A 230686-nucleotide genomic window follows, 5' to 3' on the forward strand; every position below is an offset into this window, starting at 1 on the left:
TTGGCTTCGGCGCGCGCCAGCTTGAATCCTTCCGCCACTTCCGCACGGCTGTGGGCGATGCGCATGCCCTTGCCGCCGCCGCCGGCGGAGGCCTTGATCATCACGGGATAGCCGATCTCGTCGGCGATGCGCACGGCGTGGACATCGTCCTCGATGACGCCGAGATAGCCCGGCACCGTCGAGACGTTGGCCTTGGCGGCGGCCTTCTTGGATTCGATCTTGTCGCCCATCGCGGCGATGGCGCCGGGATTCGGGCCGATGAAGACGACGCCGGCGTCCGCCAGCGCCCGCGGAAACGCCTCGCGCTCCGACAGGAAGCCGTAGCCGGGATGCACCGCCTCGGCGCCCGTCCTGCGGCAGGCCTCGACGATGCGGTCAATCAGCAGATAGCTCTCGGCCGCCGGCGGCGGGCCGATCAGAATGGCTTCATCCGCCATCTCGACATGCACCGCGTTGCGGTCGGCCTCGGAATAGACCGCCACCGTCGCGATCCCCATGCGGCGGGCGGTCTTGATCACACGGCAGGCGATCTCGCCACGGTTGGCGATCAGGATTTTCTTGAACATGGTCACAGCGGCAGGTTGTCGTGTTTTTTCATGGGCATCTCGACCTGCTTATCCCTAAGCATGGCGAGGGCCCGGGCGATGCGCTTGCGGGTCGAGTGCGGCATGATGACGTCGTCGATGTAGCCGCGCTCGGCGGCGACGAACGGCGACAGGAAGCGGTCCTCGTACTCCTTGGTGCGCGCGGCGATCTTCTCGGCATCGCCGATGTCCTGGCGGAAGATGATCTCGACCGCGCCCTTGGCGCCCATCACCGCGATCTGCGCCGTCGGCCAGGCATAGTTCATGTCGGCTCCGATTTCCTTCGACGCCATGACGTCGAACGCCCCGCCATACGCCTTGCGGGTGATCACCGTCACCAGCGGCACCGTGCACTGCGAGTAGGCGAACAGGAGTTTCGCGCCATGCTTGATCAGGCCGCCATACTCCTGCGCCGTGCCCGGCAGGAAGCCGGGGACGTCGACGAACGTCACGATCGGAATGTTGAAGGCATCGCAGAACCGCACGAACCGCGCCGCCTTGCGCGAGGCATCGCTGTCGAGCACGCCGGCCAGCACCATCGGCTGGTTGGCGACGAAGCCAACCGTGCGCCCGGCGATGCGGCCGAACCCGGTGACGATGTTCCTGGCAAAGGTCTCGGCGATCTCGAAGAAGTCGCCTTCGTCGACGACCTTGAGGATCAGCTCCTTGATGTCGTAGGGCTTGTTGGGATTGTCCGGCACCAGCGTATCGAGCGAATCTTCCGTGCGCTCGATGTCGTCGAAGCTCGGCCACTCCGGCACGCCGTCGGTGTTGTTGGACGGCAGGAAGTCGATGAGGCGGCGCATCTGCAGCAGCGTCTCGACATCGTTCTCGTAGGCACCGTCGGCGATCGACGATTTGGTGGCATGAACGCTGGCGCCGCCGAGCTCTTCCGCCGTCACCACCTCGTTGGTCACGGTCTTCACCACATCAGGACCGGTGACGAACATGTAGCTGGTGTTCTTCACCATGAAGATGAAGTCGGTCATCGCCGGCGAGTAGACATCGCCGCCGGCGCACGGCCCCATGATGACGCTGATCTGCGGGATCACGCCGGAAGCCTGGACGTTGCGGCGGAACACGTAGGAATAGCCGGCGAGCGCCGCGACACCTTCCTGGATGCGCGCGCCGCCGGCATCGTAGAGGCCGATGATCGGCGCCCGCGCCTTCAGCGCCATGTCCTGCAGCTTGGTGATCTTGAGCGCGTGGGTCTCCGACAGCGAGCCGCCGAACACCGTAAAATCCTTGGCGAACACGAAGGTCTTGCGGCCGTTGACCGTGCCCCAGCCGGTCACCACGCCGTCGCCCGGGACCTTGTTCTTTTCCATGCCGAACTCGACCGAGCGGTGCTCGACAAACATGTCGAACTCCTCGAACGAGCCCTTGTCGAGCAAGAGCTCGATGCGCTCGCGCGCCGTCAGCTTGCCGCGGCCATGCTGCGCCTCGATACGCTTCTCGCCGCCTCCGAGCTTGGCTCCGGCGCGCCGCGCCTCGAGCTTCTCGAGCACCTCAAGCATCTGATCTGCCTCCCGGATTCGCGGCCCGCGGGGCCGCCGGCGACAGCCGCGCCGTCGTCTGATGGTTTGCGGCGGCCGTCCGCGGCGGCCGTTCCCCGGACGGATGCGTTGCCGCCCGGAGTTGGAACAACCTGATTAGGGACGGCCGGCCGGCCCGGGAAGGGTTGAAAAGGCGCAAATGCGCATGCTATAAATTTGCAACATGTAAATTGCGAATTTGCGAAAATGTCGGCAGGCAAGCTCTACATCGGACGCAAGATTCGTGGCATCCGCGAAACCGCCAAGCTGACCCAGGCGACGTTCGCCGAGCGGCTCGGCATCTCCACGAGCTATCTCAACCAGATCGAGAACAACCAGCGGCCGGTGTCGGCCTCGGTGCTGCTGTTGCTGGCAGAGCGCTTCGGCGTCGACTTCAGCGCGATCTCGTCCAGTGATAGCGACCGCCTGCTGTCGATGCTGACGGAGACGCTGGCCGACCCGGTGTTCGCCAGCCATTCGCCGAGTTTTCAGGAGCTCAAGCTGGTGGCGCAAAACGCGCCGAGCTTCGCCCAGGCGCTGCTCGCCTGCCATCAGGCCTACCGCCGCAACAGCGAACAGCTCGCCAGCCTCGACGACCATATCGGCAGCTGGGCCACCGAGCCGACGCCCTATGAAGAGGTCCGCGACTTCTTCCACTTCGTCGACAACTACGTCCACGACCTCGACGTTGCCGCCGAGCGCCTCGCCGAGGATCTCGACATCCCCAACAGCGACGCCCACGGCGCGCTCGCCGGCTATCTGGAGGCGCGGCACGGCGTCCGCATCCGCCGCACCGGCCCCGGCGACGACACGCTGCGGCGGTTCGATCCCGCGTCCCGCACGCTGTACCTCAACCCCTATCTGCCGACCGCCACCCGCAGCTTCCAGATGGCGTTCCAGATCGCCGCGATCGAGCACGAAGCCGAGATCGAAGCGATCGCCAGACGCGCCGAATTCCGCACCGCCGATGCACTCGAGGTCTGCAAGGCGGGGCTTCGCAACTACTTCGCCGGCGCCACGACCCTGCCGTACCAGGCCTTCCTGGTCACCGCGAAGGACCTGCGCCACGACCTCGAGCTGATCGCGACCCGTTTCGGCGCCAGCCTCGAGCAGGTCGCCCATCGCCTCTCGACGCTGCAGCGGCCGGGCCAGAAGGGCGTGCCGGTGTTCTTCGCCCGCGTCGACCGCGCCGGCAACATCACCAAGCGCCACAGCGCCGCAAAACTGCAGTTCGCGCGCTACGGCGCCGCCTGCCCGCTGTGGAACGTGCACCAGGCCTTCGAGTCGCCGAGCCGCATCATCCGCCAGCTCGCCGAGACGCCGGACGGCGTACGCTTCCTGTGCATCGCGACGGAGATCGCCAAGGGCCATGGCGGCTTCGGCTCGCCGCGGCCGCGCTACGCCATCGCGCTGGGCTGCGAGATGTCCTACGCGCGGGACTTCGTCTACGCCGACGGCCTCGATCTCACCAGCAAGACGGCCTACGATCCGATCGGCATCTCCTGTCGCATCTGCGAGCGCGCCAACTGCCCGCAGCGCGCGGTGCCGCCGCTCAAGAGCCGGCTCACCGTGCACCGCGACCGTCGCGACATCCTGCCTTATGACATCTCCTGAGAGCCCCGGCCGTCAGATCAGGCCGGCCTCCTCCAGCATGCGCCCGACGACGGTTTTCTCCACATAGCGCCTGGCGAAGCCGGGAATGCGCAGCTTCTTGCGGTCGCGCAGGAACACCGTGGACTTGATCAGCTCGCGAACATCATAGACCGAGCCGAACACCTCCGGCACGCCGCGCTCGATGTCGAGCAGCTGGTACACCGCCTCCATGCCGGTGCGCACGGAATATTCCGTGGTGAAGATGCAGTCGCGGGTCGATTCCGCGAACTGGCCGATGAACGCGAAATTCTTCACGCCGTCCGGCACCACCTTCGGCCGGTCGGTGCCGTTGCGCGGCAGAAAGAACGCGGTGATGAACGGCATCATACAGGGCCGCGTGACCGCGCCGGTGGCCGCGAGTTCGTCGATCTCCGCGACCGGCACGCCGAGGTGATAGAGCCACTCGCGGGTGATCTCCTCGCCGGTGCAGTCGCGCATCGGCTTCTTGACGTAGTCGCCGGGGCAATCGGTGAACAGGCCATAGAACCACACTACGGTCTGATGGTCCGGCTGCTGCTTGAAGTGCGGCTGGCGGTTGACGGTCCAGCTCTGCAGCCAGGCGGAATCGCGCACGCTGACGATGCCGCCCGTGACGACCTTGCCACTGCGCGTCGGCCGTTTCGCGATCTTTTCGATATAGGCGGGAATGCGCGGATCAAGCGTGGTGATCGACGCCGACGCCCACTGCGACTCTTCGGCATGGGTGCAGAACTTGTCGGGATTTCCAAACGAGGCATCCTGCGCGGCGATGTTGCGCCACAGATGCCAGCTGCCGCCGTCGTGCACCACCGGATCAAACTTCGCCGGCGTGCGATGATCGCCCCATTCGGAGTTCTCGACCAGCGAGCCATTGGTGACGAACACCAGGTCGTTCTCGGTGAGATCGACGCCGCCGGTCTGGCCGCCATGGACCCAGTCGATGCGGCGCGCGACCTTGTGGCCGGGCGCAATGTCGAACCGCACGTTCATCACCTGCGTGTCGAACTGTATCCTGACACCCTGCCGGCGCAGCCAGGCGACCAGCGGCATCACCAGCGACTCATACTGGTTGTACTTGGTGAACTTGAGCGCGCTGAAATCGGGCAGGCCGTCGATGTGATGGATGAAGCGCTGGACATAGAGCTTCATCTCCAGCGCGCTGTGCCACTCCTCGAAAGCGAACATGGTGCGCCAGTACAGCCAGAAGTTCGAGCCGAGGAAATCGGCGCCGAACACCTCGTTGATGCGCTTGTCATGGAGCTGCTCCGGCAGCGCCAGCACCAGCTTGACCAGTTCCTTGCGCGCGGTGCGCGACAGCGTGAAGTCCATGCCGGTGCCGGCATCCTTGCCGCGCTCGATGGTCGCGCGCTGCAGCGAAAAGTTGGGATCGTCCTTGTTGAGCCAGTAGAACTCGTCGAGCACGGATGCGCCCTCGATCTCCAGCGAAGGGATCGAGCGATAGAGATCCCACAGGCACTCGAAATGGTCCTCCATCTCGCGGCCGCCGCGGATCAGCCAGCCGGTCTCGGCGTTGCCGGCGCCATCGAGCGCGCCGCCGTCGATCCCGGAAGCTTCGAGAATGGTAATGCGCTCCCCCTTCATCTGGCCGTCGCGAATGAGGAAGGCCGCAGCGGCGAGCGAGGCGAGCCCGCTGCCGACGAGATAGGCCGACTTGCCGTCGACGCCGGCCGGCTTGCGCGGCCGCGCGAACGCTTCGTAGTTTCCCTTACTGTAGTACAAAAGCGCCTCCTGACTGTCGCGATGGCAGCTCCGCTGTCTCCGTCCCCTGCATACCGGAGACGTTGCCCGTTTCCTGTCGACTGCGCGTGGCCGGAAGAGCATCCGGCTTTTGCGACCATAGGTGCCGCGGCAGCACGCAGGCAAGTCGAATGAAACTAAACTTGATCGGAGCCGATCACGATTGTGCCCACCATCGCACGTGGTGCGCATCGAGGCCTTGATTCATCTCATGGCTGAACGGCACACTCTTGCACGCGACGACATGTCGCGCGATGTACTGGCGAGGTGATGATGCGGATGTTCTCGAAACTGGCCGCGGTCGTGCTCGGTGTCATTGCCATCGGCTTGATCGGCGGCGGCGGCTATCTCGCGGCCCTCGGCGGTTCCCTGTATTATCTTCTTACCGGCCTCGCCTATCTCCTCGGCGCCGCGCTGATCTGGCGCGGCAATCCGCGCGGCGGATGGCTGATCGCTCTGGTCGGCGTGCTGACGGTTCCCTGGGCGCTGTGGGAGGTCGGCCTCGATTTCTGGGGGCTGTTTCCGCGCTTGCTCGCACCATTTCTCATCGCCGCCGTCGCGCTGCTGCTGTCATGGGCGAACCAGCCGCGCCCGCGTTCGCCGTGGGCGCCCGCCGGTGCGCTGCTGTTCGCGGCGCTGTTCGCCGGCGGCTTCGATCTTGCGTTCGTTCCCCACGGCGTCGTCAGGCCCGATGCGAGCGTGACATACGCGACGTCGTCGCAGCCGGCAGGTGGCGACCCGAACTGGCTGGCCTATGGCCGCACCAACGCGGGCGATCGCTTCGGTCCGTTCGATCAGATCAACCGCACCAATGTCGGCAAGCTCGAAACCGCCTGGACCTATCGCACCGGCGACAGCGGCCCGGGCATCGACCAGAACACGCCGCTGCAGATCGACGATCTCGTCTATTCATGCTCACGCAACGGCCGCATTGCCGCCCTCGACGCCGACAGCGGCACGGTGCGCTGGGCCTATGACAGCAAGGCGAAGTCGCCGTTCTGGCAGCGCTGCCGCGGCCTCGGCTATCACAAGGACACCGCGGCGACCGGCGGCGCCTGCACGCAGCGGCTGATCTACACCAGCATCGACGCGCGCATGATCGCGCTCGATGCGCGGACGGGGCAACTCTGCGACGGCTTCGGGGAACACGGCACGGTCGCTCTGTCGCAGGGCATGGGCGAGGTCAAACCCGGCTTCTACTTCCAGACCTCGGCTCCGCTGATCGCACGCAATCTCGTCATTGTCGGCGGCTGGGTGGTCGACAACCAGATGCGTGGCGAGCCGTCCGGTGTCATCCGCGCCTTCGATGTGCACAGCGGCGCGCTGGTGTGGGCGTGGGATCTCGCCAATCCGGCGATCACCCGCGATCCGCCGCCCGGCGGCACCTATACCCGCGGCACGCCGAACATGTGGACCACCGCGTCGTTCGACGATGCCCTCGGCCTCGTCTACCTGCCGCTCGGCAACGCCACGCCGGACTATTTCGGCGTCGGCCGCCCGCCGAATTCCGACGACTACAACGCCAGCCTCGTCGCCCTCGACGTCGCGACCGGGCGCGAACGCTGGCGCTTCCGCACCGTCAACCATGACATCTGGGACTACGACCTGCCGTCGCAGCCCGCGCTGATCGACATTCCCGACGGCAAGGGCGGCGTGACAAAGGCGGTGTTGCAGACCACCAAGCGCGGCCAGCTGTTCCTGCTCGACCGCACCAACGGCCAGCCGGTCGCCGACGTCGCCGAGAAGCCAGCGCCGCAGACCGGTGCCGTGCCGGAGGAGACGCTGGCGAAAACCCAGCCCTACTCCGTCGGCATGCCGACCATCGGCGCCGAGCGCCTCACCGAGCAGACGAGCTGGGGCATCACCATGTTCGACCAGCTCTACTGCCGCATCGACTTTCGCCGCCTGCGCTACGATGGCGACTTCACCCCGATCGGACTGACACCCGCCATCCAGCAGCCCGGCAACACCGGCGGCTTCAACTGGGGCAGCGTGTCTATCGATGCCGCCAATAGCCGGGTGTTCATGAACGACATCCGCATTCCCAGCGTGTTCTATCTGGTCAAACGGGAGAACTATGCGGAGGCGACCAGGCACCTTAAATCCGACGGCACCGGCCATGGCCCCTCGCCCCAGGCCGGCACCCCCTATGGCATGGTCACCGGCGTGTGGCTGTCGCCGCTCGGCATCCCCTGCAACCAGCCGCCGTTCGGCACCATCACCGCCGTCGACCTCAAGACACGGAAGGTGGCGTGGCAGACCCCCGCCGGCACCGCGGCCCCCACCGGCCTGGCGCTGACCATGGGCATGCCGACCTATGCCGGCACCATGACAACCGCGGGCGGCCTCGTGTTCTTCGCCGGCTATCAGGACTTCTACCTGCGCGCCTACGACGCAGAGACCGGCAAGGAGCTGTGGAAGCACGAGCTGCCGATCGGCGCCAGCGCGACGCCGATGACCTATGTGTCGCCGGCGACCGGGCGGCAGTATGTGGTGATCTCGGTCGGCGGCGCGGCCTATTCACGCCATATCGGCGATTATGTCATCGCCTTCGCGCTGCCAAAATGAGCGGGTCCACCGGCGCGGCCCTCGCCGCGCCGGCTGGCGTGATCAGGAGTTCGGCGTCCAGACCCAGACGATCTCCTTCACGGTAATCGCCTTCGGGATGAGGCCGAGCTTGAAGAAGCGGTCGGCCGTGGCCTGCTGGCTGGCGACGACCGCATCCGTCACTGGCGTGACGCGGAAGATCGAACGGTCGACCGCGCGCTTGATGGCCTCGGCATCGACCCCCGTCGCCTCGTGCAAGCTCCGGATGATCTCGGGCTTGTGCGCCTCGGCCCAGCGTGATTCATCGGCGAAGGTCTGGTTGAGCAGCGTGACGAGCTCGGGATGGGCCGTGGTGAAGGCGCGGTTGGCGAGGAAGAAGGCGTTGGAGTCGTGAGAATCCTTGGCCTGCGAGATCACCCGGACCTTGCCCTTCTCAGCGAGCGCGAGGTACGGATCCCAGATCGTCCATGCATCGATGCTGCCGCCGGCGAACGCCGCTGTCGCATCGGCCGGCGCGAGATAGACCGGCGTGATGTCGCTGTAGGCGAGCCCCGCCTTCTCCAGCGCCGCCACCGTGGTGTTGTGGGCGCTCGATCCCTTGGCAAAGCCAACGCGCTTGCCCTTGAGATCGGCGACCGTGCGGATTGCCGAGGCCTCCGGCACGACGATCGCCTCGTTGGCGCCGGCCGACGGCAGCGCCGCGACATAGAGCAGGTTGGCGGTGGCGGCCTGGGCGAAGATCGGCGGCGCATCGCCGGTGAAACCGAAATCGACATTGCCGGTGTTGAGCGCCTCGAGCAGCGGCGGCCCGAATGCGAACTCCACCCACTTGACGTCGATGCCGCGCGGCTTCAGCGCCTCCTCGAGGGTACGGCGCTGCTTCACCGCCGGAAAGATACCGGCCTTCTGGAAGCCGATGCGGATTTCCTTGACCGGCTGCTGCGCCACCGCGTTGCCAACCGGGCAGGCGAGCGCCGCGAGCGCGAGCGCGGCGATGGCAGCCCCGGCGGGGGCGAACAAGCGGCGGCGGGTCAACATGGTCTGACGTCTCCATCATCTGACAGGAAATGAACGCCATCGACGTTAGGCGATCGCCCCGAGATTGTTGTTCCGAAGTTCACCGGCCACACGCAGGCTTTGTTGCCTCCGCCCTGAACAGCGCGACACGGATATTGCCGCGCGAACCACGGTACGACGCTCCGCACGCGAATGTCGGCAGCGCATGCGCATGGCGGCCTCCCGATCGCCCGCGAACGGAAATTCTCCTGCAGCGGCACGACGCAGAAATATTCTACTCGTTTCATGGTCTTTTAAGCGATTGCCAGACGATGGCGCTTGTTCGCAAATAGCGCCATGTCGTGGTGAAGCCTGATCGCGGAGCGATCGCCACCATCCTTCCGCCCTTCCCGGAGTTCTCGTCGTGGTTCCGAACGTCGTCGCCCGTCCCCATCGCCCCTCTCGGCTGAAGGGGCTGTCATTCGCCCTGCTCGCCGCAGCCTCAGCGCTGCTGGCGGCGCCGGCCGCCCATGCCGAGGGGCGCCTGCGTATCGTCGAGCAGTTCGGCACGGTCTATCTGCCGCTGCACGTGCTGCGCGACCAGAAGCTGATCGAGAAGCACGGCAAGGCCGCGGGCATCGACATCGCCGTGGAATGGACCAAGCTGAGCGGCGGCGCAGCCATCAACGATGCCTTGCTCGCCGGTGCCGTCGATATCGGCGCGGCGGGAGCGGGTCCGGTCATCGTGCTGTGGGACCGCACCCGCGGCACGGCCGACGTCAAGGTCATCGCCGCCCTCGGCGAGCAGCCGAACTACCTCATCACCAGCAATCCCAACATCAAGACGCTGAAGGACTTCACCAAGGCCGACAAGATTGCGCTGCCCGCCGTCGTGGTGTCGCAACAGTCGCGCCTGCTGCAGATCGCTGCCGAGAAGGAATTCGGCGAGGGCAAGTACAACGCCCTCGACGACATCACCGTCAGCCTGCCCCATCCCGACGCGACGGCAGCGCTGCTGTCGGGCTCGAACGCGATCACCGCGCACTTCTCCAATCCGCCGTTCCAGGAACAGGCGCTGCAGAACCCCAAGGTTCACAAGGTGCTCAGCTCCTATGACATCATGGGCGGACGCATCACCCCGACGCTGCTCTATGCCACGTCCAAATTCCGCAAGGACAATCCCAAAACCTTCAAGGCGCTGTTCGACGCGCTGACCGAAGCCTCGCAGTGGATCGAGAGCCACAAGGCGGAGGCGGCGGCGACCTATATCCGTGTCGAGCAGTCCAAACTCGATCCCGCGTTCGTCCGTTCGGTGATCGACAATCCGGATGTCAGCTTCACCACGACGCCGCAGGGCACCTACAAATACGCGGCGTTCCTCGCCCGCATCGGCGCAATCAAGACCAAGCCGGCGAGCTGGAAGGACTACACTTTCGAGGATCTGCACAGCCGTCCGGGCAGTTGAAAGCACCGACCATGCCGACTGGCCTGTCGCCCACGGACATCGCACCGCCCTTCGTGCTCGAAGCCGAGCATCTGACGCTCGACTATGCCGGCGAGCGCGGCGTCGTACGCGCCGTCGACAATGTCAGCTTCCGGGTGCGCAAGGGCGAACGCCTCGTACTGCTCGGCCCCTCAGGCTGCGGCAAGTCGTCGATCCTCAAGGCGATCGCCGGCTTCCTGGCGCCGACCGACGGCCGCATCCTGCTCAACGGCGCGCCGGTGACCCGGCCCGGACCGGACCGCATCGTCGTCTTCCAGGAGTTCGACCAGTTGCTGCCGTGGAAGACGGTGCGCGACAACGTCGCCTTCCCGCTCAGGGTCGCGCGCGGCCTGTCGTCATCCGCCGCCCGCGCCATCGCCGACGACATGCTGGCGCGGGTCGGACTGTCGCATGCGCTGGACGCCCATCCCCACACCCTGTCCGGCGGCATGAAGCAACGCGCGGCGATCGCCCGGGCGCTGGCCGCGACACCTGACATCCTGCTGATGGACGAGCCGTTCGCGGCACTCGACGCGCTGACGCGCGGCGCGCTGCAGCAGGACCTGCTGCGCCTCGCCGCGGAGCTGAAATTCACGCTGGTGTTCGTCACCCATGCGATCGACGAGGCCATTCTCGTCGGCACGCGGCTGCATCTCCTCAGCGCCCATCCCGGCCGCACCCTCACCACCTTCGATACCAGCGCCTTCGGGCCGGACAGCGCCGAAACCGCCGAATTCCAGCGCGCCGTGCGCGATGTCACCGCCGCGCTGTTCCCGCGCCCCGCGGAGGCCGCCGCATGACCGACCGCACCGTCGAGTTGCCGGCCAGCTCCGCCACTGCCCCTGCGGCCCGCTCGCGCTGGCCGCGGCGCCACGCCGCGGCGATCCGCCGTGTGGTGGTGCTTATCGTCCTCGCCGCCGCCTGGCAGATCGCCGCCATTCTTGCCGGCAACCCGATCCTGCTGCCGAGCTTCACCGAGACGGCCCGGGCGTTCGCCGACGCGCTGTTGCACGAGAACCTCGCCTCTTCCGCGCAGGCCTCGATTGCCGTGTTGCTCAAGGGTTACGCAATCGCCATCGCCCTCGCCGCCGTGCTGGTGTCGCTGGCGACCGCGAGCGCGCTCGCCCGCGAAGCACTGCTGATGCTCACCGCGATGTTCAATCCGCTGCCAGCGATCGCGCTGCTGCCGCTCGCCATGCTGTGGTTCGGTCTCGGCGAGGCCAGTCTGGTGTTCGTGCTGGTGCACTCCGTGCTCTGGCCGTTCGCGCTCGCGACCTTCAGCGGCTTCGAGGGCGTGCCGGAGACCCACCGCCTGGTCGGCCGCAACTACGGCCTGCGCGGGCCGCGCTACATCGCCCTCATTCTCATTCCATCGGCGCTGCCCGCGATCATCTCCGGCCTCAAGATCGGCTGGGCGTTTGCATGGCGCACGCTGATCGCCGCCGAGCTGGTGTTCGGCGTCAGCGCCAGCCAGGGCGGCCTCGGCTGGTTCATCTTCCGCAACCGCAACGAGCTGTTCACCGACAAGGTGTTCGCCGGCCTCGCGGCGGTCATCCTCATCGGCCTTGCGGTCGAGTTCGGGCTGTTCCGCACGCTCGAGGCCGCGACCGTACGGCGCTGGGGCCTGCAGCGCTAACGCCCTTCCCTTTTTCACGGAGTTCGCCCGCGATGGCCGCCCGACAGCTTCACCTCAACGTCAACCTGCTGCACTCGGGTGTCTATCCCTCGGCGTGGCGGCAGCCGGAAAGCAACCCCGGCGCGTTCTACGACGTGCAGCATTATGTCCAGGTGGCGCAGGTCGCCGAGCGCGGCAAGCTCGACGCGATCTTTCTCGCCGACACCCCGGCGGTCACCGACCGCATCGACTACCGGCCGTTCCTGTCGATGGAGCCGACCATCGTGCTGGCGAGCGTCGCCGCGGCGACGCGCCATGTCGGCCTGATCGCCACGGCATCGACCAGCTACAACGAGCCCTACAATATCGCCCGGCGCTTCGCGACGCTCGACCATGCCAGCGGCGGCCGCAGCGGCTGGAACGTAGTGACGACGGCGGAGCCGTCCGTCGGCCGCAACTTCGGCCAGGCCGGCGCGTTCGAGCACAAGGCGCGCTACGACCGTGCCCGCGAGTTTACCGAGGTCGTCCACGCGCTGTGGGACAGCTGGGAGGACGACGCCTTCGTCGGCGACAAGGCCACCGCGCGCTTCGTCGACACCGCCAAGGTGCACGCCATCCGCCATCGCGGCCCGCACTTTGCCGTCGAGGGCCCGCTCAACGTGCCGCGCTCGCCGCAGGGCCGTCCGATCACCGTGCAGGCCGGTGGCTCCAGCGACGGGCGCGACCTTGCGGCGGCGACCGCCGATGCGGTGTTCACCCTGGCGCAGACCGTCGACGACGGCGTCGCCTACGCCCGCGATCTGCGATCGCGCGCCCGCGCCCATGGCCGGCCCGACGACGCCATCGTCATCCTGCCCGGACTTGCGACGGTGATCGGCGGCACCGAGGCCGAGGCGAAGCGCCGCCAGGACGAACTGTGGGAGCTGGTGCCGATCGAGTACAGCCTGGCGCGTCTCGCCGGCACGCTGCAGATCGCCCCCGAACAGCTCGAACTCGACAAGCCGCTGCCCGATCCGCTGCCGCTGCCACCGAACGCCAACCACACCATGTTCCAGGGCACCGTGGCGCTGGCGCGGCGCGGCAACCTCACCGTGCGGCAATTGCTGCGGGCACTCGGCGGCGGCGTCGGCCACCGCATCATCGTCGGCACGCCGGAGCAGATTGCCGACGACATCGAGACCTGGTTCCGCGCCGGCGCCGCCGACGGCTTCAACCTGATGCCGGACGTGCTGCCGACCGGGCTCGCCACCTTCGTCGACGAGATCGTGCCGATCCTGCAGCGGCGCGGCCTGTTCCGCCGCGACTATGAAGGGCCGACGTTGCGCGATCATTTCGGCCTGCAGCGTCCGCCGAGCCGGTTCGCCTCTCGCCCGGCGGAGCCGCTGTCGGCCTGATCGCCGCCCTATGCCGCGAGCACGCGCGCCGTGGCGATCGTCAGCGCGACAGCGATCATAAGGGAGAGCAGTTGCAGAACATTGTGCTGGGCATCCGGCGTCGGCCGCCGCCCCGCCGCCACAGGCAGCCACTTCAACGTCCCGGCATAGCCGTGCGTCCAGTACCAGTCGAAATCGGGCGCACCGGGACCACGGCCGAACAGATACGGCCGCCACCACTGGTTCAGCTGCAGCAGCAGCCAGATCCATGACCAGACCGTCGACACGACCAGCGCCCATGGCGGGCCGCCGCACAGGCTCCACAGCACGAACAGGCCGGGTACCCAGCCGCTGACCGTGCTCACCCAGTCGGTCAGCACGCCCTGCAGGTGATTCCACGGCCACAGCGGCACGTGATTGTCGATCAGGAAGTAGACGAGCATCACGGCTTCGAGGACGGCGATCGTCGTCGTCAACGGATCCTCGGACAGCGGAAGACGGGGAGCAATGATCATTGTCGGTCCGGAGACTTGCGGCTGAGGTCTCCTACCGGCTGGCGCGCATGACGGCCAGCGCGCGGACACAGTGCATGGACGTTTCCCACCGCCGTGAGCACGGCCGTAAACATCATGGCGCGCAGCAGAGCTACGATGCGTCGAACGCCGTGGCGAGGCGGGCCAGACAATCAGCCATCTGCGTGATCTCGTCGGGCGTGAGCACCGACTCGATCGTACGGTTGATGCGCTCGAACGGCGGCTGGATGCGCTTGAGCGCGGCGCGGCCACGGTCGCTCGGTCGCAGCCGCCAGGCGCGGGCATCGTCCTCGTCGCGGGTGCGTTCGAGCAGGCCCATGTCGATGAGACGGCGCACCATTGCGGTCATTGCCGATTCATTGAAACCGAGCTGGCGCGCGACGTCGCGCTGGGTCACGGCCTTGTCGGTCGCAATCAGCAGCAGCACGGCGGCCTGCGCCGTGGTGATGTCCCCGGCCGCCATGGTGGCGCGATCGGCCGACTTCTGCAGCCGGTGCGCAGCGAGCTGGAGGCGGTGATACAGCCGGGTCTTCGAGGCGGACATTCCCCCTCAATATCCTGCTTGCGGATTCGCATCCATCGGCATACACTTCACTAGTGAAGTATCTGGAGAAAGCGATGGGTGCGATCGACGTCTGGGCGCAGATCACGACGGAACGCATGGGCAACCGGCCCTGGCTGCAGACCCTGATGCGCTGGACCGGCCGTGCCGACAATTTCGGCGGCTCGAGCGTCGAGGCCACGCTGCAGGCGATGGACGCCGCCGGCGTCGACATCGCGCTGCTGTCGGCGTGGTACGGCCCCGAAGGCGACCTCATCACCAATGACGAGGTCGCCGAGCAGATCGCCGCGGCGCCATCGCGCTTTCGCGGCCTTGCCAGCGCCGACATCACCCGGCCGATGGAGGCAGTGCGCGAGATCCGGCGCGTCGTCGACGGCAAGACCTTCGTCGGCGTACGGGTCGTGCCGTGGCTGTGGGACCTGCCGCCGAACGACCGGCGCTATTATCCGATCTATGCAGCGTGCGTCGACGCCGGTGTGCCGCTGTGCACCCAGATCGGCCACACCGGGCCGCTCAAGCGCTCGGAGACGGGGCGGCTCATTCCCTATCTCGAAGACGTGATGCTCGACTTCCCCGAACTTGTCGTCGTCGGCGGCCATGTCGGCTTTCCCTGGCTCGACGAGCTCACGACCATGACGGTCAAGTTTCCCAACTTCCATGTCGACACATCGGCCTATGCCCTGCACCGGCTGCCGCCGGCTTTCGTCGACTGGATGAAGGGCGTCGGCAAGCGCCGCGTGATGTTCGGCACCAACTGGCCGATGCTGTCGCCGGCGACCTGTCTCGAAGGCTGGACAGGCCTCGGACTGCCGCTGGAGCAGGCCGAGGCGTTCCTCTCCGGCAATGCGCGGCGGGTGTTCAGGCTGTAGGGGAGATCACGGCACAACGTCCGGCTGCATGCAACAGCCGGTCCCATCTCGCGATGTCTTCGCCGCGCCGCCCCGATCAGCGCATATGGCCGAGCGAGATCCCGAGCTTCTGCGCCTTCTGACGCAGCGAACCTTCCGTGCGCTTCATCAGCTTCGCGATCTTCGCCACCGGCGTGTGTGCCCGGGAATGAGACTTCAACTCCTTGATATCATCCTTGGAATAAAGGCGGCGCTCCCGCTTCCGGGCTGCGACTTTCTTCACCTTTCGGGCCATTGCTCTCTCCTTCGTTCGTGCCGAACCTGACAACATTCGAAGGCGAACCTACGGCAGACCGCTCGCGCTCCGTCGACAAACAGCCGCAACAGGCAGCCAAAACTGCATGGCAGGCCATTGTGACAATTTATAGAGAGCGTTCGGCTTCAGTTTCGTGACGGTGATACCAAGATGGTATCAAGCGCGCGACGGGGTTTCGCCGGCACCCAAAATCATGGTCGGAGGCGAGACGCTGCGCCCGGACCGACGGCGGCCCGGGCGCAGCTCGTACTCAGAAGCTGCGCAGGATCTGGACGGACCCGACATAGAGATTCTGGTCCTTCAGCGTCAACACGCTGCCCGCCGCGTAGCCGGGCGGCGTTCCAGCCGCCGCGCTCGTGAAGGTGCCGTTGAGATGTTGCTGGAGGCGCGTGTAGAGAAATTCCGCCGATAGGGTGAGGTTCTGGACCGGCGTCCAGGCCGTGCGGGTGCCGACCTGCGCCACGCCGACATCGAAGCTGCCGGTCGCCGTGGTCTTGCCGGTGCTGAGGCGTCCGGCATTGGCCATCGCCAGCAACAGCGCATCGCCGGCCGCGCCGTAAGAGATATGGCTGTAGGAAGCGAACAGCGACGTGCGCCAGGCCGGCGTCCAGTAATGCTCGTAGAACGCCGCGACGTTCCATGCATCGCTCTTCACGAACGAGGTGCCGTTGGCATAGATACCATCGAGCACGTAGCCGAACGCCATGCCGCCGTTGCCGATGTTGGCGAGGCGTCCCGCACCGGCGCTGTCATAGGTGCCGCCGAACACGTATTTGGCGGCGCCGTTGGCGAAGGTCGCGATCGCCTTGAAGCTGTCGCCCCGCCCCGTCGGCAGATCCTTCAACTCCAGCGCCGCGGTGAGTGCATAGCCCCAGGTTGCGTCCGGATGGCCGGTCGAGGCGTCGAGCGGATTGTAGGAGGTGCCATGGACCTCATGCGCCGCCGCGCCGAGATGCGCCGTGCCCCAGGCCTGCTCGAGGCGGAGATTGGCGACGATGTCGGGCACATGGTCGCCGCCCTGCGCGTTGCCCTGGAATGTGTTGGCCGCGACGCCATAAGTGCTGGACGCTGCGCCGAACGGCCCGAGCAGCGCATTCGTCCCGCCGAGCGAAGTGTTCACCGTGCCTGCCGAGCGATACGGCTGGGCATCCTCCAGCGATACCGTGGCCGATACGCCGCCCCCGAAGGTCGCGGTGTAGGCCAGCATCGGAATGCCGGTGGCGTCGTTCGAGCCGTTGAAAAATCCGGTCGAGCCGAACAGCGGCTTGGCCAGCGTCCATTGCGGATCGAACATCGACACGCCCTTGCCGAAGGTGAAGCCCGCGAACTGGAGGAACGCATAGTCGAGCGCGACATAGCCGCCGGCGATGCTTTCGCGTCCCTGCAGGAAATCGAACTGCAGGTTGGCATAGGTGCGCACCGTGCCGTAGTCGGTCGCGGTGCGCGTATCCATGAACAGGTTGAGGCGCTCGCGGGTGTTGAAATAGCCGCGGCCATAGGCGTTGGCGCCGCCGGGGCCGCCGCCGAAGTACGGCGCGTTGAACGTCTGACCGTTGAATGCGGTTTCGATTCGCATCGCCCCGCCGATGCGCATGCAGGTGTCGGTGCCGGGAATGTAGTAGAAGCCCGCGCCATAGAGCGAACAGACCTTCACATATTCGACCGCCTTCGCCTTGACCGGCAGGTCCGCGGCGTGCGCGGACGGCAGCGCCAGCAATGCCGCTGCCGATCCCAGCGCAATCGTCTTCATCGTCGTCATGGAATTCCCCCCATCGTGCATTTTTTCGTCGCCGCCGGAGGTTTATTGCCGGCAGCAGGCCGATCTCGACTAGCATCGGGGGTACGAAGCGATTTAGCCCTGCACGCTGGCCGCTTGACGGATCGTCCGGTTATTGCGGCAGCGCGTGACGCCCCGGCCGCGATGGGCACGCGCATGCGCACGCGGAGGCGACCGAAGGCCGCTCCGCGTGCGCATCGTGCAGTTGCAGGGCCTGATTCGATCTACTTTGCGACCGACAGCGAGGCGATGTAATCGGCCAGCGCCGTGCGCTCGTCCGGCGCAATGCGCGGCGCAATCAGCGACATCAGCTTGCCGCGGTGACCACGCGTCTCCATCCACACGGCGAGCTGGGTCTCGACATAGTCCGCATCCTGTCCGGCGATGTCCGGAAAGTCCGGCTGGATGCCGTGTCCGGACGAGCGATGACAGGACGCGCAGGCCGGCAGATCGCCGTCCGCATTGCCGCGCATGAACAACGCTTCGCCCCGCGCGAGCCGCGCCGGATCGCGCGGCCGCCCCGCCTGACGCGGCTCGCCTGCATAGTACGCCGCAACATCCTCGATCTGCGTCGCCGACAGCGTCGCCGCGATCCCGGCCATCACCGCATTGACGCGCTGCGGCGGCGCATCAGGCGTCGCGACGAACGCACGCAGCTGCTTGGCGAGATATTCCGGAAACTGCCCCGCGAGCTTGGGTATGCCCGGCGCCTCCGGGTTGCCGGTCGCACCGTGACAGGCGGCGCAGACGGTCTGCGCAATCGCCTTGCCGCGTGCGGCATCGCCGCCGGCGTCGGCCGCCGCAGCCGCAGCCGCTGCCACGGGGGTGAGAAACGTGGCCATGGCGAGAACCGTCGCCATCCGGCGCAGGGCTGCAGGCATGGCGCTATCCGACACGGTAGGCGGCGCCTGCATCGGCCACGACCGGATTGCGCAGCACGCCAAGGCCGCTGATCTCGATCTCGACGGTGTCGCCGGGGCGCATGTGCACCAGGCCCGGCGTCTTGAACGGGCCGTATTGCCGCGACAGGTCATGCCCCGCGACATCGTCCGGCGCCGGCGGCAGCGCGCCCGGCGTGCCCATGGCAATCAGGTCACCAGGCCGCAACCGGTATCCGGCGGAGAGATAGCTGATCACGGCGGCGACATCGAACAGCATGTCGTCCAGCCGCGAGCGCTGGCGCGTCACGCCGTTGACGCGGGTCACGACCTCGTGCCGGGCCGGGTCGCCGAACGCGTCGGGCGTTACCAGCCACGGACCATACGATCCGGACGCCTCGAAATTCTTGCCGAGGCCAAACTGGCGATTGTGGATCTGGTACTCGCGGACCGATCCTTCGTTGATACAGGTATAGCCGGCAACATGATCAAGCGCTCGTTCGCGCGGGATGTGACGGCCGCCCTTGCCGATGACCACGCCGAGCTCGCCCTCATAGTCGAACGCGCGCGCGACCTCTTCCGGCGGCGACAGCAACGGAGCGTCCGGCCCGACATAGGAGGCCGCCGTGCGCAGGAAGATGTGAGGATGGTCCGGCGACGTCGTCAGCCCGGTCTCCGCGATATGGGTGCGAAAATTCAGCGCCAGCGCCCACATCGCGTTGGGGCGCTCGAGAAAAGGCAGCAGCCTGACCGCGGCGATCGGCCGGCCTGCCGGCCGCCGGCGTACCGCGTCGGCGATCCGCTCAAGCGCTCCCGCGTGAGCGAGAAGGGTCTCGAACTTCTGCGGCAGATCGGGCAGCAGGCTTGCCACCGGGTGAAACGTTTCGGCATCGGCGGAGGCACCGACCGCCTTGCCGTCGGCATCCTCATAAACGAACAAGCGCATGGCGATCCTCGTCAGTGTTCGACAGTGTGTTTCGACCAGCGTCCCGTCAGGCGACGGGATCGGCCCCGATCGCGGCGATCGCGATCGCGATCACCGCCTCATCGATCTCGGACGGCGCGCCGCTGGCGCCGATTGCACCGATCAGCCGGCCATCGAGGCGGATCGGGAACGACCCGGCGGCCGGAAACAGCTGGCTGCCGTAACCGAGCGGCCCCGCGCTGCCCCACACCATCGGGTTTTCGCGAAAGCGCTCCGCAAGGTCGCGACCGGGCTGGCCGCCGGTCGACGCGCAGGCGAACGCCTTGCCGCGGGCGACTTCCGTGGTGATGAATGGAACACCGTCCATCCGCGCCGCCGCGACCAGATGCCCCGCGGCATCGACGATCGCAAACGACAGCTTCACGCCGCGCCGATCGGCCTCGGCAATGCCCGCGTCGATCACCCGCCGCGCCAGGTCGTAGCTGATGAGATTGAGGATGATGGTCGTGCGTCCGGTGTCCATGGATCGTATTTCCTTTGTTGATGTCAGTCTTGCCGAGCGACGGAAGCGATCCGGCGCTGCGCCGCGATCAGGCAGCGCACGCAGCCGGCACCGGTCAGCGCCACCATCGCGATGGCGCCGTAGATGCCGCCGACCGGCCACTGCTGCGCGACGAGAAGTCCGATGACCGCCGGGCCGACGATCGTTCCGATCCGCCCGAAGCCGAGCGCCCAGCCGACGCCGGTGGCCCGCGCTGCCGTCGGATAGAGCCCGGCTGAGACCGCCAGAACGGCCCCGCCGGACGCCGACGCCGTCACGCCGGCCAGCAGCACCGCAACCGGCAACAGCGCCGGGCTCGTGGTCGCCACGCCGATCGCGGCAACGGCGACAGCAGTGATCAGCAGCGCCGCCGCAAGGGCGCGCTCGGCACTCAGCCGCGTCAGCAACAGGCCGGTCACGAACACGCCGATCACGCCGCCCGCATTGTTGAGTGCGAGCACCAGGGCCGCGCCGCTGTCCGACCAGCCCGCGCGCTGCAACAGCAGCGGTGTCCACAACGCCGTGACGACCAGCGTGGTCCAGGTCATGAACGAGGCCAGCCACAGCCACAGCGTCACCGGCAGCCGGCCGCCGTCGGCCAGCGCCTGCCCCAGCGACATGTCACTGCGCCCCGGCGCCGATGTCGCGCGCGCCTCCGGCAGCGCCATCGCCAGTACCGGCACCAGCAGCAGTGGCCCGAGCCCTCCGATCAGAAAGATCGACGGCCATCCGAATGTCGGCAGCAGCACCGAGCTGGCGAAGGAGCCGGCCATGCCCCCGAGCGGGACCGCGGCCCACAGCCAGGTGACCATGCGCGCGCGCTGCTCCGCCGGCGCATGCTCCGAAGCCAGGCTGATGAAATTCGGGCTCGCGCCGCCGAGGCCGACGCCGGCCATCGCCCGCAGCAGCACCAGCACGCCGAACGATTCCGCGAACGCGGTGCCGAGCGACGCCAGCGCGAAGATCAGAACCGTCACGATCAATGCGCGCTTGCGGCCGAACCGATCCCCCAGCGAGCCGAACAGCGCCGCCCCCGCCAGGAAGCCGAGCTGCGACGCGCCGAACACGAGGCCGAAGGCGCTGGCTTCGACGCCGAGCGTCGCGGCCATCGCCCGCGCTGCCGGACCGATCGACTGGGTGTCGAAGCCATCAGCGAAGGCCACCAGCGCGCACAGCGCGAACACCCGCCAGGCGGAGCGCGTCACCGCCCCGCCGTCCCGCCGCGCGACGCCCGCGCTCGCCATGTCGCCGCCGGCCTGCATCAGCCGCCCGGCCGGATCGAGCGCGAGATCTGCTGCAGGCGATCGGCCCCGAAGATGGCCTTCGGCAGCATCCCGTGCACCGCCTTCAGCGGCGAGTTGGTATAGACGGTCTTGGTCTGGTTGGCGTACTGCGTGATGCGGAAGCTGCCGGAGATGCTGCATAGCGCATAGATATCCATCGGCGACAGCGCCGTCGCCGCGCTCAGCCAGGTGATCATCTGGCGCAGCGACGCCGCCAATGCGTCGTCGACCGTCGAGCCGTATCCGAGCGTAATCCAGTGGGTGGGCGTCTCGGCGACCGGCGTGCGGACCGGCACTTTCTTGTGCAGCACATACTGGATCCGCAGATCTTCCATCGCGGTTTCGATCGCGGTCTGGTTGACCACACCATCGCCTTGCGCCGCGTGGGAATCGCCGGTCCAGATCCGCCCGCCGGCGACCTCGACCGCGAGGAACAGCGAGGTGCCCTCCACCAGTTCGCTCAGGCAGATGTTGCCGCCATAGGCGCCGCTGAGAATGCCGCTGACCGGCTTGTCGCCCGCCGGCTGCACCGCCATCACGGCCTGGATCGGCGCGAGCGGCAGGCGCACGCCCTCGGCGAAATCGGCATAGCGGCGCGCCGGGTCGAACCGCAGATAATGCAAATACGGCTTGTCGAAATCGTCAGGCAGCGCGCCCATGCCGCGCGGGGTGGAATTCCAGCCCCAGTCGATCGGCTTGAGGCGCAACATGCGGCACTCGATGATGTCGCCGGGCTCCGCGCCTTTCACGGCGACTGGCCCCACCAGCGAATAGGGCCCTGCCGGGTAGCGCTTGCGGATGCTCTCGCGTTCCTCGAACGGCATGCCGTACTTGGCCTCGTTGGCCCAGTTCACCCATGTGTTCGAATAGTGGACGACATCGCCGGATGCGATTTCCAGCACCACCGGCGTCGCCGGATCCATCGCCCCGACCTTCACCGTGTCGGCGCGCGACGGCAGTTCGTGAACCTTGCCGAGCGGACGGCGGCCGAACACCGGTGCCTCCTTCGCCTTGGGCGGTGCCGCGATGGCCGCGCTGCCGCCGCCGACGAACAACGCCGAAGCCGCGGCGAGGCGGAACGCGCCGCGACGGCTCACGCCGCGCGCATCGAGCGTCGCGCCAAGCGCATCGCTGTCGACGCCTTCGCACGTCATCGCGCGGCCGGCGGCTGACGCCGCGATCGCCGGCGCCAGATGGCGCGGACAGGGATCGTGAACGGTACAGCAGCAGTCGGCTCGCGCGATGTCTGTCATGGGCGTTTCCTCGTGTCTTTTGTGTTCCGCCGTGCCGCGGGGGTGATCTCGTTGCCGCCCCTTCTAGCGCCGCCGCTTCGGGCTGGCATCCGCAGGGGATCGCCCCGCTTAGCGGATCGTCCGGACTTCGCAAAGCAAGCGCGGCGGCCCGGGAACGATAATCGGACGATTCGACCAATCGCGCGCCATCCGGCCACAGCATCGCTTCCGCTGCGCTGCTACGCTCGCCGTGACAACAGCCATATGCGAGGACGAGGTGATCGAAATCTGGGGCCACAAGGACGCGCCGAACGTCCGCAAGGTGCTGTGGGCCGCCGCGGAGCTGCGGCGGCCGCTGCATCGGATCGATGCCGGCGGCCGTTTCGGCGGCGTCGACGAAGCGGCCTATCGCGCCATGAATCCCAACGGCCGTGTTCCCACGATCCGGGATGGCGATTTCGTGCTGTGGGAGTCCCACGCCATCATGCGCTACCTCGCCGAGACCACGCGCGATCAGGCGCTGATTCCGGCCACGCCGCAGGCGCGGGCCCGCATGAACCAGTGGATGGACTGGCAACTCGCCCATCAGGCCGGCGCCATCCGCGCGCTGGTGATGATGACGCTCAAGACCGACACGGCGCCGGATGCCGCGCGGCTGTCGGCGGCACGGCGCGACGCCGACGCGCTGTTCGCCATGCTCGACGACGCGCTGTCACGCCACGGCTTCATTGCCGGCGATGGCTTCACGCTGGCCGACATCGCCATCGCGATCGGCTACGAGCGCTGGTCGCGCCTGCCGATCGAACGGCCGGCATTCCCCCACCTCGCCAACTGGTTCGTGCGGGCCTGCGCGCGGCCCGGCTATCGCGACCTGCCCGTCGCGGCCTGATGGCGGCGCGCGGCCGGCGGATCAGCCGCAGCCGACCGTCTACGACGTCGTCTGTCGCCGGAACTCGCTCGGCGATACCGCCAGATGCTGGGTGAAGAAGCGCGTGAACGTGCTGTGGGAACCGAAGCCAAGCTCTTCGGCGATCTCCACCAGCGATCGGTCGGTCGTGCTCAGCCAATGGGTCGCGATCTTGACCCGGAAGTGATCGATGTAGTGCTGCGGCGAGACGCCGACGCAGCGCCGGAATTGCTCGAAGAAGCGCGAACGCGACAAGCCGACTTCCGCGGCGATCCGGCCGATATCCGGATTTTCGAGCGCGTGCTCGCGAATGAAGTGAAGCGCCTTGCGGATGCGGAAGTCGATCGGCCGGAAGGCCGCTGCCTCCAGGCGCGATGCGCTGGGATCGACATAGGCGCGGGAAATCGCATCGAGCAGGTCGGTCAGCAGATCCTCGCAATCGCCGGCCTCGCCGAGCAATTGTTGCGGAATGGCCGCGGCCAGCCGCTCGGCATTGAGGCGGACATCATCCGTGATGTCTTCGCGCAGGTTGGGAAACGTCTGCCCGAGCGCAACACCCTGGCTGGCCAGCAGACGGCCGAGCCATACCGCGTCGATGATCAGCGACAGGATCATGGTCGGCCCGCGCTCATTGGCGAGCTTGAGATGCGGCACCCATGGATTGAACAGCAGCACCGAGCGGTCGTCGAGCGACAGCGCCTGCGTGCCGCTCCTGAACTGCGCATCGGCGCCGCCGAGCTTGAGCAGGACGTTGAACTCCTGGTGGGCATGCTCCACCAGCGCTTTGTCCGTGAGATTGACGGTGGCGCGGCCGAACGCGCCCTGCATGATCCAGATCGGCGTGGTGCTGGTCATCTGGTCGCCCCGCGATGCGCCGGCTGCGCCATCGGCGTCAGAGGTGGCCGCCGAGATCCGCCAGCGCCTGGATGCGCAGACGGTCGTCCAGGAGATCGGCGAGACGCGGCGGCTTTCTGACGACGCCGGCGCTGGTGAGCCATGCCATGAAGTCGTCGACAAAGTGGAGCGAAGGGCGCGCATCGTCCGGAAAGCCGAGCGACACCATGTCCGCGCTGGCGTTGATCTGCAGCCCGCGCAGCGTCTGCGCCACCGCCTCGCGGCCGGCGGGATCAGCGGTGTCGCGGCGATAGGCGCCCGCGCCCCGCAGATAGGCGGCGAGGACGCGGCGTCCGAGCTCGGGCTCCGTGGTCAGCAGGCGCTGCCCGAACAGCAGGTAGCCGGCGGGAAAGTTCGGCTGCACCTGATCCATGCTGGCGACACGCACCGCATTGCCTTTCGCGACCAGCTCCGACGCATAGGGTTCGAGCACCGATGCGCCGTCGATCGCGCCATTGAGCAGCGCCGGCAGCGCGTTGCCGATGCCGGTCGCGACCGCCTCGACATCATCGACGCCGATGCCGCCCTGATCGGCGAGCTTCTTGACCAGCCAGTGCGGCGGCGCATAGCGCCCGAGCGCAAGCTTGCGTCCCCTGAGATCCGCCGGCCCCTTGTAGGCGCCGCGCTCGACCAGCTCGCGCCGCATCACCAGGCTGATGATGCCATGGCCCGGACTGTGCTCGCCGCCGGACGCCACCACGCGCGCGGTGACGCCGCGCGCCGCGGCATTGAGAAATGCAGCGGAGATCCCCGCCACCACCGCGTCGACGGCGCCGATGCCGAGCGCCTGGTTGGACTCGGCGGTGTCGCCGAACGGCACCAGTTCCACCTCGACGCCCTGCTCCTTGAAGAAGCCGCGGGTATAGGCAATGGCGACCCCGGCATCATACAGCGCCCGGATCATGCCGATGCGCACCGAGGTCGCCGCGGCGCGCGCGACAAGGGGCCGCGCGAGGCCGGCGGCCGCGCCGGCCATCGCCGCGACCACCGTGCGGCGGGTCAGGCGTTTGTGAGCCATCGTCATTCCGCCTCCGGTCATGGGCGCTTCCAGGGGATCAGCCGCCGCTCGACCGCATCGAAGATCCAGAACGACACCGTTCCGAGCGCGGCGATCACCACGAGGCCGACATACATGTCCTCGACGGCGAGCGTCTGCCACGCCTGCCAGATCATCGCGCCGACGCCGGTCTTGGACGAGAACATCTCGGCCGTCACCAGCAGCAGCAGCGCGACGCCCCAGCCGAGCCGCAGGCCGGCGAAGATGGTGGGCAACGCGCCGGGCAGCGCGATGGTCAGATAGGTTGCCAGCCGGCTCGCACGGAAGTTGCGCCCGACATCAAGATAGATGCGATCGATGTTGGCAACGCCGGCCGATGTCGCGACGACGATCTGGAAGAACACGCCGATCGCGATGATCGCCCATTTCGATTCCTCGCCGATGCCGAACACCAGCATCACCAGCGGCAGCAGCGCCACCTTGGGGATCGGCATCAAGGCGCCGATCAGCGGCTGGATCGCCGCGCGAATGATCGGGTTGAGCCCCATCACCGTACCGATGAACACGGCCGGCACCGCGCCGATCACGAAGCCGACGCATACCCGCCCGAGGCTGATGAGTACCTGCATCGGCAGCGACTGATGCCAGGGCAGCCCTGTCGTCAGGTACCAGAAGGTATCAGCGATCGAGGACGGCGCCGGAAAGAACCGCTGGTCGATCAGCCCGAGCCGCCCGGCGATCTCCCACAGCAGCAGCAGCCCCACCGGGGCGAGCACGGACACCAGGACGCGCGGCTCGATCGCCAACCGCGACGGCTGCGGCGCGCGGGCCGGCGCCAGCGTGATCAGGCGACCGCCGGATGCGGACATTTCGCTCATGAGGCCTCCTGCTGGCGGCGTGCGTGCATCACGACCTCGTCGCGCAACTCGGTCCAGATCCGCCGGCTCATCTCCGCATAGGCGGGATGGGCTTTCATGCCGTGCGGATCACGCGGCCGCGGCAGCGTGTTGCGGATATCGCTCTTGATCGTGCCGGGGCGCGCGGTCATCACCAGCGTGCGGTCGCTCAGCGCGATCGCCTCGTCGATCGAGTGGGTGATGAACAGCACAGTCTTGCGGGTCTCTTCCCAGATCTTCAGCAGCTCTTCCTGCAGCAGCGCCTTGTTCTGCTCGTCGAGCGCCGCGAACGGCTCGTCCATCAGCAGCACCTCGGGATCGTTGGCGAAGGCGCGCGCGATCGAGACGCGTTGCTTCATGCCGCCGGACAGCTGATGCGGATAGGCCGTGCGGAACGCCGCGAGGCCGACCTTGGCGATGTAGTAGTCCGTGCGCTCGCGCATCACCGCGGCCGCCGCGCCACGCCGGCGCAGGCCATAGGCAACGTTGTCCTCGACGGTCATCCAGGGAAACACCGACTGGTCCTGGAACACCATGGAATCGAGCGGCGCCTGCGGATCGTCCTGCCGGACCTGCGCCACCCCGGAGGTATGGCGCTCAAGGCCGGCCAGAATCCGTAGCAGCGTGGTCTTGCCGCAGCCCGAGGGACCGACGATGCAACAGAACTCGCCGGTGCGGATGTCGACGACGACATCCCGCAGCGCCTGCACGCCCGCGCCTTTGCCATGGCCGGCATAGACCTTGCCGAGCCCGGCGACATGGATCTTGGTCGCGCCCTGCGCCGCGGCGTGAGTGGCCTCCTGCGATCCGGACGGATCAGGCTGTTGGGGCGGCGGCGGCGCCGCATGCGTGGCAGACATCGCCAGACCTCAGAGATGATCGCTGAACCAGTCGGCGATCAGGCTGGCCGCCGGTTCCTGGCGATCGAGCTGGACATGGCTGGCCCCGCCCTCCTCGGCGGTATAGACGCGCAGCTCCTTGTGGCTGGAGCCGATCGCGGCGAACAGCGCCTTCGCGTTATCCAGGCTGGTCTGGCGATCGTCCTCGCCGTGCACCAGCAGGATGTCGCAGGAGATGCGCGGCGCCGCGTCCCGCAGGTTGAACGGCGCCAGCAGCGCGAGGGCGTCGTCGAAATCGCGCGCGCCCATGATGTTCAGCAGGTGCTTGCCGGTCGTGCCCAGCGCATTGCGATAGTCGACTTCTGCGCCATGGCCGATCGAGGTCAGACGGCGCACCCAGACATCATGATAGTCGTAGATCGCGCCCCAGGCGACGCAGGCCTTGATGCGCTTCTCATAGGCGACGGCACGCGGCGCGGTGTAGCCGCCCATGCTGGCGCCGATGACGCCGATCCGCGCCTTGTCGACATCGGCCCGCGCCTCCAGCCAATCCACGGCCGCCGCCGCGCACACCTCGCTGTCGTGCCGCGCCTTCAGGCCGTTCAACCGCAGCGATGCACCCTGGCCGGTGATATCGATGCCGAGACAAGAGATGCCGCGGGCCGCAAGCAGGGCGGCCATCGGAAACATCTCTTCCTTGGTGCCGTCGAGACCATCCCACAGGATCACCGCCGGCGCCGGGCCCGAAACCCCACGGGCCGGCACGAAATAGGCCGACAACGACGAGGTGCCGAACGGCACATCGACGATCTCGACCGGAAACGCGGCATGGCGCGCGAAGCGGCTGAAGCTCTTGAGATGCAACCCGTAGGTGAGCGGCGCGCGCTCGTCGTCCGGATCGAGAAATGCCTCGGCCCATTGGTAATACTGCGCAGCGCGATAAAATTGCGAGGCGGCGGTAGCCCGGTGCCCCTTCTCCTCAGCCTGCTCGCCGACTCCCGCGGTCTGACGCGCGAGCCTGAGCCAGGCGCGGTGCCACGCCTCGCCATCGCCCTGCGGCGGGGCCTTGGCCGCCTCCTGCAGATCCTTCAGCGCCCAATGGATTTCGCCGAAGTGACCGCCCGCCGCAAGACAACGGTTGACAGCCAGCGACCACATGTAGTTACCGGGAAAATAGAAAAACATCGTGCGGCCTTTCCTCCCCCCGCCGGAGGACTGCTCCAGCCGGTTGTTGGACAGATGCGTACTTCGGGACCGGCGATGGCGAAGCGCCGGATGGTCCCGAAACTGATCGAATCGTCCGGAAATTGGAGGAACTCGGCCATGCCTCGTCGGATCGGCGCCCACGGCATCCTGAAGGACGGCGACCGCTATGCGGCGGGCATCATCCAGGGCGCGTTCGGCCGCGTGACGGTCGGCCCGATGGCGCGCGCTCTCGTTCCCCATGTCCATGCCGAGTACAACCTGCTGGTGCGCCTCGAAGGCCCCGATCCGCTGTTCGTGTCCGAGAAGCAGCCGCTGCCGGTGTCGGACGGCGTCACCCTCGCCTTCAATCCATGGAAGCCGCATCGCAAGGAGCCGGGGACGCGCGGCCCGGCGCAGATCATGGCGCTCCTGATCGGCGCCGAATGGCTCGCGCGTATCGGGCATGGCGCGTCCGCGCCGGCCGGCGCGATCTTTTCAAGCCCGCTGGTGCCGCACACCGACGACGCACGCCGCAAGGCACGCGCCCTTGCCGACGCCGTCGCCGGCACCCACGCCGACGCGGACGGCCGCTTCGAGACGCTTGTCGCGGACTATCTGTGCGCCGTGATCGACGCGGACTCGCCGACAAGGCGTGAGGTATCGCAGCCGGCCACTGACGCCCGCATCCGCCGCGCGACGAAGATCCTGCGCAGCCGCGCCCGGGAAAATCCCGATCTCACCGCGGTCGCCTCGGAAGTCGGCATGTCGCGCTCGCGCTTCTTCGAGCAGTTCAAGCTCACCATCGGCGCCTCGCCACAGCAATATCTCGACTGGGTGCGCATGAGTCACGCCACCGAGGCCCTGGTCAACAGCACCGAGAAGCTTCACGCGCTCGCGCACGACCTCGGTTTCGGCGAGCTGACCCATTTCACCCGCTTCATCCGCCAGCATCTCGGCCTGTCGCCCGGTGAATTCCGCCGGCGCGCCTATCAGCTGCGCAACGCGGCCTCCGATGACGATCGCGATTAATCGGACGATTTGAACACTCGCCCGAATGACACGCCGCGGATCGCGGCGATACGGTCCTGCCGTTCTCAACGCAACGACAGGCACGTCAGGGCGACAATGATCAGGCATTCAGTTTTCGGGCGCGGACCGACCAAGGTCATCGCGCTGCACGGCTGGTTCGGCGATTCATCGGTGTTCGATCCGATGCTGCCGGCCCTCGACGGCGAGGCGCTTTCGGTGGCGTTTCTCGACTACCGCGGCTATGGCCGGTCGCGGAACATCGCAGGCGACTACACGGTGGCGGAAATCGCCGCCGACGCCCTCGAACTCGCCGATGCCCTCGGTTGGAAACAGTTCGGCCTGCTCGGCCACTCGATGGGCGGGGCGGCGGCGCTGCGCACCACGGTTTCGGCACCGGCGCGGGTCACGCGCATCCTCGCGGCAACCCCCGTGCCGGCGTCCGGCGTGCCGTTCGATCCCGGCGCCCGGCAGCTGTTCGAAAGCGCCACCGATCAGTTCGACTCGCGGCAGGCGATCATCGCCTTTTCGACCGGAAACAGGCTGTCGGGAATCTGGTCGCAGCGCATCGCCGAGCTTTCGCTCGAGCGCTCGGACAAGGCCGCCTTCGCCGCCTACTTCCAGTCATGGAGCGCTGGCGGCTTCGCCGACCAGGCGCGCGGCCTCGCACAGCCGACGCTCGTGCTGGTCGGCGAGCACGACGCCGCGGTCACCCGCGAGGCGATGCAGGCGACATATCTCGCTGACTATCCGAACGCCGAACTCAGGATCATTCCCAACGCGGGCCACTACCCGATGCAGGAGGTTCCCGCGTGGTTCGCGACCGAGGTGAACGGCTTCTTCGCGGAAGCCTGACCCGGCCCTTTCGGTGGAACATCGACAGCGCCGGTCATCGCGGCCGGCGCATGCGGGCCGGTCGCGAAGGCCCATGCCTAGCGGCGCCGAGAGCATCGTCGCCATCCGTCGCCCGCAAGTCCGCAGACGACTGCCGGAAAGGCAGCGCCGGCGTGCAAAGCACGTTGCAACGGCGCGCGCAGTTTGCGACAAATCATTGAGTTGTCTGCTGCACTTCCGAATGCCGGAGCGCGAATGAAGACACCGGACCTGCTGCGGGCGCTGCCTTCCGTCAGCACGCTGCTCACCGCCGCCGAGAGCGCGGCGCTGCGCGAACGATACGGCCGGCAGGCGGCGACCGACGCGCTGCGCGCCGTCCTCGGCGATGCCCGGGAGACGATCAAGGCCGGCGGAACCGGTGCGCCCTCGGATGCCGACCTCGTGGCGCGCGCTCATGCCGTGCTCGACGGCCAGGACCGCTCCGCGCTGCGCCCGCTGTTCAACCTCACCGGCATCGTGCTGCACACCAATCTCGGCCGCGCCGTTCTGGCCGAAGACGCGATCGCCGCCGTCGTCGCAGCGATGCGCGATGCGGTGGCGCTGGAATATGATCTCGCCACCGGACGCCGCGGCGAGCGCGACGACCATGTCCGCGGCCTGCTGTGCGAGCTGACCGGCGCCGAGGACGCCACCGTGGTCAACAACAACGCCGCCGCGGTGCTGCTGTGCCTCAACACCCTGGCTGATGGCCGCGAGGCCGTCGTCTCGCGCGGCGAGCTGATCGAGATCGGCGGCGCCTTCCGCATGCCCGCGATCATGGCGCGCGCCGGCGCCCGGCTTGTCGAGGTCGGCACCACCAATCGCACCCATGCCAGGGACTATCGCGAGGCCCTGACGCCGCATAGCGGCGTCGTGCTCAAGGTTCATACCTCGAACTACCGCATCCAGGGCTTCACCGCCGAGGTCGCCCCCGCCGAACTCGCCGGCATCGCGCGTAGCGCCGGCGTGCCGCTGCTGCACGATCTCGGCTCGGGCACGCTGGTCGATCTCGGGCGCTACGGTCTCAAGCGCGAGCCGACGGTGCGCGAGGCGGTCGCGGACGGCGCCGACCTCGTGACTTTTTCGGGCGACAAGCTGCTCGGCGGTCCGCAGGCGGGTTTTATCGTCGGCAAGGCGGCACGCATCGCCGAGATCAACCGCAACCCGATGAAGCGCGCGCTGCGCGTCGACAAAATGCGGCTCGCCGCCATCGAGGCCACGCTCAAACTCTATCGCGATCCCGACCGCCTCGCCGAGCGCCTGCCGACACTGCGCGCGCTGGCGCGCGCCCGCAACGACATCATGACCCAGGCCGAACGCCTGCGACCGCAACTGGCGCGGCTTCTCGGCGAGCGCCATCAGGTCGAGGTGACAGATTGCGACAGCCAGGTCGGCTCCGGTGCATTGCCTCTCGACACGCTGCCGAGCGCGGGCCTGCGCATCCGCTGCGCCGACGGCCGCGCGCTGGAACGTCTGGCGGCTGGCCTGCGCGGGCTGCCCCGCCCGGTCATCGGCCGCACCGTCGACGATGCGCTGGTGCTCGACCTGCGCTGCCTCATGGACGACGCCGCGCTGCTGGCCACGCTGTCGGCACTCGACCTCACGGAAGCCCCCTGACAGCGCCGGGCATGTCGCGATGATCATCGGCACCGCGGGTCACATCGACCATGGCAAGACCGCGCTGATCAAGGCGCTGACCGGCGTCGACACCGACCGCCTCAAGGAAGAGAAGGCCCGCGGCATCACCATCGATCTCGGTTTCGCCTACCTGCCGATCGACGGCGGCGAGATTCTCGGCTTCATCGACGTGCCCGGCCACGAAGGCCTCGTCCACACCATGCTGGCCGGCGCCGGCGGCATCGACTTCGCGCTGCTCGCCATCGCCGCCGACGACGGCGTCATGCCGCAGACCCGCGAGCATCTTGCGATCATCGACCTGCTCGGCATCCGCCATGGCATCATCGCTGTCACCAAGGCGGACAGCGTTCCCGCCGAACGATGCGCCGAGGTGATGCAGCAGGTCCGCGGCGCCCTCGCGGCCACGACACTCGCCGATGCCGACATCGTCGCGGTCTCCGCGCATACCAGCGCAGGCATCGCCGATCTGCGCATGCGGCTCGCCGCCGCCGCCCGTGCCGCGACGCGTCGCGCGGCCGACGGCCGCTTCCGCCTCGCCGTCGACCGCGCCTTCACGCTGACCGGCGTCGGCGTCGTGGTAACGGGCACGGTGCTGTCGGGCGCCGTCGCGCTCGATGATCATGTGACCGTCAGTCCGTCGGGACTGCGCGCGCGGGTGCGCTCGATGCATGTCCAGAACCGGCCGGCGGCGACAGCGCGGGCCGGCGACCGCTGCGCGCTCAATCTCGCCGGCGACGGCATCAGCAGGGATCGACTGCATCGCGGCGACGTCGTGCTCGATCCCGCACTGCATGCGCCGACCGACCGCATCGACGCCCGCCTGCGGCTGCTGCCGTCGGAGCCGAAGGTGCTGCGGCAATGGTTTCCGATCCGCCTGCACCATGGCTCGGCGGAAGTCGGCGCGAGGGTCGTGCTGCTCGGCGACGGGGCGCTCGCGCCCGGCACGGAGGCCGATGTGCAGCTGGTGCTGGAGCGACCGATCGCGGCGGCGGTGCCGGACCGTTTCGTGATCCGCGACGTCTCCGCGCGCCGCACCATGGGCGGCGGCCGCTTCATCGATCTGCGTGGACCTGCGCGACATCGACGCACGCCGGAGCGGCAGGCGCAGCGCGCAGCGCTGGCATTGCCGGATGCGACGGCTGCCTTCGCGGCGCTGCTGACGACACCGCCTTTCGCATGGGACCTTACCGCGTTCCTGCGCGACCGCGCCCGCCCGGCCGGCGACGAACGCACCCTCGTCGATACGCTTGGCCTCGTCACCCTGCCGACGCCAGCGGCGACCTTCGCGCTCGGCCCCGCGCACTGGCAGCAGCTCGCGGCCGATATCGTCGAACGGCTGCGCTCGTTCCATGCCGACAACCCGGATCTGCAGGGCATCGGCCGGGAGAAGCTGCGCCTTCTCGCCGAGCCGCGCCTGATGGCCGCGCCTTTCGCAGCAGCGCTGCAGCGCCTCGGCGCGGCCGGTACGATCGCCCTCGACGGCGCGTTCGTCCGCCTCGCCTCCCACGCCGCGCACATGTCGCCGGACGATGAGGCCACATGGGCTCAGCTCGCCCCGATGCTCGGCGGCGGCGAACGCTTCCGGCCCCCGCGCGTGCGCGACATTGCGACAGCGACGGGGCGCGCCGAGCGCGAGGTGCGCAGGCTGTTCAAGCTCGCAGGACGCATGGGCCGCGCCGATGAGGTCGCCCATGATCATTTCTTCCTGCGCGCGACCGTGAGCGAGATGGTCGGCATCGTCGCCGATCTCGCGGCGCACGCCGATGGCGGCGTCTTCACGGCCGCGCAGTTCCGCGATAGGGTCGTGAACGGCCGCAAGGTCGCGATCCAGATCCTCGAATTCTTCGACCGCCACGGCGTCACCCACAACCGCGACGACCTGCGCCGTGTCGTGAGGCATCGCCTCGACCTGTTCGGGCCGGTGACCCCGGCGAACGCTGCGAACGATGGCGATGGCGAGACCAATGAGCCGGCCGATCTGAAGATCGCCGATGGAGGAGAATCGTCCCCGGTGGGGCGTCCGGACTTCAAATCCGGGTGAGGCAGCGCGTCTGTCTCGGGTGGGTTCGACTCCCGCTCTCTTCCGCCACTTCCTGTCTGATGTTTTCTCGCCAGAGACGTCTCGTCAGACGATATCGATGCCGGCTTCGCCCGCGGCCACGGATCCGATGACGCGTGCGCCGGGATAGCCGGCGGCCTCGATGGCATCACGCAGCGCGTCGGCACGTTCGGGCGCACAGGCGACCAGCAGCCCGCCCGACGTCTGCGGATCGGTCAGCAGCGCCCGCTGCCACGCACCGCCGGCGGCCGGCAGCACGACCTGATCGCCATAGCTCGCCCAGTTTCGCGCCGACGCGCCCGTGACATAGCCGGCCCGCGCGAGATTCTCCGCCTCGCGAAACAGCGGCACGCGGTCCCATGCGATGCGCAGGCGCACGCCGGCGCCGCGCGCCATTTCGAGCCCATGCCCGAGCAGGCCGAAGCCGGTGACGTCGGTGATGGCATGGACGTCGGCGTCCGCGCCGAGCGTCGCGCCGACGCGGTTGAGCAGCGTGGTTGAGGCCATCATCTCGGCATAGGCCGCCGGCGACAGCGCCTGCTTCTTGAACGCCGCGGAGTACACCCCGACGCCGAGGCCTTTGGTCAGGATCAGGGCGTCGCCGGGCCGCGCGCCCGCGTTGCGGCGGACGTTGGCGGGATGGCACAGGCCGATCACCACAAGGCCATAGATCGGCTCGGCGGAATCGATGGAATGGCCGCCGGCCACGGGAATGCCGGCTTCGGCGCAGATCGATGCGCCGCCGTCGAGGATGGCGCGGACCATCTCGATCGGCAGCTTGCCGAGCGGCATGCCGAGAATGGCGAGCGCCATGATCGGCCGCCCGCCCATGGCATAGACGTCAGACACCGCATTCGCAGCCGCGATGCGGCCGAAATCATGGGGATCGTCGACCACCGGCATGAAGAAGTCGGTGGTCGCGATGACGCAGGTGCTGTCGTCGACCTGCCAGACCGCGGCGTCGTCGCCGGTTTCGGTGCCAACCAGAAGCTGCGCGAACGGCACGGCCGACGAACGGCCCGCAAGCAGTTCCTGCAACACCGACGGCGCCAGCTTGCAGCCGCAGCCGCCGCCATGGGCGAGGTCCGTCAGTCGGAAGGAGGATGACACCATGAACGGCAGGCTCCCACCATCGGCCGATCCGCAGTGCATCCGCACGATGGCGCGCGCAGCACGGCCGACCCGGTCTCACGATAGGTGCAATGCGAGGCCGCGACAAGGAGCGCGGCTTACGCGCTGCGCATCGTTCCCCGCGCGTTCAGCCGACCAGCAGCAACGGATGCGGCGCATGCCGCGACCAGCCGGCCTCGGCGACCAGCATATCGAGCCCGAGCGACGCCAGATCGTCGGCGACCGGATCGGCCTGCATGTCCTGCCTCTGGTAGATCATCTTCGCATAGGTGCGGCAGGCGCCGCAGGTCTCAGCCTTGACCACGCCGTTGTCGCCCTCGATGCCCTCCAGCGCGATGGCGCGGGAGTCGCCGCAGGTGATGCAGACAGCTCGGACATGGTTCCAGGCGCTCGCGCACAGCGAGCAATGCAGATAGCGCGTGCCGGGCGTCGCCCCCGACACCGTGACCAAACCCGCGCTCGGCGTCGAGCCGCAGCAGGGACACAGCCCGCGCTGCTCCAGCAGATGGAGCGTGTCGAGCGGTAGCCGGGCGGCCATGGCCGCGAAATAGACCTGCAGCGCGGCCGCGACATAGACCGCCGCGCCGGCCTGCGCCGTCGCGAGGCGTCCCCGCAGGAAGCCGTCGGCGAGCTCTTCGACGGTCCCGGCATCGGCCGACGCGAGCGCCGCGATCGACTGTCGGGCCGGCGCCGGCACGCCGGCGACATCGAGATGATCCCGGAAAACCGCAAGGCTGCCGCGCCAGGCGCCATCACGGCGATGACCGTCCGCCGACAGCGGCGGCAGGCCGGCGGCGACCGCCTGCACCACCGCGCCCTCGGGCAGCGCCGCGAGATCGACCATAGCACCGGCCGCGGCATGCTGCGCCGACGACAGCCGCGCTATGAACGCCAGCCAGTCCGCCATCGGATGACCGGTCGCCTGATCCTGCAACCGCGCCGCCGTCCGGGCAAAGCGCGTCAGCGGATCGGGCAGCACGATGGCCGCGGGCGCCGTGACGCCACCTGTCGGCCCTTCCCAGCGTCCCTTGGGCGGAAGCTCGCCCTGCCTCACCGCACGGCCTCCCTCATGACACGTCGGTGCGGCGCGGCACGGGGCCGTGCGAGCCCGTCTCGACCAGGCGCCGGAACCACTTGCGATGATGGCGATAAGCCCAGCCTGGCGTGACATAGCCCTGGGTCATGGCCCGCATCGAGCCGCGGATCCACAGGCCGGCATAGACATGGGTGATCCACACCAGGATCGCCGCGATCGCCGCGAGGCTGTGCAGCAGCAGTGCGACGCGCTGCTGCTCGATGCTGGTGTAAGCAGCGAAATAGACCTCCCAGACCACGAGGCCGGTGAAGAACAGTACCGGCACCAGCAGCGCCATCGCCCAGAACACGAACTTCTGACCGGCATTGAAGCGAGGCACCTCGGGGACGCCCTCCTCGTCGTTAACCAGCACGCGGTCGATGGCGCGCAGCCAGCGGATGTCGTCGCGCGACCACATCTCGTCGCGCCAGAACTGCACGATCATGCCCATGTAGCTGACGAACAGCACGCAGCCGATCCAGGGATGGGCGGCGCGCGTCCACTGCCCCCCGCCGAACAGGTTCGACAGGAAGAACAGCATCGGGTGGAACATGGCGAGGCCGGACAGCACCAGCAGCACGAAGCAGATGCCGGTGATCCAGTGGTTGATCCGCATCGCCGCGGAATAGCGCAGGATGGTGCCTTCGGGCTGTGTCATCGCGATCCGTCCGCTGCGTCCATCAGCCGGCGCGCCTTGGCCTCGTCCTCCGGCTGCACGTCGTTGGGCCCGGCGGTGATCCAGTGCAGGAATCCGGCCAGTGCGCCGAAGGCAAGGCCCGCCAGCGCCACCGGCTTGATCAGGCCTTTCCAGAACGTGACGAAGTGGCTGATATGGGGATTGTCCGGCAGGCCGGAATAGATCGCCGGCTTGTCGGCGTGGTGCAGCACATACATCACATGCGTGCCGCTGACGCCCGGCGGATCATACAGGCCGGCGTTGTCGAATCCGCGCGACTTGAGATCGGCGATACGCTCGCCCGCCCAGTCGGTCATGTCGGTCTTGGAGCCGAACATGATCGCGCCGGTCGGACACGCCTTGACGCAGGCCGGCTCGAGGCCGACGCCGACGCGGTCCGAGCACAGCGTGCACTTGTAGGACTTGTGGTCCTCCTGGCTGATGCGAGGGATGTCGAACGGGCACCCCTTGACGCAATAACCGCAGCCGATGCACGCGTCGCTGATGAAGTCGACGATGCCGTTGGCATACTGCACGATGGCGCCGGGCGCCGGACAGGCCTTGAGGCAACCCGGGTCCTCGCAATGCATGCAGCCGTCCTTGCGAATCAGCCATTCGAGGTTGCCCTTGTCGTCCTCCCACTCGGCGAACCGCATCAGGGTCCACACCGAGGGACTGAGATCCATCGGGTTCTCGTAGGCGCCTTCGAAATGGCCGACCTCGGGCCGCAGGTTGTTCCACTCCATGCACGCCGACTGGCACGCCTTGCAGCCGATGCAGCGCGTCACGTCGATGAGCTTGGCGACCTCCTGCTCATGGTTGCGTGCCGACGGCGGCGTCAGGGTCGTCGCCGAGCGCCTGATGTAGTTCTGGGACTGCAGGTCCGACATCGACTGCTCCTTCAGGCCGCGGGCCCGTCCGCCTTCTCGACATTGACCAGGAACGCCTTGAACTCCGGCGTTTGCGTGTTGGCATCACCGACTGACGGCGTCAGCGTGTTGGCGCCAAAGCCCTTGCGCGCCTGCCCCGTGAAGCCCCAGTGCAAGGGAACGCCGATGACATGGACATCCCTGCCGTCGACGGTCAGCGGCTTGATGCGCTTGGTGACATAGGCCTTGCAGACGATGAAGCCGCGCTTCGACGACACCCGCACCCAGCCGCCCTGCGCGATCCCCTTCTGCCGCGCCAGCACCTCGCCGATCTCGACGAACTCCTCCGGCTGCAGGATGGCATTGATCAGTGCGTGCTTGGTCCAGAAGTGGAAGTGCTCGGTGAGGCGGTAGGTCGTGCCGACATAGGGAAACTCGGCCGCCGTCCCCATGTTGTTGCGATCTTCGGCGAACACCCGCGCAACCGGATTGTTGCTGACCTTGGGATGCAGCACGTTGGGCAGCGGCGACTCGAACGGCTCGTAGTGTTCGGGGAACGGGCCGTCGACCATCTGGTCGCGCGCGAACAGCCGCCCGGTGCCTTCGGCGTTCATGATGAACGGGCCGACGCCATCAGACGGTTTCGTCGTCGGCGTGTAGTCGGGCACGTCGATGCCGGTCCACTGCGTGCCGTTCCACTCGATGATCGGCTTTTTCGGATTCCACGCCTTGCCGTCGGGATCGGCGCTGGCGCGGTTGTAGAGAATGCGCCGGTTGGCCGGCCACGCCCATGCCCAGTTCGGCGCGATGCCCTGCTCGCGCGGATCGGACGCGTCGCGGCGCGCCATCTGGTTGCCCTTCTCGGTGAAGCAGCCGGCGAAGATCCAGCAGCCGCTCGCCGTCGTGCCATCGTCACGCAACTGGGCGAAGCCATCGAGCAGCTTGCCCCCGGGGACCGTCACCGCGCCGCTGGCGTCCTTGAGATCGACCAGCGCACGGCCGTTCATGTCCTTGGCGAGTTCCTCGGGATCGGGCTCCAACGGATCGCTGTAGTTCCAGCTGACATTGAGCAGCGGATCGGGGAAAGCGCCGCTTTCCTTGCGATAGAGTTCGCGCAGGCGATGGAAGATCGCGCTCATAATCCAGATGTCGGACTTGGCCTCGCCCGGCGCATCCGCCGCCTTCCAGTGCCACTGCAGCCAGCGCGCCGAGTTGACCAGCGAGCCGTTCTCCTCGGCAAAGCAGGTCGTCGGCAGCTGGAACACTTCCGTCTGGATCTTCGCCGGCTCCGACGGATTCTGCGGCCCGAAATCTTCCCAGAACCGCGAGGTCTCGGTGTCGAGCGGATCCATGGTGATCAGGAACTTGAGCTTGCCGAGCGCGCGGCGGATCTTGCCGCGATCCGGGAATGCCTGCATCGGGTTGAAGCCCTGGCAGATATAGCCGGTGAGCTCGCCATTGTTCATCATCTCGAACGCGCGGATGATGTCGTAGAGCGGCACGTCGAGCTTGGGCAGCCAGTCGTAGGCCCAGTTGTTGTCGGCGGTAGCGGCGGCGCCGAACATCGCCTTCTGGAAGCTCACGAAGAACTTGCGGTAGTTCTGCCAGTAGCTGATCTGGCCGGGCCGCAGCGGCTTGAACTGCCGCGTCTTCATGTAGTCGTCGACCGTCGTCTCGTGGTCGGCCGGCAGCGTCAGGTAACCCGGCATCTGGTTGGACAGCAGGCCGACGTCGGTCAGGCCCTGGATGTTGGAATGGCCACGCAGCGCATTCATGCCGCCGCCGGCGACGCCGATGTTGCCGAGCAGCAGCTGGACGATCGCCATGGTGCGGATATTCTGGGCGCCGACCGAGTGCTGCGTCCAGCCCAGCGCGAACAGGCTGGTCATCGCCTGGTCGGGCCGCGCCGTCGAGGCGATCAGGTCGTAGACCTGCTGGACCTTGTCTGGCGGCGTGCCGCAGATGCGCGACACCATCTCAAGCGAATAGCGCTCGACATGCTGGCGCAGCAGGTTGATGACGCAGCGCGGATGCTGCCAGGTGTCGTCGACCCTGGCGAAGCCGTCGTCGCCGAGCTCGAAATCCCAGGTCGAGCGGTCGTAGGTCCGTGCCTCCTCCTGATAGCCGCTGAACAGGCCCTGGTCGAAGCCGAATCCTTCCTTCACGATGAGCCCGGCATTGGTGTAGTGCCGGACATAGGCGTGCTGGATCTTGTCCTTCTCCAGCAGGTAGCGGATCAGGCCGCTGAGGAAGGCGATGTCGGTGCCCGGGCGGATCGGGGCGTAGAGATCGGCGACCGATGCCGTGCGCGTGAACCGCGGATCGACCACGACGAGCTTCGCCGCGTTCTCGATCTTGGCCTCGATCACCCACTTGAAGCCGCAGGGATGCGCTTCGGCGGCATTGCCGCCCATCACGATCACCACATTGGCATTCTTGATGTCCTGCCAGGTGTTGGTCATCGCACCGCGACCGAATGATGGGGCCAGACTGGCCACCGTCGGTCCGTGTCAGACACGCGCCTGGTTGTCGAACACCACCATGCCGAGGGAGCGCGCGACCTTCCAGGTCAGGTACGCAGTCTCCGACGACGATGCCGACGCCGCCAGCATGCCGACGCTGGTCCAGCGGTTGACGGTCGCCCCGTCCTTGTTCTTCGCAATGAAGTTCCTGTCGCGGTCGTCCTTCATCAGCCGGGCGATGCGCTCGATCGCGAAGTCCCAGGTCACTTCCTTGAATGCGCCCCCTCCGGGGGCGCGATACCTGGGTTTCTTCAGCCGTGTCGGCGCGTGCACCACATCGAGCAGTGCTGCGCCCTTCGGGCACAGCGTGCCGCGGTTCACCGGGTGATCGGGGTCGCCCTCGATATGAATGATGTTGGAACGGGCGTTCTTGGCGCGGTCGCCCATGCTGTAGATCAGGATGCCGCAGGCGACGGAACAGTAAGTGCAGGTGTTCCGCGTCTCGGTCGTCGCCGCCAGCTTGAACGGCCGCACTGCCGCCGCCAGCGCCTCGCCGTCATACCCGAAGCCGAGGGCGCCGAGACCGGACGCCGCAAGACCCGCGCCTGTCAGTTTGATGAAACCACGACGGCTCAGTTCCATGATCTGCTCCTGCATTCCATCGAATGGTCGAACGATCAGGCCGCGGACAGCGGGACCTACCATGGCATCTTACATCGCCCTAGGAATATAGCCATGAGGGGTTTTGCGGGGCGAGCGCGCTGGCAAGCGTCGTCAGGCGCACCGACAACGCCGAAACGCGTCTTTTGTGCGAAGCAAAACGCTGTCATCACGCCGGCGTGATTCCCGGCACCACAGCGACTAACCGCGACGCCCGAGCTGGCCGGTGACGCTGGCGATGCGGTCGGCCGGCACGGCGCCACCGGCGCGATCACGCGACCGGGGGGGCGTCCACCCGCCGGATGCGCTGGACTCGGACGGCTGGCCACTGCCCGGCCAGAAGGTCAGGACAAGGACAACGGCCAGATTGACGAGACCACCGATGATCGTGCCGTGATGGCGCGGCTCCAGCGACAGATCCGGCAGCTTGCTCGCGAGCGCATAGTCGAGGGCGCTCAGCGCGATCCAGGCGGAGACGACACAGACCGGATCCCAGCCGATATCGCGGATCCGCATCGAGGTCAGCATGAAAGTCGCCACGAGATAGAAACCGGCCAGCGCCAGCGCGGGCCAGCCCGCCTCGCCCAGCGAGTGCGGCACGCGCCCGGACGCAGCGGCATGATAGAGGGAATAGGCGACGAAAAACGCCAGGATCGTGGTCACGATCCCGAGCACGATGCTGCCGAAGAAGAACTTCAGCCGGCCGATCCTGGCATTCAGACCGAAAATCATCCCGAGCATCGCGCAGCCCTCGTGGGTCGCGGTACCGTGCATACCCACGGTTTCCAACCCCTGAAGACACCATGGAACTTGCGTGACGCGGTTTCCGGACAGTTAAGGAGGCTGCGGAATCCTCGAGGGAGTCGGCCGCCTCGCGCCAGAGCGTTTCAGCGAGACGCCGACCCGGACGATCCGTTGCTTCGCACAATACAGCTCCGTTGTCATGTGGTACCGATCCGACGGTCGCTCGGCGAACCATCGGACGGCCGGCGACACCTGCCGAAAAGGAAAGGCACGATGACAATCATCATCACCGCCTTTGAACGCTCCCCCGATGGCGGCCGGGGACTGGCGCGCGACACCCGCGTGCGCTGGGCGCTCGAGGAGGTCGGGCAGCCCTATGACGTGCGGCCCATGTCGTTCGCAGCGATGAAAGAGCCCACGCATCTGGCGCGTCAGCCTTTCGGCCAGATCCCCACGTTCGAGGACGGCGATCTCGTGCTGTTCGAGACCGGCGCGATCGTACTCCATCTCGCCGGGCGCCACGCCGGCCTGTTGCCGGACGATGCGAATGCGCGGGCACGCGCGATCGCCTGGATGTTCGCCGCCGTCAACACGGTGGAGCCGCCGATCCTCGAACGCGAAACCGCGCGGCTGCTGGAGCGCGATGCAAGCTGGTATGAGCAGCGCCTGCCCCATGTCGAGGGGCGTGTGCGCCATCGACTGAAGCAACTCTCGGAGCGTCTGGCCGACGCCGACTGGCTCGACGGCGCCTTCAGCGCGGGCGACCTGATGATGGTGTCGGTGCTGCTGCGGCTGAAATCGTCCGGCATGCTGGACGACTATCCCAATCTCGCCGCCTACCTCGCCCGCGGCGAAGCGCGCCCCGCCTACCGGCGCGCCTTCGCGGCGCAACGGGCGATTTTCACCACGGCGCAGAAGACCGAGATTTGAGCCTTGCCCACGGCACGACATCGCGAGCATGTGACCTGTCCGAAGGGCAAAGCCTGCGAAAGCGACTTCGGCGGCCGCAAGCTGTGGGACACGCGGACGCTGGCGGGCTGATGCGTCGCCTCGAACCAGGATTCTGGTTCGAGGCTTAGCCACAGCTTTCGACATCGGTTGCTTGCGCCGTAACGGGCAATCGATGAAGCTTGGCATGGTCGCAAGAGATCTGGACCACGCGACGAACACAGCGCCCCGGGGCCACCGCGGGGCGCTGTATCGTTCCAGGTATCCCGGCGGACTCAATCGAGCCTGTACATGAGAGCCGGTTCACGGCTTCGCACGCGCGTGACAGACGTCATTCGCCGTGCCGTTGCCTGAACGACGTGCGTGCCTGCGTCCCGTCTCCCCAGAAGCCAGGCCCCCCGCGACGGCGTCCCATCGCTCGAAAGCGACTTTTATCCCCACCGCAAGGAAGAGGAGAGTTCGATGCTGCTGACACGTCAACTGCTCGTCACGCTGAGTGCCTGTATGGTCTCGACCACGTTTGCGCTGGCTGCACCGCCGAGCGCCAGCGTCGCCGATTACGGCGCCGTCGGTGATGGCGTCACCAACGACACCACGGCGTTCAATCAGTGCCTGTCCGGCAACACGATCTGCTGGGTCAATCCCGCCAAAATCTATGCAGTCAAGGACGTTGTGATCAACAACAGCAACCGCCTGATCGGCCTTGCCAACATCGAATACGGCACCAGCACGGCTGCGACCGCAAGCGCCAGGCCTGTCCTGATCGGCTTCGCCGGCGCGACCAACGTTCTGAACGTATCTGCCGTCTCCAAGGGCGCCGCCATCGACGGCATCTTCATCGACTGCAAGAGCAACAGCGTCAACGGCATTTCCGGCGGCAGCTTCCAGCTCATCGTCAATGACGCGACCATCGTCGGCTGCGCCAACGGCATCGGAGGAAGCGCCTATACCGGCGGCATCCACATCATGAACACGACGTTCGGGGGCAATACCACGGGGCTTGCCAACATCGTCGATTCCTTCGTGATGAATGCGGACTTCGCCAACAATGCCAGCAACGGCATTTATCTCGGCGCCGGCTCCAACGCCAACACGATCGTCAACTGCCGCTTCGAATGGAATCAGGGCTTCGGCATCCTGAGCTACGGCGGCACCGAGGCTAACAGCATTTCCAACAGCCTGTTCGATCGCAACTATTCCGCCGGCCTCGGCCTCATCGGCGTCACCGGCATGACGGTGTCGAACTCCGTGTTCTTCAGAAACGGCCGCAACAACGTCGCCCCCGACCAGAACACGCAGATCTATGTCAGCGGATCGAAGAACATCAGCATCAGCGGCGGCCTGAGCAAGGTCGGCCAGGACGACGGCGGCACGGGCACTTATACCCCGGCCTATGTCTTTTCCTACGATCCGGGTTCGCCCAGCAGCAATATCACGATTTCCGGGTTCGCGACCTCCGGGCTGTTCAACGCGACGACCAACCCGACGGGATCGTACACCACCGCGCCGGTGGAAGGCACCGAACCCGCAGCCGGCTATAGCGTGCTCGGCGTCAACGACATCGCGACGACGCTGCCGGCGATCGCCGGAATCACGGCCTTCGCGAGCGGCGGGCAGACCAACGCCACGCAGCTCTCGGCTTCGGTCAACACCGTGTCCACGGCGAGCGCGGCGAATGCGTCCGTCAAACTGACGCCCTGCATCGCAGGCCGCCAGCAGACGGTCGCCAATCTCGGCGCCAATTCCATTCAGGTGTTCGGCTCAAGCCCCAACACCATCAATAGTATTGCGACAGGAACAGGCGTCGCCCAGGCCGCCGGAAAGATTGCGACTTACGTTTGCACCGGGTCCGGCAACTGGACGCGTCTGCTCAGCAATTGATGGAATCGAGGCTGCGGTTCAATCCGCGGCAGCCAAGTCTGTCGGCGCGCACCCGGACTGCGGCGCGCGCTGGCCCGGTCGATCGTACCCGAGATCTTGAACACTGGCACCGCGACGAAGATCGTTGGAATATCTCAATCTCCTGCGTCGCTTGAGCTCATCCTGCACCGGATGTTCACGGGATATCGGTGGTTGCTGGTGGTTGCCAGACCGATGGGAAGCGAACGCCCTTTCCGTCAGTCCATGAACCGCTCCAGCTTGAACCGGCGGCGCGGCCATGACGTGCCATGACCGTCGCCCTGCCGAGGTTCGATCGTCGCACACGACCGGTCCGGACGCGACGCGAGATCGCAACTGTCAGAAGTTGCGGCCGCGCCGTCCCTGGATACGCAGCAGCGCCGCAACCAGCGCGTCGATGTCGTCGCGCGTGTTATAGAGAGCAAGGGATGGGCGAACGCTGCTCTCGAAACCGAAGCGCCGAAGAATCGGCTGCGCGCAGTGGTGCCCGGCACGAACCGCGATGCCCTCCTGATCGAGCGCCTTCCCCACATCCTCTGTCTTGCAGCCATCGAGAACGAACGACAGCACACCCGCTCGTTCGCGAGGCACGGCAATGAACTTCAGGCCAGGAATCGTCAGCAGCCCCTGCGTCGCATAATCGAGCAATTCATGCTCATAAGCGGCGACGTTGCTCATGCCGATACGAGTGAGGTAGTCGATCGCTGCTCCGAGCCCGATCGCATCGGCAATGTTACCGGTTCCCGCCTCGAAACGCTCTGGCGCGCCCTGGAAAACGGTTCGCTCGAACGTCACATCGGCGATCATGTTGCCGCCGCCCTGCCAGGGCGGCATCGTTTCCAGCTCGCTGGCCCGCCCATAGACCACACCGATTCCCGTCGGCGCGAACATCTTGTGGCCGGAGAATACATAGAAGTCGGCGCCCAGAGCCTGCACGTCCACCGGCATATGGCAAATGCCCTGCGCACCGTCGATCACAACACGGGCGCCATGGCGACGGGCGATCTCGGTCATTTCCTTCGCAGGGGTAATGGTACCAAGAACGTTCGAGACCTGCGTGAACGACACAATGCGCGTCCGCGGGTTGAACAGCTTCTCATACTCCTCGAGGATGATCTGCCCGCTGTCGTCGACAGGCGCGACCCTCAGCCTGGCTCCCTTTTCAACCGCGATCTGCTGCCACGGCACGATGTTCGCGTGGTGCTCGAGGTGAGACACGACAATCTCGTCGCCCTCGCTGATATTGCGGCGCCCCCATGCCTGGGCGATCAGGTTGATGCCTTCCGTCGTGCCGCGCACAAAGATGATGTCGCGTGTGGACGGAGCGTTGATGAATGCGCGGATCTTTTCGCGCGCCGATTCATAGGCGTCGGTCGAGCGGGCAGCCAGCGTGTGGGCCGCCCGATGGATATTCGAGTTCTCGTGCGTATAGAAGTGAACGAGCCGGTCGATCACCGCGCGAGGCTTCTGGGTGGTCGCGCCATTGTCGAGCCACACCAGTGGTCTTCCGTTCACCTGCTGGTCGAGGATCGGAAAATCGCGGCGGAAGATATGCGCGTCGAATGCACGGGTGCCCGATAGCGGAACGGAAGGCACATCCGCACGATGCTGAATCGCAAGGGCCCCGAGATCGAGCACGTCGAGGTGCTGTGGAAACGAGGCCGTGGTCGACGTTCTCGGCCGCTCGACCTCCACCGGATGATGCGGCGCGACGGCGGAAAATGGCACGGCGGGTGCCGAGGACTGCGGCAGCAGACGATGATCGAACGCGAGTTCGCCGGCCTGGAAGCGCTCCGGCAGCGTCGCGAAATCGACGTGGCGGTGCAGAGCAGGATCGGCAGCAGGCTGCGGCACGACACCGTCGGACGCAGCGGTGTCCGGGCGTGAAAATCCCTGGGGTGCCCGTAGCTCGGCGGCCTGTATCAAAGATGGCCCCCGATCCCCGGAAAAAGCCGGCGCCGATGGGGGCGCGGCGCCGCCGGACGGAAAGGGAAGCGCAGACGAACCGGGATTGTTGTTCGGCGTAAGCGGCACCGGAGCCGGCGGTACCCCCGGAATCGAACCGTAGGCAGGCTCGACCGCAAACAGCGATGCGGACGGAAGAGCCGCACCGGGCGCAGGCGTTGATGGCGCTGGCGGCGCGGCAAAGAGAGCGTTCGCCATGCGCGCGATCAATGATGGATCCAGAGCCCCGGCCGCACGCGCGGCGCCGAGATCCAACCCTTCCAAGTCGGGTAATTCGGTCGGATTGGTCATCGGGGCCACCTCAAGCCGGTTTTGCCTGTCCCTGATACTTGTCGCCGTATTCGTGATACTTGCCGACCTCGACGTCATCGAGCACGCCGAGGGCGTCTTCCGTCAGAACAGCGATCGAGCAGTAGAGCGAGATCAGATAGGACGCGATCGCCTTGCGGTTGATACCCATGAAGCGCACGGAGAGGCTCGGCGTCACCTCGCCGGGCACGCCGGGCTGAAACAGGCCGACGACCCCCTGCTTTTTCTCGCCGGTGCGCAGAAGCAGGATCTTGGTCCTGCCGGCAGCGTCGAACGGCACCTTGTCAGATGGCACCAGCGGGATTCCCCGCCAGGTAATGAATGGTGAACCGAACATCGTGACCGTGGGCGGGGGCACACCGCGGCGCGTACATTCCCGGCCGAAGGCCGCGATCGCCCTGGGATGTGCCAGAAAGAAGTTCGGCTCCTTCCAGACCCGCGCGAGCAGTTCGTCAAGATCGTCCGGGGTCGGCGCACCACCCCGCGTGGCGATCCGCATCGAAGGCGCGGTATTGGCAAGAAGACCATACTCGCTGTTGTTGATGAGTTCGCCTTCCTGACGTTCCTTGACCTTCTCAATCAGCAGCCGCAGTTGCTCCTGAACCTGGTCGAAGGGATGGCTGTAAAGATCCGACACACGGGTCTGAACATCGAGCACCGTCGTCACTGCGTTCAAAAAGTATTCGCGAGGCTGCTCTTCATAGTCCACGAACGTCTCAGGCAAATCCGGATCGCGATCACGCGGCGGGCTGCACTGTACGTCGAACGACGATGCAGCGGTCGCCCCGCGTGTCTCCTTGACCCGGTTGAGACGGAAGATACCGGCTTCAACCGGCGTCCACTGCAGCAACGGCACAAGCCATCGCGGTGAGATACCGCCCCACTGCGCACGGGTTTTCGTGGCATTGGCAAGTTGGCGCGCTGCGCCTTCAGCCAGGGTTCGTCGGGACTCCGTATCGTCGGCCATCGGCATTCTCCAATCCGGTCGTGCTGATCAGCAAGTGGAATTCGTGGGATTTTAATCCCCCGGTCGACAGCAAATGACAATACGATACTGCAAACGGCCGCGCACGCAGCACAATTTTACTCCGCTATAACGGAGGACCTGTAGCGTATCGCGGATATACGGAGCGATCACTGCAACATTGTAGGGCGGCATGATCAAACGCGGTAGTTGAGCCTGGCCCGCGCGCGGGCGCGTTGCCCTGACAATTCCGACTGAATTTGCCTGACGGCTGCCAGCGTCGCAGAATTTTCGTCGGCTCCCTGGGGAAAAATCCGGTCGCTGTCGATACACGCAGCGAAGTTCAACCGTTTGAAGGCCGCGAGCAGATCCGGGCGAACACCGGCGAGCGAGACCGACAGTCCCTCGCGCCGCGCGTCTCGCAGGAATTGTTCGAGATGCTCGAGGCTGACGACATCCGGGTTGCGAACGCGTTTGAGACGCAGCAGGATGTTCCTGACGTGCGCACTGCCAGCCTGCTCCTTGATGCGATGCAAGATACGCTCCAGTTCCGGCCCCGCACCGAAGAACAACTCACCCTCGAGATCGTAGAGCAGAAACCCGTCATTCGAAGCCTCGGATGACAAGCGTTCACGCACCACATCATAGTCATCGACGATCAGCTCAACCGCCCTCATCTTCGCGGCCCGCGGCACGAACAGCAGGATCGACAGCGCAACGCCGATGATGATGGCAAGGTCGAGCCCGAAAGCGACTGCCGATAACGCCGTTATCGCCACGACGCTGGCATCGAGCCGGGAGGCGCGAACGGCATAGACAACGCGCGTGACGTCGACAAGCCGCGAGGCTGTCAGAAGAAGCAGCGCCGCCAGCGCCGGCTTGGGCACGTACCGCGCCAATGGCGCGAAGGCGATCACGGCCACCGCCACGAACGCCGCCGTGAGAATGCCGGAAAAGCGGGTCGCCGCGCCGGCTTGAAAGTTGATCGCCGAGCGGGACAGCGAACCGGAACCGGGCAAGCACTGAAAGAAGCCGCCGGCCAGGTTGGCAAGTCCCTCCGCGAGACATTGCCGATTGAAGTCAAGCGGTTGACGCGTCTGATGTGCGATCGATTTCGCGATGGCAAGCGCCTCGAGAAGGCCGAGGAATGCTATTGCCACACTGTCGGACGCAAGGTCCGCCGCCCAGCCGAGCTGCACAGTTGGCACATGGAATGAAGGCAGATCGCCCGGTATCGCGCCAGCAACCCCGATGGCGGTCCTGCCGTCGGAGCCGGGAACCGTCCATCCCGCGAGATAAGCGCCGACGCCGACGATCAACAGGACGGCAAGCATGTCGAACTGCGGCCAATGATAGCGCCTGACCAGATGGCGCAGCCCGATCGCGAGGACCAGCGTCACCGCCGTCACCAGAACAGCCTTGCTGTTGATCGCATCACCTGCCGTCAACGTCAGCCAGAGCCGATACAAGATGTGCTGCGCACCCGTACCTTTGTCTCGCACGCCGAGCGCGTTGCTCACCTGGCCGACTGCCAGCAGAAAGGCGGCTGCGCTCATGAAGCCAAGGATGACCGACTCGGAGATATAGCGCGTCAGGTCGCCGAGACGAAGCACCGCAATCGCGATCTGGATCGCACCGACCATGGCGCCGAGCAGAAACATCGCCTGCACGGCCTCGACACGCTGATCGGCATCGAACATGGAAAGCGCGCTGAACACGACCAGGGAGATCGCGCTCGTCGGGCCGTTGATCAGATGCGACGATGATCCGAAGATCGACGCCACTGCCGTGACGAGGATCGCCGAGTATAGGCCATAGCGCGGATCGACCCCCGCCAGCAGCGCATAGGCCATTCCTTGTGGCAGCGAAATCGCGGCGACCGTGAGACCGGCAATGAGGTCGCGGCGAAGTGTATCCCGACCATAGACAATCATGCGTTTCACTTGTTTCGCAGCACAAAGGCAGCCTGGATGACGCCATCCTCGGCAAAAAACCTGGCATAAGCATCGTTCCAGTCGCGAGCGATGGCCGTCACGGGAACGAGTTCGAGCGAGGGGAAAACGACGCCAGCCTTCTGCGCCGCTTCCGGCTTGAAGGGACGGTATCCGAGTCGCGCGATCGTCTCCTGCGCAGGGTCGCTGAACAGAAACAGCAGATAGGCGCGCACGTCATCGCGACTTGCCTTGCGGACCGCATCGCTATCGATCCATGCGACGCTGGGTTCGGCGAGAATGCTGACCGGTGGATACACGATATCGAGTTCGCCGCGCGACTCGGCGACCTCACGTATCGCTTCGTTTTCCCAGGTGATATGGACATCGCCTCCCTCGGAATTGGCAAAGCGCAGCGCGGCCCCGCGTGCGCCCTCGTCAAACACCGGTACCTGCCGGAACAGCGCACGCAGGAAGGTCACGGCCTCGGATTCCGAACCTCCGCGCGTCGTCACCGCGGCCCACGCCGCCAGCGCGGCAAGCTTGCCGTTTCCCGATGTCCTGGGATCGGGCATGACGATTTCGAGACCCGGCGCAAGGAGATCGGTCCAGTCCTTGATCCCTCGTGGATTGCCATGGCGGACCACGAAGACAATGGTCGAGGTGTATGGAACCGCATGATTGGGCAGCCGCTCTGTCCAGTCCTGAGCGACGAACCCCCGCTTGCGCAAGCTGTCGATATCTGGCGCCAGCCCCAGCGTCACGACATCGGCTGGCTGCTCGCCATTCGCGACTTTCCGCGCCTGGCGCGACGAGCCACCATGCGACTGAACGATGGTCAGATGCCTGCCGCTTTGTCTTGCGTAGGCTGCCGCAAATTGCGGATTGATCGCCTCATAGAGTTCGCGTGTCGGATCGTAAGAGACGTTGACGATGCGATAAGGGGCATCCTTCGGCAGATTCTTGATCGCAATCGCCGACAGCCCTGCGACCGCCGCCACCACGGCCCCGACGTTCAACCATCTCTGCAGGTCGCGCACGATCGTCTCCAAAACCAAGCCGGGATGTTGACGAGGCCATGGCCGTTTTTCAATCGATCGATGTCAAAAACGATGAATGCCGCACGGATCGCGGGAGTCGCAGCATATTCTTCCGCGACATCCATGGGGGGGGAACATAACCGCGCGACTATCTGCAAAAGGCTGCTCCAGCGGAGATCGCGCTGGCGCTGCTTCCTGCACTTGGGACAGGGCAGCGTCAGGGGGACTTATGAGGCTTTCCTGGTCGGCCTACGGCGGCACCGAGGCCAACAGCATTTCCAACAGCCTGTTTGATCGCAACTATTCCGCCGGCCTCGGCCTCATCGGCGTCACCAGCATGGCGGTGTCGAACTCCGTGTTCTTCAGAAACGGCCGCAACAACGTCGCCCCCGACCAGAACGCGCAGATCTATGTCAGCGGATCGAAGAACATCAGCATCAGTGGCGGCCTGAGCAAGGTCGGCCAGGACGACGGCGGCACCGGCACTTATACCCCGGCCTGACGCCTAGCACGCTGTAGCCGGCGGCGCGTCGCGACCGGGCCAGGCGTCGCCCAGGCCGCTGGAGATCGCGACCTACGTCTGCACCGGCTCCGGCAACTGGACGCGGCTGCTCAGCAATTGATGGGATCGAGGCTGCAGTTCCCCCGTAGCGCCCCTGATGGTGCGGGCGCGACGGGTTATCGCTCGACGATAACCGGACGGCCTGCGACCGTGGCGCGCTTCCAGACGATACACGAGGCGTTGCGCACGGCGCGCGGCGATTGATTGAACCAGCGCCGGAACGCGCGGTGGAAAGTGCTGACATCCTTGAAACCGAGGTTGTCGCTGACGCAGGCGACAGGCTGCCCCTGCCGGATCTGGCTGTACGCCAATTCCCTTCTCTCTGCGGCGAGCAATTCGGTATAGCTGGTGCCTTCGCGTTTCAGCCGCCGATAGAGTGTTGGCCGGCTGACATGGAGCGCCCGACAGACATCCTCAATTCCCGAACCGAGATGCAGGCTCACGCGGATGTGTTGGCGAACCCTGCGGACCAGCGCACCTTCGGCCTCTACGGTCCGCCGCACCTGCGACACGCGCTCCATCAGAAGTGTCTTGAGATAGGAATCGGCGGTCCGGATCGGTCGATGCAGAACCTCCAGCGGCAGGCGCACGCAGTTGATGTCACTATCGAAACTGAGGGCCGAGCCGAATACAGCAGGGTAGCGCCAGTCATAGGGCTGACGTGAAAAGGTGAACGCGCAGGCGATCGGCACGACAGGAGCGCCGGTCAGCACACCGATCCACGTGACAAGCGCACCCATGCTGCGTTCGATCGCCGGCCTGGGATACGCCCTGTCCGGCGCGAACGAGATGGTCAGCATCAGCATCCCCTCGTCGATGCTGGAAGACCAGTGCTCGGAGGGATTCATCAACCCGATATGGTGTTGAAAAACCTGCAATGCTTCGGCCACATCGTCGCAATGGCACAGCAGGTTCGCCAGCACACCGCGTGTCGCGGGGTTGTAGATCTGCCCGGCCAAAAGGCCGATATGAGGCAGCGTCGCATTGCTCGCCGCGATCCGCCACAGTGCAATCAGATATTCTTCGGGCAGGCGTTGTTCCTGCGGGGGCAGCGCGTCGCCGCTGAGATCGATCAGATTCTCGCGGCGGAGATCGGCCGCGAGCAGTTCGGCGTCGGTCGCGACACCCCGGTCGCGCAGGAAATCGTAGAGATCGAGCACCGCGATCGCGGATACGGTCGTGCGTGGACGCATCACATGGCATCCCCTGATCACCAGCCATCGAAGGTTACAGCAGGATTGGCGCGTCGCAAACAGCCGGCGGCCACAACTTTGCAACCAATTGCCATGCGATTGATCCCTGGAGCCATGTTGCGCGTGCGACATCCGCCGTAGCGTCGCCCTGCCGCGACAATGTGAGGGGACTTCCAATGCAGGACTGCGCGCAACCGGGCAGGATACGAACGCTGGCAGAACTGCGCAAACTGATCGCAGAGCCGCCCGCCATGATGCATCGGCGGCTGCAACAGCGGATCGACGACTACTGCTTGATGATGATCCGGAGCGCGGCGGTCTGCATTGTCGGATTTTCAGGTCAGGCAGGCATCGCCTTCATCAATCTTCGCAGCGCCCCGACCGCGACGACCGAGGCCGAGCGTATCGATCTGGCGTGGCCGGCGGACACTGAGTTGCCGCCGGCATTGGCGCGCGGGGGCACGCTCGCTGCAAGCCTCTATTTCATCATGCCGGGCATCGGCTTCGCGCTACGGGCCAACGGCTTTTGCACGGCGGAACGAGGCGACGACGACGAGACGCTGCTGCTGTTCCGGGCCGAGGCGTTGTTCCTGCACTGCTCGCGTGCCAAGGTGCGCGCGAGGTTCTGGGAGCCGCGAGCGAATGGTGCGCCGCACTCCGCCGCGCCGGGAGCGACAATGCTCTCCGAGGCCGCCCTGGCTTTCGTCTCGCGCTCGCCCTATCTGCTGATGTTGACTGAAGATGCCGCCGGCAGGACCGAACTCTCTCCGCGTGGCGACCCCGACGGCTTCGTGGTGGCGCTCGACCGTGGCAACCTCCTGATCCCCGAGCGCCCCGGCAACAAGGTTGCCTGCACGCTCACCAACATCCTGTCGCACGACAAGGCGACGGTCGTCTTCCTGATTCCCGGCTCGGCCGATGTGCTGGTGATCGACGGGCACTGCTGGTTGAGCGCCGAGCAGGACATGCTCAAGCCGGCCACGATTCAAGGCAAGACGCCCAGGCTCGGCATCGTGCTGCGCGTCGGCGAATATCGCTTCCAGCATGGTCCCGCCCTGCTCGACGCAGGACTCTGGGCCTGCGAGACGCACCTCCGCGAAAGCGATATTCCGTCCTTCTCCAAAATGCTGGCCGAGCATATCAACGGCAAGGGATTGCTCGGCAAGGCGACGACGCTAGTCGTCGATGCCGTCGTCAAGCACGACCTGAAGCATCTGTACTGAGGGGATCGTGTCGTGACCCTCAGCCTGCAGGAATATGTTCGGCGTGATGCGACGGAGCTCGCCCGTCTGGTCAGACACGGCGAGGTGACAGCCATGGAGCTGCTGGAACTGGCGGAGGCGCAGCTCGCACGGCTGAATCCCAGCCTCAATGCCGTCAATCGTCCGATGCTGGTCGAGGCGCATGCGCGAATCCAGCAGCCGCTTGCCGGGCCGCTGGCCGGCGTGCCCATCCTCATCAAGGATGCGATCCAGGATTACGCCGGACTGCCGACCTCCAACGGCAGTCGCGCGTTTTGCCACATCACGCCCAAGCGGCACGCCACGTTCGTACAACGGCTGCTCGATGCCGGCGCGGTCATTATCGGCAAGTCAAATACACCAGAGCTCGCTCTGAAGGGCGTGACCGCCCCGAAGGCGTTTGGCGTGACGCGAAATCCATGGAACCTCTCGCGCACATCCGGTGGCTCGAGCGGCGGTTCGGCTGCCGCTGTGTCGGCAGGGATCGTACCGATGGCCGGAGCCAACGACGGTGGCGGCTCGATTCGCATCCCGGCTGCCTGCTGCGGCCTGTTTGGCCTTCGGCCATCGCGCGGCCGCGTTCCGCCCGGGCCGGCCGTTGGCGAAATCTGGGACGGTGCCTCCAGCGATCACGTGCTGACGCGCAGCGTGCGAGATTCCGCGCTGGCGCTGGATGTTCTTTCCGGTCCCGAGCACGGTGATCCTTTCGTGATTGCTCCCCCTGCCGGCAGCTTTGTCGACATGGCTGCGCGCGAGCCGAAGCGCCTGCGCATCGCCTTCAGCGTGGCGTCGCCGCTCGATAGCGATGTGCATCCAGAAGCAGCCGAAGCGGTCCATGAAGCCGCCAGACTGCTCAACGCGCTCGGACACGACGTCATGGAGGATCGTCCCGACTACGACGGCCTGAGCCTGGCACGCTGCTATCTCCAGATGTATTTCGGGCAAGTCGCGGCAACGCTGGCCGACGCACGCGAGGCCGGGGCTGGGACTGCAGACTTCGAGCTTGAAACCCTGCTCCTCGAAGCGCTGGGCAAAGCCAGCAGCGCCGGAGCCTATGTGCGCAGCCATCGACGCTGGAACGGATTTGCACGTGCTCTTGGCGAATTCCATCGGCGCTACGATCTGTTTCTGACGCCGACTATCGCTTTCCCGCCTGTCGAACACGCCGCCGCCGTGATGCCAGCGCCCCAGCGGACCGTTCTGACGCTCCTCCTCAATACGGGTCTGCTGGGGATCATGGCGCGCCTCGGCCTCATGGAGGGAGCGCTTGCCACGCTATCGCGCCAGAACCTGACGCTCGTGCCCTTTACGCAGCTCGCCAATCTGACAGGCGCGCCGGCCATGAGCGTGCCGCTTCATTGGACGGCCGATGGCCTGCCGCTTGGCGTGCAATTCATTGCGGCGTTCGGCAACGAAGCGCTTCTGCTGCAACTGGCCAGTCAGTTGGAATGTGCACGACCATGGATGCAGCGGCTTCCTGCGCTGGCCCTTCCGCAGTGAGCCGATGTGGCGCCAGGGAGAGGGAGGCAAGCAAGCAGCGATTTCGCTGGCGGTGGCGGAGCTGAACGCCCCGCTTTAGCCGCGCCAACACCTCGTCCAGCAACGAGCAGGTCATCGATCCGTATCGTCGGACCTTGCTCCGTCTCGCAGGGGATCGGGGGTGGACAACAATGCAAAAGCCGCACATCGCATCCGGCTGCGCGGCATCCACCACAAGGGAATCATGCAAGACCCGCGCGATCCTCGATGAACCTGCTCGTCACTGATGGACAGGAAGGCTTTGGAGGGTGGTGGGCGCACTAGGGCTCGAACCTAGGACCCGCTGATTAAGAGTCAGCTGCTCTACCAACTGAGCTATGCGCCCGGAACCCGTTCCGGAAAGTCGTTGCGGGAGGCCGTCGTGTAGCAAAGCGACTCCCCTCTGTCCAGCAATGTGACGGAAGTTTTTTGCATTCCGGTGCGAGATTTTCACAGGCTTTATGTGGCGATCGAAGATGGCGCTCGACAGGCGCGCGCCCGGCCCCTGCCCCACACGCTGCCCGCACGAAATTCCTGAGAAAATTCAATCAAATAAAACAAAGCCCCGGAGGCGGCGTGGCCGTCTCCGGGGCTTGTCGCGGTTAACCCTCGCGGCATCTCGCCGCGAAGAAAAAATCGCTCAGAGACGGTCCGAGCCGCCGTCGCGCTGGGTGTCGCGGCCGCCACGATCACCCCGATCGCCGCCGCGCTCACCATCGCGATCATGCATTCCGCCGAAGCGGTGATGGCCGCCAATGCCGCGGGTGAGGAAGGCGAGACGGCGCTTCTGACCCTCGTCCAGGGTCTTGTAGAGCGGCTCGGCCGCATCCGCGATGCGCTTGAGGCCGGCGCCGGTCGTCGCCATGCGGTCGGCGCGCTCGCGCAGCCGCGCGATCGGATCGTCCTGCGGCGTCTTGTCGGCCGAGGCATTGGCGCGGTCGATGCGCTGCTTGGCGAAGTCGCGCACGGCGGTCTCGATCGCCGGCCAGTTTTTCTCCTGATCGGGCGTCAGCTTCAGGCCCGCCTTCACTGCGGCGATGCGCGCGTCGACGAACGCGAGACGATCCTCCGGGCTCATGCGGGACATGCCGTGGCGCCAGCCGCCGCCGTGCCAGTCGCGATGCTGGGCATAGACCGCCGACGTGCCGAGGAGCGCGAGCGCAGCCACGCCAGCGACAACAAACTTCTTCATGGGAACCTCCAGATGGCCGTGCGCCGCCTGTTCGCCGGGCGCACGCGGATCAATCGCCCCACGAGAAAATGGCCGCCCGGGGGCGGCCAATCAACTTAAGGTTTGGACAGGAAGATGGCTGGCCGTTCATCACTGCGGCAGCGCAGCACTGTCCGGCCATGGCCGGAGCGCCCATGGGACGCCCCGGGCAGCCGCGCTACATCATGCCGAGCAGATGCGGCAGCCACAGCGAGATCTCGGGCACGTACGTCACAAGCCCGAGGAACACCAGCATCGCCAGCAGCCACGGCAGCACCGCGACGGTGATCTCGCTGATGCCCATCTTGGCGATACTGCTGGCGATGTAGAGGTTGAGTCCCACCGGCGGATGGCACAGGCCCACTTCCGTGTTGACGATCATCAGGATGCCGAGGTGCACCGGATTGACGCCGATCTTGGTCGCCAGCGGATAGAGGATCGGCGCCATGATCAAGAGGATCGACGATGGATCCATGACGTTGCCGGCGATCAGCAGCACGATGTTGACCACGAGGAGGAACATCCACAGGCTGAACTTCTGCTGCACGATCCACGCCGCCATCTCCTGCGGGATCTGCTCGTGGGTCATCAGGAACGAGAACAGCACCGCGTTGGTGATGATGTAGAGCAGCATCGAGCTCATGCTCGCCGCCTGCAGCAGCACCTTGGGCACGTCCTTGAGGCGCAGTTCCTTGTAGACGAACACCGTGATGAAGAACGCGTAGACCGCCGCCACCGCCGCCGCCTCCGTCGGCGTGAAGATGCCGCCATAGATGCCGCCGAGCACCATGACGATCAGCAGCAGGCCCCACAGGCTTTCGCGGAACGCCGTCCAGCGCTGGCCGAAGGTCGCGCGCGGCATGCGCGGGTAGTCGTTGCGCCAGGCGATGTACCAGGTCACCGCCGCCAGCATGCAGGCCAGCAGGATGCCCGGCACGATGCCGGCGATGAACAGCGCGCCGATCGAGGTGTTGGTGGAGACGCCGTACAGCACGAGGATGATCGACGGCGGCACCAGGATGCCGAGCGCGCCGGAGGTCGAGATGACGCCGACGCCGAAGCGGCTGGGATAGCCATGATCGACCATCGCCGGCATCATGATCGAGCCGATCGCCACCACGGTGGCGACGCTCGAGCCGGAGATCGCCGCGAACATCGCGCAGGCGGCGACGCCGGCAAGGCCGAGGCCGCCCGGCAGATGGCCGACCAGCGAGGTGGTGAAGGTGATCATCCGCCGCGCGACGCCGCCGCGGGTCAGGAAGGTGCCCGCGAGGATGAAGAACGGGATCGCCATGATGCCGAAGTTGTCGAGGCCGGAAAACAGCTTGAGCCCAACGCTCTCGATCGGCACCTCGGTCATGGTGAACAGGAAGGTGAGCACCGAGAGGCCAAGCGCGATCGACACCGGCATGCCGGTGAGCATCAGCGCGAACAACAGCCCGAAGATAATGAGCGCGGTCATCAGGCTTCTCCCACGCTGATCGGGGCCTTGGGCGAGGTCTCGATGCCGTCGACCATGGTGGCGTCGTGGTGCGGCAGCTCGCCGGTGCGCCAGTAGGTCCACGCCACCTGCAGGAAGCGGAAGCACATCAGGTACGATCCCAGCGGAATGCAGGCGTAGACCAGCCAGCTCGGCAGCTCGAGATCGGGCGAGACCTGGTCGGTGCTCATCAGCTCGATCACGAATTTGCCGCCCATGGTGCCGACGATGGCAGTGAACAGCGCACCGCCGAGCAGGCCGAAGGTGATGACGACCTTGCGCCATTGATCATTGAGGCGCTTGACCAGCACGTCGACACCGACATGGATGCCGGTGCGCACGCCATAGGCGGCGCCGAACTTGGCCATCCAGATGAACATGTAGATGCACAGCTCCTGCGCCCAGGAGATGTGGATCCCGATCAGGTAGGGGTACAGCACCGGGATGCCGGTGCCGAAGCGGTGCAGCACGGCGACGAAGATCAATAGCGTCGCCCCGCCCATCAGCGTGGCGATCATGATCTCCTCGAGCCGGTCGAGGATGCGCAGGATGATATTCAAGATTGTCCCCCAACGACGGCGCCGTCACGCCTTGTTCGCGCTCACGGCCACACGCCGCATCATCGAAGGTTGATCGTGATGTCGGTGGTGATGCCGGGCGCGCCATCGCGCCCGGCATCGGATCGGGAGAGGCGTCAGTTGGTGGCGCCGGACTCTTTACGGAACTCGTCGATCAGCGACTTGCTGATGCGCGAGGCGACATCGTTGTAGACGGGCTCCACCGCCTTGCGCATCGCCGCATCCTGCTCGGGCGTCAGCTTGATCAGCTCGGTCTTGCCGGACTTGCGCATCTCCTCGAGCGCGTCGTTGTTCTCCTGCGCCGAGCGGCCGTTGCCATAGACGGTCGCTTCCTTCATCGCCTTGTCGAGCTGGGTGCGGACATCCGGCGGCAGGCCTTCCCAGAACTTCTTGTTCACCACCACCACGTAGCCGATGTAGCCGTGGTTGGTCAGCGTGGTGTACTTCTGCACCTCGTGCATCTTCTGGGTCAGCATGTTGGACGGCGTGTTCTCCTGGCCGTCGACGACGCCGGTCTGCAGCGCCTGGTAGACATCGGAGAACGCCATCACCTGCGGCACCGCGCCGAGCGCGCGGAACTGGGCTTCCAGCACCTTGGACGACTGGATGCGGAACTTGAGCCCCTTGTAGTCCGCCGGCGCGACCAGCTTCTTGTTGGCGCTCATCTGCTTGAAGCCGTTGTCCCAGTAGGCGAGGCCGACCATCCCCTTCGGCTCCAGCAGCTTCAAAAGCCTCGCGCCAAGCGGGCCGTCGGTCACCTTCCGAAGCGTGGCGAGGTCCGGCAGGATGTAGGGCAGGTCGAACACCTCGAATTCCTTGATGCCGATCGGGCCGAACTTGGAGTTCGACGGCGCCAGCATCTGCACAGCGCCGAGCTGCAGCGCCTCGAGCTCTTCCTTGTCCTTGTAGAGCTGGGAGTTCGGATAGACCTCCACCTTGACCTTGCCGTCGGTGTACTTCTCGGCCAGCTCCTTGAACTTCTCGGCGGCGAGCCCCTTCGGCGTGTCCGGCGCCACGACATGGCTGAATTTGATGACAATGGGCTGCTGCGCGGCGGCAGGGCCGACCAGCGCGGCAATGGCGACCGAGACGGCCGCGAGTACGATACGTCGCATCTTCTTGATTCCTCCCGAGGACTGACTTGCCAGCCGGCAGCGTCCGCCGCCGGCAAATCGGTGGCACACCATTGCAAGATGCGACAAAAAAAACCATTGCCCCTTCGCAGGGGTGGGCATGATTTGTGCAGAGCCTTGTTGCGGCGCAAAATATGCCGCGATGCGGATCGGCTGCACGACACACCCGCTCCGAACGCGCCAGATCGCGCCCCCGCAGCCGTTCGGCGACCACGCGCCGGATGTGCCCCCGGCCCTCCGTCGGTTCCCGGTGAAAATGTGCCCGGCCCCTTGCCCGGCCCGCAAATCGGCCCGAATCTCTTCGTCGTCTCGTCGTGTTGCGGATGCATCGACAAACACCCCTGCGCCACCCTTGCTGACCGGCGCGCTTTCGTGACATGCATCGGCGTCGACCCGATCGAGATCAGAGGAACTGGTGGTCAAGGCTGCGGACATGATGATCGCCCGGCGCGCCGATACGCAGGCGCGTGCCGATGTGGCGACGTGGAAGATGATGGCAAAGCTGAATGGCGCGGACACATTGCCGGCTGAAGCGCAAGGCTATCTCGCCCACTACCACGCCCGGCTGCAGAACAATTCGGAAGCGGATGCGACCGACGCCATCATCGCCGAGGTCTACCAGGCCTATTATGCCGCCATGGGCGGCAACGGCGCCGCGCCGGTGCTGCCGAGCCCGTCGGTCTCGCCGGCGACCAACAATGTCACGCCATTCCAAAGGCCGAAGCCCAAGCCTGCCCCGCGCGTCAGGGCCGCCGGCGGCACCGGCGGAGCGTCAAGCCGCGACACCGCCGGCCGGCCGCGCGTGCCTGCATTCCTGATTTTCGTGCTGCTGGTGATCGTCGTCGCCGGCGCGAAATACCTGCTGGGCTGGTAGCGCGACGCATCGCCTGGTCTGTCACCGGCGCCGGACGGCAATGGCCGGGAGGCCCTGATCTCCCGGCCATGACGCTTGTGCGAACGACGCAGGCCGCTACGCCCGCACCGCGTCGCGCTGGCGCTTCATGACGATCTTGTTGAGCGCCCCCAGATAGGCGTTGGCCGAGGCCACCAGCGTATCGGGGTCCGCCGCCCGCGAGGTCATGGCGCGGCCGTCGTCGGACAGGCGCACCGAAACCTCGGCCTGCGCATCCGTACCGCCGGTGACCGCGTGCACCTGGTAGAGCTCCAGCGCCGCGTGGTGCGGCACCAGCGCCTTGATGGCGTTGAACACCGCGTCGACCGGGCCGTTGCCCTCCGCTTCCGTGGTGTGCACCTGCCCGTCGATGTCGAGCTTCATGGTGGCGCGCTGCGGGCCATGGGTGCCGGCGATCACACTCAACGACTTCAGGCGGATGCGATCGTGGGCCTGGGCGATATTCTGGTCGACCAGCGCCTCGATATCCTCGTCATGGATATCCTTCTTGCGGTCGGCCAACGCCTTCATGCGCGCGAACGCGTCCTCCAGCTGGTTTTCACCCAGTTCGTAGCCCATCTCCTTCAGCTTGTGGATGAAGGCATGGCGGCCGGAGTGCTTGCCGAGCACCAAAGACGACTGCCGCATGCCCACCGAGGCCGGCGTCATGATCTCGTAGGTCTGCGCGTTCTTGAGCACGCCATCCTGATGGATGCCGCTCTCATGGGCGAACGCGTTGCGGCCGACGATCGCCTTGTTGTACTGCACCGGGAACGAGGTCGCCGCCGCGACCAGTTTCGATACCCGCGTCAGCATGGTGGTATCGATGGCGTTCCAGAACGGAAACGCGTCGTTGCGTACGTTCATCGCCATCACTACCTCTTCGAGCGCCGCGTTGCCGGCGCGCTCGCCGATGCCGTTGATGGTGCACTCCACCTGGCGCGCGCCGCCCATGACGCCGGCGAGCGAGTTGGCGACCGCCATGCCCAGGTCGTTGTGGCAATGCACCGAGAATACCGCCTTGTCGGCGTTCGGCACCCGCTCGCGCAGGTTGCGAATCAAGGCCTCGTACTCAGCCGGCGTGGTGTAGCCGACAGTGTCGGGGATATTGATGGTGGTGGCGCCGGCCTTGATCACCGCCTCGACGATGCGACACAGGTAGTCGAGCTCGCTGCGGGTGCCGTCCTCCGCCGACCATTCGACGTTGTCGATCAGGTTGCGCGCGCGGGTGACGCTGGCGACCGAGATGTCCAGCACCTCCTCGGGCGTCTTCGCCAGCTTGACCTTCATGTGCAGCGGCGAAGTGGCGATGACGATGTGGACGCGTCCGCGCTTTGCCACCTTCACCGCCGCGGCGCAGCGGTCGATGTCGTTGGGATGGGCGCGCGCGAGCCCGGCGATCACCGCGTTCCTGGTGCGGCGGCCGATCTCCTGCACGGCCTGGAAGTCACCTTCCGAGGTACTGGGAAAGCCGGCCTCGATGATGTCGACGCCCATGGTGTCGAGGGTCTCGGCGACCGCGAGCTTCTCTTCGAAGGTCATGGTGGCGCCGGGGCACTGCTCGCCGTCGCGCAAGGTGGTGTCGAAGATGACGACACGGTCCTTGTCGGAGCGCGCGGGAGCGACGGTCGAATGGTCGGTCGTTGAAACGGTCATGGCTGGGTCCTTGCTTCTCTTGCGCCGATCTGTTGGGCGCCTTCAGGGGTGTTGGCCTTCCAAATCCCCTGAACGCCCAGGCACAAGTGCCCAGCCGGCATTCAGGGGCCGCTAAGAAGCAGGAGGCGGAGAAGCGAGAGGGCAAGGACGGCGCGCGACACGGCAGCACCCGGCGCGGCGGCGAAAGCCACCGGACCGGCGTCATGCTGAATGTCGTTGCGCAAGGTCATGTCAGTTCAGTCGAAACCAGAATTGGTTCACAGCAATGGAGTTGAGACGTTCAGACGCCGCAGCCGGTGAATTCTCTCCTCATGGCGAGGAGGCGTGGAGCGCCTTCGCACCATGAGGCCACCGGCGGCAGCCTTGTCGGCCTCATCCTTCGAGACGCCCGCTGCGCGGGCTCCTCAGGATGAGGGGATAGGCGGCACGCCGCGAACGACGCGCCTGCCCTGTTCAGTGCGCCGCGGCGACCGGAGCTGCGTGCGCGTTCTGCTCGTCGCGCTGCTGCTTCATCACCAGCTTGTTGAGCGCGCCGAGATAGGCGTTGGCGGACGCCACCAGGGTGTCCGGGTCGGCGGCGCGGGCGGTCATCGAACGGCCGTTGTGCGACAGGCGGACTGAGACCTCGGCCTGGGCGTCGGTGCCCTCGGTGACCGCGTGCACCTGGTAGAGCTCGAGCTTGGCGTCGTGCGGCACCAGCGACTTGATGCAGTTGAACACCGCGTCGACCGGGCCGTTGCCTTCGGCTTCCTCGATCCGGACCTGGCCTTCGATGTCCAGCTTCATGGTCGCGCGCTGCGGACCATGGGTGCCGGCGATCACCGTCAGCGACAGCAGGCGGATGCGGTCGTTGGCGTGCACCAGCTTCTCGTCGACCAGCGCCTCGATGTCCTCGTCGTAGATGTGCTTCTTGCGGTCGGCCAGCGCCTTGAAACGCACGAAAGCATCTTCCAGCTGGTTGCCGGTGATCTTGTGGCCCAGCTCTTCCAGCTTGTGGATAAAGGCGTGACGGCCGGAGTGCTTGCCCATCACCAGCGAGGTCTGCTTCACGCCGACGGTCTCCGGCAGCATGATCTCATAGGTCTGGGCGTTCTTCAGCATGCCGTCCTGGTGGATGCCGCTCTCATGGGCGAACGCGTTGCGGCCGACGATCGCCTTGTTGTACTGCACCGGGAACGAGGTCGCCGCCGACACCACCTTGGAGGCGTGGGTCAGCAGGGTCGAGTCGATCCTGGTCCAGAACGGCAGCTTGTCGTTGCGCACCCGCATCGCCATCACGACTTCTTCCAGCGCCGCGTTGCCGGCGCGCTCGCCGATGCCGTTGATGGTGCACTCGATCTGGCGGGCGCCGGCGCGCACGCCGGCCATCGAGTTGGCGACCGCCATGCCCAGATCGTTGTGGCAGTGCACGGAGAACACCGCCTGGTCGGAGTTCGGCACATTCTCGCGCACCCGCTTGAACAGGTCGAAATACTCTTCCGGCACGCTGTAGCCGACGGTATCCGGAATGTTGATGGTGGTGGCGCCGGCCTTGATGGCGGCCTCGACACAGCGGCACAGGAAGTCGAACTCGGTGCGGGTACCGTCTTCCGACGACCATTCGACATTGTCGACATGGTTGCGGGCGCGCGTCACCGAGGAGATCACCAGCTCGTAGACGTCCTTGGGATCCATCTGCAGCTTGTACTTCATGTGCACCGGCGAGGTGGACAGGAAGGTGTGGATGCGGCCGCGCTTCGCCGGCTTGATCGCCTCGGCGCAGCGGTCGATGTCCTTGGCGCCGGCGCGCGACAGGCCGCACACCACGGCATTCTGGGTGCGCTTGGCGATCTCGTTGACCGCCTCGAAGTCGCCGTCGGAGGCGATCGGAAAGCCCGCCTCGATGACATCGACGCCCATGGTGTCGAGCAGCGCCGCGATGTTCAGCTTCTCCTCGAAGGTCATGGTCGCGCCGGGGCACTGCTCGCCATCGCGCAGCGTGGTGTCGAAAATGATGACGCGGTCTTGATCCGAGGGGGCGGCGGCGGAAGGGCTGGTCATGTGGCTGGTCCTTGAGATCTTTTGCGCCGTGATCGCGGATCGATCTTTCGAAGGCGCTGTCGGGGTTGCTTCGTCTTCAGTCCCCCTGAGTGCCCAGGCGCAAAAGCCCAGCCGGCCTCAGGGGCCAGTAAGCAGCAGAAGCTCGCCAAGAAGGAGGCCGGCACGCGCGGCAGCGGTACGGCAGGCGGCAATGGCCACCTTCCCGTCCAATCCCTGCGATGCGCTGCGAACCGTCATACTCGCGTCCCGTGACAACCGGAGTGTGGGCGACCAACGGTTGACGTTTGGTTGCCGGACCGGCGTAGCGCCGTTGTAGACGAGGAAGGCGACGCGCCGCAACGCCAAATAATCGGTCAGGATCACTGCCTTATCCGCGCTCAACGGGCGCCGCCGGGCTTCCCCGCAATACTTAAGTCACGACTTGACAATCAGCGCGCGTCAGCAAATACTCAAGTCCATGCTTAAGTATCAGGACATCGACGTCACCTTGCGCGCCCTCGCCGAGCCCACCCGGCGGGCGATCGTCGAGCGCCTGAGCGGCGGCCCGGCGACGGTCAGCGACCTCGCCGCGCCGTTCGACATGAGCTTTGCCGCCGTGGTCCAGCATCTCCAGGTGCTGGAAGGCTGCGGCCTGATCCGCAGCGAGAAGGTCGGCCGGGTCCGCACCTGCCGGCTGGAGCCGGCGGGCCTTGCACCCCTCGCCGACTGGGTGGCGCAGCGCCGTGCCTTCATGGAGCAGCGCTTCGACCGCCTCGGCGCATTGCTCAACGAAACCGACCCGCCGGCTCCGGCCGACGAGTCCTGACACCGCACGTCTCACCTTCCCGAAAAGTTCCCTGCGTAACGCCAAGGACATGCCATGAGCGAACCAACTGCGACTGCCACCAACCCCGATCTCGTGATCCACTCGACCTTCACGCTGGAGCGCCGCTACCCGCAGGCGCCCGCGCGGGTGTTCTTCGCCCATGCAGACGCGGCGATGAAGCGCCGCTGGTTCACCGAGGGCGACGGCTGGGACATCTCCAGCTACGCGCTCGACTTCCGTGTCGGTGGCCTGGAGTCGTCACGCTTCACTTTCCAGGGTGGCCCCGAGATCACCTACGATTCGGTGATCCAGGACATCGTGCAAGACCGCCGCATCGTGTTCGCCTATCGCATGACGGTCGCGGGGGCGCCGATCTCGGCATCGCTGTCGACCATCGAGCTCAAGCCCGACGGCCGCGGCACGTTGATGCGCTACACCGAGCAGGGCACCTATTTCGGCGATCCCAACGCGCCGGCGGGACGCGAGCACGGCTCGCGCGAACTGCTGGAGAAACTCGCCGCGGAGCTCGACCGCACGTCGTGAGCGACACCCGCACAGCAGCGTGATAGCTGCTGTGAAGATGAGCGCTTCTACATATGCAGCGTCATCACCGGGCCGACGCGTAGCGTCGAGACCCGGTGATCCAGCTTAAGAACTTGACGCGGTACGAAGCTGGATTGCCGGGTCAAGACCCGGCAATGACGCGGTAAGTGTGGCCGGCGCCCAAAGTCAACCGTATCAGTGGATGGCGGCATACATGATCTTTTCCTCGGTCGCCTCCAGCGCCGAGAACTCCTCCACCACCTTGCCCTGCCGACACACCAGGATGCGGTCGGACAGGGCGAGGATTTCGGGCAGGTAGGACGAGATCACCACCACCGCCTTGCCCTCGTCGGCAAGGCGGTTAATCAGTTCGTGGATCTCGACGATGGCGCCGACGTCGACGCCGCGCGTCGGCTCGTCGAAGACGATCAGGCTCGGCTCCTGCACCAGCGACTTGGCGATCACGACCTTCTGCTGGTTGCCGCCGGACAGTTCGACCACCCGCGCCTTGCTGCCGATCGCGCGCACCTTCAGCCGCGCGATCCAGCTGCCGCCGGTGTCCTGCGCCTCGCGCCCCGACAGCAGGAAACGCCCGCCGGGAAACTTGGCGAGCAACCCAAGGTAGATGTTGCGGGCGATCGACATGGTCTCGAAGAAGCCCTCGACCTTGCGATCCTCGGTGACATAGGCAACCCCCGCCTGCACCGCCGGCGCCGGCACGCGGTAGCGCACCGGCTTGCCACGCAGCAGGATCTCGCCGCCATGGAAGAAGTCGCGCTTGAGCACGCCGGCGACGATCTTGAAGGTCTCGGTGCGGCCGGCGCCGACGAGGCCGAACACACCGGTGATCTGGCCGGCGAACACCGACAGCGAATTGTTCTTCACCATCGGCGCCATCTTGAGATTCTCCACCGTCAGCGTGCGCTCGCCGGCGGGGCGTACCTGCGTCTTGCGGGTGCCATAGAGCGTGTTCGACAGGTCGCGCCCGACCATCGCCTGGACGATGCGGGCGCGGTCGAACGCCGTTGCATCGTCGGTGACCACATGCTTGCCGTCGCGCAGCACGGTGATGCGGTCGGCGAGCAGCAACGCCTCCTCCAGCGCGTGCGAGATGAACACGATCGAGACGCCGCGCGTCTTGAGGTCGCGCACGAGATCGAAGAAGTAGCTTTTCTCCTCCGGCGTCAGGGTCGCGGTCGGCTCGTCGAACACGATGACCTGCGCCTGGTGCAGCACCGCGCGGGCGATCTCCACCATCTGCTTCTTGGCGGCGCCGAGCAGGCCGACGGTCGCGGTCGGCGTGACATCGAAATTCAGCGACTGCAGGAACTGCTGCGCGGCGATGTAGATGCCGCGCAGGCGGTTGTAGAATTTTTCCTGCCCCAGAAACAGGTTCTGTGCCACCGTCATGGTCGGCACCAGGCTGTTCTCCTGGAACACCATGGCGATGCCGAGATGGCGCGCCTCCAGCGGCGTTCGTGGCGTCACCTCGACACCGTTGACCAGCATGGCGCCGGAGGTCAGCGCCACCACGCCGGCCATCGCCTTGGTCAATGTCGACTTACCCGCGCCGTTCTCGCCGACGAGCGCATGGATCTCGCCGCGGCGAAGCGTGAAGTCGACGCCATCGATCGCCGGCACGCCGGCATAGAGCTTGGTGGCCTTGCGGAATTCCACGACATTGTCGGTCATGCGCCGCGCTCCCCCTGCAGCATGGCGAGCGGCAGCCGCAGCAGCCGGCCCGGCCCTTTGGCAAGCACATAGAGTGCGTCTGCCGCCTCGACCGCGGCGACCACGCCATGGTTGCTGCCGTCGACGCGGCTGTGCAGCGACATCAGTGGCATGCCCTCCGCGCTGAGACGGATCACGAGACCATAGGAGCGCGGCGGCGCCCATGGCTTGACCACGCCCATGGTCTTGAGATGGGCGCCCTGCATCGGCTCGCGGAACGAATGCCCCGAGCGCAGCCGCGGCACGATCCAGTCCTGCGGATCAAGCTCCTGCATCATCCGCCGGCGATAGCCGGCCTCGCGCAGCACGAACTCGACGAGCTGGGTGCGCGCGATGAACGCCGTCAGCCAGAAGCCGCCATCGGCGGCGCGCGACAGCCGCGACGGATACACCGGCAGATGATCGAGCACCGGCCGCACCGCGCCATCGGGGCCAACCGCAATCAGGCGATGCCGCCAGCTCTCGCTGACGAATGCCTCCGGACCATGGGCGACAGCACCGAATGCATAGTGCAGGCCGTCGGCGACGACCCGCACGCTACGCGTCGGGAGGTCGATCGCTACCAGCCGTCCGGTACGGCCGCGATTCATCAGATCGTGCGCCCAGTCGTCGACCGATTGCTCGGCCGAGCCTTCGGTCGCCAGCAATGTGCCGGCTGGCCCCTGGGCGAGGGCATTGATCGCCCTCACGCCATCCGGCGTCATCGGTGCCCGGCGATCCTCGCCGGACACCGGATCGATCAGATGCAGCACACGGCCATCGACGGCGATCGCGAGCGCACCATCGTCGCAGTTGCAGATCGCGGTGATCGGACCATCGAATCGGCGGATCTCGCCGAGGGCGCCGGCCGCAAGACGCAGCACCTTGTCGCCATCGGCCACCAGCAGCGCACCGTCACTCGCAGCGAGATCCTCGAATGTCGCTGACGTCGCCACCACCTCCGCCTCTTCGAGGCGCTGGTTCGGCTTGAGCGCGCCGTCGAACGGCGGCACAGTGATCGCCGCGTCGCCGCGGCCGAGCAGGTTGTTGGTCAGGCTGCGCAGCGCCGCGATCATGGCTGCGTCCCCCAGCGGCGGTCATACTGCACGAAGTCCGGATCGGCGCCGGTGAGCTTGTAGCGGCCGATGCGATTGTTGGCGATGCCGCCGAGATAGAGGTAGCCGCGGTGCTCGCGCATCGAGGTGATCATCGGATGGTTGAGGCCGGCGAGGTCCCAGAACGACTCCAGCACCTCGCCCTTCTCGTTGAATTTCAGCACGCAGCCGGTGTTGATGTTGGGGAACAGCCACTCATCGAGCGGCAGCCGCTTGCCCATGCGCCGGCGGAAGCCCGGCATCCGCCAGGCGAGATCGAGCGCCGGCGAACGCATGCCGACCAGCGCCAGCCAGTAGTTGCCATCGGAGGCGAGATTGATGTTGTCCGGAAAGCCCGGCAGGTTGTCCATCACGGTCTCGACCTGGCCCTGCTTCGGGCCATCGAACCAGTAGCGCTTGACCGAGCAGCCCCACGTCTCGGCGAACAGGATCGACTGGCGGTCGCTGGCGATGCAGATGCCGTTGGGGAATTTGAGGCCGCGCAGCACCGTGCGCGTGGTCTTGCGCCCGGGATCGTAGCAGATGATGCGGCCGTTGCCGCGCGCCTCCAGCCCGTCCACCGGCCACTCGTGCATCTCGTAGCGGACGGTCGCCTCGGAGAAGAAGATGCGGCCATCGTCGGCGATGTCGAGGTCATCGGCGAGCCGCAGCCGGCTGTCGTCGTTCACGGATGTGAGGCTGCGGTTGGTCTCGTCGGTGGCCTTCTCGATCTTGCGATCCGGCGCGATGCGGTAGAGCCCCATGCCGCCGATGCAGCAGTAGAGATTATCGTTGCGGTCGAACGCCATGCCGAGCGGCTGGCCGCCGATGTGAGCGAACACTTCCATCTGCTGATAGTCGGGAGCAAGGAAGCGCACGATGTCGCCATGGCGCGAGCCGGCGTAGAGGTGGTCGTGGCGATCGAGGATGACGTCCTCCGGCGCCTCGATGCGGCCGAGCCCGATCAGCTCGACGTCGCGCAGCTTGTCGTTCTGCTCGAACGGCCCGCCGGCCCCCACCGCGGTCGGCGGCGGAGGCGGCAGCGCGTGGTAGGTCGGGCTGACATAGACCTTGCTGATGATACGGGTGCGGTTCTTCAGCCAGCGGATGTCGATGACAGCGGCGACCAGCAGGATGGCGGCGAGCACCATGCGGTTGAAGCCGCCGCGCACCGACAGCGTCGTCAGGCCGTTGGTGACCAGCAGCACGATCAGCGTGCCCGCCAGCGCCTTGGCCACCGAGCCGTTGCCGCCGCCGAGCGTGATGCCGCCGAGCACGGTCGCGGTCAGCACCGTGACCTCGAGACCGACGCCGACGTCGCCGCCGACGGTGCCGAGCCGCGCGGCGAAGAACAGCGCGCCGGTCGCGGTCAGCACGCCACTCGCCACGTAGCACAGCGCGATCGTGCGCCGCACCGGGATGCCGGAGTTGTAGGCCGAGCGGCGCGAGCCGCCGATCGCGGTGATGTGCCAGCCGGGGCGCAGGCGGGTGAGGAAGACATGGCCGAACACCGCCACCACGATGTACACCAGCGCGACGCTGGGCACGCCCAGCACGTCGCCGCCGCCGATGAAATCCCACGACGGAAAGTCGGGAAACGCCGCCGCGATCTTGTTGGAGTTGTTGACCAGCAGGAGATCGTAGGTCGAGCGATAGATGATCAGGGTGATCAGCGTGGTGATGAACGCGCGCAGGCGCAGGTAGCCGATCAGGAGGCCGTTGACTGCCCCCAGCACCGCGCCGCAGGCGAGCGTCGCCGCGATCACCGCCGGCACCGGCCAGTTCAGCACGTCCAGGCAGTACAGCGCGCAGAAGTCGCACAGCGCGAACATCGAGCCGACCGACAGGTCGATGCCGCCGACGATGACCACCAGCGCCATGCCGAGCACGACAAAGCCGATCTCGCCGGCCTGCCGCGCGGTGTCGGCAAGCCCGGCCGGCGACAGGAAACCGTCGATCACCCGGCTGAGCACGATGCCGACGATCAACAGCACGATCACCGGGATCGCCGTCTCGGTCCAGCGCTTGGAGAGGATCTCGCCGAGAAGATGGTCCGGCCAGTACCGGGATTTCAGACGAACGAACGCTTCCTGCATCGGCGACCTTGAGACAAACTGCGAGTAACAATCTTTACGGAGTGCGTGGGGTCGACTGAGCTGCAAGGCTCAGATTCGATCCGTCACCCTGAGGTGGCCGCGCCTGGCGCGGCCCTCGAAGGGCGACGGCCGAAGCGCATCGGCCGTTCATCCTTCGAGGCTCGCTTCGCTCGCACCTCAGGATGACGGAGATCGAGCGAATCCCAGCCTTGAGCTGTCGTGGTACATCACTTCTTCAGGTCGCTCAGGTTCCAGCAGGTGGTGTCGAGCCCGGCGTTGTCTTTTGTGATCGGGATCAGCGTGGTGTAGATCGAGCCCTTGGCCGACCCCGGTTTCACGCCCGACGACAGCAGCCACTTGATCATCGCCGCCATGTCGGCGGCCTGGGTCGGCACGTCGTAGCTGACGTCGAGGTCGAACGCGCCGGACTTGACCAGCTCGCAGGCGCCGCGCCGTTCGCCGCCGCCGGACGTCGCCAGGAACACTTTGCCGGTGAGCCCGGCCTCCTTCACCGCCGCGGCGGTGCCGATGTCCATGCCGTCCCAGAAGCCGACGATGCCGCACAGGTCCGGATTCTGCTTCAGCACGGTCTGGGTGATGGCCTTGGCCTTGGCGGCATCCCAGTCCGCGGCCTGGCTCGACACCACCTTGATCTCCGGATGCCTGGCGAGCACGTTCTCGACGCCCTTCAGTGTGTAGGCGGACGCCGCCGCCGACAGCGCCCCCTGCACGATGGCGATCTTGTTGGACTTGCCTTCGCAGGCCTTGACCACGGCCTCGGCATCGCGCTCGCCGATCTCGATCCAGTTGGCGCCGACGAACGCCGAAGAGCGGTAGACCGACCCCATGTTGATCTGGATGACGTAGATACCCTCGTTCTCGGCGCGCTGCATCAGCTTGGCGTAGGTCTGCACGTCGGGATTGTGCACGATGATCGCCGCCGGCTTCTCGGAGAGAAGGGTCGTCACCGCCTGGGCGCCGGCGGACGTCGACCAGTTGGGATCGCGCACGATCACCTTGACGCCGTAGGGCTCGAGCTCTTTCTTGACGCCCGCGAACCAGCCCTCGGTGAGGTCGAAGTTCATCGCCACCGGCACATAGGCCACCGTCTTGCCGGCGAGCGCGGCCTTGAACGGCGCCTGGAACGGCTCATCGAGCCCCTGCTGCGCCATCGCCGGCCCGGCGGCCGCCATTGCCGCCAGCGCGGCGCCGCCCAGCATCGCCAGATGTTTCGTCACTCCGGAAACCATAGCAACCTCCCTGTTGTTCGACGGCGCCTTGCCGGCGCGTTGTTCGTTGTCGGTGAAGCAATGATGGCCTGCGCGACGGCGGCGCCTCAGATGTCGCCCTGCTGCGCGGTCTCCTCGTTGCGCGGATTGAGAAACGAATCGGTGATCACCGCGATCAGCAGCACCACGCCCTTGACCAGGTTCTGGCCCGAATAGGACACGTCCATGATGGTCATGCCGTTGAGCATGGTGCCGATCAGCAGCGTGCCGATCACCACGTTGAGCACGCCGCCGCGGCCGCCGGACAGGCCGATGCCGCCAAGCACCACCACCAGGATGACGTCGTAGATCATCGTCGAGTTGAAGATACGGGTCGGCATGCTGTTGACGGAGGACGCCATGACCAATCCCGCGAAGCAGCCGATCAGCGCCGCCAGCATATACTGCAGCACGATGAGCGGCCGGGTCGGAATGCCGGTGACGCGCGCGCCATAGGGATTGTCGCCGAGGGCATAGATGTAGGCGCCGAACCGCGTCTGCCGCAGCAGGAAGGCGACCACGACGCAGGCGATGGCGAACACGATGATCGGCATGGGAATGCCGAGCAGCCGGCCCTGCCCGAGGCGCTCGAAGCCATCCATGCCGGCGCTCCACTGCACGACGTCGAGCTTGAACAGCGCCACCTGGCCGAGACCGGCGAGGAACAGGCCGGTCGCCAGCGTCGTGAACAGCGAGGGCACCTCGGCATACGCAATGAGCCAGCCATTGACCGCGCCGAACACCAGCGACAACGCCAGCGCCGCGGCCAGCGCGGTGGGCAGCGACGCGCCGTCCTGCACCATTTGCAGCACGAGGCCGGGAGGAACCGCGAGCGCAGCGATCAGCGAAATATCGATGCCGCGGCCGATCACCACCAGCGCCATCGCGAGGCCAAGAATGCCCAGCACCGCCACGTTCTGCAGCAGCGTGAACATATTCTGCGTGGTGGCAAATCCTGGAAGAAAGATCGCGAATGCCAGAAACAGAACGGCAAAGATGCCGAACACAATGCCCTGTTGGCTGATTCGCTTGAGCGCCATCCCCGAACTCTTTTTTGTCTTCTGAGCGGTATCCTCTGATGACTGTTTTGCGATTGCAAGTCCTATTCGCTGACGCATCGCTGCGGCAGCGCATTGCGTGCAGCGCTCAGGACCGCGCGCCGCGCGACGTTCCCCGCAGCATGAAAGCGGCGAGCGTGCACAACACCATGGCGCCTCCCGCGAGCAGGAACGTATCGCTGTAGGCGAGCAGGCGCGCCTCGCGGTGCACCAGCATATCGAACACCGCAAGGGCCTGCTGGCGCAGCGGCGCGGTCGCCGCGCCATGCATCGCCGCGAAGCGATCGACATGCAGGCCGCCGAACCGCCGCACCAGCGCGATCATCCGCTCCTGAGTCTCCGGGCTGAACGGATTGACCGCCTCGCCGATGCGCAGCGCATGCAGCTTCTCGCGCTCGACCACGATCTGGCTGGCGATCGCGATGCCGATGGCGCCGCCGACATTGCGCACGGTCGAGAACAGCCCCGCGGCCGAGCCGAGTTGCGCCTTCTCCATGCCCTGCACCGCCATCACCGACAGCGCCACCACCACCAGCGACTGGCCGATGCCGCGCACCACCAGCGACGGGATGATAACGTTGCGCCCGGCATTGCCGTCGAGATGGATGTTCATCAGGCAGCCGGCCGCGACCAGCGCGAAGCCGACGATGATGACGAAGCGCGGGCTGGTGCGCTTCATCAGCGGCGGCGTCATGAACGACATCGCGAACTGCACGAGACCGTAAGGGATCATCGCGAGTCCGATCTCGCGGGCGTTGAAGCCATGCAGTTCGGCGAAGTAGTTCGGCACCAGGAAGACGACGCCGAACACCACGCCGCCGAAGGTGAACTGCATGACGCTGGCGAGGCCGAAATTGTAACGCCCAAGCAGCCGCAGGTTGATGAAGGGATCGGCGCGCCTGAGTTCGATCACCACGAACAGCACCATGCCGAGCGCGGCGATCACCGACATCTGCACGATCAAGCTCGAAGCGAACCAGTCCTTGCGGCCGCCCTCCTCCAGCACGATCTGCAGCGCGCTGAGGCCCACCGCCATGCTTAGGATGCCGCCCCAGTCGCCGTTGCGCAGCTTGTCGATGCGCACCGCCTGCGCATGGATCGACCAGGTGATCGCCCCGAGCAGCGCAAGGCCCGGCGGGATCTGGAGATAGAAGATCCAGCGCCACGAATAGGCGTCGGTCAACCAGCCGCCGATCGAAGGGCCCGCCGCCTGGGCAACATTATTGGCGACCGCGAACAGCGCCATGCCGAGCGGATGTTTCGACGGCGGCAGTTCGGTGACGATGAGCTGGAACGACAGCGGAATCAGCACGCCGCCGAATGCGCCCTGCAGGGCGCGGGCGACGATCATGATGTCGATGGTCGGCGCCAGCGAGCACAGCACCGAGAACACCAGAAAGCCGGCGGTGCCGACGATCAGCACGCGGCGCATCGAGAACACCGTCACCAGCCAGCCGGTCAACGGGATGATGATGATCTCGGCAACGAGATAGGCCGTCGTGATCCACGAGCCCTCCTCGAACGTCGCGCCGAGCGAGCCGCGGATGTCCGGCAGCGAGGCGTTGGTGACATGAACGTTCATGCCGGCCATGAAGCAGCCGAACACGCCGCCGATCACGGCGACCCACGCCCGCAGCGGCACCGCCGGCTCGGCGGCGGCGGCCGTCGCAGTGTCAGCGGCCATGGGAGGCATCCCCGCGGGTGTCGACATGAGCCACCACCGACAGGCCGGGCCGCAACTCCGCGACACGGCGCTGGCCGGCATCGAGCTTGATGCGCACCGGCATGCGCTGCACGATCTTGGTGAAGTTGCCGGTGGCGTTGTCCGGCGGCAGCAGTGCGAACTGCGCGCCGGACGCCGGGGCGAAGCTGTCGACACGACCATGCAGCGTCTCGCCATCGAAGGCATCGACCTCGACCGTCACCGCCTGCCCCCGCGCGATGCGGCCGAGCTGCGTCTCCTTGAAGTTGGCGACGACATACGCGTCGTGCGGCACCACCGCGAGCAGCGGCTGGCCGGGATCGACATACTGCCCGGCGCGCACCACGCGCTGGCCGATCAGGCCATCGACCGGCGCGCGTAGCGCGGTGTTGTCGAGATCGATCGTCGCCAGCGCCAGCGCCGCCTGCGCCTGCTGCAGCACGGCCCGCGCCTTGTCGCACGCTGCCGCCTTGCCGCGCTGCTCCGCCTCCAGCACGCTCAGACGCGCGCGCTGCGACGCCAGCGCCGCCTGGGCGCCGCGCAGCGTCGCGGCGGCCTTGGTGTGATCGGCGTCCGCCGCCTCGAAGCGCTGCTGGCTGCTGACCTGCCGCTCGGCGAGGCCGCGCTGGCGCTCCCACTCCAGCGAAGTGCGGCGCAGCTCAGCATCCATCGCCGCGGCTTCCGCCTCGGCCTGGCTGATCAGGCTGCGCTGCTGGGCGACCTGCGCATCGAGGGTGGCGACACCGGCGGTCTCGACCGCGATGTCGGCGTCCGCCGCCGCCACCGCGGCGCGCGCCTGATCGGCGCGTGCGCGAAACGGCCCGGCATCGATCCGCGCCAGCACGTCGCCGCGGCGCACCGCCTGGTTGTCGCCGACATCGACCTCGGCGACATAGCCGGAGATGCGCGCGCTGATGGTCACGACATCGGCGCGGACATAGGCGTTGTCGGTGCTTTCGATGAAACGCCCGGTCAACCACCAGTGCCCGCCGTAGCCAAGCGCGAGCAGCGCGGCGAGGCCGCCGCCGACGCGCGGGCCGAGGCGGCGCGCCGCCTGCAGCAGGGGGCGCCGGGTCGGCGCATCGGGGCGGGCGGCATCGAAGGTGGCTTGCGTCATGATCGTTTCGCGCATGGCGGCCGGCCGACGGGCGCGGCCCGCCCGGCACGGGCAGGCCGCCACAGCCACGGGATGGGCCCCGCGCCATGTTCCGTCGTCCAGCCTGGAGGGTCACTGGAGCATGCGGCGCGCCGGCATGACGCACCGCGGGAGCTGAGTTACCGCGACACGCCTTGTCATTCGCACTGCTTCAGGACAATGATCGTCGCGAAATGGACATCGAACGCACCCACGAAGCCTGCCAGCTCGCGCCGCGGCCGCTGGCTGCCATGGCCAGCAGCCACCCCGATGGCGAAGTCATCCCGCCCCACGACCATCCGCGGGCGCAGCTCGTGCACGCCATCGCCGGGGTGATGACGGTCACCTGCCCGCCCGGCAGCTGGGTTGTGCCGAGCGGACGCGCGGTGTGGATGCCCGCCGGCATCCCCCACGCCATTCGCATCGCCGGCCAGGTCGAAATGCGCACGGTGTTCGTGTCACCCGACGCGCGGGCCGACCTGCCGCGCGACTGCGAAGTGATCGAGGTGTCGCCGCTGCTGCGGGCGCTGGTGGTGGCGGCGACGCGGCTGCCGTTCGACTACGACGCCTCCGGCCGCGACGGCCGCATCATGGAGCTGATCCTCGACGAGCTGCGGCTCGCGCCGCGTCTCTCCATGCATGTGCCCATGCCGCGCGATCCGCGGCTTGCCAGACTGTGCGACGCCCTGATCGCCGATCCGGCGGCGGCGGTGACGCTGGAGAGCCTCGCCGCCGACCATGCCATGAGCGGACGCACGCTGGCGCGGCTGTTCCACCGCGAACTCGGCATGAGCTTCGGGGAATGGCGGCGGCGCATGCGGCTTCTGCTCAGCCTGCCACGCCTTGCCGCCGGCGCCTCGATCCTCGAGGTCGCGCTCGAACATGGCTACCAGAGCCCGAGCGCATTCGCCGCGATGTTCAAGCGCACCTTCGGCATCACGCCGAGCCATTATCTCGGGGACGACTGACGCGATCCCGGTGACGATCGACGCGCCGCCTCCGGGCGGAGCGCGCTCAGCGCTTTTGCGCCTTGCGTCCCTCGCGCTCCAGCGCCGCCTGCACCTTGTCGAATTCGCCGAGCGCGGCCTTGTCGACCTTGGGATACTCGAGCTTGAGCGAGTCCAGCGCGGTGATGATGGTCGAGCCGATCACCACGCGGGCGAACCATTTGTGATCGGCCGGCACCACATGCCAGGGCGCGAGCTTCGTGCCGGTGTGAGCGATCACGTCCTGGTAGGCGGCCTGGTACTTGGCCCAGCGCTGACGCTCGTTGACGTCGTCCATCGAGAACTTCCAGCGCTTGCCCGGCTCTTTCAACCGATCGAGGAAGCGCTGGCGCTGTTCCTCCTTGGAGACGTTGAGGAAGAATTTCAGGATCAGCACGCCGTTGCGCGACAGGTAGCGTTCATAGGCGTTGATGTCCTCGAACCGCTCGCGCCAGATGTTCTTGGTGACGAGAGATTTCGGCAGCTTCTGCCTGGCGAGGATCTCTGGATGGACGCGAACGATCAGGCACTCCTCGTAATGAGAGCGGTTGAAGATGCCGATGCGGCCGCGCTCGGGCAGCTCGCGGGTCGCGCGCCACAGATAGTCGTGGCTGAGTTCGCGGCTCGACGGCGTCTTGAACGAGGCGACATCGACGCCTTGCGGGTTGACGCCGGAGAACACGTGCTCGATGGCGCTGTCCTTGCCCGCCGCGTCCATGCCCTGGAAGATCAGCAGCATCGCCCAGCGGCCATTGGCGTAGAGCCGCTCCTGCAGGCCCGCGAGCAGCTTGCGGTTGCTCTCGATGATGTCCTGCGCCGCCGCCTTGTCGAGGCCGCCCTTCTCGCTGGTCTTGTGCGACACCAGACGAAACGACTGCGAGCCGTCGGCGATGAAAGGCGTGACATAGCGCTTGAGACCGGCAACGGCGCTGGATTTAACAGAACCGGACTTGCTGGGGCTGGATTTGCTGGCTTTCGGCATCGACGATGAAACTCCGGCAGGCGATGGCAGAACAGGCGGCGCAGCCGCGTGATGGTCAACGCACCGGCGCGCGTCGAGTTTCAGGGACAATGCGCCGGCGGGTCAAGTCCGCAGGACACGCAGGCGTTCACGGCCGCGGCAGTATCGCGTCGAGGAACGCCGTGATGAAGCGCGGCATCGTCGGCCGGAAAGCAGCGCGGTCGCTCACGAGGTGGATCGCGCTCAGCTCCGGCCGGTCCTGCGTCGCCAGCCACGCCGTGATCCTCGCCTGCAGCACGGCGGCGGGCATATCGACATCGAGCCGGCGCATGAACGCAATCCACTGCTCGGTGCGCACGCAAGTCCAGTCGTCGGCGGCCCGGTAGTCCGCCAGCGTCAGGCCGACCTCCTCCTCGACCTCGCGCGTGACGCTGTAGGCCATGTCGACATGGTCGCCGCGGATGTCGCTGGGATCGGGCGTGCCGGCGGGGAAGTAGATCCGGCCCGCGGTCGCGGTGTGCGGCGCCATCTCGCCGAGCAGGAAGCCGCCGTCGCTGCCGCGCAGCGCACCCATGCCGAACCCGTTGAAGACATCCCTGTCGGGACAGCCCCAGTGCACCCAGGCGAGAAAGGCGGCGTAGTCGACCTCGAAGTAGCGGGCGCGAAACGTGTCGCCGTCGTCTTGCGGATCGCGCAGCAGCAGCACGCGGCCGTTCCACACCGCCCGCGTCTCCTGCACGCGGGCGAAGTGATCGGCGATCTCCGCCGCCCGCTCGCGCGCGAATGGCCAGTCCCACGGCTCGAACGCGAGATCGAGATGCCGCACCCGCCGCAGCGTCAGCGGCGGCGCGGTCGCCTCGGCACTCATTTCTCTGCTGCAGCCTTGGCGACGAACCGCCCGTCGAAGGTGCGCGGCAGGTCGATCCTGGCGTCCTTCAGCTCGGGATCGAACTGCAAGAGCATGTCGAGCGCATTCTTCATGCCCTCGGGCGGGATGACGCCGGTCCGGGAGTACATCGGCGCCGACGCCTTGACGGACGCCAGATACAGCGCCTTGTCACCGAGATAGTATTCCTCCGGCACGGTCCTGGCAACGTCCTCGGGCGTGGCCTTGGCCAGCCACTTCAGCGACTTGTAGAAGGCATTGACGATGTGCTGGGTGGTGACCGGATATTTCGCGATGAAATCGCGCTTGAGATAGACCACCGCCGCGGGGTTGTTGCCGCCGAACAGCTTCATGTTGCCTTCTTCGGTACGGGTATCGGCCAGCACGGCGATGTCGCCGTCCTGCTCGAGCTTGGTCATCACCGGATCGAGGTTCGACATCGCATCGATGTCGCCCTTTTTCATTGCCGCGACCGCGCTCATGCCGGCGCCGACGCCGATGATGGCGACATCGTCGGCCTTCAGGCCCTCGCGCGCGATCAGCGCATTGACGAAGAAGTTGGTGGACGAGCCCGGCGCAGTGACGCCGATCTTCATGCCCTTGAGATCCCTGAACGACTTGACGCCGGCGGCACGGTCCTTGCGCACGCCGAGCACGATGCCGGGGAAGCGGCCGAGTTCGAGCACCGCGGCGATCTCCTGGCCCTTGGCCTGCATGCGGATGGTGTGCTCATAGGCGCCGGTGACGACGTCGGCCGACCCCCCGATCAGCGACTGCAGCGCCTTGGCGCCGCCGCCGAAGTCGGTGATGGTGACGTTGAGGCCCTCTTCCTTGAAATACCCCAGACGCTCGGTCAGCGTCAGCGGCAGATAGTACAAGAGGCTCTTGCCGCCGACGCCGAGGATCAGGTCGGGCTTCTCGATCGCCTGCGCCGAGGCGAGCGAGGTCAGGCTGGCGAGCAGCGTAACAGCTCCCAGAAGGCGTTTGCCGATCTTGCCGATTGTTGTCATGACGTTTCTCCCAGGCCATCGGGCTGCAAGGCGGTTGATTTTAGCTCCGTCATGGCCGGGCTTGACCCGGCCATTCACGTCTTGCTTTCCGGACATTTTAAAGACGTGGATGCCCGCGACAAGCGCGGGCATGACGATCGAAAACATTCGTCGCATGTCGCGTTCCGCACGCAGGTCACATCTCACCCTTGCCGGTCGCCGGCACGCGGGCGCCAGATCAGCAGGCGATGCTCGACATGGCTGACCAGCGTGTCGATCAGCACCACGAACACCGCGAGCACGATCATGCCCGCGAACACGCCCGCGACGTCGAACACGCCCTCGGCCTGCTGGATCAGGTAGCCGAGCCCGGCAGACGCACCGAGATATTCGCCGACCACCGCGCCGACGACCGCAAAGCCGACCGAGGTGTGCAGCGACGAGAACATCCACGACAGCGCCGACGGCCAGTAGACATGGCGCAGCAGCTGGCGCTCGCTCATGCCAAGCATCCGGGCGTTGTCGACCAGCGTCGAGCTCGCCTCCTTGACGCCCTGGTAGACGTTGAAGAAAACCACAAAGAACACCAGCGTGATGCCGAGCGCGACCTTGGACCAGATGCCGAGGCCAAGCCACAGCGCGAAGATCGGCGCCAGCACGACGCGCGGCAGCGCGTTCATCATCTTCACATAGGGGTCGAACACCGCCGCGACGGTCTGCTGTCGCGCGAACCAGAAGCCGACGAGGGCGCCGGCCAGCGAGCCAATGACGAAGGCCAGCATCGATTCGATCAGCGTCACCGCGAGATGGCGCCAGATCGTGCCTTCGGCGACCCACTTGATGATACGCTCGGCGACCTTGCCCGGCGTCGAGAAGAAGAACGGCGGCAGCACGAGAGTGCCGAACAGCGGCACCGTGGTGAGCAACTGCCACAGGCCGATGGCGACCACGGCGACCAGGACCTGCAGCGCCAGCAGAGTGACACGGTTGATCTTCATGATGCCGCCTGCTGGTAGCTCTTGACGACCTCGGCCTTGAGCACGCTCCAGATCTCGCGATGGAGATCGTGGAACTCCTTCTCCAGCCGGATCTCGAAAATGTCGCGCGGGCGCGGCAGCATCACCTTCCAGTCGCCGATGATGCGCGAGCCGGGCCCGGCCGACATGATCACGACGCGGTCGGCGAGCGCGATCGCCTCCTCCAGGTCGTGGGTGACGAACAGCACCGCCTTGCGCGCCGCGCTCCACAGCTCCAGCAGGAGGTTGCCCATGATCTGGCGCGTCTGGGCATCGAGCGGACCAAACGGCTCGTCCATCAGCAGGATCTGCGGATCGCGGATCAGCACTTGGGCGAGACCGACGCGCTTGCGCTGGCCGCCGGACAGCATGTGCGGGTAGCGCTGGGCGAAGCCGGCGAGGCCGACCGACGCCAGCCACGTCTGCGCCGCCTCGCGCGCCGTGGCATGCGGCGTGCCGGCGATGTCGAGGCCGATGGCGACGTTCTCGATCGCGGTCTTCCACGGAAACAGCGCGTCGGCCTGGAACAGATAGCCGGCCCTGCGGTTCAGGCCCGACAGCGGCGCGCCGAAGATCTCGACCCGGCCGGCGGCGGGCGCCAGCAGGCCGGCGGCGACGTTGAGCAGGGTCGACTTGCCGCAACCGGTGGGGCCGACAATGGCAACGAACTCGCCGGGGGCGACCGAGAGGCTGGCGGCCTCGACCGCGGTGTAGCTGCGTCCGCCGGCCAGACGGAACGCGACGGTGGCATCCGTCAGCGCCACCGCGGCCGCCGCGCTCCCGTCTGCCTGCACGCCTCGTCCCCCCGTGACCCATTGGCCCCACGGCAGCACCGCGAGCGCAAATCGGCCGGCAAATTCCCCCGGACCGCGCCAAGATGCAAGAGGCTTGCGCGCACCCCCTCCCCTTGGTCCCGCGCGATCGCTGTGGCAGCATCATGCAGATGAACGATCCCGCGCCCGCCCTTGCCTTCGATGACGTCAGCAAACGCTTCGGCCGGGTCACGGCGGTCGACGGCGTGACGCTCCGCGTCGCGGCCGGCGAATTCCTGGCCATCGTCGGCGGCTCCGGCTCAGGCAAGACCACGCTGCTGCGGCTCGCCAACCGCCTGATCGACGCCGACGGCGGCGCGGTCCGCGTGTTCGGCGACGACGTGCGCCACCTCGATCCGATCGCGCTGCGCCGCCGCATCGGCTACGTGTTCCAGAGCGGCGGCCTGTTCCCGCACATGACTGTCGCCGACAACATCGGCATCACCCCGCACCTCGTCGGCACGCCCGCCGCCGACATCGCGGCGCGGGTCGATGAACTGATTGATCTCGTGCGGCTCGACCGTGGCCGCCACCGGGACGCTTTCCCGCACCAACTGTCCGGTGGCGAACGCCAGCGCGTCGGCGTCGCCCGGGCGCTGGCCGCAAAACCGCGCATGGTGCTGCTCGACGAGCCGTTCGGCGCGCTTGACCCGCTGACCCGCGACGCGCTGGGGGAGGACTATCGCCGCCTGCACCGCGACCTGTCGCTGACGACCGTGATGATCACCCACGATATGGCCGAAGCGGTGCTGCTCGCCGACCGCATCGCGGTGATGCGTGGCGGCCGCCTGCTGGCCCAGGGCAACGCCAGCGATCTCGCCGCGAGCGAGGACCCTTACGTGCGCGCGCTGCTGCGCACGCCGCGCCGTCAGGCCGAGCGGCTGCGCGACCTGCTGCCGCCGCTCGCGGACGCCGCCTCGTGATGTCCGGCGATCCCCGCATTCAGGACGCGCTCGCGCACCTGCCGGACTATCTCGGCGGCCATGTCCGCGTCAGCCTCGTCGCGCTGATGCTCGGCCTCGCCGTCAGCTTTCCGCTGGCGCTCGTCGCACGCCGCCGTCCGGTGTGGCGCGGCGCCGTGCTCGGCGTCGCCAGCATCGTGCAGACCGTGCCCGGTCTCGCGCTGCTGGCGCTGTTCTATCCGCTGCTGCTGGCGCTCGCCGCGCTGTCGGCGCGCTGGCTCGGGTTCGGCTTCTCGGCACTCGGCTTCCTGCCGGCGGTGCTGGCGCTCGCGCTCTACAGCATGCTGCCGGTGCTGCGGAACACGATCACCGGCCTCGACGGCATCGATCCGTCGCTGCGCGAGGCCGCCGACGGCGTCGGCATGACGCCATGGCAGGCGCTGCGCCTCGTCGAGCTGCCGCTGGCGCTGCCGGTGATCATGGCCGGCATCCGCACCGCGGCGGTGTGGGTGATCGGCACCGCGACACTGTCGACGCCGATCGGCCAGACAAGTCTTGGCAACTACATCTTCTCGGGGCTGCAGACCCAGAACTGGGTGTTCGTGCTGTTCGGCTGCGCCGCCGCCGCCCTGCTGGCGCTGATCGTCGACCAGTTGCTGGCGCTGATGGAGAATGGCGTGCGCACCCGCCGCCGCGGCCGCGTCGTCGCCGGCGCTCTCGGGCTGGTGGCGCTGATCGCCGCAACGCTGGCGCCGGCCCTGGGCCGAACGGCGCCGGCCTACGTGGTCGGCGCCAAGACCTTCACCGAGCAATACATCCTGTCGGCGCTGATCGCTCAGCGCCTGCAGGCCGCAGGCCATGCCGCCGACACCCGCGAGGGGCTCGGCTCCAACGTCATCTTCGCCGCGCTCGCGCACGGCGACATCGACGTCTACGTCGACTATTCCGGCACGCTGTGGGCGACACTGCTGCATCACAGCGACGTGCCGCCGCGCGACCAACTGCTCGCCGACCTCAAGGGCGAGCTCGCCGCGACCTCCCATGTCACGCTCGCGGGCACCCTCGGCTTCGAGAATGCCTATGCGCTGGTGATGCCGCGCGCCCGCGCGCAGGCGCTCGGCATCCGCAGCATCGCCGATCTCGCCGGCCATGCCGGCGCGCTGTCGATCGCTGGCGACTACGAGTTCTTCTCCCGCCCGGAATGGGCCGCGCTGACGAAAGCCTACGGCCTCGCGTTCCGCGCCCAGCGCCAGATGCAGCCTGACTTCATGTACGCCGCGGTCGCCGCCGGCGACGTCGATGTCATCGCCGGCTACACCAGCGACGGCCTGATCGCGAAGTACGACCTTGTCGTGCTCGACGATCCCAGCCATGCCATCCCGCCTTACGATGCCGTGGTGCTGCTGTCACCGAAGCTTGCCGGCGACGAGGCGCTGAAGGCAGCGCTGCGGCCGTTGCTCGGCCGCATCGACATCGCCACCATGCGCGAGGCCAACCTGCGCGCCGCCGCCGGCGACGGCGACCGCTCGGCCAGCGGCGTCGCGCACTGGCTGTGGGAGCGGATTTCGTCCAGCGACAATCAATAGAGAGCCTCACATGCCCAACGCCAACGCCGGCACCGCAAGTGTCTCCCGCATCAACCCGCCCGAACTCGGCACCCCGCCGGGCTACTCGCAAGTGGTCGAGGTCCGCGCCAACCGCCTCGTGTTCATCGCCGGACAGACCGCGCTCGATGCCTCCGGCGAGATCGTCGGCCGCGGCGACATCGCGGCCCAGGCGGCGCAGGTGTTCCGCAATCTGGAGATCGCGTTGCGCGCGGCCGGCTGCACCGCCGCCGACCTCGTCAAGCTGACGGTCTTCCTGCGCGACATGACGCACCTCGCCGCCTACCGCGAGGCGCGCAACCGCTTCTTCGCCACCGTGACACCGCCCGCGGCTCCGGCGGTGACGCTGGTGGAGGTGTCGCGCCTCTATGGTCCAGACTTTCTCATCGAGATCGAGGCCATCGCCGCAGGCGCCTGATACCGCCGGGCGGATTCATCGATGCCGAACCTGCATCGCGCCATCAACCGGGTCGCGCACAGGTTGCGCGCACGAACGCCGCAGCAGCCAAACGTGTGATTCCGATGGCTTTGTTAACCACGCCCCGGGCGGCGCATCGGGACTTTACCGGATCGCAACCGTACGCCCGTCAGGTGGCCGACAGCCATCACGGCCGCTGACGGATCGATTTCGATGCTGCACGACACTGCCTTGCGCGAGTTCTCTTCAGACCTGTCCTACCGGCTGCTGGTGGAGAGCGTCTCCGACTACGCCATCTACATGCTGCATCCCGATGGCACGGTAGCCAACTGGAACGCGGGCGCCGAACGCGCCAAGGGCTATGTCGCGGCCGACATCGTCGGGCGGCATTTCTCGGTGTTCTACACCGCCGAGGAGCGTGCCGCCGGGCGCCCCGCCGTGGGACTGGCGACCGCCCGCGCCGAAGGCCGCTTCGAGGCGAGGGGCTGGCGATTGCGCAAGGACGGCAGCCGCTTCTGGGCCCATGTGGTCATCGAGCCGGTCTACCGCGCCGACGGCAGCCTGCTCGGCTTCGCCAAGATCACGCGCGATTGTACCGAACAGAAGCGGATGGAAGACGCCATCCGGCAGAGCGAGCGGCGCTTCCGCCTGCTGGTCGAGGGCATCACCGACTACGCCATCTACATGCTCGACACCGACGGCACCATCGCCAACTGGAACGCCGGCGCCGAGCGCGCCAAGGGTTACACTGCCGACGAGATCGTCGGGCGACACTACAGCCTGTTCTATACGCCGGACGATCGCGCTGCCGGCTTGCCCGAGCAGAATCTCGCAACCGCGCTCGCCACCGGCAAGTTCGAAGCCGAGGGCTGGCGCCTGCGCAAGGACGGCAGCCGCTTCTGGGCCCATGTGGTGATCGATCCGATCTACCAGGAGGACGGCCAGTTGCTCGGCTTCGCCAAGATCACCCGCGACCGCACCGAGCACAACCGCAGCGCCGAGAAGATCGCCTACATGGCACGGCACGACGTGCTGACCGGTCTACCGAACCGCGCCCGCTTCATCGAGCGGCTGGATGCGGCGCTCGGTGCAGCGACCGGCACCACCCGCGTCGCGGTGGTCAACATCGACCTCGACCGCTTCAAGGAAATCAACGACACCTACGGCCACGCCACCGGCGACAAGCTGCTGCAGACGCTGTCGTCGCGCATGGGCGAGGCGATGTCCGACGGCGAGATGGTCGGCCGCTTCGGCGGCGACGAGTTCGTCGCGGCAAAATCGTTCGAGACCGACACCGCGCTGCGCAGCTTCATCGCGCGGCTGCAGAAGGCACTGACCGACCCGGTGTCGATCGATCACACCGACTTCACACCCGGCGCCAGCCTCGGCGTCTCGGTCTTTCCGGCGGATGCCACCGACCGCGACAAGCTGCTCAATAACGCCGACCTTGCGATGTACCGCGCCAAGGAGAGCATCGACGGCAAGATCTGCTTCTACGAAGCCGAGATGGACGAGGCCGCGCGCACCCGCCGCGCCATGGCCCGCGACATCTGGACCGCGATGGAGCACAACGAATTCTTCCTGCACTATCAGGTGCAGCGCTCGGTCGAGACCGAGACGGTGACCGGCTACGAGGCGCTGCTGCGCTGGAATCATCCCACACACGGGTCGGTGTCGCCGGCCGTGTTCATTCCGATCGCCGAGGAATGCGGCGCGATCTGCGCCCTCGGCGACTGGGTGCTGGAGACCGCCTGCCGCGAGGCGACCGAATGGCAGCTGACGCGCAAGGTCGCGGTCAACCTGTCGCCGCTGCAGCTCGCCCATGTCGGCTTCGTCGACACCGTGCGGGCGATCCTGCTCAAGACCGGGCTGCCGGCGCACCGGCTCGAGCTCGAGGTCACCGAATCCGCTGTGATCGCCGACAAGGTGCGGGCGCTGCACATCCTGCGCCAGCTGCGCGCCATGGGCATCGGCATCGCGCTCGACGATTTCGGCACCGGCTATTCGTCGCTGGAGACGCTGCGCGCCTTCCCGTTCGACCGCATCAAGCTCGACCGCAGCTTCATCAGCGAGCTGGAGACCAACCGCCAGGCCAAGGCCTTCGTCCGCGCCATCCTCGCGCTCGGCAACAGCCTCGAGGTCACGGTGCTGGCCGAAGGCGTGGAGACCCACGACCAGATGGCGATCCTGATCGAGGAGGGCTGCAACGAGGTGCAGGGCTTCCTGTTCGGCCGACCGACGACACTGGAAAACCTGCATACGGCCGACGGCCAGCCGGCCAAGACGACGGCGCGAGCCGTCGCCTGACGCTTACGACAGCCGGGACAATACCTTGCGCATCTGAACGCAGTCGGCCGCGTCGCCGGCCAGTTCGGCCGTGCTCCACACGAAGCGCTCCCAGCCCATCTTGTCATAATAGCCGACCGCTTCGGGCGCGGCGTTGACATAAAGCGTATCGATGCCGCGGCCACGGGCGAAATCCTCCACCCGCGCCGACAGCACGCGGCCATGGCCATGGCGCTGGCGCTCCGCGGCGATCGCCACCAGCCGCACCGCGCCGGTGCCGTCGCCGAAATCGTCGAGCCGCGTGGTGCCGATGGCGCGTCCCGCCCAGGTCAGCAGCAGGGGATGATGGGCAGGATGGTACTCGTCCATATGCCGGTCGTCGTAGCCGTTGCGGCCCCTGGCGTCCCACAGCACCGTGCGCCGCAGCGCATGATAATCGCGCCAGTCGGCATCGGTCGTCACCTTGCGGAGAATGTGAATCATGGCGTCACCCGATCGGGGCGGCCGGCCATCTTTCCACCTGCCAGCGTCCGCCCTACATTTTAACGAATCACATTACATGCGGAAGCGGTCGCGCCGATGACAGAACAACAATCTCGTGCGCCTGTTCTCGCCCAACGGCGCTTTGCCGCGCGGCGTCATGAATTCGCCGGCCTCGACCTCGCGGCGCGCTTCGCGCTGATCCATCGCACCAACCTGTGGGGAGCAAAGGCATCCCTGTCCGGCGTCGGCTCGGAGCGCGACGCCACCGCGCTGCTGCGCCGAGACCTGCCCGAATGGCTGCACCGGCTGGGCGTGCGCCACCTGCTCGACCTGCCCTGCGGCGATTTCGGCTGGATGGCCGAAACCGCGCTCGGCGACATCCGCTATCTCGGCGCCGATATCGTGCCGGCGATCATCTCAGCCAATGCGGCGACCCATGGCCAGCCCGGCAAGGTCGACTTCTGCGTGCTCGACGTTGTCGCCGATGCGCTGCCGGCCGCCGATCTGATCCTGTGCCGCGACTGCCTCGTTCACCTGTCGTTCGAGAACATCGCCCGCGCACTCGCCAACATGCGCCGCTCCGGCGCGCGCTGGCTGCTGACCACCACGTTCCTCGACCTCGGCGACAACAGCGACATCGAGGATGGCGACTGGCGGCCGCTCAACTTCACGCGGGCGCCCTTTCATTTTCCGCCGCCGCAGGCCGTTCTCATCGAGGGCTGCACCGAAGCGAACGGCGATTACGCCGACAAGGCCCTGGGGCTGTGGCCGCTCGCCGGCCTGCCACCGCCCGCTGCGGCCGCCGAGCGCCCCCTCGCCTGACCTGCTTATCAACAGCCGGCGGACGCTTGCACAACACCGCTAGATCTCGTCGCGCATCTCCCGCCAGAACCGCAGCAGCCGCTCGTGGCGCTCGCGCGCCAGCGTCGCGCCGGTCGCCGTCTGGAAGCCGGAGGCGAGATGCATCAGCTTGGTCTTGAAGTGATCGAGCGCAAAGCGGCGATCGTCGAGCGGCCGCGCCTCACCCTCGGAGTCGAACGGATCATAGAGGAGACTGCCGAGGCGGCCGGCGACATAAAAGCGGCGCGCGACGCCGACCGCGCCGATGGCATCGAGCCGGTCGGCGTCCTGCAGGATGCGCGCCTCCAGCGTTTGCGGCGCGACACCGGCCGAGAAGCTGTGCGCGACGATGGCATGCGCGACCGCCGCGATGCGCTCCTGCGGCCAGCCTTCGGCGGCAAGACGATCACGCGCAGCATCGGCTGCGAGCCGTGACGCCTGGGCCCGCTGCGGCGAATTCTTTTCCACGGTGACGGCATCGTGCAGCAGAACGGCCGCGGCGAGCAGTTCGCCATCGCCGCCCTCCGCGGCCTGGATCGCGCGGGCGTTCTTCCACACCCGCAGCAGATGCGCGACGTCATGGGCACCATCGCCGCCGCCGAGTGCATGCGGCAACAGCCTTATCGCCAGCGCGTGATGGGGCGTGAACGCCGCCGCGGCCATCGCCGCGAGATCATCGGCGGAATGAGACATATTCAGAAACAACTCGAGGCGTGGCGACGATTGCCGGCAATGCGGCCGATGTGACGAAGGCTCCCCGGCACCTTGACCTGAAGCGGAGAGCTCATCTGGCCGCGATGACCGCAGCGCAGAAGTCGGTGGTGGTCGCAGTCGCGGTGGCCTGAGGCTTGGCGATGACGGCGGGCGGCACGGCTGCCGAGCGAGGCGGCGGTACGGCCGCAGGATGGGCGGGCGCAGTCTTGCCCTTCACCGCACCGGTCGCCGAAGCCGTCGTGGTCGCGGCAATGGCCGCCGCGGGCGGCGTCGGCTCGACGACACGCGTCCAGGTCTCGCCGCCGCACAGCATGCCGTAGGCGATACAGCCCTTGATTTCCAGCGATGTCGGCGACAGCACGCGAATGCTGGCGGTGTAGGTCTTGCCGTTCTCGGAGTCGTAGACCTCGCCATCCCAGCGATCGGGCTTGCCGGCCGCGGGCTTCATGTCGAGCAGCAGCGGCGCGCCGAGGGTCGGCCGCGAGCGCTTGGCCGGATCTGGATTCTTGATGTCGAGGCCACCCGGCTCCTTCTCCCAGACAGTCGCTCCCCACAGACGCCCGTTGCAATCCGCGATGCGGATGCGGGCAAGGCCATGGGCGTCGAGCCATTCCCCCTGGGGGTCGGCCGCCACAGCAGCGCATGGGAGGAGAAGCGAAAGTCCGGCGATAATCAGTTGTCGCATCAGCCGTTCCAAATAAGAAAATCGCATCCCCGCACTATTGAAGCCTGTGACCTCGTCCAATGCAAGCCCGCCATGCGAGCGGAGCAGGACGGAACCGGTAGCGCGCCGACAGGAGCAATCCATGCCTGAAAATCGCGCACGTGCCGGCGCGTGGCCGCCCGGCCCGGAACCATCGCAGCGCTGCGTCATCGCAAAGGGTATCGCCCCCTCTCAAATCGCGATAAACGGCAGCCTGTCTCTCACCAGCCGATGGATTGTCGTGAACAGCCGCGTGGACCTCTCAGGAATCGAAGCCGTCATTTTCGACATGGACGGACTGCTGTTCGACACCGAGCCGCTGATCAAGACGGCCAAGCTCGGCGCCATCCGCGCGCTCGGCTTCGACCTGACGGACGCGTTCTACGACTCCATGATCGGCGTGCCCGGTCCCGAATGCGACATCCGCATCCAGAACCATTTCGGGCCGGCGTTTCCGATGGAGACCTATCTCACGTCTTACCGCAGCGCCTGGACCCGGCGGATCGCCGACGGCGTGCCGCTGAAGGCCGGCGCCGCCGACATCATCCGGCACTTCCACGCCCTCGACATGCCGCTCGGGCTTGCGACGTCGTCGGGACGCGAGGCGGCGAGCCATCACCTGCACGCCGCCGAGCTGCATCACTACTTCCGCGCCGTCGTCACCCGCAACGACGTCACCCGCGGCAAGCCGCATCCGGATCTCTACCTCAAGGCGTCGGAGCTGATCGGCGTCACGCCGGAGCGCTGCCTGGCGCTGGAGGACTCCCACAACGGCGTGCGCGCCGCCCATGCCGCCGGCTGCCGGCCGATCATGGTGCCGGACCTGCTGCAGGCCACCGACGAGATGCACCGCCTGTGCGTCCATGTCGCCGACAATCTGCACGATGTCCGCAGGATGTTCGTCAGCGGTCGCTGACGGCGGGCATCGACGGCGTTCGGCCTCCGCCTCCTCGTCCCCCGGGAATGGCTGAGCGATCCCGGGCTGCGCGGCAACGGCCGCGGCGATCCGCGCATCGGCCGGATGACCACAGCGACACTTGGGTCCGGCACGCCGCGGCGGATCTACGCCGCCACAAGGCCGGGCTTGCCGGCTTCCATCACGAACGACTTCGCGGTCGCGACCGGCTGATCGGGCTGGGAGATCTGCGCCACGACACGGAAGTCCGTCTGCCAGCGCCCGCGCGTCACGGAGTGGCGATGATAGCCACGCTGGTCACTGATGAACCTGAGATGCGGATTGTTGGCGTGCAGCGCCTCGGCGTTGCTCATCACCGCAACGCCATCCCCGCCCGACGAGATCGATGTCGCCAGCAGCTCGACACCGACACAGGGTGATTTCGGATCGCGCCAGTCGAGATGCAGGTCGAGCGCGACGCCGCGGTGCATGTCGCCGGTCAGCACCACCGCGTTCGCCACCTTCGCCTCATGGAGCGTGTGCAGCAGGCGCTCGCGCGCTGCGCTGGCGCCGTCCCAGGCGTCGAGGTTGACGAGCGGCGCCTCCGAGGGCTTGAGCCAGGGATAGGACCGCCAGTCGAGATGGGCGAACAGCACCTGCTGCGCCATCACCTGCCAGGTCGCCGGCCCCGCCGCCTGCGCCGCGCGCAGTCCCTCGGCGAACCACGCCTCCTGCCGCGCGCCCATCATGGTGCGCGAAGGCTCGTCCGCCGCCGCACAGTTCGCCTTGATGCCATCCCCGCATGGCTGCTTCGAGCGATACTGGCGGGTGTCGAGCACGGCGACGTCGAGCAGGCTGCCGACGCGGAAGCGGCGATAGGCGAGCACGTCCGGGCCGCGCGGCAGCAGCGCGCGCCGCACCGGCATGTGCTCGTACCAGGCCTGGAACGCCGCCGCGCGGCGAAACAGGAAGGCCTCCGCCGGCGTGTCGCGGGAGTCGGTATCGGCGGCCCAGTTGTCGGCCACCTCGTGGTCGTCGAAGCTCGGCAGGAACGGACACGACAGGTGCGCCGCCTGCAGGTCGGGATCGGTCTTGTACAGCGCGTAGCGCCGGCGATAGTCGGTGAGCGTGACGCAGGCGGTAAAGTCCTTCGGCATCAGGCGCGGCAGCGTGCGCCCGGTGCGATCGGCGGTGACGAAGCCGTGCTCGTAGATGTAGTCGCCGTAGTGGAAGACGAAATCGAAATTCTCCGCCGCCAGATGCCGCCACGCGGTGTAGTAGCCGCTCTCGAATGCCTGGCAGCCGGCGGCGGCGAAGCGCAACTCCGAAATATCCGCGCCCGGCGCCGGTAGCGTGCGCGCGCGGCCGATCGCGCTTTCCGCATCGCCAGTGCGGAAGCGATAGAAGTAGTCACGCCCCGGCGCGAGCCCCTCGACCTCGACATGGACGGAATGCGCCAGCTCGATCCGCGCCAGCGCCGTGCCGGTGCGCACGAGGTTGCGCATCGCCGGATCGTCGGCGATCTGCCAGGTCACCTCGACCGGCTGCACCGACAGGCCGCCGCGCGGATCGAGCGGCTCCGGGGCAAGACGCGTCCAGAGGACGAAACCATCGGAGGCCGGATCGCCCGAGGCAACGCCGAGCGTGAACGGCGACTTGTCGCCGTCGGCACGCGCGGGGGCGGCGCGGATCAGCGGCAGGCCGGGCACGATCAGGCCGGCGGCGACAGCGCCCCTGAGCAGCGCACGGCGATCGAACAGCGGGTGGCGAGAGGCATTGAACATCGAACGGGTCCACGCTTGTGCCCGCCGCAAGCCGCGCGGCACGGGCGATCGCGACCAGTAGCAGGCCTGTGAGACTGCCACATAACAAAAAGCAGGCGGCGGGGACCGGTCCCCGCCGCCCGAAAAGCGGGGCCGCCGTACGCAACTGAATCGGCGGCCCCCTGTCCCGACCGCATGAACGTCGCCGGTGATTCTGGGGTCTCCGGCCACCACGGTGGAACACCCTTACTGTTAGCAGGGCTATCGAACCGCGCATCCGGACTCCGGTCTTAACCTAACCAGTCAACCTTACCGCTGTGCGCCGTCATATTACCACCCGCGGCTCCGCGGCCTTCCCGGCGGCGGCCGTTGCCCTGTCCCGGACCATCATGGTAAATTCGGCTCCCATGATGATGATCCGCATGTCAGCCATCTCCGCGGTGTTCTTCCTCCACCGCTGAGGACGCACCTGCCCTGCCGCAGGTTGCGATCGCGCGCGCCGGCACACGCCCGCGCCGCTCTGTTTCGTGCCCGACCGGCACTGCAATCGACAATCGGCTGCCGCTGCGTTCGCGCACCGCGTCGCATGCAGCCCAGTGATGGATCATCACCATGCCCCTCGACACCACGCCAACGCGCGCGCTCGACGCCGCGCAGATAAACCGGTTCATCCATGACGGCTTCGTGCGGATCGACGACGCGTTTCCGCGTGCGCTCGCCGACGAAGGCCGCGCCATCCTGTGGCGCGACCTGCCCTGCGACCCGCACGATCCAGCGACATGGACGCAGCCCGTCATCCGCCTGTGGTACTACGACGACCCGCCGTTCCGGCAGGCGGTCAACACGCCGGTGCTGCGCGCCGCGTTCGATCAGCTCGTCGGCAAGGGCCGCTGGCTGCCGCGCAGCAATCTCGGCAGCTTCCCGGTGCGCTTTCCCGGCACGGACGATCCCGGCGACACCGGCTGGCACGTCGACGTCAGCTTTCCGGACGAGACGGCCGGCGCGGCCGAGACCGACTTCTCCGCCTGGCGCGTCAACGTCACCTCGCGCGGCCGCGCACTGCTGATGCTGTTCCTGTTCTCGGACATCGGACCGCACGACGCGCCGACCCGCCTGCGGGTGGGCTCGCATCGCGACATGGCACGGCTGCTGGCGCCGGCCGGCGACGCCGGCCTCAATCACCTGCGGCTCGCGGAGGTCGCGGCGGACCGTCCGGAGGCGCTCGCCGTCGGGCCTGCGGGCACGGTGTATCTGTGCCACCCGTTCCTGATCCACGCGGCGCAGGCCCATCGCGGCGCGACGCCGCGCTTCCTGGCGCAGCCACCGCTGCATCCGGCGCAGCCATTGCAGATCGCACGCGCTGATGGCGCCTATGCTCCGGTGGAGGAGGCGATCCGGTTGGCGTTGCAGGAGGCGTGAGCGGAGCGAACGACACGGCGCGGAGGGCGCGCTGCGCCCTCCACTACAGCGCCTTGATGTAGCCGGCGTCGATCAGCTGGCGGTTGAAGCGCCGTGCCTCGGCGCCGTCGCGGCAGGCATAGAACAGCCCGTTGCAGCGGAGCATGATCTTCTTCTGCTCGGCGAACGTCGGGTCGAGCGGCAGACCGGCGGCATCCTGGATCACCAGCGGCAGATAGGCGCCATCGATGGTGTCCATCGCCGTCGGGCTCTCGACCGGCTGGAAGTTGACGGCGTCGATGGCGTAGTAGGTCGCGAAGTAGCGGGGATCGTGCGCCAGCAGCTTCTTGCCGATATCGGCTTCGCTGAGGCCGGGATCGAGCAGTTGCGGCGCGAACTCCGGCTGGTGGTCGCCATAGCGCACGATCAGGAACGGCTCGTTGGGAAAGCGCTTCTTCAGGCCGGCGACGAAATCGCCGTAGTCCCTCGCGCTCATCGCCTGCCGCCGCAGATACTCGTCGACCGACGGCGCGTTGCCGGGCGCGCGCCACTGTGGCGTCAGCTCCGGCTTGAACTTGACCTCCCACGGAAAATGATTGGCCGCAAGGTAGACGAACATGAACACCGGCTCCGGCCCCTTCTCGCGGGCGAGCAGGTCCATCGCCTTGCCATAGAAGAAGCTGTCGGGCTCGACGCCCCTGGCGCCGAGCGCGCGGGCATCATGGAACGCCTGCATGCCGGTGGTCAGCTGAAAGCTCTTCGCGCTCATGAAGCCGCCCATCGCGGGATACAGCGAGATGGTGCTGTAGCCGCAGCGGCGCAGCGCCAGCGGCAGGCCGCGTTCGACCCGGCCCGAGGCGATGCGTGTGACGAAATAGGCGAACGGCCCGAACGAGCGCGCCGAGAGGCCGGCCAGCACGTTGTATTCGGTGAACCAGCTCGGACCGCCATTGCTCTCGGCCAAGAATTTGCGCGCGCGGCCGTCGTAGGAGCGGAAGTGGCCGCCATAGCCCGGCGGCACCCGGACACCGCCAGCAGCGCGGATGTCAAAGCTCGATTCATCATGAATCATCACGATGTTCGGCCGCCGCCCGACCGGATTGCAGGCATCGACCAGCGGCAACTTCAGTGGATCGGCCACCGCGTCAGACTGCATGAAGCCATAGGTGACGAAATCGGACACCGCGGTGACGCCGGAGCGCGCGAACTTCGAGACATAACCGTCGTCGTAATAGCCGCGCCACGCTTCGTCCGGCCAGGTGCGGGCGAGGCCGACCAGTGCGGCGAGACAGCCGAGCATCGCCGCCACCGCCGGCAGGCGGCGCAGGCGGAACGGATCGAGCCGCCACAGCGCCACCATCAGCGGCAGCACCAGCAGCGCGGTGGCGATCGCCGACCAGCGCAGGTTCGGGAAGATCGTGAAGAGGAAGGCCACCGTGTCGCGGTCGATCACCATCAGGTCGACGAAGTTCGCGGTCATCTGCACGACGTCGTGCTTGAGCCGCGACAGCAGGATCAGCACCACGACCAGCGTGAACGCCAGCGCGCCCGACAGCGCCGGCCGGCGCAGCAGCGCGACGAAGCCGCAGTTGAGAATGCCCCAAGCCAGCAGGAAGCCGAGGCGCGACGTCAGGTCGGTCTCGGTCTGCAGCATCACCACCAGCGCCGCAACATGGGGCGACACCACCGCCAGCAGGCGCCACACCCCGGCCGAGGCGACGCCTGCCGCGACCGCGGCGCGGCCGTCGGGCGTCTCGGGATTGGGCAGGCCGGAATTGGGCGACGACGCCATGGCGGGGACGCAAAACCATCCGGCGGGGTCAGGGGCCCGGTGCTGGCGGAGGCCAGCAGGCGAACGGCGCGGCCGGCGGCAGCCACCGTGTCATAAAAACGTAGTCAAATCGTCACACGTCCGCAACTCGCTGTTTGGCCGCAGCGTGACGTCAGTGGCGTTCAGCGCCAATTCAGGTACCGCCGCGGGCCAGCCAACCGATGGCCGGCGCAGTGCGGTGCCCCGTGAGTCCGGAACGGCCGGATCCGCCTAGGTCGATCAGCCCACCGCCCTCCCGAGCAGGAGGCGACAGGTGCCGGCTGCCGCGAGCGACAGGACCCCCGCAACGAAGAACGCCAACATGAAGCCGGCCTCGCCACCCACAGCGACCAGCGCACCCAACCCGGCGACGCCAACGCTGAAACCAAGCTGGCGCAGCGTGACGCAGATCGCCGCCGCCATCGCGGCGCGGCCCGGCGGCGCGGCGCCGATCGCCGCCGCCGTCACCTGGGCCTGGATCAGCGCTGCTCCCGCGCCGCTGGCCAGCAGCGCGGCCGCCACGGCGCCTGCGCCGGACCCGACGGCAATCGCCGCGGCAAGATCGGCGAGGCCCATGATCGCGAGCCCGAGCGGAAAGAACAGCCGGGGCGGCCACCGGCGCGCCAGCACCGCGCCGAGCCACGGCACCAGCAGCATCGGCAGCGTCAAGGCTGTGAGCAGCCCGCCAGCCGCGAGCGGCGTCATCTGCAGCGGCCCCCGCGCCAGCTGCGGCACATAGACGAGGAGCGACCAGTAGCCGACCGAGCTGGCCAGCGGCGCGACGCACATCGCCACGAAGCACGGACGGCGCAGCAGCGTGAGGTCGATCGCCGGAGCGCGGCTGCGCCGTTCAATCGCGACGAACGCGAGGGTGGCGAGAACGACCCCGCCGAGCAGGACGGCCGAGGCCGGGCCGCCCAACCGATGGCCCTCCAGCAGAGCGACGGCGAGCCCGCCCGCGGCGGCGGCCAGCACCGCGCAGCCCGGCCAGTCCAGCGCCGCGGCGGCCGCCCCGGCATCGCGCGATTCCGGCACACGCCAGCGGATCAGCGTCAGCACCGCTATGCATGGCGGCAGGTTGAGCCAGAAAATCCAGCGCTAGCCGACCGTCGCCGCGACCAGCGCGCCGAGCGGCGGCCCGATCACCATGGCGATGCCGATCACGGTGCCGTTGATCGCGAACGCGCGCGGCCGCGCCGTGACTGGCGTGGTCGCCGCCACCAGCGCCAGCGATGCGCTGGTGAGCGCGGCGCCGCCCACGCCTTGCAATGCCCGCCCCGCGAGCAGCACGACAAACGACGGCGCCGATGCGCACGTCGCCGACGCCATCGCGAAGACCACTGCCCCGAGGGCGAACATCCGCCGCCGTCCCCAACGGTCCGCCAGCGTGCCGCAGGCCGGCAGGGCGAGCACCAGCCCCAGGCTGAAGACATCGATCACCCAGGCCGATGCCGCGCCTGCCAGCGCGAAGTCGGCGCCGACATCGGCGAGCGCCGCCGCGAGCGCGGTGAGGTCGAACTGAAACAGGAAGCCGCCGATGCAGGTCGCCCACAGCGCCGCCTGTGCCGGCGTGATGCCGCCTTCGGAGGGAAACGCCAGCGGATCGGAACGCAGGGGATGAGAGGTCATGCGCGGAGTGTGCGGCCTCCCCCGGGCGCCTTGCGAATGACGCTTCTTTCAAATCCCATGAAACGATATCATGGCGTCATGCCGCGCCGCCTGCCGCCCTTTCAGCCGCTGCTCGCCTTCGACGCCGTCGTGCGTCACCGCTCGTTCACCCGCGCGGCGGCGGAACTCGGCGTGACGCAGAGCGCCATCAGCCATCAGGTGCGGCGGCTCGAACAGCATTTCGGCACGCCCCTGCTCGACCGGCAGCGGCCGGGCGTCGATCTCACCGACCAGGGCCGGGCGCTGCTTCCTGAACTCACGGCCGCGCTCGACACCCTCGGCGCGCTCGACGTTCATGTCCGCCGCGCGGCGCGCCAGCGCCGCCTGCGCATCGCCGCCGGTACGGCGCTGAGCACATGGTGGCTGGTGCGCCGGCTGCCGCGCTTTGCCCTGCAACATCCCGACATCGCCCTCGAGCTGACGCCGCACGACGCCGGCACGGAGCCGCCGGACATTCGCATCGCCTGGGTGCCGGGCGACGAGGCACGGCGAACGACCACGCAACGCCCGCTGTTTCGCGAGCAGGTGTTTCCGGTGTGCGCGCCGGCGCTGCGGCCGCCACAGGCCGCGCCCACTGCGCTGCTGTCGCTGCCCCTGATCTACAAGGATGCCGACCGCACCAGCGAATGGAGCTGGGAGACCTGGTTTCGCCGCCTCGGCCTGCAGCATGCGCGCGCGCGCAGCGGCCTGCAGCTCGGCGATATCGGGCTGTGCCTTGCCGCCGCCTCCGAGGGCGCAGGCGTCGCGTTGGGACGCTCACTGCTGGTCAGCGACGCCATCGCCGACGGCCGCCTGGCCCGGCTGTTTCCAGACGGCCCGGTGATGGAATCGCGCAAGGTCCATGTCGCGCGATGGCGCGCGGAGCTGTCCGGCGACGCGGACACCAGCGCCTTCGTCGGCTGGCTCGCCGATGAAACCGCACGGACCTGCGCCATTCAATAGGCGGCGGCGCGGGCGCGGTCAGCACTCCACGACGTTGACCGCAAGGCCGCCGAGCGACGTCTCCTTGTAGGTCGACTTCATATCTTCGCCGGTCTGCAGCATGGTGCGGATGACGGTGTCCAGCGACACATAGTGATGGCCGTCGCCGCGCAGCGCGAGGCGCGCGGCGTTGATCGCCTTGACCGCGCCCATGGCATTGCGCTCGATGCAGGGAATCTGCACGAGGCCGCCGACCGGATCGCAGGTCAGGCCAAGATTGTGCTCCATGCCGATCTCGGCGGCATTCTCGACCTGGGCGACGCTGCCGCCGAGCACCGCGGCGAGCGCGCCGGCCGCCATCGAGCAGGCCACCCCGACCTCGCCCTGGCAGCCAACCTCGGCGCCGGAGATCGAGGCGTTGGTCTTGTAGAGCACGCCGATCGCCGCCGCCGTCAGCAGGAAGTCGACGACCCCGTCGTCGGAAGCGTCCGGCACAAAGGTCTCGTAATAGTGCAGCACGGCGGGGATGATGCCGGCAGCGCCATTGGTCGGCGCGGTGACGACCCGCCCGCCCGCGGCGTTCTCCTCGTTGACCGCCATGGCGAAGGCGTTGACCCAGTCCATGGCCGCCAGCGGATCGACCGCCTCGGTGTTGCCGCCGCGCGACATCAGCTCGCGGTACAGCGCCGGCGCGCGGCGGCGCACGTTGAGCGCGCCGGGCAGCCGCGCCTCGGCATCGGCGTTGTCGAGACCGAAGCCGCGCCGCACGCAGGCCTGCATCACCCGCCAGATCCGCAGCAGGCGCTCGCGCACCTCCGCCTCGGAGCGCCAGACGCATTCGTTGGCCAGCATCACGCCGGCAATGCTGCGACCGCTCGCCCCGGCCTGCGCCAGCAGCTCGGCGCCACTGTGAAACGGATAGGGCCACACGGCGCCGCCCACCGACGCGGCAGCGGACGGCGCATCCGCGCCGGCCTCGATAACAAAGCCGCCGCCGACGGAGAAGTAGCAGCGCTCGCCGAGCCGCGCGCCATCGGCGGCGAATGCGGCAAGACGCAGGGCGTTGGGATGCTCCGGCAGCGTCTTGTCGCCGTTGAACACGATGTCGCGTGCGCGGTCGAACGCCACCGCATAGCGGCCGAGCAGCGCAAGCGTACCGCTCTGGCGGATATCGGCGAGATGCGTGCGCGCCACGGCAGGATCGACGGTGTCGGGCGCCTCGCCGCACAGGCCGAGGATGACGCCGATGTCGGTGGCATGGCCATGGCCGGTGAGCGCGAGCGAGCCGAACAGCTCGACCTCGATCCGCGTCGTGCGCGCCAGCAGGTCGTCGTCATCGAGCCGGCGCACGAACATCAGCGCCGCGCGCATCGGCCCGACGGTGTGCGAACTCGACGGGCCGACGCCGACCTTGAAGATGTCGAACGCGGACAGCATCACGCCCACCTGAACCCTCATCCTGAAGAGCCTGCGCAGCAGGCGTCTCGAAGGGTGAGGCCCGCACGTTCCGACTCATTGGCCCCGTGGTTCGAGACGCACGGCGTCGCCGCGCTCCTCACCATGAGGAGATGGGCCTCAATGGGCCCGATGAGGCTGGATGCGTGCATTCCAGCTCTCATATCCGAGTCCCATTTGCAGCGAACACACTCAACCCGCCGCGAGCGGGAGCTGCTGCTGCACCAGCGCGACCCAATAGGCCGCGCCCATCGGCAGGATGGCGTCGTTGAAGTCGTAATAGGGATTGTGCAGCGGCGGATCGTTTTTGCCTTCGCCCGCACCGATGCAGATGTAGGCGCCGGGGCGCTTCTGCAGCATGAACGAGAAATCCTCCGAGCCCATCGCCGGCTTGATATCGGTCTGCACCAGCGCCGACCCGACGAGGCTCGATGCCGCGGCGATCGCCGCGTCGGTCTCGGGCACGGTGTTGATGACGCCGGGATAGCGCCGCTGGTAATCGAGCGCGATGGTGGCGCCATGGATCTGCGCCATGCCGGCGCAGGTCTGGCGCATCGCCGCCTCGATCTCGTCCTGGATCTCGCCATCGAGGGTGCGCACGGTGCCGCGCAGCACTACCGTTTCCGGCACCACGTTCCAGGTGTCGCCGCCATGAATCTGGGTGACGCTGATCACGCCGGCATCCATCGCGCCGATACGGCGGCTGACGATCGCCTGCAGCGCGTTGACGAGCTGGGCCGAGACCACGACGGAATCGATGCCCTTCTCGGGCGTCGCCGCATGGCAGCCCTTGCCGGTGATGACGATCTCGAAGGTGTCGAAGAACGACATCATGATGCCGGACTTGATGGCGAACTTGCCGCGCGGGATCTGCGGAATGTTGTGCATGCCGTAGACGGCATCGGCTGGAAATTTGTCGAACAGCCCTTCCTCGACCATGCGGCGCCCGCCGCCCTCGTTCTCCTCCGCCGGCTGGAACACGAACTGCACGGTGCCGCGGAACGGCTTGTGGCGCACGAGATGCGCGGCCGCGCCGAGCAGCATCGCGGTGTGGCCGTCATGGCCGCAGGCGTGCATCTTGCCCGGGCGCTGCGACTTGTAGGCAGGATTTCCCAGTTCGTTGATGTCGAGCGCGTCGATGTCGGCGCGCAGCGCGATGCTCGGGCCATCGCCGTTCGTCAGCGAGGCGACGACGCCGGTGCCGGCGAGGCCGCGATGCGCCGCAAGGCCCATGTCGGTCAGCGCCTCGGCGATCACCTGCGCGGTGCGGTGCTCCTCGAACGCGGTCTCCGGATGGGCATGGATGTCGTGCCGCCACGCCACCATGCGGGCGCGGATGTCGGCGGCGATCTCGGGCTGGACGGACATCGATCGATCTCTCGGTTGGCTTCAGTGGAAGAGTTCGGCGACCAGCGTGGCGCCAAGGAATGTACCGGCGGCCGCGGTCAGCGACACGACGATGATGCGCCAGCCAAGCTGGCGGAAGATGGGCAGATCCTTCGCCACCGAGAAGCCGGCGAGCGCCAGCACCGGCGTGGTGAAGGTCAGGAAGTTGAGCTTGCCGGTGACTGCCGCCAGCGTATCGGCGAACGGCAGGAAGCCGGGAACGGCGAGGACGGTGGCGAACACCGACAGCACCAGCACCATCGGCAGCTTCGGCACCAGCCGCTTGACGAGATCGACGACCAGCGCGATCGCCACCACGATGGCCATGCCGAGCAGCGACTGAGCCACCGGCACCTTGTAGGTGAGCAGATTGCCGATGGTGACGCCGCCAGTCATGATCGCCCAGGCGATCAGGGTGTCGACGAACGACAGCTCCTTCGCCGCCATACCGCCGACGCTCGACAGCTCGACGCCTTCCGTCGCCTGACGCCGGGAGAAGCGGCCGAGCACCGGCTCGAGGCGGTCGTACAGCCACGAACAGGCGGGCAGCGACAGGAACAGCGTGAAGTAGAAGCCGGCGACCTGGGTCAGCAGGTTGGACGCCGCCGCGATCGCGGTGAGTTGCGGCGCGAGCGCAGCCGGCTGCTGGCCGTTGATGGCGCCGATCGCCGCGGCCATCATGCTCGCCGAGCCGACGCCTGCGCCCATCGCCAGCGAACGCGGATCGAAGATGTTGAGGCTGGTGACGAAGCCGGCGAGCAGCGCGATGAACAGCGCGCCGAGCACCGTGCCGGTGATGTATTCGGCGAGCACGCCGCGGCCTTCCGCCGAGGCCATGCCGTACTTCTCGCCGATGATCACGAGATTGCCTTCGCGGCCGATCGAGAACGTCGCACCGACGGCCTCGCGCTTGACGCCGAGCAGCAGCGCCAGCGGCAGGCCGAGCACCAGCGTGCCAAAGGTGTGACCGAATTCCTGGAACAGCAGCGCCCAGCCCGCTTCCTTGACCTGCGGCAGCGCGCCGCCGACCGTCAGGCCGAGCTTGACCACGAACAGCAGCAGGCCGACGTTGAGCAGATCGCCGGCGAACGCCTGCAGCCGTGAATCGACCCGGACCGGCGCCGGCAGCAGCCGCTGCGCCACGCCCCAGGCGGCGGCGATCAGCAGCGCCCACACCATGGGCTGCAGCAGCACCTTGCCTGGTCCGACCTGAAACTGGACGATGCCGATACTCTCGGCGATGGCGACGATCGCCATCACCACCAGGACAAGCTTGAGTTTGGCGACGCCCGACGACGCGAGAGGCGCGGGGACCGGTTCAGCGGTGGCGGCGGCAGTCGACGTCGTCATGGCGGCGCTCCAGGTGTCATGCTTGCGCGGCTGGCGCGCGGGATCAACTCTGGAACCCGACTTTCAGAGAAAAACCGCCTTGCATCAATGACAGCCACAGTGATTATCTGTTGCATTTCATGCAACGGTTATAATTCCGGGACGCGGACACGTCGCGGCCGCCGGCAACGAGGGTATCGGAATGGCGGTGGTGCTCAGCGACATGGACGACCGTCTCGACACCCGCCGCGTGCGCTACTTCATGCAGGTGCTGGAGAGCGGCTCGGTGCGCGGCGCTGCGGGCGCGCTCGGCATGGATCCCTCCGCGGTCAGCCGCGCGGTCAGCCTGCTGGAGCAGGAGTGCGGCACCGCGCTGATCGAGCGTCGCGGCCGCGGCATCGCGCCGACCGACGCCGGCGCCCTGCTCGCCACTTATCTGCGGCGCCAGCACAGCGAGAAGCAGAGCCTGCTGGCGCAGATGGACAGCATCCGAAAGATCGAGAGCGGCCACATCGACATCATGGCCGGCGAAGGCTATGTCGACACGCTGATGGAAGGCACGGTGTGCCGCTTCATGCGCGCGCATCCCAAGATCACCATCGGCCTCGACGTCGGCAGCACCAATCAGATCGTGCAGGGCCTGCTGGAGGAGCGCATCCACATCGGCCTGCTGTTCAAGCCGCCGAACGACGAGCGGCTGCGCTCGCACCATTCCCATCCGCAGCCGATCCAGACCTGGGTGCAGCGCAGTCACCCGCTGGCGCAGATCGGCCGGCCGCTGCGGCTGATGGACCTCCTGCCTTATCCCGGCGCCACCGTGCACCGCAGCTTCGGCGTGCGCCAGCACATCGAGGCCGCCGAGATCAGCGAGGGCGTTCGCCTCAACGTCGCGCTGACGACGGCGTCGTTCGACGCGGTGATGCATTTCGTCGCCGCCGGCCTCGGCTACGCGCTGGTGCCGCGGCTGACCATGGCCGCCGTCGAACCATCGCGCATCGTCGCCCTGCCAATGAAGAACGCCCTGCTCTATCGCGGCCGCAGCCACGTCCTGACGCTGCGTGGCCGCACGCTGCCGCCGGCGGCGCAGGACCTGCTGCGCCTGATCGTCAGCGACATGAAACCGCGCGCCGCTGCGGCGCGCTGACGCGGCCATCACTCGCGGCGGCGGCAAGGTTGGTGCAACGTAGTACTGCGAGGGTCCGCGCCGTCCGCTCAGCCGAGCCGTGACGTGCTTTGCCGTGGAGCCTGAACAGCCATGAAACGCTTGCTCGCAGGAGGACTGGTCCTGATGGCCGTGACCATGCCGGGAGTGTCGGCGTCGGGACCGTCGCTGCCGTCGGACGAGACCGTTCGCCGTCTGCTGATCGAGCGCATCGACACCCGGCAGCAGGGCGTCGGCATCGTCGTCGGCCTGATCGATGCGCAGGGCCGCCGCGTCGTCGCGCACGGCGTGTTCGACAAGGACAACGCGCGCCCGGTCGATGACCGCACCGTGTTCGAGATCGGCTCGATCACCAAGGTGTTCACCAGCCTGCTGCTCGCCGATATGGTCAAGCGCGGCGAGGTCGCCCTCGCCGACCCCGTGGCGAAGTATCTTCCCGACGGCGTCAGCGTGCCGCAGCACGACGGCCGCGCCATCACGCTGGCGGATCTCGCCACCCACACCTCGGCGCTGCCGCGCCTGCCGGAGAACATGGCGCCGGCCAGCCTGGACAATCCCTACGCCGACTACACGGTGGCGCAGCTTTACCAGTTCCTCGCGACCTACAAGCTGCCGCGCCCGATCGGCGCGCAGTTCGAATATTCCAACCTCGGCTACGGCCTGCTCGGCCACGCGCTGGCGCGGCGCCAGGGCACCGATTACAAGTCACTGGTGCGCGAGCGCATCCTGACGCCGCTCGGCATGAGCGACACCGCCATCACGCTGCCGGCCGATCTCGCCGCGCGCCTCGCGCCCGGGCATGACGCGGCGCTCAACAAGGTCTCCAACTGGGATCTGCCCGCGCTCGCCGGCGCCGGCGCGCTGCGCTCGACCGTCAACGACATGATGACGTTCCTGGAGATGGCGCTGGACCTCAAGGATTCGCCGCTGTCGTCCGCGCTCGCCGCATCGCTGCAGACGCGCCAGCCGAACAGTGCGCCGGGCGGCGCTGTCGCGCTCGGCTGGATGGTCACCCCGGGACATGACGAAGAGATCGTGTGGCACAATGGCGGCACCGGCGGCTATCAGTCCTTCATCGGCTTCCTGCCGAAGTCGAAGGTCGGCGTCGTCGTGCTGTCCAACGCTTCCACCAGCGCGGGTGTCGACGACATCGGCATGCACCTGCTCGATCCGCGGATTCCGCTGGCGCCGCCGCCGGCCAGGCACACCGTCGCCGAGGTCGATCCGGCGACCTTCGACGGCTACGCCGGGCGCTACCAGCTGGCGCCGCAATTCGTGCTCACGGTGACTCGTGAGGGCGACCGGCTGTACGCGCAGGCCACCGGCCAGCCGAAGGCCGAGATCCGGCCGGAGAGCCCGACGCGCTTCTTCTATCAGGTGGTCGAGGCCGAGATCACGTTCGAGACCGACAATCGCGGGCGGGCGACAAAGCTGACGTTGCACCAGAACGGCCGAGACATGCCGGCGCCGCGGCTGCCGGAGTGAACGGCGAAAACAAGGCGTGCGGCCTGGGAAAAAAGATCCCGGGCATCGCTTCGCTCACCCGCGCTCCGGCCCAACAGCCACTCAAGAACGAAGCCTGCACTGTCGACGCCTCGCCCGAACGCGCGCGGCGACATCCGGGAGGGCACGAGACAACCTCTCAGGCCGGCGGCACGAATGCTGCAATCAGCGCCTCGGCCACCTGCGGCGCCGACTGCGCCGGACCCGCGGGTGTCTGCTGGCCGGTGGTGTAGATGCCCTCGATCAGCAGCAGCAGGCCATCGCCGAGCACGTCAGGCTGGTTCGCGCCCATCGCCGCGGCGAGCTCGCGCAGGCGCTTGCGAAACGCGCGCTTGTGGTCGTCGGCGACCTGGCGGGCCGGATGCACGCGGTCGGGATACTCGATGGTGGCGTTGCTGAGACCGCAGCCGCGATAGCCATCCGCCACCGCGCGGCCCGACAGGATCCGGATGTAGGCCAGCACGTGCTCGCGCGGGTCGCTGTAGCTTTCGCCGCCTGGTTTCTCGAAATTGCCCCAGAACGTCTGGTCATAGTCGCGCAGGTAGGCTGCGGCGAGTTCGTCCTTGGACGAAAAGCTGCGGTACAGGCTCGGCTTGGTGACGCCGGCCTTCTGCACGATCTCGTCCACCCCGACCGCCCGGATGCCCTCGCGATAGAACAGCTCGCACGCCGAGGCGCGAATGCGGTCGGCGGCCTTCAGTCCGTCCTTGCGGGGTCCTTGCGAGATCTTGGTCATGCGATTCCAGCTCTTGACAATGTTACTTACCGGTACGTATCCTCGCCCATCTCCAATACGTACCGGTAAGTAACATGCAGACGCCCCCTGCTTCAAGCCCCTCGCCCTCCCACCGCCCGTTCGGCCAGCGCTATGCCTTCGTGGTGGTGGCCGTGATCTTCCTCGCCCTGCTCAGCGCCGCCGGTCTGCGCTCGACACCGGGCGTGCTGATGCTGCCGCTGCAGAAGTCGTTCGGCTGGAGCGTCGATGTCATCTCGGTCTCGGCCGCCGTCGGCATTTTCCTGTACGGCCTCGCCGGTCCGTTCGCCGCCGCGGTGATGCAGAGCATCGGCGTCCGCCGCACCGTGCTCGGCGCGCTGGCGCTGATGGCCCTCTCCACCGGCGCAAGCTATTTCATGACCGCGCCATGGCAGCTGTTCCTGACCTGGGGCCTGCTGTCCGGCATCGGATCGGGCGCGGTCGCCAACGTGCTCGGCGCCACCATCGTCAACCGCTGGTTCGTCACCAACCGCGGCCTGGTGATGGGCCTGCTCACGGCCAGCACCGCCACCGGTACCCTCATCTTCATGCCGCTGCTGGCGGCGCTGACCGAGCGCGGCGGCTGGCAACCGGTGGTGCTGACGGTGGCGGCGTGCTGCGCGGCGCTGATCCCGCTGGTGTACTTCTTCGTGCCGGAGCGCCCGGCGTCGATCGGCCAGCGCGCCTATGGCAGCGCCCATGACGACATCGTGCCGCCGCCGCCGGCGCAGAATCCGTTCAAGACCGCGATCGACAACCTGCTGCGCGCCGCAAAGACCCGCACGTTCTGGTTCCTGTTCGGCACGTTCTTCATCTGCGGCTTCACCACCAATGGCCTTGTCGGCACCCACCTCATCGCGTTCTGCGGCGACTACGGCATCGCCGAGGTGCAGGCCGCCAGCCTTCTGGCGATGATGGGCGTGTTCGACCTGTTCGGCACCACGCTGTCAGGCTGGCTCACCGACCGCTTCGATCCGCGCAAGCTGCTGTTCTTCTATTACGGGCTGCGCGGCCTGTCGCTGATCTACCTGCCGTACTCGAACTTCTCGCTCACCAGCCTGACGGTGTTCGCGGTGTTCTACGGCCTCGACTGGATCGCCACGGTGCCGCCGACGGTGCGCATCGCCAACGACGCCTTCGGCGACCGCAACGCGCCGCTGATCTTCGGCTGGGTGGTCGCCGGCCATCAGCTCGGCGCGGCCTCGGCGGCGTTCTTCGCCGGCGCGGTGCGGACGGCGCAAGGCAGCTACCTGCAGGCCTTCGTCATCGCCGGCGTCACCGGCATCGTCGCGGCGCTGCTGTCGCTGATGATCGGCCGCAAGCGCACCGAACCGAGCTTCGCACTGACCTGACCGCGCCCAACAGGCTCCTCGACACACGCCACGTCCCCATGGACGTGGCGTTTTCTTTTGGCTCAGCCGTTGCGAGGCGGTAACAGCCCGAGCCGCTTCGCCACCATGCGATCGACGAGGCGCTTGGGCAGCAGGCTGCCGATCAGCAATTGCAGCGGCTCGGGCGAGACCGCGTAGCGCACCCGGGGCCGTGGCGTGGTGAGCACACGATGCACCAGCGCGCCGATCTGCTCCGGCGGCAGACCGTCCTTCGCCAGCGTCAGCATGTAGCCCCGCAGCCGCTCCAGCGCCGGCAGGAACGGCGACGCCCTGAAGCGCGCGATGTCGATCTCCTCGGCCTTGTCCCAGATCGGGGTTTTCACCGCGCCGGGGCCGATCAGCACGACATCGATGCCGAACAGCATGAACTCGCGGCGCAGGCTTTCGGACAGGCCTTCGAGGGCGAATTTCGACGCGCTGTAGGGCGACAGCAGCGGATTGCCATGCTGGCCCGCCACCGATCCGATCATCACGATGCGCCCGGGCGCCCCCTTCAGGGATCGATCGGCGCCGAGCAGCGGCGCGAACGCCTTGGTCGCGATCACCACGCCGATGACATTGACGTCCATCTGCCGGCGAAACTCATCGACGGTGAGATCGAGCAGTGGCCCGGACACCGCGATGCCGGCGTTGTTGACCAGCCCGGCGAGCGTCTCGCCGCCAAGCGCCTCGCGCACGGTCTGCGCGCCTGCCAGCACCGCCGCCTCGTCGGTGACGTCGAACACCAGAGGCACGAAGGTGGCGCCGAGCTCGCGCTGCAGCCGCTCGCCATCATCAGCCTTGCGCACGCTGCCGAACACACGAAAGCCGCTGTCGACCAGCGCTTTCGCAGCCGCAAAGCCGATGCCGGTGGATGTCCCGGTGATGACGACGGATCTCAAGATCGCGCTCCTCGTTGGCCGGTGTCGTGCGGACCATGGCCATAACGCTGTGGACCGGAAAGATTGCGCGACCATGACAGACATTCCCGGCCATGGCCAACGCCATGCGTGCGCCCACACGGTATTGCCGCATGGCTTGCGACGACATGCCCGCCGCCCTACCCTGATCGCGCATCCCACGCCCCACCCGGGAATTTGCGATGTCCGTGACGTTGACAAGAATCGCCCTGCTGCTGGCCGTGATCGTCGCGGCGACGCCGGCCTGCGCCGAACCGCCGGCGCCCTCCAGCGCCGCGGCATCCGCCGCCACGCCCCTTGTCGCGATCCCCAGCCATCACGACACCGACATCAAGTTCTACGCACCCGGCAGCGCCGTCAGCACCGGCCTGCCCGCGCTGGCGCAAATGTCGCACGCCGACCTCGTGCTGTGGCTGGCGGGCAACCAGTTCTTTGCCATGGACGACGTCATCGCCGCGTTCCAGAAGCAGAGCCCGACCACCACCGTCGCGCTGCTGACCCTGCCGCCGGGCCTGCTGCTGCAGGCGATCAAGGCCAGCGGCGTGACCTATGACGGCGACAGCGTGCGCATCCGCCCCGACATCTACGCCTCGGTCAATCTCGGCCATCTGCACGAGCTCAAGCGCGCCGGGCTGATGAGCCAGTCGCTGATCTACATGCACAACGAGTTGCAGATCATCGTGGCACGCGGCAATCCGAAGACCATCGCCGGCATCGGCGATCTGACGCGCCCCGGCGTTCGCATTTCGCTGCCCAATCCGGTCAACGAAGGCATCATGCAGTTCTACCTGCGCAAGGTGCTGGAACGGCACGGCCTGTGGCAGGCGATTTCCGGTGACAAGGACTGCATCGCCTGTGAGCCGGTGCCCAACACCTGGTTCACCGCGGTGCATCACCGCGAGACGCCGCAGCGGATCGTCGCCGGCCAGTCCGACGCCGGCGTGGTGTGGCGCACCGAGGTGCTGCAGGCGCTGCGCAGTGGCGCTGCGGTCGAGGCCGTCGACCTGCCGGCCGAGGACAGCCTGCGCGACGAGGTGTCCTATGCCATTGGCCGGCTCGACGACACCCCGCACGCCGCCGCCGCAACGGCGTGGCTTGCCTTCATCGGTTCCCGCGCCGCGCAGGATATCTACCGCAGTTACGGCTTCGTCGGCGCCAGCGACACGGAGCTGACACCGAAGCCGCTGGACTGACACCGCGAAGGGTTCCCGCCGCGGCGCGAAACGGCTGCCGAGGCCACCGTTTCCCGCTATGATCGGGCATGGATGATGAAATCGCCGCCCGCGTCTACAGCGATCCTCTCGCCCGCTGGTTCGTGACAGAGGCCTACCGGATCACCGACACCCTCGCGCTGATCGCGGCGACGGGACAGCAGATCATCGACGCCGGCATTCCGCTGTGGCGCCTCGCCTACTTCCAGTTCACGCTGCATCCGGAGATCGCCGGCAAGGCCTACACCTGGCGGCGCGGCGGCGAGGCCGAGGTCGGCGAAGCCCCGCACGGGCTGCGCCAGGAAGCGCGTTTTCTCGAAAGCCCGCTGTTCACCGTGTTCGACGAGCGTCGCACCGTGCGGGTGCGTCTCGAGGACGACGAGCCGACCGCGCCGGTGCTGCGCGAGCTCAAACAGGACGGCGCCACCGACTACGTCGCCGAGCCGCTGCTGTTCTCGACCGGGCACATCGACGCCCTCAGCCTGATGACCGACGTATCTGGCGGTTTCTCGCGCCGCGACCTCGACCGGCTGTATCAGCTGAAGTTCGCGTTCACGCGCATCGTCGAGGTTCACTCGCTGCGCGACACCGCCGTCCACCTGCTCGATGCCTATGTCGGCCGCGAGGCCGGCCAGCGCATTCTCGCCGGCGACGTCCGGCGCGGCGGCGGCCAGGCCATCGAGGCCGTGATCTGGTATTGCGACCTGCGCGGCTTCACCACGCTGTCAGACCGCTTGCCGCGCGACGCCGTGATCGCGCTGCTCAACGCCTATTTCGGCGCGATGGGCGGTGCGGTCACCGCCGCGGGCGGCGAGATCCTCAAGTTCATGGGCGATGCGATGCTGGCGATCTTTCCCATCGCCGGCGCCACGGCCCGCGCCGATGCGGTGACGCAGGCGGTGCGGGCGGCGATCGCCGCCGAGGACGCGATCACCGCGCTCAACACACAGCGCGATGCCGCCGGCGAACCGCAGGTCCGCTTCGGGCTCGCCCTGCATCTCGGTGAAGTGCTGTTCGGCAACATCGGTGCCAGCGCCCGGCTCGACTTCACGGTGATCGGCCCAGCGGTCAACCATGCCGCGCGGCTGGAAAAGCTCTGCGCCGTACTCGACCGCCCGGTGGTGGTGTCGGACGCGATCGCCGCGCTGCTGCCGCACGATCGCACCGTGCCGCTCGGCCGCCATCCCCTGAAAGGCATCGCCGCACCGCAGGCGGTGTACGCCCTGCGGTGCGCCACCATCTGAACCCGCCGCGTCAGCGCTGCAGCAGCACCGTGTCCGGCGCGCGGCGGCTCTCCCAGCCCTCGCGCTCCAGCACCGGGACGTCGTCGCAATGCTGCGGATAGCCGAGGCAGAAATAGCCGATGAAGGTCCAGCCCGCGGGCACCGCGAGCGCTGCTTCCACTGCGGCCGGATCGAGGATCGATACCCAGCCGAGACCAATGCCTTCGGCGCGCGCGGCGAGCCACAGCGTGTGCACCGCCATCACCGCGGAGTACTCGATGGTCGCGGGCATGGTCAGGCGGCCGAGGCCATGGCCCTGTGCGGTCGCACGGTCGGCGAACACCGCAAACTGGCAGGGTGCATCGTCGAGACCTGCGAGCTTGAGCCGCGCATAGAGCGCCGCGCGCTCACCGGCCTGGCACTGCAACGCCGCGGCATTGCAGGCCTCGAAGTTGTCGCGGATCGCCCGGCGGCGCGCGGAATCGTCGACCTGCACGAACCGCCAGGGCTGGCTGAGCCCGACCGACGGCGCAAGGCACGCAAGGCCGATCAGGCGCGCAAGGGTGCCTTTGGGCAACGCCTCACGGCGGAAGTGGCGGACGTCGCGCCGCCACACCAGCAGATCGAGCAGATGCCGGCGGAACGTCGCGTCGAAGGCCGGCACAGCGGGCGATGGCGTTTCCATGGTCCAGATGTATGGCAATTTCGCCGATTCCGCATCAGCATCGTGATCAACCAGGATGGCCGTGCGCACGTTCCCACCGGCTCAACACGGGTGGAACTCGCCGAGCAGTTGCACCCAGACCGCGGCGAACGCCGCGAGCCCGAGAAAGCCCAGCACGGCGGACAGGCGCAGCCCGCCATCGGCTGCATGGCTATTGCCGCGGCAGATCGTCGACGAAGAGACGCAGGAAGATCGCCCGTCGTCCCGTCTCGCGGTTGAGACAGTTGGCGATCATCGGATTGGCCATCGTGCCCTGGAAGAAATCGTAGAGGAAGTCGCAGCTCTTCTTGCGGCTGTCGAGCCAGGCGCGCTGCATCGCGCGCAGCTTGACCTGCTGGTCCGCATCGAGGCCCTTGAGCAGCGCCTGATAGGCTTCGTTCAGCAGCCGATCCCACTGCGCCTGCTCGCCATCCAGGCAGGCGATGACTTCGGAATCCCGCCGGGCGCCCTCGTCGGGCCCGATGCAGGCGTCCGCGACTTTGCCGATGCAGGTCTCCAGCGCCTTGGTGCCGCGACCGGCCGACGCCAGGCATGCCTCGACCGATCGCTTGTCGTCAGATCTTTTGGCGCGATCCGGCTCGGCTGCTGACGCCATCGGGCCCAGCGCCAGCGTCAGTGCGGCGACGAGCAAGCCGGCGGCGATCGACCATCTCCCAGTCATGGATGCAAAACCTCTCACGCGAATGCCTTGCGCGTCTGAGAGCTTCGTCGGACGGGGCAGAGGCCGGGTTCAAATACCTGCTTCGGCGCGCACCGTTCGTCGGTCAGGCGACGGCTTCTCCCTCATGGTTCGACCAGATGACGACCTCCCTCCTCATGGTGAGGAGCGGCCGCGTCTCGAACCATGAGGCTACAGAACGACGGCATCGGCCTTCATCCTTCGAGACGGCGGCTGCGCCGCCTCGTCAGGATGAGGAGCAAGGTTTGCAATGACGCAGCAGGTCGCCCGGACGAGCGCCGCAATATCCGGGCTGCAAACCTGTCGGTTACGTTTCGAAAATCGCCCCACCCAATGCGTCATTGCCGGACTTGCTCCGGCAATCCAGCTTCCTCGCAACAGAACATGAGCTGCCTAAGCTGGATCACCGGGTCTCGACGCGGAGCCTGTCATCCGGCCGCGCCTCGCGCGGACCCGTCGGCGTCCGACCGGTGATGACGCTGGAAATGTGGAAACTCATCGGATCACATCCCCCACAAACGACAATGGCCGGAGCGGAGCTCCGGCCATTGCGTAGCGAGATCGCATTGCGCGTCCCGCAAAATCAAACGAGCTCAGTTCTTCGACTTGTCGACGAGGGCACCCTTCTTGATCCACGGCATCATGTCGCGGAGCTTGGCGCCGACTTCCTCGATCTGGTGCTGGCTGAGCTTGGCGCGGGTCGCCTTGAACGAGGTCTGGTTGACCTTGTTCTCGAGCATCCAGTTGCGGGTGAAGATGCCGTTCTGGATGTCGGCGAGGACGCGCTTCATCTCCGCCTTGGTCTCCGGCGTCACGATGCGCGGGCCGGTGACGTACTCGCCGTACTCGGCGGTGTTGGAGATCGAGTAGTTCATGTTGGCGATGCCGCCTTCATAGATCAGGTCGACGATCAGCTTCACTTCGTGCAGGCACTCGAAGTACGCCATCTCCGGCGCGTAGCCGGCTTCCACCAGCGTCTCGAAGCCGCCCTTGATCAGCTCGACGAGGCCGCCGCAGAGCACGACCTGCTCGCCGAACAGATCGGTCTCGCACTCTTCGCGGAACGAGGTCTCGATGATGCCGGCGCGGCCGCCGCCGATGGCGGAGGCGTACGACAGGCCGAGGTCATGGGCGTTGCCCGACGCGTCCTTGTGGATCGCAATCAGGCAGGGCACGCCGCCGCCGCGCTGATACTCGGAGCGCACGGTGTGGCCCGGGCCCTTCGGCGCGACCATCAGCACGTCGAGGTCGGCGCGCGGTTCGATCAGGTTGAAGTGGACGTTGAGGCCATGGGCGAACAGCAGCGCCGCGCCGTTCTTCATGTTGTCGTGCAGGTGGTCGCGGTAGATGTCGGCCTGCAGCTCGTCCGGGGTCAGCATCATGATGACGTCCGCCCACTTGGCGGCCTCGGCGACCTCGAGCACCTTGAAGCCGGCAGCCTCGGCCTTCTTGGCCGACGCGGAACCCTTGCGCAGCGCGATCGCGACTTCCTTGACGCCGGAGTCCTTGAGGTTGAGCGCGTGGGCGTGGCCCTGGCTGCCATAGCCGACGACAGCGACCTTCTTGCCCTTGATCAGGTTCAGGTCGGCGTCACGATCGTAGTAAACACGCATGGTCGTTCCTCTTCGTCTGGGGGGCCTGATTGCCCGGTCACCAGAAAGTGGGGTGGGTCAGGCCGTCCATCGGGGCGGGCCCGGTCGAATTGCCGCCGTTGTGTAGGGCGGCGAGCCGGTCCAGACAAGCCCGAAAGCCCCTCCAGACCGGTAGTTTCTGCATAACTAGAAGCGACATCATGCCTCCGTCAGCACGGGATACAGCGAGGCCAGCAGCAGCAGCGCCATCGCGACATTGAAAACGCGCACCGCGCGCGGCGAGGTCACGATCGGCTTCAGCCAGGTGCCGAACAGCGCCCAGGCCATCGACGAGGAGAACCCCAGCACCAGCAGCAGCGCTGTCAGGATCACGATGTTCCAGGGATAGCTCGCAACTGCAGCATAGGCCGTGATCGTACCGATGGCGACGACCCAGCCCTTGACGTTGATCCACTGGAACAGGGCGGCGCCGAAGAACGACAGCGGCCGGCCCTCGGCGGCCCGCTCGGCATCCGCCGGGCCGGACAGCGCGATCGCCACCGCGAGATACACCAGATAGGCGCAGCCGGCGTATTTCAGCACGGTCTGCAGCACCGGCCAGGCCTCGAACACAGCGCCAAGACCGAAGCCGATGACCCCGACCAGGAACGCATAGCCGATGGCCACCCCCGCAACATGGGGCAGCGTGCGACGGAAGCCGAAGTTCAGCCCCGAGGTCATCAGCATCACGTTGTTCGGCCCCGGGGTGTACAACGCCACCACGGCGAACACGATGAAGGCGACGAGGATGTGTTGCGACATCACGCTCGTTCCGTCGTTGCGGCGAGCCGCCCGTTACATGCTCTCGGGGCCGCGCACGATGGCGACGACGCCGGTGCGCGCGACCTCGACGAGGCCGAGCGGCTTCATCAGGTCGATGAACTGGTCGATCTTGGCGGTCGAGCCGGTGATCTCGAACACGAAGCTCTCGGTCGAGGCATCGATGACGCGGGCGCGGAACGCTTCCGCCAGCCGCAGCGATTCCACCCGGTGTTCGCCGGTGCCGCGGACCTTGACCATGGCGAGCTCGCGCTCGATGGCGTTGCCGGCCAGCGTCATGTCGACGACGCTGTAGACCGGGATCATGCGGTCGAGCTGGTGCTTGATCTGCTGGATCACCTGCGGCGTGCCGGTGGTGACGATGGTGATGCGCGAGACGTGCTTGTGGTGCTCGGTCTCCGACACGGTGAGACTGTCGATGTTGTAGCCGCGGCCGGAGAACAGGCCGATGACGCGCGCCAGCACGCCGGGCTCGTTGGCGACGAGCACCGACAGCGTGTGGGTCTCGTTCGGGTCCTTGCGGTCATCGAGGAAGTAGGCGGAGGCAGGCTGGGTCATGGCGGTGCTCTTAAAAGGTCAACAACTGCAATTGGGATCGCTCGCCGCGCTCCACTCCCCGCGTCATTGCCGGGCTTGCCCCGGCAATCCAGCTTGCTTCAACGCGGCTCAGCCGTCGAAGCTGGATGCGCGGGTCAAGCCCGCGCATGACGCAGAATGTGTGGCCATCCATCGGCATCTATCAGCTCACACCAGCGCCTTGCCGCCGGCGAACGCTTTCGCGGTCGCCTCGTCGGTGGCTTCCGCGGGCAGCAGCATCTCGTTGTGCGCCTTGCCCGACGGGATCATCGGGAAGCAGTTCTCCAGCGCCGCGACGCGGCAGTCGAACAGCACCGGGCGCTTGATGCGGATCATCTCCTCGATGGCGCCGTCGAGATCGCGCGGCTTGGTGACCTGCATGCCGACGCAGCCGAATGCATCCGCGAGCTTGACGAAGTCCGGCAGCGCCTCCGAGTAGGAGTGCGACAGGCGGTTGCCATGCAGCAGCTGCTGCCACTGCCGCACCATGCCCATGTACTGGTTGTTGAGGATGAAGATCTTGATCGGCAGTTCGTACTGCACCGCCGAGGACATCTCCTGCATGGTCATCTGCACCGAGGCATCGCCGGCGATGTCGATCACCAGGCTGTCGCGATGGGCGACCTGCACGCCGAGCGCCGCCGGCAGACCGTAGCCCATGGTGCCGAGGCCGCCGGAGGTCATCCAGCGGTGCGGCTCCTCGAAGCCGAAGAACTGCGCCGCCCACATCTGGTGCTGGCCGACCTCGGTGGTGATGTACGTATCATGGCCACGCGTCAGCTCGAACAGGCGCTGGATCGCGTATTGCGGCAGGATCACCTCGTCGTTCTTCTTGTAGGCGAGCGAGTTGCGCGCCCGCCAGGCGGCGATCTGCTGCCACCACGGCTTGATGTCCGGCGCCTTCGCCTCGGCCTTGAACACCTGCAGCAGGTCGCCGAGCACGTTGGCGACGTCGCCGATGATCGGCACGTCGACGCGGATGTTCTTGTTGATCGACGACGGATCGATGTCGATGTGGATCTTCTTGGAGCCCGGCGAGAACGCATCGGTGCGGCCGGTGATGCGGTCGTCGAAGCGCGCGCCGACGCACAGCATGACGTCGCAGTCATGCATCGTCATGTTGGCTTCGTAGGTGCCGTGCATGCCGAGCATGCCCAGCCAGTTCTTGCCCGATGCCGGATAGGCGCCGAGGCCCATCAGCGTCGAGGTGATCGGGAAGCCGGTGACCGCGACCAGCTCGCGCAGCAGCTGCGAGGCCTCGGGGCCGGAATTGATCACGCCGCCGCCGGAGTAGATCACCGGGCGCCTGGCGTTCGCCAGCAGCGACACCGCCTTGCGGATCTGCTCGGCGTCGCCCTTGAGGCGTGGATTGTAGGAGACATGGACATCGGACTTGCGCGGCGGCGTGTAGGTGCCGACCGCGAACTGCACGTCCTTGGGCACGTCGACCACCACCGGGCCCGGACGGCCGGTGGTCGCGACATAGAACGCCTCGTGCAGCACGCGCGGCAGGTCCTCGATGCGGCGCACCAGCCAGTTGTGCTTGGTGCAGGGCCGGGTGATGCCGACGGTGTCGCACTCCTGGAACGCGTCGTTGCCGATGAGATGGGTCGGCACCTGGCCGGTGATGCACACCAGCGGGATCGAATCCATCAGCGCGTCGGTCAGCGGGGTGACCATGTTGGTCGCGCCCGGACCCGACGTCACCAGCGCCACGCCCGGCTTGCCGGTCGAACGGGCATAGCCTTCGGCCGCATGGCCGGCGCCCTGCTCGTGGCGCACCAGGATGTGCTCGACCTGGTTCTGCTGGAAAATCTCGTCATAGATCGGAAGGACAGCGCCGCCGGGATAACCGAAGATGTGCTCGACCCCATGGTCGATCAGCGCGCGGACGATCATCGCCGCGCCGGTCATCTGGTTGGGATCGTTGCTCGTGCTGTCGCTCATGGTTCACTCCGGATCCGCTTGCCGCTTGGCCGGGGAGCTTCAGGCCCCCGGAAAGTCGTTCGAGGTAATAAAAAAGGGCCTCTGAAGGGCCCTTCACACCGCCAGGATTTCAGATGGCCTCAGCCACCCCCGGCGGTGTGTCGAAGGACGATAAGTACGACAATGTTGGTAATAATATTGCGCATTTCTCGTCCAGAATTCCTGAAGGTTGCGCGCCTTATAGCCCCCACCCGGCCAAAGTCAAGCCGAACGCGCCTTTTGGGGGCCATTTCCAGCGCGGTTCCGAGCCTAACGCGGTTCATTCCGCAGAGCGAGAGGCAAAGTTGGCGGGCGAGCCATGCGCGCCCGGCGGACGGGTTTCAGAACCTCCGCCGGTCCGGAGAACCTCCGACGGGCCGGCAGCGACTGATAGGGGTGTAGATCCCCGGAGCATGAAAGACGCACCATGCCACACTGGTTTCTCCCCCTGCTGGCGCTGATCGGACTGGGCGCGTTCTTCTACTTCGGCTTCTGGCGCGGCCTCAGCAACCAGCGCGATCCCGACAACCGCGACAGCGGCGACGCGAGCGCTGCGCGTGACCTGCTCGGCAGCGGACACAGCGGTGGCGACGCCTCCGGGCATCACTGAGCAGCGGAGTCCACACTCCCGGCACGCCGTTCAGTCGTCGTCAACGAGGTGGATATGCCGCACACTCAATGCCGCGAGCAGTTGCTCGATCTGCCCGACCGTCAGCGGCGCATGACCGAGCAGTTCGTTGAGGTCGCGAAAGCTGATGTTCCCCTGCCTCGCCGCCAGAATTGCGGCGCCCTCGACAGCCCGCCGCACCGCGTCGTCCATACGCTCTCTCCCCGACAGGTCTCTCTACCCATCGAGAGATGGTCGTGACGCCCCTTTCGGGCTTGCGCGCTGTCGTTACCCCAGCCCGCGCAGGGCAAACGCCTCGGCGAGCCAGGCACGCGCCTCGTGGGGCGCGATCCACTGGAACTCGGGCATCTGGTGGCGGAACCAGGTGAACTGGCGCTTGGCGTAATGGCGGGTGTCGGTCTGGCCGATGGCGATGGCTTCGTCGCGATCGATCTCGCCGGCGAGATGGCGGATCAACGCGGGCACACCGTGGGCCTTCATCGCCGGCAACAGCGGGTCGAGCCCGCGGGCGGCGAGACGACCGACCTCGTCCAGCGCGCCCTCGTTCAGCATCACGGAAAAGCGGGCATTGATGCGATCGTAGAGCTCGGCACGCTCCGGCGCCAGGAACAGCGCCAGCGTCTCGTCCGGCGGCAACAGCGGTGGCAGGCCCTCGCGATGCCAGTCGCTGAGCGAGCGGCCGGTGGCCTCGACGACCTCCAGCGCCCGGGCGACACGGACACGGTCACGCGGCTTGAGCTTGAGCGCCATCAGCGGATCGCGCAGCGCCAGTTCCCGATGCAGCGCCTCCGCGCCGCCATGCTCCAGCCGCGTCCGCACGTCGTCACGCACCTTCTGCGGAATCGGCGGCACCGCCGACAGCCCCCGCGTCAGCGCCTTGAAGTACAGCCCGGTGCCGCCGATGAAAATCGGGATCCGGCCGCTCTCCCGCGCCTCATAGAGGGCGGACACCGCGTCGTTGACCCACATCCCGGCGGAACAGTTCACGCCGGCGTCGGCATAGCCATACAGGCGGTGCGGCGCGCGGGCCTCGTCGTCCGGCGTCGGGCGCGCGGTGAGCACCCGCAAGTCCCGGTAGACCTGCATGGAATCGGTATTGATGATGATCCCGTCGACGGCGCAGGCGAGGTCGAGCGCCAGCGCCGACTTGCCGCTGGCGGTCGGTCCTGCGATAAGCACGGCCCGGAACGGACGATGTCTGTTCACGTGCTGCCCCTGTGGTTCACGCCCCGGTCCTCCCTAGCCCAAGGTCTGCAATGTCGCTCGTCGCCACGCTGATTTCCAATCCCAACGACCCCGCGCTGGACAGCACGGCGATCGACGCAGCGTGCGCCATTCTGCCCGCCGACGCCAGACCATCGTGGCTGCACGACGAGGTCGCCGCCGATATCACCTTCAGCAGCGACGAGGATCCCCGCGCCATCGCCGAACGGCTGCGCGCGGCCCGCGGCGACCTGCCGATCGATATTGTGGTGCAACCGGTCGCGACGCGACGCAAGAAGCTTTTTCTCGCCGACATGGATTCGACCATGATCGGCCAGGAGTGCATCGACGAACTCGCCGACTTCGCCGGCCTCAAGGCCCACGTCGCAGCGATTACCGAGCGAGCGATGCGCGGCGAGATCGCGTTCGAGCCGGCGCTGCGCGAGCGCGTCGCGCTGCTCAAGGGCCTGCCGACCAGCGTGGTCGACGAGGTGCTGGCCAGGCATATCACCCTGACGCCGGGCGGCATCGAACTGGTGCGCACCATGCGCGCCCATGGCGCCTACACCTGCCTGGTGTCGGGTGGCTTCACCGTGTTCACCACCCGCGTCGCGGCGATGATCGGATTCCAGGAAAACCGCGCCAACACGCTGGAGACCGACGGCGACCGCTTCGCCGGCACGGTGAGCGAGCCGATCCTCGGCCGCGAGGCCAAGCTCGCGACGCTGCTGGAGCTGCGCGAGTCGTTCGATCTCGATGCGATCGACACCCTCGCCGTCGGCGACGGTGCCAACGATCTGGCGATGATCGAGGCCGCCGGCCTCGGCGTCGCCTATCACGCCAAGCCCAAGGTCGCCGCCGCCGCCGGCGCGCGTATCGACCATGGCGACCTCTCCGCGCTGCTCTACGCCCAGGGCTTCAAGCGCACCGAATTCGTCACCGCCTAAGCCTACTTCACGCCGGCAGATTCTCCGCCACCGTGGCGACGATGGTGGCGCGCAACGCCGCCAGCGTCGGCGCCAGCGCGCGGCCGCCGTCATGCAGGCACACCGGCAACGCTCCCTCGGCGATCGCCGGCAGACCATCATCGATGACACGCAGCGTCGACGGCAGCCCGACCGCCGTGCGCAGCGTGACGCCGAGACCGGCGGCGACCGCCGCCCACAGGCCGTGCAGGCTCGGGCTCGTGAACGCAATGCGCCAGCGCACGCCTGCGGCGTCGAGCGCGGCGAGCGCGCGCTGGCGGAAGAAGCACGGCGCCTCGTACATCGCCAGCGGCAACGGCTCGTCGGGCGGCCATACCGTGTTGGCCGACGCCGCGCCGATCCACACCAGCGGCAGCGGCGCCAGCACCGCGGCGTCGCTGCGCATGCCGCTGCCGATCGCCAGCACGAGATCGAGCTCGCCGTTGTCGAGCCGCTCCAGCAGCCGGCGATTGCGATCGACCACCGCGTCGATCCGCACCGCCGGATGGCTGCGGCGGAAGCGACCGAGCGCCGTCGGCAACCACGTTTCGGCGAAGTCCGCCGGCAGGCCGAACCGCACCTGCCCCTCCACCGCGCGGCCGTGCAGCGCGGCGACGGCCTCGTCGTTGAGATCGAGGATGCGGCGCGCATAGGCCAGCATCAGCTCGCCCGCGTCGGTCAGCACGAGATGACGGCCCTGCTTGTGGAACAGCGGCTCGCCGACCTGCTCCTCGAGCTTGCGGATCTGCTGGCTGACCGCCGACTGCGAGCGGCCGATATGGTCGGCGGCGCGGTTGAAGCTGCCGAACTGCTGGGTGGTCACCAGCGTCCGCAGCACGTCCATGTCGAGGTTGACGCGGCTCATCGTTCAGTTTTTTGAATTCGATGATTTAGAACTATCGTATTTTCTTATGAATTTACAGGCCTATCGTGCGGCAGCCCATCCTTCCGGAGCCTGCCCCATGAAGACCTTCCCTGCCCTGCCCGCCGGCCTTGCGGCCCTCGGCCTGCTGACGCTCGGCCTCGCCATGCCGCACGCCGCGCCAGCCACCTTTCCCCTCGCCGGCACCTGGACCCTGGTCGCCGCCGACGTCGTCCATCCCGACGGCAGCCGCGGCCGCGACTACGGCGCAGCGCCCAAGGGCCTGCTGCTGGTGGACGCCAGCGGCCACTACTCGCTGCAGATCTTCAAGGCCGAACGGCCGCGCTTCGCCGCCGGCGACAAGGCCGCCGGCACCGACGCCGAGTTCAGGCAGGCCGTGCTCGGCGCCAGCACCCACTACGGCACGATGGCGCTCGATCCGGCGAAAGGCACGCTGACCTTCCGCATCGAGGCGTCGTCCTATCCCAACTGGGAAGGCGCCACGGAAGCGCGTCGCTACGAGCTCAAGGGCGGCGAGCTCAGCTACAGCGTGCCGCCGCGGCCGAACGGCGACACGCCGATCTCGGTCTGGCGGCGGCTGGACTAGCGGAGCCGGAGCAGGCCATGCGCATTGTCGATATCCGCGAACGCACCATCGCCGTGTCGCGCTACGTCGATCCGGCGATCGCGTCCGGCGGGCTGACCACCAGCCTCATTGCCGTGGTCACCGACGCGATCCGCGATGGCGCCCCCGTGATCGGCTACGGCTTCGCGTCGGTCGGACGCTATGCGCAGGGCGGCCTGATCCGCGAGCGCTTCGCACCCCGCCTGCGCGCGGCGCCGGCGGAGGCGCTGTGCGATGACGCCGGCACCAACCTCGATCCGTTCCGCGTCTGGCGCGTGATGATGGCCGGCGAAAAGCCCGGCGGCCATGGCGAGCGCTGTGTCGCGGTCGGCGCCCTCGACATGGCGATCTGGGACGCGGCGGCGAAGATCGCCGGCGAACCGCTCCATCGCTTCCTGGCGCGGCGGATCGGTTGCCGCGAGCCGCCGCCTGCGCGCGTGCGGGCCTATGCCGGCGGCGGCTACGTCTATCCGGTGGACGACCTCGCCCGTCTCGCCGACGAGATGCGCCGCTTTGCCGATCTCGGCTTCACCCATGCCAAGATCAAGATCGGCGCGCTGCCGATCGACCAGGACCTGCGCCGCATCGCGGCGGCGGCCGCCGTGCTCGGCGATGCCGCGCGCCTCGCCGTCGATGCTATGAACAGCTACGACCGCGACCGCGGCCTCGTCGCCGCGCGGCAGCTCGCGCCGCTCGGCCTGTGGTGGTTCGAGGACATCTGCGATCCCCACGACTTCGCGACCCATGGCGATGTCGCGGCCGCCTACGCGCCACCGATCGCAGCCGGCGAAGCGCTGTTCTCTCTGGCCGAAGCGAAGCTGCTCGACAGATATGGCGGACTGCGGCCGGCGCAGGACATCCTGCTGTTCGATCCCGTGCACTGCTACGGGCTGACGGGCTACCTGCCGATCGTCGACCATCTCACCGCCGCGGGCTGGCCGCGCAGCGCGTTCTGGCCGCACGGCGGCCACCTGTTCGCGCTGCATGTCGTCGCCGCGCTCGGCCTCGGCGGCGCGGAGATCACGCCGCTCGGCTTTGCGCCGTTCAGCGGCGTCGCGCCGGGCATGACGGTCAGCGGCGGATTCGTCGACCTGCCACAGGCGCCCGGCATCGGCTTCGAGCTGCACGATGCCGCCCGCGATGCCTTCCGCAGGGTTCACGACGACGCCCGCTGAGCAGCGCGACCGTCAAAACGACGATGGCCGGGACAAGCCCGGCCATCGCTCTCATCACGATTGCAGAGACGGCTTACTGCAAGCTGAGCGCCACGAAGCGCAGCTCACCGTCGGCATTGGCGATCAGCAGCAGCACGGACTTCTTGCCGTCCTTCTTGAGCTGATCGACCCGCTTCTTGACGTCGGCGCCGTTGGTCACCGCTTCCTGCGCCACCTCGACGATGACGTCGCCGGCGCTGAGCCGCTTGTCGGCGGCATCGGACGCGCCGTCGACGCCGGTGATGATCACGCCCTTCACGCTCTCCTTGATCTTGAAGCGCGTGCGCAGATCCTTGGTCAGCGCCGCGAGATCGAGGCCGAGCGCCTTCTGCGTCACCGTCTTGTCGGTGTCGGGCGTGCTCGACTTGGCCGAGGCCGGCGTCGGCTTTTCGTCGTCGGGCAGGCGGCCGAGTGTAACCTGCCTGGTCTCTTCCTTGCCCTTGCGGATGACGATGACGTCGACGCTCTTGCCGACCGCGGTATCAGCCACCGCGCGCGGCAGGTCCTTCATCTCCTTGATGTCCTTGCCATCGAACTTGACGATGACGTCGCCCGGCTCGATGCCGGCAGGCTTCGCCGGACCCTTGTCCTCGACACCGGCGATCAGCGCGCCGCGCGCCGGCTTGATGTTCAGGCTGTCGGCGATTTCATCGGTGACCTGCTGGATGCGCACGCCGAGCCAGCCACGGCGGGTCTCGCCGAACTGGCGCAACTGCTCGACGACGCCCGCGACGGTCTTCGACGGCACGGCGAAGCCGATGCCGATCGAGCCGCCCGACGGCGAGATGATCGCGGTGTTGACGCCGATGACCTCGCCATCGAGGTTGAACAGCGGGCCGCCCGAGTTGCCGCGATTGATGGCGGCGTCGGTCTGAATGTAGTTGTCGTAGGGACCGGAGTTGATGTCGCGGTTGCGCGCCGAGACGATGCCGGCGGTCACCGTGCCGCCGAGCGAGAACGGGTTGCCGATCGCCACCACCCATTCACCGAGGCGCAGCTTGTCGGAGTCGCCGAACTTGACGGCGGTCATCTGCTTGTCGGGCGTGAACTTGAGCACCGCAAGATCGGTCTTCTTGTCGCGACCCATCACCTGGGCGCGATACTTGGTGCCGTCGTTGAGAATGACGTTGATCTCGTCCGCGTCGGCGATGACATGGTTGTTGGTGACCACGATGCCCGCCGTATCGATGATGAAGCCCGATCCCAGCGAGTTCACCTTGCGCGGCTGGAAGCCCTTGTCGCCACCCTTGCCGCCGCGGCGGTTCTTGAGGAAGTCGTCGAAGAACTCCTGGAAGGGCGATCCCGGCGGCAGCTGCATGTTCGGCATGTCTTCGCCGCCCCGCGCCTCGACGGTCTGCGAGGTCGAGATGTTGACGACCGCGTCGATCACCTTCTCCGCGACGTCGGCGATGCCGTCCGGTCCGCGCGCCGCGGCGGGCGAGGCCGCCAGCAGGCCAGCGACGGCGGCACCGGCCGCAGCACGAACGATCGGGCGAAACAGCCGGGATCGCGAAGGCAGGCAGTGGCTCAATGCTGCGATGGCATTGGTCATAGGGTGGTCGTCTCCTGAAACAAAAGGGATCGCCAAGTCCGGGCCAGAGTGCGCCGGAACGAGGGGCCGGCGCAAGCGGTTCCGGCCTCGATCAAGGCGCGGATTGCGGCGAAATACGGGCGTTTGGCCGCGAATGCCGGCGCGTTCCGATGGCACCCGTTTACGCGGGCATCATCGCAAAATCGTGACCATGCGGCGAAGGCGGCCGGACACCACCGGCGGCACGGACGACCGGCGGCCTCAGTAGCGCCGGATCAGCCAGATCAGGATCAGGCCGAACACCGCCGAGCCGATGCCAACCACCCGCAGGATGTTGTCGGGGGTGAGGATGGCGCTCTTCATCGCCTCGCGCATCCAGTTCGGCAGGGCCGCAAACAGCAGGCCCTCGACAACGAGAAGAATGCCGACGCCGACCAGCAAGTCGGAAAACGCAATCGACCTCAGCACACCCAGCCTCCCCGGCGACGCTCGCGTGGCGCGATGCTTGAACCGTCGTGTCCCGTCGCGCGGGACTTCGCCCCATCGCCTTAGACAGACCCCGCGGGCCGCCGCGACGGCGATCCGCCCGTGCTGTTTAATGCATGAGCCGCGGACGTGGAAAGCGGTTTTCGGAAGGGCTGGTCGGCGCTCGGGCGCGGCAGGCCATGACCACGGTCATGGCCGAGGCAATGGCACAAAAGGAACAGGCGCCGGAATGACCGGCGCCTGCGTGGTCGTCACTGGTTGGCGGGAGCCGCGGCGCCCGCCCGGGGAGCCGCCGTCTTGCCGGCCGGATTGCTGAAGTAGCGGAAGAAGTCCGAATCGGGCCGCAGCACGAAGCGGGTATCGTTCGGCTTCAGGCCCGACTCATAGGCCGCCATCGAGCGATAGAACGCGAAGAAGTCCTGATCCTTGCCATAGGCTTCGGCGAAGATGCGGTTGCGCTCGCCGTCGCCTTCACCGCGGATCTGCTCGGCCTGCGAGTTGGCATCGGCGATGATGATCGTCGCCTGGCGGTCGGCGCTGGACCGGATCTCCTGGGCCTTCTGGCCGCCCTGGGCGCGGAACTCGGCAGCCTCGCGCTGACGCTCGGTCTGCATCCGCTGATAGACCGCCTGGCTGTTCTGCTCGGGCAGGTCGGCGCGGCGGATGCGGACATCGACCACGGCGATGCCGTAGGCGTTGGCCTCGCGGTCGAGCTGGTCGCGGATGCGGGTCATCAGGGCGTCGCGCTCGTCGCGCACCACCTGGATGAACGTCACCTCGCCGAGCACGCGGCGCATCGCCGAGTTCAGCAACGTGGTGAGCTGCAGGTTCGCGGCCTGGATGGTGCCGACGCGCTGGTAGAACAGCAGCGCGTCCTTGATGCGATAGCGCGCGAAGGCGTCGACCACGAGACGCTTCTGGTCGGACGCGATCACTTCCTGGGACGGGTTTTCGAGGTCGAGAATGCGCTTGTCGATCTCGATCACGTTCTCGATGAACGGCGCCTTGACGTGCAGGCCCGGCTCGGTGACGACCTTCACCGGCTTGCCGAACTGCACCACCAGCGCCTGCTGGGTCTGACGCACGGTGAACAGCGCGCTGTAGCTGACCACGACGAGGGCGATCAGCAAGAGGATCGCCACGATTCCTGAAACGCCGGACTTCATCGCGTGCTCCCCTGCTGTGCCTGCGGCGCGGCCTGCGGCCGGCGCATCAGCTCGGTCAGCGGCAGATAGGGCACGAAGCCCTGTCCCTGTCCGCCTGATGAGCCCGGATCGATCACGACCTTGTCGGCTGAACCGAGCACCCGCTCCATGGTTTCGAGATAGATGCGCTGCCGCGTCACGTCGGGCGCCTTCTTGTATTCGTCATAGACCTTCAGGAAGCGCGCGGTCTGGCCCTTGGCCTCCGCCACCGCCTGCTCCTTGTAGCCCTGCGCTGCCTGCAGGATCTGTGCGCCGCGGCCACGGGCGTCGGGCACGACGCGGTTGGCGTAGGTCTGCGCCTCGTTCTGCAGCCGCTCGAGGTCGGCGCGCGCCGCCTGCACGTCGCGGAAGGCGTCGATGACCTGCGCCGGCGGGTCGACCTTCTGCATCTGCACCTGCTGGATCAGCACGCCGGAATTGTAGCTGTCGAGCGTCTTCTGCATCAGGTCCTGCACCGCCGTCTCGGTCGCAGTGCGCGCGCCGGTCAGGATCGGCTGGATGTTGGTGCGGCCGATCACCTCGCGCATCGCGCTCTCGGCCACCGCCTTCACGGTGCCCTCGGGATTCTGGATGTTGAAGAGGTAGTCGCCGACGCCATCGTTCTTGATGCGCCACAGCACGGTGAAGTCGACATCGACGATGTTCTCGTCGCCGGTCAGCATCAGGCTCTCTTCCGGCACGTCGCGGAAGCTGCCGCCGCGGCGGGATTCGTCATAGCGCATGCCGATGCTCAGCGTGGAGACGCGCAGCGCCTTCGGCAGCAGCACGCTCTCGATCGGATACGGCGCATGGTAGTGCAGGCCCGGGCCGACGGTGCGAACATGCTGACCGAACCGCAGCACGACGCCGAGCTCTTCAGACTGCACGCGGAAGAAGCCGGACAGCGCCCAGATCGCCACCGCCGCAACCAGCAGCAGCACGATGCCCATGACGCTGAAATGACCGCCGGGAAGGATCGACTGCAGGCGGTCCTGGCCGCGCCGCAGAAGGTCCTCGAGATCGGGTGGCCTTGGTCCCGACGACTGCGGGCCGGAGCCCCACGGCCCCTTCGGACCCGAGCCCCATGGGCCGCCACCTTGATTCTTCCACGGCATCAGTTGTCTCCTTGACGCGGACCGACGGCGTCGGACGCAAGCCGGACGGCTTTATAGGGGACGGCTTCGCCCCTTACAACGCAGCAACCAGTCCGCCAGCAGGTAGGCGCGGCCCGATTTTTGTCAATGCAAACATCGGGAAACGGGGTTAATGCGACGCCCGGCGTAGATATGTCGCATAAGTGAAACTGGCGCTGTCGTCGGCGCCGGCGTCGTTGAGCACGCGCGCGGTCTCGTCCCAGCGCGCCGGGTCCGGAGCCCTTAAATCACGGAGAAATGCGTCGCCGTCAGGTTGCGCATGGATGTGCGTGACCTCGAGACGGTCGGCGCGGTCGATCCACTGGGCATAGATCTCGGCGCCGCCGATCACCATGATTTCGGAGGCTAAACGACGCAGCGCATCGCCGCGCGCGACATCGAGCGCTGCGTCAAGCGACCGCGCGACGATTGCGCCCGCCGCCTGGAACCCGGTGTCACGCGTCACCACGATATTGGTCCGCCCGGGCAACGGCTTGCCGATCGACAGGAACGTCTTTCGGCCCATGACCACCGGCTTGCCGAAGGTCAGCGCCTTGAAGCGCTTGAGATCGGATTTGAGCCGCCACGGCATCGCATTGTCACGGCCGATGACGCCGTTGTCGGCGACGGCGACCACAAACACCATCTGCAGCGGCGTGGCGCTGGCCGCCGCGCTCACACCGCGACCTCGGCCTTGATATGCGGATGCGGATCGTAGCCGGTGAGGGTGAAGTCCTCGTAGCGGAACGAGAAGATATCCTTCACGTCGGGATTGAGCACCATGGTCGGCAGCGCGCGCGGCGCCCGCGTCAGTTGCAGCCGCGCCTGCTCCAGATGGTTGGAATAGAGATGGGCGTCGCCGAGCGTATGCACGAACTCGCCGGGCTTCAGGCCGGTGACCTGCGCGACCATCATCGTCAGCAGCGCATAGGACGCGATGTTGAAGGGCACGCCGAGGAAGACGTCCGCCGAGCGCTGGTAGAGCTGGCACGACAGCCGCCCCCTGGCGACATAGAACTGGAACAGGCAGTGGCACGGCGGCAGCGCCATCTGGTCGACGTCGGCCGGATTCCAGGCCGAGACGATCAGGCGGCGCGAGTCCGGGCTCCTGCGGATCATCGCGATCAGGTTGCTGATCTGGTCGATGGTGCGGCCGTCCGGCGCCTGCCAGGAGCGCCACTGCTTGCCGTAGACCGGTCCGAGATCGCCGTTCTCGTCCGCCCACTCGTCCCAGATCGTGACCTTGTTGTCGTGCAGATACTTGATGTTGGTGTCGCCGGCCAGGAACCAGAGCAGCTCGTGCACGATCGCCCTGAGCGGCAGCTTCTTGGTGGTCAGCATCGGGAAGCCGCGCGCGAGGTCGAAGCGCATCTGATGGCCGAACACCGACAGCGTCCCGGTGCCGGTGCGATCGGTCTTCTCCGCGCCGTCGGCCAGAATCCGTTCGAGCAGGTCGTGGTATTGATGCATCGGCGCCTTTTCCGCATTCGGCCAAGTCTGCATTCGGCCAAGTCTGAATTTGGCCAGTTCTGCATTCGGCAAGGTCTGCATTTGGCCACGGCTGGAACCCGCAGCGACTCGCCCTGCCCGCGACACATCATATACCGCGGAGGCCCGACGCCGGGACCGGAACATGGCCACCGGCCCCGCAAACGACAAGACCACGCCGGAGGTTATCACCCGCCGATTGCCGCCTGTGGATGCCTCCCCGTGGCGGGGGCCGCCTGATCCCTCTCCCGTCAGCCTCCTGCGGACATGCCCGGCCGCGCTAGCGATGTTGTGATCAGCGTCAAGGTGCTGATCCCTTGAAGCTTTTTCTTGTGTCCAGGCGACCTGTGCACTGGAGCCCGGCAGGACGATTGAATCCTAATTAGTAGGATGCTATCTATTTGACATGACCTCCTCCTTCACCATGCGTGCGGAGCTCGGCCTGCTGGTCGCGCGGCTCGCCCGGCATTGGCGCCGCAAGGCTGACCTGGCGCTGATTGCCCACGGCATGTCCGAAGCCGTGGCGCACCCGCTGCTGATTCTGTCACGCCGCGGCAAGGGCATCCGTCAGGGCGTGCTCGCCGACGAGATGGGCATCGAGGGGCCCTCGCTGGTGCGCCTGATCGACCTGCTGGAAGCCGATGGCCTCGTCGAACGCCAGGAAGACCCGACCGACCGCCGCGCAAAGCTGCTGCATCTCACCACGCTCGGCGAGGCCAAGGCCGACGACATCAACCGCGTGCTGGACGGCGTTCGCGCCGACCTGCTGCACGGCATCCCACCCGACCACATCGCCATCACCTTCGAGACGCTGCGCACCATCGAACGCCACGCCGTCGGCTCGCTGGACACCCTGCAGCTTTCGTCATGACCACCGCGCGCCCGCCGTTTCTCGTCCGCCACGCCGATCTCATCCACTCGCTCAAGAGCTTCGCGGCGGCGATCGCCGCCTTCATGATCGCGCTGTGGATCGACCTGCCGCGTCCCTACTGGGCGATGGCCACCGTCTACATCACCTCGCAGCCGTTCGCCGGCGCCACGCAATCGAAGGCGCTGTTCCGCATCGCAGGAACGCTGCTGGGCGCCGCCGCCACCGTGGCGCTGGTGCCGAACCTCGTCGGCGCGCCGGAGCTGCTCTGCCTCGCCATCGCGCTATGGGTCGGGCTGTGCCTGTGCATCTCGCTGCTCGACCGCACGCCGCGCAGCTACATGTTTATGCTGGCCGGCTACACCGTGGCGCTGATCGGCTTTCCCGCCGTCACCGAGCCCGCCACCATCTTCGACACCGCGCTCGCGCGCGTCGAGGAAATCAGCCTCGGCATCATCTGCGCCACGCTTGTCTCGACCATCGTGCTGCCGCGCAGCCTCGGCCCCGCCGTCGCCGGCCGGGTCGACAGCTGGCTCGCCGACGCCCGCCGGCTGAGCCAGGCGGTGCTCTACGGGCACGGCGCCGACGGCCCGCAGCGCGCGCTGCGGCTGCGCCTCGCCGCCGACGCCGTCGAGATCGACAACCTCGCCGACCATCTCGCCTATGACCGCTCGGTCGACGTCTCCTTCGTGCCCAACCTGCAGGCGCTGCGCCTGCGCATGCTGATGCTGCCGCCGCTGCTTGCTTCCATCGCGGACCGCATCGACGCGCTCGGCCGACACGGCGTCGTGCCCGGCGAACACATCGCGGTGCCCGGCGAAGGGCTCGCGACGGAAGAACCGCCGTTGCGGCAACTGATCGACGAACTGGCCGAATGGGTGGCACGCGACGACGCCGGGCGGCGCTCCGCCGACAGCTTCCGCGCCGCCATCGCGGCGCAGCTGCCGGTGCTGCAAACCCGCGCATCGTGGTACGAGATCGTGACCGCCAGCCTGCTGCTGCGGATGCGCGAACTCGTCGACATCTCCCAGGACTGCCGCACCCTGCAGCGCGCCATCGCCGTCGGCGAGCCGGTCGCGGCGGACGCTTTGCTGTTTCATCCCGAGGGCGGCGCCGCGCCGGTGCGCCACCGCGATGTCGCCATGGCGGTGTGGTCGGGCGGCGGCGCTGCGCTCGCGATCCTGGCGTGCTGCGCATTCTGGATCGGCACCGGCTGGCAGGACGGCGCCTCCGCGCCGATGATGGCCGCGGTCGGCTGCTCGTTCTTCGCCGCCCAGGACGATCCGTCCGTCGGCATCCGCAGCTTCGGCCTGTGGTCGATCGCCGCGATGGTGGTGGTCGCGCTCTACCTGTTCGCGATATTGCCCGGCATTTCGAATGTCGAGCTGCTGGTCGCGGCCATCGCGCCGGCATTCCTCGTCTTCGGCCTCCTGATGGCGCGGCCGCAGACCACCTTCATCGGCATGGCGCTATCCGCCAACACCGCGACGCTGCTCGCGCTGCAGGCAAGCTACAGCGCCGACTTCGGCGCCTTCGTCAATTCCAGCGTCGCGTTCCTGGTCGGCGTCGAACTCGCCGTCATCGTGTCCCGTCTCGCGCGCTCGGTCGGCGCCGAATGGAGCACCCGACGCCTCGTCCGCCACGGCTGGGTGACGCTGGCGCTCGCCGCCGAACATCGCGGCCGGCGCGATCGCGCGGTCTTCGCCGGCGTGATGATGAACCGCATCGGCTTGCTGGCGCAGCGCCTGTCGGCGATGCCGGCGGACGCGGCCGGCGACAGCGATGGCCTGCGCGAGCTGCGCGTCGGCCTCAACATCGTCGACCTGCGCCGCGCCCGCCACGGGCTATCCGCGCCGACGCTGCGGGCGACCGACGCCATGCTCGATGAACTCGCGGCCGCCTTCCGCCATCACGACGGCGGCGCGATGCCGCCGGGCCTGCTGGCGCGGATCGACGAAGCGCTCGGCCATGTCATGAGTGAAGACAGGCCGGACGCGCGCGACGATGCCGTGATCGGCCTCGTCGGCATCCGTCGTGCGCTGTTCCCCGCCGCCGCGGCCTACGCCCCCGATCCCTCCCTGTCACTCCAGCAAGCCGTCGCATGAGAAACGATATCGACCTGTTCGGCATTCTGGTGCCGGCGCTGCTGCTGTGGGCGCCGGCCATCTACCTCGTCTGCGCGCTGCTGCGTCCGCTGCTGGCCCGCAGCGGCCTCTACCGCCTGGTGTGGCATCCCGCGCTGTTCGATCTCGCCCTGTTCGTCTGCCTGCTGGGCGGCGCCGCCCTCCTGTCCTCCGAGTTCATGTCATGACCAACCGCACGCCTCTGCTTCGCCGCCTCATCATCACCGCCTGCGCCGTGATCGCCGCCCTCGGCGCCGGCCGCTACCTGTGGTCCTACTACATGGACGCGCCCTGGACGCGGGACGGACGCGTCCGTGCCGACGTCGTCACGGTGGCCGCCGACGTGCCCGGCTTCGTCACCGAGATCCTGGTGCGCGACAATCAGCGGGTGAAGCGCGGCGACGTCGTCTTCCGCATCGACCGTGCCCGCTTCGCGCTGGCGCTGGAGCAGGCCAACGCCGTGGTGGCCGGACGGCAGGCGGCGCTCGATCAGGCCAACGCCGATCTCGTGCGCTACCAGGCGCTCAGCGACAACGCGGTCTCGAAGCAGAAGCTGGAGCAGGTGCAGGCCGCCCAGCTCGGGGCCAAGGCCGCCTACGATCAGGCGGTGGCCGACGCTGCCGTCGCGCGCCTCAACCTCGACCGCAGCGAAGTGCATGCGCCGGTCAACGGCATCATCTCCAACATGAACATCCGCCCGGGCACCTATGTCACCGCGGGCAAGGGCATCATGGCTCTGGTCGACGTCGACAGCCTGCATGTCGACGGTTATTTCGAGGAGACCAAGCTGTCGCACATCCATGTCGGCGATCACGCCACGGTGCGGCTGATGGGCGACCGGGCCAGGATCAGCGGCCGCGTCGAAAGTATCGCCGCCGGCATCGAGGACCGCGACCGCGGCGAAGGCGCCACCCTGCTCGCCAACGTCAACCCGACCTTCAGCTGGGTCCGCCTCGCGCAGCGCGTGCCGGTGCGCATCGCGCTCGATCACGTGCCGCCGGGCACCGCGCTGGTCGCCGGCCGCACCGCGACGGTCGAGATCGTATCGCCGCCGCGCGCGCTGTAACCGGCTCGCAAAAGACAACGGCGGCCGCTGGCCGCCGTTGGGAGATCCTCAGTTCTGCGCCGCCTTGAGCACCGCGCTCCATTTGGCGACCTCGCTCCTCACCAGCCCTCCGAGCGCCTCGCGGGTGCGGCCCTCGGGCTTGGGAATGTCGCTGCCGAGTTCGAGCAGGCGCTTGCGCACATTGTCGTCGTCCAGCGCCTTCGCCGCAGCAGCGTTCAGCTTGACCAGGATCGCCTCGGGCGTGCCCTTCGGTGCGAACATCGCATTCCAGGCCGACGCCTGATAGGCCGGCAGGCCGGCTTCGGCGGAGGTCGGCAGTTCGGGCAGCGACGGATTGCGCTCGGGCGTTGCCACCGCATAGGCGCGGATGGTGCCGCCCTTGATCTGCGGCACCGCGTTGACGACCTGATCGCACATGTAGTCGACCTGCTGCGCCACCAGCGCGTTCATCGCCGGACCCGTGCCGTTGAACGGCACGCCGGTCGGCTTGATGCCGACGATGGAGTTGAACAGCTCGCACGACACGTGGGACACCGAGCCGACGCCGGCATGGGCCATGTTGATCTTGTCGGTGTTGGCCTTCAGATAGGCCACGAAGCCCGTCAGATCGCTGGCGGGAAAATCCTTGCGCGCCAGCACCAGGATCGGCGTTCCCGCGAGCAGCGCGATCGGCTCGAAGTCCTTCTCCGGATTGTAGGCGAGCTTGGGATAAAGCGGCACCGCGGCCGCATGGGTGCCCATATGGCCGGTGATAAGGGTATAGCCATCGGGCTGCGCCCGCGCCGCGCGCGTCGCGCCGGTGGTGCCGCCGGCGCCGACGACATTCTCGATCACGATCGCCTGGCCCAGCGTCTGCGCCATGTGGCTCGCGACGATGCGCGTCACCACGTCCGTCGGCCCGCCGGCCGCGAACGGCACGATCATGGTGATCTGGCGGGTCGGATAGTCCTGCGCGGACGCGCTGCCGACGAAGGCGGCGGCAATGGTGAGCGCACCGAGCGAGCGCGCCATAAGGCTGCGAAAAGACATGATGAAAAGCCCCTCCCGAAATTTGTCGTTACGTTGGCCTAGCAGAGTTGTCGCAGGCGCGTAACCGGCCAAACCGCCGCAGCCGCGCAGCGTGACAGCTCCTCAAAACGCAGCGCGGCCGGCCCGCATGGTGCGGCCGGCCGCGAACGATCCCGCAAGAACCTGCCCTAGTTCTCGGATTCGACGAATACTTCCTCGCGCTTGCGGCGCAGCGCCGGCAGCACCGCGATCACCAGCAGGAAGGCCGCGACCGCCATCAGCGCCGCCGACAGCGGCCGCGTGAAGAACACCGTGGCATCGCCACGCGAGATCAGCATGGCGCGGCGCAGGTTCTCCTCCATCAGCGGCCCCAGCACCATGCCGAGCAGCAGCGGCGCCGGCTCGAAGTCGTGCTTCACCAGCCAGTAGCCGACAAGGCCGAACGCACCGGCCATCACCACGTCCATCGGCGAATTGCTGATGGAGTAGATGCCGATGGCGCAGAAGATCACGATCGAGGGGAACATGAGGCGGTAAGGCACGCGCAGCAGCCGAACCCAGATGCCGACCAGCGGCAGGTTGATCACCAACAGCATCAGGTTGCCGACCCACATCGAGGCGATCATGCCCCAGACGAGTTCCGGCTGCTTCTGCATCACCTGCGGCCCCGGCACGATGCCGTGGATGGTCATGGCGCCGACCATCAGCGCCATCACCGCGTTCGGCGGGATGCCGAGGGTGAGCAGCGGAATGAACGAGGTCTGCGCCGCGGCGTTGTTCGCGCTCTCGGGTGCGGCGACGCCCTCGATGGCGCCGCGGCCGAACCGCGACGGGTTCCGGGCGATCTTCTTCTCGAAGGTGTAGGCGGCGAACGAGGCGATGACGGCGCCGCCGCCGGGCAGAATGCCGAGGATCGAGCCGAGCACGGTGCCGCGCAGGATCGCAGGCGTGGAATCGATGAGATCCTTTTTGGTCGGCATCAGGCCGGTGACACGCTCCTGCACCAGGCTGCGGTCTTCCTCCGCGCCGTTGTCGAGGTTGCGGATGATCTCGGCAAAACCGAACACCCCCATCGCCACGGTGGCGAAGCCGAGACCGTCGGCGAGCTCGGGAATGTTGAACGCCATGCGCGACACGCCGGTCTCGATGTCGGAGCCGACCATCGACAGCAGCAAGCCCAGCACGATGACCGCGATCGCCTTGAGCACCGAGCCCTTGGCCAGCACCACGGCGAACACGAGGCCGAGCACCATCAGCGAGAAATACTCAGCCGGGCCGAACTGCAGCGCCAGCTTGGTCAGCGGCGCGCCGAGCACGGCGATCAGCACGGTGGCGATGCACCCGGCGGCGAACGAGCCGATGGCGGCGATGGCGAGCGCGGGGCCGGCGCGGCCCTGCTTGGCCATCTGGAAGCCGTCGAGAGTGGTGACCACCGAGGTCGCCTCGCCGGGGATGTTGACCAGGATCGAGGTGGTCGAGCCGCCATACTGCGCACCGTAATAGATGCCGGCGAGCATGATCAGCGCGCCGACCGGCGGCAGGCCGAAGGTGATCGGCAGCAGCATCGCCACGGTGGCGATGGTGCCGACGCCGGGCAGCACGCCGACCAGCGTGCCGACCAGCGCGCCGATCAGGCAAAAGACGATGTTCATCGGCACCGGGATCGACAGCCCGCCGAGCCACGACGGCGCCCACTGCACGACCTGGAAAACGACATGGAAGCCGAGGCCGAGATTGGCGAAAACGTCCCCCATCACGACCTCACTGCAGGAACTGCGGCCAGAGCTGGAACGACAGCCCGAGCATGTAGGGAAACAGGACGGCGCAGAACGCGGTCAGCGCCACGCCGACGATGACCGCCTCGAGCCAGCGCGTTTCCGGCGAGCCCATGGCGGCGACGAGGAAGGTGATGATGCCGGACGCGACGAGGCCGAGCGGCCGGATCGCAACCGCGAACAGCAGGATCGACACCGTGACGAAGAACGGCCCACGCCAGGAGAACCGCGCCAGCGGCGCGCCGTCGGCGAGGAGCCCTCCGGCCGCGACCGCGACGCCGAGCGCCGCGAGCAGGGCCGCGAACATCCGCGGCGCCGTGCCCGGCCCGAACGAGAAGCCGCGCATGCCGTTGAGGTCGTTCGACGCCCAGAACGCGAACAGCGCCACCGCGATCAGCACGATGCCACCATAATAGTCCTGCGCCCCCCTGAGATGGGGAAACAGGGTGAAGATCGCGATCAGCACCAGCGGCAGCGAATACACCGTCAGCAGCGTGCGATCGGCGAGCAGGTGCGAGACGATGTCGAATGCCGGTCCTGCGGCGAACGGACCGAACAGCGCCTCCGTGCCGGGAATGAAGGCGAGAACCGAGCGGACCAGCCAGAACGCCAGGGCGAGAAGCTGGGGACCGAAGGCGAGCGCGATGACCGAGATGGAGCCGACGGGATTGAGCACCCCGCCGCGGTGCACGGTGACGACCGGTGCGGTCGCACGGTCCGGCGCGTTGTCCATGAACGTCCCCCTATCCCCGTCACGAACTCTGCGGTTCGCGCTGCTTTTCTTGTATCGACCTGCAAATCATTGCGAAGACGCTTTGTCAATTTGACATAGGTCGGCGCCGCCGTGCGCGCGCCGCATCCGGCGCCAGGCCGTCACATTGTCGCAGCTGTTGTGAACAGCGCGGCGTCATCCGCCGACGGCGGGAGCTTCCCTTTGCATGGCGCGCCTTTGCCCCCTATATTGGGGGTGCCGGTTCGCCGGCTATGGAAATAAATGGCCGTCGCAATAAACCATTCGGACCCGGGGGCAGCACCCGGCGCCTCCACCCAAGCCCGCCGCGCCAGCGCGGGTTTCGGCGGGGGCGAAACAGGATCGACGAGGGCGTAAAGGGCGTGTTTTTTCCCGGGATTGTTCCGCCGTTATCGGGCTATGCAATAGTTGCCAACGACAACTTTGCTCCGGTTGCTCAGGCTGCGTAACGCAGTTTGAAAGACCACTTTAAAGTCCTAGCGGGTTAAGCTCCGTTAGGCGGGGTTCGGAGGCACCTGGCAACAGAAGCCTCCACTTCATTTTCCGGTGTCCGGTGGCGTGAGACGGCCGAACCGCTCCCCCCCGCGGCGCTTTCGGGGCGGGGCTATCCCCAAACCGGCCTGTTCCGGCCTCTCGGCTGCTGACCTCGGCGGCGCGGCGGAGTACCATGGAACAAAATGCGAGTCGGACGCCTTGTCTCGGTCCCGTTCGCGTATTGTTGTGTTCGCAGCCGCTCCCGGCTGCCGCTATCATTGGACAAACCGATGCCGACCGATCTCATCCGCTATGACGTTCTTGCGCGCGACGCGCTCCGCGGCGTGCTGCGCCGCGTGCTGGCGGATGCCGCCACCCAGGGCCTGCCGGGCGAGCATCACTTCTACATCACTTTCCTCACCAGGGCAGACGGCGTGAAGCTGTCGCCGCGCCTGCTCGCCCAGTACCCGGAGGAGATGACCATCATCCTCCAGCACCAGTTCTGGGATCTCGTGGTCACCGACGAGCGGTTCGAGGTCGGCCTGTCGTTCGGCGGCACGCCGGAGCGGCTGTCGATCCCGTTCAGCGCCATCAAGAGCTTCTTCGACCCCTCGGTGCAGTTCGGCCTGCAGTTCGAGCCCTCGGAGGCCGAGGACACCGCCGCCGAGGCGCCGGCAGCCCCCGCCCCGACCGCCCCCGTGGCGGTGGAAGAACCCGCGGCCGAGCCGGCCAAGCCTACCGAGGGCGCCGAAGTGGTCCGCCTGGACCGTTTCCGCAAGAAATAGCCGCCGCGCCGCGACGACCGTCCCTGTTTTGATCAATTCTGGTCCGGGCGGCTTCCGCCCGGCTGCGCCCGTCATTAGGTAGGAACCGGGGGCGGCCCCGTGCCGATGCCCCGCGTCCACCGACAACGGAAGGGCTCATGGCCAGCGCATCCCACGACAAGACGGCAACCCGCACCGAAACCGACACCTTTGGCCCGATCGAGGTCGCCGCCGACCGTTACTGGGGTGCCCAGACCGAGCGCTCGCGCAACAACTTCCGGATCGGTGTCGAGCGCATGCCGCTGCCGATCGTCCGTGCCCTCGCCATCGTCAAGCTCGCCGCCGCCGAGACCAACCGCGAACTCGGCCTGCTCGACGACCAGCGCGCCTCCGCGATCATCACCGCCGCCCGCGAGGTCATCGACGGCACCCTCGACGATCACTTTCCGCTCGTGGTGTGGCAGACCGGCTCCGGCACCCAGAGCAACATGAACGTCAACGAGGTGATCTCCAACCGCGCCAACGAGCTGCTCGGCGGCGAGCGCGGCACCAAGAAGCCGGTGCACCCGAACGATCACGTCAACATGAGCCAGTCGTCGAACGACAGCTTCCCGACGGCCATGCACATCGCCGCCGCCGAGCGCATCGCGGCGGACCTGCTGCCCGCGCTCGAATATCTGCATGGCGCGCTCGTCGCCAAGCAGAAGGAATTCGCCGGCATCGTCAAGATCGGCCGCACCCACACCCAGGACGCGACGCCGCTGACCCTCGGCCAGGAATTCTCCGGCTACGCCGCCCAGGTCGAGAGCGCCATCGCACGCATTCGCGCCGCCAGCCACGAACTCCATGCGCTGGCGCAGGGCGGCACCGCCGTCGGCACCGGCCTCAACGCCAAGCCGGGGTTCGCCGAGAGCTTTGCCCGGCATGCCGCTGCGATCACCGGCCTGCCGTTCGTCACCGCGCCGAACAAGTTCGAGGCGCTGGCGTCGAACGACGCCTATGTCGCGGTGCACGGCGCGATCAACGCCGCCGCCACCGGCCTGTTCAAGATCGCCAATGACATCCGCCTGCTGGGTTCCGGTCCGCGGTCGGGCCTCGGCGAACTGATCCTGCCGGAGAACGAGCCGGGCTCCTCGATCATGCCGGGCAAGGTCAATCCGACGCAGTGCGAGGCAATGACCATGGTGTGCTGCCAGGTGTTCGGCAACCAGACCACCATCACCGTCGCCGGCAGCCAGGGCCATTTCGAACTCAACGTCTACAAGCCGGTGCTGGCGCATTGCATGCTGCAATCAATCAGGCTGATCGCCGATGCATCGCGCTCGTTCACCGATCACTGCGTCAGCGGAATTCGTGCCGACGAGAAGCGGATTCACGAATTGATGCAGCGCTCGTTGATGCTGGTCACCGCGCTCGCGCCCAGGATCGGCTACGACAATTCCGCAAAGGTTGCAAAGACGGCGCACGCCAACGGAACGACGCTGCGCGAGGAAGCCGTGCGCCTCGGTTTCGTCACCGCCGAGGAATTCGATCAGTTGGTGCAGCCGGACAAAATGACGCAGCCAGGTTGATCTGGACACACCAAATGTTGATACGACATAGCCATGGCTGCATGGTGTGGCGGCAGGGGTAGCGACTAAAGTCGACGGTTGACCCTGCCGTGAAATGCCGGTTAAGACGGAGACTTATACACGCAGAGCGTGTATCGAACGGGAAGGTCTGGCGGTGGACGGCTCTCGGGTGTTCCGGGAGAATGCGCCAGACCGGTCTCAGAGGAGTGACCGTGGGCGAAGTCGTCAACCTCAATCGCGTCAGAAAAAGAACCGCGCGGGTCCAGGCCGAAAAGGAAGCCGAAGCCAATCGTGCGAAGTTCGGACGCAGCAAGAACGAGCGAGCCATCGATGACGCGAAGGCGCGTCGACACGAAGCGCTGCTCGACCAGCATCACATCGATCGCGGAGACGCATCATGAAGTCTCCCGTCGTCAAGCGCTCGATCGTCGTCGCCGGCCACAAGACCAGCGTCAGCCTCGAAGAGGCGTTCTGGAGTGGCATGAAGGAGATCTCCAGCGAGCGCGATCTCACGCTGTCGGAACTCGTCGGCGAGATCGATGGCCATCGCCAGCAGGGCAATCTTTCGTCTGCGATCCGCCTGTTCGTGCTCGATCACTTCCGCAAGCGCGCCAACGGTCACGTGAAGTCCAACGATCACGTGAAGGTGAGCGATGGGGTGGATGGCGTTGCGCAGATCTCCCATCAGGAAAACACCTGACGGTCTCCCCCGGATTCGTGAACCCGGCTAGGTTGTTTACCGAATATCAACGGTAGACGAAGTGGGTTACGTTTTACCCGCATCGCATCGCATGGCCTGAAAAGGAACGATGCGACGGGGCCGAGACAGGCGCCGACTGCGCCTCTCTCTCCCTCCATTCTTACCGCGCAACGGTTCGCGTCCGGCGAGGATTCGTCGCACGAAAGCGATGGCGCTTGGCCACGCGAACCAGCTGCACGGCAACCGATTTGGGAACGAATTGGAGAAGGAGCTGGGCATGGAAACCGAAAGACATCTCGCCGATTCCGTCGTGCTGCCGGTCGACAAGGAGTTCGCTGTGGTGAAGCGCTCTGTGGTCGTCGACGGTCACAAGACGAGTGTCAGTCTCGAGGACGCGTTCTGGCGCAGCCTCAAGGACATTGCATCGCGCCGCGGCATGACGCTGTCGACACAGATTGCGGTGATCGATCAGCATCGCAAGACCAACAACCTGTCATCGGCGATCCGTCTGTTCGTGCTCGAGCACTTCCGCGCCCGCGCACTCAGCGCCGTGTTCATCGGTGAACGGCAGACCATGACGCGGAGCCCGCTGGAGCCGCGCATCTAGCCGTGCTGCAGAGGCGCGCCGTCCCCGCGGCGCGCCGACCGTTGCTGCCGCGAAAACTCAGGCGCCGGCCTTGATCGGGCGCAGAGCGAGCGTGAACTGCGCGCCGCCGGTCGCACGGTTGGTGACCGTGACCGAACCGCCATACTGCTCGACGGTGCGGCGCACGATCGACAACCCGAGCCCCGCGCCGCCCGGACGACGGCGGTCGCTGCGCCAGAAGCGCTCGAAGATCAGGTCGCGCTGCTCGGCCGGAATCCCCGGCCCTTCGTCGAGCACACTGACCGTCCCATCCGCCTCTACCACCACCTCGACCGTCGTGCCCGCCGGTGTGTGATGCACGGCGTTCTCCACGAGATTGCGGATCGCGCGCCGCAGCATCTCGGCGTTGCCGCGCACGGCCAGCGCCTGCGCAGCGCTGCGCAGCGCAATGCTCTTGTGGCGCGCCACCGCGAGCGGAGCGACGAATTCGACGACATCGGCGCAGACCGTCGGCAGATCGGCGGTCTCCGCCGGATCGACCACCAGCGTATTGAGCTCGGCGATGTCGAGCAGTTGGCCGACGATCCGCCCCATGCCGTCGATATCGCGGTTGAGATCGGCGACCACGCTGCGGTCGGGGAGCGTGTCGATGCGGGTGCGCAGGATAGCGAGCGGCGTTCGCAGCTCGTGGGCGGCATCGGCCGTGAACTCGCGCTGTGCCCGGAAACCGGCGGCGAGGCGCTCCAGAGCCTGGTTGACGGCGGCGACCAGCGGCTGGATCTCGGTGGGAATGCGTTCGAGCGGCAGGCGGACGTCAGTGCGCGCCGGCCCGATCCGCCGCGCCTCTTCAGACGCCTGCAGCAAAGGACGCATGGCGCGGCGGAAGATGACGATATCGATCGCCAGCAGCAGCAGCAGGATCGGCAGCGTGATCCAGCCGACATGGCGGAAGAAGTTCGCGACGATGTCGTCGGTGATGACGTCGCGGTGCGACAGGTCCTCGGCGACCTGGATCCAGACCTTGCGGCCGCCGACGTCACGCAGCACGCTCGCACCCGACACCATGCGGCCGTTGCGCTGCGTCTCCTGGTAGTTGAAGCGCTCCGACGCCGGCGGCACCGGAAACAGCAATGCGCCGTCGTGGCGCGACGAGAACAGCACGCCGTTCGCAGGATCGATCACGTCGTAGAAATAGCGGCCGTAGGCCTCCGAGTAGAGGTCGCGCAGGCCCTGCGGCAGGTCGAGCGTCAGCTTGCCGTCCGCGCCGGGCTTGATCTTGCGCGCGATCGCCTGGGCCTGGTCGCGCATCGCGGCGCGGTGCAGGTTGCTGATCTCGGAGTTGAGCAGCCAGAACAGCACCAGCGGCATCACCACCGCGGTCAGCATCACCGCGACGACGTGCAGCAGCACGATGCGCGAGGCGATCGACGGAAAGCGCAGCATGCTACTTGTCCTCGGACAGGAGGTAGCCGACGCCTCGGATGGTGTGGATCTGCAGGCTCGCGCCGCTCTCGGCGAGCTGCTTGCGCAGCCGCGATACATAGACCTCGATGGCGTTGGACGCGACCTCGCCGTCGAGCCCGAAGATGTGATCCTCGACGTTCTTCTTGGGCACCACGCGGCCCTGGCGGCGCAGCAGGATCTCCAGCACCGAGGTCTCGCGGGCGAAGAACACGTGGGGCTTGCCGTCGACGAACACCTGGCGGCTCTCGGTGTCGTAGACGAGGTTGCCGAGATGCAGCGAGCGCCCGAGCAACTGGCCCGGCCGGCGCAGGATCGCCTCCAGCCGTGCGACCAGTTCCTCCAGCGCGAACGGTTTCACCAGGTAGTCGTCGGCGCCGCTGCGCAGGCCGGTGACGCGGTCCTGCAGGCCATCGCGCGCGGTCAGCACCAGCACCGGCAACGGATCCTTGCGATGGCGGATCTCCCGGAGGATGGCAAGACCATCGCCGTCCGGCAGGCCGAGATCGAGCACCAGCGCGGCAAAATGCGTGGTGGTCAGCGCGGCGCGCGCCTCGGACGCGCTGTTGAGCACGTCGACCGCAAAGCCGGCCGCGACCAGCCCCTTCGCCAGCAGCCGCGCCAGCTCGACATTGTCCTCGACGATCAACAGTCTCATGGGCGGCTCGTGCCGGTTGTCCTGCGGATGTGGTAAGGCCGCAGGACGGGTTTGGCCAATGTAATTTTCACAGTGCTGGCGCGGTCAGGCGGAGCCCTCCTGCGCCCCCGCTGCGGCGGCGATCTCGCGGAGATCGGCGGCAAGGCGGTCGACCCGCGCAAGGTCGGCGTCCCAGGCGAACATGAACCGGGCCCCGCCACCGATGAAGGTGTAGAAGCGCCAGCCGCGGTCGCGCAGCCCCGCCAGCACCGCCTCGTCCGCGCGCACGAATACCGCGTTGGCCTCGACCGGAAACATGATCTCGAGCCCCGCCACCCCGGCGATCCCGCGCGCGAGGCGCTGCGCGCAGGCATTGCCATGCGCGGCATTGGCGAGCCAGGCGCCGCTCGCCAGCATGCCGACCCACGGCGCGGCAAGAAAGCGCATCTTGGAGGCGAGCTGACCCGCCTGCTTGCAGCGGTAGTCGAAATCCTCCGCGAGCTTCGGATCGAAGAACAGGATCGCCTCGCCCGCCGCCATGCCGTTCTTGGTGCCGCCAAAGCAAAGCACGTCGACCCCGGCGCGCCAGGTCAGATCCGCCGGGCTGCAGCGCAGATGGGCGCAGGCGTGGGCGAAGCGCGCCCCGTCCATGTGCAGGTGCAGGCCAAGCTCGCGGCACGCCGCCGCGATCGCCCGCACCTCGTCGACGCTGTAGACCTGCCCGGTCTCGGTCGGCTGGGTGATGGTCACCACCCGCGGCTTGGGAAAGTGAATGTCGCGGCGGTTGGTGGCGAGCGCGCGGATCGCCTGCGGCGTCAGCTTGCCGCCAATCGCCGGCGCCACGAGCAGCTTGGAGCCGTTGGAGAAGAACTCCGGCGCGCCGCACTCGTCGGTCTCGACATGGGACGTCTCCGAGCAGATCACGCTGTGGTAAGACTGGCACAGCGCTGCCAGCGCCAGCGAGTTCGCCGCCGTGCCATTGAAAGCAAAGAACACCTCGCACGGCGTCTCGAACAGCGCGCGGAACGCATCCGACGCCTTCGCCGTCCAGACGTCGTCGCCATAGGCCGGCGCGTGACCGGTATTGGCCTCGGCCATCGCCTGCCAGGCAGCCGGACAGATGCCGGAATAGTTGTCGCTGGCGAATTGCTGGAGTTCGGTCATGTCTGCGCCTTTCCTCGTGACGGCCATCGACCGGGAAGACCAGACGCGCGGATGTGGCTTGGGCCCGTTTGGTTGCCGGATCGGCCGCATCTCCCCAGACCGGGGACCGCCACCTTGCTCGGGAGCAGGTTGGCGTTGAGCGTCAGCTCAACTCGTGATGGTGACCATGCCCATAGACGGGAAACGCCGCACTGGCAAGGGCCGCGGGCAACGATCGCCCGCGGCCATGCGCGGGTCAGTCGAGCGGCGTGGTGCGCGGACGGCGGCCCTCGATCGGATAGGCCGGATCGTTGTAGCCCGGCGTCGAGGGATGGCCGGGCACCACGAGGCTGTCGATCAGCGCCTCGTCCTCGGCTGTGAAGCGATAGTCGAGCGCTGCGACATAGTCGTCCCACTGCGCCTCGGTGCGCGGCCCGGCGATCACCGCATCGATCAGGCGATTGTTAAGCACCCAGGCGACCGCAAACTGCCCGGCGGTGATGCCGCGCGCCTCCGCATGGGCGCGGATGGTCTGCGCCAGCTTCAGCGATTCCGGTCGCCACTCGGTCTGCAGGATGCGCGCATCGTTGCGGCCGGCGCGCGTGCCCTGCTGCGGCCGCTCGTCGGGTGCGTACTTGCCGGTCAGCACGCCGCGCGCCAGCGGACTATAAGGCACGACGCCGAGGCCGTAGAACTGGCACGCCGGCAACTGCTCGACCTCCGGCATGCGGTTCATGGCGTTGTAGTAGGGCTGGCTGACCACCGGGCGATCGATGCCGAGGCCATCGCAGATGTTGCAGATCTCGGCCACGCGCCAGGCGCGATAGTTCGAGACACCGAAGTAGCGCACCTTGCCCTGGCGGATGAGATCCCCCATCGCCCGCACCGTCTCCTCGAGCGGCGTGCCGTGGTCTTCCTTGTGCAGGTAGTAGATGTCGACATAGTCGGTGCCGAGCCGCTTCAGGCTCTCCTCGACGGCCTGCGTCAACCACTTGCGCGACAACCCGCGACGGTTGACGCCTTCGCCGATCTGGTTGGCCGCCTTGGTGGCGAGCACCCAGTCGTGGCGCTGCGCCGCGATGGCGCCGCCGACGATGGCCTCCGACCGGCCCTGGGCATAGACATCGGCGGTATCGATGAAATTGACGCCGGCGTCTTTCGCCTTCGCCACGATGGTGGCGGACGTGACCTCGTCGGTGGCGTCGCCGAACATCATGGTGCCGAGGCACAGCGGCGAGACCTTCAGGCCACTACGGCCGAGATTGCGATGGTTCATGGCTTCTCCCGTCGTTCGCCTCCGGAAGCGACCGGGGCGGCGGGCCGATTGTCGGCGATCGCGCCCCCCTGTTACAACTGCTGCCGCGACATGACGGCGCTCACGGTCCCGTGCGCCGGGAATGGCGCCGGACGGGGGCGGCAGTGCGAAACGGGCTCTATGCGATCCGGATCGAGATGCGCGACGGCGTCAGGGGGCGCGCTACCGGCGTGATCGTGCTACGCGATGGCGCACTGGCCGGCGGCGACAGCCATTTCTACTACACCGGCCGCTATCTCGTGACCGGTGACAAGTGGCGCGGCGAGTTGGTCACCCACCAGCACACCCCTGCCGACGGCCCGCGGCCGCTGTTCGGCGAGCGCGATGTCAGTGTCGGCTTCTCCGGCCACCACGATGCGGGCGGAGCCGCCGTCCATGGCACGGCGCTGGTGGGCAGCCGCAGCATCAGCTTCCACGCCGTGCTGCATCGTCTCGCCGACGCCTGAGGCTGCGACGCACCGCTTGCGCCGCCGCCGCGCGCCGCTATGGTCCGGGCCGCATCCCGCGATCCGCAAGGTCGCCCGCCGTGGAGTTCGATATGCCTGACCTTTCTGCCTTCCCAATCACCAGGCGCTGGCCCGCGCAGCACCCCGACCGCCTGCAGCTCTACTCGCTGCCGACCCCGAACGGGGTGAAGGTGTCGATCATGCTGGAGGAGATCGGCCTGCCCTACGAGCCGCACACCATCGATATCGGCAAGAACGAGAGCTGGACGCCGGAATTCCTGTCCCTCAACCCGAACGGCAAGATCCCCGCGATCATCGATCCCGATGGCCCCGGCGGCAAGCCGCTGGGGCTGTTCGAGTCCGGCGCCATCCTGGTCTACCTCGCCGACAAGACCGGCAAGCTGATGCCGACCGATGCCGCCGCGCGCTACGAGACGCTGCAGTGGGTCTTCTTCCAGATGGCCGCGATCGGCCCGATGTTCGGCCAGGTCGGCTTCTTCCACAAGTTCGCCGGCAAGGACATCGCCGACAAGCGGCCGCTGGAGCGCTACGTCGCGGAATCCAAGCGTCTGCTCGGCGTCCTTGAGACCCGCCTCGACGGCCGTGATTGGATCATGGGCGACGACTACACCATCGCCGACATCGCGACGCTCGGCTGGGTACGCAACCTCGTCGGCTTCTATGGCGCCGGCGAACTCGTCGACTACAAGAGCCTTTCGCGCGTGCCGGCGTGGCTGGAGCGCGGGCTGGCGCGCCCGGCCGTGCAGCGAGGCCTGGACATCCCAAGGCGTCCGTGAGCGGCCGCACGGCGCAGGATTGCCGCGAACGGCAGGCCAAAAACGCGAGCCACAAAAAAAAGCCCGGCGCTGCCGGGCTTTTTCATGAGCGGAGATTTGCAGGCTCAGCCGCCCCAGTTGAAGCGGTAGTTGATGCCCGCCTTCACGGTGTGGACATCCGGCGTGTAGCCGATGGTCGTGCCGCTGATCGTGTCGGTCACGTTGGTCTTGCCGAAATTGTAGTACTGGTACTCGACCTTGCCCGACCAGTTCGGCGTGAACATGTATTCGAGACCGGTGCCGACCGTGTAGCCGACCGTGTTGCGGCTGACGGTGAACGGACGCGCGGTGCCGAGCAGGGTGTCGGTATCCCACACGCCGTTGCCGTCGCGGAAGCCGACACCGCCCTTGACGTACAGCAGCGCCGGGCCCCAGGCGTAGCCCAGACGCGCGGTCACCGACCCGAGATTGCTGGCACGGTCGGAGATAGTGAAGCCGCCGGGCACGAAAGCCACCGACGACGTGTTGCGATCGGTCCAGGAGTACTGTCCCTCGATGCCGAGCACCCAGTTGCTCGCGAACTGGTAGTCGGCGCCGACCTGCACACCACCCAGGAAGCGGCCGTCGTTATTGCCGAACGCCGAGCTGCCGCCGAATGCGCCGCCGACATGACCGCCGATGTAGAAGCCGGTCCAGTTGTAGATCTGCGGCGGAATGTAGGCCGGGGGCGGCGCCTTGGTGTAGACGCGGGCCGGCAGGTCGGCCGCAACGGCGGAAGAGGCGAATGCGACTGCGCCAAGCGCCGCGAGAGCAAGCTTTTTCATGACGATCCCCATATGCTCGAAACAACGTTCGTGAATGATCGCGGAAACAACGCACGATATTGTTCCGCGTTCCCCGGACATTTTTCTCTTCTTGCCGATTGTGGCGCGGGCGCAACATTCTTGAAACGACATGTCGCGCGCACTTCGTTCCCGCCGCAATCATCACGTTTTCGCGACTGATCTCCTACGGAGTGGGAACCGGCGGTGGCGCACGCCGGTTCCGCAACTCAAGCCGCGAGATAGTCGCGGATCAACGCACGGGCGCGGTGCAATCGTGCCTTCACCGCCTCGCGGCTCGCCGACACCGCGGCGGCGATCTCGTCGATGGTGAGTTCCTCGACGTCGCGCAGCAGCACGATGCGACGATAATGTTCCGGCAACGCCTCGATGGCGCGGGCGAGATCGACACGCAGCTCGCCATCGGATGCGGTCGCCGACCGCCCGGCGACCTCTGCGTCCTCGATCGGCACCGCAAGGCCCGTCAGGCCGCGAGCGAGCCGCCAGCAGGTGCGCCGTACCATCGTCGCCAGCCAGCCGGAGAAGGCGCCGATGGCACGCAGTGTCGCAATCCTGCGGTACAGCAGGATCAGGACCTCCTGCACCGCCTCCTCGACATCGCTCGCCGTGCGGCAGTTGTACCGGGCATAGCGGCGGATATCCGGCTGCGCCTGGGCCAGCAGGCGCGCGATGGCGGCGCCGTCGCCATCACGGGCGGCGGCGATGAGATCGGGCTCGGCCATCATGGCTGCGGTCTGCGTCCCACCATGGCGCACACTGGGCAGAAGCCGAGGAACGCCGTCAACAGCGCCGTGGCGCCGGCGGCGAGCAGCGCCCAGCCGAGCGCGCCGCCCCAGGCGGCCGTCACGGCACAAGCGATCAGCGCCAGCCCCAGCGCGGCGCGCGACCAGCACTCCCGGGCCCGCAGGTTCTTCAGATGGATGTTCTTCAGATCGATCATGGGTCGGTGCCTCCGTGAGGGTGATGGCCAACAGAGGCGGCGAGCGGCACGACCGGTTCGCGACCGTGCCGAAAAATTCTGCCGAACCGGCGCACCGGTCGGCGGCTACGGCGCCTCCCTTGGCGGTGACCGTGCCAACCTCAGGAACCCGCCATGACCCAGCCGACCCCGACCCAAGCTGCGCCAACTCAAGCCGCGCCAACTCAAGCCGCTCCGACCCAAACCACTCCGACCGACAGCACCCGTGATCTCGACCTCACCCCGCGCCTGCTCGCGCTCGCCAGCCCCGAGGGCCGCGCCTTCCTGGCGTTCAACGGCGCCGCCGAACGCACCGACGGCGTCCTCCCGCGCAAGTATCGCGAGCTGATCGCGCTCGGCGTCGCGCTGACGACGCAATGCATGACCTGCATCGAGGTGCACACCCGTCACGCTCGCGCCCATGGCGTCACCGCCGAGGAACTGGCCGAAGCGGCCTTCGTCGCCGCGGCGGTGCGCGCCGGCGGCTCCCTCGCCCACGCGCTGGCGGCGCTGCGCCGCTTCGACGCGGCGGTGCTGGAAGGCTGACCGGAGGCGGCGGGACGGCGGCCGCCGCCCCTATCAGCCGTGCGCGACCGTCTTTGCGATCATGCAGTGGATCCCCTTGGAGCCGTTGACCGTCTGAGTCACCCGCAGGTCGGCGGCAAGGCTGCACAGCGTGTAGGCGTCCTCGCGCGACAGCCCGCGCACCTCGCCGAGCAGCACGATCATGTCGCGCAGCGCCCGCACCACGCACTGGTCGAGGTCCGGGTCCATCGCCATGGTGATGTAATGCGTCGGCGTCTCCGCCCGCGGATAGGTGAAGCGCAGGTCCTTGCGCAGGGTGAAGGCGAAGCGCCCCTGCAGCGCCGTCTCGATGGCGGTGATGCAGACCTCCCCATCGCCCTGCACGCCATGGCCGTCGCCGCATGAGAACATCGCGCCGGGCACGAACACCGGCAGATAGAGTTTGGCGCCGACGACCAGTTCCTTGTTGTCGAGGTTGCCGCCCATGGCGCGCGGCACCAGCGAGGTGATGCGGCCCCAGGCCGGCGGCGGCGCCACGCCCATCACGCCGAAGAACGGCGACAGCGGCAGGTCGAGCCCCCATGGCAGGCGGCCAACCATGCGTGCGGCATCGAGCGGGATGTTGAGCAGCCGCGCCTCATGGAAATCGTCGGGCAGCGTGCCGCCGAGCGGGCGGATCAGATTCCAGCCCCAGTCCTGCGCCAGGCGGATGTCGAGGATCTCGACCTCCAGCACGTCGCCGACCTCGGCGCCCTCCACCGCGACCGGTCCGGTGAGGATGTGGCCGGGCAGCATGCGCTCGCTGCGGGCATGGATATCGTACAGCGCCGGCGGGATGGTGAAGCGCGCCTTGTCCGGCAGCACGTCGGGGCCGCCACTCAGCGTATCGATCGTCACCTCGTCGCCGCTGCGCACCGTGAGTACCGGCTTGAGGGCCGCGTCGAAGAAGCCCCAGTGGCAGGTTTCGGGGCTGGCGTGGAGATGATGATGGACCATGAGTGGATGCCGTGATGCTGGAAGGACCGGTTGTGGCGAGGCTCGCCGATGATCCGTCCATTGAAGCATCACCGCGGCGTCCGGTCGAGCCGGCCGCGCACGCCGGGCACGAACCACGGCGACGCGGCGGCGGTTGTGCCGGGGACGAGATGTCGCAAGACGCCGCCCGCGGCACGCCGGACCCCCCTCCGTGCAACCGACTTGCCGCCGCACGCCCGTGGTTCCCGTCGGCGCCGCGCGGGACATGCGCCCGGCGAATCGCGTTCTGCGGATCCGGCGGCCTACAGATACTTGGTGACGAGCTTGAATTCCTTGAGCGAGGCGCGCGCCGCGGGGCCGGCGGACTTCAGCGGCTGCTCCAGGCACTGCGTGATGTGATCGTGAATCAGCGCCTTCTTGGCGTTCTCGATCGCGCCCTCGACCGCCTGCAGCTGCTGGGCGATCTGCAGGCACGGCTTGCCCTCCTCGATCATGCGGATGATGGTCTGCAGGTGGCCGTCGGCGCGCTTGAGCCGCTTGACGATGGCGGGATGATGGTTGTCAGGCATTGTTTCTCCTATCCTGCCGGCAGGATACCATCGATCCTCCCCCAAGGATATGACCTATCCTCCCCCCTGGATGCAGAAAAGCGCTTGACAGGCCTTTGGGGCGGGCGTACTGGCCAATTGTTCCGGACATTTTGTTCCGGATGGAAGCGGCACAGCCATCGACATGATGACCACGCCGCCTTCCGATCAGCACCCAACGAAGGACTCCGTACGACCTTGGGCAGTAGCAGCTCCGGCAGTAGCGACGGCGGCATAGGCCGCTTCGCCCTGCCATACGACAACAGCTCCGATCGCGACGGCCCCGGCCGCGTGAGCACTGACGGTTACGCCGCGCGCTGACCGCCCTGCCTCACCGACCTGCCGCACGATGCGGATGTGGAGGTGAGCGATGTTCGAAAAACTCGCACAATTTCGGCCGTTTGGCCCGCGCCGCGTCGGCGGCGTGGCGACGGCCATCCGAACCACTGTTTCCAATGACAACCAGCCGGGTTTTCGCCGCTCGGCCGGCCAGCGCCGGATTCCAAAACCGGTGCTGGTCTGTCATTGGATCCTGACCGACGGCGGACGTCTGGCCTGCCACTGGGAGGTCGACGACAGCACCGCGCCGCGCGACGGACGCTCGCGCGCGGCGGTGCCGCCCCTTCCCCACCAACCGCCGCGGCGCGCCGCGGGATAAGCGCAGGAGATCCGCATGGACGAGGGACCTAGTCGTCCCGTCGCCCGCCGATCCGGCGTGGCGACGGGAATCCCTTCGGGACACTTCATCCTTCAGCAGTTGGCCGTGACGCGATCCGGCCGAGGCCGCATGAGCGCCTGACGCTCCCGCTCGCCTCGGTGCCGGCTGTCACGGCACGGGCGAACACGGGAGATCGCCATGACCGGCATCGACAACGCACACCGGCAGCCGCCGCGCACGGCGGCATCCAACGATCCCATCGCGGGCGCGCTCGCGCCCGTCCTCACCAGCGCCATCGCCATCATCCGCGAGAGCGGCGGCCTCGTCCGCCATCTCGCCGGCTTCGGCGTCGCGCTGCTGGTATCCCCGACGCCACCTTCGCGCTCCGCCGCGGACCGGCCCCGCACGGCCGCGCCCGCGCGCGACAACGTCATCCCCTTTCCGATCGCGCCTGCCGTGCGGCCGCGATCCACGCATCATGGACTGACATCATGACCACCCTCCAGGATACCAACCTGCACATGCCGCGCACGGCCGTGCTCGACGACGCCCATGTCGGCGACATTCACGGTGCGCTGGGCACCATCCGCCAGGCCGACCATGGCCCCCGCACGGGCCTGTGGGCCCGCTGCAAGACCCTCCTGGCGATCATCGGCCCCGGCCTGATCGTGATGGTCGGCGACAACGATGCCGGCGCCTTCGGCACCTACACCCAGGCCGGCCAGAACTACGGCACCACGCTGTTGTGGACGCTGCTGCTGCTGATCCCGGTGCTCTACGTCAACCAGGAGATGGTGGTGCGGCTCGGCGCGGTCACCGGCGTCGGCCACGCCCGGCTGATCTTCGAACGCTTCGGCAAGTTCTGGGGCGCCTTCAGCGTCATCGACCTGTTCCTGCTCAACGCCCTCACCCTGGTCACCGAGTTCATCGGCGTCAGTCTCGCGCTCAGTTATCTCGGCCTGCCCCAGGCCTGGGGCGTGCCGGCGTCGGCTCTGATCGTGATGCTCGCGGTCTCGACCGGCAACTTCCGCCGCTTCGAGCGCTTCGCCATCGTACTGGTCGTCGGCAGCCTGCTGCTGGTGCCGGTGGTGTTGATGGTGCATCCCCCGGTCGGCCAGATCGCCCGCGACTTCTTCGTGCCGAAAATGCCCGAGGACGCCAAGCTCAGCGAGGTGATGCTGCTGATTATCGCCATTGTCGGCACCACGGTGGCGCCCTGGCAGCTGTTCTTCCAGCAGAGCTACATCGTCGACAAGCGCATCACGCCGCGCTTCATCCGCTACGAGCGCTGGGATCTGTGCCTCGGCATCGTGCTGGTGATCCTCGGCGCGGTGGCGATGATGAGCTTCTGCGCGGCGACCTTCGCCGGCCGTCCCGAGTTCGGCAACTACACCGACGCGCTCGGCACCGCGAAGGGGCTGGAAGCCTATTACGGCCGCCTGCCGGCGACCCTGTTCGCCATCGCCCTGCTCGACGCCAGCATCATCGGCGCCGCCGCGGTGTCGCTGTCCACCGCCTACGCCATTGGCGACGTGTTCTCGCTGAAGCACTCGCTGCACCGCAAGCCGAAGGAGGCCAAAGGCTTCTACGGCGTCTACTTCGGCCTCATCGCGCTGGCCGCGGTGCTGGTGCTGACGCCGGGCACGCCGCTCGGCCTGCTCACCAACGCGGTGCAGACCCTCGCGGGCGTGCTGCTGCCGAGCGCGACCGTGTTCCTGCTGCTGCTGTGCAACGACAAGGCCGTGCTGGGCCCCTGGGTGAACTCGCGCATGCTGAACCTGTTCACCGGCGCCGTGGTGGCCGGGCTCGTGATGCTCTCGATCATCCTCACCGCATCGGTGCTGTTCCCGGACATCAACGAGAACTGGATCACCGGCATCCTGGTCGGCGGCAGCGCGCTCGGCATCATCGTCACCGCGCTGATCAAGCTGTACGACACCAGCGTGCCCAAGCCGCGTTTCGCGGTGACGGCGCGCCAGCCGGATCCCGCGACCTGGCGCATGCCGCCGCTTGACGAACTGCCCCGTGCCCAGCTCAGCCCGCTCAGCCGGATCTGGATGCTGGTGCTGCGCGGCTACCTCGTCGTCGCCGGCGGCCTCGTGCTGGTGCGCATCGTCCAGCTCGCGATGGCCGGCGCATGACCGGCACGCCGGGAGCGCTCAGCCGATGGAGCGCACGGCTCATGCTGCAACTCGCCAGCCTGACCCTGCGCACCGCCATCGCCTGCCGCTTCCCGCGCGGCCCGCTCCGTGTCGCGCTCGCGCTCGCGAGCGGGCTGGAGCGGCTGGGCGCGGCGCTGCTGCTCGGGCCGCGCCGCAACGCCGATCGCTCGGTCTGCAACCGCGACTGACGCGCCCGCCCGCGGGCGCCTCGCCTCCTCCCACCGCGCCGGCCACCGCCGGCGCGCCGCATCACCGCGTGCCGAACGCACGCACCAACACCGATCTCCTTCGAGGATCCCATGAAACGTATTCACCTGGCCGTCGGCGGCCTGCAGGCCATCATCGCCACCAGCGCGCTCGGCGCCGACCTGCCAGCGCCGGCGCTGCCGCTCAAGGCGCCCGCCGCCTCGCTCTACAATTGGACGGGCTTCTATCTCGGCGGCCATGCCGGCTATGGCACCGGCAGCCTCGGCCCGAACACCCTGCCGATTCCCGACCAGGGCGTATTCGTCGATCCGACCGTGACCGGACTGATCGCCGGTTTTCAGGGCGGCTACAACCTGCAGCTCCGCAACAACTGGGTGGTGGGCGTCGAAGCCGACATCTCGCTGTCGAGCCCGGTCGACCAGTCACGGCTGGCGCCGGCGCCATACAACACCACGCTCGATTTCACCGGCACGGCGCGCGCCCGTCTCGGCTATGCGTTCGGTCCGGTGCTGCCCTACGTCGCCGCCGGCCTTGCCTTCGGCCAGAGCAAGATGATCGGCTATGACGACAGCGGCAATCCGCTGTCGTCGCGCGAGCGCCTGCATCTTGGCTGGAGCGCCGGCGCCGGCGTCGAGCTCGCGGTCGGCGGGCCGTGGAGCGCCCGCATCGCCTATGACTATCTCGACCTCGGCCGCAGGACGTACGCCGTCGACGGCCTCGCGCTGCCGGGTGTCGGCGTCGATCCGAAAATCCAGACCGTCACGGTCGGCCTGAACTACCGGCTGTGGGACACGCCCGCGGGCTCGGCAGCGCCGCTCTCCGCGCTGCCGTTCCCGGCGCCGTCGCGGGACTGGAACGTGCATGGCCAGACCACCTTCATCGTGCAGGGCTATCCGTCGATCCGCTCGCCCTACGAGGGCGCGAGCAGCCTGCCCCGTGGCGGCCAGGCCCGCGAAACGCTGACCATGGACGCATTCCTCGGCTGGCGGCTGTGGGACGGCGGCGAGGTCTACTTCAATCCCGAACTCGCCCAGGGCTTTGGCCTCAACGGCACGCTCGGCATCGGCGGCTTCCCCAATGGCGAAGCGCAGAAGGGCGGCGCGGACTACCCCAAGTTCAGGCCGCAGCGCTACATCTTCCGCCAGACCTTCGGCCTCGGCGGCGAGCAGGAAGAGGTCGCCGACGGCCCGATGCAGCTTGCCGGCAAGCGCGACATCGACCGCGTCACGCTGACCGTCGGCCGCTTCGCCGTCGGCGACTATTTCGATGGCAACGCCTACGCCAAGGATCCGCGCGCCGACTTCATGAACTGGGCGATCTGGTCGTCGGGCGCCTATGACTTCCCGGCCGACCTGCCCGGCTTCACCCGCGGCGCGGTGGTCGACCTCAACCGCAAGGACTGGGCGGTGCGCGCCGGCTTCTTCCAGGTGCCGCAAGCGCCCAACAGCGACGTGCTCCTCTACAAGGGCGGCGCCGGCGGCGTGGTGGAATTCGAGGAACGTCACACGATCCTCGGCCAGGGCGGCAAGCTGAGGTTCGGCGTGTTCGCCAACCGCGGCAACACCGGCACCTATCGCGACGCGCTCGGCATCGTCGCCGTCGATCCGACCATCGCCATCAACGACGCCATGGCGAGCATCCGCGAGAACCGCGTCAAATACGGCTACTACGCCAACCTCGAGCAGGCGGTGACCGAGGACATCGGCGTGTTCGCACGCTGGAGCTGGAACGACGGCAAGAGCGAGATCCTGTCGTTCACCGACATCGACCGCAGCCTGTCCGGCGGCGTCTCGATCAAGGGCCGCGCCTGGGGCCGCCCCGACGATACCATCGGCATCGGCGGCGCGCTCAACGGCCTGTCGGTCGCGCATCGCGACTTCCTGGCGGCCGGCGGCACCGGCCTGCTGATCGGCGACGGCCGGATCAACTACAGCATGGAGAAGATCCTCGAGGCCTACTACGCCTGGCGGGTCAACGGCTGGAGCACGGTGACCCTGGACTACCAGTTCGTCGCCAGCCCCGCCTACAACGCCGACCGCGGACCCGTCTCCATCATGGCGCTGCGCGCCCATGCGGAGTTCTGACGCAAGCCGCGAGCGCATTCGCGTCCGATGGCAACGCGAACGCGCCCGGGCTTGTTGCCCGCAGCGTTTTCCTCCAGCGAACCCGTGCCCCCTTCGCTCGAAAATGCTCTAGCGCGGCCTGCAGCCCTGTACCGCCTGCTCCACACTGTGGAACAGGCGGTCGGGGCCGAGCAGGTCGTCGACGCCGAAGCGTGTCAGCGCCGTCTGCGCACGCTCCGACTCCAGCCGCGCGATCGCGAAGATCACGCCGTCCTCGTGACAGGCGCGAATGAGGTCCTTGAGAACCTGCGCAGCGGTGAAGTCGATCTCGACCACGCCAGTCGCTTCCAGCACGACGAGATGCGCCTGCGCTGCGGCCTGGCGCAACGCGACGACGTCGCGCCGGAAGTGTTCGGCATTGAGGAACGACAGCGGCGCCTGGAAGCCGATCACCAGCACGCCCGGCTCGTTCTCGCCGGGCATGTGCGGGCTCTTCGGCCACCAGATCGAGGTGCCAGGCACGCGCTCGAACACATGGGCGCGCGCCCGCGTCGTGCTCCAGATGCCGTGCAGCAGCGACAGCGCGATACCGATGCCGACGCCCTGCTCGATCGGAAACAGAATGATGGCGGCGGCGGTCGACGCGATCAGCAGGAACTCGCCGAGCGACTGACGGAAGATGGTCGCGATCTGCTTCGCGCGGATGATGCGCAACGCCACGAACAGCAGCACGCCGCCGAGCGCTGCGTTCGGGACATGGCGCAGCAGCGCCGCGCCGAATGCCAACAGCGCCAGCACGATCGCGGCCGCCGCGAGACAGGCGATCTGCGAGCGTCCGCCGGTCTCCGACACGATCGCGGTGCGCGGCGGACTGGCGTTGACCGGAAACGCGCCGATCAGTCCGGACAGCACGCTGCCGGCGCCGACACCAATGAAATCGCGGTCGACATCCGGCGGCACGTCGGGATCGGACGGGAACGAGCGCGTGGTGGCGGCGGTCTGCACCATCACCACCATGGCGATGATCAGCGCCAGCGGCACCAGATGCACCCACTCCATGATCCCGACATCGGGCAGTGTCAGCCGCGGCAGCGCGCCATGCAACTCGCCGAGCACGGCGACGCCGCGCGCCTCCAGCCCCATGAACACCACCGCGGCGCTGGCGGCGACCAGCCCGATCAACGCGCCGGGTATCTTGGCATCGATCTTCTCCGTGACCACGATGATCGCGAGCACGCCGAGCCCGATCACCACGGTGAACGGATTGGCGTCGCCCAGATGCGACAGCAGCGTCCACAGCCGCGCCAGCATCGGCCCCTCCGGCCCGGGCAGACCGAGCACGGCCGGCAACTGCGAGATCAGGATGTGGATGGAAATGCCGAGCAGGAACCCGACCGTGACCGGCACCGACAGCAGGTCGGCGATCCAGCCAAGACGAAAGAGGCCGCCGGCGATCAGGACCACGCCAACCATCAGCGACAGCGCCACCGCGAGCGCGGCATATTGGGGCGAGCCGGCGGTGGCGAGCAGCGCAAGACCACCGGCGAAGATCGGCGTGATGGTGGAATCGGCGCCGCTCGACAGGAAGCGGTTGCCGCCGAACACCGCGAAGGCAAGCGCACCGGCGAGGAAGGCGAAGAAGCCGATCTGCGGCGCGAAGCCGCCGAGCCGTGACGTCGCCATCTGCTCGGGGATGGCGATGGCGGCGAGCGTCAGGCCGGCGACGAGATCGCGCGACAGCAGTGCAAGGCCATAGCCCTGCAGCGAGCGAAACACCGGCCACGCCTTGCGGGCCGCCGCGTGGCCGCCGACCGCCGTCTCCGCCATGATGTCCTCCGTTGCCGGCGCGGCCGGCGATTCAGGTTCCAGCGGTAGCCTAGTCCGACGCTGCCCGGCGGCGATAGTCCCCGCGCTGCGAACCGGTCCACCGGTCGCCGCGACCAACAGGCGATCCACCAGGCAAGACGCCATGCCCCGCCGTCTTCGATCCTGCGCCGCGGCCGTCCTGCTGCTCGCCACCGCGATCCAGCCGGGCGAGGCCACGACCGCCTATACTTACGGCCCCCGGGAGTATGCAGCAGTCATCGACGGCCGCGCGCCGGGCGGGCGCATGACCATCGCCGCCCATGGCAAGGGCGAGGACAGCGCCGATGATTTTCATCTATACCTGACCACGGCCCACGGCCGCCGCAAGCCGATCCCGCTGCCGGGGATCGGGCCGGACGAGACCTTCGATCACGGCGGGCAGTCGTATCGGGCAAGCTGGTCGCCGGATGCGCACCGGGTTGCGGTGACGTTCCGGATCGAACGGCACGTCCTCGCGCTTCGGCTCTACGCCATCCGGCACGGACGGCCGCAGCGCATCGACATGCCCGATATCCTTCGCACTGTGCTGGGGCAGACCTCACTCGCCGCCGACGATTTCGACATCCGCACCGGCACCACCGTGGTCACCTGGCTCGGCCCGACGCGCTTTCGTCTCGACGAGCGCCGCCTGCTGCATGGCGATCCGGCAGTCCTGCTGCCGGCGCTGCACGGTTTCGGCCGCCGGCAGCCGGGTCGCGAGCCGGCGCCGCCCGCTTCGCCACGAAATGGTGAACCCACGGCCTTCATCGCATTCGCCGCCACCGTGGTCTGCCGCGTCTCGCCACGCGAGCGCGTCCGGATCGAACGTCTGAAGGCTGGTCACTTTGAATGAGCGCAGCGCGCCTGTCAGTTGAACAGCATCATCCGCGCCAGTTGCGTCCGGCTCGACACGCCGAACTTCTGGTAGATGCTCTGCACATGGGTGCGCACGGTCGGCAGCGAGATGCAGAGCTGATCGGCGATGGTGCGGTCGGTGCAGCCGCGCACGATCGCCGCGGCGATCTCCTTCTGGCGCGGCGTCAGCGCCACCGACTGGCCGCAGCGCTCGACACGGGCGGAGACGTCGATCTGGCCGTTCGGCAGCTCGGTCAGGCGGCGCTGCAACAGGGCCTGGGTGAAGGCCGTGCCGATGGCGTCGAGGATCTCGACGTCGCGCCGCGTGAAGTCCTCCTTGTCCTTGCCCCGCCAGATCCGCAGGTCGCCGATGTTGTGGCCGCCGGCATAGGCATAGAAGTTGATGCCGTAGTGCAGGCCGTCGCGCGTCAGGAAGTCGTTGAAGAACTCGGTGCGCTCGAAGCGTCCGCGGTCGATGACCTGCGAAACGCAGGTCGCGGTGCGCCGGCGCTGCAGCGCAGGCGTGATCGGATCGCGAAACTGGAAGTAGCGCTCGTAGTTGCCGAGGTTGCCGTCGTCCATGTTGATGGAGACACGATCGACGAAGCAGCGATGCTCCGGATCCCAGACATAGGAGGCGATGAACTGGGCATCCAGCAATTCGAGCAGCAACTGCCCGATCACCTGCCGCAGTTCGGACGAACCGTGATCCGCGGTCAGCTCGCGCATGATCCGGAAGACGATCGCCGTTTCCTTGTGCGAAAGATTCATGCTCGCAGACGGGACATGCCCGCCCCCCGGGGACCATCGCCGCGCATCACGAATCTTAGGACCGGGGCCCGCCAGGTTCAATCGAAAAAACAACTTTTGCGTTCAACGCCCGATATTGACAACTCCGAATTTCGCCAGCCAGAGCAGGCTCAAGGCGACCTTTCCGCGGTGCAGATGCCCGAACGCTGCCTCGAGGTCGGCCACCGTGGTGCCATCGGCAAGGGCGACCGCGTCGACGAGGCGGGCCATGTCGGACGACGCCAGCAGCAGCGGCAGCGCCATCGCGTGCGAGGGGTTGGCACGCAGCCCGGCGATGCGCGCGGCGGCGGCCGGATCGGCGCAGCGCACCACCGAGGACGCGGTGAGCTGTGCGGTCGCGAAATGGCCGAACGCGGCGAACGGATCGGCCAGCCCGAACTGGGTGAGCGGCGGACGGCCGCCGGCCCCCCGTGCAGCATGCAGACGGATCGCCGCCAGCTCGTCCCACAACTCCTGATACCGCGCAAGGATCGTTCCCCAGCCATAAACGCGCTCGGCCCGCGCCCGGCCGGCGCGGCCGAGACGGCGGCGCAGGTCGGCGCTGGCCGCCAGCGCCGCGATCCGGCGCGCCGCCACGCCGATATCGACCGCCACCACCTGGCTGAGCGCCGCGATCGAATCGTCGAAGCTTTCGACGCCGAACGCCGCGCGATGCAGCACCATGTCGCCCTCGCGCTCCGACGGCATGCGTGTCGGCACGATATAGCCGGTCTCGCCATCGATCACGCTCTCGCGCAATCCGCTCCAGTCGCTGACCACGCAGGGCAGCGATGCCGCCATCGCCTCCAGCACCGTCATGCCGAAGGTTTCCTGCAGATTGTCGGGCATCGACACGAAGAAGTCGGCGGCCGCCCAGCTCGCGTCCGACGACGCCGGATCGCGGCCGTCGATCCACGACACCTGGACCTCGCCGCAGTACTGCCGGGCGAGGTCGCGGAATTCCGCCTCGACCAGCGGGTTGACGAACTGGCCTGTCATCAGCAGGTGCAACTCCGCGCCGGGCGCCGCGGCGGCAGCTTCGCGGAACGCCATGAACATCGGCGTCGGATGGGCCTTGGTGAGGAAATTGAAGCGGCCGAAATAGAGCCCGACCACCGCGCTGTCGGCGATGCCGAGCTGGCGCCGCAACACCTGCCCGGCGGCGGCACGCGCGGCCGTGCGCTCGAAACGGCTGGCGTCGACGCCGAGCGGAATGACTGGCAATTGCGCCGGCATCACGCTGCGGGCGCCGGTGCGTTCCTGCAGATAGTCCGAGAATCCGTCGAGGATCGCCTGCACCGAGCGGCGGGCCGCCTCCGACGTGCACACCAGCGCATCCCACGGCCGCAGCGGCGCGATCAGCAGATCCTGCAGGCCGGCGACGACCCCGCTTTCCGACAGGGTGTGGGTGACGCCGCACAGACTGTAGGCATCGTCGCGCAACGAACGGCGCATCCAGGCGAGCCGGCCGAGCACCGGATCCGGCCAGTAAAGCGTGCCGAGCCGCGCGATCGCATCGACATCGTTCATGGCGATGTGATAGGCGGCGCCGGGATCGCCGCCGAACTCGGCGATCTGCTCGCAGAACGCGGCGAAATCCTCCGGTGTCGCGGCAACGCAGCGGTAACCCTCGGCCCTCCTGGCCGCCGCGAACGCCTTGAGAAACTCGCGCCCCGCCGACTGCCGCCCGACGATGCCATGGGTCGATCGGCCGTAGGCGTCAGGCACATAGGAGATGCCGCAATGGGACACGCGGCTCAGCATGCCAGCGCCTCCTGCGGCCGCGCCAGCAACCGCTCGATGCGGTCGCACGCGCGCAGCGCCGCGGCCGTCCAGCTCCAGCGCTGGCCGATCGCCGCCGCCTGGCGCTGCGCCCGCGCATGCTGCACGTCGCGCTGGCGCACCATTGCCCGCATCACCTCGGCAAGGCCGTCGATGTCGGGCTCGGCCCATTCGCCATAGTCGCCATCGCCGCGCATGAAGTATGGCAGCGCCTCCGGTGACACCGGCGCCAGCGTGAACGGCACCGGATAGCTGTTGTCGTCGGTCGCGAACGCGGTATGGCCGGCGAAGTGGGTCAGCGCCGTCGGCAGCCCGCTCGCCATCGCCTCGAGCGGCGGCAGGCCCCAGCCCTCGGCGCGCGACGGCGCGACGAAAGCGTCGCAGCTGCGGTACAGCGCCGCGATGTCGCGGCGCCGCGGCAGCGGCTGCACCGGCACCACCCAGCGCCGTCGCCGCAACGCGAGGTTTTCGAGAAAGCGCACGGTGTCGAAACCCGGGATCATGCGGTTGTGGCAGGCCAGCACCAGGACCACCGGTTCGTCACGGCCGAAGGCGCGGTCGAACGCTTCCAGCAATTCGACCGTCCCCTTACGCGGCTCGGCCTTGCCGACATGCAGGAAGCGGAAGCCATCGACGCCGTCGAGCAGCGGCAGACGCTCGCCGTGCGGCTGAAACAGCAGATCGTCGACGCCTTCGGGCACGACGTGCACCCGCGCCGGCGCCACGCCGTTGTCGCGCAGCACCTGCGCGCCCCACTCGGACGGCGTCCACACCTCGTCGGCCATAGCGAGCGGAATCATCCAGTCGTCGGGCAGCCGGGTGGATTCCCACACGGTGAAGGAGATCTTGCGCGCCGGACAGCCGGCGAACATCGCGACGCCGGGTCCACTGCCGACGACGATGACGACATCGTCGCGATCGGGCCAGTCGCGCTGGGCGGGAAAACGGCCGTCCATGCGCGGCGTCATGTCGAGACCGCGCACGGGGCGTGACGACACCCGTTGCAGGGCGGCGAGAAAATCCGCCGCCTGCACCCCGAAGCCGGTCGCAGGCTCGCCGAGCATGCCCGCGACAAAGATCGTGCCGCTCATGGGTAGTAATTGTAGCGCGGCGGCGCCACCGCGGTGATCGGGTTGTTGTTGGAAACGGTGAACGTGCCGCCCAGCGACCTGATCACCCCGGCCGCGCAGTTCAGTCCCGATTGCAGGGCGCCATCAGCCCAGCCGCCGGTCCACGACGTGCAATCACCGGCAATATAGACGAGGTTGTCGGCGGTCGAGCCGGCCTTGCCGAAGTCGCGATAGACCGTGTCGATGTAGGGATCCTGTCCCGGCTGTGCCAGCGTGAAGGCACCGTAGTAGTCCTTGGTCGACTGCCAGACCACACAGCGCATGTCCTGTGCGAGATTGCCGCTGAACGGCACGAGCTGATCGGCATAGTCGAAGAACGGCGTGCCCGCGGTGATGGTGCGGATCTCCGCCTTCAGTGCGTTGAGTAGTTCGACCGGGTCGAGCGCCTGGGTCTTGGTCGAGTCGTCCTCCCAGGTGTAGGTGACCAGCACCACGCCGCTCTGCGGATCGCCGTAATCCAGCGTGTAGAGCTGCGGCAGCTTTGTATCGGACAGGATGTTCCGCGGGAAGCGCGTGTTGGTCCAGAACTTCTTGGTGCGCAGGAACAGCTTGGTCGACGACGTGACATGGATACGGTTGATCGCCTCGCCGACATTGGGATAGGTCGTCTGCAGGTTCGGCGGCAGCTGCGGCTGTGCGTCGCTCAACGACAGGTCCATCTCCATCGCCCGTGTCGTCGCGGCGACGATCACCCGGTTGAACGTCTGCTTGGTGCCGTTGGCCAGCGTCAGCGTCACCGTGTTCGGCTGCTGCTCGGCGACCTTGACATGGGCGACGCGGGTGTTCGGGTGGTAGACGCCGCCGGCCGACGCGAAGCGGCCGAGGAAATGCTCGCAGAGCTGCGAGATGCCGCCCGGCACGAAGCGCTGATCGGTCTCCAGCGCATTGGTGAGCAGGCGGTAAATGTAGTTGAAGCCGATGCCGTACAACGGGCCGAAGCCGCCGGAACCGATGCCGAGCGTGCCGAAGCGCGTGAAGTCCTCGGCGCTCCACACCGCGCCGGCCGGCACCTGCCACTTGTGCTGCGGCCCGAAAATCTTGGCGAGGCCGGTATAGAAGCTGTCGTTGCCGAACTCGTTGATGTAGCGCTGCCAGGCATTGGTCACCTGCGCGAGCGCGGTGCCATTGGTCGGCGACACCTGCAGGGTGTTATTGAAGGACACCGACGACCAGAACGCGGTGCCGTTCGGCACCGTGATGCCGTTGTTGACCAGCGCGATCCAGCCGTTCCACACCCGCTCGAAGCCGTTGGGCGGCACGGAAGGGTTGGTCCACATCTGGCCCTGGCCCTTGTAATAGACCCAGGTCGGCTGCTTGCCGGGATCGGGGAAGTTCGCCGTGGTCTGGATGCCGAAGGCATCGAGGTAGTAGAACAGCGCCTCCTCGCTCGGCGGAAAGCGCATCGCGCCCATCTCCGCGATGTCGACCGTGGCGACGCCGTTGGAGTCGCGGTAGCGCGAGCTGTAGAGACGGCCGCCCGGCGGCCGCTTGTCGGCTGCTTCCTCGGCGGTCTCGGCATCGAACAGCGTCACCTTGGCGCCGCACTTCTGCAGCTCGAACGCGGCGACGCAGCCCGCGGCGCCGCCACCGACAATGCCGACGCTCTGGCCGCTGAGCTTGCCGATCGGCGCATTGATGCCGCCGGACTGCTTCAGCCAGTTGGAGTAGATGAAGTTGGGGGTATCGACGAATGCCTGCGGCGGCACCGCCTGTGCTGCAAACGGACGAAGATTGGGAATGAATGTCGCCATACCACGGCTCCTAAAGCATCTTTGCTTCTGAAAAGCTCAGGTCTCGCAGCGCGAATAGCGAGCAGTCGGCGCGCCAGCGTCATTTGCCAAGTCTGACAAATTCGTCTGGTCGCACCATCATTACTACTGATGATTTTGGCTGCCGTAATTTTTGCAGCGCGCGATGAAGGATGCGATCGCCGGTACGGCGTGCCTGCCGTTCGACGACCTCGCGCGGTGGCGAGGGGACCTGCGCGAAGGAAGAGTCGTTAAACTTCGCTTAAAATCACGAGACTGGCCACGCTTCGCACAAGCCCCGCCGGTGGACCACATGTGTCCGGATCGACGGGCCGCGAACCGGGATCAATCGAGGCAACCACCATCGATCCAGTCCTCGATTTCCTTGATCTGGGGATCGGGAATGTACGGCCCCCCTTGCGGCATGCGTGATGCCGGCCCGTTCCGGCCCGTCCGCAAATCGACGATCAGGTTGGCGAGGTGTCCCTGACCGTTGCCGATGACCTCGGGTTGAATAAGACGCGCTCCATGACCGACAGCTGCGAGAAGCGCCGCCTTCGTTGCCCAGGAGAACGTCTTCCCGTGCCCGGACAGATCGGCGGGGTTGTCATTCCCGGGATGGCTCTGCCAGACCCTGATGCTTTCATCGAGAATAGCTTTTACACGGTCGAAACCCATCATGCCCTCCATCACATCTTTTATTTTATGGAAGCTCGCTCAAAAATTTCGAAAGGACGTGGCTGACATTGAGCCGCTTGGCGGGAATGATCGTCGCTCCGGTACGATCGTCCGTCACACGCTTGGTGTTGTGGCAACTGAAGCAATTCGGCCGCTGATCGGCCGCTTGCGTGAAGGATTCCATCGCGGTGCTGGAGAGACGGTCCTCACCTGCCACCATTGCGCCGGCGGAATCCGTCGTCTGACCATCGTCGTTCTGAAACAGGACGCCGGATTTGAAATCCCGCGCGGGATTGTCGAGCCAGATGGCGCCGACGAGCTGATAGTGCTGCCGGGCGTCTTCCGGCGCGAGCGTCCCGCCCTTGAAGAGCGCCGTCATGCTCGTGTTGACTGCGCTGATGTCGTCATCTTCGTCCGTCGTATCCGACTTGGATGCGGGAAACATGCGATAGACAGGTGTCGAAATGACCCCTCCCTTGTCGAAGGATTGGGTCGCCGGATTGAAATGCGCAAAGCGCTCCGCAACGCTGTTGGGGAGATTGGCCGCGGAAGCAGGCGTTCCCGCCCTGTAGAGCGGCCAATCGGTCGCGGAAATGACTGTTGTACCGGATGGCGCATTTGAAGCGGCCGCGGGCGCGTTATCACGCAAGCCATTGGCGCCGACATGTTCGAAGGTCGCCCATATGAACTCGGGATGTCCCTTGAGCACGAACACGACATGAATGGCGATGAGGGCCACCTCGACGTCCCGCGTGCCCGTCCCCGGGACGACGTCGCCGTCCTTGACTTCCAGTATCGGAACGCGCGCCTGCGTGATGAAGTAGTCCGCGCGACGCAGCGCCGGCGTCACGATCTGCCAGGCGGATTTGAGCTCGATCGCCCCCTCGCCGAATTCGATTTTGTCGGGATCTGCGTTGAGCAGGGCCGTCTTTGTCGTCAGCTTGTTCGTCTTGATGAAGTCGCTGAACACGCCGTTGACGTGAATGGCGTAATAGATCGGGTTGCCGTTGCCATCGATCAACAGTCCTCTCAGCGGCCCGGCCTGATTGATCCCTGCATCGATTCCCGGCGGATTTCCAGGCGTGTTGAGAAGCTTCTCATTGGGCAGCTGCGCGACACGCGGAGCAAGACTCAAGATCCCTGCTTTTTCGCGCGCGAACTGAAAATTGTGCTCTGCTCCGAAAAGCTCGGGGATCGTCGAGTATGTCCGAAGAAAGCGCGTGCTCTTGCCGTCCGGCTGCATGACGAAGAGAAAATGCTGCCAGGCTGCCTGGTAGAAAGGACAGTCCGGCTGCGGGTGAGGCGGCAGAACGGCCTGATAGGTGGGATCGGGCGTGTTCGGCAACCAGTTCGCGGGTGCGTCACACGCGGCTTCGGCACGCATCGCGGAAAGGGAGCAGGCGGCGACGGCAATCAACACACGCAATATATGATGTCTCATCATTCATCCCCGGCAATCCAAGATGAATATCGGCAAGATCGAAAATCATTACGCCGGCACGCAAACAGCGGAGCGTCGGCGGGCAAAATACATTCTCAAAACCAAACAGAAGAAATCATGAAGTCTGCGAACTATAGCAGACGCGCAGCGGTTGAAAAGCGCGCCCCGACGTTCAGTTCTGCAGGGACGGGGCGAGCTGCAGCGGCGGGCGCGGCACGGGCTTCGAATGACGCACGGTGCCCGGCGCGGGGCGGATCTCGATCGGCGGCGGCAACGGCTGCACATCGTTCGCCGGCGGCACGGCAGCAGCCTGCGGAGGCGTGGCATGTGGCGGCGAAGCGGGCGCTGCCGTCGGCACACGCGGCTTCGGCTCCTGGCGTCGTGGATCGCGCCCCGGTACCGGCACACCGGTTGCGGGCAACGCGCCGGGAACGGGATCGATCGTGCGCGGCAACGATGCCGTCGCCGGCGGCGATGGCGTCGCGGGAGGCAGCGGCTGGGCCTGCGGGAGCGCCACGGTCGGCGACAATGTCGCCGGCGGCCGGGCGGCGGCGGGCGGCGATGCCGGCGCTGGCCCGGCCGGCGCCGGCTCGCCACGCTCGATCGCATCGAGCCGGCGGGTCTCGCGGTCGATCGCGCGCACCGCGAGCCACGACGACAGCGAGGTCACGTCGAGCGTCCAGTCGAGGCGCTCGGGCGGACCATGGGCATAGAGCTGGATCTCCGGCCGGCTGGTCTCGGTGCCGATGCGTGTCGCGGTCAGGCTGGCGCGCAGGTCGGCCTGGTCGGCGGTGATGTCATAGCCGCCGGAGACGATGGCCCGCGCCCCATCGGCATCGAGCGTGGTCGCGATCACCCGCAGGCTGCCGTCACGGATGCTGAACGGCACCTGCACCGACGGCACGGCGAGCGGCGCCCCCTTCAGGGCCGCGGTGACGACGTCGCGCAGCGCCCGGTCGTTCGCCGCCTGCCCGGTGTCGCTCGCCGCGATCGCGGCGTCGAAGGCACGGGGGTCGAGCCCGCCGATCCGCGCCGCCTCGATCGCGATGGTGCCGTTGCCGGACAGCGCCCCGAGCAGCGCGCCGGCGCTGCGGCCGCGCGCCGCCAGCGCCATCTGCAGCGAGGTGCGGCCGGCGGGCGGCGTGAGACCGCGCCACGCGAGCGCGGCACCATCGACCTCGGCAAGCTGCACATGGGCATCGAGCGCAAGCCCGTCGCGGCCGGTGCTGGCGGTGACGTCGGCTGTGGCGCTGCCGCCGCCAAGCCCGCCCTTGAGGTTGTCGATCGCCAGCGACACGCCGTTGCCCTTCAGCGTGCCACCGACCTGCTTCAGCTCGATGCCGCCGGGCAGGACGGCGCGCACCGCCTGAAAACCAAGTTCGCCGCGCGCGCCGGCGAGCGGACCGCGCGCGAGCGGCTCATCGGCGCCGCGGCCGCCGGCGCCGATCGCAAGGCCGAACGCTGCGCCGAGATCGAGCAGGTCGATGCCGAGCTCGCCGGAGAACGCCGGCTCGTCGCCGCGGGTCAGCGCGAGGCGGCCGCGCACATGCGATCCGGCCACGGTGGCATCGATATCCTCGAAGCCGAACCGCGGTCCGGCGATCACAAGGCGCGACGACAGCCCGACCGCGAGCGCGGGCACGCGCCCGGCCGGAAGATCGAACAGCGGCGCGATATCGAGCTTGCGCGCGGCGATGGACATCGCCGCCTTCGCCTCGTCCGCCCACGGCTCGCAGGTCCCCTGTGCATCCGCATCGAGATTGGCGCCGGCGAGCTTCGCCTTGAAGCGCAGCGGCGCCTTGTAGGCGCCGGTGGCGGTGGCCTCGATCTGCGCCGCGCCGTCGCCGACGGCGATGCTGCGCTCGAGGCCGAGCAGCGTCAGCAACGTGCGCCCCTGATCGGCGCTCAGCCGACCATCGACATTGACCTCGCTGCGCGTCAGCGCGTCGTTGTCGAGCCGGTTGAGCGCCGCGCCAGGCGGCGCCGCGGACGCGCGCACCGTACCCTTGAGCTGTGGCGTATCGAGATCGAAGGTCGCCAGCACGTTCGCGGCGTCGGCGCGGCCGCCGGTCGCCCGGTCGCCCTTGTCCATCCGGTCAAGCGTCAGCGCGACCTTGAGCTTCGCGCCTGGCTTGCCGCTGGCGCTGACCGGCGCAGGCGGCCCAGGCGGCAGCGCCGCAAGCCGTGTCGCGACCGCGGCCGGCAGCACCGGCGCCAGGAATGACGACAGCGCGCCGAGCGATGGCCCGCGCACCTTGAGCCCGAGCTTGCCGGTGATCGCGGCGCGATCGAACGCGCCGCTGCCCTCGACAGCGACCCCGCCGGCGCCGCCGAGTCTGAGGCTGGTCAGCGTCAGCGCGGCAGGACCGTAGCTGGCGTCGAGCAGCAGCGGCGTGAGTTCCTGGCCCTGCACGACGCCGCGGCCGATATCGAGCGACAGCTGCGCCTCGTCCGGCCACTCGCCCTGCGGGCCCGCGAAGGCACGGGCAAAGCCGGCGACGACATCCAGATCGGCGCGCGCCGCCTTGAGGCTGGCTTCGAGCTTCAGCCCGCCGGTCCCCTTGCCCGCCGCGCCATCCGACAGCGCCAGCCGGCCCTCGACCGCCGAGCCCTCGACATCGGCGGTGACACGCTCGAGCGCGATACGCTCCGCGGCGACGTTGAGATTGCCGGCGAGCCGCAACGGCCCCTGCAGGCGCAGCGCGGCATCACCGCGGCCGCGCAGCCAGGCCGCGAGATTCTCCGGATCGGACGATTCGACCTTGAGATCCCCCCGGAAATCGCCCCCCGGGGCCAGGCGCCCGGCGAGCGTGATCTGGGTACCGCCCGGCGCACGCGCCTCGATGCGATCAGCGATCCAGCCGTCGGTGTCGCCATGGAGTTCCGCGGCGATGCCCTGCACCGGCCGGCCGCCAAGCATGATGGTCTCGGCCTCGACCTCGAGTCGCGCGGCGAAAGGCGGCACCGGAATGGCGGCGACGACGCCGCGCAGGCCGGGGATCAGGCGCGTCGGCTCGGTGCCCGCACTTTCCTTGGCGAGCAGGCGGTCGGCATCGAGCTGGCGCGCGGCGAGCGCCGCCCGCAACGCCGGCGCCGCGCCGAAACGCAGATCCGCGCTGCCCGCGAGCTTGAGTCCGATGTCATCGGAGCCATACGTCACCTCGACCTGCTCGAACTTCGCGGCCGCCGGATCCGCCTTCACCCGGGCACCGAGCTTCCACGGCGTCTGCAGGCGATGGCCGCCATCGGTGCGCAGCGCGATCGCCCGCGACAGCGTCAGCGCGCCTTCGAAGCGCGGCGTCTGGTTCGCGGTCGTGACGACACCGTCGAGATCGACCCCGAACGGACGCTCGGCGGGATCGACGGTGACACGGACACGCGTGCCGTTGCCGTCGGCGCCACGGCCGGTGACAAGGCGGAAGGGATAGCGCACGCCGCGAAAGACGGCGTTGCCGTCGCCGCGTGCCGCACCTGCGAGCGGGCGCACGTCGCCGCTGAAGGCGATGTCGTCGAGCACGAAGGTCGCGCCGCTGGCGGCGTCATGCAGCGCGGCCCGGCCGGTCAGGCTAAGGCGGTCGACCGCGACCGCGGCAAGGCTCGCGCCGCCATTGCCGAGTGGCGAGACGAACTGACCACGGGCATCGAGACCAAGCGCGAGATCGAGGCCATTGACGGTGAGGTCAGTCGCCCGCCATTCGCCGCGCAGCAGCGAGCCGAGGGCAAACTCGACGTCGAGCTTGTCGGCGCGCAGGCGGCGGTCGTCGGCGCCGCTCCCGACCGTCACCGACCGCAACCGCAGCGTCGGCGTCGGCAACAGCCGCGCATCGAGCTGGCCGCCAACCCGCACGGGCGCGCCCACGATGCGGGTCGCCTCGGCCTCGAATTGCGGCCGGAACTGGTTCCAGTCGATGAAATACGGTCCGACCAGCGCGGCCAGCAGCGCAAGGATGAAGGCGATCGCCAGTCCGAGCAGCGTGGTCTGCACGATGGTCTCTCGTTATGCGGCTGCAGCCAGCCGCGATTCGTCGGCTCTGGTTGTCATTAGCAGGTCTTCGGCGCGGGAAGATGCGCCTATATTAGGGCCAACTGTGGCGAAGTCACAGCAGCTCCAACGCCGCAGGGGCCGCATGCACAGCATGACAGGCCCCCGTGACAACAGCCCGACGCCCCGCCAGACGACACGGCCGGCCGCGGGGGGGCGCGGCCGGCCGGGAACAGCTGGGATCGGCGGCGGCTCAGGCCGCCGGAACGATCTTGCCGGGGTTGAAGATGTTGTGCGGATCGAACGCCCGCTTCAGCGCCCGCATCGCGTCCAGTGCCTCGGGGCCGAGCTCGCCAAGCAGGTACTTCTGCTTGCCCTGGCCGACGCCATGCTCGCCGGTACAGGTCCCGCCCATTGCCTGGGCGCGCTCGACGAGGCGGTGCAGGAATTCCTCGGCCTTGACCATCTCGGCGGCGTTGTCGGTGTCGGCGAGCAGCGAACAGTGGAAGTTGCCGTCGCCGACATGGCCGACGATCGGCGACAGCAGGCCAAGACGCTTGAGGTCCTCCTCGGTCTCGACGACGCAGTCGGCGAGGCGCGAGATCGGCACGCAGACGTCGGTTGCGACCACGCCAGCACCCGGCCGCAGGCCTCGCACCGCCCAGTAGGAATCGTGCCGCGCCTGCCACAGGCGGGTGCGATCCTCCGGCTTGGTGGTCCATTCGAAGCCGCCGCCGCCGCACTCGGCGGCGATCTCGGCGAACGACTGCGACTGCGCCGCGACCTCGGCCTCGCTGCCGTGGAATTCCAGCAGCAGCAGCGGCGTCTCCGGCAGGCTCAGCTTGGAGTAGGCGTTGCACGCCTTGACCTGCTCGGCATTGAGCAGCTCGATTCGCGCCACCGGAATGCCGGTCTGGATGGCGAGGATGGTGGCCTGGCAGGCGCCGGCCACCGTCTCGAACGAGCAGGCCGCGGCCGCGATGGTTTCCGGAATGCCGCGCAGCTTGATGGTGAGTTCGGAGATGATGCCGAGCGTGCCTTCGGCGCCGATGAAAAGGTGGGTGAGATCGTAGCCCGCCGACGACTTCTTGGCCCGCGTGCCGGTGGTGACGATCTCGCCGTCGCCGCGCACGACCTTCAGCGCCAGCACGTTCTCGCGGATGGTGCCGTAGCGCACCGCGTTGGTGCCCGATGCGCGGGTCGACGCCATGCCACCGAGCGAGGCATCGGCGCCGGGATCGATCGGGAAGAACAGGCCCTGGTCGCGGATGTACTCGTTGAGCATCTTGCGGGTGACGCCGGGCTGGATGACGCAGTCGAGATCCTCGGCGTGCACCGCCAGCACCTTGTTCATGTCGCGCAGGTCGATGCAGACGCCGCCAGCGGGGGCGTTGATCTGGCCTTCGAGAGACGTGCCGGTGCCGAACGGAATCACCGGCACGCCGTTGGCGGCGCAGATCCGCACCACGTCCTGGATGTCGGCGGTTTCCTGCGCCATCACCACGGCGTCCGGCGGCTGGTTGGTCAGCCAGGTGGTGGTGTGGCCGTGCTGCTCGCGCACCGCCTGCGAGGTCACCAGCCGGTTACCGAACCGCGCCGCCAGCGCTTCGAGTGCGCTTGCAAGCTTCTGCGGCTCCGGCCGCGGCAGGCTGTTGACGGTCGTCAGTCCCACGTTCGTCCTCCCGAAGGCGCGTCCTCAGCCGGAATGCGCCGATCATCCAGAAATCTGTTGTGCAAACCGCGTGGAGCGGGGCCATGGCCCTGACGTGAACCCGCGCGATTGCGGGCGACCGTGGCAAAGGATGTATATTGGGTCAAGCACCAAGCAGGTTCACATGGTGGAACGCGCCTGCCACCAACCAGGAACAACATGACGGACAGCCTTGATCCGATGTACGGCCTCCACCTCGCGCCGACGCCCTATGTCTGCAAGGTCATGCGGGTCGAGCCGCAGTGGATCGACCACAACGGCCATCTCAACATGGCCTACTACAACGTGCTGTTCGACCGCTCGGTGGACGAGTTCTTCGACATGATCGGGCTCGGCCACGCCTATCTGAAGGCCCGCAACCTCTCGACCATGACCGCCGAATGCCACGTGCGCTACATCCGCGAGATCCACGAGGGCGATCCGGTGCAGGCCCATGTGCTGCTGATCGCCGCCGACGACAAGCGCCTGCACGTGTTCGAGGAACTGCGGCATGCCGAGGAGGGCTGGCTGTCGGCGACGTCCGACAACCTGCTGCTGCACATCGACATGAATGTGCGGCGCGTCGCGCCGTTCCCGCCGGACATCGCCGCCCGCCTGCAGGCGCTGGTCAAGGCGCAATCCGCAGCGCCGCGCCCGGACGGCATCGGCCGCGGCATTGCGATGCCGGCGCGCAAGCCCGCGCAGGGCTGAGGCGCGCGGCGCTATACGGGCGCCGTTTCGGGCTCCGTCGTCATGAACACCCGTTCCGGCGTGTGCTGATAGGCCCGCAGCCCCTCGCGCCGGTAGAAGGCCTGCGCCGGATTGGTGACGAGGACACTGAGGCGCAGCGGCAACGCCTGCGCCCGCGCCTCGGCGATGGCGCGATGCAGCACGATCGCCCCGATCCCGCGGCGCTGATGATCGGGATGGATGTAGAGCTTGCTGACCCAGACATGATCGGCGCGGGGTTCGGTGGCGAGGCAGCCGGCGTCACCGCCCGCGACCGTGACGATGCGCACGCCCGCAAGCGGCGACGTCGCGTCGAAGCTGCCGCGATAGCCGCCCCATAGCGCCGTGGCATAGGCGCGCATGCAGAGATCCTCGAGCCGGGCGAGGAAATCGACATCGGCGGCGAGCGCCGCACGCAGATCGATCGGCATCGTTCACTCCTGCGAAAGCGCTGCCGCGCACGGCGCCATCCGTGTCAGGCGCGGCCAGCGCACGAACCAGTCCTTGGCGCGCAGCCGCGCTTCGAACACTGCCGGACGCGCCACAAATGCCGGCGTCGGCCGCACCACCAGCCCCAGCAGATCGCCGACGCCATGAGGCGCCAGCAGTTCGACGCGGCCGCCGGCGAGACGGGCGGCGATGGCGGTCGCGGTTTCCGGCCAGCGCGCGATCGCCGCCGCCGTATCGGCGTAGGGCGCGTCGGCATTGCGGATGTGCATGCGCGCCTGGTTGCGCGCCGACCACGGCACGCCGGGACACGCCTGCGCCAGCACGCGCTCGATCGCCTGTTCGTGCGGGCGTTCCGCAGCGGCGCGATCGAAGAACACCACGTCGACATCGTCGAGCCGCGCGCAGTCAGGCGCGCGACCGTGCAGCACATCCCACACCGCGTTGCGCACGAAGCCGGCGCCAATCCAGCCATCGGGCAACCGCAGCCGCGCGACCGCCTCGAGCAGCGCCATCATTCCCGGCTCGCGCGCAATCCGCGCGGCGATGTCGTCAACGGACCGCATGCCGCCGAATCCCCGTTCGCACAACCACAAATAGCATCATACAATCGACGCACCAACCGCGGCGACGCGGCTGTTTCGGTTTGCAAACTCCGCCGGCGCCGCGCTAGCGTGGGGCTCTTTTCAGACGATGTTTTTTTGTGTCTTTTTCAGCAAGGGATACTGCCATGACCGACGTCATAGTCACGTCCGCGCCGTGCGATTTCGACCCCCGCCTCTACAACGCCATGCCCGACGTCCAGAACGCCGACGCCGACATCCGGCGCAGCGGCGCGCTGGAGCGCGCGCTCGCGGTGATGGCGCCGATCTTCGAGGCGCATGACGTCACCGACTTCTGCGGCATCAACCTGCTGCACAAGCACTGGATGGTCAATGCGGTGGAAATCCCGCTGCAGATCAGGCGGCCGCATGCCGACGCGTTCGAACTCGTCACCAGCCCGCGACGGATGCGCAATCGCGCGGCGACGCCATCGTCATGGGCGCTGCGCGTGGAAGGCGCGGCCTCACGTTTCGTGCCGTTCGAATTCTCGACCGATGCCGAGGTGCAGCGCTGTGCCGGATTGCTGGAGCCCAAGCGCGCGTTCTTCGCCGCCGTCGGCGAGGCACTGATCACGCATCGACTGTTCGCCTGTTTCGGCATCAGCATCATGCCGCGCGTGCCGCTGTCGGACAATCCGCAGGCGCGGATGGTGGAGATGTCGTCCGCGTCCTCGCGCGCCTCACTGGTGCGGCCGGTCGAGATCGAGGACACCAGCGCGCTGATCCAGACGGGCTGGATGTTCTCGGCAGGCAAGGTACCCAAACCCACCTGCCAGCCGGTCCCGTACTGCGATGTGGAAGAGGTGCCGATCGGGCCGCCCTACCATCGCAAGACCAAGTCGCACGATCCGGACTGAGTGCCGCCGATCGGCGACCGGGCGATATAAAAAAGCCGGCGGACGCTTTCGCATCCGCCGGCCTTGTCGTCATTGGCTGATGTCGCGCTCAGTCCTTGATGACGCGCACCGCGCCCTGGGCCGCGCTGGTCGCCATCGCGGCGTAGGCCTTGAGAGCGGTCGAGACCTTGCGGGTGCGCTGGGCCGGCTTCCAGGCCTGCGCGCCCTTCGCCTCCATCGCGGCGCGGCGACGGGCGAGTTCGGCATCATCAACAGCGAGATGGATCTTGCGGTTGGGAATGTCGATCTCGATGCGATCGCCATCCTGCACGAGGCCGATGAGGCCGCCTTCGGCGGCTTCCGGCGAGACGTGACCGATGGAGAGACCCGAGGTGCCGCCGGAGAAGCGTCCGTCGGTGATCAGCGCGCACGCCTTGCCGAGGCCTTTCGACTTCAGATAGCTGGTCGGATACAGCATCTCCTGCATGCCGGGACCGCCGCGCGGGCCTTCATAGATGATGACGACGACGTCGCCGGCCTTGATCTTGTTGGTGAGGATCGCCTCGACCGCGGCGTCCTGGCTCTCGACCACGCGCGCGGGGCCAGAGAACTTCAGGATGCTGTCGTCGACGCCGGCGGTCTTCACGATGCAGCCGTCGAGCGCGATGTTGCCGGTGAGCACGGCGAGGCCACCGTCCTTCGAGAACGCATGCTCGGCGCTGCGGATGCAACCCTTGGCGCGGTCGGTATCGAGTTCCTCGAAGCGGCGCTCCTGGCTGAACGCGACCTGGGTCGGCACGCCGCCGGGAGCGGCGCGATAGAACGTCTTCACGCTCTCGCTGGTGGTGCGCATGACGTCGTAGCGCTCGAGCGCGTCCTTGAGCGTCGGCGAGTGCACGGTCGGCAGCGAGGCGTCGATCAGGCCGGCGCGGTCGAGCTCGCCGAGAATGCCGAGCACGCCGCCGGCGCGATGCACGTCCTCGAGATGGACGTCGGCGACCGCGGGCGCCACCTTGCACAGCACCGGCACGCGGCGCGACAGGCGGTCGATGTCATCCATGGTGAAACCGATCTCGCCTTCATAGGAGGCGGCGAGCAGATGCAGCACGGTGTTGGTCGACCCGCCCATGGCGATGTCGAGCGTCATGGCGTTCTCGAACGCCTTGAAGTTGGCGACGCTGCGCGGCAGCACCCGGGTGTCGTCCTGTTCGTAGTAGCGGCGGGCGAGATCGACGATGAGATGGCCGGCCTCGACGAACAGGCCCTTGCGGTCGGCGTGGGTGGCGAGGATCGAGCCGTTGCCCGGCAGCGACAGGCCCAGCGCCTCGGTCAGGCAGTTCATGGAGTTGGCGGTGAACATGCCCGAGCACGAGCCGCAGGTCGGGCACGCGGAACGCTCGATGACCTCGACCTCGGCATCGCTGACCTTGTCGTCGGCGGCGGCGACCATGGCGTCGATCAGGTCGACCGAGCGGATCTTGCCCTTGATGTCGACCTTGCCCGACTCCATCGGGCCGCCGGACACGAACACGACGGGGATGTTGATGCGCATCGCCGCCATCAGCATGCCGGGGGTGATCTTGTCGCAGTTCGAGATGCAGACCATGGCGTCGGCGCAATGGGCGTTGACCATGTACTCGACGCTGTCGGCGATCAGCTCGCGCGACGGCAGGCTGTAGAGCATGCCGTCATGGCCCATGGCGATGCCGTCGTCGACGGCGATGGTGTTGAACTCCTTGGCGACGCCGCCGGCCTTCTCGATCTCGCGGGCAACCAGCTGGCCGAGGTCCTTGAGGTGGACGTGGCCGGGCACGAACTGGGTGAAGGAGTTGACGACCGCGATGATCGGCTTGCCGAAGTCCTCGTTCTTCATGCCGGTGGCGCGCCAGAGACCGCGGGCGCCCGCCATGTTGCGGCCATGGGTGGTGGTGCGGGAACGATACGTCGGCATGGGTGTCCTCTGGGTTCGCCCGGGTTCGCTCCCGGGCTGCCTGATGGGGTTTTGAGACCAATAGCGGATGGATGCCCCGCGGGCAAAATGCCTGGTCGCGACCCGAGGGCCGCGCGCGCGACTGCAGCGGTTTACCGTGAAGCGGCAGGGGATGCGACCGCCAATTTCGCCAGCCAGCGATGCCGCCCGGGCGCCGGCCCATCGAGAGGCCAGCCCGGCCGCTCCGTATGCTGCAGCGCACACAAAATGCACCGACGCGCCGGGAAGACGCCGTTAGCTCAGAAAATTCAACACCTTATGACCATCGATCCGCCGCCAGGGGCTTACGGCCGCAGCAGCCCGGCCAGCGCCAGTGCAATGCCCACGAGGCAGAGTCCGAGCAGCAGCGCGCCGAAGGCCCGTTGCCGGCGGCTGGCGCGACGGTCCTGGAAGGCGAGCCAGTCCCGCACGAAGCCGGCCGGAATGTCGAAGATGACAGCCGGCTCGCCGCCGTGGTGGGTCTCATGCTCGGCGAACATCGCCCGCACATTGGCGAGGCCGAGGTGCTCGAGCTCGCAGTGCCAGGTCCAGGCCCGGCCGCCGCTGGTCCAGCGGTTCTCGAAGGGAAGGTGGTGCGACGTCATCGCGAACCTCCTTCGCCCCCCTGCCTTTCATGTAGGCAGCGAACGCCGGCGCGGGAGAGCACCGCGGCGAAGAATCCAGGTCAGGCCGTCGCCGTCACCGGCGCCCCGGGCGCGGCGGCGGCTCCTTCGCCCAGCACGATCCGCCGCAGGCCATCGAGCCCCGCCGACGCGCGATGCGCCACCATCACCAGCGTCACGTCCGGCAGCTCGGTGCGCAGCAGCGCCAGCATCCGCCGCTCGGTGTCGGCATCGAGCGCGCTGGTCGCCTCGTCGAGAAATGCCCAGTCCGGCCGCGCCAGCATCAGGCGCACCAGGGCGAGGCGCTGCTGCTCGCCGACGGACAGGCCGGCGGCATGGCCGGCATCGAGGTCGAGACGCGCCCCGAGCCCGACGGCCCGCAGCAACCTCTCGACCTCGCCGGGGGGCACCTCGTCGAGTGACCGGGGATAGGCGGCAGCCGCCCGCAGTGTATCGAGCGGCAGGTAGACCTGCTGCGGCATGACATGAAGGCGGCCGCGCGGCAGGCCGATCTCGCCCGCGCCATAGGGCCACATCCCGGCGATCGCCTTGAGCAGCGTGCTCTTGCCGAGCCCCGACGCGCCGCTCAGCCACACGCTCTCGCCCTTGCGCACCCACAACGCCGGGATGTCGAGCAGTTCGCGGCCGTCCGGCGCGCGCAGCACGACATCGCGCAGCGCCAGCGTGTCGTCGCCGCGGACGCGGCGGCTGGGGCCACGGGCATCGGGCGCGACCGCTGCGGTGGCGTCGAGGAAGCGCTGCAGACGCCGTGTCGTCGCCACGAGATCGGAGATGAACTTGTAGTTGAAGATAAACCACGAGATCGTGGTGACGACCTGCTGGAACGCCGCCGCCACCTGCATCAGGCCGCCGAGCGTCACCTTGCCGGCGAGGAACGCCGGCAGCGCGATGAACTTCGGAATCTGCAGCACGGTCTGGAAATACGGCCGGTGAAACAGGCCGTAGATGAACTCGCGTCGGATCACCCGGTGCCAGATATCGGCGACAGCGGCGAACTTCCCCGCCAGCAGGCGGCGCTCCGCCACTTCGCCGCCATTCATGGCAATCCCGGCGGCATGCTCGCGCACATGGACGAGGCCGGAGCGGAAATCAGCCTCGCGCTTCTGCTCCTCGGCGAGCAGGCCCGAGAGCTGACGGCCGAGCAGATGGGTCAGCGCGGTGCCGACGGCGACATAGAGCGGCGCCGCCCACACCATGTAGCGGGGAATTTCGATGGCGAAGCCGAACAGACTGAACGACAGCGCGAAGGTGGCGAGCTGCCACAGCAGTAGCACATAGGACACGAGCCCGACGAGGCTCATGACAAAATCCAGCACGCCCGAGCGCGCGCCGTCGTCGCTGCCGAGAATGAAGCCGACGAACAGATTGCAGTCCTCGGCAATGCGCTGGTCCGGATTGTCGATGGGCGCGGCCGCCCCGTCCGCCGGCGGCGCCAGCGACGGGTGCAGCAGCCACAGCGCCTTGTTGGCGGTCCAGCATTCGAGGAACTGTTGCGACAGGCGACGCCGCCAGCGGATCTGCAGCGCCTTGCGGGTGTAGCGCCCGACAAGATAGCTCGCCGCCGAGCCGCCCGCCAGCGCCGCGAACACGCCGATCTGCGTCACCGCCGTCGGCGCGTCGAGCTTCTGCAGTGCGTTGTAGAAGTCGGCGCTCCACTGCACCATCCGCAGCTGGATCTGGATGCCGATGAGCTGGGTGACGATGACGAGGGCGAGCAGGCCGAAGCCGAGCATGCTGCCCGGCCCGGTCGCCGCCATGCACAGCAGGCGCCAGATCTGGATCATTGTCTGCCGGATGCGCATGGCTCGTCGCTCCTCTCGATCACGCTGTCAGAACGCGTAGCTCGCGCCGACCTTGAAGGTGCGGCCCGGCGCGGTGCGCAGCTCCAGCGGATTGGACATCGCGACCGCCGTCGTCGGCACGATGGCGTAGGTCGTGGTGCCGTTGAACGACGGGAAATATCTGACGTCGGCGATGTTCAGCACGGCGCCGCGCAGCGTCAGCCCCGGCACCCATTGCGGCGCCCAGTTGACGATGGCGTCGAACACCACATAGCCGTCGGCACGGTACAGCGTGCTCGCGCTGCGCGGCGGCGTGCGGTCGGCGAAGGTCGAGATCAGCTGCGCATCGAAGCCACGGGCGCGATCGAAGTAGCGCAGGCCGATGGTGCCCGACAGCGGCGTCGTGCCGTCGAACGGCGTCCGGGCGCTCGCCGCGTCATAGCGCTGCTTGCCCTCGATATAGGCAAGCGAGGCGCTGACGCTCCAGACGTCGTCGAAGCGATACTCGCCGGCGAGCTCGACACCCCAGACGTTGACGCTCGACAGGTTCTGATAGGTGTAATCGACATTGCCGGGGTTGGTGACGCTCGGGATCTCGACAAAGCTCTGGATGAAGTCGGTGTAGTCGGCCTTGAACAGCGTCGCGCTGGCAAAGCCGCGGCTGAACTCGCCGCGCAGGCCGATCTCGTAGCTCTTGACCTGTTCGGGCCGCAGCGCCGGATTGGGGATCAGGTCGCTGTTGCTGCCGCCGCCGTTCGGCAGCGAGGTGAACAGCTGCTGCGCCGTCGGCATCTTGAAACCTTCGGCGTAGCGCCCGACCAATGAGAGCTGGCTGTCGAGCTTGACCACCGCGCCGAGCTGCTTGATCAGCTTCTCGCTCTGGATCTGGCGCGGCTCCTTGCCCGGCAGCGCGACATAATACGGGTTGGGCCGCGGATCGAGGTCGTAGGTCGCATAGCGCAGGCCAGGGGTGAGGATCAGGCGGCGGTCGAACAGCGAGATCTCGTCCTGGATGAAGCCATCGACCCGCCGTGTCGTCGCGTCGGCGAAGTTGAAACCACCGGCGTTGGCGATGGTGATGCGGCGGGTGGTCAGGTTGGTGGTGACGTCGCGGCGGTTGTAGTCGGTATCGACGACGCTGGCGTAGGCGCCATAGGTCAGCTTGTGCTGGGCGAACGGCGTGTTGAATGACGAATTGAACTGGATGTCGCCTTCGCTGAACGTCTCCTTGTAGTTCAGCAGGAAGTCGAGACGATCATACTGGCCATTGGCGAGGCGACGATCGCGTACGCCGGTGAAATTGCGCTCCTGCGGCGAGTGCGACACCTGCCAGCGCACCTGGTCGAGCCAGCCGAGCTCCGGCGCGTAGCGGTGGCTGAGCGTGAAGCGCTCGCGCGACTGCACCTGCTCGCGCACATAGCCGAGGTTGCGGATGCCGGTGCTCTGCAGGCCGAGGTCGAAGCGCTGGTCGACAGTGGCGTCCTTGTTGAGGTACTCGACGGCGAACTTGACCTCGTGCTCCTTGTCCGGCGCCCATACCAGCTTGCCGAGCACGTCGTAGTCCGAGCCGCTGAGCGGGTTGAGCTGGTTGCAGCGGATCGCCTCGGCCGGGCGCGGACAGCCATAGATGCCGCCATCGGCGCGCGCCTTGCTCAGCGTGCCCTCGCTGTAGGAGCGCTGCGAGGCGCTGAGCATGGCGGAGAAGTCGCCGAAGCGGAACGCGGAGGTACCGGTCTTGAAGAAGCTCTTGTCGTAGGAATCGAAGCCGACGTCGAGCTGACCACCGAAGTTGCGGCCCTTGAGATAGTCCTCCGGATCCTTGGTGACGAACGCCACCACGCCGCCGAGCGCGTCGGCGCCCCACATCACGCCGGCCGGGCCGCGCACGATCTCCACGGCCTTGAGGTTGGCCATGTTGACGAAGTCGCGGTTGCCGTCGGTGATGCTCTCGATCACGCGGGTGCCGTCGACCAGCATCTGCACGCGGTTGTTAGAGACGCCGCGGATGGTGAAGCCGGCGAGGTTGCCGAACGGATCGGTGCCCGACGTCGTCTTGCCGACGGTGATGCCTGGCTCGTAGCGCACGAGATCCTGGACGTCGCGGACCTGGCGCTCGTCGAGCTCCTTGCGGCCGATGACGGTGACGTTCTGCGGCAGGTCGAGGAGCTGGCGCGGGTTGCGGTCGGCGTAGACGCTGATGGTCTCCAGCATCACACCGTAGCTCGCCGCGACGCGCGCGCCGGCCTGGGCCCGCTCGCGCTCCTGTGCGGTCGCGGCCTGTCCCCACGCAACCCCTGCCGCAAGGATGGTCCATACCGATCCGAGCAGCCCGACCCGCAGCCAATGGTGAGCCGCGCCCGCATCGGTCTTCTTCGTCATCGTCATTCTTCGCCCCTTGAAGTCTATTCCAGATTTTCGGGCCGATGAATGTTGATGAATCGAAGTACAGTCAATTAAACGACTTATAAATTACTGAATATATGAGGCGATATAGAGAAATTATACTTATCACATGGACTTTATACTTCTTCCAAAATCATCACACCGACGCGGGCGCAGCTTCCGCCGGACGCCGGCGTGGCGGCAGTTCGGCCGGCGGCTCCGGCTCGTCGAGCCTGAACACCGCATCGGCGATGCCGGCGAGGCGCGCGCGATCGAACTGCGGCGCGGTGGTCGGCAGCAGCACGGCCGGCGCGGCGATGCCGAGATCGCGCAGCTGGTACGGCGTGCCATGACCGTATTCGAGATGGCCGCGGCCAATGATGCCGATGACCAGTGCCGGCGGCTCCGGCTCGCCGAGCGTCCGCGCGATGTTGCAGGCGAAGGCGCGATCCCAGGTCTGCTGCGCACGGATGAAGCGGTCGAGCACAGGATCGGCCGCCGACGCCGCCTGGCGCAGGCCGAGATCGAACAGATACTGGCGGTAGGCCGGCGTCGCCGGCGCCGATGGCGTCAGCCCGTCACGCTCGGCCTCGGGAATGGCGTCCCAGCCCTCCATGCCGACCCGCGTTACCAGCGGCCGGTGGCAATTGAGCGCCAGCATCCGCACCCGCTGCTGGCGGCAGAAGTGAAACAGCGGCAGGTAGAGCGCAGCGTCATAGCCCCACACCGTCCCCCACCCGACCTTGTCGAGAAAGGCATCGGTCGACAGCGCCCCCGCCACCCATTCGTCGAGCACGCCCTGGACGCGGCGCGGAAACATCTCGAAGCCGACCGCAAGGTTCGGCTGCAGGAAATGCAGCACCGTCGTCACGTGCAGCTGCCAGCGATGGATCTCGGCGACCGTATGGGTCTCGCCGAGCAGCACGGCCTGCCGGCGCGCCATCGCGGTCATCAGTTCGCCGGCCGCGAGCGGCGCGCCGGCCGCCGGATCGATCCAGCTGGCGCGGGGATGAGGCACAGGGGTCGCAATATCCCCGGTCATCATGCGTCTCCAAAGGCGCGGGCCGGACCGCGCAGCGACAGCCCGAGCCGCGCGCCATCGCGATCGAGCGCGGTGAGTTCGAGCGCATCCCCTGCCGCCTGGCGCTGCCAGCCGCTCACGGCGCCGCCGCGCACATGGAGATGGAAGTCGGGCGTGATGATATTGATGAAGCCCATCGCGGGATTGATCTCGCCGAGCAGACCGCGCCAGTTCTGCAGGATTCCCGGCCCGCGCATCGACACCGCGACGGTGGCGCCGGCCGCGATCGCCGCCTTGAGCGGTCGCGCAACGGCATCGTCCGGCCCGAGCGTCGCCGCCTCGCCGGCATCCGCAACGCGCGGCTCGACCGCCGCGCCGTTGAAGCCGCGCATCGCCGCCTCGAAGCGGTCGATGTCGTCGAGGCCGACCACGCTGAACATCACCGTGTCGTCGGCCGCGACGAACTCCAGCTTCGGCAGCACGCGCTCCTTCATGCGCCCGCTGCGATCGATCACCACGCCCGCAATGCGGCGCAGGTCGATGGCGCAGTCATGCGCGGCACCGACGCAGAACACCTTGTCGCCCTGGACGTCGACACGCTCGACCTCGCCGATGCGCTCGTGGGTCACCGCGGCATCGCGCACCACCACCATCAGCCGTCCGATCAGCGGCAGCCGCCGCAGGACATTGAAAGGCGTTTCGGCAAGACGCTGCCGCGCGGCGGAGAGATCGTTCATGGCATTCCCTGGCTTGTCGTCCGCATGCCCGGATCGACACATGCGTTTCGCGATGTGTCTGCGGCAACGCCGGAACGAGGTCCACCAGCCACGCTGTCGCAGTGGCGCGTCTCTGGAGAGATTTCAAAGAGCGGCATGGAATAAGAACAATTCCACGCTGCGGCGCGCGCCCCGCGGATGTCCGCCAATCGCTGGAATGAAAATCAGCGGTGCCGACGACCGCCATCGGCGTATCGATGCCTGCGATCGGTGCGACGACATGACGACGTGGCGCCGCGGCACGGCTGGCCGCGTCGAGACGGGACAGCGCGCCGCGCGACGTCGTCCCCGCAGGTCAGTTCACCGGATGCTTGCGCGGGATGCGGGTGCGGCCGCGCACCAGGCTCACGACCGCGGAGACCAGGAACAGCACGATGGCGACAAAGAAGATCAGCTTCACGATCTCGACCGAGGCGCCGGCAATGCCGGTGAAGCCGAGCGTGCCGGCGATCAATGCGACGATCAGAAGGGTGACAATCCAGCCGAGCATGACGACGCGTCCTTGAAACCGAGTAGCGGCACGCAGGTGGCGCAGCCGCGCTTCATGAGGGAAAATGAGCGAGCGCGGCGGAAGTTCCGCCCGCGGCATGGCCGACAAGCGCGGCTGACAATCGCGTGAGCGGCCGCCATTGGCCGGACCCGGCCGGCCCTGCAGATCACCGATGCCGGGGAAAACACCCCTTTGGCGGTGCAAAAACTGTCCTAAACCCTTGACCAACCCTATATTAGGGGCTGGCCAGCCCTGCGGGCGGCCGCGCCCCCGCAAGATGCGGTACCATCCTGTTTTCGACAGAGTGCCCAAGACGATTCGCATGACCGATCCGATCAAGCTGAGCCCCTTCGACGTGCCCGCGCATCAGCCCGCTCCCGGCGGCATCGCAGCGCGCGCCCGTGCGGCCGCGGCGCCTCAGTACCTCGCCGTGCTCAATCCGGAGCAGCGCGCGGCGGTGGAGACGCTGGACGGCCCGGTGCTGGTGCTGGCTGGCGCGGGCACCGGCAAGACACGCGTCCTGACCTCGCGAATCGCCCATATCCTCACCCTCGGCCGTGCCCGCCCCGCCGAGATCCTGTCGGTGACCTTCACCAACAAGGCCGCGCGAGAGATGAAGCACCGCCTCGGCCAGATGCTGGGCCAGACGGTCGAGGGCATGCCCTGGCTCGGCACGTTCCACTCCATCGGCGGCCGCATCCTGCGCTACCACGCCGAGCTGGTCGGCCTGAAATCGAACTTCACCGTGCTGGATGTGGACGACCAGATTCGCCTGCTCAAGCAGTTGCTGCAGGCCGAGGGCATCGACGAGAAGCGCTGGCCGGCGCGCATGCTGGCCGGCCTGATCGACGGCTGGAAGAACCGCGGCCTGACGCCGTCGCAGGTGCCCTCCGGCGAGGCCGCCGTGTTCGCCAACGGCAAGGGCGGCAAGCTTTACGCCACCTACCAGGACCGCCTGAAGGTGCTGAACGCCGCCGACTTCGGTGACCTGCTGCTGGAGAACATCCGCCTGTTCCGCGAGCACCCGGACGTGCTCAGGCAGTACCAGAACCGCTTCAAGTTCATCCTGGTCGATGAGTACCAGGACACCAACGTCGCCCAGTACCTGTGGCTGCGGCTACTGTCCCAGGGCGCATCCGCGCCATTGCCCGGCCGCATGCTGCGCGACGCCTCGCGCGAGGAGCCGGCGGACAGCGAAGAACCGGCGGCACCTGCACCGGCGCTCAAGAACATCTGCTGCGTCGGCGACGACGACCAGTCGATCTATGGCTGGCGCGGCGCCGAGGTCGACAACATCCTGCGTTTCGACCATGACTTCCCCGGTGCAACCGTGATCCGCCTCGAGCGCAACTACCGCTCGACCGGGCACATTCTCGCTGCAGCCTCCCATCTCATTTCCTACAACGAGAGCCGGCTCGGCAAGACGCTGCATACCGAGGACGATGACGGCGAGAAGGTCACCGTCACCGGCGCCTGGGATTCCGAGGAGGAAGCCCGCGCCATCGGCGAGGAGATCGAGGATCTGCAGCGCCAGCAGCACCGCCTCAACGAAGTCGCCATCCTGGTGCGCGCCTCGTTCCAGATGCGCGAATTCGAAGACCGCTTCATTACCCTCGGCCTGCCCTATCGTGTCATCGGCGGCCCGCGGTTCTACGAGCGCGCCGAGATCCGCGACGCGCTGGCCTATCTGCGCGTCATCAATTCGCCCGCCGACGACCTCGCCTTCGAGCGCATCGTCAACGTGCCCAAGCGCGGCATCGGCGACGCCACCGTGCAGCTGCTGCACGACCACGCCCGCAAGCGCCGCATTCCGCTGACGGAAGCCGCGCGCATGGTCGTCGAGACCGACGAGCTCAAGCCCAAGGCCCGCGGCGCGCTGCGCGAGGTGGTTGCGAACTTCGATCGCTGGCGCGCCCAGAGCGAGGTGACGCGCCACACCGAGCTCGCCGAGATCGTGCTCGACGAGAGCGGCTACACCGACATGTGGCAGAAGGACCGCTCCGCGGACGCCGCCGGCCGCCTCGAAAACCTCAAGGAGCTGGTGCGCTCCATGGAGGAGTTCGAGAACCTGCAGGGCTTCCTCGAACACATCGCGCTCGTCATGGACCGCGACGGCGGGCCGGAGGAGGACGCGGTGTCGGTGATGACGCTGCACTCCGCCAAGGGGCTCGAGTTCGACACCGTGTTCCTGCCGGGCTGGGAGGAAGGGCTGTTTCCGCACCAGCGCGCGCTCGACGAGCAGGGCCGCGCCGGCCTCGAGGAAGAGCGCCGCCTCGCCCATGTCGGCATCACCCGTGCCCGGCGGCGCGCCAAGATCTATTTCGCCACCAACCGCCGCATCCATGGCTCATGGTCGACCACCGTGCCCTCGCGCTTCCTCGACGAGTTGCCCGCGCGCAATGTCGAGATCACCGAGAGCAAGGGCGGCAATGGCTGGGGCGGCGCCGGCGGCTACGGCGCCTCGCGCTTCGACAATCTCGAAGCGTTCAGCTCGACCTATTCGACGCCGGGCTGGCAGCGCGCCCAGCAGCGCAAGGGCGGCGGCGGCAGTGGAGGCCATGGCGGCGGCAGCGGCGGCGGTTTCCGCGAGAGCGGCAGCGGCTTTGCGCCCGGCGGCGACCAGTTCGGCAACTGGCGCAACAAGCGCGGCGGCACCACCATCGAGGGCGAACTGGTGGCGAAGTCGACGGGCACGGCTTCGGACTTCTCCGCCGGCGACCGCGTCTTCCACCAGAAGTTCGGCTACGGCCGGGTCACCCATGTCGATGGCAACAAGCTGACCATCGCCTTCGACAAGGCCGGCGAGAAGCGCGTCGTCGACAGCTTCGTGCAGCAGGCGTAACGCCCGCGCACCCGAACGGACGACGCAGCTTTCCGGATCCTCTGGAGCTGGCATCGCAGCGCAGCCGCTCAGCTCGCTTTCGGCTTCGAGACGGCTGCAGTCCGCGGGGGCCTCGCGGAGTGTGCGTGGTCGCGCGCGGCGACGCGCTTGCGTTTGCTGGCGTCGGCCCTCTTGGCCTCTGCCTTCCGCACATCCGCCTTCCTGACCTCGGCCTTGCTCCCTCCGACCTTCCTGACATCAGCCTTGCTGATGTCAGCCTTTCTGACGTCTGCTTTCCTTGCCTCTGTTTTCCTTGCCTCTGTTTTCCTTGCCTCTGTTTTCCTGGCCTCGGCCTTCTTTGCCTCCGCCTTCGCAGGCCCCGCCTTCTTGACAGCCAACGCCACCGCTCTGATGGCGGGATGGTGCTTGGCGTATTCCTCGCCGTCGACCGGCGCGACATGCGGCGGGTCGCGGCCGAGATACGGACGCCCGATACCGAATTCCTGGCCGTGCGCATCGATCCATGTCCAGAAGCGCGACGAGGACGCAAACCGCTGGTCGCGCGTCGCACCGTCGACGCTCACCACATCGGCTGCGAGCCCGTGGCCATAGCCGCCGCGCAGGCTGCCGCCGTGATATGACCTGTTGTTCGCCGCCTTGAGACCGCTCGCGATCGACTGGCGGTAGTCGTCACGGAAGGCGCTGGTGATGCCCGGCGACAGCCCCGCGGCCTCCGCCGCATGGAGCATCTGAAACAGTTTGAGCTTGAAGCCGCGATCCATGCCGCCGATCACATAATCCATCATCGGCATGCCGGCATGCACCGCCGCATCCGGATCCTTCCAGCCGAAATCCTGATCGACCAGTTTGGTGAAAGCCCGGGACACCGTCACCATCTTGCGCTTGCGCTTGACGACGACATCCCGCCATTCCTGCACCTTGATGGCGTCTTCCTTGGGCGTGCGCTGATAGAGCGCCCACAGATAGCGATCGACACAGATGTCCACGACCAGGCACTCGTCGACGATCTCGATCGGCGGCGTTGTCCTGGCGGCTTCGACGGGCTCGACATCGGACGGATTGGCACTGGCAACCTGCATGGATTCCGGTCCAACTGGCGGCGCACCGGATACGGCCATCGGAACCGCTTCGGCAGCCACTTCGGGCATCGGCGGCGCGACGGAGGCGGCGGCGGAGCCTTCCGCCAACGGCAGGCCTGCCGCCATTTCGGTTTTCGAACGGACCGACGGTGCGGGGTTATCCTGATCGTCGGTGGTTATTGCGGCCGGTCGCGACGGCGCGGCGGCCTGCGGCGCGATGGCGGACACAGGCGCGCGAAGGTCGGCGGCCGGCGCCGCGGTAACAGTCTCCCGATCGCCCGGTATCGCGCCCGGCAGGCCGACAATCGCAGTGGCCAGAGCGATGGCGAACACCGCAAGCATCGGAACGATCAGGAACGGCCGCTCGTTCATCATTCCAGCCTCATTGGAACCGGAGTGCACAGCATGCGGACGGGACGATTGTTCTGACAAGGAAATGACCAAGCAATGGCATAACCCGGCCGATGGCCCCGTTTTGCCGGGGGTGTTGCGTGCATGCAACGGGAACGGCTGGCCGGCGGCGGTCCGCGCCCGCTTTATGCCGGTTTCAGCTGCAGGCATGCTTGTTCCCCGCGAGTCTGATATGGGAGACAGGCACGGCAGCCGCGCGCTGCAAACGGGGACTGGAATGGCGAATCGATTGATGCGGGCGAAATCCACCGCGGCCGGGCGCCGCCCCGGACCTTCAGCCGTCGTGATGCTCGCGGCAATGGCCGCGCTGCTGGCGCCGGTTCCGGACGCCGCAGCGAAGCAGGCGCGCCGCACGCAGGCGACCGAGACCGTCGCGCCACGCGAGGCCGGCGAGCCGATCATGGCCATCGTCTCGATCAAGAGCCAGCAGGTCACGTTCTACGACGCCGAGGGCTGGATCCTGCGCGCGCCGGTGTCGACCGGCGTCAAGGAGCGCGAGACGCCGGCCGGCGTGTTCGCCATCGTCGAAAAGGACAAGGACCACCACTCGACGATGTATGACGATGCCTGGATGCCGAACATGCAGCGCATCACCTGGAACGGCCTCGCCTTGCATGGCGGCCCGCTGCCCGGCTACGCCGCCTCGCATGGCTGCGTGCGCATGCCCTACGGCTTCGCGGAGAAGCTGTTTGAGAAAACCCGCATCGGCATGCGCGTCATCATCTCGCCGGAGGACGCCGCTCCCGTCGATTTTTCACACCCGACGCTGTCGCTGTTCGTGCCGAACGCAGCGGTCGTCGCGGCGGCTCCAGCCAGGGCCGAGACGCTGTCGCGCGAGGCCGCGGACGCCGCCACGGCCGCCGACGACACCAAGAAGGCTGCTGCTGCGGCGGCCCGCGAATCCGCTCCGCTCGCCGCGGCCCTGCGCAAGCTGGAGCGCCTCAAGACCCGCGCCGATGCCGAGGTCGCAGCCGCCGATCGGGCCGTGACCACCGCGAAGACCGACCAGGCCAAGGCGAAGGCCGAGGATCGCCAGCAGAAGGCGGCGGCCAAGGCCGCGGAGCTGGGCGCCCAGTTCGACGCCGCGAAGACAGACACCTCATCGAAGATCGACGCCGCCAGCGCCGCCAAGGAAGCCGCCAAGACGGCTCAGGCCAAAAAGGCCGATACCGCCAAGGCGGCGCTCGACGCCAAGCTCGCCCTCGAGCCGGTCTCGATCTACATCAGCCGCGCGACACGCACGCTCTATGTCCGGCGCAACACCCATAAGCCGGCGCCGGACGGCGGCGGCGAGGTGTTCGATGCCAGCATCGAAGCCCCCGTCACCATCCGCGACCCCGACAAGCCGCTCGGCACGCATGTCTTCACGGCGACGGCGCGCAGCGATGCGGGCCTGCGCTGGACCGCGGTGACGATCGAGCATGCCGATGACGCCAAAAACGCGCTCGACCGCATCACCATCCCGCAGGACATCCTCGACCGCATCGCGCCCACCGCGCTGCCGCGCTCCTCGATTGTCATTTCCGACGAGCCGCTGAGCGAGGAGACCAATTATCGCACCGAATTCGTCGCGGTGCTGAGCGACCAGCCCCAGGGCGGCTTCATCACGCGCAAGCCGAGCACCGTCATGGTGGCCGACGACAATGGCTGGAACGACGGCAACCGCCAGAACGACGACGGCTTCGGTTTCTTCTTCCAGCGCAATCCGAATCCCCAGCCGCGCTACACGCGCCGGGGCGGCGGCCAGTTCTTCGCTCCGTTCGAGCAGAGCTGGTGATGAGCGCCGCACATCGCGCGCAGCTCAAGCCGTCGGCCTCAGGACGGGCGTGCCCAACGCTCTGACACAGAAGGCTGCGGCTTCTGCCGACAGCCCTATGCCGCGCCGTCGAGCGCAGCCGCCGAGAACCACACCTGCGGATAGACCGCGACCGCCGAAGCGTCGGGAGCGCGATCGCGCGTCAGCCACAGCGACGCGACCGCCGTGGCTTCGGCGCGGCTCGGCACCCGGAGCGAGCCGGCGGCATCCGATGCACCGCTGCACGGGATGAACCAGGCGCCTCCGAGGACCTTTGCCGCAAAACCATGCGCCGTGCGTGTCACCAGCACGGCAAGACCGACGGCCTCGGACGGACGCCAGGGAAAGATCATCCGCCCGCCGGGCTGCAGCGCCTCCAGCCAGGACGACGGCGGCGCCACCACGCCGGCATTGACATAGATCAGGTCCGATGGTGGCGGCGGCAGCACGGTGGCATCGCCGGTGACGACGCTGACGCCATCGAATGGCGCGAGGTTGAGGCGTGCCGCCGCGGCGAGCCGGTCGTCGAATTCGAAGGCGTTGACGCGCCCGCCCGGCAGCACCAGCATGGCGAGCAGTGCGGTGTAGTAGCCGGTGCCGGCGCCGATCTGGCAGACGGTCTCGCCGGATTTCGGCGCCACGGCACCGAGCCAGCCCGCATGCAGAAACGGCTCGCCATTGTTGATTCCCTTTGGACGGTCGAGCACCACCAGCACGTTCTGGCAGAGAAGAATGGGGTCAGCGCTCGGCGTCTCGACGATGGCGCCGTTCGGCACCATGATCTGCCATGGTCCGGGACCAACGAAGGCTTCGCGCGGCACGCTTTCGAACACCCGTGCGAACCGCGGGTCCGCGGCGCCGCCGGCAGCGGCCATCATCGCGGCATAGAACACGCGCGCCTCCTCGAGGCGCCGGTCACGACGAGACATTGTCCCACCTGTCTTGGTGCCACCTGTCCTGATCCCGGCTGATCCGATGGTCAACCGTCGCGCGCGCAGGCCTGACAAGGAAAATCCGCCGCGCGAGGCGCGGCGGACCGAACATCGCGCCAGAACGTGACGCGATCAATAATGCCGGTGATGGCGGTGACGACGATGATAGGAGCGGTACGCCCGGCGGTCGGGAATGCCGAGCACGCCCTTCACGCCCCCGACGACGCCCCCGACACCGGCGCCGACCGCGCCGCCCACCACACCGCCGACCGGTCCGGCCGCGCGATTACCCCGCCGCGCGCCTTCCTCGGCGCCGCCGACGATGCCCTGCGCATGGGCGAGATGGGGTATCGCAAGCAGCGCAAGCGCCGACAACGCGGCCAACAGATGCAGCCTGAACGGCATCGGCTGGCTGACGGCAGTCCTGGCGGCCTGCGGTACGGTCACATTCTTCATGTCTTCGGCTCCCTCAAGTCATCGGAATGCCACGACAACGCCATCGGGAACCAAAGGTTTCACAGGACCGTGCGAAAGGCGCCCGCACCTTTCACCGCACCTTCAAACGGTGGTGAATAACCATTCACGGCGATGATCGGCCGGGCGGCTGGAACCAAAACGGGCTTTCGTGCTTTAATAGCGCTGGGTGGTGGCAGGCAGGCAGACAAGCACAATCAGGCCGCGCGCCTGGAGGCCAGTATGAGTACGCATCACCGAGTGTCCCGTCACCGAGTATCCCGCCCGATGTCCCCTTTCCGCTGTCTTCTGTCCCTCAGCATTTTCGGTTCTGCCCTGATCGTGGCGAGCGCCTCGGCGCAGGCCGCGGTGCAGATCACGATCGACAAGAGCAACCAGCAGATGACCGTCGCGGTCGACGGCGTCGCGCGCTACACATGGCCGGTGTCCAGCGGCGTCCCCGCCCACGAGACGCCGAACGGCACCTTCCGCGCCTTCCGGATGGAAGCGGACCACTATTCCAAGGAGTGGGACGACGCGCCGATGCCGCACTCGATCTTCTTCACCAAGATGGGCCACGCCATTCACGGCACCGATTCGGTGCGCCGACTCGGCTCGCCGGCATCGCATGGCTGCGTTCGGCTGTCGCGCGACAACGCCTCGACGCTCTATGCGCTGGTCGAAAAGGAAGGGGTGCTCAACACTACCGTCACCCTGACCGGTTCGTCGGAGACCGCAATCGCTCGCGGCCGTAACGGCGAGAGCGGCACGGCTGTCGCAAGCTCGCGCCGCGCCGCGCCAGGTGAGCCGGTGCAGATCGCGCCACGCGCCACCGCGCGCAACACCGACGGTCTCGACAATGCGCCGGAGGTCTATGTCGACCAGTATGGCCGGCCGGTCACCGTCAGCCGCGGCTACGCCACCGACGCCTACGGCCGCCGCGTCTACCAGCCGCGCCAGCAGTATCAGCAGCAATACCAGCGCGGTTACGAAGAGGCCGATGCCTACGGCCAGCAGTACTATGCCCGCCCGGCCCAGCCGCGCTCGCAATTCTTCTACTACAATTACAACCAGTACTGATCGCCTGCCACGCTGCGGCGCGGCTGGCGTCTTTCCCGGATGGTAACTGCAGGATGACACCTCATGGCGTCGTCCGGCATGGCTGACCGGCGCTCTCTCATACCACCGGTCATATTGACGGCGGCGCCGGAAATGTGGCTTTGGGGATTGGCCGGAGACCCAAAGCCCGACCATGCTGTTCGTCACCAGAGAATTCTTCCTTGGTTTTCTCCCGATCGTCCTTGCGGCCTTCCATCTTTCGCTGGCCGCGGGATGGCGCCGGCTGCTGGTGCCGATCCTGCTGGTCGCCTCCGTGGTGTTCTACGCCTGGGGCAATCCGGCGGAGACGCCGATCCTCGTCGTCTCGATCCTGGTCAACTATCTCAGCGGCCGCGCGCTGGTCGACCTCGGCCTCAGCCCCGCCCGCCGCAAAGCGGTGTTCATCGCCGCACTGGTGTTCGACCTCGGCATGCTCGGGGTGTTCAAGTACACCAATTTCGTGCTCGACAACCTCAGCTGGCTGTTCGAGCTGCCGCCACGGCACATCGACATCGCCCTGCCGATCGGCATCTCCTTCTACACGTTCACCCAGATCGCCTTCCTCGCCGACATCTACGCCAACGGCCAGCGCCAGCGCGACATCGCCAGCTACGGCCTGTTCGTCACCTACTTCCCCCACCTCGTCGCCGGCCCGATCATTCACTGGCGCGAGGTGATGCCCCAGTTTCAGTCGCTGCGGCACAAGGACGGACTGGCGTTCGCCTCTTCCGCCTATGGCGCGTTCCTGATCGAAGGCATCTGCCTGTTCTCGATCGGCCTGATCAAGAAGCTGCTGGTCGCCGACCAGCTCAACGTTTTCGTCAATCTCGGCTACAAGACCATCGCGACCGCGCCGCTGGGCTTTGCCGACGCCTGGCTGCTCAGCATCGCCTACACGTTCCAGCTCTATTTCGACTTTTCCGGCTATGCCGACATGGCGGTCGGCCTGTCGCTGCTGTTCGGCGTGCGCATTCCCTACAACTTCAATTCGCCGTACATCGCGGTGTCGATCCAGGACTTCTGGCGGCGCTGGCACATGACGCTGTCGCGCTGGCTGCGCGACTATCTCTACATTCCGCTCGGCGGCAACCGCGGCGGCCCCGGCATGGTCTACCGCAACCTGTTCCTGACCTTCCTGCTCGGCGGTTTGTGGCACGGCGCCGACTGGACGTTCATCGCCTGGGGCGCGCTGCACGGCGCCGCCTGCTGCGTGCATCGCCTGTGGACCACCGCCGGCTACCGCCTGCCGCGGCTTCTCGCCCTCATCGTGACTTTCCTGTTCGTCAACATCACCTGGGTGTATTTCCGCGCCCCCGACCTCGCCACGGCCCATGCGGTGCTCAAGGCGATGGCGAGCCCGCAATGGGCAGCGCCCGCCGTGCTGTTCGCCACACCGCCGCTGCTCGCCGTCAGCGCCGCGCTGGTGTGGCTGTGCCCGAACAGCCAGGCGATCGCCGCGCTGGAATGGCGCGGCCGCGCCGCGCTGTCCGGCCTGCTCGCCGGCGCCGCCACCATCGTGGCGCTGATCGCGACCAACACCTCGATCCCGTCCCCGTTCATCTACTATAATTTCTGACGTGAAGACGCTCGCCACATTCCTGCTGTTCGCGATCGGAGGCGCCGCGCTCGCCGCACTGGCGAGCTTTGCCTCCTACGACGCGCTGACGGCGCACACCCGAAAGGTGCCGTTCTCCTATCCGCAGCTGCTGCTGGAGCGCGTCGAAGGGCCACGCATCGTCATCGACGCCGGCTCGAGCACGATGTTCGGCGTCGAGCCGGCGCTGATCGAGGCCGCCTTCCGCACCCCGGTGATCGACGTCGCCGACAATGGCAGCATCCCGCTCGACATGAAGATCTACCGGATGCTGCGCTACGCCCGCGCGGGCGACATCCTGATCGTGCCGCTGGAATGGGTGTACTACACCCGCGACATCGTCCCGCTCGACTTCATCGACAAGACGCCCAACGAATACGCCGCCTATTACGCCAGCCAGCCGGGGCTGCAGCGGCTGATGTTCGCCGTGCAGCACGTGTCGCTGCACAACCTGTCCGACGCCGCACGCCTGTACATGCGTGAGAACCTGCTGCGCTCGAACTACCGCCAGATCCGCGACGAGCACGCGAAATGGCCGTACGGCGACCGCAAGGACGACCATCGGCGCCGTTCCTCGGTGGACAACATCTCCTGCGCCGACTACATCGCCGCCGCTGGCACCATGCCGCCGGTGGTGGAATGGGCCGCCGAAAAGCTCGCGGAGCTGCAGGCGAGCCGCGGCGTGCGCGTCTACCTGACCTGGCCGGCAGTCGCCGGCACGGATTGCTACAAGCTGACCGACGGCAAGCTGCCGATCGCCGAGGAGGCGCGGGCCATCTTCGGTCGCCATGGCATCGCCGTGGTCGGCGACGTCGCCGATTCGCTGTTCGCACCCGCGCACATGCTCGACACCTACTATCATGTCGACAGCAGCGCCGCCCGCGTCCGCACCGAGCGGCTGATCGGCCGGCTGCGCGACGGCGGCCTCAAGGCGGCCGCGGAGACGCTGCCGTCCACGCCGACGCTCGCCGACAAGGCCCTGCGCAGCCTCGAGGCGACGATGGATCCGCGCGACGCGGTGTTCCCGTAAGCCGTTCCACCGGCTGCGCTTTTATGGCAGCCCTGGGCCCGTTCCATGTCCATCCCCGGGCGGCCAATTCACAGAAACTTTTTCGAATCGTGACGGGTTGATGAATCGCCCTCCGATGGCCATAAGCGCTTCTCTGGACGCTGCGGGAGGCCCTTTGCCGACGCCTGCAGCCGGCCCTCTATCGGAATGACAGGTGCGCGCTTGGCCAATACCATCTTCAAACGGATCGCAGACGAACTCAGCATTCGCGAGCAGCAGGTGGAGGCCACCGTCGGCCTGCTCGACGGCGGCGCCACGGTTCCTTTCGTCGCCCGTTACCGCAAGGAGATCACCGGCGGCCTCGACGACACGCAGCTGCGCACGCTGGAAGAGCGGCTCGGCTACCTGCGCGAGATGGAGGACCGCCGCGCCGTGATCCTCAATTCGATCCGTGAACAGGGCAAGCTCGACGCCGCGCTCGAAGCGCAGATCATGGCCGCCGACAGCAAGGGCCGCCTCGAGGATATCTACCTGCCGTTCAAGCCCAAGCGCCGCACCAAGGCCGAGATCGCCAAGGAAGCCGGCCTCGAGCCGCTCGCCGACCAGTTGCTCACCAAGCCGGAAAACAACCCGCAGGACGCCGCTGCAGCGTTCATCAATCCGGACAAGCAGGTCGCCGACACCGCCGCGGCGCTCGACGGCGCCCGCGCCATCCTGGTCGAGCGCTTCGCCGAGGATGCCGACCTGATCGGCGCACTGCGCGAGCAGATGTGGGCGAACGGCATCTTCTCGTCCAAGCTGCGCGACGGCAAGAAGGAAGCCGGCGCCAAGTTCAGCGATTATTTCGAATTCAGCGAGCCGCTGCACAAGCTGCCGTCGCACCGCATCCTGGCGCTGTTCCGCGGCGAGAAGGAAGAGATCCTCGACCTGCAGATCGATCCGGAAGCGCCGTCACCAACGCCGACCACCGTATCGTCCTACGAGCTTCGCATCGGCCAGCGCTTCGGCATCGCCGACCGCGGCCGCCCCGGCGACAAGTGGCTGAGCGAGACCGTGCGCTGGGCGTGGCGCACCAAGATCCAGATCCATCTCAACGTCGACCTGCGCATGCGGCTGTGGACCGCCGCCGAGCAGGAGGCGGTGCGGGTGTTCGCCTCCAATCTGCGCGATCTCCTGCTCGCCGCGCCCGCCGGCACCCGCGCCACCATGGGGCTCGATCCGGGCTATCGCACCGGCGTCAAGGTCGCCGTGATCGACGCCACCGGCAAGGTCGTCGACACCACCGCGATCTTTCCGCACGAGCCGCAGCGCCGCTGGGACGAGGCGCTGGCGATTCTCGCCAACCTCTGCCGCAAGCACAAGGTCGAGCTGATCGCGATCGGCAACGGCACCGCGTCGCGCGAAACCGACAAGCTCGCCACTGAGCTCGTGCGCAACATGGCCGAGCTGAAGATGACCAAGATCGTCGTGTCGGAAGCCGGCGCGTCGGTCTACTCGGCCTCCGCCTTCGCCTCGCAGGAACTGCCCGACCTCGACGTCACGCTGCGCGGTGCGGTATCGATCGCCCGCCGCCTGCAGGACCCGCTCGCCGAGCTCGTCAAGATCGACCCGAAGTCAATCGGCGTCGGCCAGTACCAGCACGACTTGTCCGAGTCCAAGCTGTCGCGCTCGCTCGACGCCGTGGTCGAAGACTGCGTGAACGCGGTCGGCGTCGACGCCAACACCGCCTCGGCGCCGCTGCTGGCGCGGGTGTCGGGCATCGGCGCCGGCCTTGCCCAGAGTATCGTCGACCACCGCAACGCCAAGGGCCCGTTCGCCTCGCGCAAGGACCTCAAGGACGTGCCGCGCCTCGGCCCCAAGGCGTTCGAGCAGTGCGCCGGCTTCCTGCGCATCCCCAATGGCGACGATCCGCTCGACGCCTCGGGCGTGCATCCGGAAACCTATCCGGTCGTTCGCCGCATCCTCGAGGCCACCAAGAGCGACATCAAGGCGGTGATTGGCAACGCCACCGTGCTGCGCACGCTGAAACCGCAGGCGTTCGCCGACGAGACCTTCGGCGTGCCGACCGTCACTGACATCCTGCGTGAGCTGGAGAAGCCGGGACGCGACCCGCGCCCGGTGTTCAAGGCCGCGACCTTCGCCGACGGCGTCGAGACGCTCAACGACCTCAAACCCGGCATGATCCTGGAGGGCTCGGTGACCAACGTCGCCGCGTTCGGCGCGTTCGTCGACATCGGCGTGCATCAGGACGGCCTCGTCCACATCTCTGCGATGTCGCGCACCTTCATCAAGGACCCGCGCGAGGTGGTGAAGCCCGGCGACATCATCAAGGTCAAGGTGCTGGAGGTCGACGTGCCGCGCAAGCGCATCTCGCTGACGCTGCGCCTCGACGACGAACTCGGCGCCAAGAGCGAACGTGGCGCTGCTCCGATGTCGCGCGGCCAGGCCAAGCACATGACCTCGCAGGCGCCGCGCAAGGCCGGCAAGCCGGACACCGGCGGTGCCCTCGCCGACGCGCTGCGCGCCGCCATGAGCAAGTCCCAGCCGCCGCGCTGACCCCTGCTCCCTCCCGAATATCGAAAGCCCGGATGCCTCGCGCATCCGGGCTTTTTTCATGGATTCGAGAGCGGCAAAGTCTCCGGACCTCCTCATGGTGAGGAGCGCGGCAAAGCCGCGCGTCTCGAACCATGAGGCCAGGGAGCCGCAGCATGCGGGCCTCATCCTTCGAGACGCGGGCTGCGCCTGCTCCTCAGAGCCTGACCGAAAATGTCATCACCGGCCTCACTGTTGGTCGTCGCCGGGCTTGTCCCGGCGACCCCGATAAGGAAGGCACTGCGTCCCTAAGCGGGGTGGCCGGGACGAGCCCGGCCACGACAGAGAAAAACCGGAAGCGCGGTCATTTCGTCAGCCACCACCCGCCGACACCATCTCCCGCCGCCGTTCGCCGGCGTACTTCACCAGGGCGCCGAAGCGGTAGAGGCCGTGCACGAACTTCGAATAGGGCATGGTGACGAAGAAGCCGAACACGAAGCCGAGATGCAGCGCCAGCAGCGTGCCCATCGCCGGCGTCGCGCGCAGCACGAGCAGCAACAGCCCGGTGAGACCGGTGAGGAACAGCATGGCGATGAAGCCGGTGTCCATGCCCCGGCGGCTGGCGTCGACCATCGCCGGATCACGCTTCTGCCTGGCGCGCCACAGCCCGATCGGGCCGATCACAAGGCCGATTCCGCCGAGCGTGCCCAGCACCACCGGGAGATCGTAAACCGCATAGGGCGCGTGCCAGCCAAAGGCATAAGCATAGATCGTGGCAACGCTGGTCGAGGCAAAGCACAACCCGAAGCCATAGAATGTCAGGTGATGAAACAGCCGGCGGTTGTCGGTCGGCTTTTCATCAGTGTTCATGCAGCCGACACCGCCGCCATCGAGATAGCGCAGCTGTGCCGCATCCCTGACCGCCTGCCAGAACGCCGGCACGCTGCCGTCGTCGCGGCCGGCGATGTCGGTCCAGAAACGGCGGAAGCCCATCACCAGGGCGACGATCGCATAGACGAAGGCGACGACGAACACAACCACCATCGCGTCATGCGGCATGATGCGATAGAACGCGCCGGAGCCGACATGGCTGCCGAACATCACCCGCGGATCGTTGAACGCCATCATCGCCGCGAAGAAGGCGCCGATGCTCAGCGCCATCACGAGGCTGATGGTCAGGCCGTTGCGGCGGAACGCGCCGCCGAGGAAGGGCGGCCAGGCGTAGGCGGCATAGGAGTCATTGCGCACCGCCGCCAGCGTCTGCGGCACGTTGACCGCGAATTCGTGCGGCGGCGAGAACTGGCAGTCGTAGTAGCAGGCGCCGCAGCTGTGGCAGAGATTGGCGAGATAGTTGAGGTCGCCGCCCCCGAACTCGCGCCGCAGCTCCATGGCCGGGAATACGGCGCACAGCCCCTCGCAATAGCGGCAGGAGTTGCACACGGTCATCAGCCGTTCGGCTTCGGCCTGGTTCGCGGTGAGAAGGGAAGCGCCGTGATCCGGGCGAGAGGTGATGTCGAGCATGGTGCGCCTCAGTTCCGAACCGTTTTTGCGGCAGTTTGGCCGGCGATCCGGCCGAACACGCTGCCGATGGTCATGCCGATGCCCGCGGCATAGCCGCGGCCGAGGACATTGCCGGCCATGATCTCGCCGGCAGCGAACATGTTGGCGGCAGGCTTGCCGTCCTGCATCAGCATGCGCGCCTCGCGGTTCACGCGGGTGCCGAGATAGGTGAACGTGATGCCGGGGCGCACCGGATAGGCATAGAACGGTGCGGTATCGATCGGCCGCGCCCAATGCGACTTGGGCGGCGACAGCCCTTCGGTGCGGCAGTCGTCGAGCACGGTGTGGTCGAAGGTGCCGGGCACCACCGCGGCGTTGAAGCCATTGATCGTCGCGTCCATCCGCTGCGGATCGAGGCCGAGCTTGCCGGCGAGTTCGGCAATGGTCGGCGCGCTGATCGGTGGATAGAGCGAGGGCATGAACGACGTCAGCGATCTGGCGTCGAACACGATGTAGGCGATCTGGTCGGGCTGGCCGGCGACGAGGCGTCCCCAGATCGCATAGCGCTTGGGCCAGAAATCCTCGCCCTCGTCATAGAAGCGCTCGGCGACATTATTGAGCACGACGCCAAACACCACGCAGTCGAGCCGGGTGATGATGCCGCCGTCGAAGCGCGGCGCGCGCGCATCGATCGCCACCGCATGACACTGGGTGGGATCGCCGACCGCCTGCACGCCATTGTCGAGCAGCATGCGCAGCACGGTGCCACGATTATAAGGCGTGCCACGAATCAGGAAATTGTCGGCGACGTCGCCCCAGTACTGCTTGAGCATGGCGATGTTGGCCTCGAAGCCGCCGGCAGCTGCGACCAGCGCGCCAGCACGCACCATCTCGACGTGGCCGTTCACGCGCACCTCGGCGGACAGGAACATGCCGTCCTCGATCGCGAGGTCGACGACCTCCGCGTCATAGGCGACCTCGACACCGAGCTCTTCGGCCGTCCGGTACAGCGCGTTCAGCATCGAGCGGCCGCCACCAAGGAAGAACGAGTTGGTGCGGCCGAGGCTGAGGGTGCCGCCGAGCGAGGGCTGGAAGCGCACGCCCTGCTGTTCGATCCAGCCGAGCATGTCCTTGGACTGCGCAATCATGAAGCGCGCCAGGTCCTCGTCGGTGTGCCCCTGCGTGACACGCTTGAGATCGTCCCAGAACTCATCCTCGGTATAGGGACCGGTGAGATGCTGCGTGGCGCTGTCGTGGGCGCAGCGCATGTTACGGGTGTGGCGGGTGTTGCCGCCGCGGTAGAACTTCGGCGCCGCCTCCAGCACCAGCACGGACGCGCCGAGCCGCCGTGCGCTGATCGCCGCACACAACGCCGCGTTGCCGCCGCCGATCACCAGCACGTCGAAACGACGCGAAAAATCCAGCGCCGCTGCCGCGGCCGCGCTCGCGCCTGCCAAAGCCGCCGCCGCTTTCATCTCTCCCTCCGCCGTGCAGTGCGCGTCGCCTGTTCCGCGGGTGCCGCGAACGGCGGCCAGACGCCGCCAAGGGCACGGGTCAGCTTCGCCGCGGCCGTGCCGACCGCCTGCCGCATGGTCTCGATCTCGTTCTCCCCGAAGCGCTCGCGAGGCCCCGACAGCGACAGCGCACCGATCAGCCGGCCATCCGGGCCGAACACCGGCGCGGACACCGCCGCACAACTTGGATCGCGTTCGCCGAGCGACAGCGCCCAGCCGTCGCGGCGAATGGCGTCGTAGCGCGCGCCGCGCTCGCCACCAAAGGCCAGGATCACCTGCCCTGCGGCGCCAGCGTGCAGCGGATAGAGCGAGCCGGCCTCGATGCGGTCGAGGGTCGAATGAGTGGAATTCACGCGAAGCAGACACAGACGGCTGCTCTGGTCCTGGCGAACATGGAAGGACGGGCTCTCGGTGCCCTGCGCCACCAGTTGCTCCAGCACCGGCATGACATGGCGATGCAGCGTGTTCTTGCGCTCGAACGCGGCGCCAAGGCGGAATGCGGCGGGGCCGAGGTCGTAGTGGCCATCGCCGAGCCGGGTGACATAGCCCTTGTCTTCCAGCGTCACCAGCAGGCGCAGGATCGTGCTCTTGTAGAAGCCGGTGTCGCGCGACAGATCCGCAAGACTGATCGGTGCGGCTGCGGCTTCCACCGCCGCGACGATCGACAATGCGCGCTCGACCGCGGCGACACCGCCGCCGTCCTTCTCCCTGTCGGGGGCCTTGTCCTTGCCCGATTGCTGGCCCGATTGCTTGCCCGATCCCGCTGCAGGGCTCACGCCGAAGTTCCTCCGTTGTCGTCGGCGGCCTTGTCCGGCTGCGCCGCGATCACCCGCGCCACCACCGGCCAGTACAGGTCGCCAAAGCCACTCTCGGCCGCACGCGCCAGCAGGCCATCGGCGGTCTCGGCGCCTGCGAGCGTGAGGCCGACCGATCTGGCGAGGTCCAGCGCGTAGCCGAGATCCTTGCGCGCATACTGCGTCGAGAACGCCCGCTCGGGGAAGGTGTCGACCAGCATCGCCTTCATGCCATGGTTGCGTAGCGCGAAGCTGTCGGCCGACCCCTTGGTCAACGTCTCGAACAGCACCTTGCCATCGAGGCCGGCGCGGCGCGCCGTCGCCAGCGCCTCGCCGAGCGCCACCACCGTCTCGACCAGCACCATGTTGTTCAGGATCTTGACAATCTGCCCGGCCCCGACAGGACCGCAATGGGTGATGTCGGTGGCGAGCGTCGCCAGCATCGGCCGGATCGCCTCATAGGTGGCTTCGTCCGCGCCGACCATGATGCTGAGCGTGCCGTCTTCCGCCGCCTGACGGGTGCGTGCAATCGGGGCGTCAGCATAGCGCGCGCCCTTGGCCGCGAAGCGCCCGGCGAGATCGCGCGTCAGATCGACCGGCGAGGTGCCGAGATCGACGATGGTGTGGCGGGCCCGCGCATGCGCCAGCAGGCCACCCTCGCCGCCGCACACCGCCTCGACATGGGCGCCGCTCGGCAGCGCCAGGAAGACCGTGTCGCACACCGACATGAGGTCGGCGAGGCTTGCGGCGCGCTCGACGCCGACCATCGCGAGACGCTGCAGCGGCGCGGCGTCGCGATCGAAGGCCGTCACCCGGACGTTGCCCTTGCGGGCGAGGTTGCGGCACATCGGCTCGCCCATGACGCCGAGCCCGATGAAGCCGACGCGGCGCGTGACAGGTGCTGATATCATGCGACACCTGTGGCGTCGGCGAGGCCAAAGTAGATGCTCTTGCTCTGCTGGTACAGACGCATGCCCTGAATTCCCTTCTCGCGGCCGAGGCCGCTGTGCTTGAAGCCGCCGAATGGCGCCGCGATGCTGAGCTGCTTGTAGGTGTTGATCCAGACCGTGCCGGCCAGGACCGCGCGCGCCACTCGCCACGCCTTGCGGTAATCGCCCGTCCAGACGCCGCAGGCAAGCCCGTAGACACTGTCGTTGGCCTGCGCGATCACGTCGTCCTCGTCGTCGAACGGCAGCACGCACAGCACCGGGCCGAAGATCTCCTGCCGGCACACGGTCGCGGCATTGTTAAGACCCGCAATGATGGTCGGCAGATAGAACGCCCCCGCCGCGAGCGCGTCGTCGTCCGGACGGCGGCCGCCGCTGACAATGGCGCCGCCCTCATCGCGCGCCGACTGCACGAAGCGCTCGACCCTCTCGCGATGCGGGAACGAGGCCAGCGGCCCCATGGTGGTGCCGGCCTGCGCCGGCAGGCCGACGCGCAAGGCTTCCGCCCGCGCGCGCAGCTTGTCGAGGAAGGGATCGTAAATTGCGCGCTGCACGAATAGCCGCGAGCCGGCGACGCAGGACTGCCCGGAGCCCTCGAAGATGCCGCCGGCGACACCGTCGACCGCGGCATCGAGGTCTGCATCGGCGAACACGATGTTCGGCGACTTGCCGCCCAGTTCCAGCGCCGAGGGGATCAGCCGGTCGGCGCACAGCCGCGCGATCGCCCGTCCCGTTTCGGTGCCGCCGGTGAACGACACCATGCCGACGGACGGATGCGTCACCAGCGCGGCCCCGGTGTCCACGCCGGTGCCGGTCAGAACGTTGAGCAGCCCCGGCGGCAGCCCGGCCGCAACAGCGATGGCGGCGATATCGAGGGCCGCGGTCGGCGTCACTTCGGACGGCTTGAGGACCACCGCGTTGCCGGCGGCGAGCGCCGGCGCCACCTTCTGCGCCTCCATGGTGAGCGGCGAGTTCCAGGGGGTGATCGCGGCGACCACGCCGATCGGCTCATGCACCGTCATCGACAGATAGTCGCCGCGCGGCGGCGTCAGCTCCGATTCCGTGGTCTCGCACACCGCCGCATAGTAGCGGTAGGTGGCGATCGCGCTCGCCACCTGCGCCCGGCACTCGGCGATGACCTTGCCGTTCTCCTGCATCTGGGTCGCCGCAAGGTCCTCGGCACATGCCGCCATGCCATCGGCAATGCGCGAGAGAATCCGCGCCCGCTCGTGCGGCCGCATGGTGCGCCACGCCGTCTGCCCGGCCGCTTCTGCGGCGATGCGCACCGCCGCATCGACGTCGGCGGCGCTTGCGGAGGTAAACTCGCCATTGCGCTGCCCTGTCGCGGGATCGATCGAGGCGAACAGCGGACCGGTGCCGGCGACGGGCTGGCCGCCGACGAAGTTTTGACGCGGATTCATGACAGCTCCAGACAGAGGACGTGCGACGTTGTGGTCGCTCAGCGCTTGACCAGCGGACACTCGCTCTCGCTGAGCGGGCGGAACGCCTGCTCGCCGGAAACGGAGGTGAGGATCTTGTAGTAGTCGTACTTGTACTGCGACTCCTGCGGCTTCTTGACCTGCACGAGGTACATGCGATGCAGAACGCGGCCGTCGGCACGGATCTCGACGTCCTTGTTGTACATGTCGTTGACCTTCATCTCGTGCATCTTGGCGGCGACCGCTGCGGTGTCGGTGGCGCCGGCGGCTTTCACCGCGGCGAGATAGTGATGCACGCCGCTGTAGACGCCGGCCTGCACCATGCTCGGCACCCGGCCGTCCATCTTCGCGAAGTAGCGCTTGCTCCAGGCTCGTGTCTCGTCGTCGAGATCCCAGTAGAACGAAGACGCGATCTGCAGCCCCTGCGTCGCCTTGAGGCCGAGGGCATTGACGTCGGTGATGAACACCAGAAGCCCGGCGAGACTCTGGCCGCTTTCGACGATGCCGAATTCGCTCGCCTGCTTGATCGCGGTCTGCACGTCGGCGCCTGAGGTGGCGAGGCCGACGACCTTGGCCTTGGAGCTCTGCGCCTGCAGCAGGAACGAGGCGAAGTCCGCGGTGCCGAGCGGATGCGCCGCCGAGCCCAGCACCTTGCCGCCCGCCGCATCGATGAAGCGCGTGGCGTCGCGCTGCAGCGCATGGCCGAAGGCGTAATCCGCCGTGATGAAGTACCAGCTGTTGCCGCCGGCCCTGGTCACCGCCTCGCTGGTCATCTTCGACAGCGCGTAGGTATCGTAAGTGAAGTGGAAGCTGACCGGCGAGCAGGCCTTGCCGGTGAAATCCGACGAGCCCGGGCCGCTGACGATGAAGATCTTGTTGCGCTGCCTGGCGACCTCGAGGATGGCGAAGCCGGCAGACGACGCCGCACCGTCAGCGATGACGTCAACGCCCTCGTTCTCGATCCACTTGCGCGCCGTCGCCGCGGCGATGTCCGGCTTGTTCTGGTGATCGGCGCTGATGATCTCGATCTTCTTGCCGAGAATCTCGTTGCCGAAATCCTCCGCCGCGAGCCTTGCGGCGGCGACCGAGCCGCGGCCACCATTGTCGGCAAACACGCCGGACTGATCGTTCAGCACGCCGATCTTGATCGTGTCGCCGGCGGCGCAGGCTGCACTCGCCCAGCCGCAGGCGGCGACGAGCGCCGCCGTGGCGGCCCACCGCCGCATGGTCCTGGTGTCAGTCACTTGGATGTCCCTCTGTGTTGTCAGGCTGTTTGTCGTTGGGCGATCTCCGCCAGCACCGGCGCGATATAGCGGCGGAACTGGGCAGGGTTCTCGCTCATGGGGAAGTGCCCGAGCTTCTCCATGATGGTCACTTGTGCGCCGGGGATGCTCGCCGCGGTGCGCAGCGTATCCTCGGGCGAGCAGGAGAAATCGTATTCGCCGGTCAGCAGATAGAGCGGACAGCGCGCGGGATCGATGCCACTGAGGCGGCCGCGCAGGTCGCCGTCGACCCGGTAGAAATAGAGGTCGCCCTTGAACACGCCGGGGCCGCCCTGCTTGTAGGCCCACAGCGTCTCGCGGCGCGTCGCATCCGGGCTCTGCGGCGCGACGAGACCGGACACCAGCGCGGCGCAGACCTCGCCGCCATGAACATCCGGACGGTTCAGCCAGTCGGCGTCGTACCAGGGCTGCTGGAAGTCAGCGGCCTCCAGCCCGATCAGCGCACGGAATTCGTCACCATGATCGTTGGCGAGGTTGAGCACGATGCGCCCGCCGATCGAGCAGCCCATCACCACAGGCCTGTCCAGCCCGAGCGCGCGGCAGAACGCACGAACGGTCCGTGCGTAGCTCGCGGTGGTCAGGCGATACTCGTCGCCTGCGAACGCTTCCGGCGGATTGGACTTGCCATGCCAGGGCAGATCGAAAGCGATGATGCGATAGGTCTGGACGAACTCCGGATCGGTCAGCAAGTGCCGCCATTGCCGGCCGTCGGAGCCTGCGGTGTGCAGGCAGACCAGCGGGATGCCGCTGCCGCTCTCCTCGAAATAGATGCGATGGTCGACGCCGTCGATGTCGACATGCACATAGCGGCCGACGATCGGCTCGATGATCGCGGTCATGCGGCCCCTCCCGGCATCCGCGCACGCGGCAGCGCCAGCAGATCCTTGAAGTACTGCAGGTGACAGAGGAACGGGTGCAGATCGCCCGACAGCGTCGCCTCGCCGCGCTTGGTCAGCGCCAGCAGATCGTGCCAGCCCGCTTTCGGCTCGGTCTCCCAGTAGGCCCGCCAAGCGCCTGCCGTCGCGGTGTAGCCGAAACGCCATGACGGCATCGGCCGCGAAGGCACCGTCATCTCCACGATGCGGCCGCGACGAATGGCAGCCAGGAACGGCTGCTCGACCGGCCCGAGCCAGCAGTCGACATCGAGCAGCTGCGCCCGCGCGATCAGGCGCGGCGCCGCCTCCAGCAGCGCGGGCAGCGTCGCGAACGTGCGCGCCACCACGGCATCCACCGCCTGCACATTTCCTTGCATCGCCTTCGCCCTCGCCGCAGATCGTTCTGTTAGATAGAACGATCGTTCTTTTTCTATTTCTACGACGTTGCCCTGCCCCGCGCAAGCCCCGCGGAGGCGGCCTCCTGCGAGGCGACGATCACGGCCGCATCCCGCGCTTGCCTTCTCAAACGCAGACTAATATAGTCCGCGTTATGGCGCACATCGGATCGAGCGTTGAATATGGCCTGCACTGCCTGCTGTGGCTGGTGGAGCCGCCGGAGACACCACCCAGCAGCCGCGATCTCGCGGAATTCCAGGGCGTGTCACCGTCATTCATGGCGAAGATCATGCCCAAGCTGGAGAAGGCCGGCTTCGTCGCTGCATCCGAAGGCATCCGCGGCGGCTATCGCCTCGCGCGATCGCCCGACAAGATCACGGTGCTCGACATCGTCGACGCACTGGAAGGACGCAAGCCGCTGTTCGACTGCCAGGAGATCCGCGGCCGCTGTGCGCTCTATGGCGGCAAGCCGCCGGCGCGCCAGCTCAACGGCGTGTGCAGCATCCATGCCCTGATGCTGCGCGCCGAGCAGAGTATGCGCGCCGAACTCGCCGGCACCACACTCGCCGATCTTGCGGGCGTGGTCGGGCGCAAGCTGCCGGCGGGCTTCGCCGCGCAGGTCCAGACCTGGTTCAGCGACCGGGCCGCCGCGCGCATCGAGGCGCGCGACGCGCCGGACACACCAGCACGCAAGCGCCGCCGACGCTAAGCCGGCGCCGCACCGCCAATCCACCGGCAACGATGCCGCGCATCTGGCGACGAAATCCCTCATCAACCAAGGCACAGACATGTCCCATCGCATCTTCCTCGCCGGCGCCGCCGGCGTCATCGGCCGCCGCCTGACCCCGCTGCTGCGCAGCGCCGGCCACACCGTGATCGGCACCACGCGCACGGCGCAAGGCGCCGACACGTTGCGCGCACTTGGCGCTGAGGCCGCTGTCGTCGACGTATTCGACGCCGACGCGCTGACCGGCGCCGCCGTCGCGGCAAAGCCCGACATCGTGATGCATCAGCTCACGGACCTCGCCATGCTGCACGATCCGGCAACGCGCGACGAAGCCGTGGCGCGCAACGCCCGCATCCGCCGCGAGGGCACGCGCAACCTGGTGCAGGCCGCGCACGCCGCCGGCGCGCGGCGGCTCGTGGCGCAGAGCATCGCCTGGATCTATGCGCCGGGCGCCCTGCCCCACACCGAGCAGGATCCGCTCGACACCAATGGCAGCGGACCGACGGCCGGCGCGGTCGCCGCGCTGGAGCAGCAGGTCCTCGACGCTGCGCCGATCGAAGGCGTCGTGCTGCGCTACGGCCTGTTCTATGGTCCCGGCAGCAACGATGCGCCCGTTCATCCGGTGGCCGTGCATGTCGACGCCGCGGCCCATGCCGCGCTGCTCGCCCTCGACCATGGCGCCGGCATCTACAACATCGCCGACGCCAACGATCAGGTCACCAGCGACAAGGCCCGCGCTGAGCTCGGCTGGCGCGCGGATTTTCGCCTGCCGTCCTGATGGGGATCCCGCCGGTGGCTGCGATCACAGATCGCAACCACCGGCTTCATGGCCACCGCGCGATTTTGATTGCGGACAGGTGCCATGCCCGGCCTACAATGCGACATCGTTCCGATGCCGCATTGACTGTCGTGTGCCCATGACCGCAAATCCGCAAGCATCCGCCATCCCGCCGCGCGCCGGCGGCCGCCACCGCGTCGTCATCGTCGGCGCCGGCTTCGGCGGCCTCGAACTGGTGCACCGCCTGCGTGGCGTGCCCGTCGACATCACCCTGATCGACCGCCGCAACCATCATCTGTTCCAGCCGCTGCTGTACCAGGTCGCGACCGCTTCGCTTGCGACCTCCGAGATCGCCTGGCCGATCCGCTTCCTCTTACGCGGCCGCCCCGAGGTGACAACGCTGCTCGGCACCGTCACCGGGATCGACAGTGCCGCACGCGCCGTGCAGCTCGACGACGGCAGCACGCTCCCCTACGACACGCTGGTGCTCGCCACCGGCGCGCGGCATGCCTATTTCGGCCACGACGAGTGGGAGCCGTTCGCCCCCGGCCTCAAGACGCTGGAAGACGCCACCACCGTCCGCCGCCGCATCCTGATGGCGTTCGAGCGCGCCGAGCGCGAGAGCGATCCGACGCGGCGCGCCGCCCATCTCACCTTTGTCATCGTCGGCGCCGGCCCGACCGGCGTCGAGCTCGCCGGCACAATCGCCGAACTGGCGCGCGTCACCATGCCGCCGGACTTCCGGAACATCGACACCCGCAAGACCCGCGTGCTGCTGATCGAAGCCGGGCCGCGCGTGCTCGCCGGATTTCCCGAGGATCTCTCGGCTTACGCCCAGCGCTCGCTGGAGAGCCTCGGCGTCGAGGTCGTGCTGGGGCAGCCGGTGTCGGAATGCTCCAGCGAAGGCGTCGTCTATGGCGGCCACAAGCTCGCCGCCAGCACCATCATCTGGGCGGCGGGCGTGCGCGCCTCGCCGGCGGCGGAGTGGCTCGGCGCCCCGGCGGACCGCGCCGGCCGCCTGCAAGTCCGCCCCGATCTCACCGTGCCCGATCATCCCGAGATCTTCGCGGTCGGCGACACCGTCACCATCGATAGCCCCGACGGCCGGCCCGTGCCGGGCATCGCGCCAGCGGCGAAGCAGCAGGGCGGCCATGTCGCGCGCACCATCGCGGCTCGGCTTCGCGGCGACAAGACGACGACGCCCTTCCACTACAAGCACGCCGGCAGCCTCGCCCAGATCGGCAAGAGTCTCGCGGTGATCGACTTCGGCCGCATCAAGCTGCGCGGCGCCATCGCGTGGTGGATCTGGGGCCTCGCCCACATCTACTTCCTGATCGGCGTGCGCAACCGCCTCGCCGTCGCCATGAACTGGCTGTGGATCCACACCCGCGACCAGCGTGGCGCGCGGCTGATCACACAAGGGCGCGACACGACCAAGCCGGGCTGAGCGGCGCCTCGTGCCTATCATCGCTATCGTCCGGAAGCGACCATCGTCTCTCCTCATCCTGAGGAGCCCGCGCAGCGGGCGTCTCGAAGGATGAGGCCCCGAGGAAGCGCCCCTCACACTGCGACCGCTCCCCTTGCTGCGTCATGCCCGGGCTCGTCCCGGCCATGACGGCTGAGAGTCAGTGGCCTCATGATTCGAGACGCGGCCCGCGGCCGCTCCTCACCATGAGGGGATCGCCAAAGCATCGGGGCCTTTAGTTCACCGTTGAGTCCGACCACACCCCCAGCGTCATCACCGGGCCGACGCGAAGCGTCGAGACCCGGTGATCCAGCTTAAAGAGATGCACGTCACGCCGCACACAAGCTGGATTGCCGGGTCAAGCCCGGCAATGACGCATTGGGTGTGGCCAACGCCTCCAACAAACGACTTCACCACGTATCCACACACGGCCGCTTTCGCCCGTCGCGGTGCGGCGGGCGCGGGGCCGAACGAAGACCGCGGATGACCCAGGCGCGGGTGTCGATGGGATCGATCACCTGGTCGATCTCGAGCACCGAGGCGATGTTGATCGCCTTGCCGTTCTCGTAAAACTTCGCGACCATGTCGCGGAAGAACTTGTCCCGCGCGACGGGATCGGCAATCGCCTCCATCTCCTTGCGGAAACCGAGCCGCACGGCCCCCTCGAAGCCCATACCGCCGAACTCGCCGGTCGGCCACGAGATGGTGAAGGTCTGGGCATGGAAGCCGCCACCGGCCATCGCCTGGGCGCCGAGGCCGTAGCCCTTGCGCAGCACGACGGTGAAATACGGCACCGTGATGCTCGCCGCGGTGACGAACATGCGCGAGACATGCCGCACCAGACCGGTCTTCTCCGCCTCCGGCCCGACCATGAAGCCGGGCGTGTCGCACAGTGACAGGATGGGGATGTCGAAGGCATCGCACAGCTGCACGAAGCGCGCCGCCTTGTCGCCGGCATCGGCGTCGATCGCACCGCCGAGATGCTTCGGATTGTTGGCGAGCAGGCCGAACGGCTGGCCTTCGATGCGGATGAACGCAGTGAGGATGCCGACGCCGAACTCCGGCCGCAGCTCCAGCACCGAGCCATGGTCGGCGACCGTGTCGATGACAGTGCGGATGTCATAGACGCGCAGCCGGTTCTCGGGGATCGCGCGACGCAGCAGGCGCTGGTCCGGCGCGGTCCAATCAGGGATCGGGCCCTGGAAGTACGATAGATACTTCTTCGCCGCCGCGATCGCCTCGCTTTCGTCCTCGACCAGCACGTCGACGACACCGTTCGGCACCTGGAACGACATCGGCCCGACTTCCTCGGGCCGGTAGACGCCAAGGCCGCCGCCCTCGATCATCGCCGGACCGCCCATGCCGAGCGTGGTATCCTTCGTGGCGATGATGACGTCGCAACAGCCGAGCAGCGCCGCATTGCCGGCGAAGCAGCGGCCCGACACGACGCCGACCAGCGGCACGAGGCCGCTCAGCTTGGCGAACTGGCCGAAGGTCGGCACGTCGAGACCGGTAACGCCGAGCCGCTCGGTGTCGCCGGGCCGGCCGCCGCCACCCTCGGCGAGCAACACGACCGGCGTGCGCAGCTCCTCGGCGAGCTTGAACATGCGGTCCTGCTTCTTGTGGTTGCGCTGGCCCTGCGTGCCGGCGAGCACGGTATAGTCGTAGGCCACCACCATGCAGCGCGCGCGGTCGGCGTCGAAGTGCCGGCCGTTGACGGTCGCGAGCCCCGATACGACGCCGTCCGCCGGCGTATTGCGGATGAGGTCGTCATGGGTGCGGCGGGCGCGCTGCGCGGCGAGCGCCAGTGAGCCGTACTCGATGAAGCTGCCGTCGTCGACCAGCGCGTCGATGTTCTCGCGCGTGGTGCGCTGGTTGGTCTTGCGGCGGCGCGCCACCGCATCGGGGCGGTTCTCGTCGAGCGTGAACGCCTGCCGGGCGATCATCTCGGCGAGATCGGGTCGGATGGCATCGAGATCCGCGACATGGTCGTCCGCCTCCACCGCGCCGTCGATCTCGGCGGGCTCGATGAAGACAATGGCGTCGTCCTTGGCGAGGGTATCGCCGACCTTGGCCGCAACGAGCCGCACCACACCGCCCTGCGTCGCCGCGACGAGGTGCTCCATCTTCATGGCTTCGAGCACCGCGATCTGCTGGCCCGGCCGCACCGTGTCGCCATCGGCGACGGCGATCGCGACGACCGTGCCCTGCAGGGGCGCGGGAACGCCGACCGTACCCGCAGGCGCGGTCGCCCGCGACGCCGTGGCTGCGGCATCCGCCACGCCGCCGGCGCCTGCAAAGAAGCGATGCGGATGCGCCGCCGCGGCCGCCTCCGCCAGCTCCGCCGCATGGGTCTCGACGAAGCGGGTGTTCACGCGGTTGGCGACGAACGCCTTGTTGGCGAGCAGCGCGTGGAGGAACGGCAAGTTGGTGGCGACGCCCTCGATCCGCGCCTCGCAAGCGGCGCGGTACGCCTTGCCCGCCGCCGCAGCGAAGTCAGGCGCCACCGAATGCACGATCAGCTTGGCCAGCAGCGAATCGAACGACGTGCCGGTGCGGTAGCCGGTATAGCCGAAGCTGTCGACACGCACCCCCGGCCCCGACGGCATGTCGAAGGCCGTCAGCGTGCCGCTCGCCGGCTGGGTGTTGCCGTCGCGATCCATGGTCTCCATGTTGACGCGCAGCTGGATGGCATAGCCGCGCGGCGCGGGCACCGCGCCCTGACCAAGGCCGAGCGCGGCCAGCGTCGCGCCGCCGGCGATGCGCAGCTGGGTCGCGACGAGATCGACGCCGGTCACCTCCTCCGTGACCGTATGCTCGACCTGCAGACGGGGATTGGCCTCAATGAAGGCGAAGAACGCGCCCTCCTCGGGATCGCCGGCATCGACCAGAAATTCGAAAGTGCCGAGGTTATCATAGGCTGCCGCCGCCGCGAGCTTGAGCGCCGCATCGGTGATGCGCTTGCGCTGCGCCGGCGACAGCGACGGACTCGGCGCGATCTCGATCAGCTTCTGGTTGCGGCGCTGGATGGTGCATTCCCGCTCCCACAGATGGCACACCGCGCCACCGCGGTCGCCGACCACCTGCACCTCGATATGGCGGGCATCCTCGACCAGACGCTCGACATAAACGGCGTCATCGCCGAAGGCAGCTTTGGCCTCGGAGCGGCAGCGCGCATAGGCCTCCGCGACATCGGCAGCCTGACGCACGGCACGCATGCCGCGGCCCCCGCCGCCGGACACCGCCTTGATCATCATGGCGCCGCCGCCAAGACTGTCGAAGAACGCCACCGCTTCGTCGAGCGTCGTCGGCCCGGTCGTGCCCTCGATCACCGGCACGCCGGTCTTCATCGCGAGCTTGCGCGCCGCGACCTTGTCGCCGAACAGCTCCAGCGCCGCCGGTGACGGTCCGACGAAGGTGATGCCGGCCTCAGCGGCGCGCCGCGCGAAGGTGGCATTCTCGCTGAGGAAACCGTAGCCGGGATGGATCGCATCGCAGCCGCTGTCGCGGGCGATGGCGATCATGCGGTCGATGTCGAGATAGGCCGCGGCACCTGCGCGCCCCAGTGGCTGCGCCTCGTCGGCCTTGCGGACATGCAGCGACAACGCGTCGTCGGCGGAATAGACCGCGACCGTGGCGATGCCAAGATCCGCCGCCGCGCGGGCGATCCGGATGGCGATCTCACCGCGGTTGGCGATAAGGAGCTTATTGAACACACGTTCACCCATGGAGCAACTGACCCAGTTCCTGCTTCTTGACCTTGCCCGTCGCCGTCATCGGCAGGGACTCGACGATGCGCACTTCCGGCACCTTGAACGCCGCCATGCGTTCACGGCACCAGTCCTCGATCGCTTTCGCAGTCGTCCCAGCGCCTGTCTCCGCATTGATCAGCACGAACGCCACCGGCACCTGGCCGCGCTCCTCGTCGGGACGCGGCACCACACCGGCCGCAGCCACCGCCGGATGCTGTCCCAGCAGCGCCTCGACCTCGCCGGGGAACACGCTCATGCCCTTGACCTTGATCATCTCCTTGCGGCGGCCGAGGTAGTGCAGATAGCCGTCCTCGTCGATCAGGCCAATGTCGCCGGAGTGCAGCCAGCCGTTGCGCAGGGTGTCGGCGGTCGCTTCCGGCTTGTTCCAGTAGCCCTTCAGCAGCGACGGCGTGCGGCAGCAGATCTCCCCCTCCGATCCCAGCGGCAGGATGGCGCCGGTGTCGAAATCGCAGATCTTGAACTCGGTGCCCGGCACCGGCAGGCCGACGAAGGTCGGCCGCGACTTCAGGTCGAAGTCGTCGTCCTGCATTCCGGTGGTGAAGCTGTCGGAGGTGTGGGTCTCGGTCATGCCCCAGGCCGACTCGGCGAGGATGGTGCCGACCTTCTCCTGCCAGCGACGGCGATAGTCGATGTTGAGCTTCTTGACGAACGACACCACCCGCACATTGGTCAGTGAACTGAAATCGTACTCGCCGAAGCGGGGATGGTCCATCAACTCCAGCGCGCCGTCGACCGGCATCGCCGTACTCGTCACCTTGTAGCGGTCGATCGCCGTCATGACAGCGACCGGATCCCAGCGCGTCAGCAGCACCAGCGTGGTGCCGCTGAACACCGGGAAGATGAGACACATGTTCTCGCCCGCAATCCAGAACTCGGGGAAGAAGCTCAGCGCGATCGAGGTGTCCGGCGGCGGCGCCAGCGAGGTGTTGGCCGCGACCGTATAGAGCATGTCGCGCTGGGTGTGGATGCAGCCCTTGGGCATGCCCGTGGTGCCGCCGGTGTAGTTGAGCGCGGCGACGTCATCGAGCGAGGCGCCCTCCGGGAACGATGGCGCCGCGATGGTCGCGAGCACCGGCATCATGTCGACGGCATCCGGACAGGCGATCTTTGCCCCCAGCGCCGCGGACGGTGCGGGGATCTCGGGCTTGCCCGGCATCACGTCGGCGAAGCTCGTGACGATGAGGCGGCGCAGCCGGGTATCGGCCATCACCTCGCGCACCACCGGCATCAACTGGTCGAGCGCGACGATAGTTTCCGAGCCGCAGTCCTTGACCTGGTAGCCGAGCTCGAACGCCTTCGATAGCGGACTGACCGGGCAATGCACCGCGCCGAGCTTGAGAATACCGAAGAACGCGATGTGGAACTGGGGACAGTTCGGCATGAACACCGAAACGCGGTCGCCCTTGCGCACGCCCTGCTGCGCCAGCAGCGTTGCGAACCGATCACTCTGGCGGTCGAGCTCGGCATAGGTCATGACCGCGCCGTAGAAAATCACCGCCGGCTTGGTCGGGCGCAACAGCGCCCAGGCCCGCAAATACTCGGTCAGCGGCTTCTCGCCATGGGGGTAGGCGATCTCGCGGGCGAGATCCTTCGGCCACGCCTTGGCGTAGAGGGTACGCAGGTTGGCCAGGTACGTTTCTTCTTGGATCGGTTGTTGCTGGGACATGCTTGACCCTGTCAGGCTGGAGACAACGACAATGGCGGAATGACTTCGGTGTGATGGCAGGCGACGAGTTGCCCCGCCTCGAGCGTGCGCGCCGCCGGCGCCTCGGTGGTGCAGATGTCGGTGGCGTAGGGGCAGCGCGGATTGAACTTGCAGCCCGGCGGCGGGGCCACCGCGCTGCCGATCTCGCCACGGATCACGCCGGCCGGCGGCCGATGGTCAGGATCCGGCCGCGGCACCGAGGCGAGCAGCGCGCGGGTGTAGGGATGATGCGGCCGCGCGAACACCGTGGCGGTCGGCCCGCGCTCGGCCATGCTGCCGAGATACATCACGCCGACATGGGACGAGAAATGCTCGACCAGCGCGAGGTCGTGGGCAACGACCAGATAGGTCAGGCCAAACTCCTCCTGGATGTCCGCGAGCAGGTTGAGGATCTGCGCGCGGATCGAGACGTCGAGCGCCGAGATCGGCTCGTCCAGCACCATGAACGACGGCTTGAGCGCGAGCGCGCGCGCGATGGCGATGCGCTGGCGCTGGCCGCCGGAGAATTCGTGCGGATAGAGGTCCGCCGCGGTCGCCGGCAGGCCGACGACGTCGAGCAGCTCGGCGACACGGGCGCGGCGGCTGGCGCGGTCGCCGATGCCATGGGCCATCAGCGGCTCGGCGATGATGGTGCTTACCCTCAGCCGCGGGTTGAGCGAGGCGTACGGGTCCTGGAACACAGCCTGCGCCTGGCGGCGATAGGCGCGCAGCTGCGCCGGCGACGCCGACGCCAGCGCCACCCCGTCGAACAGGATATCGCCGGACGTCGGCTGTTCGAGGCCGAGCACCAGCTTGGTCAGCGTGGTCTTGCCGCAGCCGGATTCGCCGACCAGCGCGAAGGTCTCGCCGCGGCCGATGCGGAAGCTGATATTTTCGACCGCGCGCACGACGCCGCCGCCGCGCATGCGGAAATGCCTGGTGAGGTCGCGCACCTCGAGCAGCGGCGTCGCCGCCCCACCCCCTCCGTCGTCCGGGCTCCTCATGGCCGTGGCTCCGCCAGCCAGCACGCCGCCTTGTGGCCCCGCCCGACCTCGAACACCGGCGGATCGTCGTCGCAGCGCTTCATCCGCTGCGGGCACCGCGCGGCGAAGCGGCAGCCTTGCGGCGGATCGATCAGGCTCGGCGGCTGGCCGGCGATCGCCTCCAACCGACGGCGGCGCTGGCCGAGATGGGGAATCGAGTTGAGCAGCCCCCGCGTATAGGGGTGCGCGGGATTTCGGAAGATCTCGCGGACGTCGCCGCTCTCCACCACCCGCCCGGCATACATCACCGCGATGCGGTGGCAGATGCCGGCGGCAACGCCGAGGTCGTGGGTGATGAGGATGATGCCGACGCCGCTCTCGCGCTGCAGCTCGCGGAACAGCTCCATCATCTGCACCTGGATGGTGACATCGAGGGCGCTGGTTGGCTCGTCGGCGATCAAGAGGCGCGGCGCGCAGGCGATCGCCATCGCCGTCACCACGCGCTGGCGCATGCCGCCGGAGAACTGGTGCGGGTAATCGTCGAGGCGCTTGGCCGGCGAGGGAATCCGTACCCGCCCCAGCACCGCCTCGACCGCCCGGCGGATCGGGCCACGGCCCTGGACGAGGTTGTGGTAGCGGAACGGTGCGCCGACCTGGTCGCCGATGGTGAATACCGGATTGAGCGAGGTCAGCGGATCCTGCGACACCATGGAGATGCGCCGTCCGCGCCAGTCGCGCGCCATCTCGTCGTCGCTGAGCTTGACGAGATCGGTGCCGTCGAGCTCGATCGAACCGGACACGATGCGCCCGCCGGGCTTGGGCAGGAGGCGCAGCATCGACAGGCTGGTCATGGTCTTGCCCGAGCCGGACTCGCCGACGACGCCGAGGGTCTCGCCCTCCGCGACCTCGAGGTCGACGCCATCGACGGCGCGCACCACGCCGCGTCGCAGATGGAGATAGGTCTTGAGGCCCGAGACCTTGAGCAGTGGCGGCTTGCGCGCCTCGGTCATCGTCATGTCAGAGCTGCCTGCGTTTGGGATCGAAGGTGTCGCGCAGCCAGTCGCCGATCAGATTGGCCGACAGGCAGGTCAGCATGATCGCGACGCCGGGCAGCGTGATCGCCCACCACGCGTTCTCGATATAGCTACGCGCGTCCGCCAGCATCAGGCCCCAGGACACGTCCGGGCTCTGGATGCCGAGACCCAGAAAACTCAGCGACGCCTCGAAGATGATCACCTGGCCAACCTGCAGCGTCGCCAGCACCAGCAGGGTGTTGAGCACGTTGGGCAGCAGGTGGCGCACGAAGATGGTCGGCGTCGAGCAGCCGGCGACCTTGGCGAGCGCGACATAGTCGCGTTCCCTGAGCGACAGGATCTCGCCGCGGACGATGCGGGCATACCACGTCCAGTAGGTGATGGAGATCACCACGATCACCGTGGTCAGGCTCGGCGACAGCACCGTGGCGATCACCAGCGCCAGCGCCAGCGAGGGGATCGACATCTGGATATCGACGAGCCGCATGATGGTGACATCGACCCAGCGGCCGAAATAGCCGGCGATCATGCCGATGAGCGCGCCGACGCCGCCGGAGATGACGATGGCATAGAGCGCGACCGTCAGCGAGATCCGCGCACCGGCGATGATCCGGCTGAGGACGTCACGGCCGAGATTGTCGGTGCCGAGCAGGTGGTCGATCGAACCGCCGGCCTGCCACACCGGTGGATGAAACGCGGCACCGAGGTCGAGGCCGTTGGGATCGTGCGGCGCGATCGCTTCGCCGCCGATGGCCGCGATCACCACGAGCGCGAAGATCGCGAGCGAGACGTAAGGCACGCCCGTGCCGGCAAAGTGGCGCAGCCATCGCCAGCGCATCGCGCCAGGCGGTGGGGTCGGGGTGACGGAGACATCAACCATCGTGCCGGATCCTCGGATCGATCAGGCCGTAGCTGAGATCGACCAGCAGGTTGGAGGCGACGAACAGGATCGACGTGAACAGCACGCCGGCCTGTACCACCGGGAAGTCACGCGCGAACACCGCCTCCACCACCGTGCGGCCGAGACCCGGCCAGGCGAAGATCACCTCGACGACGAAAGCGCCTCCGAGCATCGAGGCGAAGTAGACGCCGAGCACGGTGACCAGCGGCACCGCGGCGTTGCGGAAGGCGTACTTCCACACCAGCAGCCGCTCCGGCGCGCCGAGGGCGCGGCCCATGCGGATGTAGTCGCTGTCGAGCACGTCGAGCATCGCCGAGCGCACGATGCGGGTCTGCGCCGCGACCGGATACCAGCCGAGTGCGATCGCCGGCAGGACGAGATGGGAGAGGCCGCCCGCTCCGAACGCCGGCAGCCAGTTGAGCTGCACCGCGAACACCAGGATCAGCAGCAGGCCGACCCAAAAGCCCGGCATCGCCTGCCCGAGCATGGCGAAGCCCTTGCCGAGCTTGTCGATCCAGCCGCCGCGATGGACCGCGGAGAGCACCCCGAGCGGCACGGCGAGCGCCACCGAGAACAGCAGCGCCGACAACGCGAGTTCGATAGTTGCCGGCAGCCGATCGAGCACGAGGGTCAGCGCCGGCATCTGCCAGCGGTACGAATTGCCGAAATCGCCGGTCAGCGCCTTGCCAGCGAAGATCAGGTACTGCATCCACACCGGCTTATCGAGGCCCATGGCCTCACGCGTCTGGTCGATCAGCGCCTGCGGCGCGTCGACCGGCAGCAGCAGCACGATGGGATCGCCCGTCATGCGGGAGATCACGAAGATCAGGATCGAGGCGCCGATGATGCTGACGATGCCGTGCAGCAGCCGGCGCAGGGCGTAGGCGAGCATGGGTTTGCTCCGCAGGTCCGCTTACGGCTTGAGCCCGATTTCCTGGAAACCGCGCCACGCGCCCGGATAGGGCCAGGGCTTGAACTCGACCTTGTCGCGCCAGGCGAAGGTGATCACCGGGCGATAGGTGGTGAGGCCGCCGAGGACGTTGTCATGCTTGTAGCGCGAGATCTTGCGGATCACTTCCTCACGCTTTGCCGGATCCATGGTGGCTTTCAGCTCCTCGACCATGGCGTCAGCCTGCTTGTCGTCGGTGTAAGAATAGCTGCCCCAGCCCTTGCCCGGCACGAAGCTATGCAAATGCCCACCCCACGGCGTCGCCGGATCGCCCGGCAGGCCCTGCGTCCACATCCAGCTGAGGATGCCATCCATTTCCGGCGGGCCGTTGCGGCCGCGGCGGCCGAGATTGATCCACGCGCCGTATTCGAGGCCTTGCACCTTGCAGCGGATGCCGACCGTGCCGAGATAGGCGAAGATCGCCTCGCCCATCTCCTTGACGTTGGGCTCGCGCGGCGTCGTCAGGTTGTAGCAGGGTGTCTCGAAACCGTTGGGATAGCCGGCCTCGGTCAGCAGGCGCTTGGCTTCCTTCGGATTGTAGGCCCAGGGCTTGAGATCGGGATCGTAACCGGTGCTGCCCTTGCCGACTTCGGCATAGCGCTCACCCTGGCCGAACAGCACGCTCTTGATGATCGCATCCATGTCGATCGCCTGCGCGACCGCCTGACGGACTTTGAGCTTGTTGAACGGCGACTCCGGCTTGTAGGTCGGGAAATCGATGTAGAGGTTGTTGCCGGAGATCGCGGTGAAGGTCTTCACGCCCGGCATCTTCTTGAATTCGGCGACCATCGCCGGCGGCACATTGTCGATCCAGTCGACCGCGCCGGACTTGAACGCGGCGACGCGCGTCAGGTCCTCGGGAATGATCTTGATGGTGAGGTTCTTGACCTTCGGCCGCGCGTCCTTGTTCCAGTAGTCGTCGAAGGCCTCGAGCTTGAGATCCTCCTTGACCGAGCGCGACACGAACTTCCACGGACCGGTGCCGACCGGCGCCTTGGCGAAACCGTCTTCGCCGACCTGCTCGAAATATTTCTTGGGGATCGCCCACAGTTCCAGCGAATCGGCAATGTAGTTGCCGTCCGGCTCCTTGAAATGGATGCGGAAGTGCAGGTCGTCGACGATCTCGAAGCGCTCGACATTGGCCTGCAGGTGCGACCAGCGCGAGACCTTGGGATCGCGCAGCCGCTGGAACGAGAATTCGAAGTCCGCGGAGGTGAGCGGGTCGCCGTTGTGGAACTTGACGCCGGGACGCAGCTTGACGTCGATCACCGGCTTGCCGTCCTGCTGCTGCAGCTCCCACGACTGCGCCAGCCAGTTCACCATCTTCTGGTCGGGATCGTAGCGAACCAATTGCTCGAACATCTGCGAGATGAAGTAGTGGTCGACGCCGGCGGAATATTTCGTCGGATCGAGCGTCGTGCCCTCGGCGCCGAACGCCACCGTCAGGCCGCCGCTCGCCTGCGCGGATGCCAGCGTCGGGCACAGCGCCACCGCGAGCGCAAACACGATCCTCGTCGCCTTCATGGTCGTCCTCCCGTGGACCGGATGCGCTGCATCCGTCTTTTCTGGCCGCTTGTGCGGTTGCGCATCTGCCACCGCCGCGAGATGGACGCATGTTCGTCTCGCAGACTGCGGCGCTGCCATGCTGCACCGCACGTGTTCTGTGCGTGCAGCGACATGCCTGCTTGTGACCCAAGCGGACCACGCGACCGGCCAATTGTCAATTGTCGACAATTGGACAAGTGAGCGATAATGCGCCTAGTATTTCCGCGTTCTGGAATGGATGGGGCGACGACAGCACATGACGAACATTGAAGCCGGTCCGCGCACGGCGACGTCACGACGGCGCGGCGAGCGCACGCGCACCATTCCCGAGCAGATCGCCGATCACGTCAGCACCGCGATCATCGGCGGCGAGTATCGCGGCGGCGAACGAATCCGCGAGCAGGAACTGGCGACGCTCTATGGCGTCAGCCGCGGGCCGGTGCGCGAAGCGATCCGCGCGCTGGAGCAACGCGGCCTCGTCAATTTCTTTCCGCGACGCGGCGCCTATGCGATCGCCGTGACCCTCGACACCATCATCGAGATCTTCAATGTCCGCGCCGCGCTGATGGGCCTTGCGGTGCGTGACCTCGCCCGCCGCAAGGATCGCAGCGTCGCTGCCGACCTCGACACTGCGATCGCCGAACTGCGCCGGCTGGCGAAAGCGCGTGGCACGCCGCCCGAGCGCTTTGCCCGCGCGGTGGCGCGCTGCGGCGGCATCGTCGCCGCGCACTGCGGCAACCAGTATCTGTCGCGGTTGCTGCACCAGCAGCTCGACCGCACGCTGTGGGGCCTGATCTGGCGTGAACGCTCGCTCGATTTCTTCACGCCGCGCCGCCAGCAGGCCGCGCTCAGGGAATGGGAGATCGTCTCGACCGCCCTCGCCGCCGGCCGCGACGCCGAGGCCGAACGCGCCATGCGTCTGATCTTCTTCAACGCCCGCGACGCGGCGATCGCCACCCTGGAAAAGGCGCGCGGCGAGAAAGTCAACCGCGCGCACCTCATCAAGGACTAGCGAAACCCGCGGCTACTTCTTCAGCTCGGCATAAAGATGCATGACGCGCGCCGGCAGCACCTCGACGCGCGGCACGCGCAGCGCGCGGCGTTCGCCGAAGATGCGGTCGAGCTGGCGGAACGGACCTTTGCCCATGCCGAATGCGAAGGTGTCGATGCCGCGCCGGCGCAACTGCTGCACCACGCGCCGCGCGTCCTCGGCAAGGTAGGCCGGATCCGGCACGTCGACGTCGGATGGCTCACCGTCGGTCAGCACCAGCAGCACGCGGCGGAACGCTCGACGCTGCGCCAGCGCCTGGCCGGCATGACGCAACGCCGGGCCGAGCCGCGTCGAATGGCTGCTGGCAAGACCGGCGAGCCGCGATCGGGCGATGGCGTCCATCGGCTCGTCGAAATCCTTGATGCGGAGATAGCGCACGCGCTCGCGTCCATCGGAATTGAAGCCATGCACGGCGATGGCATCACCAGCGTCGGCGACTGCGGCTGCCATAATGGTCGCCGCCTCGCGCTCGACCGCGAGAATGGACCGGCCCTGGCGGTCGCGATCGGCGGTCGACTGCGACAGGTCGAGCAGCAGCAGCACGGCGAGATCGCGCGGGCCGGGCATGTCGCGCTGATAGGCGCGCGGCTCCGGCCACAGCCCCGCACGGCGATCGATCGCCTGGGCGATGCAGGCATCGATGTCGAGGGTGTCGCCCTCGCGCTGGGCGCGCAGGCGGACGCGGCGGCCGATCGAGGCATCGCGCGTCAGCGCGGCGATGCGCTGCATTGCCTGCATGTCCGCTGCCGGCGGATGCGCTGCGTGCGCCTGGCCGACCGGTGCCGCGACGGCCTCCAGCACCGTGGTCCAGTCCGGCCGCTCGATGCCAGCGGCATAATCCCATTCCGGATAGGTCGCGGCGGGAAGGCCGTCGAGCAGCGCCACCTGCGCCGTGCGGGCGCGGCGGGTCTCATCCGGCGGCGCGCTGTCGTCCTGCGATTGGCCATCGTCGCGCTGCTCGCGCTCGATCCGCACCGAATCGACCGTGAGCTCAATCTCCTCCGCGGGCGCGTCCGGCTGGTCGCCGAAATCCCACAGCGCGAGGTTGTCGTCGCGATAGACCGGCTCGACCACATAGGTCCGCGCATTGAACTGCAGACGCATCTGGCCGATGTCATTGCCGAGCAGGCCGCCGATCTCGCGGCTGATCGCCGGATCGTGCCAGCGCGGCGCGGCGTCCGCGAACAGCGCACGGCCCTTGGCGACCCAACCGCTGTCGTCGGCGTACTCCGGATCGAGCAGCGCACGCGACAGGCGCATCATCAGGCCCGCGGCGGTCATGGTGTCGGTCGGCTGGGCGCTGTGGAACGGCAGCCACAGCCGCCGCAGGCCCGGCATGTCGCACAGCGCCAGCGTCTCGACCCGCGCATCCTCGATCAGCGACACCAGCGCGATCTGCAGCGGCTTGAGCTGGCCGACTGGAAAGCGCACCGTCGAGTGGCGAAAATGCGCGCCGGCATGGGCGGCGGCGGCGCGGTAGAGCGCATCCGCGCGCGCCTCGCCGTAGCCGGGAAAGTTTTCCGGCAATCCGATAAGGCCGGCTACGAGCGAGGCGCGGCGCGGCACCGGCAGCGCTTCGGTCGCGGTGAGCTTGCGGAAGCGCGGCGTCCAGTCCCACAACGCATGCATGTTGGCTGCGAGACGGCGCTCCAGCCGGGTGAGATCGCCGGTCGAACGCCCGAGCGCGAGCAGGCGTGCCGACAGCGGATCGTCGAGGCCGAAATAGGCGCGGCGGCGCCGGGCGCTGGTCGAGGCCGAGCGCAGGCCGCCGGAAATCCAGGCGGCGAAGTCGCCGGCGTTCGCCTGGGTCAGCAGCCGTTCCAGCCGCCCGAGCACCAGCGCCACGACATCGGGCGCGGCCTCAGCCAGTTCGTGCAGTGCGTCGAGCGCGATCGTCAGCTCCATCGAGGTCGGCAACCGCTGCAGCACCTTCGGCAGCTCGATCAGCAACGCCAGGGCTTCACGGCTGCCGGCCTCGCGCCCGACCAGCCGTACCGCGCGCCCGACCGCAAGCAGATCCGCCACCGGCCGGCTCTGCGGCCACTGCCCGGAGATGCGCAGATAGGTGCGCACGACGAGATCGCCGAGATTGGCGTCCATCAGGCCGAGCAGCACCTCGTCCCATGCCGTGAGATGTTCGGCGACATCGGCGCGGCGCTGCAGCGCCACCTTCGCTCCATGAAACGCCGTCGTGAGGTCGTCATGCCCCTGCAGCACCGTCGCCAGGCGGCGGCTGAAGCGGAAGCTGTCCAGCGAACTGATGGTGGCGCTCGACATCGCTGGCTCCGCTACGACGGCAACGTGGCGATACGGGTTGGATGCCCCGGCGCTGCAAACCCTTCCGCGTCATCACCGGGCCGGCGCGTCAGCGCCGTGACCCGGTGATCCAGCTTCACGGCGCCTCCCCCAGGCGACGGCAGGCTGGATGCGCGGGTCAAGCCCGCGCATGACGCTGAATGTGGAGCTGCCCTACCCATTCCATCACATCCGGTTCGATCACCCTGCGCTCTGCGGCCTTGCCAGCATCGATACCTCGGCGATCAGGCCTTCACGGACGCCTCTACGCACATGCCGCGATGGTGTCGCGCAGCGCGTTGCGGATGTCAGCGTCATCGGTCAGCGGCACGACGATGGTGGTCTCGCAGGCATCGTCGAGGTCGATACCGCAACCGATCAGGCGGCCGGCGTTGATCAGCATGCGCGTCGAGGCGCCCTCGTCGAGGCCCTGCCCCTTGAGGTTGCGGCTGTGGCCGGCGATGCCGACCAGAAGATCGGCGAGATTGGGATCGATGCCGGCTTCGCGCGCCACGATCTCGGCCTCCACCGGACGCTCGGGATAGCCGAAGTCGAGCGCGGCGAAGCGCTGCTTGGTGGATTCCTTGAGGTCCTTGATAGCGCTCTGGTAACCCGGGTTGTAGGAGATCACGAGCTGGAAGTCGGAATGGGCGCGGATCAGCTCGCCGCGCTTCTCCAGCGGCAGCACGCGGCGATCGTCGGTGAGCGGATGGATCACCACGGTCGTGTCCTGCCGCGCCTCGACGATCTCATCGAGATAGCAGATCGCGCCGAGCCGCACCGCCGTGGTCAACGGCCCGTCGTTCCAGATGGTGCCCTGCGGGTCGAGCAGCCAGCGGCCAACGAGGTCTGCCGCCGTCATGTCCTCATGGCAGGCGACCGTGATCAACGGTCGCCCGAGCCGCCAGGCCATGTACTCGATGAAACGCGTCTTGCCGCATCCAGTCGGCCCTTTCAGCATCACCGGCATGCGGCTGGCATAGGCCGCGCTGAAGAGGGCCACCTCGTCGCCGACGGGCCGGTAATACGGCTCGTCGGCGATGCGGTACTGGTCGAGCAGCAACGGGGCACTGGACAATCTCACGTCCTCCTTGCACATGGCGGCCGGTCGTTACGACGCCAGCAGCTCCTTCAGTTTCCCGTCGATAAAGTCGACATCGACCGGGTTGGTACCGGGGCCACCGGCGAAGTGTCCCCACACCGACGGCACCGGCACGAACCTGGCGTTCGGCATGTGCGCGACCTCGAACTCGCTGTCCTCCGGCGGGAAGTACAGGTCGGTCTGCCCGGGCATCACATAGGTCTTGGCCTTGATGCCGGCGAGGGCCGCCTTGAAGTCGCCCTTGTAGATCTCGTTGTCGCTGATGTCGCCGTTCTGCCAGGTCCACAGCATGGTCAGGAGGTTGTTGGGATCCTTGGGCAGGAAGAAGCCTTCCCAGAACGCCACCAGGAAATCCTCGAGCGAGGAGTAGCCCAGCGTCTTGATGTCGAGCTGCTGACGATAGAACGCCTGCGAGAAGCCCCAGCCGGCATAGACGCGGGCGGCCGCGCGCAGGCCCCGCGCCGGCTTCTCGGTGTACCAGCCTTCCTTCCAGGCGGCGTCGGCGGTGAGCGCCGCCTTGACGCCTTCCAGAAACACGAAGTTGTGGCGCGAGCATTTCGCCGAGCCGCAGAACGGCGCCAGCAGGTCCATCATGTCCGGATAGAGCGCGCCCCAGTGGAAGGTCTGCAGTGCCCCCATCGACCAGCCCACCACCATGCGGATATGCTTGATGCCGAACTTCTCCGTGACCAGGCGGTGCTGGGCACGGACGTTGTCGTAGGCCGTCACCTGCGGGAAGCGCGGCCCGTTATAGGGCTCCGGCGTGTTGCTCGGCGACGACGACAGGCCGTTGCCGAGCATGTTCGGGATGATGATGAAGTACTTGGCCGGATCCAGCGCCATCCCCGGCCCGACCAGCCACTCGTTGTCGTAGTGCTGCCCCGAGTACCAGGTTGGATAGACGATGACGTTGTCCTTGGCCGCATTGAGCTGGCCGAACGTCTTGTAGGCGAGCTTGCAGTCGCGAATGGTGGCGCCGCGCTGCAGCGTAACGTTCCCCAGATCGTAGATTTCGTAATCGACGCTCATCGATTGCCCTTTCCGTTTCTTGATGGGCCAGCGCTCATGCAGCGCTGGCCGCCTTCTCTGCCGTGGCGCTCGTGCGTGCAATCACCAGGTACGCGATGCCGGCGACGAGTGCGGCGGAAATCGCAGTGGACAATCCCGGCATCAGGTTTTCAACCGCGAAGGCGCACAGCGACCCTATGCCCCAGGCGATGAACGGCCGGGCGCGCCAGTCTGCATCGGCCTGCGCGCCGCTGCGCAACAGATACTGGTCGACCAGGATGATGGCGCCGATCGGCGGCACCAGGATGCCGAGCAGCGACAGCCACTGGATGAAGAATGCCCAGACGTTGCCGGCGGCGACGACGATGCCGATCGCGCCAAGGATGACAGCCATCACCCGCATGTTGGTGCCGAGAATTCGCGACCAGCCGGTGGCGGCATTGTAGAGGCAGTGCGAACACACCGAGCCGAGATTGGCGTAGAGGAACACGAAGGCGAGAATGCTGAGCCAGGTCAGCTGCTTGCCGTTCATGTAGCCGAACATGTTGTCGACGCCGAACGGGTTGGCGTTGGGCACCGCGAGCGCCGCCGTCATGACGCCGCCGACCAGCATCGCCACGAGATTGGCGAACGGAAATGCACTGAAGGTGGCTGCAAGCGACGCGCGGCTGTTCGGCGCCCAGCGGTTGAAGTCCGCCGTCACCGTGCCGGCATCGATGAACAAGGCCAGCACCACGGTGAGGCCGACGCCCATGGACATCGAGGCGACGCCGTTGTTGCCGGCATAGTTGAGGATGGCGGATGCCGATGTGGTCGATGCCGCATCGATCGCGACCCATAGGCCGAGAATGACGAACAGCGGCACCGACGCCAGCCCGATCCAGTGCAGACCCTTCACGCCGACAAAGGTGATGCCGATATACAGCACGCCGGCAACGATGGTCATGGCGACGTAGTTGAGGCCGTACGTCGAGGAGATCAGCGCGCCGGTGATGCCGGTCTGCACCGCATACCAGCCGAGCAGCAAGGTCGACAGCAGCCCCGAGGCCAGCACATAGCCCTTCTTGCCAAACACAATGCTGGCGATCAGTGCGAAGTTCATGCCGCGGTTGGTGCCGATGAGGCCGAGCGCGCCGACATAGGCGAACATGATGAGATTGCCGATGATCATGGCGGCGAGCGCCGCCTTGAATCCCATGCCCAGCACCAGCAGCGATCCGGTCATCGCGCCGGTGATGATCATGGGAAAGCCGATCCAGACCATGGTGACGGAGAACGCGCTGCGGCGCGCGCTCAACGGCACCGGATCGTGCTCGTATTCGTGACCGAGTAGTTCGTCGATCTGCCCTTCGGCCTGGTGCACGATCCCTGTATTCGCCTCACTGCTCATATCGCCCCCCGATACTGTGTCGTGTGAGATGTGGAAGAAGTCGCCGTGGTCCGCCGCGCCGGCACGAACGAGCGTGCCGGCGCGGCGGCAGGCCGCGTTCAGCGATGCGCGGTACGCTGGTTGGGAATGCCCTCGATCGGACATTCCTCGGTGCCCACCGTTGGCCGGGTCATCGCCTCGACCTGGGCACGGGTGCCTTCCGGATCGGTGATCCAGTTCTTGTAGAAGGTGTACGGACACACCGCATGGCCGCGGCTGTCGTCGCCGGAGTTGATCAGGCCGGTGTAGCCGCGGTGCATCAGCTTGAAGAGATGGTTCTGCGACTGCATGTTGCGGCGGGCGTCGCGGATCAGCGACACCGACAGCTGGGCGTACTGGATACCATTCTCCTCGGTGCCGCACTCGCCGAGCGTACGGCCGTCGAAGCCGATCAGGGCGGAGTGTCCGAAGTAGGAGTAGACGCCGTCGAAGCCCGAGGCGTTGGCCACCGCGACATAGCAGTTGTTGGCCCAGGCCATCGACTTCGAGATCAGGATCTGCTGCTCCTTGGCCGGGTACATGTAGCCCTGGCAGCGGATGATCAGTTCGGCGCCGCGCATGGCGCAGTCGCGCCAGATCTCGGGATAGTTTCCGTCATCACAGATGATCAGGCTGATCTTGAGGCCCTTGGGGCCATCGGAGACATAGGTGCAGTCGCCGGGATACCAGCCCTCGATCGGCACCCACGGCATGATCTTGCGATACTTCTGGACGATCTCGCCCTTGTCGTTCATCAGGATCAGCGTGTTGTAGGGCGCCTTGTTGGGGTGCTCCTCATGGCGCTCGCCGGTCAGCGAGAACACGCCCCACACCTTGGCCTTGCGGCATGCGTCGGCGAAGATCGCGGTTTCCTCGCCCGGCACACTGGAGGCCGTCTCGTACATCTCCTTGGAGTCGTACATGATGCCGTGGGTGGAGTATTCCGGGAAGATTACGAGATCCATGCCCGGCAGGCCGAGCTTCATGCCCTCGACCATCTTCGCGATGTTGCGCGCGTTGTCGAGAACCTCGGCCTTGGTGTGCAGCCGCGGCATCTTGTAGTTGACGACGGCAACGCCGACCGTGTCCTTGCTGCTCGAAATGTCACCATGCAACATGTGTTCGACTCCCTTTCAAGTGAACGACGTAAAACCCGTTAGACCGCCAGACCTGCAGACCGCCAGACCTGCTTGGACCGCTCAATCTGCTTAGACCGCCATGTGACGCTGGATGAGATCGTCGGTGAGCTCGGCGATCGCCCCCTTGGCGACGACGCGCCCCTTCTCGAGCAGCGCGAAGCGATGGGATGCGCGGCGCGCGAACGCGACGTTCTGCTCGACCAGAACCACCGTGATGCCGTGTTCGCGGTTGAGGCGCGTGATCACGTCCTCGATCTGCTCGACGATGTTCGGCTGGATGCCTTCCGTCGGCTCGTCCAGCAGGATCACCTTGGGCTGGGCGAGCAGCGCGCGGGCGATCGCAAGCTGCTGCTGCTGGCCGCCCGACAGGTTGCCGCCATAGCGGTTGAGGAAATCCTTGAGCACAGGAAACAGGTCGATGACCCATTCCTCGATGCCGTCGGGCGCTTTCGCGGCGAAGGTGCCGAGCATCAGGTTCTCCCGCACGGTGAAGCGCGGCAGGATGCCCCGGCCTTGCGGTACATAGGCAATGCCGGCCTTGGCGCGCTGGTAGGTGCGCAGGGCCGAGATGTCCGAACCATCGAGCGCGAGGCGCCCGGTGACGCGGTCCATCAGGCCGAGAATGCTGCGCATCAGCGTCGTCTTGCCGACGCCGTTGCGGCCGAGCACTGACAGGAATTCCCCGGCGCCGACCTTCAGGTTGATGCCCTGCAGCGCCCGGCTGTTGCCATAGAAGGCGTCGACATCCGCCAGCTCAAGCATTGGTGATGCCTCCCGATCCGAGATAGGCGCGACGGACGTCGGGATGCGCCTCGACCTCCGCGGCGGTGCCTTCCGCCAGCAGCTGTCCCATGTGCATCACCGAGATGATGTCTCCAATCGCCTTGACGAAGCCCATGTCGTGCTCGACCACCACCAGCGTGTGCCGGCCCTTGAGCCGCGCAAACAGCTCGGCGGTCTTGCGCGTCTCCTGCGCAGTCATGCCCGCGGTCGGCTCGTCCATCAGGATGAGCTCGGCGTCCTGGGCGACCAGCATGCCAATCTCCAGCCACTGGGTCTGGCCATGCGACAGGTACGATGCCGGCTGCTCGAGCTGGTCGGTCAGGCCGATCAGTTCGGCGAGACGCTCGACCTCCGCCTGCCCGGCGCGGCGCATATCCCAGCGCAGGTTGGCGAGCACGCCGGGCCGGCGCGCCCGCGCCACCTCGAGGTTCTCGCTCACCGTCAGCTCGCGGAACACGCTCGGCACCTGGAATTTGCGGCCGACACCGGCGCGCGCGATCTGGTGCTCCTCCAGCGCATTGAGCGCCGTGCCGTCAAACACCACGCTGCCCGAGGTCGGCTTGACCTTGCCGCAGATGATGTCGAGCGCCGTGGTCTTGCCGGCGCCGTTGGGGCCGATCAGGCAGCGCAGCTCGCCCTTGCGTACGTTCATGGTGAGCTGGTTGAGCGCCTTGAAGCCGTTGAAGGACACGCAGACGTCGCGCAATTCGAGATGGGTGGTCATGCGCTGCCCTCCGTGGTCTGGCCGACGCTCTCGGCGACGCCGTGCGTGGCCTGCCGGCGCTGCGCGATCCAGCGCCAGGCGCCCTGTGCGAAGCCGGCGAGGCCCTTGGGCAGGAACAGGACGACGAGGACGAACAGCGCGCCCATCACCAGCGTCCAGGTTTCGAGGAATGCGGCGGATTCCGACAGCGCGCCCTGCATGCCCGCGACCAGCACCGCGCCGAGGAAGGCGCCGACGAGGCTCTGGCGGCCGCCGACGGCGCACCACACCACCACCGACAGCGACAGCTGCACGCCGAGGAAGGTCGGCGAGGCAAACTCCATCACCACCGTGTAGAGCATGCCGGCGAGGCCCGCGATCGCTGCCGACAGCGCGAACACGAAGATCTGGTAGCCGGCGACGTCGTAGCCGAAGTAGCGCACCCGGCTCTCGTGATCGCGAATCGCCTGGACGATGAGGCCGGCCTTGGTACGGGTGAAGGCGAACGCGACCAGCAGGCTGAGCAGGACGCAGCTCGCCACCAGATAGTAGGTCGCGCGGCCGTAGGCATCGAAGGCAATCCCGAAAATCTCGAGCTGGGCGAGATCGGTGATGCCGTTGAAGCCGCCGGTGTAGCTCTGCTGATCGATGATCACGAGATTGAGCACCACCATGGTGGCGAGCGTGATGATCGAGACGTAGACGCCGGTGACGCGACTGCGGAAGATGAACCAGCCGAGCGCGGCCGCGACCAGCGCCGGGACGAGGATGCCGGCGGCGAGCGCGAACGGCAGCGACTTGAACGGTACCCAGAACCACGGCAGCGACGGCACGTTGTTCCAGACCATGAAGTCCGGCAGGCCGCTCGAGCCGGTGTGCACCGGAATGGTCTTGAGCTTCAGCGCCATCGCCATGGCATAGGAGCCGATGCCAAAGGTCATGGCCTGCCCGAGATTGAGGATGCCGCCATAGCCCCATGACAGCGCCAGCGATACCGTGAGAATGCCGAGCACGAGATAGCGGGCGATCTTGTTGAGCAGGAAGTCGTTGTTGAGGATCAGCGGCAGTGCGAACACCAGCGCGCAGACGATGAGCAGCGGCGCGATCTGGGTGCCGAGACGCTGCAGTCCGTTGGGGGAAGTCTTCGATGACATGGACAGCAATCTGGTCTCAGGCGCGCACGCGCGTGGTGAACAGCCCTTCGGGCCGGAAACGGATGAGAACGACGATGGCGAGCAGCACCAGCGCCTTGGCCACGGTGTCGTTCTGCAGGAAGGCGATGGCGCCGGAGAGCTCGCCAAGGGCGAAGGCGCTGAACACCGTGCCGGCGAGGCTCTGCACACCGCCGAGCACCACCACCATGAAGGCGTCGACGACATAACCCGTGCCCATGTCCGGCGACACGCTCTTGAGCGGCGACACCAGCGCCCCGGCGAGCCCCGCAAGGCCCGCGCCATAGGCGAACGTCAGCGCGTAGATGCGCTTGGCGTTGATACCGAAGGAGGCCGCTACCGAGCGGTCCTGCATGATGGCGCGCAGCTTCATGCCGACCGTAGTGCGGTTCATCAGCATCCAGGTCGCCGCGAACAGCACCAGCGCGGCGACAAACAGGAACACGCGATAGGACGACACCGCGAGACCGAACACATCCATGCTGTCGGCCAGCGACGGCGGCAGCTGGACATAGCGCAGCTCGCTGCCGACCATCAGCCGCACGCCCTGCTGCAGCATGATGCCGACACCCCAGGTCGCGAGAATCGTATCGAGCGGCCGGTTGTTGAGCAGACTGAGGACGTAGCGTTCGATGACCCAGCCGATCGCCGCCACGACGATGAAGATCGGAACGAGGCTCGCCAGCAGGCCGAGCCCGAAAGTGGTCTGGAACAGCCAGGCGGTGTAGGCGCCGAGCATGACGAACTCGCCATGCGCGAGATTGATGATGCCCATCGAGCCGTAGATGATCGACAGTCCCATCGCCACGAGCAGCAAAATCGATCCGATGCTGAGGCCCGTGATGATCTGTTCGAAGAATTGGTCCACGCGCGTGTCTCCGTGAAGTCGGCCGCCGGCAGGGAGATGCCGGCGGCCGTCGTTCGCCCCCAGCCGTCAGCTCTTCTCGACGAGGCCCTTCTCGGTGCAGACCTGCCCGGGATAGGCGGCGTACGGCACCGGCTTCAGCCACTCCTTGGCTTCGACGAGAATTTCGAACTGGCCGTTGGACTTGGCCTGCGCGATCTTCGGCCACAGCCAGGTGTGCAGATTCTCGCCTTCGATCCGCACCTTGCCCTGGGGCGCGATGGTCTCGGCACCCTTGACCGCGTCACGGATGTTCGGGGGCGTGATGTCGCTCGGCGCCAGCTTCTCGACTGCCTGCTTGAACAGGTAGGTCTGGAAGTAGCAGGCTTCCGACACGAAGTGCGTCACCTTGTCGGCGCCCCAGCGCTTCTGGTAGGCGGCGACGAACTTCTCGTTCTCAGGCGACTTGTGCACCTGGAAATAGGGAGCGGAGGTGAAGTGGCCGGCGGCCGCCTCGCCGCCCATCGCCGCCACCTCGTTCTCCGAGGTGGTCAGGCTCGCCATCGGCATCTTCTCGGGATCGAGGCCCGCGGCGCGGTATTGGCGGTGCAGCGCGACCACCGAATCGCCGACCACGGTCGAGAAGATCACGTTCGGCTGGGTCGAGCGGATCTTGTTGATCACCGACGAGAATTCCGAATGGCCGAGCGGCACGTACTCTTCGGCAACGACCTCGCCGCCGTACTTCTCCAGCAGCTTCTTGCAGTAGTTGTTCTCTTCCTTCGGATAGATGTAGTTCGAGCCGATCAGGTAGAACTTCTTGCCGAACTTCTTGATCAGCCAGGGGACGAACTCGTCCTGCTGCTGGTTCGGCACGGCACCGGTGTAGATGACGTTCTTGGAGCACTCGCGGCCCTCATAAAGGGTCGGATACCAGTAGAGATTGTTCTGGCGCTCGAACACCGGCAGCACCGCCTTGCGGCTCGCGGAGGTGTAGGAGCCGAACACGCTGACGCACTTGTCGCCGACGACCAGCTTGCGCGCCTTCTCGGAGAAGGTCGCGGGATCCGATGCCGGATCTTCGATGATGGGAACAATCTTGGCGCCCTTGATGCCGCCGGCCGCGTTGATCTCCTCGATCGCCAGCAGCGTCGCCTTGTTCAGCGATTCCTCGATGATCGCCGTGGTGCCGGTGAGCGAGAACAGCACGCCGACCTTGATTTCACCGCCGGCGGCGCGGGCGAGATCGGCATTCTTGATCCAGATGTGCGGCAGGCCTGTTCCCGCGAACACGCCCAGCGCTGCCGCATTCTTCATCAAACTCCGTCGCGTAATACTCATGCATTTTGCTCCTGGAATGAAAAAACAAAAAGCCCTCCCGATGCGCGCTGACGCGAGCATTGGGAGGGCTTTGTTGCCGGTTGTCATGT

Annotated in this window: 201 protein-coding genes, 2 tRNA genes, 1 other RNA gene and 1 riboswitch; of the genes, 70 read left to right on the plus strand and 134 right to left on the minus strand. The window is 67.3% G+C overall.

The window, feature by feature from the left end:
- On the minus strand, positions 1-566 hold a 566-nt coding region (locus JQ639_RS13290), incomplete at its 3' end, for a biotin carboxylase N-terminal domain-containing protein (RefSeq protein ID WP_283818091.1).
- 2 nt (positions 567-568) lie between these two features.
- Complete coding sequence (locus JQ639_RS13295; protein ID WP_211975076.1) at positions 569-2101, minus strand: acyl-CoA carboxylase subunit beta; 1533 nt, start codon at positions 2099-2101, stop codon at positions 569-571.
- A gap of 225 nt (positions 2102-2326) precedes the next feature.
- Between JQ639_RS13295 and JQ639_RS13300 the strand changes: the two genes are divergently transcribed.
- Positions 2327-3733, plus strand: coding sequence for a helix-turn-helix domain-containing protein (locus JQ639_RS13300; RefSeq protein ID WP_211970812.1), 1407 nt, complete (start codon positions 2327-2329; stop codon positions 3731-3733).
- A gap of 12 nt (positions 3734-3745) precedes the next feature.
- On the opposite strand, the gene JQ639_RS13305 is transcribed toward JQ639_RS13300, so the two are convergent.
- Complete coding sequence (locus JQ639_RS13305; RefSeq protein ID WP_211970810.1) at positions 3746-5491, minus strand: oleate hydratase; 1746 nt, start codon at positions 5489-5491, stop codon at positions 3746-3748.
- A 291-nt stretch (positions 5492-5782) separates the two neighbouring features.
- On the opposite strand from JQ639_RS13305, the gene JQ639_RS13310 reads away from it, so the two are divergent.
- The gene (locus JQ639_RS13310) at positions 5783-8077 is read left to right on the plus strand and encodes a membrane-bound PQQ-dependent dehydrogenase, glucose/quinate/shikimate family (RefSeq protein ID WP_211970808.1); all 2295 of its coding nucleotides are present in this window, start codon (positions 5783-5785) and stop codon (positions 8075-8077) included.
- A 42-nt stretch (positions 8078-8119) separates the two neighbouring features.
- On the opposite strand, the gene JQ639_RS13315 is transcribed toward JQ639_RS13310, so the two are convergent.
- On the minus strand, positions 8120-9094 hold the full coding sequence (locus JQ639_RS13315; RefSeq protein WP_211970800.1) for an aliphatic sulfonate ABC transporter substrate-binding protein: 975 nt from the start codon (positions 9092-9094) through the stop codon (positions 8120-8122).
- 382 nt (positions 9095-9476) lie between these two features.
- Between JQ639_RS13315 and JQ639_RS13320 the strand changes: the two genes are divergently transcribed.
- The 4 genes from JQ639_RS13320 to JQ639_RS13335 are packed head-to-tail and all read left to right on the plus strand — an operon-like array spanning position 9477 to position 13544.
- Positions 9477-10517: an ABC transporter substrate-binding protein gene (locus JQ639_RS13320; protein WP_349644773.1), complete on the plus strand. Its 1041-nt coding sequence runs from the start codon at positions 9477-9479 to the stop codon at positions 10515-10517.
- An 11-nt stretch (positions 10518-10528) separates the two neighbouring features.
- Positions 10529-11335, plus strand: coding sequence for an ABC transporter ATP-binding protein (locus tag JQ639_RS13325; protein WP_211970798.1), 807 nt, complete (start codon positions 10529-10531; stop codon positions 11333-11335).
- Positions 11332-12171, plus strand: coding sequence for an ABC transporter permease (locus JQ639_RS13330; protein WP_211970795.1), 840 nt, complete (start codon positions 11332-11334; stop codon positions 12169-12171). Before JQ639_RS13325 ends, JQ639_RS13330 begins: the two co-directional genes overlap by 4 nt.
- 32 nt (positions 12172-12203) lie before the next feature.
- Positions 12204-13544 (plus strand): LLM class flavin-dependent oxidoreductase, encoded by a 1341-nt coding sequence (locus tag JQ639_RS13335; protein ID WP_211970793.1) that lies wholly within the window; start codon positions 12204-12206, stop codon positions 13542-13544.
- Between the two features lie 8 nt (positions 13545-13552).
- On the opposite strand, the gene JQ639_RS13340 is transcribed toward JQ639_RS13335, so the two are convergent.
- A complete protein-coding gene (locus JQ639_RS13340; RefSeq protein ID WP_211970792.1) occupies positions 13553-14038 on the minus strand; it encodes a hypothetical protein in 486 nt (161 codons plus the stop codon).
- A gap of 130 nt (positions 14039-14168) precedes the next feature.
- On the minus strand, positions 14169-14600 hold the full coding sequence (locus JQ639_RS13345) for a MarR family winged helix-turn-helix transcriptional regulator (protein ID WP_211970790.1): 432 nt from the start codon (positions 14598-14600) through the stop codon (positions 14169-14171).
- Positions 14601-14674: 74 nt separating this feature from the next.
- Here JQ639_RS13345 and JQ639_RS13350 point away from each other — a divergent pair, with 74 nt between their 5' ends.
- Positions 14675-15487 (plus strand): amidohydrolase family protein, encoded by an 813-nt coding sequence (locus JQ639_RS13350; RefSeq protein ID WP_211970782.1) that lies wholly within the window; start codon positions 14675-14677, stop codon positions 15485-15487.
- 76 nt (positions 15488-15563) lie between these two features.
- Here the strand turns inward: JQ639_RS13350 and JQ639_RS13355 are convergent, their stop codons facing one another.
- From JQ639_RS13355 to JQ639_RS13385, 7 genes are all read right to left on the minus strand, one after another.
- On the minus strand, positions 15564-15761 hold the full coding sequence (locus tag JQ639_RS13355; protein WP_211970780.1) for a hypothetical protein: 198 nt from the start codon (positions 15759-15761) through the stop codon (positions 15564-15566).
- Positions 15762-16032: 271 nt separating this feature from the next.
- Positions 16033-17541, minus strand: a complete 1509-nt coding sequence (locus JQ639_RS13360; protein ID WP_211970778.1) for a porin — start codon at positions 17539-17541, stop codon at positions 16033-16035.
- A 242-nt stretch (positions 17542-17783) separates the two neighbouring features.
- Positions 17784-18440: a c-type cytochrome gene (locus JQ639_RS13365; protein WP_211970776.1), complete on the minus strand. Its 657-nt coding sequence runs from the start codon at positions 18438-18440 to the stop codon at positions 17784-17786.
- A gap of 4 nt (positions 18441-18444) precedes the next feature.
- Positions 18445-19383 (minus strand): fumarylacetoacetate hydrolase family protein, encoded by a 939-nt coding sequence (locus JQ639_RS13370; RefSeq protein ID WP_211970774.1) that lies wholly within the window; start codon positions 19381-19383, stop codon positions 18445-18447.
- A 46-nt stretch (positions 19384-19429) separates the two neighbouring features.
- Positions 19430-19885 carry a GlcG/HbpS family heme-binding protein gene (locus JQ639_RS13375; RefSeq protein ID WP_211970772.1) on the minus strand — a complete coding sequence of 152 codons (456 nt, stop codon included), beginning with the start codon at positions 19883-19885 and terminating at the stop codon, positions 19430-19432.
- Positions 19886-19908: 23 nt separating this feature from the next.
- Complete coding sequence (locus JQ639_RS13380) at positions 19909-21165, minus strand: MFS transporter (protein ID WP_211990911.1); 1257 nt, start codon at positions 21163-21165, stop codon at positions 19909-19911.
- Positions 21165-22439 (minus strand): acetamidase/formamidase family protein, encoded by a 1275-nt coding sequence (locus JQ639_RS13385; RefSeq protein ID WP_211970768.1) that lies wholly within the window; start codon positions 22437-22439, stop codon positions 21165-21167. Before JQ639_RS13385 ends, JQ639_RS13380 begins: the two co-directional genes overlap by 1 nt.
- Positions 22440-22695: 256 nt before the next feature.
- Here JQ639_RS13385 and JQ639_RS35675 point away from each other — a divergent pair, with 256 nt between their 5' ends.
- Complete coding sequence (locus JQ639_RS35675; RefSeq protein WP_211970766.1) at positions 22696-23307, plus strand: glutathione S-transferase family protein; 612 nt, start codon at positions 22696-22698, stop codon at positions 23305-23307.
- 39 nt (positions 23308-23346) lie between these two features.
- Here the strand turns inward: JQ639_RS35675 and JQ639_RS13395 are convergent, their stop codons facing one another.
- The 5 genes from JQ639_RS13395 to JQ639_RS13415 are packed head-to-tail and all read right to left on the minus strand — an operon-like array spanning position 23347 to position 28136.
- Positions 23347-24180, minus strand: coding sequence for a helix-turn-helix domain-containing protein (locus JQ639_RS13395; protein ID WP_211970764.1), 834 nt, complete (start codon positions 24178-24180; stop codon positions 23347-23349).
- 37 nt (positions 24181-24217) lie between these two features.
- Complete coding sequence (locus JQ639_RS13400) at positions 24218-25243, minus strand: ABC transporter substrate-binding protein (protein ID WP_211970762.1); 1026 nt, start codon at positions 25241-25243, stop codon at positions 24218-24220.
- Positions 25244-25254: 11 nt separating this feature from the next.
- Complete coding sequence (locus JQ639_RS13405; RefSeq protein ID WP_249123714.1) at positions 25255-26094, minus strand: ABC transporter permease; 840 nt, start codon at positions 26092-26094, stop codon at positions 25255-25257.
- Positions 26091-26972, minus strand: coding sequence for an ABC transporter ATP-binding protein (locus JQ639_RS13410; RefSeq protein ID WP_211970760.1), 882 nt, complete (start codon positions 26970-26972; stop codon positions 26091-26093). The genes JQ639_RS13405 and JQ639_RS13410 overlap by 4 nt, the downstream gene beginning before the upstream one ends.
- Positions 26973-26981: 9 nt before the next feature.
- A complete protein-coding gene (locus JQ639_RS13415) occupies positions 26982-28136 on the minus strand; it encodes an alpha/beta hydrolase family protein (RefSeq protein WP_211970758.1) in 1155 nt (384 codons plus the stop codon).
- Between the two features lie 138 nt (positions 28137-28274).
- Here JQ639_RS13415 and JQ639_RS13420 point away from each other — a divergent pair, with 138 nt between their 5' ends.
- The 5 genes from JQ639_RS13420 (at position 28275) to JQ639_RS13440 (ending at position 33762) form a co-directional block, all read left to right on the plus strand.
- Entirely contained in the window at positions 28275-29165 is an 891-nt protein-coding gene (locus tag JQ639_RS13420; RefSeq protein WP_211970756.1) for a helix-turn-helix transcriptional regulator, read from the plus strand.
- A 96-nt stretch (positions 29166-29261) separates the two neighbouring features.
- A complete protein-coding gene (locus JQ639_RS13425; protein ID WP_211970749.1) occupies positions 29262-30017 on the plus strand; it encodes an alpha/beta fold hydrolase in 756 nt (251 codons plus the stop codon).
- A gap of 234 nt (positions 30018-30251) precedes the next feature.
- Positions 30252-31652, plus strand: a complete 1401-nt coding sequence (gene selA / locus JQ639_RS13430; RefSeq protein WP_211970747.1) for an L-seryl-tRNA(Sec) selenium transferase — start codon at positions 30252-30254, stop codon at positions 31650-31652.
- Positions 31653-31671: 19 nt separating this feature from the next.
- On the plus strand, positions 31672-33714 hold the full coding sequence (gene selB, locus JQ639_RS13435) for a selenocysteine-specific translation elongation factor (RefSeq protein WP_211970822.1): 2043 nt from the start codon (positions 31672-31674) through the stop codon (positions 33712-33714).
- Positions 33667-33762: transfer RNA gene (locus JQ639_RS13440), tRNA-Sec, on the plus strand. Before selB ends, JQ639_RS13440 begins: the two co-directional genes overlap by 48 nt.
- 36 nt (positions 33763-33798) lie before the next feature.
- On the opposite strand, the gene selD is transcribed toward JQ639_RS13440, so the two are convergent.
- The 6 genes from selD to JQ639_RS13470 all read right to left on the minus strand — a co-directional run bounded on the left by selD (position 33799) and on the right by JQ639_RS13470 (position 41379).
- On the minus strand, positions 33799-34845 hold the full coding sequence (gene selD / locus JQ639_RS13445; RefSeq protein WP_211970745.1) for a selenide, water dikinase SelD: 1047 nt from the start codon (positions 34843-34845) through the stop codon (positions 33799-33801).
- 145 nt (positions 34846-34990) lie between these two features.
- Positions 34991-35917 (minus strand): formate dehydrogenase accessory protein FdhE, encoded by a 927-nt coding sequence (gene fdhE / locus JQ639_RS13450; RefSeq protein ID WP_211970742.1) that lies wholly within the window; start codon positions 35915-35917, stop codon positions 34991-34993.
- A gap of 13 nt (positions 35918-35930) precedes the next feature.
- A complete protein-coding gene (locus JQ639_RS13455; protein ID WP_211970740.1) occupies positions 35931-36596 on the minus strand; it encodes a formate dehydrogenase subunit gamma in 666 nt (221 codons plus the stop codon).
- Positions 36593-37504, minus strand: a complete 912-nt coding sequence (gene fdxH, locus JQ639_RS13460; RefSeq protein ID WP_211970738.1) for a formate dehydrogenase subunit beta — start codon at positions 37502-37504, stop codon at positions 36593-36595. The genes JQ639_RS13455 and fdxH overlap by 4 nt, the downstream gene beginning before the upstream one ends.
- Before the next feature lie 11 nt (positions 37505-37515).
- Positions 37516-40587 carry a formate dehydrogenase-N subunit alpha gene (gene fdnG / locus JQ639_RS13465; protein ID WP_211970736.1) on the minus strand — a complete coding sequence of 1024 codons (3072 nt, stop codon included), beginning with the start codon at positions 40585-40587 and terminating at the stop codon, positions 37516-37518.
- Between the two features lie 219 nt (positions 40588-40806).
- Positions 40807-41379, minus strand: coding sequence for a DUF805 domain-containing protein (locus JQ639_RS13470; RefSeq protein ID WP_211970734.1), 573 nt, complete (start codon positions 41377-41379; stop codon positions 40807-40809).
- 243 nt (positions 41380-41622) lie between these two features.
- Here JQ639_RS13470 and JQ639_RS13475 point away from each other — a divergent pair, with 243 nt between their 5' ends.
- Together JQ639_RS13475 and JQ639_RS13480 are read left to right on the plus strand one after the other, a co-directional pair.
- Positions 41623-42279 (plus strand): glutathione S-transferase family protein, encoded by a 657-nt coding sequence (locus JQ639_RS13475; protein ID WP_211970732.1) that lies wholly within the window; start codon positions 41623-41625, stop codon positions 42277-42279.
- A gap of 480 nt (positions 42280-42759) precedes the next feature.
- The gene (locus JQ639_RS13480) at positions 42760-44178 is read left to right on the plus strand and encodes a right-handed parallel beta-helix repeat-containing protein (RefSeq protein WP_211970731.1); all 1419 of its coding nucleotides are present in this window, start codon (positions 42760-42762) and stop codon (positions 44176-44178) included.
- A 357-nt stretch (positions 44179-44535) separates the two neighbouring features.
- Here the strand turns inward: JQ639_RS13480 and JQ639_RS13485 are convergent, their stop codons facing one another.
- From JQ639_RS13485 to JQ639_RS13500, 4 genes are all read right to left on the minus strand, one after another.
- Positions 44536-46452: a family 2A encapsulin nanocompartment cargo protein cysteine desulfurase gene (locus JQ639_RS13485; protein ID WP_211970729.1), complete on the minus strand. Its 1917-nt coding sequence runs from the start codon at positions 46450-46452 to the stop codon at positions 44536-44538.
- A 10-nt stretch (positions 46453-46462) separates the two neighbouring features.
- Positions 46463-47437 (minus strand): family 2A encapsulin nanocompartment shell protein, encoded by a 975-nt coding sequence (locus JQ639_RS13490; protein WP_211970727.1) that lies wholly within the window; start codon positions 47435-47437, stop codon positions 46463-46465.
- Positions 47438-47631: 194 nt separating this feature from the next.
- Entirely contained in the window at positions 47632-49368 is a 1737-nt protein-coding gene (locus JQ639_RS13495) for a SulP family inorganic anion transporter (RefSeq protein WP_211970725.1), read from the minus strand.
- A 5-nt stretch (positions 49369-49373) separates the two neighbouring features.
- The gene (locus tag JQ639_RS13500; protein ID WP_349644772.1) at positions 49374-50405 is read right to left on the minus strand and encodes a sulfate ABC transporter substrate-binding protein; all 1032 of its coding nucleotides are present in this window, start codon (positions 50403-50405) and stop codon (positions 49374-49376) included.
- A 229-nt stretch (positions 50406-50634) separates the two neighbouring features.
- On the opposite strand from JQ639_RS13500, the gene JQ639_RS13505 reads away from it, so the two are divergent.
- Positions 50635-50907, plus strand: coding sequence for a hypothetical protein (locus tag JQ639_RS13505; protein ID WP_211970723.1), 273 nt, complete (start codon positions 50635-50637; stop codon positions 50905-50907).
- Positions 50908-51083: 176 nt separating this feature from the next.
- Here JQ639_RS13505 and JQ639_RS13510 read toward each other — a convergent pair whose 3' ends face one another.
- Complete coding sequence (locus tag JQ639_RS13510; RefSeq protein WP_211970721.1) at positions 51084-52160, minus strand: helix-turn-helix transcriptional regulator; 1077 nt, start codon at positions 52158-52160, stop codon at positions 51084-51086.
- A gap of 176 nt (positions 52161-52336) precedes the next feature.
- Between JQ639_RS13510 and JQ639_RS13515 the strand changes: the two genes are divergently transcribed.
- A complete protein-coding gene (locus JQ639_RS13515) occupies positions 52337-53383 on the plus strand; it encodes a PNPOx family protein (protein ID WP_211970709.1) in 1047 nt (348 codons plus the stop codon).
- A 12-nt stretch (positions 53384-53395) separates the two neighbouring features.
- The gene (locus JQ639_RS13520; protein WP_349644771.1) at positions 53396-54901 is read left to right on the plus strand and encodes an amidase; all 1506 of its coding nucleotides are present in this window, start codon (positions 53396-53398) and stop codon (positions 54899-54901) included.
- Between the two features lie 288 nt (positions 54902-55189).
- Here JQ639_RS13520 and JQ639_RS13525 read toward each other — a convergent pair.
- The 5 genes from JQ639_RS13525 to JQ639_RS13545 form a co-directional block, all read right to left on the minus strand.
- Positions 55190-55265: transfer RNA gene (locus JQ639_RS13525), tRNA-Lys, on the minus strand.
- Between the two features lie 294 nt (positions 55266-55559).
- Positions 55560-56111, minus strand: a complete 552-nt coding sequence (locus JQ639_RS13530) for a Spy/CpxP family protein refolding chaperone (protein ID WP_211970699.1) — start codon at positions 56109-56111, stop codon at positions 55560-55562.
- Positions 56112-56307: 196 nt separating this feature from the next.
- Positions 56308-57591, minus strand: a complete 1284-nt coding sequence (locus tag JQ639_RS13535; protein WP_211970697.1) for a TRAP transporter large permease — start codon at positions 57589-57591, stop codon at positions 56308-56310.
- Positions 57591-58163, minus strand: coding sequence for a TRAP transporter small permease (locus JQ639_RS13540; RefSeq protein ID WP_349644775.1), 573 nt, complete (start codon positions 58161-58163; stop codon positions 57591-57593). Before JQ639_RS13540 ends, JQ639_RS13535 begins: the two co-directional genes overlap by 1 nt.
- A 140-nt stretch (positions 58164-58303) precedes the next feature.
- Positions 58304-59302 carry a TRAP transporter substrate-binding protein gene (locus JQ639_RS13545; RefSeq protein ID WP_211970693.1) on the minus strand — a complete coding sequence of 333 codons (999 nt, stop codon included), beginning with the start codon at positions 59300-59302 and terminating at the stop codon, positions 58304-58306.
- Positions 59303-59735: 433 nt separating this feature from the next.
- Between JQ639_RS13545 and JQ639_RS13550 the strand changes: the two genes are divergently transcribed.
- The gene (locus JQ639_RS13550; RefSeq protein ID WP_349644770.1) at positions 59736-60194 is read left to right on the plus strand and encodes a hypothetical protein; all 459 of its coding nucleotides are present in this window, start codon (positions 59736-59738) and stop codon (positions 60192-60194) included.
- A 96-nt stretch (positions 60195-60290) separates the two neighbouring features.
- Here the strand turns inward: JQ639_RS13550 and JQ639_RS13555 are convergent, their stop codons facing one another.
- The 3 genes from JQ639_RS13555 to JQ639_RS13565 all read right to left on the minus strand — a co-directional run bounded on the left by JQ639_RS13555 (position 60291) and on the right by JQ639_RS13565 (position 64271).
- Positions 60291-61868: a 2-isopropylmalate synthase gene (locus JQ639_RS13555; RefSeq protein ID WP_211975078.1), complete on the minus strand. Its 1578-nt coding sequence runs from the start codon at positions 61866-61868 to the stop codon at positions 60291-60293.
- 453 nt (positions 61869-62321) lie between these two features.
- On the minus strand, positions 62322-63908 hold the full coding sequence (locus JQ639_RS13560) for a 2-isopropylmalate synthase (protein ID WP_211967215.1): 1587 nt from the start codon (positions 63906-63908) through the stop codon (positions 62322-62324).
- 117 nt (positions 63909-64025) lie between these two features.
- Entirely contained in the window at positions 64026-64271 is a 246-nt protein-coding gene (locus JQ639_RS13565) for a hypothetical protein (RefSeq protein ID WP_211967214.1), read from the minus strand.
- Between the two features lie 94 nt (positions 64272-64365).
- On the opposite strand from JQ639_RS13565, the gene JQ639_RS13570 reads away from it, so the two are divergent.
- Together JQ639_RS13570 and JQ639_RS13575 are read left to right on the plus strand one after the other, a co-directional pair.
- Positions 64366-64713 (plus strand): ArsR/SmtB family transcription factor, encoded by a 348-nt coding sequence (locus tag JQ639_RS13570; protein ID WP_211967213.1) that lies wholly within the window; start codon positions 64366-64368, stop codon positions 64711-64713.
- Between the two features lie 54 nt (positions 64714-64767).
- On the plus strand, positions 64768-65256 hold the full coding sequence (locus tag JQ639_RS13575) for an SRPBCC family protein (RefSeq protein ID WP_211967212.1): 489 nt from the start codon (positions 64768-64770) through the stop codon (positions 65254-65256).
- Positions 65257-65451: 195 nt separating this feature from the next.
- On the opposite strand, the gene JQ639_RS13580 is transcribed toward JQ639_RS13575, so the two are convergent.
- The 7 genes from JQ639_RS13580 to JQ639_RS13610 form a co-directional block, all read right to left on the minus strand.
- The gene (locus tag JQ639_RS13580) at positions 65452-66948 is read right to left on the minus strand and encodes a sugar ABC transporter ATP-binding protein (protein ID WP_211967211.1); all 1497 of its coding nucleotides are present in this window, start codon (positions 66946-66948) and stop codon (positions 65452-65454) included.
- On the minus strand, positions 66945-68042 hold the full coding sequence (locus JQ639_RS13585; RefSeq protein ID WP_211967210.1) for an SMP-30/gluconolactonase/LRE family protein: 1098 nt from the start codon (positions 68040-68042) through the stop codon (positions 66945-66947). Before JQ639_RS13585 ends, JQ639_RS13580 begins: the two co-directional genes overlap by 4 nt.
- Positions 68039-70156 (minus strand): ABC transporter permease, encoded by a 2118-nt coding sequence (locus JQ639_RS13590; RefSeq protein WP_211967209.1) that lies wholly within the window; start codon positions 70154-70156, stop codon positions 68039-68041. Before JQ639_RS13590 ends, JQ639_RS13585 begins: the two co-directional genes overlap by 4 nt.
- Before the next feature lie 227 nt (positions 70157-70383).
- Entirely contained in the window at positions 70384-71376 is a 993-nt protein-coding gene (locus JQ639_RS13595) for a sugar ABC transporter substrate-binding protein (RefSeq protein WP_249123839.1), read from the minus strand.
- 116 nt (positions 71377-71492) lie between these two features.
- Positions 71493-72464: an ABC transporter permease gene (locus JQ639_RS13600; RefSeq protein WP_211967207.1), complete on the minus strand. Its 972-nt coding sequence runs from the start codon at positions 72462-72464 to the stop codon at positions 71493-71495.
- A 106-nt stretch (positions 72465-72570) separates the two neighbouring features.
- Entirely contained in the window at positions 72571-74166 is a 1596-nt protein-coding gene (locus JQ639_RS13605; RefSeq protein ID WP_211967206.1) for a DHA2 family efflux MFS transporter permease subunit, read from the minus strand.
- Positions 74156-75301, minus strand: coding sequence for an HlyD family secretion protein (locus tag JQ639_RS13610; RefSeq protein ID WP_211967205.1), 1146 nt, complete (start codon positions 75299-75301; stop codon positions 74156-74158). Before JQ639_RS13610 ends, JQ639_RS13605 begins: the two co-directional genes overlap by 11 nt.
- A 212-nt stretch (positions 75302-75513) precedes the next feature.
- Between JQ639_RS13610 and JQ639_RS13615 the strand changes: the two genes are divergently transcribed.
- Entirely contained in the window at positions 75514-76287 is a 774-nt protein-coding gene (locus JQ639_RS13615) for an AraC family transcriptional regulator (protein WP_211967204.1), read from the plus strand.
- Between the two features lie 46 nt (positions 76288-76333).
- On the opposite strand, the gene JQ639_RS13620 is transcribed toward JQ639_RS13615, so the two are convergent.
- The 5 genes from JQ639_RS13620 to JQ639_RS13640 all read right to left on the minus strand — a co-directional run bounded on the left by JQ639_RS13620 (position 76334) and on the right by JQ639_RS13640 (position 80951).
- Entirely contained in the window at positions 76334-77287 is a 954-nt protein-coding gene (locus tag JQ639_RS13620) for a polyphosphate kinase 2 family protein (protein WP_211967203.1), read from the minus strand.
- A gap of 127 nt (positions 77288-77414) precedes the next feature.
- Positions 77415-78134, minus strand: a complete 720-nt coding sequence (locus JQ639_RS13625; protein WP_211967202.1) for an NUDIX hydrolase — start codon at positions 78132-78134, stop codon at positions 77415-77417.
- The gene (locus tag JQ639_RS13630; protein ID WP_211967201.1) at positions 78131-79162 is read right to left on the minus strand and encodes an ABC transporter substrate-binding protein; all 1032 of its coding nucleotides are present in this window, start codon (positions 79160-79162) and stop codon (positions 78131-78133) included. The genes JQ639_RS13625 and JQ639_RS13630 overlap by 4 nt, the downstream gene beginning before the upstream one ends.
- A gap of 182 nt (positions 79163-79344) precedes the next feature.
- Positions 79345-80133, minus strand: a complete 789-nt coding sequence (locus JQ639_RS13635; RefSeq protein ID WP_211967272.1) for an ABC transporter permease — start codon at positions 80131-80133, stop codon at positions 79345-79347.
- Positions 80134-80135: 2 nt separating this feature from the next.
- Entirely contained in the window at positions 80136-80951 is an 816-nt protein-coding gene (locus tag JQ639_RS13640; RefSeq protein ID WP_211967200.1) for an ABC transporter ATP-binding protein, read from the minus strand.
- A 149-nt stretch (positions 80952-81100) separates the two neighbouring features.
- Between JQ639_RS13640 and JQ639_RS13645 the strand changes: the two genes are divergently transcribed.
- From JQ639_RS13645 to JQ639_RS13660, 4 genes are all read left to right on the plus strand, one after another.
- Positions 81101-81892: an ATP-binding cassette domain-containing protein gene (locus tag JQ639_RS13645; RefSeq protein ID WP_211967199.1), complete on the plus strand. Its 792-nt coding sequence runs from the start codon at positions 81101-81103 to the stop codon at positions 81890-81892.
- Positions 81892-83457, plus strand: coding sequence for an ABC transporter permease/substrate-binding protein (locus JQ639_RS13650; protein ID WP_211967198.1), 1566 nt, complete (start codon positions 81892-81894; stop codon positions 83455-83457). The genes JQ639_RS13645 and JQ639_RS13650 overlap by 1 nt, the downstream gene beginning before the upstream one ends.
- A gap of 10 nt (positions 83458-83467) precedes the next feature.
- On the plus strand, positions 83468-83893 hold the full coding sequence (locus JQ639_RS13655; protein WP_211967197.1) for a RidA family protein: 426 nt from the start codon (positions 83468-83470) through the stop codon (positions 83891-83893).
- 213 nt (positions 83894-84106) lie between these two features.
- The gene (locus tag JQ639_RS13660) at positions 84107-86200 is read left to right on the plus strand and encodes a putative bifunctional diguanylate cyclase/phosphodiesterase (protein ID WP_211967196.1); all 2094 of its coding nucleotides are present in this window, start codon (positions 84107-84109) and stop codon (positions 86198-86200) included.
- Between the two features lie 3 nt (positions 86201-86203).
- On the opposite strand, the gene JQ639_RS13665 is transcribed toward JQ639_RS13660, so the two are convergent.
- Positions 86204-86662, minus strand: coding sequence for a GNAT family N-acetyltransferase (locus tag JQ639_RS13665; RefSeq protein WP_211967195.1), 459 nt, complete (start codon positions 86660-86662; stop codon positions 86204-86206).
- A 96-nt stretch (positions 86663-86758) separates the two neighbouring features.
- On the opposite strand from JQ639_RS13665, the gene JQ639_RS13670 reads away from it, so the two are divergent.
- Positions 86759-87484 (plus strand): class I SAM-dependent methyltransferase, encoded by a 726-nt coding sequence (locus tag JQ639_RS13670; protein ID WP_211967194.1) that lies wholly within the window; start codon positions 86759-86761, stop codon positions 87482-87484.
- 39 nt (positions 87485-87523) lie between these two features.
- Here JQ639_RS13670 and JQ639_RS13675 read toward each other — a convergent pair whose 3' ends face one another.
- Together JQ639_RS13675 and JQ639_RS13680 are read right to left on the minus strand one after the other, a co-directional pair.
- Entirely contained in the window at positions 87524-88195 is a 672-nt protein-coding gene (locus JQ639_RS13675) for an HD domain-containing protein (protein WP_249123209.1), read from the minus strand.
- Between the two features lie 91 nt (positions 88196-88286).
- Complete coding sequence (locus JQ639_RS13680; protein WP_211967193.1) at positions 88287-88901, minus strand: DUF2147 domain-containing protein; 615 nt, start codon at positions 88899-88901, stop codon at positions 88287-88289.
- A gap of 271 nt (positions 88902-89172) precedes the next feature.
- On the opposite strand from JQ639_RS13680, the gene JQ639_RS13685 reads away from it, so the two are divergent.
- Positions 89173-89835, plus strand: a complete 663-nt coding sequence (locus tag JQ639_RS13685) for an HAD family hydrolase (protein ID WP_211967192.1) — start codon at positions 89173-89175, stop codon at positions 89833-89835.
- Between the two features lie 146 nt (positions 89836-89981).
- On the opposite strand, the gene JQ639_RS13690 is transcribed toward JQ639_RS13685, so the two are convergent.
- Positions 89982-91598, minus strand: a complete 1617-nt coding sequence (locus JQ639_RS13690; RefSeq protein ID WP_211967191.1) for an alkaline phosphatase D family protein — start codon at positions 91596-91598, stop codon at positions 89982-89984.
- A gap of 591 nt (positions 91599-92189) precedes the next feature.
- On the opposite strand from JQ639_RS13690, the gene JQ639_RS13695 reads away from it, so the two are divergent.
- The gene (locus JQ639_RS13695; RefSeq protein WP_211967190.1) at positions 92190-92996 is read left to right on the plus strand and encodes a phytanoyl-CoA dioxygenase family protein; all 807 of its coding nucleotides are present in this window, start codon (positions 92190-92192) and stop codon (positions 92994-92996) included.
- A 43-nt stretch (positions 92997-93039) separates the two neighbouring features.
- On the opposite strand, the gene JQ639_RS13700 is transcribed toward JQ639_RS13695, so the two are convergent.
- The 3 genes from JQ639_RS13700 to JQ639_RS13710 all read right to left on the minus strand — a co-directional run bounded on the left by JQ639_RS13700 (position 93040) and on the right by JQ639_RS13710 (position 96414).
- Positions 93040-94767 carry a sulfatase-like hydrolase/transferase gene (locus JQ639_RS13700; RefSeq protein ID WP_211967189.1) on the minus strand — a complete coding sequence of 576 codons (1728 nt, stop codon included), beginning with the start codon at positions 94765-94767 and terminating at the stop codon, positions 93040-93042.
- A gap of 258 nt (positions 94768-95025) precedes the next feature.
- The gene (locus JQ639_RS13705) at positions 95026-95844 is read right to left on the minus strand and encodes an MFS transporter (RefSeq protein WP_211967188.1); all 819 of its coding nucleotides are present in this window, start codon (positions 95842-95844) and stop codon (positions 95026-95028) included.
- Between the two features lie 39 nt (positions 95845-95883).
- A complete protein-coding gene (locus JQ639_RS13710) occupies positions 95884-96414 on the minus strand; it encodes an MFS transporter (RefSeq protein WP_211967187.1) in 531 nt (176 codons plus the stop codon).
- A 78-nt stretch (positions 96415-96492) separates the two neighbouring features.
- Here JQ639_RS13710 and JQ639_RS13715 point away from each other — a divergent pair, with 78 nt between their 5' ends.
- On the plus strand, positions 96493-97395 hold the full coding sequence (locus tag JQ639_RS13715; RefSeq protein WP_211967186.1) for a LysR substrate-binding domain-containing protein: 903 nt from the start codon (positions 96493-96495) through the stop codon (positions 97393-97395).
- A gap of 18 nt (positions 97396-97413) precedes the next feature.
- Here JQ639_RS13715 and JQ639_RS13720 read toward each other — a convergent pair whose 3' ends face one another.
- The 3 genes from JQ639_RS13720 to JQ639_RS13730 all read right to left on the minus strand — a co-directional run bounded on the left by JQ639_RS13720 (position 97414) and on the right by JQ639_RS13730 (position 101565).
- On the minus strand, positions 97414-98814 hold the full coding sequence (locus JQ639_RS13720) for an L-serine ammonia-lyase (RefSeq protein ID WP_349644722.1): 1401 nt from the start codon (positions 98812-98814) through the stop codon (positions 97414-97416).
- Positions 98815-99021: 207 nt separating this feature from the next.
- A complete protein-coding gene (locus JQ639_RS13725; protein ID WP_211967185.1) occupies positions 99022-100197 on the minus strand; it encodes a M20 aminoacylase family protein in 1176 nt (391 codons plus the stop codon).
- A gap of 21 nt (positions 100198-100218) precedes the next feature.
- A complete protein-coding gene (locus JQ639_RS13730; protein WP_211967184.1) occupies positions 100219-101565 on the minus strand; it encodes a DUF3100 domain-containing protein in 1347 nt (448 codons plus the stop codon).
- 181 nt (positions 101566-101746) lie between these two features.
- Between JQ639_RS13730 and JQ639_RS13735 the strand changes: the two genes are divergently transcribed.
- On the plus strand, positions 101747-102688 hold the full coding sequence (locus tag JQ639_RS13735) for a LysR family transcriptional regulator (protein ID WP_211967183.1): 942 nt from the start codon (positions 101747-101749) through the stop codon (positions 102686-102688).
- Between the two features lie 111 nt (positions 102689-102799).
- Positions 102800-104191 (plus strand): serine hydrolase, encoded by a 1392-nt coding sequence (locus tag JQ639_RS13740; RefSeq protein WP_211967182.1) that lies wholly within the window; start codon positions 102800-102802, stop codon positions 104189-104191.
- Between the two features lie 157 nt (positions 104192-104348).
- On the opposite strand, the gene JQ639_RS13745 is transcribed toward JQ639_RS13740, so the two are convergent.
- Positions 104349-104945 carry a TetR/AcrR family transcriptional regulator gene (locus JQ639_RS13745; protein ID WP_211967181.1) on the minus strand — a complete coding sequence of 199 codons (597 nt, stop codon included), beginning with the start codon at positions 104943-104945 and terminating at the stop codon, positions 104349-104351.
- A 74-nt stretch (positions 104946-105019) separates the two neighbouring features.
- Between JQ639_RS13745 and JQ639_RS13750 the strand changes: the two genes are divergently transcribed.
- Complete coding sequence (locus JQ639_RS13750) at positions 105020-106315, plus strand: MFS transporter (RefSeq protein ID WP_211967180.1); 1296 nt, start codon at positions 105020-105022, stop codon at positions 106313-106315.
- A gap of 62 nt (positions 106316-106377) precedes the next feature.
- Here the strand turns inward: JQ639_RS13750 and JQ639_RS13755 are convergent, their stop codons facing one another.
- On the minus strand, positions 106378-107235 hold the full coding sequence (locus tag JQ639_RS13755; RefSeq protein WP_211967179.1) for an SDR family oxidoreductase: 858 nt from the start codon (positions 107233-107235) through the stop codon (positions 106378-106380).
- 200 nt (positions 107236-107435) lie between these two features.
- Between JQ639_RS13755 and JQ639_RS13760 the strand changes: the two genes are divergently transcribed.
- Together JQ639_RS13760 and JQ639_RS13765 are read left to right on the plus strand one after the other, a co-directional pair.
- Entirely contained in the window at positions 107436-108446 is a 1011-nt protein-coding gene (locus tag JQ639_RS13760; RefSeq protein ID WP_211967178.1) for a molybdate ABC transporter substrate-binding protein, read from the plus strand.
- Between the two features lie 68 nt (positions 108447-108514).
- On the plus strand, positions 108515-109708 hold the full coding sequence (locus JQ639_RS13765; RefSeq protein ID WP_211967177.1) for an adenylate/guanylate cyclase domain-containing protein: 1194 nt from the start codon (positions 108515-108517) through the stop codon (positions 109706-109708).
- 10 nt (positions 109709-109718) lie between these two features.
- On the opposite strand, the gene bluB is transcribed toward JQ639_RS13765, so the two are convergent.
- The 6 genes from bluB to JQ639_RS13795 all read right to left on the minus strand — a co-directional run bounded on the left by bluB (position 109719) and on the right by JQ639_RS13795 (position 116024).
- On the minus strand, positions 109719-110351 hold the full coding sequence (bluB, locus tag JQ639_RS13770; protein WP_211967269.1) for a 5,6-dimethylbenzimidazole synthase: 633 nt from the start codon (positions 110349-110351) through the stop codon (positions 109719-109721).
- A 211-nt stretch (positions 110352-110562) separates the two neighbouring features.
- Positions 110563-111072: a lysozyme inhibitor LprI family protein gene (locus tag JQ639_RS13775; protein WP_211967176.1), complete on the minus strand. Its 510-nt coding sequence runs from the start codon at positions 111070-111072 to the stop codon at positions 110563-110565.
- A gap of 611 nt (positions 111073-111683) precedes the next feature.
- Complete coding sequence (gene ilvC / locus JQ639_RS13780) at positions 111684-112703, minus strand: ketol-acid reductoisomerase (protein WP_211967175.1); 1020 nt, start codon at positions 112701-112703, stop codon at positions 111684-111686.
- A 177-nt stretch (positions 112704-112880) separates the two neighbouring features.
- Positions 112881-113483, minus strand: a complete 603-nt coding sequence (locus JQ639_RS13785; RefSeq protein ID WP_211967174.1) for a LysE family translocator — start codon at positions 113481-113483, stop codon at positions 112881-112883.
- Positions 113484-113516: 33 nt separating this feature from the next.
- Complete coding sequence (gene ilvN, locus JQ639_RS13790; RefSeq protein ID WP_211967173.1) at positions 113517-114059, minus strand: acetolactate synthase small subunit; 543 nt, start codon at positions 114057-114059, stop codon at positions 113517-113519.
- A 186-nt stretch (positions 114060-114245) separates the two neighbouring features.
- The gene (locus JQ639_RS13795; RefSeq protein ID WP_211967172.1) at positions 114246-116024 is read right to left on the minus strand and encodes an acetolactate synthase 3 large subunit; all 1779 of its coding nucleotides are present in this window, start codon (positions 116022-116024) and stop codon (positions 114246-114248) included.
- Positions 116025-116469: 445 nt separating this feature from the next.
- Here JQ639_RS13795 and JQ639_RS13800 point away from each other — a divergent pair, with 445 nt between their 5' ends.
- Entirely contained in the window at positions 116470-116652 is a 183-nt protein-coding gene (locus JQ639_RS13800) for a hypothetical protein (RefSeq protein WP_211967171.1), read from the plus strand.
- Between the two features lie 30 nt (positions 116653-116682).
- Here the strand turns inward: JQ639_RS13800 and JQ639_RS13805 are convergent, their stop codons facing one another.
- Together JQ639_RS13805 and miaA are read right to left on the minus strand one after the other, a co-directional pair.
- Positions 116683-116862 carry a hypothetical protein gene (locus tag JQ639_RS13805; protein ID WP_211967170.1) on the minus strand — a complete coding sequence of 60 codons (180 nt, stop codon included), beginning with the start codon at positions 116860-116862 and terminating at the stop codon, positions 116683-116685.
- A 75-nt stretch (positions 116863-116937) separates the two neighbouring features.
- The gene (gene miaA / locus JQ639_RS13810) at positions 116938-117876 is read right to left on the minus strand and encodes a tRNA (adenosine(37)-N6)-dimethylallyltransferase MiaA (RefSeq protein ID WP_211967169.1); all 939 of its coding nucleotides are present in this window, start codon (positions 117874-117876) and stop codon (positions 116938-116940) included.
- A gap of 50 nt (positions 117877-117926) precedes the next feature.
- Between miaA and serB the strand changes: the two genes are divergently transcribed.
- Positions 117927-118820, plus strand: coding sequence for a phosphoserine phosphatase SerB (serB, locus tag JQ639_RS13815; protein WP_211967168.1), 894 nt, complete (start codon positions 117927-117929; stop codon positions 118818-118820).
- Between the two features lie 7 nt (positions 118821-118827).
- Here the strand turns inward: serB and JQ639_RS13820 are convergent, their stop codons facing one another.
- Entirely contained in the window at positions 118828-119703 is an 876-nt protein-coding gene (locus JQ639_RS13820; protein ID WP_211967167.1) for a LysR substrate-binding domain-containing protein, read from the minus strand.
- A gap of 97 nt (positions 119704-119800) precedes the next feature.
- Between JQ639_RS13820 and JQ639_RS13825 the strand changes: the two genes are divergently transcribed.
- Together JQ639_RS13825 and JQ639_RS13830 are read left to right on the plus strand one after the other, a co-directional pair.
- The gene (locus JQ639_RS13825; RefSeq protein ID WP_211967166.1) at positions 119801-120307 is read left to right on the plus strand and encodes a lipocalin-like domain-containing protein; all 507 of its coding nucleotides are present in this window, start codon (positions 119801-119803) and stop codon (positions 120305-120307) included.
- Positions 120308-120324: 17 nt separating this feature from the next.
- Positions 120325-121500 carry an enolase C-terminal domain-like protein gene (locus tag JQ639_RS13830; protein WP_211967165.1) on the plus strand — a complete coding sequence of 392 codons (1176 nt, stop codon included), beginning with the start codon at positions 120325-120327 and terminating at the stop codon, positions 121498-121500.
- 73 nt (positions 121501-121573) lie between these two features.
- On the opposite strand, the gene JQ639_RS13835 is transcribed toward JQ639_RS13830, so the two are convergent.
- The 6 genes from JQ639_RS13835 to JQ639_RS13860 form a co-directional block, all read right to left on the minus strand.
- Positions 121574-123091, minus strand: coding sequence for a DegQ family serine endoprotease (locus tag JQ639_RS13835; protein WP_211967164.1), 1518 nt, complete (start codon positions 123089-123091; stop codon positions 121574-121576).
- A 240-nt stretch (positions 123092-123331) separates the two neighbouring features.
- The gene (locus JQ639_RS13840; RefSeq protein WP_211967268.1) at positions 123332-123535 is read right to left on the minus strand and encodes a DUF2065 domain-containing protein; all 204 of its coding nucleotides are present in this window, start codon (positions 123533-123535) and stop codon (positions 123332-123334) included.
- Between the two features lie 272 nt (positions 123536-123807).
- A complete protein-coding gene (hflC, locus tag JQ639_RS13845) occupies positions 123808-124722 on the minus strand; it encodes a protease modulator HflC (protein ID WP_211967163.1) in 915 nt (304 codons plus the stop codon).
- On the minus strand, positions 124719-125855 hold the full coding sequence (hflK, locus tag JQ639_RS13850) for an FtsH protease activity modulator HflK (RefSeq protein WP_211967162.1): 1137 nt from the start codon (positions 125853-125855) through the stop codon (positions 124719-124721). The genes hflC and hflK overlap by 4 nt, the downstream gene beginning before the upstream one ends.
- 148 nt (positions 125856-126003) lie before the next feature.
- Positions 126004-126519, minus strand: a complete 516-nt coding sequence (locus JQ639_RS13855) for a dihydrofolate reductase (protein ID WP_211967267.1) — start codon at positions 126517-126519, stop codon at positions 126004-126006.
- Between the two features lie 29 nt (positions 126520-126548).
- Positions 126549-127343, minus strand: a complete 795-nt coding sequence (locus JQ639_RS13860) for a thymidylate synthase (RefSeq protein WP_211967161.1) — start codon at positions 127341-127343, stop codon at positions 126549-126551.
- Between the two features lie 424 nt (positions 127344-127767).
- Between JQ639_RS13860 and JQ639_RS13865 the strand changes: the two genes are divergently transcribed.
- The 4 genes from JQ639_RS13865 to JQ639_RS13880 are packed head-to-tail and all read left to right on the plus strand — an operon-like array spanning position 127768 to position 131418.
- Positions 127768-128232, plus strand: a complete 465-nt coding sequence (locus tag JQ639_RS13865; protein WP_211967160.1) for a MarR family winged helix-turn-helix transcriptional regulator — start codon at positions 127768-127770, stop codon at positions 128230-128232.
- Positions 128229-130334 carry an FUSC family protein gene (locus JQ639_RS13870; RefSeq protein ID WP_211967159.1) on the plus strand — a complete coding sequence of 702 codons (2106 nt, stop codon included), beginning with the start codon at positions 128229-128231 and terminating at the stop codon, positions 130332-130334. The genes JQ639_RS13865 and JQ639_RS13870 overlap by 4 nt, the downstream gene beginning before the upstream one ends.
- Complete coding sequence (locus JQ639_RS13875; protein WP_211967158.1) at positions 130331-130540, plus strand: DUF1656 domain-containing protein; 210 nt, start codon at positions 130331-130333, stop codon at positions 130538-130540. Before JQ639_RS13870 ends, JQ639_RS13875 begins: the two co-directional genes overlap by 4 nt.
- Entirely contained in the window at positions 130537-131418 is an 882-nt protein-coding gene (locus JQ639_RS13880) for an efflux RND transporter periplasmic adaptor subunit (protein WP_211967157.1), read from the plus strand. The genes JQ639_RS13875 and JQ639_RS13880 overlap by 4 nt, the downstream gene beginning before the upstream one ends.
- A 48-nt stretch (positions 131419-131466) precedes the next feature.
- On the opposite strand, the gene JQ639_RS13885 is transcribed toward JQ639_RS13880, so the two are convergent.
- The 3 genes from JQ639_RS13885 to JQ639_RS13895 form a co-directional block, all read right to left on the minus strand.
- A complete protein-coding gene (locus JQ639_RS13885) occupies positions 131467-132447 on the minus strand; it encodes a tripartite tricarboxylate transporter substrate-binding protein (RefSeq protein ID WP_211967156.1) in 981 nt (326 codons plus the stop codon).
- A gap of 167 nt (positions 132448-132614) precedes the next feature.
- Positions 132615-134180, minus strand: a complete 1566-nt coding sequence (locus tag JQ639_RS13890) for a tripartite tricarboxylate transporter permease (protein ID WP_211967155.1) — start codon at positions 134178-134180, stop codon at positions 132615-132617.
- A gap of 7 nt (positions 134181-134187) precedes the next feature.
- A complete protein-coding gene (locus JQ639_RS13895) occupies positions 134188-134934 on the minus strand; it encodes a tripartite tricarboxylate transporter TctB family protein (RefSeq protein WP_211967154.1) in 747 nt (248 codons plus the stop codon).
- A 197-nt stretch (positions 134935-135131) separates the two neighbouring features.
- Here JQ639_RS13895 and ssrA point away from each other — a divergent pair.
- The 6 genes from ssrA to JQ639_RS13925 all read left to right on the plus strand — a co-directional run bounded on the left by ssrA (position 135132) and on the right by JQ639_RS13925 (position 139068).
- Positions 135132-135488, plus strand: a transfer-messenger RNA (tmRNA) gene (ssrA, locus tag JQ639_RS13900).
- 228 nt (positions 135489-135716) lie between these two features.
- Positions 135717-136211 (plus strand): SspB family protein, encoded by a 495-nt coding sequence (locus JQ639_RS13905; RefSeq protein ID WP_211967153.1) that lies wholly within the window; start codon positions 135717-135719, stop codon positions 136209-136211.
- 137 nt (positions 136212-136348) lie between these two features.
- Positions 136349-137761: a class II fumarate hydratase gene (gene fumC / locus JQ639_RS13910; RefSeq protein WP_211967152.1), complete on the plus strand. Its 1413-nt coding sequence runs from the start codon at positions 136349-136351 to the stop codon at positions 137759-137761.
- A 212-nt stretch (positions 137762-137973) separates the two neighbouring features.
- Positions 137974-138162, plus strand: a complete 189-nt coding sequence (locus JQ639_RS13915) for a DUF4169 family protein (protein WP_211967151.1) — start codon at positions 137974-137976, stop codon at positions 138160-138162.
- Positions 138159-138461, plus strand: a complete 303-nt coding sequence (locus JQ639_RS13920) for a ribbon-helix-helix domain-containing protein (protein ID WP_249123208.1) — start codon at positions 138159-138161, stop codon at positions 138459-138461. The genes JQ639_RS13915 and JQ639_RS13920 overlap by 4 nt, the downstream gene beginning before the upstream one ends.
- Before the next feature lie 277 nt (positions 138462-138738).
- Positions 138739-139068, plus strand: coding sequence for a ribbon-helix-helix domain-containing protein (locus tag JQ639_RS13925; protein ID WP_211967150.1), 330 nt, complete (start codon positions 138739-138741; stop codon positions 139066-139068).
- Between the two features lie 57 nt (positions 139069-139125).
- Here the strand turns inward: JQ639_RS13925 and JQ639_RS13930 are convergent, their stop codons facing one another.
- The 4 genes from JQ639_RS13930 to JQ639_RS13945 form a co-directional block, all read right to left on the minus strand.
- On the minus strand, positions 139126-140490 hold the full coding sequence (locus JQ639_RS13930; RefSeq protein WP_211967149.1) for a sensor histidine kinase: 1365 nt from the start codon (positions 140488-140490) through the stop codon (positions 139126-139128).
- A 1-nt stretch (position 140491) separates the two neighbouring features.
- Complete coding sequence (locus JQ639_RS13935; RefSeq protein ID WP_211967148.1) at positions 140492-141166, minus strand: response regulator; 675 nt, start codon at positions 141164-141166, stop codon at positions 140492-140494.
- Between the two features lie 84 nt (positions 141167-141250).
- A complete protein-coding gene (locus tag JQ639_RS13940; protein WP_211967147.1) occupies positions 141251-142309 on the minus strand; it encodes a threonine aldolase family protein in 1059 nt (352 codons plus the stop codon).
- Positions 142310-142367: 58 nt separating this feature from the next.
- Positions 142368-142475, minus strand: a riboswitch (SAM-I-IV-variant riboswitch).
- A gap of 69 nt (positions 142476-142544) precedes the next feature.
- Positions 142545-143564, minus strand: coding sequence for an aldo/keto reductase (locus JQ639_RS13945; protein WP_211967146.1), 1020 nt, complete (start codon positions 143562-143564; stop codon positions 142545-142547).
- 143 nt (positions 143565-143707) lie between these two features.
- Here JQ639_RS13945 and JQ639_RS13950 point away from each other — a divergent pair, with 143 nt between their 5' ends.
- Positions 143708-144049, plus strand: coding sequence for a GrlR family regulatory protein (locus JQ639_RS13950; RefSeq protein ID WP_211967145.1), 342 nt, complete (start codon positions 143708-143710; stop codon positions 144047-144049).
- A 92-nt stretch (positions 144050-144141) separates the two neighbouring features.
- Positions 144142-144846 carry a glutathione S-transferase N-terminal domain-containing protein gene (locus JQ639_RS13955; protein ID WP_211967144.1) on the plus strand — a complete coding sequence of 235 codons (705 nt, stop codon included), beginning with the start codon at positions 144142-144144 and terminating at the stop codon, positions 144844-144846.
- Between the two features lie 104 nt (positions 144847-144950).
- Here the strand turns inward: JQ639_RS13955 and JQ639_RS13960 are convergent, their stop codons facing one another.
- The 3 genes from JQ639_RS13960 to JQ639_RS13970 all read right to left on the minus strand — a co-directional run bounded on the left by JQ639_RS13960 (position 144951) and on the right by JQ639_RS13970 (position 146607).
- A complete protein-coding gene (locus tag JQ639_RS13960) occupies positions 144951-145649 on the minus strand; it encodes an outer membrane protein (RefSeq protein ID WP_211967143.1) in 699 nt (232 codons plus the stop codon).
- A gap of 227 nt (positions 145650-145876) precedes the next feature.
- Positions 145877-146392: an RNA polymerase sigma factor gene (locus JQ639_RS13965; RefSeq protein ID WP_211967142.1), complete on the minus strand. Its 516-nt coding sequence runs from the start codon at positions 146390-146392 to the stop codon at positions 145877-145879.
- Positions 146389-146607, minus strand: coding sequence for a YgaP-like transmembrane domain (locus JQ639_RS13970; protein ID WP_211967141.1), 219 nt, complete (start codon positions 146605-146607; stop codon positions 146389-146391). Before JQ639_RS13970 ends, JQ639_RS13965 begins: the two co-directional genes overlap by 4 nt.
- 153 nt (positions 146608-146760) lie before the next feature.
- Here JQ639_RS13970 and JQ639_RS13975 point away from each other — a divergent pair, with 153 nt between their 5' ends.
- Positions 146761-147171: a carboxymuconolactone decarboxylase family protein gene (locus tag JQ639_RS13975; RefSeq protein ID WP_211967140.1), complete on the plus strand. Its 411-nt coding sequence runs from the start codon at positions 146761-146763 to the stop codon at positions 147169-147171.
- A 33-nt stretch (positions 147172-147204) separates the two neighbouring features.
- Here the strand turns inward: JQ639_RS13975 and JQ639_RS13980 are convergent, their stop codons facing one another.
- Both JQ639_RS13980 and JQ639_RS13985 read right to left on the minus strand, forming a co-directional pair.
- Complete coding sequence (locus JQ639_RS13980) at positions 147205-148146, minus strand: acetamidase/formamidase family protein (RefSeq protein ID WP_211967139.1); 942 nt, start codon at positions 148144-148146, stop codon at positions 147205-147207.
- Positions 148147-148427: 281 nt separating this feature from the next.
- Positions 148428-148694 (minus strand): metal-sensing transcriptional repressor, encoded by a 267-nt coding sequence (locus tag JQ639_RS13985; protein ID WP_211967138.1) that lies wholly within the window; start codon positions 148692-148694, stop codon positions 148428-148430.
- Positions 148695-149082: 388 nt separating this feature from the next.
- Here JQ639_RS13985 and JQ639_RS13990 point away from each other — a divergent pair, with 388 nt between their 5' ends.
- The 5 genes from JQ639_RS13990 to JQ639_RS14010 all read left to right on the plus strand — a co-directional run bounded on the left by JQ639_RS13990 (position 149083) and on the right by JQ639_RS14010 (position 153823).
- A complete protein-coding gene (locus JQ639_RS13990; protein WP_211967137.1) occupies positions 149083-149370 on the plus strand; it encodes a hypothetical protein in 288 nt (95 codons plus the stop codon).
- Positions 149371-149568: 198 nt separating this feature from the next.
- Entirely contained in the window at positions 149569-149865 is a 297-nt protein-coding gene (locus JQ639_RS13995; RefSeq protein ID WP_211967136.1) for a hypothetical protein, read from the plus strand.
- Positions 149862-151511 (plus strand): NRAMP family divalent metal transporter, encoded by a 1650-nt coding sequence (locus JQ639_RS14000; protein WP_211967135.1) that lies wholly within the window; start codon positions 149862-149864, stop codon positions 151509-151511. The genes JQ639_RS13995 and JQ639_RS14000 overlap by 4 nt, the downstream gene beginning before the upstream one ends.
- Positions 151512-151552: 41 nt before the next feature.
- Complete coding sequence (locus tag JQ639_RS14005) at positions 151553-151720, plus strand: hypothetical protein (protein WP_211967134.1); 168 nt, start codon at positions 151553-151555, stop codon at positions 151718-151720.
- A gap of 111 nt (positions 151721-151831) precedes the next feature.
- Positions 151832-153823 carry a carbohydrate porin gene (locus JQ639_RS14010; RefSeq protein ID WP_211967133.1) on the plus strand — a complete coding sequence of 664 codons (1992 nt, stop codon included), beginning with the start codon at positions 151832-151834 and terminating at the stop codon, positions 153821-153823.
- A gap of 108 nt (positions 153824-153931) precedes the next feature.
- Here the strand turns inward: JQ639_RS14010 and JQ639_RS14015 are convergent, their stop codons facing one another.
- Entirely contained in the window at positions 153932-155629 is a 1698-nt protein-coding gene (locus JQ639_RS14015) for a SulP family inorganic anion transporter (protein ID WP_211967132.1), read from the minus strand.
- Between the two features lie 142 nt (positions 155630-155771).
- Between JQ639_RS14015 and JQ639_RS14020 the strand changes: the two genes are divergently transcribed.
- Positions 155772-156500: a hypothetical protein gene (locus JQ639_RS14020; RefSeq protein WP_211967131.1), complete on the plus strand. Its 729-nt coding sequence runs from the start codon at positions 155772-155774 to the stop codon at positions 156498-156500.
- Between the two features lie 14 nt (positions 156501-156514).
- Here JQ639_RS14020 and JQ639_RS14025 read toward each other — a convergent pair whose 3' ends face one another.
- From JQ639_RS14025 to JQ639_RS14060, 8 genes are all read right to left on the minus strand, one after another.
- Complete coding sequence (locus JQ639_RS14025) at positions 156515-157273, minus strand: helix-turn-helix transcriptional regulator (RefSeq protein WP_211967130.1); 759 nt, start codon at positions 157271-157273, stop codon at positions 156515-156517.
- 102 nt (positions 157274-157375) lie between these two features.
- Entirely contained in the window at positions 157376-159055 is a 1680-nt protein-coding gene (locus JQ639_RS14030; protein WP_211967129.1) for a glycosyltransferase, read from the minus strand.
- Positions 159049-160164 carry a glycosyltransferase gene (locus JQ639_RS14035; protein ID WP_211967128.1) on the minus strand — a complete coding sequence of 372 codons (1116 nt, stop codon included), beginning with the start codon at positions 160162-160164 and terminating at the stop codon, positions 159049-159051. The genes JQ639_RS14030 and JQ639_RS14035 overlap by 7 nt, the downstream gene beginning before the upstream one ends.
- Positions 160161-161954: a flavin monoamine oxidase family protein gene (locus JQ639_RS14040; RefSeq protein ID WP_211967127.1), complete on the minus strand. Its 1794-nt coding sequence runs from the start codon at positions 161952-161954 to the stop codon at positions 160161-160163. The genes JQ639_RS14035 and JQ639_RS14040 overlap by 4 nt, the downstream gene beginning before the upstream one ends.
- 342 nt (positions 161955-162296) lie before the next feature.
- Complete coding sequence (locus tag JQ639_RS14045) at positions 162297-162629, minus strand: hypothetical protein (protein ID WP_211967126.1); 333 nt, start codon at positions 162627-162629, stop codon at positions 162297-162299.
- 25 nt (positions 162630-162654) lie between these two features.
- On the minus strand, positions 162655-164055 hold the full coding sequence (locus tag JQ639_RS14050) for a hypothetical protein (protein WP_211967125.1): 1401 nt from the start codon (positions 164053-164055) through the stop codon (positions 162655-162657).
- 187 nt (positions 164056-164242) lie between these two features.
- On the minus strand, positions 164243-168055 hold the full coding sequence (locus JQ639_RS14055) for an AsmA family protein (RefSeq protein WP_211967124.1): 3813 nt from the start codon (positions 168053-168055) through the stop codon (positions 164243-164245).
- A gap of 250 nt (positions 168056-168305) precedes the next feature.
- On the minus strand, positions 168306-169724 hold the full coding sequence (locus JQ639_RS14060) for an FAD-binding oxidoreductase (protein ID WP_211967123.1): 1419 nt from the start codon (positions 169722-169724) through the stop codon (positions 168306-168308).
- Between the two features lie 198 nt (positions 169725-169922).
- Here JQ639_RS14060 and JQ639_RS14065 point away from each other — a divergent pair, with 198 nt between their 5' ends.
- Positions 169923-170453, plus strand: coding sequence for a thioesterase family protein (locus JQ639_RS14065; protein ID WP_211967122.1), 531 nt, complete (start codon positions 169923-169925; stop codon positions 170451-170453).
- A gap of 11 nt (positions 170454-170464) precedes the next feature.
- On the opposite strand, the gene JQ639_RS14070 is transcribed toward JQ639_RS14065, so the two are convergent.
- Both JQ639_RS14070 and JQ639_RS14075 read right to left on the minus strand, forming a co-directional pair.
- Positions 170465-170902, minus strand: coding sequence for a GNAT family N-acetyltransferase (locus JQ639_RS14070; RefSeq protein WP_211967121.1), 438 nt, complete (start codon positions 170900-170902; stop codon positions 170465-170467).
- Between the two features lie 3 nt (positions 170903-170905).
- The gene (locus tag JQ639_RS14075) at positions 170906-171484 is read right to left on the minus strand and encodes a nucleotidyltransferase family protein (RefSeq protein WP_211967120.1); all 579 of its coding nucleotides are present in this window, start codon (positions 171482-171484) and stop codon (positions 170906-170908) included.
- Between the two features lie 164 nt (positions 171485-171648).
- Here JQ639_RS14075 and JQ639_RS14080 point away from each other — a divergent pair, with 164 nt between their 5' ends.
- Positions 171649-172377, plus strand: coding sequence for a hypothetical protein (locus JQ639_RS14080; protein WP_211967119.1), 729 nt, complete (start codon positions 171649-171651; stop codon positions 172375-172377).
- 88 nt (positions 172378-172465) lie between these two features.
- Here JQ639_RS14080 and ilvD read toward each other — a convergent pair whose 3' ends face one another.
- From ilvD to JQ639_RS14115, 7 genes are all read right to left on the minus strand, one after another.
- Positions 172466-174307: a dihydroxy-acid dehydratase gene (gene ilvD, locus JQ639_RS14085; RefSeq protein WP_211967118.1), complete on the minus strand. Its 1842-nt coding sequence runs from the start codon at positions 174305-174307 to the stop codon at positions 172466-172468.
- A gap of 323 nt (positions 174308-174630) precedes the next feature.
- Positions 174631-174930 (minus strand): hypothetical protein, encoded by a 300-nt coding sequence (locus JQ639_RS14090; RefSeq protein ID WP_211967117.1) that lies wholly within the window; start codon positions 174928-174930, stop codon positions 174631-174633.
- Between the two features lie 80 nt (positions 174931-175010).
- On the minus strand, positions 175011-176771 hold the full coding sequence (locus tag JQ639_RS14095; protein WP_211967116.1) for an ABC transporter ATP-binding protein/permease: 1761 nt from the start codon (positions 176769-176771) through the stop codon (positions 175011-175013).
- 27 nt (positions 176772-176798) lie between these two features.
- Positions 176799-179129, minus strand: a complete 2331-nt coding sequence (locus JQ639_RS14100) for a TonB-dependent hemoglobin/transferrin/lactoferrin family receptor (RefSeq protein ID WP_211967115.1) — start codon at positions 179127-179129, stop codon at positions 176799-176801.
- 160 nt (positions 179130-179289) lie between these two features.
- Entirely contained in the window at positions 179290-180174 is an 885-nt protein-coding gene (locus JQ639_RS14105) for a ChaN family lipoprotein (RefSeq protein WP_249123207.1), read from the minus strand.
- Positions 180174-180890 carry a hypothetical protein gene (locus JQ639_RS14110; protein ID WP_211967113.1) on the minus strand — a complete coding sequence of 239 codons (717 nt, stop codon included), beginning with the start codon at positions 180888-180890 and terminating at the stop codon, positions 180174-180176. The genes JQ639_RS14105 and JQ639_RS14110 overlap by 1 nt, the downstream gene beginning before the upstream one ends.
- 334 nt (positions 180891-181224) lie before the next feature.
- Positions 181225-181419 carry a DUF1328 domain-containing protein gene (locus tag JQ639_RS14115; protein ID WP_211967112.1) on the minus strand — a complete coding sequence of 65 codons (195 nt, stop codon included), beginning with the start codon at positions 181417-181419 and terminating at the stop codon, positions 181225-181227.
- A gap of 322 nt (positions 181420-181741) precedes the next feature.
- Between JQ639_RS14115 and JQ639_RS14120 the strand changes: the two genes are divergently transcribed.
- Complete coding sequence (locus JQ639_RS14120) at positions 181742-184261, plus strand: ATP-dependent helicase (protein WP_211967111.1); 2520 nt, start codon at positions 181742-181744, stop codon at positions 184259-184261.
- A 68-nt stretch (positions 184262-184329) separates the two neighbouring features.
- On the opposite strand, the gene JQ639_RS14125 is transcribed toward JQ639_RS14120, so the two are convergent.
- Positions 184330-185901: a M15 family metallopeptidase domain-containing protein gene (locus JQ639_RS14125; protein ID WP_249123206.1), complete on the minus strand. Its 1572-nt coding sequence runs from the start codon at positions 185899-185901 to the stop codon at positions 184330-184332.
- Positions 185902-185968: 67 nt separating this feature from the next.
- On the opposite strand from JQ639_RS14125, the gene JQ639_RS14130 reads away from it, so the two are divergent.
- Positions 185969-187528 carry a L,D-transpeptidase gene (locus JQ639_RS14130; RefSeq protein WP_211967110.1) on the plus strand — a complete coding sequence of 520 codons (1560 nt, stop codon included), beginning with the start codon at positions 185969-185971 and terminating at the stop codon, positions 187526-187528.
- Positions 187529-187623: 95 nt separating this feature from the next.
- Here JQ639_RS14130 and JQ639_RS14135 read toward each other — a convergent pair whose 3' ends face one another.
- Positions 187624-188475 (minus strand): protein-L-isoaspartate O-methyltransferase family protein, encoded by an 852-nt coding sequence (locus tag JQ639_RS14135; RefSeq protein WP_211967109.1) that lies wholly within the window; start codon positions 188473-188475, stop codon positions 187624-187626.
- A gap of 135 nt (positions 188476-188610) precedes the next feature.
- Positions 188611-188934, minus strand: a complete 324-nt coding sequence (locus JQ639_RS14140; protein ID WP_371745091.1) for a hypothetical protein — start codon at positions 188932-188934, stop codon at positions 188611-188613.
- Between the two features lie 285 nt (positions 188935-189219).
- Between JQ639_RS14140 and JQ639_RS14145 the strand changes: the two genes are divergently transcribed.
- The 4 genes from JQ639_RS14145 to JQ639_RS14160 all read left to right on the plus strand — a co-directional run bounded on the left by JQ639_RS14145 (position 189220) and on the right by JQ639_RS14160 (position 195188).
- Positions 189220-190011, plus strand: a complete 792-nt coding sequence (locus JQ639_RS14145; protein WP_211967108.1) for a L,D-transpeptidase — start codon at positions 189220-189222, stop codon at positions 190009-190011.
- A gap of 172 nt (positions 190012-190183) precedes the next feature.
- Positions 190184-191605: an MBOAT family O-acyltransferase gene (locus JQ639_RS14150; protein WP_211967107.1), complete on the plus strand. Its 1422-nt coding sequence runs from the start codon at positions 190184-190186 to the stop codon at positions 191603-191605.
- A gap of 1 nt (position 191606) precedes the next feature.
- Entirely contained in the window at positions 191607-192653 is a 1047-nt protein-coding gene (locus JQ639_RS14155; RefSeq protein ID WP_211967106.1) for a hypothetical protein, read from the plus strand.
- A gap of 201 nt (positions 192654-192854) precedes the next feature.
- Positions 192855-195188, plus strand: a complete 2334-nt coding sequence (locus JQ639_RS14160; RefSeq protein ID WP_283811642.1) for a Tex family protein — start codon at positions 192855-192857, stop codon at positions 195186-195188.
- Positions 195189-195536: 348 nt separating this feature from the next.
- Here the strand turns inward: JQ639_RS14160 and tcuB are convergent, their stop codons facing one another.
- Genes tcuB through JQ639_RS14200 form a run of 8 tightly spaced genes read right to left on the minus strand, consistent with a single transcriptional unit; the run spans position 195537 to position 203893 of the window.
- Positions 195537-196685, minus strand: coding sequence for a tricarballylate utilization 4Fe-4S protein TcuB (gene tcuB / locus JQ639_RS14165; protein WP_211967104.1), 1149 nt, complete (start codon positions 196683-196685; stop codon positions 195537-195539).
- An 8-nt stretch (positions 196686-196693) separates the two neighbouring features.
- On the minus strand, positions 196694-198139 hold the full coding sequence (gene tcuA, locus JQ639_RS14170; protein WP_211967103.1) for an FAD-dependent tricarballylate dehydrogenase TcuA: 1446 nt from the start codon (positions 198137-198139) through the stop codon (positions 196694-196696).
- The gene (locus JQ639_RS14175; RefSeq protein WP_211967102.1) at positions 198136-198954 is read right to left on the minus strand and encodes an IclR family transcriptional regulator; all 819 of its coding nucleotides are present in this window, start codon (positions 198952-198954) and stop codon (positions 198136-198138) included. The genes tcuA and JQ639_RS14175 overlap by 4 nt, the downstream gene beginning before the upstream one ends.
- Positions 198951-199883, minus strand: a complete 933-nt coding sequence (locus JQ639_RS14180) for an NAD(P)-dependent oxidoreductase (protein ID WP_211967101.1) — start codon at positions 199881-199883, stop codon at positions 198951-198953. The genes JQ639_RS14175 and JQ639_RS14180 overlap by 4 nt, the downstream gene beginning before the upstream one ends.
- Positions 199880-201340, minus strand: coding sequence for an aldehyde dehydrogenase (locus tag JQ639_RS14185; RefSeq protein ID WP_211967100.1), 1461 nt, complete (start codon positions 201338-201340; stop codon positions 199880-199882). The genes JQ639_RS14180 and JQ639_RS14185 overlap by 4 nt, the downstream gene beginning before the upstream one ends.
- A gap of 38 nt (positions 201341-201378) precedes the next feature.
- On the minus strand, positions 201379-202602 hold the full coding sequence (locus JQ639_RS14190; RefSeq protein ID WP_349644714.1) for an ABC transporter substrate-binding protein: 1224 nt from the start codon (positions 202600-202602) through the stop codon (positions 201379-201381).
- 20 nt (positions 202603-202622) lie between these two features.
- Positions 202623-203480: an alpha/beta fold hydrolase gene (locus tag JQ639_RS14195; protein WP_211967099.1), complete on the minus strand. Its 858-nt coding sequence runs from the start codon at positions 203478-203480 to the stop codon at positions 202623-202625.
- On the minus strand, positions 203477-203893 hold the full coding sequence (locus JQ639_RS14200; RefSeq protein ID WP_211967098.1) for a hypothetical protein: 417 nt from the start codon (positions 203891-203893) through the stop codon (positions 203477-203479). The genes JQ639_RS14195 and JQ639_RS14200 overlap by 4 nt, the downstream gene beginning before the upstream one ends.
- Positions 203894-204066: 173 nt before the next feature.
- Here JQ639_RS14200 and JQ639_RS14205 point away from each other — a divergent pair, with 173 nt between their 5' ends.
- The 3 genes from JQ639_RS14205 to JQ639_RS14215 all read left to right on the plus strand — a co-directional run bounded on the left by JQ639_RS14205 (position 204067) and on the right by JQ639_RS14215 (position 206864).
- Positions 204067-204621: an RrF2 family transcriptional regulator gene (locus tag JQ639_RS14205; RefSeq protein ID WP_211967097.1), complete on the plus strand. Its 555-nt coding sequence runs from the start codon at positions 204067-204069 to the stop codon at positions 204619-204621.
- 79 nt (positions 204622-204700) lie between these two features.
- The gene (locus tag JQ639_RS14210) at positions 204701-205417 is read left to right on the plus strand and encodes an NAD-dependent epimerase/dehydratase family protein (RefSeq protein ID WP_211967096.1); all 717 of its coding nucleotides are present in this window, start codon (positions 204701-204703) and stop codon (positions 205415-205417) included.
- Between the two features lie 139 nt (positions 205418-205556).
- Positions 205557-206864 carry an NAD(P)/FAD-dependent oxidoreductase gene (locus tag JQ639_RS14215; RefSeq protein ID WP_211967095.1) on the plus strand — a complete coding sequence of 436 codons (1308 nt, stop codon included), beginning with the start codon at positions 205557-205559 and terminating at the stop codon, positions 206862-206864.
- Between the two features lie 428 nt (positions 206865-207292).
- Here the strand turns inward: JQ639_RS14215 and JQ639_RS14220 are convergent, their stop codons facing one another.
- From JQ639_RS14220 to JQ639_RS14250, 7 genes are read right to left on the minus strand one after another with little or no spacing between them, the layout of a single operon-like run.
- The gene (locus JQ639_RS14220; protein ID WP_211967094.1) at positions 207293-210610 is read right to left on the minus strand and encodes a carboxyl transferase domain-containing protein; all 3318 of its coding nucleotides are present in this window, start codon (positions 210608-210610) and stop codon (positions 207293-207295) included.
- On the minus strand, positions 210603-212321 hold the full coding sequence (locus tag JQ639_RS14225) for an AMP-binding protein (protein WP_211967093.1): 1719 nt from the start codon (positions 212319-212321) through the stop codon (positions 210603-210605). Before JQ639_RS14225 ends, JQ639_RS14220 begins: the two co-directional genes overlap by 8 nt.
- Positions 212322-212332: 11 nt before the next feature.
- The gene (locus JQ639_RS14230; RefSeq protein ID WP_211967092.1) at positions 212333-213343 is read right to left on the minus strand and encodes an ABC transporter ATP-binding protein; all 1011 of its coding nucleotides are present in this window, start codon (positions 213341-213343) and stop codon (positions 212333-212335) included.
- On the minus strand, positions 213340-214332 hold the full coding sequence (locus JQ639_RS14235; protein WP_211967264.1) for an ABC transporter ATP-binding protein: 993 nt from the start codon (positions 214330-214332) through the stop codon (positions 213340-213342). Before JQ639_RS14235 ends, JQ639_RS14230 begins: the two co-directional genes overlap by 4 nt.
- A 7-nt stretch (positions 214333-214339) precedes the next feature.
- Positions 214340-215236, minus strand: coding sequence for an ABC transporter permease (locus JQ639_RS14240; protein WP_211967091.1), 897 nt, complete (start codon positions 215234-215236; stop codon positions 214340-214342).
- On the minus strand, positions 215229-216149 hold the full coding sequence (locus JQ639_RS14245; RefSeq protein ID WP_211967090.1) for an ABC transporter permease: 921 nt from the start codon (positions 216147-216149) through the stop codon (positions 215229-215231). Before JQ639_RS14245 ends, JQ639_RS14240 begins: the two co-directional genes overlap by 8 nt.
- Before the next feature lie 21 nt (positions 216150-216170).
- Positions 216171-217730: an ABC transporter substrate-binding protein gene (locus JQ639_RS14250; protein WP_211967089.1), complete on the minus strand. Its 1560-nt coding sequence runs from the start codon at positions 217728-217730 to the stop codon at positions 216171-216173.
- Between the two features lie 277 nt (positions 217731-218007).
- Between JQ639_RS14250 and JQ639_RS14255 the strand changes: the two genes are divergently transcribed.
- Complete coding sequence (locus tag JQ639_RS14255) at positions 218008-218763, plus strand: GntR family transcriptional regulator (protein ID WP_211967088.1); 756 nt, start codon at positions 218008-218010, stop codon at positions 218761-218763.
- A 12-nt stretch (positions 218764-218775) separates the two neighbouring features.
- Here the strand turns inward: JQ639_RS14255 and JQ639_RS14260 are convergent, their stop codons facing one another.
- The 10 genes from JQ639_RS14260 to JQ639_RS14305 form a co-directional block, all read right to left on the minus strand.
- Positions 218776-221079 (minus strand): nitric oxide reductase activation protein NorD, encoded by a 2304-nt coding sequence (locus tag JQ639_RS14260; protein WP_211967087.1) that lies wholly within the window; start codon positions 221077-221079, stop codon positions 218776-218778.
- A 283-nt stretch (positions 221080-221362) separates the two neighbouring features.
- Positions 221363-222175 carry a CbbQ/NirQ/NorQ/GpvN family protein gene (locus JQ639_RS14265; RefSeq protein WP_249123205.1) on the minus strand — a complete coding sequence of 271 codons (813 nt, stop codon included), beginning with the start codon at positions 222173-222175 and terminating at the stop codon, positions 221363-221365.
- 33 nt (positions 222176-222208) lie between these two features.
- Positions 222209-223228: an alpha/beta fold hydrolase gene (locus tag JQ639_RS14270; RefSeq protein ID WP_211967085.1), complete on the minus strand. Its 1020-nt coding sequence runs from the start codon at positions 223226-223228 to the stop codon at positions 222209-222211.
- Positions 223229-223262: 34 nt separating this feature from the next.
- On the minus strand, positions 223263-224597 hold the full coding sequence (locus JQ639_RS14275) for a purine-cytosine permease family protein (RefSeq protein ID WP_211967084.1): 1335 nt from the start codon (positions 224595-224597) through the stop codon (positions 223263-223265).
- Between the two features lie 98 nt (positions 224598-224695).
- Complete coding sequence (locus JQ639_RS14280) at positions 224696-225733, minus strand: aliphatic amidase (RefSeq protein WP_211967083.1); 1038 nt, start codon at positions 225731-225733, stop codon at positions 224696-224698.
- A gap of 90 nt (positions 225734-225823) precedes the next feature.
- On the minus strand, positions 225824-226516 hold the full coding sequence (urtE, locus tag JQ639_RS14285; protein WP_211967082.1) for an urea ABC transporter ATP-binding subunit UrtE: 693 nt from the start codon (positions 226514-226516) through the stop codon (positions 225824-225826).
- The gene (gene urtD / locus JQ639_RS14290; RefSeq protein ID WP_211967081.1) at positions 226509-227261 is read right to left on the minus strand and encodes an urea ABC transporter ATP-binding protein UrtD; all 753 of its coding nucleotides are present in this window, start codon (positions 227259-227261) and stop codon (positions 226509-226511) included. The genes urtE and urtD overlap by 8 nt, the downstream gene beginning before the upstream one ends.
- The gene (gene urtC, locus JQ639_RS14295; protein WP_211967080.1) at positions 227258-228394 is read right to left on the minus strand and encodes an urea ABC transporter permease subunit UrtC; all 1137 of its coding nucleotides are present in this window, start codon (positions 228392-228394) and stop codon (positions 227258-227260) included. Before urtC ends, urtD begins: the two co-directional genes overlap by 4 nt.
- A gap of 16 nt (positions 228395-228410) precedes the next feature.
- On the minus strand, positions 228411-229280 hold the full coding sequence (gene urtB, locus JQ639_RS14300) for an urea ABC transporter permease subunit UrtB (RefSeq protein WP_211967079.1): 870 nt from the start codon (positions 229278-229280) through the stop codon (positions 228411-228413).
- Between the two features lie 66 nt (positions 229281-229346).
- Positions 229347-230597, minus strand: a complete 1251-nt coding sequence (locus JQ639_RS14305; protein ID WP_256443027.1) for a transporter substrate-binding domain-containing protein — start codon at positions 230595-230597, stop codon at positions 229347-229349.
- Positions 230598-230686: the final 89 nt, after the last annotated feature.

It is taken from the genome of Bradyrhizobium sp. U87765 SZCCT0048, from assembly GCF_018131225.1.
Classification (GTDB): Bacteria; Pseudomonadota; Alphaproteobacteria; order Rhizobiales; family Xanthobacteraceae; genus Bradyrhizobium_A.

Bases quoted from the DNA above. Each gene is read 5' to 3' on its own strand.
- JQ639_RS13530 (WP_211970699.1), bottom strand. From the start codon at position 56,111: ATGAAGAAGTTTGTTGTCGCTGGCGTGGCTGCGCTCGCGCTCCTCGGC.
- JQ639_RS13370 (WP_211970774.1), bottom strand. From the start codon at position 19,383: ATGCGCTTGTTCGTTTATGAGGATGCCGACGGCAAGGCGGTCGGTGCC.
- JQ639_RS13615 (WP_211967204.1), top strand. From the start codon at position 75,514: ATGGACATCGAACGCACCCACGAAGCCTGCCAGCTCGCGCCGCGGCCG.
- JQ639_RS13495 (WP_211970725.1), bottom strand. From the start codon at position 49,368: ATGATTGTCTATGGTCGGGATACACTTCGCCGCGACCTCATTGCCGGT.
- JQ639_RS14030 (WP_211967129.1), bottom strand. From the start codon at position 159,055: ATGCTGAGCCGCGTGTCCCATTGCGGCATCTCCTATGTGCCTGACGCC.
- JQ639_RS13835 (WP_211967164.1), bottom strand. From the start codon at position 123,091: ATGACCAATGCCATCGCAGCATTGAGCCACTGCCTGCCTTCGCGATCC.
- urtC (WP_211967080.1), bottom strand. From the start codon at position 228,394: ATGTCATCGAAGACTTCCCCCAACGGACTGCAGCGTCTCGGCACCCAG.
- JQ639_RS13890 (WP_211967155.1), bottom strand. From the start codon at position 134,180: ATGGGGGACGTTTTCGCCAATCTCGGCCTCGGCTTCCATGTCGTTTTC.
- JQ639_RS13940 (WP_211967147.1), bottom strand. From the start codon at position 142,309: ATGACCGAACTCCAGCAATTCGCCAGCGACAACTATTCCGGCATCTGT.
- JQ639_RS13730 (WP_211967184.1), bottom strand. From the start codon at position 101,565: ATGACGACGTCGACTGCCGCCGCCACCGCTGAACCGGTCCCCGCGCCT.
- JQ639_RS13980 (WP_211967139.1), bottom strand. From the start codon at position 148,146: ATGGTCCATCATCATCTCCACGCCAGCCCCGAAACCTGCCACTGGGGC.
- ilvN (WP_211967173.1), bottom strand. From the start codon at position 114,059: ATGACCCAGCCTGCCTCCGCCTACTTCCTCGATGACCGCAAGGACCCG.
- JQ639_RS13995 (WP_211967136.1), top strand. From the start codon at position 149,569: ATGACCGGCATCGACAACGCACACCGGCAGCCGCCGCGCACGGCGGCA.
- JQ639_RS13330 (WP_211970795.1), top strand. From the start codon at position 11,332: ATGACCGACCGCACCGTCGAGTTGCCGGCCAGCTCCGCCACTGCCCCT.
- JQ639_RS14080 (WP_211967119.1), top strand. From the start codon at position 171,649: ATGACCGACGTCATAGTCACGTCCGCGCCGTGCGATTTCGACCCCCGC.
- JQ639_RS13985 (WP_211967138.1), bottom strand. From the start codon at position 148,694: ATGCCTGACAACCATCATCCCGCCATCGTCAAGCGGCTCAAGCGCGCC.
- JQ639_RS14210 (WP_211967096.1), top strand. From the start codon at position 204,701: ATGTCCCATCGCATCTTCCTCGCCGGCGCCGCCGGCGTCATCGGCCGC.
- JQ639_RS13455 (WP_211970740.1), bottom strand. From the start codon at position 36,596: ATGACACAGCCCGAAGGCACCATCCTGCGCTATTCCGCGGCGATGCGG.
- JQ639_RS13365 (WP_211970776.1), bottom strand. From the start codon at position 18,440: ATGCCTGCAGCCCTGCGCCGGATGGCGACGGTTCTCGCCATGGCCACG.
- JQ639_RS13410 (WP_211970760.1), bottom strand. From the start codon at position 26,972: ATGTCTGCCACGCATGCGGCGCCGCCGCCGCCCCAACAGCCTGATCCG.
- JQ639_RS14255 (WP_211967088.1), top strand. From the start codon at position 218,008: ATGACGAACATTGAAGCCGGTCCGCGCACGGCGACGTCACGACGGCGC.
- JQ639_RS13545 (WP_211970693.1), bottom strand. From the start codon at position 59,302: ATGCGACGTATCGTACTCGCGGCCGTCTCGGTCGCCATTGCCGCGCTG.
- JQ639_RS13665 (WP_211967195.1), bottom strand. From the start codon at position 86,662: ATGATTCACATTCTCCGCAAGGTGACGACCGATGCCGACTGGCGCGAT.
- JQ639_RS14110 (WP_211967113.1), bottom strand. From the start codon at position 180,890: ATGAACGATCTCTCCGCCGCGCGGCAGCGTCTTGCCGAAACGCCTTTC.
- JQ639_RS13355 (WP_211970780.1), bottom strand. From the start codon at position 15,761: ATGGCCCGAAAGGTGAAGAAAGTCGCAGCCCGGAAGCGGGAGCGCCGC.
- JQ639_RS14145 (WP_211967108.1), top strand. From the start codon at position 189,220: ATGTCCCCTTTCCGCTGTCTTCTGTCCCTCAGCATTTTCGGTTCTGCC.
- JQ639_RS14180 (WP_211967101.1), bottom strand. From the start codon at position 199,883: ATGATATCAGCACCTGTCACGCGCCGCGTCGGCTTCATCGGGCTCGGC.
- JQ639_RS13700 (WP_211967189.1), bottom strand. From the start codon at position 94,767: ATGGCGTCGTCGCCCAATTCCGGCCTGCCCAATCCCGAGACGCCCGAC.
- JQ639_RS13885 (WP_211967156.1), bottom strand. From the start codon at position 132,447: ATGTCTTTTCGCAGCCTTATGGCGCGCTCGCTCGGTGCGCTCACCATT.
- JQ639_RS13735 (WP_211967183.1), top strand. From the start codon at position 101,747: ATGGCGGTGGTGCTCAGCGACATGGACGACCGTCTCGACACCCGCCGC.
- JQ639_RS13870 (WP_211967159.1), top strand. From the start codon at position 128,229: ATGACCACCGCGCGCCCGCCGTTTCTCGTCCGCCACGCCGATCTCATC.
- JQ639_RS13880 (WP_211967157.1), top strand. From the start codon at position 130,537: ATGACCAACCGCACGCCTCTGCTTCGCCGCCTCATCATCACCGCCTGC.
- JQ639_RS13505 (WP_211970723.1), top strand. From the start codon at position 50,635: ATGAGGCTTTCCTGGTCGGCCTACGGCGGCACCGAGGCCAACAGCATT.
- fdxH (WP_211970738.1), bottom strand. From the start codon at position 37,504: ATGTCGGACCTGCAGTCCCAGAACTACATCAGGCGCTCGGCGACGACC.
- JQ639_RS13905 (WP_211967153.1), top strand. From the start codon at position 135,717: ATGCCGACCGATCTCATCCGCTATGACGTTCTTGCGCGCGACGCGCTC.
- serB (WP_211967168.1), top strand. From the start codon at position 117,927: ATGTCGCTCGTCGCCACGCTGATTTCCAATCCCAACGACCCCGCGCTG.
- tcuB (WP_211967104.1), bottom strand. From the start codon at position 196,685: ATGCTCGACATCACCTCTCGCCCGGATCACGGCGCTTCCCTTCTCACC.
- JQ639_RS13600 (WP_211967207.1), bottom strand. From the start codon at position 72,464: ATGGCGCTCAAGCGAATCAGCCAACAGGGCATTGTGTTCGGCATCTTT.
- tcuA (WP_211967103.1), bottom strand. From the start codon at position 198,139: ATGAAAGCGGCGGCGGCTTTGGCAGGCGCGAGCGCGGCCGCGGCAGCG.
- JQ639_RS13310 (WP_211970808.1), top strand. From the start codon at position 5,783: ATGCGGATGTTCTCGAAACTGGCCGCGGTCGTGCTCGGTGTCATTGCC.
- JQ639_RS13855 (WP_211967267.1), bottom strand. From the start codon at position 126,519: ATGGTGTTTGTGGTCGCCGTCGCCGACAACGGCGTCATCGGCCGTGAC.
- JQ639_RS13485 (WP_211970729.1), bottom strand. From the start codon at position 46,452: ATGACCAATCCGACCGAATTACCCGACTTGGAAGGGTTGGATCTCGGC.
- JQ639_RS13925 (WP_211967150.1), top strand. From the start codon at position 138,739: ATGGAAACCGAAAGACATCTCGCCGATTCCGTCGTGCTGCCGGTCGAC.
- JQ639_RS13710 (WP_211967187.1), bottom strand. From the start codon at position 96,414: ATGACCTCTCATCCCCTGCGTTCCGATCCGCTGGCGTTTCCCTCCGAA.
- JQ639_RS14240 (WP_211967091.1), bottom strand. From the start codon at position 215,236: ATGGTTGATGTCTCCGTCACCCCGACCCCACCGCCTGGCGCGATGCGC.
- JQ639_RS13690 (WP_211967191.1), bottom strand. From the start codon at position 91,598: ATGTTCAATGCCTCTCGCCACCCGCTGTTCGATCGCCGTGCGCTGCTC.
- JQ639_RS13670 (WP_211967194.1), top strand. From the start codon at position 86,759: ATGACAGAACAACAATCTCGTGCGCCTGTTCTCGCCCAACGGCGCTTT.
- JQ639_RS13830 (WP_211967165.1), top strand. From the start codon at position 120,325: ATGCGCATTGTCGATATCCGCGAACGCACCATCGCCGTGTCGCGCTAC.
- JQ639_RS14220 (WP_211967094.1), bottom strand. From the start codon at position 210,610: ATGGGTGAACGTGTGTTCAATAAGCTCCTTATCGCCAACCGCGGTGAG.
- JQ639_RS13605 (WP_211967206.1), bottom strand. From the start codon at position 74,166: ATGGCCGCTGACACTGCGACGGCCGCCGCCGCCGAGCCGGCGGTGCCG.
- JQ639_RS13595 (WP_249123839.1), bottom strand. From the start codon at position 71,376: ATGCTGGGCGGCGCCGCGCTGGCGGCAATGGCGGCCGCCGGGCCGGCG.
- JQ639_RS14250 (WP_211967089.1), bottom strand. From the start codon at position 217,730: ATGAAGGCGACGAGGATCGTGTTTGCGCTCGCGGTGGCGCTGTGCCCG.
- JQ639_RS14200 (WP_211967098.1), bottom strand. From the start codon at position 203,893: ATGCAAGGAAATGTGCAGGCGGTGGATGCCGTGGTGGCGCGCACGTTC.
- JQ639_RS13610 (WP_211967205.1), bottom strand. From the start codon at position 75,301: ATGACGCAAGCCACCTTCGATGCCGCCCGCCCCGATGCGCCGACCCGG.
- JQ639_RS13425 (WP_211970749.1), top strand. From the start codon at position 29,262: ATGATCAGGCATTCAGTTTTCGGGCGCGGACCGACCAAGGTCATCGCG.
- JQ639_RS14010 (WP_211967133.1), top strand. From the start codon at position 151,832: ATGAAACGTATTCACCTGGCCGTCGGCGGCCTGCAGGCCATCATCGCC.
- JQ639_RS13990 (WP_211967137.1), top strand. From the start codon at position 149,083: ATGTTCGAAAAACTCGCACAATTTCGGCCGTTTGGCCCGCGCCGCGTC.
- JQ639_RS14260 (WP_211967087.1), bottom strand. From the start codon at position 221,079: ATGTCGAGCGCCACCATCAGTTCGCTGGACAGCTTCCGCTTCAGCCGC.
- JQ639_RS13930 (WP_211967149.1), bottom strand. From the start codon at position 140,490: ATGCTGCGCTTTCCGTCGATCGCCTCGCGCATCGTGCTGCTGCACGTC.
- JQ639_RS13945 (WP_211967146.1), bottom strand. From the start codon at position 143,564: ATGAACCATCGCAATCTCGGCCGTAGTGGCCTGAAGGTCTCGCCGCTG.
- JQ639_RS14230 (WP_211967092.1), bottom strand. From the start codon at position 213,343: ATGAGGAGCCCGGACGACGGAGGGGGTGGGGCGGCGACGCCGCTGCTC.
- JQ639_RS13570 (WP_211967213.1), top strand. From the start codon at position 64,366: ATGCTTAAGTATCAGGACATCGACGTCACCTTGCGCGCCCTCGCCGAG.
- JQ639_RS14020 (WP_211967131.1), top strand. From the start codon at position 155,772: ATGCCCCGCCGTCTTCGATCCTGCGCCGCGGCCGTCCTGCTGCTCGCC.
- JQ639_RS13715 (WP_211967186.1), top strand. From the start codon at position 96,493: ATGCCGCGCCGCCTGCCGCCCTTTCAGCCGCTGCTCGCCTTCGACGCC.
- JQ639_RS14225 (WP_211967093.1), bottom strand. From the start codon at position 212,321: ATGTCCCAGCAACAACCGATCCAAGAAGAAACGTACCTGGCCAACCTG.
- JQ639_RS13380 (WP_211990911.1), bottom strand. From the start codon at position 21,165: ATGCAGGCCGGCGGCGACATGGCGAGCGCGGGCGTCGCGCGGCGGGAC.
- JQ639_RS14305 (WP_256443027.1), bottom strand. From the start codon at position 230,597: ATGAGTATTACGCGACGGAGTTTGATGAAGAATGCGGCAGCGCTGGGC.
- JQ639_RS14235 (WP_211967264.1), bottom strand. From the start codon at position 214,332: ATGACCGAGGCGCGCAAGCCGCCACTGCTCAAGGTCTCGGGCCTCAAG.
- JQ639_RS13375 (WP_211970772.1), bottom strand. From the start codon at position 19,885: ATGGACACCGGACGCACGACCATCATCCTCAATCTCATCAGCTACGAC.
- JQ639_RS13800 (WP_211967171.1), top strand. From the start codon at position 116,470: ATGCCACACTGGTTTCTCCCCCTGCTGGCGCTGATCGGACTGGGCGCG.
- ilvC (WP_211967175.1), bottom strand. From the start codon at position 112,703: ATGCGTGTTTACTACGATCGTGACGCCGACCTGAACCTGATCAAGGGC.
- JQ639_RS13510 (WP_211970721.1), bottom strand. From the start codon at position 52,160: ATGCGTCCACGCACGACCGTATCCGCGATCGCGGTGCTCGATCTCTAC.
- JQ639_RS13480 (WP_211970731.1), top strand. From the start codon at position 42,760: ATGCTGCTGACACGTCAACTGCTCGTCACGCTGAGTGCCTGTATGGTC.
- JQ639_RS13745 (WP_211967181.1), bottom strand. From the start codon at position 104,945: ATGACCAAGATCTCGCAAGGACCCCGCAAGGACGGACTGAAGGCCGCC.
- JQ639_RS14000 (WP_211967135.1), top strand. From the start codon at position 149,862: ATGACCACCCTCCAGGATACCAACCTGCACATGCCGCGCACGGCCGTG.
- JQ639_RS13620 (WP_211967203.1), bottom strand. From the start codon at position 77,287: ATGCCGAAAGCCAGCAAATCCAGCCCCAGCAAGTCCGGTTCTGTTAAA.
- urtE (WP_211967082.1), bottom strand. From the start codon at position 226,516: ATGCTTGAGCTGGCGGATGTCGACGCCTTCTATGGCAACAGCCGGGCG.
- JQ639_RS14140 (WP_371745091.1), bottom strand. From the start codon at position 188,934: ATGAAGAATGTGACCGTACCGCAGGCCGCCAGGACTGCCGTCAGCCAG.
- JQ639_RS14135 (WP_211967109.1), bottom strand. From the start codon at position 188,475: ATGTCTCGTCGTGACCGGCGCCTCGAGGAGGCGCGCGTGTTCTATGCC.
- JQ639_RS13895 (WP_211967154.1), bottom strand. From the start codon at position 134,934: ATGGACAACGCGCCGGACCGTGCGACCGCACCGGTCGTCACCGTGCAC.
- JQ639_RS13400 (WP_211970762.1), bottom strand. From the start codon at position 25,243: ATGACGATGGCTCACAAACGCCTGACCCGCCGCACGGTGGTCGCGGCG.
- JQ639_RS13405 (WP_249123714.1), bottom strand. From the start codon at position 26,094: ATGAGCGAAATGTCCGCATCCGGCGGTCGCCTGATCACGCTGGCGCCG.
- selA (WP_211970747.1), top strand. From the start codon at position 30,252: ATGAAGACACCGGACCTGCTGCGGGCGCTGCCTTCCGTCAGCACGCTG.
- JQ639_RS13575 (WP_211967212.1), top strand. From the start codon at position 64,768: ATGAGCGAACCAACTGCGACTGCCACCAACCCCGATCTCGTGATCCAC.
- JQ639_RS13625 (WP_211967202.1), bottom strand. From the start codon at position 78,134: ATGAGTGCCGAGGCGACCGCGCCGCCGCTGACGCTGCGGCGGGTGCGG.
- JQ639_RS14280 (WP_211967083.1), bottom strand. From the start codon at position 225,733: ATGTTGCATGGTGACATTTCGAGCAGCAAGGACACGGTCGGCGTTGCC.
- JQ639_RS13490 (WP_211970727.1), bottom strand. From the start codon at position 47,437: ATGGCCGACGATACGGAGTCCCGACGAACCCTGGCTGAAGGCGCAGCG.
- JQ639_RS14040 (WP_211967127.1), bottom strand. From the start codon at position 161,954: ATGGCGACATTCATTCCCAATCTTCGTCCGTTTGCAGCACAGGCGGTG.
- JQ639_RS14075 (WP_211967120.1), bottom strand. From the start codon at position 171,484: ATGCGGTCCGTTGACGACATCGCCGCGCGGATTGCGCGCGAGCCGGGA.
- JQ639_RS13560 (WP_211967215.1), bottom strand. From the start codon at position 63,908: ATGACCAGCCCTTCCGCCGCCGCCCCCTCGGATCAAGACCGCGTCATC.
- JQ639_RS13760 (WP_211967178.1), top strand. From the start codon at position 107,436: ATGTCCGTGACGTTGACAAGAATCGCCCTGCTGCTGGCCGTGATCGTC.
- JQ639_RS13335 (WP_211970793.1), top strand. From the start codon at position 12,204: ATGGCCGCCCGACAGCTTCACCTCAACGTCAACCTGCTGCACTCGGGT.
- JQ639_RS13975 (WP_211967140.1), top strand. From the start codon at position 146,761: ATGACCCAGCCGACCCCGACCCAAGCTGCGCCAACTCAAGCCGCGCCA.
- JQ639_RS14100 (WP_211967115.1), bottom strand. From the start codon at position 179,129: ATGACGAAGAAGACCGATGCGGGCGCGGCTCACCATTGGCTGCGGGTC.
- JQ639_RS13805 (WP_211967170.1), bottom strand. From the start codon at position 116,862: ATGGACGACGCGGTGCGGCGGGCTGTCGAGGGCGCCGCAATTCTGGCG.
- JQ639_RS14205 (WP_211967097.1), top strand. From the start codon at position 204,067: ATGGCGCACATCGGATCGAGCGTTGAATATGGCCTGCACTGCCTGCTG.
- JQ639_RS13345 (WP_211970790.1), bottom strand. From the start codon at position 14,600: ATGTCCGCCTCGAAGACCCGGCTGTATCACCGCCTCCAGCTCGCTGCG.
- JQ639_RS13350 (WP_211970782.1), top strand. From the start codon at position 14,675: ATGGGTGCGATCGACGTCTGGGCGCAGATCACGACGGAACGCATGGGC.
- fumC (WP_211967152.1), top strand. From the start codon at position 136,349: ATGGCCAGCGCATCCCACGACAAGACGGCAACCCGCACCGAAACCGAC.
- JQ639_RS14275 (WP_211967084.1), bottom strand. From the start codon at position 224,597: ATGAGCAGTGAGGCGAATACAGGGATCGTGCACCAGGCCGAAGGGCAG.
- JQ639_RS13515 (WP_211970709.1), top strand. From the start codon at position 52,337: ATGCAGGACTGCGCGCAACCGGGCAGGATACGAACGCTGGCAGAACTG.
- selB (WP_211970822.1), top strand. From the start codon at position 31,672: ATGATCATCGGCACCGCGGGTCACATCGACCATGGCAAGACCGCGCTG.
- JQ639_RS13820 (WP_211967167.1), bottom strand. From the start codon at position 119,703: ATGAGCCGCGTCAACCTCGACATGGACGTGCTGCGGACGCTGGTGACC.
- selD (WP_211970745.1), bottom strand. From the start codon at position 34,845: ATGGTGTCATCCTCCTTCCGACTGACGGACCTCGCCCATGGCGGCGGC.
- JQ639_RS13765 (WP_211967177.1), top strand. From the start codon at position 108,515: ATGGATGATGAAATCGCCGCCCGCGTCTACAGCGATCCTCTCGCCCGC.
- JQ639_RS14245 (WP_211967090.1), bottom strand. From the start codon at position 216,149: ATGCTCGCCTACGCCCTGCGCCGGCTGCTGCACGGCATCGTCAGCATC.
- JQ639_RS13775 (WP_211967176.1), bottom strand. From the start codon at position 111,072: ATGACTGGGAGATGGTCGATCGCCGCCGGCTTGCTCGTCGCCGCACTG.
- JQ639_RS13740 (WP_211967182.1), top strand. From the start codon at position 102,800: ATGAAACGCTTGCTCGCAGGAGGACTGGTCCTGATGGCCGTGACCATG.
- JQ639_RS13680 (WP_211967193.1), bottom strand. From the start codon at position 88,901: ATGCGACAACTGATTATCGCCGGACTTTCGCTTCTCCTCCCATGCGCT.
- JQ639_RS14195 (WP_211967099.1), bottom strand. From the start codon at position 203,480: ATGACCGCGATCATCGAGCCGATCGTCGGCCGCTATGTGCATGTCGAC.
- JQ639_RS13655 (WP_211967197.1), top strand. From the start codon at position 83,468: ATGCCCAACGCCAACGCCGGCACCGCAAGTGTCTCCCGCATCAACCCG.
- JQ639_RS13340 (WP_211970792.1), bottom strand. From the start codon at position 14,038: ATGATCATTGCTCCCCGTCTTCCGCTGTCCGAGGATCCGTTGACGACG.
- hflK (WP_211967162.1), bottom strand. From the start codon at position 125,855: ATGCCGTGGAAGAATCAAGGTGGCGGCCCATGGGGCTCGGGTCCGAAG.
- JQ639_RS14035 (WP_211967128.1), bottom strand. From the start codon at position 160,164: ATGAGCGGCACGATCTTTGTCGCGGGCATGCTCGGCGAGCCTGCGACC.
- JQ639_RS14115 (WP_211967112.1), bottom strand. From the start codon at position 181,419: ATGCTCGGCTGGATTGTCACCCTTCTGATCGTCGCATTGATCGCCGGC.
- JQ639_RS13725 (WP_211967185.1), bottom strand. From the start codon at position 100,197: ATGTCCGTCCAGCCCGAGATCGCCGCCGACATCCGCGCCCGCATGGTG.
- ilvD (WP_211967118.1), bottom strand. From the start codon at position 174,307: ATGCCGACGTATCGTTCCCGCACCACCACCCATGGCCGCAACATGGCG.
- JQ639_RS13395 (WP_211970764.1), bottom strand. From the start codon at position 24,180: ATGACCAGCACCACGCCGATCTGGATCATGCAGGGCGCGTTCGGCCGC.
- JQ639_RS13955 (WP_211967144.1), top strand. From the start codon at position 144,142: ATGCCTGACCTTTCTGCCTTCCCAATCACCAGGCGCTGGCCCGCGCAG.
- JQ639_RS13935 (WP_211967148.1), bottom strand. From the start codon at position 141,166: ATGAGACTGTTGATCGTCGAGGACAATGTCGAGCTGGCGCGGCTGCTG.
- JQ639_RS13660 (WP_211967196.1), top strand. From the start codon at position 84,107: ATGCTGCACGACACTGCCTTGCGCGAGTTCTCTTCAGACCTGTCCTAC.
- JQ639_RS13695 (WP_211967190.1), top strand. From the start codon at position 92,190: ATGCCCCTCGACACCACGCCAACGCGCGCGCTCGACGCCGCGCAGATA.
- JQ639_RS14150 (WP_211967107.1), top strand. From the start codon at position 190,184: ATGCTGTTCGTCACCAGAGAATTCTTCCTTGGTTTTCTCCCGATCGTC.
- JQ639_RS14215 (WP_211967095.1), top strand. From the start codon at position 205,557: ATGACCGCAAATCCGCAAGCATCCGCCATCCCGCCGCGCGCCGGCGGC.
- JQ639_RS13415 (WP_211970758.1), bottom strand. From the start codon at position 28,136: ATGTTTTTCTATTTTCCCGGTAACTACATGTGGTCGCTGGCTGTCAAC.
- JQ639_RS14125 (WP_249123206.1), bottom strand. From the start codon at position 185,901: ATGCCTGCAGCTGAAACCGGCATAAAGCGGGCGCGGACCGCCGCCGGC.
- JQ639_RS14065 (WP_211967122.1), top strand. From the start codon at position 169,923: ATGACGGACAGCCTTGATCCGATGTACGGCCTCCACCTCGCGCCGACG.
- JQ639_RS14270 (WP_211967085.1), bottom strand. From the start codon at position 223,228: ATGAGCGTCGATTACGAAATCTACGATCTGGGGAACGTTACGCTGCAG.
- JQ639_RS13675 (WP_249123209.1), bottom strand. From the start codon at position 88,195: ATGTCTCATTCCGCCGATGATCTCGCGGCGATGGCCGCGGCGGCGTTC.
- JQ639_RS14130 (WP_211967110.1), top strand. From the start codon at position 185,969: ATGGCGAATCGATTGATGCGGGCGAAATCCACCGCGGCCGGGCGCCGC.
- JQ639_RS13960 (WP_211967143.1), bottom strand. From the start codon at position 145,649: ATGAAAAAGCTTGCTCTCGCGGCGCTTGGCGCAGTCGCATTCGCCTCT.
- JQ639_RS13360 (WP_211970778.1), bottom strand. From the start codon at position 17,541: ATGACGACGATGAAGACGATTGCGCTGGGATCGGCAGCGGCATTGCTG.
- JQ639_RS13965 (WP_211967142.1), bottom strand. From the start codon at position 146,392: ATGATGGCCGAGCCCGATCTCATCGCCGCCGCCCGTGATGGCGACGGC.
- JQ639_RS13785 (WP_211967174.1), bottom strand. From the start codon at position 113,483: ATGTCGCAACACATCCTCGTCGCCTTCATCGTGTTCGCCGTGGTGGCG.
- JQ639_RS13630 (WP_211967201.1), bottom strand. From the start codon at position 79,162: ATGACAACAATCGGCAAGATCGGCAAACGCCTTCTGGGAGCTGTTACG.
- JQ639_RS13970 (WP_211967141.1), bottom strand. From the start codon at position 146,607: ATGATCGATCTGAAGAACATCCATCTGAAGAACCTGCGGGCCCGGGAG.
- JQ639_RS14095 (WP_211967116.1), bottom strand. From the start codon at position 176,771: ATGCGCATCCGGCAGACAATGATCCAGATCTGGCGCCTGCTGTGCATG.
- JQ639_RS13315 (WP_211970800.1), bottom strand. From the start codon at position 9,094: ATGTTGACCCGCCGCCGCTTGTTCGCCCCCGCCGGGGCTGCCATCGCC.
- JQ639_RS13555 (WP_211975078.1), bottom strand. From the start codon at position 61,868: ATGACCGTTTCAACGACCGACCATTCGACCGTCGCTCCCGCGCGCTCC.
- JQ639_RS13580 (WP_211967211.1), bottom strand. From the start codon at position 66,948: ATGACCGACAATGTCGTGGAATTCCGCAAGGCCACCAAGCTCTATGCC.
- JQ639_RS14005 (WP_211967134.1), top strand. From the start codon at position 151,553: ATGCTGCAACTCGCCAGCCTGACCCTGCGCACCGCCATCGCCTGCCGC.
- hflC (WP_211967163.1), bottom strand. From the start codon at position 124,722: ATGAAGTCCGGCGTTTCAGGAATCGTGGCGATCCTCTTGCTGATCGCC.
- JQ639_RS14070 (WP_211967121.1), bottom strand. From the start codon at position 170,902: ATGCCGATCGATCTGCGTGCGGCGCTCGCCGCCGATGTCGATTTCCTC.
- JQ639_RS13650 (WP_211967198.1), top strand. From the start codon at position 81,892: ATGTCCGGCGATCCCCGCATTCAGGACGCGCTCGCGCACCTGCCGGAC.
- JQ639_RS13385 (WP_211970768.1), bottom strand. From the start codon at position 22,439: ATGACAGACATCGCGCGAGCCGACTGCTGCTGTACCGTTCACGATCCC.
- JQ639_RS14105 (WP_249123207.1), bottom strand. From the start codon at position 180,174: ATGACCGGGGATATTGCGACCCCTGTGCCTCATCCCCGCGCCAGCTGG.
- JQ639_RS14120 (WP_211967111.1), top strand. From the start codon at position 181,742: ATGACCGATCCGATCAAGCTGAGCCCCTTCGACGTGCCCGCGCATCAG.
- JQ639_RS13865 (WP_211967160.1), top strand. From the start codon at position 127,768: ATGACCTCCTCCTTCACCATGCGTGCGGAGCTCGGCCTGCTGGTCGCG.
- JQ639_RS13295 (WP_211975076.1), bottom strand. From the start codon at position 2,101: ATGCTTGAGGTGCTCGAGAAGCTCGAGGCGCGGCGCGCCGGAGCCAAG.
- JQ639_RS13860 (WP_211967161.1), bottom strand. From the start codon at position 127,343: ATGCATCAATACCACGACCTGCTCGAACGGATTCTGGCCGACGGCGCG.
- JQ639_RS13825 (WP_211967166.1), top strand. From the start codon at position 119,801: ATGAAGACCTTCCCTGCCCTGCCCGCCGGCCTTGCGGCCCTCGGCCTG.
- JQ639_RS14185 (WP_211967100.1), bottom strand. From the start codon at position 201,340: ATGAATCCGCGTCAAAACTTCGTCGGCGGCCAGCCCGTCGCCGGCACC.
- JQ639_RS13420 (WP_211970756.1), top strand. From the start codon at position 28,275: ATGCCTCGTCGGATCGGCGCCCACGGCATCCTGAAGGACGGCGACCGC.
- JQ639_RS13300 (WP_211970812.1), top strand. From the start codon at position 2,327: ATGTCGGCAGGCAAGCTCTACATCGGACGCAAGATTCGTGGCATCCGC.
- JQ639_RS13795 (WP_211967172.1), bottom strand. From the start codon at position 116,024: ATGAGCGACAGCACGAGCAACGATCCCAACCAGATGACCGGCGCGGCG.
- JQ639_RS13645 (WP_211967199.1), top strand. From the start codon at position 81,101: ATGAACGATCCCGCGCCCGCCCTTGCCTTCGATGACGTCAGCAAACGC.
- JQ639_RS13750 (WP_211967180.1), top strand. From the start codon at position 105,020: ATGCAGACGCCCCCTGCTTCAAGCCCCTCGCCCTCCCACCGCCCGTTC.
- JQ639_RS13325 (WP_211970798.1), top strand. From the start codon at position 10,529: ATGCCGACTGGCCTGTCGCCCACGGACATCGCACCGCCCTTCGTGCTC.
- JQ639_RS14045 (WP_211967126.1), bottom strand. From the start codon at position 162,629: ATGGGTTTCGACCGTGTAAAAGCTATTCTCGATGAAAGCATCAGGGTC.
- JQ639_RS14015 (WP_211967132.1), bottom strand. From the start codon at position 155,629: ATGGCGGAGACGGCGGTCGGCGGCCACGCGGCGGCCCGCAAGGCGTGG.
- JQ639_RS13875 (WP_211967158.1), top strand. From the start codon at position 130,331: ATGAGAAACGATATCGACCTGTTCGGCATTCTGGTGCCGGCGCTGCTG.
- JQ639_RS13590 (WP_211967209.1), bottom strand. From the start codon at position 70,156: ATGCAGGAAGCGTTCGTTCGTCTGAAATCCCGGTACTGGCCGGACCAT.
- urtD (WP_211967081.1), bottom strand. From the start codon at position 227,261: ATGACCACCCATCTCGAATTGCGCGACGTCTGCGTGTCCTTCAACGGC.
- JQ639_RS13470 (WP_211970734.1), bottom strand. From the start codon at position 41,379: ATGCACGGTACCGCGACCCACGAGGGCTGCGCGATGCTCGGGATGATT.
- JQ639_RS14025 (WP_211967130.1), bottom strand. From the start codon at position 157,273: ATGAATCTTTCGCACAAGGAAACGGCGATCGTCTTCCGGATCATGCGC.
- JQ639_RS13920 (WP_249123208.1), top strand. From the start codon at position 138,159: ATGAAGTCTCCCGTCGTCAAGCGCTCGATCGTCGTCGCCGGCCACAAG.
- JQ639_RS13475 (WP_211970732.1), top strand. From the start codon at position 41,623: ATGACAATCATCATCACCGCCTTTGAACGCTCCCCCGATGGCGGCCGG.
- JQ639_RS14090 (WP_211967117.1), bottom strand. From the start codon at position 174,930: ATGACGTCGCACCACCTTCCCTTCGAGAACCGCTGGACCAGCGGCGGC.
- JQ639_RS13535 (WP_211970697.1), bottom strand. From the start codon at position 57,591: ATGACCGCGCTCATTATCTTCGGGCTGTTGTTCGCGCTGATGCTCACC.
- JQ639_RS13585 (WP_211967210.1), bottom strand. From the start codon at position 68,042: ATGATCGCGGCGCTGCGCAGCCTGACCAACAACCTGCTCGGCCGCGGC.